A 226,437-nucleotide genomic window follows, 5' to 3' on the forward strand; every position below is an offset into this window, starting at 1 on the left:
GACCGCCGTCTTCCGGCGCGCCCTGGGCGGGGTGCTGTTCATCGACGAGGCGTACTCCCTCGTGCCGCAGGGCCAGATGACGGACTTCGGCTCGGTCATGACGCACCCGGCGACGGGCCGCTGCCGTGAACCCGGCGTCAGGCGGGCTTCACCGCCGTGTGCACCGTGCGGGCGCTGAGGAGGAAGGCGTCCGGGCGCAGCAGCAGGCCCTGCGGGTCCTCGGGGTCGAGGAGGCGGTCGAGCGCGGCGCGGTCCTCGGCGTCGAGCAGCTCGTCCGCGACCTCCCGTTGGCGCGCGAGCGTGGCGTGCACGTACGCGCGGCCGTCCGCGCCGAGCGGCGCGGGCAGGTCGATCAGGAAGGTCCGGCTCCGTATGTCGGTGAGCCCGGCGGCGGCCAGGAACGCGGGCCAGTCCTCGACGGCCTCCTTGGCTCCGGGCAGCGCGGCCCGCATGCCGGTGAACCAGTCGTCGCTGAGGACGTCCAGCCGCCCCTGGAGTCCGGGCCGGCCGAAGCCGATGTCACGGGGCAGCGCACGCATCGGCAGACCGCCCTCGGCGACGGCGAGGAGGCCGCCCGGGCGCAGTGCGCCGGCGAGCCGCTCCACGGCGTACTGCTGGTCGCCGATGTGGTGCAGGGCCATGCCGGACCAGATGAGGTCGGCGTCGCCGACCTCGCCGAGCCCGTCGGGGAGGTCGGCGAGACAGGTGCGTACGCGCTCGGCGAGGCCCCGGTCCGCCGCGCGGGTGCGGGCGCGCTCCAGCAGCGCTTCCGTGCCGTCCACGGCGACGACCTCGGCCTCCGGGAACGCCTGCGCGAACTGGCAGGCGCCGACGCCGGGACCGCTGCCGATGTCGAGCATCCGCCGGACCACCGGCACGCCCGCGGCCTCGACTCGTTCGCGGAGCCAGACCGCGGCCTGGTCGACGACGGGCGACTGCACTTCGGCGCCCAATTCGAGCAGCGGGCCCATCACGTCCCAGTCCATCTGCGCCCCGTCGTGATGGTGATGCTGGTGCTGGTGCCCGTGGTCCGCGAGCTGCTGCTGGTCGGTCATCGCTGCCTCCGGTCGGCCGGCCTGGTGCGTACGGGTATCAGCGTCCGCCGGACCTGCCCGCAGCGCCAAACCCTGTTGCCGTTCCCGCAAAAGCGCCCCGGTCGGCGGGCGCCGGCCGCCGCCGTCTCAGGTTCTCAGGTGATGTCGGTGACGGTGACGCTCACGCCGACGTGCGGCGCCGGCTCCCCCGGCTCCGTGACGGCCTCGACGACGGCCGACGTGACGGCGGCGCGTACCGCGCGGGTGACGGCGAGCGCCTGGTGGCCGCGGCGTACGGCCAGGTGGACGCGGAGCTGCCAGCCGCCCGCGCCGGGCAGGCGCTCCGCCCGTACGCCCGCGATCCGGGTCCGGGCGGCGCCCCAGGCGGCCACCGCGCCGCCCGCGCCCGCGGGGAGCCGGCGGGCGGCGGCGCCGCGCACCATGTCGGCGAGGCCGGGGCGCAGGAAGGCGACGCCGGGCGTGGCGCGGGCGGCGTCGGCCGCCGCCGTCAGGACGCGGGCGGTCTCCGGCGTGGTGCCGCTCATCGGGTTCTCCTCTCGCCGTCCCGAGTGCTGCCCCGGACCGTCGGCGGGTCCTCGTCGAGGATGTCGACGACCGAGACGTCGATCTCGGCGACGTCCATGCCGACGGTGCGGTGCGCCGCGTCGGCGACCAGGATCCGTACCCGGTCGGCCAGTTCGGGCACCGTCCAGTCCGCGGTGGCCGCCACGTCCAGGGTCACGCGCAGCGGCCCCCGGTACGGGCCGCGGCCCTGCTCCGAGGCGGCGCGGGCGGCCTCGGGGTCCACGGGCGCCACGCGGCAGCTGCCGGCGAGGACCCCGGACAGGCTCTCGGCGGCGGCGCGGAAGGTGCGGGTGGCCGCGGTCTCCACGATCCAGGCGTCGTCGTCCGGTTCGCCGAGCGGCAGCGGCCGGCCGGGGCGCAGTTCGGCCCGGACGAGGTCCATGACGCGTGCGGTGATCTCTTCGGCGGGCGGGTCGGCGGCGGCCCGCGCCTGGCGTACGTAGCTGTCCAGGACGCCCAGTCCGGCCAGCGCCGCCTGGCAGTGCGGGCAGCCCGCGACGTGCGGATCGTCGCTCCCGCTCTCCCAGACCGCGCTGAGCGTACGGCCGCACGGCAGGGCGGCGTCGTCGGTCGCGTCGTCTAGCGCCATGCGCCCATCGCCTCCGTCAGATAGCGCCGTGCTCGGAAGATCCTGCCGCGTACGGACTGCTCGCTGATCCGCACCGCCTCCGCGATCTCGCTGTACGAGAGTCCGTGCAGCTCTCTCAGCACCCAGCAGGCGCGCTGCTCGGGGGTGAGCCCGGTCAGGGCGACAGTGAGCGCCTCGACCGCCGCCGTGCCCTCGACCGCGCGGACCGGGGACGCCGCGTGTTCCGGGGCGGGTGGTTCCGGTATGGCGGCGAGGTCCTGGGTGGGGCGGCGGGCGCGCAGAACGTTGAGGCAGCGGTTGGTCACGATGCGGTACATCCAGGTCGAGAAGGCGGCGTCGCCGCGGAAGTCCGGGAGCCTGCGCCAGGCGCTGACGAACGCCTCCTGCACGGCGTCCTCCGCGTCGGCACGGCTGCCGAGGAGGCGCGTCGCCAGGCTGAGCAGCGTCGCGCTGTGCCGCCGGACCAGAACTTCGAACGCGCCCTCGTCGCCTTCCCCGGCCCGCGCCGCCAGCAGGTCGTCGCCGCGTTCGGGCACTCGCCTGCTCCTTTCCGTATCCGTTCGGCCCGGTTCCGTTCAGCCCGGTTCCGTTCGGCCCGGTTCCGTCCGTCCGGTCCTGCGGCCATCCTGTTCGACGCAGGGGAACCGCGTTCCTCACGCGGTGAGCGAAGAATAGGAAATCGGCGGCGGCGCGTGACGCAAGGCGGCGGGCCGTGTCCGAACAGGTGTCAGGACGAACTACCCGATGACGATCCGAGGAGAGAGCCCATGTCGACGTCCCCGAAGACGGCAGCCCCCGCGGTCAACGAGCCGCGGACCGGCGGGATACCGCAGGGCGGCGGCGCGACCGTGCAGGCCGGGCCCGCCGGCGCGGACACCGCGCCGGCCACCCGCGGGAAGACCTCGATCGCGGACGGCGTGGTCGAGAAGATCGCCGGAATGGCCGCACGCGAGGTGCCGGGCGTGGCCGCGCTCGGCGGCGGGCTGGCCCGTACGCTCGGCGCGGTGCGCGACCGGGTGCCCGGCGGCCGTTCGCAGGTCACCCGCGGCGTGAAGGTCGAGGTCGGCGAGCGGCAGACGGCCGTGGACCTCGACATCGTGGTCGAGTACGGGGTGCCCATCACCGAGGTCGCGGGCGACATCCGGGAGAACGTGATCTCCGCCGTGGAGCGGATGACGGGGCTGGAGGTCGTGGAGGTCAACATCGCCGTCATCGATGTGCGGCTGCCCGACGAGACGACGGAGGACGAGGCCGACACCCGCGTGCAGTAAACCCGAAAGCCGACCGCTGTCGGCTGTGACCGCACGGCCCTCTCGTGTTTCGGGGGGCCGTGCGGTTTTCGGTGTGCGGGCGGGACTCGTCAGCGCGCCCCGTGGCCCGGCGCGATCTCCTCCACGCGGCGGGCGAGTTCGACGTCGAGGCCGGTGACCTTGCCGCCCGCGCTGTGCGTGTTCACGGTGATGGAGATCTTGTTGTAGCCGAGGGTCAGCTCGGAGTGGTGGCCCAGCTCCTCCTGGATCTGGGCGACATGGATCACCATCGCCGCCGCCTGGAAGTGGCCGTCGAAGGTGTAGTCACGGCTGATGCTGTCGCCGTCGGTGGACCAGCCGGGGAGCTCCTGGAGGCGCTCCTCGACGTCGTGCTGTGAGAGCGGTTGCACTGCTGCCATGACGCTGCCCCTTCGCCTTCTTCTTGGGTGATTCGGCTTCTTCGCCGGTGACTGGCTGCTTCGTGGGTGACTGGATTCTTCGTGTTGATGGGTGAACGGTTTCTTCGCGAGCGGCGGTGATTCCAGCCTGCCCCGCGCCGCGGTCTCTTTCGCGCCAATGTGCGGGTGTGTCGGCGGTTGCCTTCCGGGGTCGGCGCGCCGCTTCTATGCTCCTGCGCCTGACGTGATGGGTTACCGACGGTAGGGGATCAGGGGCATGGACGGTACCGGCAGCACCCGGAGAGGCTTCATCGGCGGCGCGGCGGCGGTGGCGGGCACGGCCGCGCTGGCCGGCCGGGCGACGGCGGCGCCGCGCCGCCGCACGGCCGCATCGACGGGGCGGAGCGTCGCGGTGCTCGGCGGCGGCGTCGCCGGACTCACCGCCGCGCACGAACTCGCCGAGCGCGGATTCACGGTGACGGTGTACGAGAAGAAGGCGCTGGGCGGCAAGGCGCGCAGCATGGACGTGCCGGGCAGCGCGCGGGGCGGCCGCAAGCCGCTGCCGGGCGAGCACGGGTTCCGCTTCATCCCCGGCTGGTACCGCAATCTCCCGGACACCCTGCGCCGCATCCCCTTCCCGGGCAACGCGAACGGCTGCCACGACAACCTCGTCGCCTCCTCCGAGGTGATGCTGGCCCGCATCGGCAAGGAGGACATCCGGCTGCCGTTCCAGATCGTCGGCAGCCCGCCGCCCGTGCTCACCCCGGACGCGGTGCTGCGGGCGCTGACCGCGCTGTTCGAGACCTTCTCGAAGCTGCCCGCCCACGAGATCGCGTACTTCGCCAACCGCATCCTGGTCTTCTTCACCAGCTGCGACAAGCGGCGCCTGGACACCTGGGAGCGCACGCCGTGGTGGGAGTTCCTGAAGGCCGCGAAGATGTCGGAGAACTACCAGCAGTTGCTCGCGATCGGCATCACCCGCAACATCGTCGCGACGAAGGCGGAGGTCGCGAGCACCAAGACCGTCGCCAACTGTTTCGAGGCGTTCTTCTACAACCTGCTGGGCCGCGGCGCGGACGGGCAGCCGGACCGGGTGCTGAACGCGCCCACCAATGAGGCGTGGATCGACCCGTGGACGTCCCATCTGCGCTCCCTGGGCGTGGAGTTCCACACCGGCTGGGCCGTGCGGGACCTGACCCTGGCCGGGGGCCGGATCTCCGAAGCGGTGGCGGAGGACGCGCGGGGCGCCCGCCAGTCGATCACCGCCGATCACTTCGTCTCCGCGATGCCGGTGGAGCACGCCCGTACGACCTGGAACGCGCGATTACGGGCGGCGGACCCGCAGTTGGCGCGCTGCGACAAGCTGGAGACGGACTGGATGACGGGCATTCAGTTCTATCTGACCGAGCCGACGCCGATCCTGCACGGGCACATCAACCACATCGACTCGCCGTGGTCGATCACGGCGGTCGGGCAGGCGCAGTACTGGGCGGGGCGGGACTTCCCGCGCGACTACGGCGACGGCGTGGCCGCCGACTGCCTGTCGGTGGACGTCTCCGAGTGGGGCAAGCCCGGCATCCTCTACGGCAAGACGGCCAAGGAGTGCACCCGCGAGGAGGTCGCGCGGGAGGTGTGGGCGCAGATGAAGGCCGGGCTCAACGACACGGGCCGCACGGTGCTGCGGGACGGGGCGCTGCACTCCTGGTTCCTGGACCCCGCCGTGGTGATCGGCAACGGGCGCCCGACCAACGACGAGCAGCTGTTCATCCACCCGACCGGCACCTGGTACAACCGGCCCACCGCGCGCACCGCGATCCCCAACCTCTTCCTCTCCGGCGACTACGTGGCCACCGACGTGGATCTCGCGACGATGGAGGGCGCCAACGCCTCCGCGCGGGCCGCCGTCAACGCCCTGCTGGACGCAGCCGGTTCGGGTGCCGAGCGGTGCGCCGTCACGCCGCTGTACCGGGCGCCCGAGCTCGCGCCGCTCAAGAGGGACGACGAGATCCGCTACCGGCTCGGGCTGCGCAACGCCTTCGATCTGGGCTGACGGCCGAACAGCCGCCCTTCGGCGCGGGCCCGGCGGGGCTTGCAGGACGACGGGTCGGAGGGCTTGTCCGACGGCTTGTGGCCGGGCCTGTCCGAGGGCTCGCCGGGGGACCTCTCCGTGGGTTCTTCGGGGGGCGGCCGCTCGGAGGACTTCGCGAAGGACTTCACGCAGGCCGAGGTGTACGCCTCGGCCACCTCCAGCAAGAAGTCGATCTCCGCGGCCAGTTCGCCGCGGTCCACCTCGATGTCGGCGCTCTCCCGCCCGCCCTCCCGGATGTTGGCCCGCTTGGCCGCGCACGCCTCGCGGATGACGCAGGCGAGCACGGCGGGGCGGGCGGCGCGGGCCGGGACGCCCGCGGCGGCGACGTGGTCGCGGGCGCGCCGCAGCGCGGCCGGGTGCGCGTAGTCCTGGAGCACGAGGACGGCGTCGCGCGTCTCGATCACCTTGCGGTACACGAGGTAGCGCCAGTGGGAGGGCGCGCACAGCAGCTCGGAGCCGCGCCACCGGTACCGCTTCAGGGCCACGTGCGGCACGGCCGCCACCAGGGACCGCCACAGCGGCCACAGCCGCCAGATCGCGCGGGCGTCCGACGCCGCGCGGCCGACGGCGGCGAGGTCCCGTACGAGCAGGGCGGCGGCGCGCAGCACGGCGTGCAGCCCCAGCGCGACGCGCAGATACAGGACCACGTCGTCGCCGAGCGGCGTGACCAGCCCTACGAGCCGGCCGGCCCAGAAGACGCCGGCGAACACCGCGCCCCAGCCGAACAGGGCGAGGCTCACCCGCAGGCTCCGGTCCATGCTCCGGCACGCGTAGCGCCGGCACATCACGGCGCAGGCGGAGTCGGCGATCAGGTGCGTCGAGCCGAGGAGCAGCCAGTAGCCGGCGGTGCGCGGGGCGCCGGTGATGCCGGGGACCGCTGCCGCGCAGGGCGGGTCCACGCCGTACGCGATGAGCACCAGGCCGGCCAGGACGAACGGCACGGCGATCAGGACGGCTCGCTCGAACCTCCGGTTGCCGCCGGACGCGGCGACGAAGTACAGCACGCCGCAGGCGGAGAGCACCCCGATCATGTTTCTGGCCAGGGCCACGGTGCACATCGTGGCGGGTCCGTCGCTCAGCAGGCGGGCGATGAGCGGCAGGTCCATGGCCATGGCGACGGCGGTCAGCGCCATCGTGCCCCAGAGCAGCCGCTCCTGGGGGCGCCGCAGGACCGATGGCAGCCGCCACAGGACGGCGGCGAGCAGCACCACGGTCGAGACGGCCTCGAATCCGGCGACGCATGTGGCCAGCCCCGGCCGCATATCAGCCGCGTACGCCCATGGCGGCCTGGAGATTGCCCAGCACCCCGTCGAGCCTCCGGCCGGCGGCCTCCGCCCTGGTCCGTATCAGCCCGGCGAGCGTTTCGGCCTCCTTCTCCTGGGGCGTGGTGTAGTTCGTGCGCCGCAGGAGCCGGCGGATGAGCTTGGGGTCGAGGTCGGGGAGGAGCCCGGCGGCTCCGTCGCCGTCCGGGCCGAGCGCGTAGTGGTCCAGCAGGACGTGGCCGAGCTCGTGCAGCACGATGTGCTCCTGGTGCAGCCGCCCGGTCCGCTGCTCGAAGAAGATGTGGTCCGCCCCCTCGGTCGCCAGCCACATCCCGCAGGCCCCCGACGCGGCCGCCTGCGCGGGCAGCGGGTGCAGATGGATGGGGCGCCGTCGCTGTTCGGCCAGTTGGTCGCAGAGCGCCGTCACGGAGAACGGCCGTGGCGGGTCGAGCCGGGCCAGCGCGGAGTTGCAGCGGCGACGTAGCCGGATGTCGCGAGGGTGCATGCGGTGCTCCTACGACCATGTTCGAGGCGCGTGGATCGCGCCTGTCGGCGGAAGGCCCCCGGGGTTCTGGAAGAGGCTCGGACGGGTTCGGCCGCGTCGGCGAACCTCGTGCGGCCGGCGGCGGCCGGCCCCGGTCAGCGCTCTGTGGTGGTGGGATGGTCGGGGTCCTCATCGGTCGAGAGGTTCTGGAATTTGCGCGCCTCGTTCACCATCGTCAGCAGCGCGTCGAGGCTGGCGGGCGAGAGCCCGTCGGCGCGCAGCGCGAGGTTGCGCACGCGGGTGTCGCGCAAGGCGGCGGCCAGGGCCAGCTGGGCGTTGACGCGCTCGGCGACGTCGTCGTCGAGGAAGTAGCCGGGGGGTACGCCGAAGAACTCGGCGAGCACGTCGAGCTGTTCCAGGGTGACGTTGCGCTTGCGGCCGGTGGCGAGCTCCCACAGGTACGTGCCGGAGATCGCGCCGCCGGTCTGCTCGCTGATCTCCTTGGCGAGCCGGGCGTAGCCGGGCCGCTTGCGCTCCTCGGGGTAGAGCGCGGCGATCAGCTCGTTCAGCCGCTGGTCGAGCTTGCGCAGGATCGGCCTGCCGGAGTGGCCCGATGCCGCCGACTCGCCTCTGCTCATCATCCCGCCCCCGGTCGTCCCCGTTCACGACGCCGCCGGCAGGCGGTGCCATAGGACAGTCAACCCTCATCCGCCACAGCTGACAACAGGGCCTATCCGTCGTCACGTTGATGTCATTTCGGCCAACCGGGAGCGTTCCCTCCGGCGCGTTTCGGTCCTTCGCCGTGCCTCACGGGCACGCTCACCACTGCCGCTCCGTCACATGAGCCACAACTACAGCGGACGGCATATGGCAGCAATGAGCCATCACCGTTCACCATGGTTGACAGAGGCATCAGCAGCGGGCGTACGCTCGCACTGCGGATCACCCGCTCCTACGGATGCCAGTACGTCCCTCAGACGCACTCCCCGGTCCGGCCCGCGCGCCGCGCTCCATCCCCGTCGCCGCGGCGCTCCCCCGTGAACCAGCACGTCCGCACATCAGGCACGTCCAGCGCGTAGCACTGTGTCGCTCGTCCCCGTTCGGCTCCTCTCGTCTCAGCTTGTCTCCGCTCGGCTCCTCTCGTCTCCGCTTGTCCCCTCTCGTCTCCGCTTGCTTCCGCTCGTTCACGGCCCCGCCCCCAGGGCCGTCCTCCCGCACCCGCTGACTGACCGAGACCTCATCGGAGGGTCACGATGTCCGACGCTCTCCCCTGGCCGCAGTGGCCGACGCACTCCCCGCAGACCGAGCAGAACCTGCTCGCCGCGCTCCGGTCGGGCCGCTGGGCGGTGAGCGGCGCGTACACGGGCGAGGAATCGTACGAGCATGCCTTCGCCGCCGCGTTCGCCGACTTCATGAAGGTGCCCTACGCGGTGCCCACCTGCAACGGCTCGGCGGCGCTCACCATCGCGCTGGAATCGCTCGGCGTCGGGGCCGGCGACGAGGTGCTCGTACCCGGTCTGACCTGGGTGGCCTGCGCGTCCTCCGTGCTGCGCGTCGGCGCGGTGCCGATCTTCGTCGACATCGAGCCGGACACCCTGTGCATGTCGGTCCAGGCCGCGGCGGCGGCCGTCACCCCGCGCACCAGGGCGATCATGGCGGTGCATCTGTACGGCTCCGCGGTGGACCTCGACGCGATGACCGCCCTGGCCCGGCGGCACGGCATCGCCCTCCTGGAGGACTGCTCGCACGTGCACGGCGCGATGTGGGGAGAGCGGCGGCTCGGCGCGATCGGCGACGCCGCCGCCTTCAGCCTCCAGCAGACCAAGCTGCTGACCTGCGGCGAGGGCGGAGTCGCCGTCACCTCGGACCCGGAGGTCCACGACCGGCTGTTCCGCAAGCGGGCGGACGGGCGGGGCCACCGAGCCGCGCCCGTGGGCGAGTTGGAGCTGGAGGAGCTGCCCGGCGTGCAGGGCTACAACTACTGCATGAGCGAGTTCAACGCCGCGGTGGCGCTGGAGGGGCTGGCCCGCCTCGACGAGGAGAACGACCGCCGGCGGGTCTCGATGCGACGGCTGGAGGAGCTGCTCGGCGGCTTCGACGGGGCGCGCCCGCTGGAGCGGCCGGCCGCGCTCACCGCGGACGCCGCCTACCAGTTCTGCGTCCGGCTCGACCCGGCGGTCTTCGGCCCCGGCGCGAAGGACGCGGTGGCCGCCTCGCTGTCCCAGTCGCTCGGCCTGCACGTCGAGCCCATCGACTCCGCGCTCCATCGCAACGTCCTCTACCAGCCGCTGCACTCCGGCTGGACCAAGGGGCCGGGCGGCGCGCGCCCGCTGGACCCCGCCCGGTTCGAGCTGCCCGCCGCCGAGTTCGCCGGGGAGAACGCGGTGGTCCTGCCGCACCGTCTCTTCCTCGCGCCGCCGGAGCGCATGGAGCTCGTCGTCACCGCGCTGGAGAAGGCCCGCGCCCAACTGCCCGCGGCCTGAGGCCGGAAACCATGAGGCCACGGCCCGACGCCTCGGGCCGTGGGACCAACTCACCTTAAATACCGGCCAGTTGCCCTGAAGCAGCCCGCCCGATGCCCTGAAGCCGTCGCCCCGATCCCCCCGTCGCCGAGCGAGAGGCCCTCGATGAGCGCTCGTACCGAGACCGGCTCCACCGTACGCACGGTGGCCGCCACCGCCGCCGGAACCCTGACCCAGGGGGACGCGACCGCCTTCCTCCGGTCGCTGCCCGCCGCCAGTGTGCGGCTGGTGGTGACGTCGCCCTGGTTCACCGGCCCCTACGAGCCGTCGTCCGACGACCCGACCAACCCGGCGTTCGGCGACTGGCTGGACGGCTACATGGACGAGTTCGCCCGGGTGCTGCAGCCGGACGGCAGCGTGGTGATCGAGACCGGCTGCAGCTGGGCGCGGGACCGCCCGGTGCGCACGGTGCAGAACTTCGCCGCCGTCAGCCGGCTGCTCGCGCGCGGCGACTGGCACCTCCTCCAGGAGTTCTACTGGTACAACCCCGAGCTCCTCGACGAGCGCGAGGAGTGGGTCACCCAGGGGCGGATCCGGCTGCACGACTGCGTCACCACGTGGTTCTGGCTGTCGCGGACCCCCGACGTGCCGGTGGACACCCGGCGGGTGCGCGGCTTCCAGAGCTATCTGACGCAGCCGTTCGGCAACTTCCTCGCCATGGGGGACTCCGCCGCCGACTACCCGTATCTCGACGGGGTGTCCGAGCGGCTGAGCCGGGCCGACACGGACCGCTTCCCGGTCGCGGCGCCGCTGTACTTCATCCGCCTGCTCACCGAGGAGGGCGAGCGCGTCGTCGACCCGTTCTGCGGGATCGGCTCGACGGCGCTGGCCGCCGAGTCGGCCGGGCGCGAGTGGTCGTGCAACGACTTCTCCGCCGAGGCGATCGGCATCGCGAAGCAGCGCATCGACTCTCTCCGAAAGTGATGACGATGGATCTTCAGGCCCCTTCCCCGGCTGCCGTCTCCCCCGCGCGCACAGAACCCGCGGATACCGAGCGCGCGGATACCGAACCCGCGGCGGACCGGCGGCGATTGCGCGAACGCCACTTCGACGTGGCGGACAACCGGGTGCGTGTCCTGCTCGGCGAGGACGTGCAGGACGAGATGGTCGCCGCGCTCGGCTCCCTGCACGCCGACCGCTTCATCGTGGTCACCGACGACAATGTGGCGGACGTCGCCGCCGGGAAGCTGGCCGGCGCCCTCGACGCCGTCGCCCCCACGCTGCTGCTCTCCCATCCGCCGGGCGAGGAGCACAAGAACCTGGCGACGCTGTCCCGCTTCATCGACCTGGCGCTCGACTTCGGGGCCACCCGCCGGACCGTCGTGGTCGCGGCCGGCGGCGGCATCCCCGGCAATATCGCGGGGCTCCTCGCCGGGCTGCTCTTCCGCGGGGTGCGGCTGGTGCACGTGCCGACGACCGTGATCGCCGCCTGCGACTCGGTCATCTCCGTCAAGCAGGCCGTCAACACCTCGCACGCCAAGAACATGGTCGGCCTCTACCACCCGCCCGAACTGATCCTGGTCGACCTGGCGGTGGTGGCCCAGGGCTCGCCCCGCGATCTGCGCTCCGGCACCTGCGAGACCGTCAAGAACGCCCTGGCGATCGAGCCCTCGCAGATTCCCCGGCTGCGCCGGCTGCTGCGCCCCCGGGCGGACTACACCCCCGCCGACCTCGGCGAGATCTTCGACCTGAGCCTCGCCGTCAAGAGCCGGCTGCTGCTGGAGGACCCGTACGAGAAATACTCCGGTCTGCTCCTGGAGTACGGGCACACCATCGGCCACGCCCTGGAGCTGGCCAGCACGGCGCACGGGCCCAAGGAGGCGGCGCTCAAGCACGGCGAGGCCGTCGCGCTGGGCATGATCGCGGCGGCCGACGTGGCGCGGCGGATGGGGCTGCTCGACGAGGCGGCCGTGGCCGTCCACGAGGAGCTGATCGACCGGGTGGGCGTCTGCCGGTGCCTGACCGCGGGCATCGCGCCCAAGACGGTGCTGCACCACATCGCGTTCGACAACAAGCGCGGCTACCGCTCGTGCGACGGCGACGACGTCGCGATGGTGCTGCTGGGCGGGCTCGGCAAGCCGCTGGGCGCGGACGAGCACTACCTCACGCCCGTACCGCACCGCCATGTCGCCGCCGCCGTCCACGACCTGCTGCGCCGCGGCGGGGAGTGCGCCGGGGGCGGGCGGGGAGCCGAGGGGCACACCGTCTCATGACCGATATCCGCTGGCCGCTGCCCACGGCCCTCACCCCTCCCCCGGCCGCCCCCGACGCCACCCCCGACGCCGACGCCGTCGACGCCGGCCAGGCGACTCAGCCGGCGGGTCCCGCCGTCGTCACGGCCCGCTCCCCGCTGCGCGTCTCGCTGGCCGGCGGCGGCACCGACCTGCCCAGCTACTCGTCCCGCCACGGCGGCCTGGTGCTCAGCTGCGCCATCGACCGGTACGTCGGCGTGACCGTCTTCCCCCGCGAGTTCGACGGCCGGGTGCGGGCCGCGACCGACAGCTACGACCTGTGCGACCGCAGCCACCAGCACCCCAACCCGATGACGCGGGCCTGCCTGCTCCGCGCCGGGCTGCGCAGCGGCTACCAGATCGCGTCCTTCAGCGACGTGCCCAGCGGCAGCGGGCTCGGCGGGTCCGCCGCGTTCGCCGTCTCGCTGCTGCACGCGGCGGCACAGCCCGGCGCGCTGTCGCGGCAGGCGCTCGCCGAGGCCGCGAGCGCGGTGGAGATCGACGACCTCGGGCGCGCGGTCGGCAAGCAGGACCACTACATGGCCGCGTACGGCGGGATCCGGCTGCTGCGGTTCCACCCGTCGGGCCGGGTGGCCCCCGACCGGCTCGACCTGCCGGCCGCCTCCCGGTCCGCCCTGGAAGCACATCTGATGCTCTTCCACTCCGGCATCAGCCGGGACGCGGGCGACATCCTCGCCGAGCAGAACCAGCGCACGCTCAGCGGCCACGACGCGTCCCTGCGGCGGCTGCACGCCATCCGCTCCATCACCCACGGCATGACCGAGGCGCTGGTCAAGGGTGACATGGAGGCCGTCGCCGGGCTGGTCAACGAGCACTGGTCGCTGAAGGCGCGGCTCGGCTCGCGGATCAGCAGCCCGCACCTCCAGGCCCTGCACGACCGGGCGCTGGAGGCGGGGGCGGGGGGCGCGAAGCTGCTCGGTTCGGGCGGCGGCGGCTTCCTGCTGCTGGTCTGCCCGCCGGGCAGGCACACGGAGGTGCGCCGGTCGCTGGGCGAGGCGGGGCTGCGGGAGCTGCCGTTCCGGCTCACCGACGAGGGTTCCCGGACCGTCCGGCTGCCGCTGTGAACGCCGCCGGAGCACCCGGGCGGCCCGCGGCGGCGCCGGTCACCGTCGTGACGATCACCCGCACCCGGCCCGAGCTGCTGGCGCGGGCGGTGCGCAGCGCCCAGGGGCAGCGCCCGCCGGGCGGCTTCGAGCATCTCATCGTCATCGACGACTGCCTGGACACCTACCGGTCGCTGCGCGACCTGCCCGAGCCGCCGGCCAATGTGCGCTGGCTGCTCGCGGGCCGCGGCCCGCATGACGTGTCCGGCCCCGGCCGCTCCTCGCGGCTGCGCAATATGGCCGTACGGATCGTCCGCAGCCCCTGGGTCGCGTTCCTCGACGACGACAACGAATGGGAGCCCGGCCACCTGACGTCGCTGCTGGAGTGCGCCGCCCGTACCGGCCACCGGGCCGTCCACTCCCAGCTGCGGATGGTCAACGCCGACGGCTCCCCCTATCTGGAGACGCGCTCGCCGTGGTCCGAGGACGAGGCGGAGGGGCGCGCGGAATACGAGCGGCTGCGGGCGAAAGGGGTGGTGGAGCCGGGCTCCTGCGTGCGGCGCGACCGGCTCGATCCGCTGGGCGTGCCGGACCCGGTGATCGAGGTGGACACCGGGGAGTGGATGCTCGCGCGGGAGCTGCTGCTGGAGGTCCCCTTCCGCGACGACTTCGACGCGCGGGACGAGGCCGACCGGATCGGCGAGGACGACAAGCTCGCGATGGACCTGCGGGCGCGCCGCGAACCCGTCTCGTGCACGGGGCTGCCGACGCTGCGCTACTACCTCGGCGGCTACTCCAACAATTTCTCCTGCTCCTTCGACTCGACGTTCTCCTGGCGAGAATGAGGAACTGATGACCTATCACATCGCGGACGGAAAGGTCGTAAGTCCGGAAGGCTGCGAGCTGAACGTCGCGCACCACTGCAATCTCGGCTGCGCCTCGTGCAGCCATCTCTCACCGGTCTTCCGCCGGTCCTTCATCGACCCCGACACCGCCGCCCGCGATCTCCACCTGCTGGCCCGGTCGTTCGCCGCCAAGTTCGTCAAGGTGCTCGGCGGCGAACCGCTCCTCCACCCCCAACTGGTGCCCATCCTCCACCAGGTGCGCTCCTCCGGCCTCGCGCCGCACATCACGGTCTGCACCAACGGCATCCTCCTGCCGCGGATGCGCGAGGACTTCTACGCCGCGGTCGACGAGATCGAGATCTCCGTCTACCCGGACCGGGAGCTCGACGAGGAGAAGATGGCCCGCGTACGGGCGTACGCCGACGAACACGACGTGCTGCTGAACATCTCCTACTACTCGCACTTCCGCTACTCGTACGCGGAGCACGGCACCGACGACGAGGCGCTGGTCCGGCGGATCTTCGCCACCTGCCAGATCGCGCACGTCTGGCGCTGCCACACGCTGTACGAGGGGCACTTCTTCAAGTGCCCGCAGTCCGTGTTCCTGCCCCAGGTCCTCGAAGGCGCCAAGCCGCTGTGGGAGGACGGCCTGCGGATCACCGACGAGCCGGACTTCCCCGCGCGGCTGCTGGCCTACCTCCAGGGGACCGAGCCGCTGGCCGCCTGCCGCAACTGCATGGGCAGCGTCGGCCGCCGCATGCCGCACCAGCAGCGCACCCGGCGCGACTTCCGCGACCTCCAGAAGCACAGCACCGAGGAACTGACCGACCACCGTTTCCTGACCCTGCTGGAAGAGCGGCCGGACGCCGACGACGGCTGCGCCGTCGAGAGCGCCGACAGCCGGCAGGAACGGCTCCGCGAACGCGCGGCAGCCGGTGTGTCCGCCCCCGCCCCGCACTCCCCCCGCGCCCGGAAGAGGTCCTGATGCGTTGCCTGGTAACCGGCGGTTCCGGCTTCATCGGCCGGCATGTCGCCCGCCGCTGCGAGTCGGCCGGCGATGAAGTGATGGTCCTCGACAACCGGTGGACCCCCGACGACCCCTTCCCCGGCCGGGCGCTGGACATCACGGCCAAGGACGAGCTCGTCGAGCTGTTCACGTCCTGGCGGCCGGACGCCGTGATGCACCTCGCCGGGGTCGCCGACGCCCGCGCCGTGCTGGCCGACCCGGTCACCGCCATGGACGCCAACGTCACCGGGACCGCGGCCGTCCTCGCCGCCTCGGCGGCCGCCGGCGTCTCCCGCGTCGTCATCGCGGGCAGCTGCTGGGTGTACAACGCGATGCGGACCGAGGCCATCGACGAGGACGAGCCGTTCCTGCCGACCGGCGCCGGCCACTTCTACACCACCTCGATGATCACCAAGGAGCTGCTGGCCCGCGACTTCGCCCGGCTGCACGGCCTCCAGTGCACGGTGCTGCGCTACAGCCCGATCTACGGGCCGGGCATGTGGCCCGGCCTGGTCGTCTCGGCGTTCCTGCGGGCGGCGGCCGAGGGCGGCCCGCTCACCGTCTTCGGCGACGGCTCCGAGCGCCGCGCCTTCCTGCACGCCCACGACCTCGCCGACGCCTTCCACCGGGCGACCGCGCCGGTGGCGGCGGGCCAGGTCTACAACCTGGAGGGGCCGGAGATCATCACCACCCTGGAGCTGGCGCGGAAGGTGTCCGACCTGTTCGGCGGCGTGCCCATCGTCCACCGCGAGGAGCCCACCCGGCGCGGCGAACTCGTCTACGCGCAGCGGTTCGTCTCCACCGAGAAGGCCCGGCGCCAGCTGGGCTGGTCCCCGCGCATCGGCATCGACGAGGGGCTGGCGCTCCAGCTCGCCGCGGCCGGCCGCACCGCCCCGGACGCGGAGGCGGCGAGCCGATGACGGACCACAAGGTGGTGCCCGTACGGCCGGACTTCTCCGAGCGGGACATCGAGACCATCCTCGGCTCCATCCGCACCGCCCTGGAAAGCGGGCAGCTCGCGCAGGGCGAGGAAGTGGCCGCGTTCGAGCGGGAGATGGCCGCGTACACCGGGGCCCGGCACGCCGTGGCCCTCGCGTCCGGCACCGCCGCGCTCGTGTGCGGGCTGCGGGCGCTGGCGGAGCGCGGGACGGGCGAGGTGCTGGTGCCCGCCAACTCCTTCTACTCGACGGCCGCGGCCCCGCTGCTCGCCGGGTTGCGCACCCGCCTCGTCGACGTGGAGGCGGAGACGTTCGCGCCCTCCGTCGAGACGCTGGAGCGGGCCGTCACCAAGGACACCGTCGGCGTTCTGGTCGTGCACATGGGCGGTCTCATCACCTCCGCGCTGCAAGAGATCGCCGACTGGTGCGCGGTGCGCGGGCTGTGGCTGTTCGAGGACTGCGCGCACGCGCACGGCAGCCGCCTCGGCGGGCGGCACGCCGGGAACTTCGGGGTGGCCGGCGCGTTCTCCTTCTTCGCCACCAAGGTGATCACCTGTGCCGAGGGCGGCATGCTGACCACCGACGACGACGAGCTGGCGGCGTCGATCGGGTGCTACCGCAACCTCGGCAAGCCCGAGTTGTGGCGCAGCTACCACACCGTGCTCGGCGAGAACGCCCGGATGAGCGAGCTGCACGCCGCCGTCGGGCGGGCCCAGCTGCGCCGCCTGGACGAGTTCCTCGCCGTGCGGCAGCGGCTCGCCGAGCGGTACACCGCGGGCCTGGCCGCGCTGCCCGGCCTCACGCCCGTACTCCCGTCGCACACGCCGGCCAGCTGGTACAAGTACGCGGCGCTGCTGGAGCCCTCCGTGGACCGGGCCGCGCTGAAGGCCGCGCTCAAGGAGGCGGGGGTGCACCTGGGCGGCGAGATCTACGAGATGCCGCTGGACGCCCAGCCGGTCTTCGAGGGGCGGATACCGCGCGACGGGCGGCACCCGGTGTCGGAGGACGTGTGCGCCCGGCACATCTGCCTCCCCCTGCACACCCGCATGGACGAGGACGACGTCGATTTCGTCCTGACGGCCCTGGAGAAAGCCCTCACCTGACCGCCGCGGCCCCGCCCGCCCCGGCAACGCGAAAGGACAGCCGTGCCCGCACTCTCGGAGGAAGAGCTGTATCTGTTCGACACCACGGGGTTCCTCGTGGTCCGGGGCGCGTTCAGCCCCGTGGAGGTGGAGACGTACAAGGCGGAGCTGGGCCGGCTGGCCACCGTGGACCCCGGATTCGCGAACACGGTCCGCTACAAGGACCTGCCGTCGGCGAGCCCCGTCTTCGAGCGGCTCGCCCTCGACGACCGGCTGGTGGGCCCCGTGCGCGACGTCGTCAACCAGCCGCTGCGCATCCTGGAGGGGTACGGGCTGCGGCGGAGCAAGGACAGCGTGCTGTATCTGCACGGCGGCAGCTCCGAACTCCTCGACCTCGGCGGCGGCGCCGTGGGCCGGGACATGTCCATCACGCACACCTACCACGACGGCAAGCTGTACTGCCCGTACGTGAAGACCCTGGTGTACCTGAGCGACATCCAGTCCCAGGAGGACGGCTCGTTCTGCTACGTACAGGGCTCCCACAAGGCCAACTTCCCGCTGCTGCGCTCCCGCGCCGAGCGGGGGGTGCGCGCCTCGATGATCGATACGGGGTTCCCCACCCTGACCGATGTCTTCGTCCGCTCCGGAGACATGCTGCTGCTCAACGAGGCCCTGATGCACGGCACCCGGCGGAAGCTGACGGACGGCGACCGGCTGCTGCTGGCGTTCGGATACGGTCCGACGTTCCTCACCGACTGGCGCGAACTCGACGGGGAGACCGGCGATCTGCGCGGCGCGGGCTACGTCGACCACGACGTCGAAGAGGACTTCGTGCACTGAGTGCCGGTGCCGCCTTCGGCGCGGCGCACCGGATTCCCCGACTGGATTGCAGGGACGCAGACATGACACAGAACGCATTCGCCGCCCCGGTCCGCCCGGACCTGGGCCCGTGGGACGAATACCTGGCCACGGCGGGCCCGCTGCTCGGTTCGATGGGCGAGCAGGTCGGCCGGCTCATCGGCGAGCTCGACGCGGTGCGCCGCGACGGGTCGACCGTCTTCCTCGCGGGCAACGGCGGCAGCGCCTCGGCCGCCTCGCATCTCGCGCAGGACCTCCTCAAGGGCGCGTACACCGGGGACGGGCCGCCGCTGCGGGCCATCGCCCTCACCGACAATCTCTCGATGCTGACGGCCTACGCCAACGACTGCGGCTACGACCGGGTGTTCGTGGAGCCCCTGCGGCTGCTGGCGGAGCCGGGCGACCGGCTGCTGCTGATCAGCTGCTCGGGCACCAGCCCCAATGTGGTGGCCGCCGCCCGGCACGCCAAGGAGGCCGGGGTGCGCGTCATCGCGGTGACGGCGGGGGCCGGCGGCACCCTGCGGGACCTGGCGGATCTGGAGGTGAACGCCCCGACCAAGGACGTGGGGCTGGCCGAGGCGATGCACAGCATGATCTTCCACTACGTCACGCAATCGCTCCGCGACGTCCCCGGCCCCCGCTGAGCAGCCCCCTCACCCCTTACCAGAAAGGCCACGGCATGCGAGCAGCAGTCCTGAACGGCCCCCGTGACATCAGCGTGCGCGAGGTGCCCGACCCCGAGGTCCCCGAGGGTTGGGCGCTGGTGAAGGTCGCGTACAACTCCATCTGCGGCAGCGACGTGTCGCTGTACAACAACGCGTGGCACGGCACCGCGTTCCCGGCGGTGCCCGGCCATGAGTGGAGCGGCACCGTCGTGGAGAGCCGCGGCGGCGGGTTCACGGCAGGCGACCTGGTGGTCGCGGACCTCGCGCTGGGCTGCGGCCGCTGCCGCTGGTGCCGGCGGTCCCAGCTGGTGATGTGCCCGGAGCTGCGGGAGTTCGGCTTCACCGATCCGGGCGCCTGCGCCGAGTACATCGCGGTGCCCGCGGCGAACCTGGTGCGCCTGACGCCCGGCGCCGATCTGCTGACCGCCACCCAGGCGGAGCCGCTGGCCGTGGCGCTGCACGCGCTGCACCGGGTGCGGCTGGAGCCGGGCGAGAGCGTCGCCGTGCTGGGCTGCGGCGGCATCGGCCTCAATGTGCTCCAGGCCGTGCACGCGGTGGGCGCACGGGTCGTCCTGGCCGTGGACCCCATCGCCAAGCGGGCCCGCGCGGCGGGCGCGCTCGGCGCCGAGACCACGCTGAGCGATCCCGCGGACGTCGCCGCGTGGATCGCCGAGGCGGGCCCGGCCGGGCTGCCCGATGTGGTGCTGGAGGCGAGCGGCGAGCCGCCGGCCGTCCAACTGGCCACCGATCTCGTGGTGCCGGGCGGCCGGGTCGGGCTGATCGGCTATCGGATGGGCCGGAGCGTGGAGCTGGAGTCCGCGCGGTGGCCGCTGAAGCTGATGGAGATGATCGGCACGATGGGGCCGGGCCGCTATATGCCGGCGGCGGCGGGGCTGGTGAGCCGGGGCGTGATCCGCACCGACGAGGTCATCACCCATGTCGTGGACCTCTCCGACGCGGACAAGGCGTTCCACCTGGCGGACGAGCCGGGGGAAGAGGTCATCCGGGTCGCGATCCGCGCGGACGCGTAGCGCCGTGTCCGGCGACGCCCGCCCGAGGAAGGGGCCCGCTACGTGGCCGAGTTGAGGAGGGATCCGCTGACGGGCGCGCGCGTCATGGTGCGGGGCAGCCGCCAGGGCCGGCCCCGCGCCCGCGGCGTGGACTGCCCGTTCTGCCCCGGCGGCCTGGAGGCGCCGGAGCCCTACCGGGTGCGGCGGTTCCCCAACCGCTGGCCCGCGCTGGAGGCGGGGCGGTGCGAGGTCCTGCTGTACTCGCCCGACCACGCCGCCTCGTGGGCGACGATGGGCGAGGAACAGGCCGTCCGCGCCGTCGAGTTGTGGGACGAGTGCACCCGCTCGCTGAGCGCGTTGCCGGACGTCGGCTATGTGCTGCTCTTCGAGAACCGGGGCGCGGAGGCGGGCGCGACCGTCGACCATCCGCACGGCCAGGCGTTCGGCCTGGAGCGGGTGCCGCCGACGGCCGCCGCGCAGCTGGCCGGGGGTTCGGGTGCGGGTGACTGCTCCCTGTGCGCCGGCCCGGCGAAGGAGCTGCTGGTCGCGGAGGAGGACGAGTGGTGGGCGTGGGTGCCGCGCGCCCCGATCTACCCCTACACGGTCCGGCTCGCGCCGCGCGGGCATGTGGCCGGGCTGCCGGATTGCGACGCGCGGGACCGGCGGTCGCTGGCCCGACTGCTGTCCGGCGTCATCGGGCGCTTCGAACGCTTCTTCGCCGGCCCGGCCCCGTACTTCCTCTGGGTCCACCAGCACCCGGCGGACGGCGGCGACTGGCCGCGCGCCCACCTGTACGTGGAGATCGTCTCGGTATGGCGGTCCCCGGGCGTCCCGCGCTACATCGCCGCCGGCGAACTGGGCAGCGGCATCTTCTTCACGCCGCTGGAGCCCGAGGTGGCCGCCGAACGGCTGCGGGAGGCGTGAGCCGGTGGCCCCACACGGCGGAAGCCGACCGGTGACGCCGCTTCCGGGCGGCTTGCGCCCGGAAGCGGCCGGTTCACCCGGCCAGCTCCTTGAGCTGCTCGACGAGGATCGCGATCGGGTCGCGCGGCATCTGGCGGCGGACCGCCGCCGCGGCGCGCGCGCCGATGGCGGGCCATTCGGAGCGGCGCTGCCAGGCGCGCTCCAGCGCCTCGTCGAGGCAGGCGGCCACGGGGCCGGCGGCGACGAAGCCGGTGTCGCCGTCGGTGAGGAGTTCGGCGTTGCCCGCGACGTCGCTGACGATGACCGGGCGGCCGCAGAGCATCGCCTCGATGATCACGGTCGGCAGGCCCTCGGCGCGCGAGCACAGGACGAGCCCGTGGTGGCTGCGCCAGACCTCCTCGATGTCCTTGGTGTATCCGGCGAACTCCACGCTGTCGAGGTCGAGCCGCAAGGCCAGGGCGCGCAGCACGCCCTCGTACTCGCCGGAGCCGAAGACGGAGACGGTCAGCGGCCGTTCGCGCCACTTGGGCTGCGCCAGGACGTCGAAGAGGACGTCGTGGCCCTTGCTGTTGGGGTCGAGGCGGGCCAGGCAGGCGAGGCGCACCGGGGTGTCCCGCGCCGGCCACGGCGGCGCGGCGTCGTAGTCGACCTTGAAGTGGCAGCGGACCACGCGGCCGTTGGGTATCCGGGCCCCGACCTGGCGCTCCGTCAGGTCCCGGTTGCTCTCGGAGACGAAGAACGAGGCGAGGGCGGAGTTGTAGGCGCTCGCCAGGCGCTCCGCGACATCGTCCGTCAGCCACTCGTACGCGGACGCGGAGTTGGAGTAGGCGACGTAGGGATAGCCGCGCCGGCGGCACTCCTCCAGCCAGCCCAGCCCCTCGTAGTTGTCGCCCTGGGAGACGACGACGAAGTCGGGTCGCACGGCCTCCAGGGTGCTCAGCCGCCGTTCGGAGTAGGGCAGTTCGTAGCAGGGGCGCAGATCGTACGGCGGGTGGTCCCACCTGCGGTGCACCACGCAGCCGGCCTTCTCCAGGTCGGCGAGTTCGCCGGGGGTCTCGTCCCAGCCCTTGACGCTCGCGTGGATCTCGGCGCCGTCGCGCAGCCAGTGGGCGGCGGCCAGCGACCAGTTGGTCTCGCTGGGGCCCCAGGGCGCCGACTCGTTGGCCGATACGAAGAGGATCCGGGGCCGTGTCCGCTGGGTCTCGCTCATGTGCGTACCACCTCCGAAATGTGCGGCACGCATGCCGCAGCAATTTCCGCGCGCCCCGTCGAATTACGTCGGGCGGCAGCGGGATACGACAGGACGATATCAGCGGGGACAATCTTGGGGAAGTGCGCTTGGGGAAAATGTAGGAGCCCGTGAGATAACCGGCGGCATTTCCCCTTCGCCGCCTAGGGCTATTCATTGGAGAACACCGGCCGACGACGTACGGCCGGCATTTTGCTTGCGGAATTCCGTATGGCACGGCGACTGCGCATGGAAAGGCGATGGACGATGAGGCTATTGGTGACCGGCGGCGCGGGCTATATCGGCAGCGTGGTGGCGCGGCGGCTGCTGGACGAGGGGCACCGGGTGGTGGTGGTCGACGACCTGTCCAGCGGCTTCGCCGACGCCGTGCCGCGCGGCGCCGAGTTCGTGCGCGGCACGATGGCCGAGGCGGCCCGCGTCCTGGCCGGGCCGCACCGCTTCGACGGGGTGGTGCACCTGGCGGCGCGGTCGCTGATCGACGATTCGGTGCGCCGCCCGGAGCGGTACTGGCGGGGCAACACCGTCGAGACGCTGCGGCTACTGGACGCGATGCTGGCGGCGGGCGTCGGGCGGCTCGTCTTCTCCTCCACCGCCGCGACGTACGGGCAGCCGGCCGAGGTGCCGATCACGGAGAGCGCGCCGACGGCGCCGACGAATCCGTACGGGGCGTCGAAGCTGGCCGTGGACAAGGCGCTGGGCGACTACACGCGCGCCCACCCGCTGGGCGCGGTCAGCCTGCGGTACTTCAACGTCGCGGGCTCGGTGGGCGACTGCGGCGAGCGGCACGAGCCGGAGACGCACGTCATCCCCATCGCGCTGGACGTGGCGCTGGGCAGGCGGCCGGAGTTCTCGGTGTACGGCGACGACTACCCGACGAGGGACGGCACCTGCGTGCGGGACTTCATCCATGTGGGAGACATCGCCGAGGCGCACCTGGCGGCGCTGCGCGCCGTGGCCCCCGGCGAGCACCGGATCTACAACCTCGGGAACGGCCAGGGCTTCTCGGTCCTGGAGGTGCTGGACGCGGTGGCGAGCGTCACCGGCCGCCCCGTGCCGTCCCGGCCGACGGGCCGGCGGCCGGGCGACCCGCCGACCCTGGTGGCGGCCGGCGAGCTGATCCGGCGCGAGCTCGGCTGGAAGCCCGGCCGGCCCGGTCTGGAGGAGATGATCGAGGACGCCTACCGCTTCCACCGGGCCCGGCGCGGGTGAGGGCGACGGGTGCGGTACGCGCGCGGGCCGGGCGTCCGGCGCCCGGCCCGGGGTGCGGCTCGGGGCCTCAGCCCACGCCCCACAGCCGCTGCGCCAGTTCGTCGATGTCGTCGATGCCGGTCAGGTCCAGGGGGGTCTCCTCCAGCACCTCGAAATCGTGCAGGAAGGTGAACTGGAGCATTTCCCTGGGGAAGGTGTCACTCACGTCCCAGTCGGCTCCTTCGAGGAGCGCGGCGAGCAGTTCGCGGTCGGCCCGGAAGGCGTTGAGATGCAATTGGACCAGGCTGTACCGGGGGTCGCCGGCGTATACGTCGGTGAAGTCGATCAGGCCGCTGATCCCGCCCAGGCCCGGATCGACGAAGACGTTGGTGCCGTGCAGGTCGCCGTGGACGAACCGCGGCTCGCGGCCGGCTAGCAGCTCGTCGACGTCGGGCAGGAAGGCGGGCACGTCATCGAGGAGCCTGGGCGAGAGATATCCCCACTCGCGGTGGTCGGCGACGGTGGCCTCACGGCGCTCCTTGAGCAGGTCGGGGAAGGTCGGCGAGCCGGGCCGCAGCACGGCGGTGCCGTTGAGGGGCACGTCGTGCAGCCGGCGCAGCATCTTGCCGAACTCCCTGGCGAGGGTCAGCAGCGCGGCCCGGTCGGCGGCGCTCCCGGCGCCGGCGGCGTCGGCGGCCTCCCGCCAGGTGCGCCCCGACGCCCGCTCTATGACGAGGAACGGCCACGGCCACCCCGTCCCGCCGGGGCGCAGTTCGCCGCGGCCGAGCAGCTTCGGCACGGGCAGGTCGGCGCCGGCCAGCACCTCGTACGCCTCCAGCTCCGACGCGTGAGACTCCGGACCGCACCAGTGCTCCCCGTACAGCTTCACCGCCAGGCCGGTGTCGCTGATCAGCACCGGGTTCGTGCTCTCGCCGGGGACGAGCAGCTCGCCGGGCGCGGGCAGGCCGAGCTCGTCGAGCGCGCGGCGGACCCAGGGCTCCCAGAACGCCGCGTCGTTTCGGAGTTCGGCATAGCTGTCGTCGGAATTGATTCGGCTCAGGTCGGCGAGGTGATTATTCTGCACGAAAGACCCTCGATTCGTTTGCACACGCCCGTCGGAATTCCCGTCAGGCTAGCACGGCACACATCTGGGACAACGATGAAGTTTGGCCACCGCTCGATGATGGTGAGGAGCAGGAATTGACCGTGAACGACGCAGCGCCCAGGAGGTCACGTTCCTCGTTTACGGCTCTTTGGCGGCTCGGTCCGTATTTACGGCCGGTCGGCGTGCCGGTGGCCGGGGCAGCCGCGGCCACGCTGGCCGCGCTGCTGTGCGGCCTCACCATTCCCTTGGTCACGCAGCGCATCATCGACGGCCCGCTGAGCAACGGCCGGACCGGGCAGGCGGTTTGGCTGATTCTTCTCGTCGCGGCGCTCGGCGCGGCGGAGGCCGTCTGCTTCTACGGGCGCCGCAAGCTCATCGCGCGGCCCACCGCGCTGGTCGAGTCGCGCATGCGGGCCGACCTCTTCCGGCATCTGCTGCGGCTGCCGATCGGCTTCCACGAGCACTGGCAGTCCGGCCAGTTGCTGTCCCGCGCCGTGAACGACCTGGTCACGCTGCGGAAGTTCCTGGCGTTCGCCGCCGTCTTCCTGGTGGTCAACACGCTGACCCTGCTGGTCGGGCTCGCCCTGCTGTTCTCCATCGAGCCGTCGCTGGCCCTGGTGGGGCTGTGCAGCTTCGCTCCCCTGCTGCTGGTCTCCTTCTTCTTCGAGACCCGCTACAAGGCCGCGGCCCGCGAAGTCCAGGACCAGACGGGACATTTCACGACGATCGTCGAGGAGACGATGCTCGGCATCCGGGTGCTGCGCTCCTTCGGGCAGGGCCGGACGCGCGCCCGCGTCTTCCGCGACCGGGCCCGGCTGCTGCGCCACAGCGAGATGCGGATCGTACGGATCATGGCCGCGCTCTCCACGGCGCTGCTGATCCTCCCCGAGCTCGGCATCGCCGGCCAACTCGCCCTGGGCGGCACGGGCATCGCCCACGGCACCCTGACGCTGGGCGACCTCGTCGCGGCCGTCACCGTCAGCACGTATCTGCGCTGGCCCACCGAGTGCATCGGCTGGGCGCTCGCCGAGACCAGCACGGCCGCCGCGGCCTGCGACCGGTACTGGGAGATCCGCGACACCGAGCCGGACATCACCGACCCGCCAAAGCCCCGGCCCGCCGCCCGGCCGGTGCGCGGCGCGCTGCGCTTCGAGAACGTGCACTTCCGGCAGGCCGGCGCGGACCGGCCCGTACTGCGCGGCGTCGATCTGGAGATCCGGCCCGGCGAGACGCTGGCGCTGGTCGGCGCGACCGGCTCCGGCAAGACCACGCTGGCGGGGCTGGTCCCGCGGATGGCCGACGTGAGCGCCGGCCGGATCACCGTCGACGGCGTCGACATCCGCGAGCTGGCCCTCACCGAACTGCGCACCATCGTCGGCTGCGCCTTCGAGGACCCGATGCTCTCCTCCCTCAGCATCCGCGACAACGTGGCGCTCGGCTCCCCGGACGCCACGGACGACGAGATCCGCGCCGCGCTGCGCACCGCGAGCGCCGAGGAGTTCGTCGACGACCTCGGCCCGGACGGGCTGGGCACCCGCATCGGCGAGCAGGGGCTCTCGCTCTCCGGCGGGCAGCGGCAGCGCCTCGCGCTCGCCAGGGCCATCGTGGGCCGACCCGCCCTGCTGGTCCTCGACGACCCGCTGTCCGCCCTGGACCTGCACACGGAGGCCGAGGTCGAGCGGGCGCTGCGCCGGGTGCTGCGGAACTCGACGGCGCTGGTCGTCGCGCACCGGCCCAACACCGCGCGGATGGCGGACCGCGTCGCCGTCCTCGCCGACGGCCGCATCGCGGCGCTGGGCACCCACAGCGAACTCCTGGACTCCAGCGCCCACTACCGCTCCCTGATGTCGGTCACCCCGCTGCGGACGCCCGGCACCCCCGACAGCGAGGTGATCAGCCGATGAGCGGCGGCGAGCAGACGGCGGAGGTCCTGGAGCCCGTACCCGCCAAGATCCCCGAGGCGACGGCGGGTTCGGAGAGCACGGAGGCCGCCGAGGACGCGGCCGTACTCGACCGGGCCACCCACCGGCGGGTGCGCAAGCGCTCCCGCGTGCTCCTGTATTCGCTGCTGCGGCCCTGGCTGTGGCAGGTGGTCGTCGCGATGGCCGCGCTGATCCTGGAGAACGCGGCCCAGCTGGTCGGTCCGCTGCTCATCGCGCAGGCGATCGACCACGGCATCCCGGAGGCGGTCGCCGGGGACTTCGCCACGCTGATGTGGTGCGTGGCGGGCTTCACCGGCTGCGGGGTGCTGGCGGCCGGGGCCCGGTTCGGGTTCTTCCGGCTGTCCGGCAGCATCGGCCAGTCGCTCCTGCTCGACCTGCGCACCCGCATCTTCCAGCACGCGCGCAGGCTGCCGGTCGCCTTCCACGAGTCGTATACCTCGGGGAAGGTCATCTCCCGGCTGACGTCCGACATCGACGCGGTGCGCGACCTCGTCGAGGGGAGCCTGGACGGGCTGCTGACCTCGCTGCTGACGGTGGCGGGCATCACGGTGCTGCTGCTCTGGCTGGACCTGCCGCTCGCCCTGATCGTGCTCGTCTCGATCGTGCCGCTGGTGATGATGACGCGCTGGTTCCGGGAGCGGTCCCAGCGCGCGTACCGCCGGGCCCGCAACACCGTCGCGGACATCATCACGCAGTTCGGCGAGACGATGAACGCGGTGCGGGCGGTGCAGGCGTTCCGCGCGGAGCGCCGCAAGCACACCGCGATGAACGATCTCAACGAGGTGTTCCGGGACGCCCACACCGAGGCGCTCAGCGTGGTGGCGCGCTACACGGCCGGGGTGCGGCTGGCGGGCAACATCGCGCTCGCCCTGGTGCTGGCGCTCGGCTGCTGGCGGGTGAACGAGGGGGCGCTGCCGCTGGGCATCCTCACGGCGTTCGTGCTGTATCTGCGCCGGTTCTACGACCCGCTGGACGAGTTGGCGACGTTCACCAACCTGTATGCGGCGGCCAGCGCGGCGCTGGAGAAGATCTCCGGCTTCCTCGCCACGCCGTCCTCGGTGCCCGAGCCGGAGGTCCCGGTGCGGCTCGCGCCCGACCGCCCCGGCCGCGGGCAGCTGGTCTTCCGCGCGGTGGACTTCCGCTACGCGCCGGGCGGGCCGCTGGTGCTGCACCGCCTTGACCTGACCATCCCGGCCGGGCAGACGGTCGCCGTGGTGGGCGCGACGGGCGCGGGCAAGTCCACCATCGGCAAGCTCGCGGCCCGCTTCTACGATCCGTCGAACGGTCAGGTGCTGCTGGACGGCGTCGATCTGCGGGAGGTCGCCGACGCGGAGCTGCGGCGCGAGCTGACGCTGGTGACGCAGGAGAACTTCCTGTTCACCGGCTCGATCGCGGAGAACATCGCGCTGGCGCGGCCCGGCGCGAGCCGTGCGGAGATCCGGGCGGCGGCGGAGGCGATCGGCGCCGACGCGTTCATCTCGGGGCTGCCCGACGGGTACGACACGGAGGTCCGCAAGCGGGGCAACCGGCTCTCGGCGGGCCAGCGGCAGATGGTGGCGCTCACCCGCGCGTTCCTCGCCGACCCGACCGTGCTGCTGCTGGACGAGGCGACGTCGAGCCTGGACATCCCGACCGAGCTGACGGTGCAGCGGGCGCTCGGCGCGCTGCTCGCCGACCGCACCGCGGTGATCATCGCGCACCGGCTGTCCACGGTCCTGGCCGCGGACCGGGTGCTGGTCCTGGAGCGGGGCCGCGTCGTGGAGGACGGCGCCCCCCGCGAACTGGCCGTCGCGGGCGGGCCGTTCGGCCTTCTCTACGCCCGGTGGTCGGCGTCGCTGGGCGAGGACGCGGACCGGCCGGGACCGGCCCCCGGCCCCGCTCCCGGCCTGCGGTAGACGTAGTCCGGCACGGGCCCGGCCGCGCCGCCGGGCCCGTTGTCGACGAGGTCGCGTACGAGGTGGTGGTCGGGGGACAGCGCGCAGGCCGGGTCCGTCCGGGCGGCGTCCCCGGTCAGCGCGTACGCCTGGCAGCGGCAGCCGCCGAAGTCCTCGGTGCGCCGGGCGCAGGTGCGGCACGGGTCCCGCATCCAGTCCGTGCCGCGGTAGGCGTTGAACGCCGTGGAGCGGTCCCAGATCCACTCCAGCGAGTGGTCGCGGAGGCTGGGGGCGTCGAGGCCGGGCAGCGTGGCGGCGACCGGGCAGGGCAGCACGGTGCCGTCGGGCGCGATGGTGAGGGAGCGCGCGCCCCAGCCGCCCATGCACGGTTTCGGCTCGCCGCCGAAGTAGTCGGGCACGACCCACACCAGCTCCGGGCCGCCCGTCCGGCGGCGCCGCTCGACGGTCTCCCGCGCCCGGTCGAGCTGGTCGCGGGTGGGCAGCAGCGCCGCCCGGTTCTCCAGCGCCCAGCCGTAGAACTGGGTGTTGGCCAGTTCGATCCGGTCCGCGCCCCAGGCCGCGGCCAGGTCGATGAGGGCGTCGACGGCGTCGAGGTTGGCGCGGTGCAGCACCACGTTGAGGCCGAGGGGCAGCCCCGCGGCCCGTACGAGGGCGGCGGCCCGCTCCTTGTCGGCGAAGGACGTGCGGCCGCCGATCCGGTCGTTGGCCGCCGCGTCGGCGTGCTGTACGGACAGTTGCACGCTGCGCAGCCCGGCGGTCTTCAGGGCGGCGAGGCGGGCGGCGGTGAGGCCGACGCCGCTGGTGACGAGTTGGGTGTAGACGCCGGCGGCCTCGGCGGCGTCGACGATCGCCTCCAGGTCGGCGCGGAGCAGCGGCTCGCCGCCGGAGAGGTGGGTCTGCGCGACCCCGAGCGCCCCGGCCTGGCGCATCGCGTCGCGCCACTCGTCGGTGGTCAACTCGGCTGATCTGCGGGTGAGTTCCAGTGGGTTGGAGCAGTACGGGCAGTGCAGCGGGCAGCCGTGGGTCAGCTCGGCGAGCAGCGCCCAGGGGCGCGGGACGGGGGTCATCGCAGCCAGCCCTCCCCGCGCACCCGGTCGAGGAAGCGCGGGGCCTCGGCGGCCACGGGCGCGCCGGGGTAGCGGGCCGTCAGCTCCTCGACGATCGCGGGCACTTCGCGGTCGCCGTCGCACAGCCGCAGGATCTCCGCGGCCGTGCCGCTGAGCACCACCACCCGTTCGGGCAGGAGCAGGAGTTCCGCGTCGCGCACCGCGTCGTGCCGCAGCACGGCCGCGGGGACGAGGGCGGGCCGCCAGTCGTTCACGCGGGGCTCTCCTCGTCGCCGTCCGCGTGGTCCACCGCGTCGAGCAGGGACCACAGCACGTCGCATTTGAAGGCGAGCGCGGCCACCGCCCGGTCCTGCTGTTCGTCCGTACGGGCCCACTCCAGGACGAGGTGCAGCGCCTCCTTGCTGTCGCGGCTGCCCTGTCCGACGCGGGTGCGGAAGTACGCGAGTCCGTCGGCCTCGATCCAGGGGTAGTGCCGTTCGAAGGCGTCGATGCGGGTGCGCATGATGTCCGGCGCGGACAGTTCGGTGAGCGAGGCGGCGACGGCCTCCAGCGGGGAGCGCAGCCGGCAGAAGTTGACGTATCCGTCCACGGCGAGCCGCACGCCCGGCAACACCCCGTCCGTGTCCAGCAGTTGGCCGCGTTTCAGGCCGGCGGCCTCGCCGAGCCGCAGCCAGCGTTCGATGCCGCCCTCGCCGTCGGCGCCGCCGTCGTGGTCCTGGATGCGCCGCACCCACATGCGGCGCAGCTCGGGGCTGTCGAACTTGGCGGTGATCAGGGCGTCCTTGACGGGGATGCAGCGCTGGTAGTGGAAGCGGTTGCGGATCCAGCGGCGCAGCTCGGCCGGGGTCAGTTCGCCGTCGTGCATGCGGCGGTTGAACGGGTGGCGGTCGTGGTAGCGCCGCCCCACGACGTCCCGCAGCCGCTCTTCCAGGGTGCTCACAGTTCGATCACCATTCCGTCGGCGGCCACCTCGATGCCCCACTCCGCCAGGAGTTTGTGCTCCTCGGCGGCCGGGTCACCCAGGGGGTTGGTGTTGTTCAGGTGCGTGTAGAGGCAGCGGGCGTCGAGCGTGCGCAGGAGGCGGGCCGTGCCGTTCGGGCCGTCGATCGGGAGGTGCCCCATGGCGGTCGAGGTCCGCTCGGTGAACCCGGCGCGCCGGGGCTCCTCGTCGTCCCAGAACGTGCCGTCCACGATCACGCAGTCCGCCTCGGCGGCGGCCCGCTGGAGGGCGTCGGGCCAGGCGGCGAGCGCCGGGGCGTACACGAGCGTGCCGCCCGTCGCGCGGTCGGTCAGCCGCAGCGCCACGACCCAGTCCTCGGCGGGCGCGTCGGCGGCGGCGTACCGCGGCCGCTTGGCGGACACCGGGACGGCGCTGATCTCCAACGGGCCGCCCGCGACCAGGGGTTGCGGCTCCCGCGTCGGCAGCGGACGCCAGGTGATCCCGGTGTACGGGCCGAGGATGTCGCCCAGCCGCAGCCGGTCCAGCAGCGCGTCCCGCACGGGCCCGGTGGCCAGTACGTCCAGGGCGCGGGCCTCGCGCAGCCGGGCGATGCCGAGGGTGTGGTCCAGCTCGGCGTCGGTGAGCACGATGCCCGCGACGGGGGTGTCGCGGGGACCTGGTCCGGGGTGGAGTTCGGGGTGTGATGCGATCTGGTCGCCGATGTCGGGGGTGGCGCCCACGAGGTACCAGCGGGCGTCGTCGGCCCGTACGGCGAGGGAGGCGTGGCGGCGGGCGCGCTGCGGATGGCGGCGTGCCCCGGAGCATCCGGGGCACGCGCAGTTCCACTGGGGCAGCCCGCCGCCCGCCGCGGTGCCGAGCACGCGCAGCAGCATGGCGGGCGCGCTCAGCGGGCGGACAGGGAGTAGGCGGTCACTTCGAGCCCGGTCTCGATGATCTCGTAGTCCGGGGTGGTCCAGACGGTGTGTCCGGCGCTCACCGCGTCGTCGGCGCGGGTGACGGGGACGGCCTGGTCCTGGGTGTCGTTCTGGGACATGGGCTGTGCCTGCCTTTCGATGGGGGGATGTGCACGGTCGGTCGTGGAGGTCGGGGTTCCGGGGCCGCGGGTAGGTCAGGGGTTGCGTGCCTCCTTCCTCTGTCCCTCTTCCGGGCTTCCGGCCTTCCGGTGTCCGGCGGCGGGCGTGGCGTAGGCGGCGCCCAGCCATGCCTCGTCGACGCGCAGGCGCTGGTAGCGGGTCGTGTCGGAGGCCGCGGCGTGGGTGCTGAGGACCTCCAGCCGGAGGTGGCGCGCGGTGGTCGCGGGGAGGTCGATGAAGGCGACCGCACGGCGGCTGGGCAGGGCGCCGGTCTTGATCGGGCTCCCCCAGTTCCTGCCGTCCTCGCTCGCGTACACGCGGTAGTCCTTGATCCGCGCGGACTGCTCGGTGGCGGATCGCGCGTAACTCACGGAGTCCTCGCGCTGGTTGAGGGCGAGATAGCGGACGGTCCGGTCCGCGCCGAGGTCGAAGTCGAGGGAGACGGGCAGGTTCTTGGCGCTGTCCCAGTAGGTGCGGTAGTCGCCGTCGGCCGCCGCCGCGGGCGCGTGGCCGCTCGCGGCGGCACTGGCGCTCATCCGGTACGAGGCGGGCGGCAGGATGCCCGTGCGGCCGGCGGTCCGCACCTGGAAGACGGTGTCGTACGGGTCCCAGCCGCTGGTGCGGGTGAGGGTGAGGGCGCCGCCGGACTGGGTGAAGGGGACGGGCTCGCCGGTGCGCAGGTCGCTCACGGCTGCCACCCGGTAGCCGTTGTCGCGGACGCGCAGGGCGTCGCCCTTCGGGGGCGTGAGGACGTGCACGTAGTGCCGGTCGGGGTCGGCCTTGCTGACGGTCGTGACGCCGTACGCGCCGTCGTTCCACTGCCCCGGCTGGAGGCCGCCGTGCAGATAGCCGCCGCCCTCGGTGCCGTGCAGGGACGGCCAGATCGCGTCGAGATAGCCGTCGGCGAAGTCGTTGAACGCCTCCTGCTTCGCCGGGAAGCGCCCGTTGACCTGCGCCGTTTCCGCCATGAGCGCCTTGATGGAGGAGCCGGCGTTGGTGACGAGGCGGCCGAGGGTGAGCGCCCGGTCGACGGCGGGGTCGGAGCCGTCGTACCACCAGGCCCCCTTGGAGGGGAGCTTGAAGTCGGCCTCGATGAGCCGGGGGGCCGCGGTGTAGACGGCCTGCGGGTAGTCGTACGCCGGGGACATGCCGGTCTTCTGCTCATTGCTGATCATGTCCATGATCGGCGTGTCCTCGTTGTTGTTGCTGAGCGTGTAGTCCGGGCGCTCCTCGCGGATGCGTTCATAGAGGCCGTGGTCGAGCCAGTAGTCGTTGTCGTTGTCGATCCAGAACCCGCCGAGCCGCGGGTAGCGGTCCATGACGTCGAGGAAGTTGTCGTACGAGTACTCGCCGAAGCCGACCCGTTCCGTGAGGTCGATGTCGCGGCCCTTGTAGCGGGAGTACGCGGCCGAGTCGAGCCACTCGTGGCCGCCCTGGTCGTGCCACTGGGGGTCGTCGGTCATATAGAGGATGACCTTGAGGCCCTTCGCCTCAGCCGCCGTGATCAGCTCGCCGAGGAAGTCCCGCTTCGTGCTGCACGAGCCGGGGATCTTCGACGGCCAGGCACGGGCGTAGCCGAGCCGGCTGTGGAAGGTGGCGAGGACGAGGTACCGCGCGTGCAGCTTCCGGGCCTCGCGCACCCAGTACTCCGGGGTCCAGCCGCCCTTGGTGACGTCGGACTCCCACCGCGCGCAGTCGGTGTGCTGCGGGTATGTGCGCTCGCCCCAGTGCAGGAAGAGTCCGGAGACCGAGCCGCGCAGGAACTCCTGGCGCGGGTGCTCCACTTCGGCGCGCGCCGCGCCGGGCAGGGCGAGCAGCCCCAGCAGCAGGGCGAGGGCCGCGGCGACCCTGGTGAACACTCTTCTGCTCATGCCGCCCCTCCCGGACCGCCGTGCGCCGCCGCTGCCGCCGCCGGGTGCCGTAGCTGCTCGTACATGATCAGGAAGGCTCCGAGGCCGTGGAAGTCGTTGGTCGCGCGGGGGCGTCCGACGTAGAAGGCGTAGTCGCCGACATTGGTGCCCACCGAGATGCCGGACAGTTCCGTCCGCCCGTCGCCGCCGAGCGAGATCCGCTCCAGCACCCCGCGGAGGCCGCGCTCCGCGACGTCCGCGTAGTGCGCGTCGAGGTAGCCCTGGCGGGCGCCGCGCGCGAGGGCGAAGGTGAACATGCTCGAACAGGAGGTCTCGGTCCAGTTGCCGGCCCGGTCGCCCTTGTCGACGACCTGGAACCAGCGGCCGGTGGCGGGGTCCTGGTACTTCTCCAGCCCGGCGGCGAGCCGCCGCAGGATGGTCAGGAGCCGCGAGCGCCGGGGGTGGTCCGCGGGTACGGCGTCGAGGACGTCGACGGCCGCCATGGAGTACCAGCCGACGGCGCGGCACCAGCTCTCGGGCGAGCGCCCGGTGTCGTCGTCCGCCCAGCCCGCCGCCCCCGACTCGTCGTAGGCGTGCTTGAGCAGCCCGTCGGACCCCTGTAAGTGGCCGCCGTAGACCGTCAGTTGACGGGTCGTCTCGTCGTAGGCGTAACTCTTGTCGCCGAACTCGCGCGCGTACTCGACGAGGAAGGGGTTCACCATGTACACCCCGTCGCCCCAGAGTTGATGCGCCCGACTGCTGGATGTCGCGTGCCAGAACCCTCCGTCGCCGGTGCGCGGGTAGGTGTCGAGCCGCTCGCGGATCTTCCGCGCGGCGATCCGGTAGCGGTCCTGGCCCGTCTCGTGGTGCAGGACGACCAGCAGCCGCCCGGCCTGCATGCTGTCCAGGCTGTTGAACGCCTGGCCGATCTTTCCGTCGCCGTCGACGAACCGGTCCACGTACCGCTTGATGTACGAGAGGAGGCGCGGCTCGTGCGTGCGCCGGTAGACGAGGTACTGGCCGTAGAGGTAGAGCCCGACGGGGTACGACCAGCCGCCGATGGTGTCCGGGGTATAGCGCGCGATGGTCGAGTCCACGACGGCCGAGGACCAGTCGGCGGGGGCGCGCGGGGTCGCCGCTTCGGCTGCCGGGGCGGGGCGCGCCGGGTGGGCGAGGGCGTCGGCGCCGGCGGTCGGCGCGGCGAGCGCGGCCAGGGCCAGCGCGGCGGCGATCAGGGCGCCGCGCAGTCTGCTGCTCATCGGGGCCTGCTGCTCATCGGACCTGCCTTCCGGGTCGGGGGCGGTCCGCGGCGCGGGGTCCGTGCGTCCGCGCCGCGGGCACAGTGCGTCGAGCCCGCCGCGCGAGGCGTTCTCCCCCGAACCGCCTCCGGGCCGACGGGTGGTGGGCGACGGCCGCCGTCCGTCGCGTTCCCTTCCGATGCAGAATCGCGAGTCGACAGGACACGGTCAAGAGGGCCGGGCACATTGGTCCGATCTATCGCGGGGCGGCAGCGGAAGGGTGCGGGTCGGCGGGGAGCAGAGAACAGCAGGCTGCCGGTGTTCGCGAACGGGCCGGAAAGATACCTCCTACCTTCCGTCCATCTTCCGTCCCCTTTTCCGTTCTCTTGACCCGAGCACGACAAGGCTGTACGTTCCGGCCGAACCGCCGAACCAGAAGGAAACCTTCCCATCACTCGACCTCCACTGGTGTCCGGCCTCCCCCGGCCCCGGCCCCGCAGCCGCACCAGCGCGCAACCTCCCGTACCGGCAACGGCGGCCGTGCCGATCCCGAGGCTCCGGCCGCGCTTCCCCATCGGAGACCCTCCATGCGCACACGTACCGGAGCCCCCCGCCACGCCCTGACGGCCTCCGCCGCCGCGACGGCGCTGGCCGCCGGTCTGCTCCTGGCGACCGCCGACCCCGGCGGCGCGGCCGAGTCCCGCACAACGGCCGCGCCCCGTACAGCGGTCGCGTCCCTCACCACGGCCGAGCCCTCCGCGGCGACCCGGCCCCGTGCCGCCGACTCCACCCCCGGCGGCGTCAAGACCGTCTCGTCCGACTGGACGGTCCCCTGGGGCCTGAGCTGGCTGCCCGACGGCTCGGCCCTGATCACCGAGCGCGACTCCTTCAAGGTCTTCACGCTCTCGCGGTCGGGCGCGAAGAAGCAGGTCGGCACGGTCCCCGAGGCCGTGACCACGGACGGCGAGGGCGGCCTCCTCGGGGCGGCGGTCTCGCCGAACTGGAAGAGCGACCACCACGTCTTCTTCATGCACACCGCGGCGGAGGGCAACCGCGTCGCCCGCATGACGTTCGACGGCTCCAAGCTCAGCGACTACAAGGTGCTCGTCAAAGGCATCAAGAAGAACAGATTCCACAACGGCGGGCGGCTGAAGTTCGGCCCGGACGGATATCTCTACGCGACGGCGGGCGACGCCCGGGCATCCGACCTCGCGCAGGACAAGTCCTCGCTCAACGGCAAGATCCTGCGCATGACGGCCGACGGCAAGCCCGCCCCCGGCAACCCGTTCGGCACCCTCGTCTACTCCTACGGCCACCGCAATCCGCAGGGCCTCACCTGGGACCCGCAAGGGCGGCTCTGGGAAGCGGAGTTGGGCGACGCCAAATTCGACGAACTCAACCTCATCGAGCCCGGCAAGAACTACGGCTGGCCCACGTGCGAGGGACAGTGCTCCACTTCGGGGATGACCAACCCCAAGCGCCAGTGGAAGGTCGGCGAGGCGTCCCCGAGCGGCGTCACCTACGCCGACGGCGCGCTGTACATGGCGGCCCTCAAGGGCCAGCGCCTGTGGCGCATCCCGGTCGACGGCACGGACGCGGGCACCCCGAAGGCGTACTACACCAAGAGCTACGGCCGACTGCGCACCGTCGAGACGGTGCCCGGCGAGAACACCCTGTGGCTCTCCACCACCAACGCCGACCTCGCCGGCCGCCAGCCGGCCGGTTCCGACAAGGTGTTCCAGATCGAGCTGAAGTGACCGGGCGGAGGCGCTAGGCCCTGTCGTCAAAATCCCGCCTGCTCCGCGACGCCTGGCACGCACTCTCGCCGCGTTGTCGGGTTCATCCCGGTACGCCCAGTACAGGGATGACCCTCCGCCTTGCGAGAGCACGCACCAGCCGCCGCGGAGCCCGCCCTCCGGGCGAACGACGGGATTTTGACGACAGGGCCTAGGCAAACGGCCGGAAGCCGGTCGCTCCCCCGGCGTGGAACGCGAGGGAGCGACCGGCCGCATCACCGCCAGGACCACTCACCGACATTCTTGACCGCCCGTTCTGAAAACCCCTAGAGTTCCCGACGTGGCCAGGACCAAGGAATTCGATCCGGACGCCGCGCTGCAGTCAGCCGTGGAGCTGTTCTGGCTGCGCGGCTATGAGGCGACGTCGATGGCGGACCTCGTGGAGCACCTCGGCATCGCGCGGGCGAGCATCTACGCCACCTTCGGCGGCAAGCGCGAGCTGTACCTGAAGGCGCTCGAACGGTACGGGGAGCAGCAGACGCCGCCGCTGGTCGAGGAGTTGTCCCAGCCGGGGCCGGCCCTGCCCGCCGTGCGGGCGCTGGTGCGGCGCTTCGCGGACGAGTCCGCCCGCGACGAGCTGCGGCGCGGCTGCTTCGTCGCCAATACGGCTGTGGAGCTGGCCCCGCACGACACGGCCGCGGCCCGCCGGGTCGAGGCCAACTGGAACAGCATCGAGACCGCGCTCACCTCGGCGCTCCTGCGCGCCAGGGCCCAAGGGGAGCTGGCCGCCGACCGGGACCCGGCGGCGCTCGCCCGGATGCTGCTCGTACTGCTCCAGGGCATGCGGGTGGTCGGCAAGTCGGGGGGCGAGCCCGCCCGGCTGCGGGACGCGGCGCGGCAGGCCCTGACCCTGCTGGACTGACGGCACGCCCGGCGGCCGCCTTCGTTTTCCTACGCCCTTATTCAAGACCGTTCATTCTCGTATTTCGTCGTACCCATGACCCCGCACACCTCTGTGGAGGACCCACCATGACCGCACGCTTCTCCGGCAAGACCGTCCTCGTCACCGGCGGCGGCACCGGCATCGGGCGCGGCATCGCCCTCGCCTTCGCCCACGAGGGGGCGAACGTCGTCGTCTCCGGCCGCAGGGCCGAGCCGCTCAAGGAGACCGTGGCGCTCATCGAGGCCGCGGGCGGCGGCTCCGCAGCCGCCGTCACCGCCGATGTGACGGTCTCTCAGGAGGTGGCCCGCCTGGTCGAGGAGACCGTGGCCCGCTTCGGCTCGCTGGACGTCGCCGTCAACAACGCCGGGGTGTTCGTGCCGTCGGCCCCGGTCGCCGACATCCCCGAGGCGGACTTCCGGCGCTCCCTGGACGCCAACGTCACCGGGGTCTTCCTCTCCCTCAAGCATGAGATCGCCCATATGCGGGCCCACGGCGGCGGCGCCGTGGTGAACGTCTCGTCCAACCTCGGCGCGCACCGGCGGACCGCGGGCCTCGGCGCGTACGTCGCGAGCAAGGCCGCCCTGACCGCGCTGACCCGCAACGCCGCCCTCGACCACATCGCCGACGGCGTGCGCGTCAACGCGGTGAGCCCGGGCAAGACGGACGCCCCCATGTCCACGCTGCCGGGCGAGAGCCCGGAGCGGAAGACCGAGCGCATGCGGCGCGAGGTGCCCGCCGGGCGGGCCGCCGCCGCGGACGAGATCGCCGCGGCCGTGCTCTACCTCGCGTCGGAGGACGCCGCGTCCATCGTCGGCGCGGACCTGGTCGTCGACGGCGGCGACACGGCCTGACGGCGGGCCGCCATCCACACATAGACCGGCACGCCGGCGAAGAGGAACAGCACGCCCTGGTAGATCGCGGCGTATCCGGCGCCCGCGACCAGCCAGAAGGAGAAGCCGAAGCCCACGGCGGCGAGCACCACGTCCCGCGCGAAGGAGCCCGTACGGACCTGTCCGCGCCGCCCCGTCAGCAGGAAGTAGAGCTGCGCGGCGGCGGCGAGCAGGTACGGCACGGTGGCCGAGAAGGTGGTGATCAGGACGAGGATCTTGAAGACGCCGCCGGAGCCGGAGACGTAGTTGACGACCGTGAGCAGCGAGGCGAGGACCGTGCCGACGAGGACGCCGAACGTCGGCACCCCGCGCCGCTTGCGGGCGAAGGAGAGCGGGAACAGCCCGTCCTTCGCGGCGGCGTAGGGGGCCTGCGCGCTCATCAGCGTCCAGCCGTTGAGCGCGCCGACGATGGAGATGACGGCGGCGACCGCGATGACCGTGCCGCCCCACTCGCCGCCGAACATCACGTCGACCGCCTCGGAGAAGGGGGCGGTGGAGGTGACGAGGTCGTCATGGGCGACGGTGCCGAAGACGGCGACCGTGCCCAGCAGGTAGACGACGGCCGCGCCGATCACGCCGAGCACGCTGGCCCGGCCCACGTTGCGCTCCGGGTCGCGGACCTCGCCGGCGCTCATCGCCGCGGACTCGACGCCCACATAGCTGTAGAGCAGGATCGCGGCGGCGGCCGAGAGCCCGCCGACCGCGCTGCCGCCGCCCTCGTTGAACGCGCCCAGCTTGTTCGGGTCGAAGAAGAAGAGGCCGACGACGGCGACGAAGAGCAGCGGCACGAACTTCAGCACCGCGGAGACGAGCTGGACCGCGCCGACCCAGCGGGTGCCCGCGAAGTTGGCGAGCGCGGGCAGCCAGAGCGCGACGAGGGCGACGGTCAGGTCCACGCCCAGGGAGTGCCGGCCGCCCGCCAGCACATGGAAGTAGCCGACCCCGGCCACGGCGAGCGCGGCGTTGCTCACCCAGGTCATCGTCCAGTACGACCAGGCGGACAGGAACCCGGCGAAGTCGCCGAACGCCGAGCGCGCGTAGACGTACGGGCCTCCGGTGCGCGGGTCGCGCTTGGCGAGCCGGCCGAAGACGAGCGCGAGCGCGATGGCGCCGATCGTCAGGACGCCGAAGGCGACCAGACTGACGGTGCCGAACGGGGCGACCGAGGCGGGCAGCAGGAAGATGCCGCCGCCGATGATGTTCCCCATGACCAGGGCGGTGGCGGTGGGGAGCCCGAAGCGGCGGGTGTGGGTGCCGTCGGTGTCGTGCATGAGGTGGTGCGCCTCTCGTCGTGCAGGCCCCCGTATGGTTCCGGGCGACAGAACATGGTCACCGAACCATGTCGCGCGGACAAATCACCGCGTTTCCTTGCGCGAGGCGCTGTCCGCGACCGTAAAACGTTCAGCGATCACAGCGTGCCGCGATGATTCGTCCACTCGCTCGACGGAGGCGCGGACGTCGATACGGACGGCGATACGGACGGCCATACGGCGAATCGTCCGCACGGGATCGCGAACATGGAGCGCGGACATGGATCGCGGGCATGGATCGTCGGCGCGAGAGGGTGCGCGGCGGATTTCGGCGGGCGGCCGCGCCAATAGCAAAGGCCCCAAGGTCATTGCCTTGGGGCCCGGCATTTCGAAAAATCCACCGGCTCAGCGGGCGGCCTTTTCGTAGGCTTCCTTCACCGACGCGGGCACCCGGCCGCGGTCGTTGACCTCGTATCCGTTCGCCTTCGCCCAGGCGCGGATCTCCGCGGTATTCTCCCCGGCGGCCGGGGCCTTGCGGGGCTTGCCCTTGGCCGCGGCCACGCTGCCGCGGACCCGGCGGGCGCCCTCGGCGTGCAGATAGGGCTGCAGCAACTCCAGCAGCTTGTCGTAGTTTTCGTCGGTGAGGTCGAGTTCGACCCCCGCGCCGTCGACAAGGATGGTGTGCTTAGCGATCTCCGCCGACTCTTCGCCGGTCAGATCGTCAACGTAGGTGGTAACTACCTTCTGTGCCATGGGGGGATTATAGGGCCCGCCGGACGCGCGGCCGGACCAGTGTGCATTACGGAGAAACCGGGGGAACCGGGGGGAAAAGAAGAGCGGGAACTGGTCGGGGAACTAGAGGACGCGGCTCGCGGCCAGTTCCTCGTCCGCGGGCGGATCGGTCGTCGGCCGGGCGGCGGCGGCCTCGTCGAGCCAGCGGCGCAGCACCTCGTGAACCCGCTCCGCGCCCACGAGTTCGGCGCCGTCGGCCACCGGCGGGGTCAGATCGCGGGGCCACAGCAGGAACGGGCGGCTCTGTTCGCCGCCCAGGCCGCCGTGCGAGCCGATCTGCTCCTCGAAGGCGTGCACCGCGCCGGTCGCCGGGTCGCAGGCGGAGTTGACCATGATGTCGGCGGCGTGCGGGAAGCCGGCGGTGCGGCGCACGGCCTCGACCGCGCCGGGCCCGAACGCGTTCAGCGGACTGCGCTCGGCGCCCTCTCCGCTGTCCAGCCGGTGTTCGGCCCCGTCGCGGCCGAGCACCACGGGGCCGTGCTCGGCGGAGCGTACGAGCAGGAAGCCGATGCCCGGGTGTTCGGCGAGGGTGCGCAGCAGGGCCGGGTGGTGGCGCTCGATGTCCTCGCGGCTCGCGCGGCCGGGGAGGTCGGGGAAGGAGACGAGGCCGAGGTTCCCGGAGCCGAGCACGACGGGGTCGCGCGACGGGCCGCGGCGGGTCTCCCGCTCCGGGGCCTCCGCGGCTTCCGGCCGGCGCAGTGCGGCGCGCGCCGCGACCCGTGCCTCGGCGCCGCTGCGGGTGCGCCGGGCGCGGCGCGGCACGGGCAGCCCGCACCCGGCCCGTACCAGGTCCTGGAGGGTGAGGCCGTAGCGGTCGGCGAAGGTCGCGCCGGGGCTCTGGCCGTGGTCGGAGAGGAGCACGAGCCGGTAGTCGCGCGGCGCGTGGTCGATGACCTTGGCGATCAGCGCGAGCGACCGGTCGAGGCGGCGCAGCACCTGGTGGGTGTCGCGGCTGCGCGGCCCGGAGTGGTGGGCCACCTCGTCGTAGGCGACGAGGTCGGCGTAGACGGCGGTGCGGCCGGAGAGGATGTCGCCGATGACGGCGGCGACCACGACGTCGCGCTCGACGACGGTGGCGAAGGCGCGGATGAAGGGGTAGAGGCCGCCGCGCCCCACGCGGGGGCGGTCGCGGCGGGCCTTGGCGGCGAGGGACTGGCCGATCTCCCGGAAGAGCTCGGCGATGAAGGAGGCGGCGGTGCGGGCGGCGTTGGCGGGGTCGCAGAAGTACGCGAAGTAGCCGGAGCGGGAGCGGTTGGCGCGGCCGCGCCGGGCGGCGATGGACAGCACCAGGGCGAGCTGGTCGGCGCCGCCGGTGAAGAGGTTGCCGCGGCTGGCGCCGTCGTCGGTGAGCAGCCCGGCGTGGCCGCTGCGGGCTGCGGCGCGGCGCTGGAGCTCGGCGGCGCTGGTCGGCCGGTTGCTGATCATCACCTCGCCGCTCTCCTTCTCGTACCAGCGGAAGGCGGGCACGTCCTCGTTGGAGCCGTGCAGGATGCCGAGCTGGCTGGCGCCGGTCTGGCTGGACCAGTCGGTGCGCCACGGGGTGAGCCGGTGGGTGGTGGCGGCCCATGCGGCGACGTGCTCCATCAGCGGCGGCCGGGTCCGGCCGCCCGTGCCGGGCCGCTCGCGCAGGGCGTCGCGCAGGACGTCGTGGCCGACGCCGTCGAGCTGGAGGAAGACCGTGCCGGGCGGCAGCGGTCGGGCCGGGTCCCCGGCGGTCGCGTCCTGGCGGCGTCTTCGGCGGTCGGCGAGGCGGGCGAGCCGCCGCCGGTACGCGCCGTCGTCGTGGACGGTGAGCGCGGTACTGGTCGCGGAGGAGGCGGCGGACATCACGGCGGCGACCACGACGGCGGTCTCCGGGCCGACGGTTCCGTTGCCGACGGGGGCCAGGTCGAGGGCGAGCAGCAGCAGCGAGGCGTTGAGGAAGAAGACCAGGAGGCCGAGCACGAAGGCCGGCACGAGCAGCAGGGCCCGTACGAGCACGGGCCAGACCAGGGCGCTGAGCAGGCCGAACGCTCCGGCGCCGGCCGCGGCCGTGATCGCGATCCGGGTGGCGCTGTCGCCGTCGGCGGACTGGAGGCGGAAGTCGGGGAGGACGGCGGCGAGGACGACCATGGTGACGGTGGAGACCGCCCAGACGACCAGCACCCGGAACAGGGCTTTGCCCAGGGTCCGCCAGCGGGGCACCTGCACGCCGTTCTCACCTCACGTCCGCCGCCCGCATCGCGCACGCGGACTTCCTTTACAGCGTGTCATAGCGCCGGACGGAGCGGCGGCGGGCGGTCGGGGCGCGCATCGGCTGGCATCGCGGCGCGCGCGCCGGGCAGGATGAGCGCCGTGACTGAGATCCTTACCCCCCGACTTCTGCTCCGCCGCTGGCACGAGGACGACCTCGGCCCGATGGCCGAGATCAACGCCGATCCGCAGGTCATGCGGTGGATCGGGGACGGTTCGGTCCGGGACCGGGCGGAGACGGCCGAGGCCGTGGAGCGGTGGGAGGAGGAGTGGGACGACGAGGGCTTCGGGCTGTTCGCCGTCGAGCTGCTGGCCTCCGGGGAGCTGGCCGGGTTCGTGGGGCTGTCCGTTCCGTCGTTCCTGCCGGAGGTGGAGCACGAGGTCGAGATCGGGTGGCGGCTGGGCCGGCAGTTCTGGGGACAGGGGTACGCGTCGGAGGGGGCGCAGGCCACTTTGGAGTTCGCCCTCCAGGACCGGGGGCTGGACCGGGTGATCAGCATTCACCGTGAGGGCAACACCGCGTCCGGGAACGTCATGCGCAAGCTCGGCATGGAGCTGGAGCGCGAGACGACGCACCCGGTCTACGGCTTCCCGCTGCTGGTGCACGCCATCGATCTCAGCCAGTACTCGGGGTGACGCGGGGCCTGCGCCCCGGCATCAGGGTGGCGGCCCCGGCGGCCGCGAGCGCCGCGATGACGCCCGCCAGGAGGAAGGCGAGGCCGTAGCCGTGTCCGCCGGTGCGGGTGTTGGCGACGGCGGAGAAGCCGGCGATGCCCAGCGCCGTGCTGACCTGGCGGACCGTGTTGAGCAGCCCGGACGCGAGGCCGGTCATGGCGGGGTCCACGCCGCCGGTGGCGGCGACCGTGATGGGGGTGAAGGCGAGGCCCGCACCGAGGCCGAAGAGCGCGACGGGCAGCACGACGGAGGGGAAGAACGCGGTGTGCGGGCCGAGCCGGGAGAGCAGCAGGAACCCGGCCGACACCAGGACGAGGCCGGTGAAGGCCGTGCGGCGGGGGCCCCAGCGCGGGGTGAGCCGCCCGGCGAACTGGGCGCCGATCATCACCGCGAAGGCCGCGGGCAGGAAGCCGAGCCCGGCGCGGAGCGGCGAGAAGTGCTGGACGTTCTGGAGGTAGAGCGAGATCAGCACGGGGCTGGCGAGATAGCCGAGGCCCAGGCCGAACATGACCGCGTTGGCGCTGCTCACGGAGGGGTGGGTGAAGATCCGCAGCGGTACGAGCGGGCTGCGCGCCCATTTGTGCTGGCTGATGAGGAAGAGGGCGAGCAGCACCGCGGCTGCCCCGAGGAACCAGCCGCCCCGGGCCGCTCCCCCGTCGCCGCCGAAGCAGACCACGCCGTAGACGAGCGCGACGAGGCCGCTGGTGACCAGCAGCGCGCCGGTGATGTCGAGGGGCTGCCGGGCGGCGTCGGTGCGGGCCCGGCGGGCGAGGGCGAGCGCGGCGAGGACGAGGACGACGGCGCCGATGGGCACGTTCACCAGGAAGACCCAGCGCCAGCCGAGGGTGTCGGTCAGCACCCCGCCGCACAGGGTGCCGGCGGCGGCCCCCACCGCGCCGACCATGGACCACAGTCCGAGGGCCCGCGCCCGGCGCTGCGGTTCGGCGTACGCCTGGTGGACGATGGTGAGGGTGGTCGGCATGAGCAGCGCCCCGCCGATCCCCTGGACGGCGCGGGCGGCGACGAGCCAGCCGGCGCCGCCGGCCACTCCGCATCCGACGCTGGCGGCGGTGAAGACGCCGAGGCCGGTGAGGTACATGGCGCGGGTGCCGAAGAGGTCGGCGAGCCGGCCGCCGAGGAGCAGGAAGCCGGCGAAGGCGAGGGTGTAGGCGGTGACGACCCAGCCGATGGAGGAGGCCGAGAATCCGAGGTCGCGGGCGATGGGCGGCAGGGCGACGGAGATGATCGTCGCGTCGAGGACGACGAGGAACTGCGCCCCGCAGGCCAGGATCATCAACAGCCATGGCCTGACGGCCCGTTCGCGTTCGGCCGCCGGGATTCCGGTCGCCGCGGTCACTGACATGCCCACCCCTTCCGATGCAAGGTTAGGCTAACCTAACTTCGCCACGGAGGGAACATCTCCCGGCCCGTACGGGGCCCTCAGCCCCACCCGGCCAGCACCGCGAAGCCGTACCGCTTGTAGAAGCAGTCCGCGCCGTCGAAGCCCGCCTCCGCGAGCCACGCCAGATGGTCGGCGACCGGGGCGGGCGCGCCGCGCACCAGCTCCTCGCGCACCGCGTCGATCTCCGCGCCGCTCGCGCCCCGGTCCGCCGCCTCGCGCAGCCACACCTCGCCGTACAGCGCGTCCAGCATCGGATCGGGCCCGGCGACCTGCTCCGCGTTGACGAACACGCCGCCCGGCGCGAGGACCTCCCGGACCCGCCCGTACAGCCGCCGCTGGTCGGGGCGGGGCAGCTGGTGGATGGCGAGGGCGGAGACCACGATGTCGAACGGGCCGGGCGGCAGCGCCTCCCGCAGGTCCCGCACGTGCGGGGTGTGCCCCACCGCGAACAGGTCGAGCGCGGGCCGGGCCGCCGCCAGCATCTGCTCGGAGGAGTCGACGAGGTCGAAGGTGGCCTCGGGCAGCACCGAGGCCAGGCCGCAGGCGAACAGGCCGGTACCGGCGCCGAGGTCGAGCACGCGCGGCGCGGGCCGCTCGCCCGCCGCCGCCAGCTCGACGGCGACCTCGTAGAAGGCGTTGAGGTGCGGTACGAGCCGGGGGCGGGCGCTGTCATAGCCCTCCGCGCTCCACACCGCCAGGCGCGAGACGTCCACCACTGCGAAATGCCCACCAATCGAACCGCTGTTCCGTCAACTCGGCACACCTTACTTCCTGTTCGGCGCGGTCGCCGAGGGCTTTCTTGCGGTGGACGCGGGAGGCGGCGGGAGGAATTCGCGCGCGAACCGGACTGAACTACGCTCAACCGGAACGCGAACACCGAGAAACACCGAGAAACACCTACGAACACCGACGGACAGGACGGGAGGCAGCGGGTGCCGGTCGAGATCACCTGGTGGGGTCATGCCACCACGACGGTGGAGGACTCCGGGGTGCGGGTGCTGACCGACCCCCTCTTCGCCCGCCGCCTCGCGCATCTGCGCCGCCGCCGGGGGCCGGTGCCGCCGCCCGCCGCGGCGGTCGCGGACCTCGCGCTCGTCTCCCACCTGCACGCCGACCACCTGCACCCGGCCTCGCTGCGGCGGCTCGCGCCCGGCACCCGGCTCGTGGTGCCGCGCGGCGCGGGCCGCGCCGTGCCGGGGCTGCGGAGGGCGGCGGCGGAGCGGGGGCTGCGGGTCACCGAGGTGACGGCGGGCGACGAGGTCCGGGTGCGGGACGTCGTCGTACGGGCGGTGCCGGCCGCGCACGACGGCCGCCGGCTGCCGTACGGGCCGCACCGGGCGCCCGCGCTCGGCTATGTGGTGCGCGGCGAGGCGGCCACGTACTTCGCGGGCGACACCGGGCTCTTCGACGGGATGCCGGAGGCGGTGGGGGCGGTGGACGTGGCGCTGCTCCCGGTCGGCGGCTGGGGGCCGTTCCTGGGCCGCGACCATCTCGACGCGGGCCGGGCGGCGCTCGCGCTGGGCCGCCTCGCGGCGCGCGACGCGGTGCCGGTGCACTACGGCACGTACTGGCCGATCGGCATGGACGCGGTGCGCCCGCACGAATTCCACGCGCCGGGCGACGACTTCGTACGGCACGCGGCCCGGCTCGCGCCGCGCGCCGCCGTGCACCGGCTCGGGCACGGCGAGAGCGTACGGCTGGGGGCCGACGGGTGAACGGCCGCATGGCCCTGGCGGAACTGGCGCGCCAGGTGCCGCCGGAGTCGACGCAGCAGGCGGTGGGGTACCCGTCGCTGTTCCTGCTGGTGTTCCTGGGCTCCCTGGTGCCGGTGGTTCCTACGGGGGCCGTGGTCAGCTCCGCCGCCGTGGTGGCCATCCACCAGACCGACCCCTTCGCCCTGCTGGTGGTCTTCGGCGTCGCGTCCTTCGGCGCGTTCCTCGGCGACATCGCCCTCTACTGGCTCGGCCGGCGCGGCGTCCGCTCCCGCAACGGCTCCCGCTGGCTGGAGCGCCTGCGCGACCGCGCCGCCCCGGAGCGCCTCGCCCAGGCCCGGACGAAACTGGACGAGCACGGCGTCGCCGTGCTCGTCCTCTCCCGCCTGATGCCGGCCGGTCGCATCCCGGTGATGCTGGCCTGCCTCCTCTCCCGCATGCCGATGCGCCGCTTCATCCGCGGCGACATCCCCGCCTGCCTGGCCTGGGCCGCCACGTACCAGCTGATCGGCATCCTCGGGGGCTCCCTCTTCCCCCGCCCATGGGAGGGCGTGGCGACGGCGGTCGGCCTGACGCTGCTGGTCAGCGCGGCGCCGACGGTCTGGCGGCGGGTGCGGCAGCGGTGACGGCGGCGGGGGCGGCGCCGCGTGCGGGCGGCGGCCGGCTCGGGCGGCCGCCGGCAGCCGGGCGCCGACAGCTCCGCGAGGCGACGATGGTCGCGGCCGCGCGCGACACGGCTGCGGTGGCGGCGCGGCATGGAGACGGCGGCCGGGCACGGGCACGGCGTCACTCAGGCGGCGAGCAGGCGGGCCTCAGCCCCCCGCCAGCTCCCCCAGCACCGCGCCGAAGGCGGCCAGGGCCCGTGCGACGTCCGGTGATTGCAGGGGTGCGGCGGCGTCGAGGGCTCGTTGCCGGGCCGCGTCGTCGGGGAGCAGGGCCAGGGGGGAGAAGCGGACGCGCAGCGCGTCGGGGGTGTCGGCGAAGCGGTGGGCGCCGGGGGTGAGGCTGCCGAGGCGGGCGCTGAGGTGGTCCTCCAGCTCGACGGAGTCCGTGATGCCGCGGGCGGCGAGCGCGGAGCGCAGCTCGCCGAGGTCGGCGTAGAGGAACGGCCCGGCCTGCGGCGGCCGGCAGAGGGCGCCCGCGAGGGTGAGGCGGCCGTACGCGGCGGTGGCCAGGGCCCCGAAGAGCCGGGCGGCGGCGGCCGTCCGGGCCCGTACCGGCTCCGGCTCGTCGAGCGCGTGCGCGGCCGCCGCGGCGACCGGGGGCGCGAACTGCGCCCGTACGGCCGCGCAGGTGGAGAGCGTACGGGCGCGCAGGGCCCGGCCGTACGCGGTGTCCGGGAGGCGGGCGAGGGCGGCCGGCCAGGCGGCGGGGGCGAGGCAGCCGGCGAGGTCGGTGAGGACGACGGTGTGGTCGGGGCGCATCTCGGCGGGGCCGACGACCATGGTGCCGTGGGCGTCGTAGCGGGTGTCCCGCCAGGTCTCGTCGCTGATGATCAGCAGTTCCTCGGCCTCGGCCGCCTCGCACACCTCGTGCAGCGTCTCGGGCGGCACGAGCGTCCCGGTGGGGTCGTCGGCGACGGACAGCACCAGGGCGCGCGGCCTGCCGCCCTCGCCGCGGATCCGCCGTACGGTCTCCAGCAGCGCGAACGGGTCGGGCACGCCGCCGCACTCGGCCGGCACCGGGACGTGGTACGAGGCCCCGCCCGCGAGGCGTGCCACCGGCGTGTACCAGGCCGCGCAGGGGCGGGTCAGCAGCACGTCGCCGCCGACGGAGGCGAGCAGCGCGAGCAGCAGGGGCTGGGCGCCGGGCGCCGCGACCAGCTGTCCCTCATCGGTCCACAGGCCGCGCCGCGCGAAGTACCCGCAGCCGGCGGCGCGCAGCGCGGGCCCTCCCCCGGCGGGCTCCGGCCCGGCCCGGCCGGCCGCCGCCGCGAGCTGCTCGGCGAGCTCCGCGAGGACGGGCAGCCCGCACTCGGGCGGGGCGGGGGCCGGGGCGATGGGCTGCATCCGGACCTCCGGCTGCGAGTAGGGGGCGGGCCGTCGGCGCAGTGCGGTCCCTTCCACCTTCCCAGACCCCGCGGATACGGGCGCGGGGTCAACCGCGACCGGAGGAAACGCCCAGGTCAGGGCAGCCGGTGCTGGGGGGCGACGCGCCCCTCAGGACCCCGCCGGGCGCGCCCCGGCCTCGGGGGCGGCGGCATCGGCGGCAGCCGGACCGGCCTCGCGGCGGAGTTTGCGCAGTTCGCCCTCCAGGCCGTGGCCGCGGGTGCGTACGACGACCTCGGCGAGGTCGGCGAGCTTGCGGTTGGCGCGCTGGGAGTGGCGGCGCAGCAGGTCGAAGGCTTCCTCCGCGTCGCAGCCGAGGACGTACATGGCGATGCCGCAGGCCTGGTCGACGACCGGGCGGCGGCGCAGCGCCGTGTCGAGCTGGTCGACCTCGGCGAGGGCGCGGCGGTAGCGGCGGTCGCGGACGAAGTTGGTGAGGGCGAGGTCGCCGAGCATTTCGGTGGCCTCGTGGGCCTCCTGCGGCAGCGGGCCGGGGCGGAAGCCGTAGACGCTGAGGGTGACCGTGAGTGCGTCGCGGCTGAAGACGAGGGTGGCGCTGGAGCGTACGCCGACGTCGAGGGCGCGGGCCCGGAAGGCGGGCCAGCGGCGGTCGTGGAGGAGGTCGTCGGCGGCGGCCTCCCGGCCGGAGTCGAGCGCGGCCGGGATGGGGCCCTCGCCCGTCTCCAACTGGGCTGTCACCAGGGTCGACAGGTCGGGGTGGGTGGCGGCCGTGGACGCGTCCTCGGAGCCGTCGGCGACGGCGGTGACGGTGGCGCCGCAGCTGTCGGGGGCGCACCACGCGGCCTGTTCGGCGAGGTGGGCGAGGCCGCGGTCCAGGGACTCCGCGCCGTATTCGGATGCGCCGGCGACCTGCGCGATTGAGGTGCTCATACGGTCCGGCATGGGGTGGCTCAGTCCCTTCGCGTTCGATTCGTTGCTCCCGTGCCCTAACTGTCCCGCTGCCCGCCCGGCCCGTCCGGGAAACAAACGGAGGGCGACGGCCGGCGGACAACAGGCCGGATCTGCTGGGCTGGCCGTCACCTGACCGGGCTAACGTGTGCCCCATGACCGGGGCTGAGGAATTCGGTGCGGAACTGGCGGACTTCCGCAGCCGCGTCGACGAACTGCGCACCGCGCGGGCGCTGCCCGCGCAGGAGCGGCTGTCCGCGCTGGACGCCGCACTGTTCGAATTGGAGCACGCGGCGGACGTCCTGTGGCCGCGCTACGAGGAGCTGGCCGCGGCGGCGCGCGGCAGCACGGAGGGCGTGCGCGGGCAGAGCGGGCAGGAGCAGCAGCTGCTGCGGGCGCTGTTCCAGCGGATGCCGATGGCGGTGGCGCTGCTCGACCGGGAGACGGTCGTGCGGCGGCTCAACTTCGCGGCGACCCAGCTGTTCGGGATGCGGGCGGGGTTCGCGACGGGCCGGCGGCTGACGGGTTCGCTGCGGCACGACGGCCGGGCGGCGCTGCGCGGTCAGGTCGCGGCCGTCGCGCGCGGCGAGGGGGCGCGCAGCCTGCTGGTGCACCTGCCCGGCGGCCGTGCGGGCGCGGCCCTGCGGGTGACGCTGACGGCGCTGCGGCCGCCGGGCGAGCTGCGGAACGCGGTGCTGGCCGTCTTCCAGCCCGCCGCCGACGGCGAGCGCACGGTCCCCGCGCCGGCCGTCGCGAAAGCCGCGCGCACCGCGGCCCAGGCCTCCGCGACCGGCCCGTACCTGGCGGAAGTGACCCGCCACGCCGAGCTGCTGGACCTCCTCGACGCGATGGCGACGGCGCTGCTGGAGCGGGGGGCGAGCGGCCCGGCCGAGGTGCTGGAGCGGGTGGCGCGGGTGCTGCACGGCCGGTTCGCGGACTGGGTGGTGGGCGACCTCAACGACGGCGGCACGCTGCGCCGGGTCGTGGTGCTGGGGCCTTCCCAGGCGGACGGGCTCCGCGCGGCGGTGGCCGAGGGAAACCCGGCCGACTGCCCGCTGGTGGTCGAGGCGACGGCCGCCGGGACGTCGGCGCTCCAGGTGCGGCCGGACGATCCGGAGCTCTTCGGCCGCGACCGGGAGGGGGCCGCGCTGCTCGTACGGGCGGAGGTCACCTCGCTGGTGTGCGTACCGCTGCGGCCCGACCCGACGGCGCCGGTACGGGGCGCGCTGACGCTGCTGCGCTCGGGCGCGCGGCCCGCGTTCGAGATGGCGGAGGCAGGGGTGGTGGACCGGATATCCCGGCATGTGGCGCTGGCGGTCGCGGCCGTCGAGCCGGCTCGGGGCCGCGACGCCGCGGAGGCCGCCTCCTGACGCCGCCTCGCCTCCCGCCTGTCCCGTGGCCCTCGCGGGCCCCGTGGATTCACGCGGCCTCCTGGAGCACCTGGCGGCGCAGCCGGTTGCAGGTGCGGCTGATCAGCCGGGACACGTGCATCTGGGAGATGCCGAGCTGGTCGGCGATCCGGCTCTGCGTCATGTCGCAGAAGAACCGCATGTAGAGGATGTCCCGCTCGCGCTCGGGCAGGGCGCGCAGCTTGGGCTTGAGGGACTCGCGGTCCACGACGAGGTCGAAGCCGTGCTCGGGCGAGCGGAGGGTGTCGGCGAGGGAGTAGCCGTCCTCGGCGCCCGGCAGTTCGGCGTCCAGGGAGAGGGTGGTGAAGCTCTCCATCGCCTCCAGGCCGACCAGCACCTCCTCCTCGGTGAGGCCGGTGTGGTTCGCGAGGGCGGCGACGCTGGGGCCGCGGCCGTCGAGCGAGCGGGTCAGCTCGTGGCTGGCGGCGCGCACGCGGTTGCGGAGGTTCTGCACCCGGCGCGGGACGTGCAGGCCCCACATGTGGTCGCGGAAGTGCCGCTTGACCTCGCCGACGATGGTGGGCACCGCGAAGCTCTCGAAGGCGGTGCCGCGGTCCGGGTCGTACCGCTTGACGGCCTTCACCAGGCCCAGCAGCGCCACTTGCCGAAGGTCCTCGACGGACTCGCCGCGGTTGCGGAACTGCCGTGCCAGACGCTCGGCCATCGGGATCCAGGCGCGGACGACGCGCTGCTGGAGCTCCTCCTTCTCGGGGCCGTCGGGCATGGCGACGATGCGGCGGAAGTCGTCCATGGTGTCGGGGGCGTCGTCATGGGGGTGACGGCGGTGCGTGCGTACCGTGATCGCGGTGGCCATTGCTGGTCTCCTCAGCGGTGGGTGGTGGTAGCACCGCGGGAGCCGGCTGCGCGAGGCGGACAGAGCACGCCTGGAGCGATGATCCGCTCCCACGGGCGTGCCTCCAGTCCGAAGCACATGTATTCGGGTGCCCCGCCGCTCGGGGTCCAAACGGGGTTTTCCTCTCCGTCTCGGCGGACACCCGTGACCGCGGGGCGGCGCCGGCCGTCGGGTGTCGGGATGGCCCCGCCTCGCCTACGTTCGTAGGAGATCCACCGTGCGCGGGGAACCGCGCGCACCGTGTCAAGGGAGTGAGCATCATGCGCATCGCGTTTCTGGTGGCGCCCGAAGGCGTCGAGCAGATCGAGCTGACCGACCCCTGGCAGGCCGTGCTCGACACGGGCGGCACGCCCGAGCTGGTGTCGACGGAGTCCGGCCGCATCCAGGCGTTCGACCATCTCGACAAGGCGGACACGTTCGCCGTGGACCGGACCCTGGACGAGGCGAAGGTGGCGGACTACGACGGGCTGGTGCTGCCGGGCGGCGTGGCCAACCCCGACGCGCTGCGGATGGACGCGCGGGCCGTCGCGTTCACGAAGGGATTCTTCGACGCGGGGAAGCCGGTCGCGGCGATCTGCCACGCGCCGTGGACGCTGGTCGAGGCCGATGTGGTGCGCGGCCGGACCCTCACCTCGTGGCCGAGCCTGGCGACCGACATCCGCAACGCGGGCGGCACCTGGGTGGACGAGCAGGTCAAGGTGTGCACCGGCGGTCCCAACACGCTGATCACCAGCCGCAAGCCGGATGACCTCAAGGCGTTCCGCGAGGCGTTCACGCGGGAGTTCGACAAGTCGGGCGGCTGACGCCGACCGTCCGCGGGTGTCCGTACGGGCCGTCGGAACGGCCCGTACGGAGCCCTGTGCGGATCAGGGCCGATCAGGGCCGGCGGCCCAGCAGGCACAGGAGCTTGGTCTGCGGGTCGGAGCCGGGCGGCGGCTCCACCGGCTCCGCGAAGTAGCCGGTCTTGGACAGGTCGGCGGCGTGCGGCGCCACTTGGCGGGCCGCGAAGGAGACGAGCTCGCCCGGCAGCCGCTCGTCGCCGCCGATGGCGCGTGCCAGGTCCCAGGAGTGCACCACGGCGTCGGTGGTCATCTCCGCGCAGTAGTCGGCGGCCGAGCTGTCGCCGTAGGACAGATGGACCGTGCGCTCCAGGGCGTTCGGCTCCGAGAACGCCGCACGGGCCGCCGACGCGGCCCGTACCCAGGTCGTCGCCGGGTCGTCGCCCAGTTGGTCGCCGTCGAACGCGTCGCCCCGCGCGTCGGTGGACGAGCCCTCGCGGACCAGCGACGGCACCCAGAGCTGTTCGACGGTGAGGTGGTTGACGAGGTCGCGTACGGTCCACTCGGCGCACGGCGTCGGCGCGTCCCACTGATCGGGCCGCACGGCGCCCAGCCGCTCGGTGAACAGGTCCAGGGCCTCGGCGTGCCGGGTGAGCAGCGGGTTGTGCTGTGCATCAGCCATGCCGCCATTGTCCCCGCGCGGCCCGGCGGCTGCGACCCCGGCGGGCCGTCGCGATCCGCTCGTGTCGATGACGCCGTCTCGGGTACCCGCTCCACGCAATCCGGCTCCGACGTGCTCACCCGCGCGTCGCGGGTACCGCGGCGGGCCGGCACGGAAGGGAACCACCGAGAAACCGATATGAGGTCGAACAGAGATGGCCCAGTTCGTAAAGGACGTCATGACACCGACGATCGCCTCGGTCTCCCCAGACGCCTCACTGGTGGAGGCCGCCCAGCTGATGCGTTCGCAGGGCATCGGCGATGTGCTGATCGCCGAGGGCGGGCGGCTCCTCGGCGTGCTCACCGATCGCGACATCGCCCTGCGCGCCGTCGCCGACGGCGTGGACCCGCTCACGGTCAGCTGCCACTCCGTGTGCACCCGCGAACCGGTGACGGTCGGCCCCGAGGAGGAGGTACGGGCGGCCGTACGCCTGATGCGCGAGCACTCCGTACGGCGGCTGCCGGTCGTCGAGAACGGCCGGCCGCTCGGCGTGATCAGCCTCGGGGACCTCCCACGGGAGCAGGATCCCGGCTCGACGCTGGCCGACATCAGCCGCGCCTCTCCCAACGCCTGGCCGGGCAGCGCGTCGGCCTGAACGCGCGCGAGCGGCCATGAGCACGCGGCGCCGCCCCCGGCCCCTGGTGTCGGTGCCGCATCCCGGCGGTTCGCCGGGGTAGACGTCGCGCATGCGAAATCCGTTGAGTACATGGGACCGCACGGTCTTCCACCAGGTCGCTTCCCGGCACTGGCCGGGCGGTGACCGCGTGCTGCCGGGGCTCTCCCGCAGCGCGAACCACGGCGTGCTGTGGCTGGGCATCGCCGCCGGCGCCGCGGCGCTCGGGGGCCGGCCCGCCCGGCGGGCCGCCGTGCGCGGCGTGGTCTCGCTCGCCGCGGCCTCGGCCACCGTGAACACGCTGGGCAAGCGTTCGGTGGGGCGGCGGCGGCCGCTGCTGGACTCGGTGCCGGTGATACGACAGCTCGCCCGGCAGCCGTTCACCACCTCCTTCCCGTCGGGGCACGCGGCCTCGGCGGTCGCCTTCGCGACCGGCGTCGCGTTCGAGAATCGCTGGTGGGGGCTGGCGCTCGCGCCGCTCGCCGCCTCCGTCTGCTTCTCCCGCGTCTACACCGGCGTCCACTACCCGGGCGATGTGCTGGCGGGCGCCGCGCTCGGCGCCGGCGCGGCCTACGCGGTGCGCGGGTTCGCGCCGACGCGCTCGCAGCTCGCGCCCCCGGCCCGGCCGCAGGCCGACGCCCCCGCGCTGCCGGAGGGCCGCGGGCTGGTCGTGGTCACCAACGCCGGCTCCGGGCAGCGGACGTCGACCCGCCCGGACCGGGCCCAGGAGGTGCGCGACGCGCTCCCCCAGGCGGAGATCGTCGAGTGCTCGGCTGAGGAGGGCGAGTCGCTGGTCAAGACGGTGGACGCGGCGGCGGAACGGGCGCGTGAACTCAGCGGCGCGTTGGGCGTGTTCGGCGGGGACGGCACCGTGAACGCCGCCGCCACCGCCGCCGTCCGGCACGGGCTGCCGCTGGCGGTGCTGCCGGGCGGCACGCGCAACCACTTCGCGTACGACCTCGGCATCGAGACGGTCGCCGACGCGTGCCGGGCGGTGAGCCGCGGCGAGGCGATGGCGGTGGACCTGGCGCGGTTCGGGGACGGGGAGTACTTCCTCAACACCTTCTCCATCGGGGCCTATCCGGAGCTGGTGCGGGTGCGTGAGCGCTGGGCGCCGCGGATCGGGGCCTGGCCTGCGGGGGTGCTGGCGGCGGTGCACGTGCTGCGCACGGCGACCCCGATCGAGGTGGCGGTGAACGGGCGGCGGCGCTCGCTGTGGCTGCTGTTCGTCGGCAACTGCACCTACCGCGGCCTGGGGCTGGCCCCGGTGCGGCGGCACGATCTCGCGGACGGGGTGCTGGACGTACGGGCGGTGTACGGCGGCCGGCTGGCCCGTACGCGGCTGCTGACGGCGGCGCTGACGGGGGCGTTGAAGCACTCGCCGGTGCTCGGCTCGGCGCGGGAGCGGCAGCTGCGGATCGGCGGGGTGCGGCGCGGCACGCATCTGGCCTTCGACGGGGAGGTCATGCCGTGCCCGGAGCGGCTGACGCTGGAGAAGGAGAACGAGGCGCTGGTGGTGTACCGGCTGGTGGAGGAGTGACGGGCGGGCGAGGGGCGCGCCCCTCGCCGTCGACCGCACCGACCGCATGATGAGACGCCCCTCTCGCGATTCGAGATCCGTGGGTACGGTGACGGGCATCGCTTCACGCAGGTCGAGGAGGACGTCATGCCGCAGGAGACCGCCGTCTACACCCACGGGCACCACGAGTCGGTGCTCCGCTCGCACACCTGGCGCACCGCCGCCAACTCCGCGGCCTACCTGCTCGGTTCCCTCACGCCGGACATGCGGATCCTGGACGTCGGCTGCGGCCCCGGCACCATCACCGCGGACCTCGCGGAGCTGGTGCCGCAGGGCCGCGTCACGGGGCTGGAGGCCGCGGCCGGGGTGCTGGAGCAGGCGCGCGACACGGTGCGCGAACGCGGCCTGGACAACGTCGACTTCGCGGTCGGCGACGTGCACGAACTGGACTTCCCCGACGACTCCTTCTCCGTGGTCCACGCCCACCAGGTGCTCCAGCACGTCGGGGACCCGGTGCGGGCGCTGGCCGAAATGCGGCGGGTCTGCGAACCGGGCGGGATCGTGGCCGTACGGGACGCCGACTACGCCGCCATGACCTGGTATCCGCAGCCGCCGGCCCTCGACCGGTGGCTGGACCTCTACCGGCGGGTGGCCCGCGCCAACGGCGGCGAGCCGGACGCGGGCCGGCGGCTGCTGTCCTGGGCGCGGCAGGCGGGGCTCGCCGGCGTCACGGCGTCGGCGTCGGTCTGGTGCTATGCCACGGCCGAGGAGATCGCGTGGTGGAGCGGGCTGTGGGCGGACCGCACCGTCGCCTCCTCGTACGCGCGGGTCGCGGTGGAGGGCGGGCACGCCACGGAGGAGGAGCTGGCCGAGGTCTCCGAGGCGTGGCGCGAGTGGGGCCGGCAGCCGGACGCCTGGTTCGGGGTGCTGAACGGCGAGCTCCTCTGCCGCGTGTGATCTTCCCCAACTAGGCTGTTCCGTATGGACATTATGGGGACCTCGCTGCGGGTGTGCGTGAACGATCTGGATGCCGCGATCGGTGTGTATGAACGGCTCACGGGGGTCGAGGCGCAGCGCTTCCAGCGCGGCGCCGTCTCGGTCGCGGCCGTCGGCTGCTTCTTCCTGATGAGCGGCCCGGAGGCGGAGCTGTCGATCCTCCGGAAGATCACCGCGACGATCGCGGTGGCGGACGTGGACGTCGCGGTCGACGACCTGCGGGCAGTGGGCGCGCAGGTCATCGCGGGGCCGGTGCCGTCGCCCATCGGCCGCAATCTGGTGGCCCGCCACCCGGACGGCTCGATCTTCGAGTACGTCGACCGCAAACCGGCCGCGGCCTGAGCCGGGGGAAGATCAGGGTCGGACGACGGTCACCGGACATCGCACGACCGCGTCGAAGAAATAGCCCTGGGTGTTGGGCACGGACCGGTCGGGCTGGGTGCGGCCCGCCGTGTCCGTGGCCCGCGCGAGGAGTTCGGCGGGGCCCGTCCCGCGGGGCCGCCACTGGGTCTCCCAGCGCACCCAGCCGTTCCCGCACGGCTCGTCGCGCAGCCGCGCGGCGCTCCAGTGCGCGCCGCCGTCCGTGCTGACGTCCACCCGCGCCACTCCCCCGCCGCCCGACCAGGAGCGCCCGGTGAGCCGGTGCGTGACGCCGGCGGACAGGGCCGCCCCGGCGTCGATCTCCCAGGCGCTGCGGACGGGCAGTACGGTCATCGGCGCGCCGCCGGGCGGGTGGTCCGGCCCGAAGAGGCGGTAGAACTCGGTGGTCCACGGGGAGCTGAGCGGCCGGGTGGAGACCTCGATGTCGCCGACCCATTTGGTGGAGGCCACGCCCACCCAGGACGGGGCGATGATCCGGACCGGGTAGCCGTGGTCGTACGGGAGGGGTTCGCCGTTCATCTCGTAGGCGAGGATCACGTCGTCGAGCGCCTTGGCCACGGGCATCGGGCGGCGCACCCGGCCGTAGTCGACGCCGTCGTAGACGTAGGGGTCGTCCAGGCCGCGCGGCATGACGTCGACGGCCTCGGGCCGGATCCCGGCGAGGCGCAGGACGTCCGCGAGCCGGGCGCCGCGCCAGCGGGCCGCGCCGACCGCGCCGAGCGTCCAGGGGGTGCCGGTGACGTCGTCGCCCTGCTGGCTGGTGAAGTAGCTGCGGCCGTTGCCGGCGCATTCGAGGCAGGCGGCGCGGGTCACGGCGGGCAGGGCCAGCAGCTGGGCGTAGCCGAAGCGGACGGGCCCGCCGCGCAGCCCGTCGCCCCAGACCGTGAGCCGCCAGTCCGCGGCGGACAGCCGGGGCGTCGTGGTGTGGTTGCGTACGAAGAACCGGTCGTTGGGGGTGTGGTAGCCGGTGTGGCGCAGGGCGGCGGGCAGGGTCTCGGCGTTGGTGCCGCGGACGTTGAAGAGGCCGGGCGGCAGCGGTTTGTGGATGCCGCTGCCGGCGGCGACCGCGGGCCGGAGCCGACCGCGCCGCCGGGCGCTGTCGTCGGGGCGCTGCGGGCGGGGGTGCGCGGGCATGGCCGGTACTCCTGACGACGGGACACATGCCGGTATCGGCACGCGAGGGACGGATACCTGACGGACATATGGAGCGTCCGTGAGGATATTTCCCGGCCCCGTGCCCGATAAAGCACCTTCTGCGCCATCGTCGGAGCGCTCCCGTCACATGGGCCGCATCCGGAAGTCGTAGTCCTCCGGCAGCGGGTGCTCGGCCCGCGCCCGCTCGCGGACCTCGTCGGTGACCGGCCCGCCGCCCGCGACGAGGTGCTCGGCGATGGCGTACCAGGTGTCGCCGAGCACCTCGTCGCCCTCGCGCAGATCGTCCACCTCGAAGCCCCGGTCGAAGATCTCCCGTGCGGCGGGCGCGTCCCCGCGGGCCAGCAGGACGCGGGCGGCGAGCAGCCGGAAACGGCCGCGGTCGCGGGTGGCGCGGGGCAGCGCGTCGAGCACCTCCGCCGCGTCCCGCGGACGGCCGCCGGCGAGCAGCGCGGTGGCCGCCTCCTGGCCGAGCGCGGCGAGCGCGGCCCGCTGCTCGGCGCCGTCGCAGCAGCGGTCGCCGGCGTCCCGGAACGCTTGGAGCCAGCGTTCGGCGGCCCGTTCCGGATGGCCGCACTCCTGGTCGGCGACGGCCAGGCAGCGCAGCGACGGCCAGTGGTCCCCGGCCGACCGCTCCCAGCTGCGGACGGCCTGGGAGCGGTCGCCGGCGTGCCACTGGGCGACGCCGAGGTGGTAGCGGACCTCCGGGGTGGGCCGCGCCGCCTCCAGGTGCTCGCGCCAGTGCGGGCCGACGAGCGAGGGGCCCGGCGGCAGGTGCCGGGGGTGCGGCGGCAGTCCGCCGGTGCGCAGCAGTTCCAGCCAGGGGGCCTGCTGCGGGCCGAGCGTCGCGGCGTCGAAGGGGGTGCCGGGCAGCCGGTAGCCGCCGCGTTCGGTTTCGAGCGCGCCCCAGCCGGAGCCGGCGGCCAGGCTCTCCTTGGGTTCGGTGTCGGCGTACGGCAGCCAGGCGGCGTACGCGGCGTCCACCTCCGCGCGCGGCAGGGCGGCTTCGAGCCGGTGCTCGGCCTCGGCGCGCGCCGCCGCCCAGTCGTCGCCGTGGGTCGCGGCGGGGTCGGCGGCCAGCGGCCCGTACGCCTCCAGCCAGCTGAACTCGCCGCCGGGCGCCAGCGGTACGTGCTCCAGCTGGGTGCGGGCGAGGCCCGCCTGGATCTCGGCGTAGCCGCCGGCGCCGGGCTCGGTCAGCCATCGCTGCCAGCGGCGTCCGCCGGCGCCCGCGCCCCAGCGGAAGAGTTTGCGGCCGCGCAGCGCGGCGGTCGAGGTCTGGACGAGGCCGCGGCCCTGCCCGTCGAGCGCGGCGATCCAGGGGCGCGCGCCGTCCGCGATGTCGTGGAAGAAGTCGGCGGGGTACTCGCCGCGCAGCGGGTAGGTGCAGTCGGCGTCCGCGGGGCCGGGTACGGGGACGCGGCGCAGGGATCTGTCGTAGCCGAAGTGCCAGGCGGCGTCGGCGGGGGCGAGGACGCGGGTGCGCGCGTCCTCGGGGACGGCGGTGTTGGACCACCAGTAGACGGGGGCGGTGCGTTCGCCGGGGTTGCGGACGCGGACCCCCGCGTACAGGAACTCGGCGCCTTCGGGGAGCCAGAGGTCGATCTGGAAGACGAGGTCGCGCATGCGCTCCCACTCCCACAGCCGCAGCATCTCGCCGCCGTCGGGGGCGGGGACGCGGGCGGCGTGCAGCGGGGCGGTGCACAGCGGGCCGTGGCCGGTGGCGCCGATGTTCCATTCGACGCCGCCGGAGAACCAGGCGCCGTTGAGCGCGAAGTCGGCGGGCTGGAGGACCGGGTTGGTGTAGAGGAGCTCGCGTCCGGTGGGCTTGTGGTGCAGGGAGTGGACGCGGCCGCCGAGTCCGGGCAGGACGGTGGCGCGCAGCCGGTCGTTCTCGATGACGAGGGCGTCGAGGTCGGCGGGGGCGCGGCGGCGGGTGTAGCCGTCGCGCAGCCGGACCGGCAGGACGGAGCGTAGCGGCGCGTAGCCGCTCTGCAGGGCCATGTCGGCGGGGAGGGCGGCGCGCTGCCGGGCGTCGAGCCGGTGCGCGTCGCCGTGCGGGCCGCGCGGCAGCAGGGCGGGCAGCGGGTTCTCGGGCCCGAGCGGTGCGGCGGGCAGGGTCAGGACGGCACGTCGGATGGTCGTGGCCACGGCAACCTCGCTCCTCGTCTGGCTTCACCTCGCGGTGACGCTCCGGCACGCCGTGCCCGGCGGCCCCCGATGACCATGGAACACGCTCGCGGCCCCGGTGAACAGGGCCGCCCCCGGTCAGGGTTGCGCAAAGTGCGCTGGTTAGCCTGGAGGACGACCGCGAGATCGATGAGGCCAGGACCCGAGGGGCGGGAAACGGTGGCGACGGAACACACCTACCGGGTGACGGTGCGGGGGCGGTTCGACCACCTGGACCGCGAGGCGCGGGAGCGGCTGCTGGCCGAGGCGGGCGCGCATACGTCGCCGCAGTGGCGGTTCACCGAGAACGGGACATTGCGGTACGGGCCGGACCTGACGTCCTTCGCCTTCCGCTACCTGGTCACCGCCGACTCCGAGGAGGGCGACGGCCTGGCGTCGCTGCTCGCGGAGGAGCGGGCGGTCCAGACGCTGGACGAGGCCGGTTACGGCTACGCGGAGCTGCGCTGCGAGGCCACGGACATGGACGTGAAGAAGGCGGGCCGCGAAGGGCGGTGAGGCCGCCGGGGCTGCCGGAGCGCATTGGGTAAGGTGAACCTAACTCGTTCGCCCCGCCCTCGGAGGTCGTGTTCATGCCGGTGTCCGCCCCGCCGACCGGTACGGCCAAGCGCCCGCCGCCCATCCCCCGGCCCGCGCCCGTGGAGCGCGTGAGCAGCCCGCTGATCGACTCGCTCGGGCCGCGCCCGGACGTGGCCGGATTCTGGCGCTCGCTGCCGGGCACGCCGGTGATCGAGCCGGACCCGGCGGGCTCGGCGGACCACGCGGTGGTCACCTTCCTGTGGCGCGGCTCCGACGCGACGCGCGCCGTGCTGGTGCTGCCGAACAAGGTCGCCGACCCGCGCGCGCTGGAGCGCAACCTCATGGGCCGGGCGCCGGGCACCGACATCTGGCACTGGTCGGTGCGGATGCGCCGCGACTGGCGGGCCACGTACACGCTCTGCGTGGACGAGGGGCAGGGGGCGGCGGGGCTCGACGGCGCCGAGCACCGCGCCTGGCTGCGCGGCCAGGGCCGCCGCGACCCCCTCAACCCCCGCTCGTTCCCGCCCCGGTGGGGCGGCGAGCCGGTGTCCGTGGTCGAACTCCCCGACGCGCCCGCCCAGTCGGACTGGCTGCCGCGCCCCGGCGTCCCGGCCGGCACGGTGTCCGCCCATACGTTCGCGAGCGGTGTCCTCGGCAACGAGCGGCGGGTACGGGCGTACGCGCCGCCCGGCGAGGGCCACCGCGACCTGCCCGTGCTCGTCCTCTTCGACGGCGAGATGTGGCAGCCGAACCTGGGTGTCGCGACGCTGCTCGACAACCTGATCGCGGACGGCCGGATTCCGCCGCTGGTCGCGCTGTTCCCGGAGTCCCTGGGCAGCGACGCCCGCTGGGCGGAGCTGACCTGCAACGACGACTTCGTGGGCTTCCTCGCCGACGAGCTGCTGCCGTGGGCCGGGGCCCGCTGGCCGCTGACGGCCGACCCGGCCCGTACGGTCCTGGCCGGCCAGAGCCTCGGCGGCCTGATGGCGGCGCACGCCGCAGTCCGCGCCCCGCACCGCTTCGGCAACGCCCTGGCCCAGTCCGGTTCCTTCTGGTGGCCGAACGGCCCCGACGCCGAGTGGCTGACGCGCGTCATAGCGACCGCGGAGAAGGAGAAGCACCCGGTCCGCTTCCACCTCTCGGCCGGCGAGCAGGAGTGGGTGCTCCTCCCCGCCAACCGCCGCCTGCGCGACGCCCTGCGGGCAGGCGGCCACGACGTCCGCTACCGCGAATTCAACGGCGGCCACGACTACCTGTGCTGGCGCACAGAACTGGCGGAAGGCTTGATGCACCTACTCGGAACCTGACCGCCGACGCCCCTCAGCGACACCTGACGCCCCAAAGGGGCGCGAGGAACTGCGCGCCCAGCCGAGACACACCCGCAGGTCACAGCGACACCTGACGCTCCCAGGGGCGCGAGGAACTGCGCGCCCAGCCACGACGCACCCGCAGGGGTCAGCAACACCTGACGCCTCCAGGGGCGCGGGGAACTGCGCGATCGACCGAGACGCACCCGCTGAGGTCAGCGATACCTGGTGCCCCAAAGGGGCGCGGGGAACTGCGCGACGAGCCACGACGCACCCGCGGCCGACGGACCGGCCCGCCGTCCGCGAGGACCATGGCCGAGCGCTCAGCGCACCGGCATGTCGCTGGTGATCGCCCAGCGCTCATGGTCCCGCCACGCCCCGTCGATGAACAGGAAGTCCGGCGAGAACCCCTCCAGCCGGAAGCCGTGCCGCTTCACGAGCGCCAGCGAGAGCTCATTGCCCGGCTGAATATTGGCTTCGAGGCGGTGCAGGCCGAGCGGCCCGAAGGCGTGGCGCAGTACGAGCCCCATGCCCTCGGTCATATAGCCGCGCCCCGCGCTGGGCGCGAACGCGCCGTAACCCACGGCCCCGCACTGGAAGAGGCCGTGGACGATGTTGTTGATGTTGAGGAACCCGGCGGGTTCGCCCGTCTTCCGCTCGCAGATCAGGAAGCCCGCGCGGTCCGGGACGTCGAGCCGGTCGGCGTACGTCTCCCACGCCTCGTCCGTGGTGGGCAGCGCCAGCCACGGATGGTGCAGCCCGACGCTGGCCCGCGCCAGGGCCGTGAACCGCTCCCCGTCACCGCGCTCGATGAAGCGGATGCCCACGCGGGGGCCGGTCGCGAGATACGCGTCGTCTTCAGGCATCGGACCATCCTAGGAAGGCGCCCGATCACCGCCAAGCGGGTTTGTCGGCGCCCCACAGTCCCGGCGGCGAGGGGAAGTCGCGGGGGCCGCCGTCGAAGGAGACGGGCGGCAGCGCGTACCGCATATGCCCCAGCGGGCCGTCGGCCTCGGCGAGCCAGGGCGTGGGACCGTACGCGCCGGCCGGCTCCCCGGTGTCCGCCTTCACGCCGTTCACCAGCCAGGACGCCGTCTGGGCGAGCGCGAGGCGGGCCACGTACGAGCCGCCCGACGCCTGCCGGAGGGTGGCCGCGCGCAGCACGGCGGCGGCGAGCAGATAGCCCGTACCGTGGTCGAGCGCCTGGGCGGGCAGCGCGCCGGGGTGGCCGTCGCGGTCCGCCTCGATGGCGGCGATGCCGCTCGCGGCCTGCACGAGGGAGTCGAAGCCGCGCCGCTCACCCCACGGTCCGTACGGGCCCCAGGCGCTGAGCTGGGCGACGATCAGGCCGGGGCGGCGCTCGGCGAGCGCTTCGGGCGCCAGGCCGTGCCGGTCGAGCGCGCCGGGCCGGTAGCCGGTGACGACGACGTCGGCGGTGGCGAGCAGTTCCTCGAAGACGGCCCGGTCGGCGGTGTCGCCGAGGTCGAGGACGGCGGACCGCTTGCCGAAGCCGGTGTCGGAGTGGGCGGCCTGGCTCTCCGGGAGCTGCGGGGCGTCGACGCGCAGCACGTCCGCGCCGAGCAGCGCGAGGGTGCGGGTGGCCACGGGGCCGGCGATGACGCGGGTGAGGTCGAGGACGCGCAGCCCCTCGGCGGGCCGGGACGGCGCGGGCGCGAGCGTACGGGCGGCGGCCTCGCCGATCCGGTCGAGGGTGAGCAGGGGGTGGCCGGCGACCGCCCTGCCCTGGGGGTGTTCGGCCCAGTTCAGCGGTCCCCGGACGGCGACGGCGAGGCCGCCCGCCGCGTAGACCGCCTCCTGTACCTGCTCGGCCTCGCGGCCGGCGAGTTCGGCGGCGGCCTGTTCGGCCAGCCGCTCGTCGTCCGCGTCGGCGTCGAGGCCGAGGGCGGCGATCAGCCGGGCGCGGTGGTGCGGGTAGTTGGCGTGGGTGCGCAGCCAGCCGTCGGCGGTGCGCCAGAACCGGGACAGGGGCGCGAAGGTCGAGCCGCCGCGGCCGTCGATCCGCAGGTGGCGCTCGCTGACGAAGGCGGTGGCCACCGCGCCGTCGTCGACCCGGACCGCGGGGAGCGGGCCGCCGCCGCGGGCGGCGGCGAGTTCGGCCGCGGCGAGCGAGGCGACGGCGACGGTCGATCGTGCGAGTTCCCTGACGGGCAGCCGCGCGGGGAGTACGTCGTCGGGGCCCTGGTAGCTGATGGCCGCCGGGAGCGCGGGGTCCCCGCCGAGCGCCGCCCAGGCCTGAGCCGTTCCGTCGATAGATCGTTTCAGCACACATCCAGTGTGGCACTCAGTGCCGTCGAACGCGGTGGCGGGCCGGGGCCCGGCCGCCCTCGGCCCGGCCCCGGCCCTGCGCTCAGGCCGTGCACGCGAGGGACTGCGCCTCGCTGACCGCGTGCGTGAACGTGTCCCGGCTGCGGCGTATCTCGGCGGCCAGGGCCCGTCCCACCAGGGCGGTTCCCGGACCGGCGGGGACCTCGATCTCCCGGCTCGACCACCAGGTGCCGCCCGCGGGCTTGTCCTCCCGGAAGGTGACGTGGAAGCGGAGCCGCGTCACGTCGTCCGACACCGCCTCCAGGCGGACGCAGAAGTCCGCTTCGGGCACTTCGATCCGGACGGTGTTCCCGACGCAGGACATCCGTATCGCGTCGGGCACGGCCTCGTCGCACAGCAGGGCGGCGTGGCGCGCGGCGCTGCCCGCGATCGAGACCTTGAGCCTCCGGCCGTCGGACCCTCGACCGCCTGGCCCCCGGTCTCCGGGCCCTCGGTCTCCGGGCCTTCGCTCGCCCGTCATCAGACGCTCCTCTCGGGCTCGGCGCCGGCGGTCCCCTTGCGGTTCTCCCAGGCGACGGCGGCGACTTTGCGGAAGAAGCCGGCGTAGTTCCGCTCGACGTACACGGCCAGCTCCTGGACCTCGGCGTGGCGTTCCCGGAGTCTGTTGATCGGTACGACCATCGCCGCGTGGTGCTCGACATGGAGGTTGTTGCCGTTGGTGAACCAGGTGGTCAGCCAACTGCCGCGGATCGAGCGGGTGTTGCGCAGCACATCCGTGGTGCTGGTCTCGCACAGCAGGTGCTCCGGCAGCTCCACCAGGAAGTGCAGGGGCACGGCGAAGACCAGCGGGAGCACCCACAGCCGCAGGACGGGCCCGCCGAAGCCGAGGGCGGCGGCGACCACGGCGGCGGCCACGACGAGGCCGAACACCCGGTACTCGGCGATGATCTCCTTGCGCCGCCGCTCGGCGATCTGGCCGATGTCGTAGGACCAGTTGCCGGACCAGCTGCGCAGCACGTCGCGCAGGACGGCGCCGATCCGCGGGTAGTCGAGCAGGCCGCGCAGCAGCAGCCCCGAGGTGATCGGTTTGCGGGTGTCGAATCCGAAGAACTCGGAGTCCTGCGGGGTGCCCAGATACCGGTGGTGCTGCAAGTGCCGGACCCGGTAGTGGCTGTAGGAGACCAGCAGCGGAATGCCGAGGGGGATTCCCACCAGCCGGTGGAGTTTGGCGGACCGGAAAGAGGAATGGTGCAGGCACTGGTGCTGGAGTTCCACCATATGGGTGTATACCGCGCCGAGCAGCAGTGCACCGGCCAGCGCGAGGAGCCAATTCGAACTCATTGCGAGATACCCGCAGGCCACGGCGAGGCCGACGGCGAGAACCAGCTTGAAGGTGAAGACCGCCTCGTCCCGGCCCGAGACCCGGCTCTTGCGGAAGAGTAATCCGGGTGAATTCTGCGACGCCGCGGTGGTCATCGACCTGCCCCTCGCTGCGGCAAAGCGCGCATGGCATCCCAGATCCGCCGGTAATAGGCGTTGGCCACGCGGACCCGGGTGGCGACGCCGAGGGAGATCTCCCGCAGGAGTTCCGGGGAACGGCCGACCAGCGGCAGGAAGACGCCCTCGAACCATTCGGCGCCGTGGTCGGCGTCGACATGGACGTGTACGCGCTGGTAGTCGATGACGTCCCCGGGCACGCCGAGCCGGTTGCAGCCGTCGACCATGGCCTGAAAGCGCGGGGAGGCGCTCTGCTCCAGCACCCCCATCGCCCCGAGCGCACGGGGGTTGAGGTGGCGGTGGATGCCGTACATCAGGAGCATGCTGGCGTTCTCGAAGGCTTCGGGGCAGAACAGCGCCTCGCGGCCGATGCCGGCCTCGGCCAGCTGTTTGCGCATATAGACGGCGGAGTGCTCGAACATGCGGGTGTGGACGTGGTCGAGTTCCCCCTCCCCCATTTCGTCCCAGTAGTTCTCGGCGATGGTGAGCTTGGTCTTCCCCTCCGTGCCGATCTGCACCATGGCCATGAGGTCGTCGAATTTGCTGTCGACGAGCTCCTCTCCCATGAAGAAGAGCGCCATCTCCTCCAGGCTCGCCTCATGGGCCAGGTAGTCGCAGAATTCCGGCTGCGTGTGCTGTGCCGCGACTTCCAGGAACCAGTCGTGGAAGGCCGCGCCGGTCTCGGGCAGCGTCGCGGTGTCGACCTGCGCGTCCTCCCACGCCAGCCAGGCGTTCTCGATCTCGACGATCTCGTGGTCCGCGTTGAGCCGCGGGATGGCGGCGAAATCCTCGGGGCCGCCCATGTAGGCCACGTAGTAGGCGTGCAGCCGGCTCAGCAGGGCCTCCCGCGCCACCGGGTCGGGTGCGCCGTGCCGCGGAAATGCCCTGCTGATCTGCTCGGTGTGCGAGGAGGCGGGCGCCGTCCCCACGGCGGTGAATGTCACGATGCGTTCCCTCTCTGCCGGAGCGAATTTGCCGCGGCGGAGGCCGTGGGTTTGCGCCCAGCACGGCTCCGCATGGCATGAATCGCGTGGTCACGGCCCCGGACCGAGCCGTGTGGAAGAACTGGTAGAGATCCTTCCGCTGCTCGCCGAGGAAGATCCGAACACATCAGAAGATGAGAATGATCCACTAGCCGCGATCATGGGCGGCGGTCGCGGCCCAGCCTGCCGATGCGGCGTATTCGTGGGGTGAATCAATCATTCCGCTTGATGCGGCGGCTGCGCGTGTCACGCACCGCTGACATAAGCCATCATCCCGAGAGATTGAACAATCATTGCGGGACGGCCGGAGCGGCGGAACGATTCCCGTGTCAGCGGGCCCAGGCGGAACGATTTCCGCGCCGGCACGCACAACGGACAGGGGAGGCATTGATGACGGAACGGCCCTTCTACCGCGAAGGGGCGTTGCGCATGCAGGAAACCCTGCGTACGCGACGGCTCGCGGACCACATCGCCGGAAAATATGTGACCGATTATCTGGACGAGACCGCGGCCGCGATGCTGCGACGGGCGGACTGCTTCTACTTGGCGACGGCCGACGCCGACGGTTACCCCGACTGCTCCTACAAGGGCGGCCTGCCCGGATTCGTCCAGGTACCCCATCCCGGACTGCTCCGCTTTCCCAGCTACGACGGAAACGGCATGTTCCGGAGCCTGGGCAACATTCTCGACAACCCCCGGATCGGCATGCTCTTCATCGACTACGACAAGCCGATCAAACTGCGCGTGAACGGCACGGCCGACGTATCGACGGACAGCGGGCTGCTCGCCTCGTTCCCGGAGGCGGACGCCGTGGTCGAGGTGCGGGTGCGGCAGGTATTCGAGAATTGCCCCCGTTACCTGCACGACGTGCGCGTGGGGCAGTACTCGGACCATGTCCCCCGCCCCCACCACGCCCCGCCGGACCCGGACTGGAAACTCAAGGACGAGTACCAGGGCCTGGTGCGCCTGCGGAATTCGTGACAGGTCCTCAGCTGCTGTGCGCGAGGGCCGAGGTGCGCGAGTACGCGCGCTTGAGGCGCTGCCGCAGGATGAGAAACCAACTCGTCACCGCGGCCGACGACTTGGCCACCAGCACGATGGTCCGCGCCGGGGCCGGAATGCCGGCGACGTCCACCGACCGGGTCAGCCCGTCCCGCCGCACCAGCGCCGAGGACGGGACGTAGACGATGGCTCGCAGGGCCACGGCCATCTCCTGCGCCAGCGCCCAGTCGTCGGTGCGGCCGACCGTCCGGGTCAGGATGCCGTGGCGCGCGAAGTGCGAGGTGACGAGGCGGTCGCAGTCCGAGCCGACGCGCGGCAGCACCCAGGGGTAGGCGGACAGCGAGTCCGAGCCCGAACGGACCGCGGAGGACAGCAGTTTCGGCGGGCCGACGAGCACGAAGGACTCGTGCCGCAGCGGCACCGTGCGGAAGCGCACGTCCTCCGGTTCGGTCGCCTCCTGTATGGAGATCGCGGCGTCCAGGCTGCCGGCCTGCACGAGGTCGCGCCCCTCGTGCGGGCTCGTCTCATACAGTTCGAGGCTGAACGGGAGGCCGCTCCCGACTCCGAGAGCCGGGAGCACGCAGTTGCCCATCGCCGAGGGGAAGGCGCCGAGTCTCACGCACGGTTTGCCGCGCGGCGGCGTCGCCCCGTGCTCCTGGTGCTCCGAGACGGACGTCTCCCACAGATCGGCGATCTTCGAGGCGACCTGGGCGATCACCGAACCGCTGTCCGTCAGCCGGATGCCGCGCCCCTCAGGCTCCACCAGCGGAAACCCGCACTCCGAGCTCAGCGCCTTGATCTGCTGGGACACCGCGGACGGGGATAAGTGCAATGCCTTGGCCGCGGCATGGATTCCGCCGTGGCAGCGTACGGAATCCAACGTCCTGAGCTGCTGAAGGTTGGCCATTGCCCCGCTCTCGTCAGGGGCCCGACGACGTCAGGCCCATCGGGAGTATCCAAGGAAGGCGCGCACGGGGAAGGTGCCGAGGCCGGCGACCTTGATGGGAACGGCGGTGAATCTTCCACCCTGCTCCGGTACGAGGGAGAGGTTGGTGAGGTGCTCGACCAGCGGGATGCCCGCGCCGAGCAGTTCCGTGTGCGCCGGACGTTCGCGTATGTGTGTGGCGTCGATGTTGAGGGAGTCGATTCCCACCAGCGCCGGGTCGGCCTCGGCGAGCAGCGCCGCGGCCTCGGCGGACAGGTGGGGGTGCTCGCCGTTCTCGTAGGTGTCCGTGGCCCAGTGCCGCGACCAGCCGGTCCTGATCAGCACGGCCCGGCCGCGCAGGTCGGCCTCGGCGAAGCACTCCGGCCCGATGGTCTGCTTGTCCGTCTCGACCAGGGTGACGGGCACGCCGGCGACGCGGGCCAGGTCCAGGGCGGTGAGGTCATAGCCGTCCGCGAAGCGGTGGAAGGGGACGTCCATGTAGGTGCCGGTCTGGCCGACCATACAGATCTTGCCCAGGTGGAACTCGGTCCCCGGGTCGTACATCTCGCGCGACTGCTCGCGGGAGATGTGGTCCGTGAGCACCGGCTGCGGCATCCCCGGATAGGCCGTCGCGCCGGAGACGATCTCGTGGCTGAGGTCCACGAACACGTCCGCGGCGCCGGCGTGGCGGAAGGACCCCTGCGAGCGGGACGGAGGGGAGCTGTTCACCATGAAGGGTCCACCTTCTCTTCTATGGAGTGGGCAATGATCGTTGGAGGGTCTGGCGCCGTACAAGGACGCCCGTCGTGTTTTGGCCACCCCGGCTCACTGCGGCGCGTGGGTCGGGGCCTCGGCCTGGATCTCGTCGGGCGACAGCTGGGCGATGCGGTGCTCGGTGCGCGCGTCGCGCAGTGCGAGCGGGGCGGCGAGGAGGATCAGGACCGCGGCGGCCGTGAAGGAGCCGTCCACCCCCAGGGCGTGCGAGGTGAGTCCGACGGCCACGGCGCCGATCCCCGTCCCGGCGTCGTAGGCCATGTTCCACGCGGTGCTGGCCGCTCCGTGGCCGCGGGGCCCGGCCCGCCGGAACATGATCACGAGGGTGTCATTCTGCAGGGCGCCGAAGCCCAGGCCGTAGACGGAGGCCGCCGCGGCGGAGAGCACCGCCCCGTCGCCGGGCCCCGCGGTGGCCAGCCCGAAGCCGCCCATGCCCACGACGCAGGCCAGCACGCTGGGCACGAGCAGCCGTCCGGTGCCCCTTCGGTCGCTGAAGACGCCCGCCGCCCAGCGCCCGACGACGATGGCGCCGGAGAGCAGGAACAGCGCGACGGGCGCGGCCGAGGAGTCGCTGAGCGCCAGCGGGAGGAACGTCGTCACGCCGCCCAGCGCGCAGGCGGAGGTGATCAGGACCGTGAAGGGCCGGCCGAGGGGCCGCAGCGGCACCGAGGCGGCCGCGGTGCTCCCCTCGCCGCCCGACTCCCCGGGGCCGGGCCGCATCGCCCGGACCGCCGCCGCGGCCAGCACGCTGAGCGCGCCGGCGGCGAGGAAGACCGGGGTGAAGCCGACGTGCTCGGCGAGCCATACGCCCAGCGGCAGGCAGAGCACCTGGGGAAGGCCGACGGCGACGCCGTACCAGCCGACGGCCCGGCCCCTGGCGTGCGCCGGGACCAGTTCGGCCACCAGCGCGCTGCCGGCCACAGCGACCATGCCGAAGCCGACGCCCCGCACGGCCGAGACCGCCAGCGCCCAGGCCAGCCCGGTCGAGACGGGGTACGCGAAGGTGGGCAGCCCCAGCAGCAGCGCGCCGGCCATCAGGACCTGACGCAGGCTCAGCCGCCGCAGCAGCCATCTCATGCACAGCTGCACCCCCACGGTCGTCGCCATCGTCACGCCGGTCACGGCGCCCACTCCGGCGTTCCCGGAACCCCCCTGGGCGGACCAGAGCGGCGCGACCGACAGCAGCGGCGCGTAGTTGGAGAAGGTCCCCACCGTCGCGGCGAGCAGCAGCAGGAAGTCCCGTCCGGCCAGGCCGGTGCTCTCGCCGCCGGCGGAGCCCCGGCGGCGCTGTGTGCTGGATGGGTGCATGCCAGCAGTTTCACGGCTCGCGTCAATCGCGTCCAACGAACGATTGCGATGGCTTCCATTCGAGAATACGATCGCTGGGTGGAGTTGAAGCATCTCTCGACCTTCGTCGTGGTGGCCCAGCGGTTGAACTTCACCGGCGCCGCCCAGGAGCTGGGCTATGTGCAGTCCAGCGTCACCGCGCACATCAAGGCCCTGGAGCGCGACCTGGGCCTCCCGCTCTTCGACCGGCTCGGCCGCCGGGTGGTGCTCACGGACGCGGGCCGCGAGCTGCGCAACCACGCCCAGAACCTCCTGAACTACGCCGAGCAGGCCACGGAGGCGGTGCAGCGGGCGGGCGGCGATCCGGGGCGGGTGCGCGGCACGCTGCGCATCGCCGCCCCCGAGAGCCTGTGCGCGCACCGCCTGCCGCCGGTGCTGCGCGCGCTGAAGAACAGCTTCCCCCTGCTCCAGGTGGCGTTCGGCCCGGCGAACCGGACCTCGCTGATGACCTCGCTCGGCGAGGGCTACCTCGACGCCGGTTTCCTCCTGGAGGAGGAGGTGAGCGGGCCCATGGTGACCGCCGACCGGCTGGCCGAGGAGGCGCTGCGCCTGGTCGCCGGGCCGGACCACCACCTGGCGCGGCGCGAGGTCGTCCGGACCGCGGATCTGGCGGACGAGACGCTGCTGCTCATCGAGAAGGGCTGCGCCCAGCGCGAGGTGATGGACCGGGAGCTGAAGAAGGCCGCGGTGCGCCCCGCGACGATGGAGTTCGTCAGCACGGAGGCGCTCAAGCGGTGCGCCGAGGCGGGCCTGGGCGTGGCGCTGCTGCCGCGCACCACGGTCGCCGACGAGATCCGCCGCGGCCGGCTCACCGCGCTGCCGTGGACCTCCCGCCCGGTCCTCGGCGTCTATCTCGTGCTGCACAAGGACCGTCAGCCCACCTCGGCCCTGCGCACGCTGACCTCACTGGCCCGCGCCGAGTTCCGGCGCACCGCCGACGAGCCCGTGGGCGCGGTGAACTGACGCGTCGGGGGCGCTACTTGCGGCGGCCGAAGGTGACGTAGCGGCCCACCAGCCAGCCGACCACCAGCATCACGGCCAGCGCGATCCACAGCGGGACCGTCACCTCGGGCAGCAGCAGCCGGATCTTGACCTGGCGGGTGTTCTCGAAGACGAAGACGAGCGCGAGGACCGCGATCACCAGCAGCACGACGCGGCCCGGCGTCGCCAGCTCCCGGACCCTGCCGCCCGAGGCGCCGCCGCCCGTCTTCGTCGAGGTCTTGGGGCTCATGGCGTGACCCTTCCGTCGGTGTGCGGGCCGCCGGGCCCGCGCGGGCCCGGCGGCCGACCGCTCCGCTTCCAGGATGGGCCGGAGGCGGCCGTTCCGTACGGCACGCCGGTCCGTACGGGTGACGCCTCGGCGCACCGCGGGGATCAGCCCCGCTCCCCCAGGTACCCGGCCACCGCCTCCGCGACCTCGGCGATCGGGCCCGGCTGCGTCATCTGCGGGTGCAGGCAGTCGATGTCGCGGTTGAGCAGGGCGCCGGTGACGTACGGCCGCCACGCCTCCCTCGTCAGCCAGTCCTCGGCGCGCGGCGCCGTGGCGGTGAAGAAGAGCATGTCACCGTCGAAGACGCGGTGGCGGTGCTCCCGCATCAGGGTGGCGTTGTTGACGACGATGTCGACGACGGCCGTCAGGGTGTGGTCGGAGAGGCTGGCCAGCGCGCTGCCCTCGGTGCGCAGCGTGGTGGTGACCTGCTCGCGGGTGAGCGTCCCGGAGGCGTCGAACTCGAACCCGGCCATGCGCAGCAGCGCGCCGAGCGCGTCCGCCTCCTTGGGCCCGGCCCGCCCGCGCCACTGGTCGGACGGGTAGGCGTCGAGCAGGGCGAGCAGCTCGACCTCCTCGCCCTCCTCCTGGAGCCGCACGGCGACGGTGTGCGCGATGACACCGCCCACCGACCAGCCCAGCAGCCGGTACGGGCCGTGCGGCCGTACCTCGCGGATGCGGGCGAGGTAGTCCTCGGCCATCTCGTCCATGGTGGCGGGGAGTTCGCCGGCGGCCGTGTCGGGGGTGAGGCCGCGCGCCTGGAGCCCGTACACCGGCTGGTCGGGGCCGAGGTGGGCGAGGAGACCGGAGTAGCACCAGCTGATGCCGCCCGCCGGGTGCACGACGAACAGCGGGGGCCGGCCGCCGCGCTCGCGCAGCGGCAGCACGACGTCCAGGGCCTGTTCGGCGTCGCCCGCCTCGTGCAGCCGCTCGGCGAGCGCGGCCGGGGTGGGGGCCTGGAAGAGCGCGCCGATGGCGAGCTTCGCGCCGAGGGTGTCGCGGACCCGGGCGACGAGGCGGGCGGCGAGCAGGGAGTTGCCGCCGAGGTCGAAGAAGCTGTCGTCGACGCCGACGCGGGGCAGCGCGAGCGCTTCGGCGAAGAGCCGGGTCAGGGTCTCCTCGCGGTGGTCGCGGGGCGCGCGCCCGTCGGTGGCGGCGATCTCGGGGGCGGGCAGCGCGCCCCGGTCCAGCTTGCCGTTGGCGCTGAGCGGGAAGCCGTCGAGTACGAGGAGGGCGCTGGGCACCATGTAGTCGGGCAGCCGGGCGGCCAGCCGGTCGCGCAGCGCCGCTGTGTCCACAGCGCCGTGCGGGCCGGCCTCGGCGGCGGCATCCACCGAGGCCGGAGTCACATAGCCCACCAGGCGCTGGTCGCCGGGGGTGTCCTCGCGGACCAGGACGCACGCCGCGGCGATGGACGGGTCGGCGCTCAGCACCGCCTCGATCTCGCCGAGTTCGATGCGCAGGCCGCGCAGCTTGACCTGGTGGTCGGTGCGGCCGAGGTATTCGACGCTGCCGTCGGCGCGCCAGCGGGCGAGGTCGCCGGTCGCGTACATGACCTCGCCGGGCGCGCCGAAGGGGTCGGCGGTGAACCGCTCGGCGGTCAGGTCGGGGCGGCCGAGGTAGCCCGTGGCGAGCTGGGTGCCCGCCAGGTGCAGTTCGCCGGGGACGCCGGGCGGGCAGAGGCCGCGGGCGGCGTCCAGGACGTAGAGCCGGGTGTTCCAGACGGGTCTGCCGATGGGCACGGGCCCTTCCTCGCCCGGCGCGCAGGCGTGGTACGTGACGTCGACCGCGGCCTCCGTCGGCCCGTACAGATTGTGCAGCGGCACGCCGGGCAGCACGGTGTGGAACTGGTCGGCGCTCTCGCGCGGCAGCGCCTCGCCGCTGCAGAAGACGCGGCGCAGACTGGTGCATTCCACCGCGGCGGGCTCGGTCAGGAAGACCTGGAGCATGGAGGGCACGAAGTGCGCGGTGGTGATGCGCTGTTCGCGGATCGTACGGGCGAGATAGGCGGGGTCCTGGTGGCCGCCGGGCTCGGCGAGGACGAGGGTCGCGCCGACGCGCAGCGGCCAGAAGAACTCCCAGACGGAGACGTCGAATCCGGACGGGGTCTTCTGGAGGACCCGGTCGTCGGGGGCGAGCCGGTACTCGGCCTGCATCCAGCGCAGCCGGTTGTCGATCGCGGAGTGCGGGACGACGACGCCCTTGGGGCGGCCGGTGGAGCCGGAGGTGTAGATGACGTACGCGGGGTGCTGCGGGGTGAGGGCGCGGCCGGGGTCGGTGGCGGCGCACTCGGCGAGCTCCGCGCGCAGCGCCGGGTCGTCGAGGACGAGGACGGGCAGCTCGGTGGGCGGCAGCGCGGGGCGCGTGGCGGCGTCGGTGAGGACGCAGACCGGCGCGGCGTCGTCGAGGGTGTAGGCGAGCCGGTCGGCCGGGTAGTCCGGGTCGAGCGGCAGGTAGGCGCCGCCGACCTTGAGGACGGCGAGGAGCGCGACCACCAGGTCGACGGAGCGCGGCACGGCGACGGCGGCGAGGCTGCCGGGGCCGACGCCGAGGGCCGCGAGGCGGCGGGCGAGGCGGTTGGCGCGGGAGTTCAGCTCGCTGTACGTGAGCGATTCGTCGCCGTACACGAGGGCGGTGGCGCCGGGGGTGCGGGCCGCGCGGGACTCGATGGGCCCGATGAGGGTGGTCGGCGGCACGGCCACGGCGGTGTCGTTGAACTCGCCGAGGATCTGCTCGCGCTCCTCCGCGGTGGCGAGCGGGAACGCGGCGAGCGGGGTGTCCGGGTCGCTGTCCGCGATACGGGCCATCAGGTCGAGGAAGCGGCCCTGGTGGACGGCGAGTTCGTCCTCGGTGTAGAGGGCGGGGTTGCCGTCGTAGTCGATGCGCAGGCCGCGGCCGTCGGTGCGGTCGTAGACGTTGACGGTGAGGTCGTCGACGGGGCCGGCGGAGAGGTTGTGGGCGTCCGATCGCGCGCCCGCGAAGGTCAGCGCGTAGTCGAAGGGCATGACGTTGACGAGCGGTCCGACCAGGGCCCGGCCCTCGCCGAGGAGGCCGAGGTCGCGGCGGATGTCCTCGTAGCGGTAGCGCTGGTGGCGGCGGGCGGCCCGGATGGCGAGGACGACCTGGCGGGTGAGCTGGGCCAGGGTGGCGTCGGGGCCGACGGTCAGCCGCAGCGGCAGGACGTTCATGACCATGCCGGGGATGCGCAGCGCGACGGAGCCCATGCGGCCCATCATCGGCAGGCCGAGGACGACCTCGCCGGCGCCGGTGGTGCGCGCGGTGCACAGGGCCTGCGCGGCGAGCAGGACGTCCGGCCAGGTGGCCCGCACGGCGGTGGCGAAGGCGCGGAGCCGTTCGGTCGCGTCGGGGGCGAGGTGGGCGGTGCGGCGCAGGAAGGTGCGCGAGGGCAGCGCGGTGCGGCCGGCCGGCGAGGGGGCCTCGGGGCGGTCCGCGAACGCCTCGGACCAGTGGGCGCGGTCCTTCTCGTACGCGTCGGAGCCACGGTATTCGGCGTCGTCGGCGACGAGTTCGGCGAGGCGCCCGAAGGGGCTGGGGCCGGGGTCCTCGCCGGCGGCGAGGGCGGTGAAGGTCTCGGCGACGCGGCGGGCGAGGAGGGAGTAGCCGTAGCCGTCCATGACGGCGTGGTGGACGCGCTGGTACCAGAGCCAGCGGTCGTCGGCCACGCGGAAGAGGGCGTGGGCGAAGAGGGGCCCGGCGGCGAGATCGAAGGGGACATCGAGGTCGGCGCGCATCCAGGCGCGCGCTGCGGCGTCGGGGTCGGCCTCGTCGCGGGCGTCGAAGACCCGCAGGGGGAAGGGGAGTTCGGCGTCGCGCGGCGTGCTCGGCGCGCCCGCGGGCAGTCCGAGGAACGCGTCCGAGGCGCCGGGCGCGGTGGTGCCCGCGGCGGGTGCGGCGAGGGGGACGGGCGTGATCGTGTGGTCCACGGGTCCGAAGGCCAGCGGCAGTTGGCGGGGCCCCTCTGCCGTCTCCACGAGCCGTACGCACAGCGCCTCGGCCTCGTCGGCGGTGCGGCGCAGGGCCCGCGCGAACAGCGCCGGGTCGATGGGGCCGTGGATCTCGATGCACTCGGCGGTGTTCTGTGCGGGGCTGTCGGGGTCGAGGGCCTGGGCGAACCACATGCCCGCCTGGGCCGCGGTGAGGGCGAGCCCCGCGGGCTCGGGGGCGGCGGCCTCGGCCTCGGTCCGTTCGGGGGTGCGTACGGTCATGCCGGCTCCCCCAGCAGCGCCCACCAGCGGTCGATCCCCGGCGCCTCGGCAAGGTCGGCGAAGGTGACCTCGGCGCCGTGGTCGCGGCGCCAGCGCTCGATGAGGGTCATGATGCGGACGGAGTCGAGGCCGTAGTCGACGAGGTTCTCGTCGTCGGGGATGTCGGCGGGGTCCTCGCCGAGCACGTCGGCCACGTCGTCCCGGATCTGCTGGATGGTGAGCGCCATGGGGGTCAGCGTCCTTCGAAGATGCGGTCGGCGGTGGTGACGACGGCGCACTTGGCGGCGGCCCAGCGCAGCGCCATGTGGTGGTCGGCCTCGGAGAAGTCGGCCACGGCGTCGGCGACGAGGAACGCCTGGATGTCGCGCATCCACGCGTCGCAGGCGCTCATCAGCACCCCGATGTGCGCGTACACGCCGACGACGATGAGCTGGTCGCGGCCCTGTGCGGCCATCCGCTCGGCGAGGTCGGTGCGGACGAACGCGCTGTACTTCCACTTGGTCAGCACCGTGTCGCCGTCCTGCGGCGCGACGCGCTCGGCGACGGCCTTGAGGCGCTCGTCGTCGGGCAGGCCGGGGCCCCAGAAGTCCTGCTGGAGGCCGCGCTCGGCCGGGGTCTGGCCGCCGGGCTGGGCGCTGTAGACGACGGGGACGCCGCGCTCGCGGCTCTCCTTCGTCAGCCGTTCGACGCCCGCGAGGAGTTCGGTGACCGGGGACGCGTCGGCGGTGAAGGCGTCGAGGAAGTAGTTCTGCAGGTCGTGGACGAGCAGGACGGCGCGGTCGGGGTCGACGGTCCACTGGACGCGGTTGGCCGGGAGGTCGGCCGCGGTGGGCATCGGGTAGGGGGCGATGGCCGGCAGTGCCATGGGGTGCCTTTCAGGTGCTGGGTCGTGCGCTGCGGTGGAGCGGGGCGCCCGGCCCGCTGTGCGGAGCGGGCGCCCGGCCGGTGCTCAGCGCGTGGCGGTCTGCGCTCTGAGCTGCTCGGCGATGGCGGCGCGCAGGTCCTTCTTGGAGATCTTGCCGATGCCGGTCTGCGGGAAGGCGTCGACGAACTCGACGCGGTCGGGGACCTTGTAGGCGGCGAGTCCGCGCTCCCGTACGAACTTCTTCACGGCGACGGGCCGCAGCGGTTCGGCGCCGTCGCGCAGGACGACGTACGCACAGGTCCGCTCGCCGAGGTAGTCGTCGGGCATGGACACGATGGCCACGTCGTGGACGGCGGGGTGGGCGAGGATGTGGTTCTCGATCTCCTCGGCGGCGACCTTCTCGCCGCCGCGGTTGATCTGGTCCTTGGCCCGGCCCTCGACGACGAGGTAGCCGTCCTCGGTCAGGCGCACCACGTCGCCGGTGCGGTAGAAGCCGTCGCGGGTGAAGGACTTGGCGTTGTGGGCGGGGGCCCGCCAGTAGCCGCGGATGGTGTACGGGCCGCGGGTCAGCAGGTGGCCGGTCGCGCCGACGGGGAGGTCGTTGTCCTCGTCGTCGACGACCCGGATCTCGTCGTCGGGGGAGATCGGGCGGCCCTGGGTGGTGACGATGATCTCGTCGGGGTCGTCCAGCCGGGTGTAGTTGACCAGCCCCTCCGCCATGCCGAAGACCTGCTGGAGGGTGCAGCCGATGGCGGGCCCGACGCGCCGGGCGGCCTCCTCGCTGAATTTCGCGCCGCCCACCAGCAGCACGTCGAGGCTGCTGAGGTCGCAGGAGGTGGTGGCGGCGGCCTCGGTCCACACGAGCGCGAGGGGCGGCACCACGCCGGTGATCGTGACGCGTTCGCGCTCGATGAGCGGGAACGCGACGTCGGGGCTGGGCTGCGGGGCGAGGACGACGCGGGCGCCGGCGTAGAGGGCGCCGAGCGTGCCGGGCGAGCTGAGGGGGAAGTTGTGGGCGGCGGGCAGCGCGCAGAGGTAGACGCTGTCCCGGTCGACGGCGCAGATCTCGTTGGAGCCCCAGAGCGAGTACATGTAGTCGTCGTGGGTGCGCGGGATGAGCTTGGGCACGCCGGTGGAGCCGCCGGAGAGCTGGAGGAAGGCGAGGTCGTCGGGGCGGGGCCCGTTCTCGACGGCGACGGGTTCGCGCGCCACGTCGGCGAGCGCGGTGTGCCCGCTGTGCTCGCCGGGGTCCCCCACCACGAACACGTCGCGCAGGGTGGGGACCTGGGCGCGTACCTTCGCCGCCAGCTCGCGGTGGTCGAAGCCGCCGTTGACGTCGGGGATGACGTAGGCGACGGCCTCGGTGAACTCGCAGAAGTAGCGGATCTCGCTCTCGCGGTGGGCGGGCAGCGCGAAGACGGGCAGCGCGCCGATGCGGAACAGCGCGAAGACCGTCTCGAAGAACTCGGCGACGTTGGGGAGCTGGACGACCACGCGGTCGCCCTTGGCGATGCCGCGGGCGAGGAACCCGGCGGCGAGCCGGTCGGCGCGCTCGTCGAGCTCCCCGTACGTCCAGCGGCGGCCGTCGCCGGCGGGGTCGACGATCGCCACCCGGTCGGGGTGGTTCAGCGCGCGCTCGCGCAGCATGGAGCCGAAGGTCTCGCCGCGCCAGTAGCCTGCGGCGCGGTAGCGCTCCGCGTAGTCGGCGGGCCAGGTCGGCGCGTCGGGTATGGCGGGTGTCTCGGGAGTGACTTCGGGTGTTTCGAGGGTCACTGGTCTGCCCCCACGGCGTGCAGGAAGGTACGGAACTTGGCGCCGGTCTCGGCGGTCTCCGCTTCCGGCGTGGACGCTGCGACGATACCCGCACCCGCGTAGAGGCGCAGTGCCCCCCGGTCGGCCTCGGCGCAGCGGATGGTGACGACCCATTCGCCGTCGCCCTCGGCGTTGCCCCAGCCGACGACGCCGCTGTACATGCCGCGGTCGAAGGGTTCGAGTTCGCGGATGACGTCGCGGGCGGTGCCGGTGGGGGTGCCGCAGACGGCGGGGGTGGGGTGCAGGGCGCAGGCCAGTTCCAGCGCGGAGGCGCGGGGTTCGGCGAGCCGGCCGCTGACGGTGGTGGACAGGTGCCACATGGCGGCGGTGCGGACGAGGGTGGGCTGCGCGGGTACGTCCAGGCGCTCGCAGTACGGGTCGAGGGCCTCGCGTACGGCGTCGACGACGACGGCGTGCTCGTGCAGGTCCTTCGCGGACTCCAGGAGGGCCGCGGCGCGGCGTACGTCCTCGGCGAGGTCGGCGCTGCGCGGCACGGAACCGGCGAGGGGGTTGGCGACGAGGCGGTGGCCGCGGCGGGAGACGAGGAGTTCGGGGCTGGCGCCGAGGAGGGTGCGGCCGGGGCCGGTGGGCACGGCGAAGGTGTAGCCGGTGGGGTCGCGGCGGGCCAGGCGCTGGAGGAGGCCGGGGAGGTCCGGCGCGTGGGGGTCGCCGGGCGCGGTGAGTTCGAGGGTGCGGGCGAGCACGACCTTGCTGAAGTCGCCGCGGCGCATGCGGCGTACGGCCTCGGCGACGGCGGCGCCGTACGCGGCGGGCTCGGGGATGGGGCGGATCTCCCAGCGGGCGGCCTCGGGGGCGGCGGCGGGGAGCGCGATCAGCGGGTCCTCGGCGAGCGGCGGCGCCCAGCGGGCCCGCTCGGGCACGGCGAGGGCGGCGGGCGCGTCCTGGTCGAAGGGGACGGCGCCGACGACGATGGGCGCGGGGTCGCCCGCGGCGCGCCGGGCTTCGAGCGTCTCGGCGACGCGGCGGGCCAGCGGCCGCTCGTCGTGGGGTACGTCGGCCCGTATGCCGTGGGTGAGCAGGGTCCGGGTCGGGGAGGCGAAGAAGCGGGCGTCGCCGGGGGCGTAGGCGTCGAGGAGGCCGGTGGCCGCGCCGACGGTGTCGGCGCCGGGGGCGGCGGTGCGGGTCGCCGGCCGGGCGGCGGCCGGGGCCGCGGCGTCCGCCGGGCGGTTCGCGCTCTCGGGGGCGGGGCCCGAGGGCTCCGGGTCCGCCGGGCGGGCGGTGCCGCCGGCGGTGCCGGGTATCGGACGCTCGGCGACGTCATGCGCCCTGGTCACCTGGTGCTCCGTCTCTCCGGCGCTCGTGGCGCCGGCTGGGGTGGGGGTGGTGCTCGCCGCGGCGGGGCCGGTGGGCTCCGGCGGCGTCGGTGCGGGGTGTGCGCGGGGCCGGCCGGGCTCGGGCTGCGCCGGGGGCCGGTCGTGCGCGGGGGCCGCGGGGAGCGGCCGGGCGGGTATCACGGCGTGTCAGGCCCGCAGCGTCGCGCCGCCGTCGACGTAGAGGTCGTGCATGGTGATGTGGCGGGCCCGGTCGGAGACGAGGAAGGCCACGGCGTCGGCGATGTCGGAGGGTTCGGCGATGCGGCCGAGGGGGATGCCGACGCGGTAGGTGGAGGGGTCTCCGTCGATGACGCGCAGCGGGGCCTGCGGGTCGGTCCACATGTTGCGCTGCATGGCGGTGTCGGTGGAGCCGGGCGAGACGACGTTGCAGCGGATGCCGCTGCGGGCGAGCTCCAGCCCGAGGCACTTGGTGAACATGGTGGCGGCGGCCTTGGAGGCGGCGTAGGCGGCCATGCTGGTGCGGGGGACGCCGGCGGCGTTGGAGCCGACGGTGACCATGCAGCCGGCGCGGCGCTCGCTCATGCGGCGGGCGGCGGCGCGGGAGGTGTTGAAGACGCCGGTGGTGTTGACGGCGAAGGTGGCGTTCCAGTCCTCGTCGGTGAGGTCGACGACGGGCGCGGTGTGCAGCACTCCGGCGACGTTGACGAGGATGTCCAGGGGGCCGGCGGCGCGTTCCACGTCGTCCATGACGCGTTCGACGGCGGCGCTGTCGGTGACGTCGGCGAGGTGGGCGGTGACGCGGGCGGCGCCGAATTCGGTTTCGAGCGCCTTGATGCCGTCGGGGGTCGCGTCGAGGGCCGCGACCTTGGCGCCGCGTTCGATCAGTGCGCGGACGACCGCCTCGCCTATGCCCTGTCCGGCGCCGGTGACCAGCGCGACGCGTCCGGCGAGTTCTGGCTGCTGCACGACGGAATCCCCTCCTGGAAGTTAGGTAAGGCTAACCTAACACGCCTCCGAGCCTGGTGAGGAGTGGCGAGCGTCGCATCGGCCGGCGTCCACCACTCCCCCCAACCCGCTTCGCTCTCAGCTCACTTGGCCATGGCCTTCTGGATGTCGTCCAGCACCGACATCGCGGCCAGCGGGCCGCCCAGGCTCGTCCACTTCGAGCCGTCGATCTCGGTGAGGTGACCGTCCTTGACCGCGCCCAGCTGCTGGTACGCCGGCTTCTTCTTCAGCGCCGCGAACAGGTCCGCGTCCTTGCCCTTGGCCGCGAGGGTGCCGATGAACAGCCAGTCCGCGTCGATCTGCTTGATGTCCTCGTCGCTGATCGGCGTGGAGTGGCCCGCGCCCTTCTGGTTCTGGATGCCGGGGCGCTTGAAGCCGAGGTCCTTCAGCACATCGCTGACGAAGACGCCCTGCTGCATGACGGCCGTGCCCTTCCCGGAGTAGCGGGCGACGCTGACCGTCTTGCCGGCGTTCGCGCCGATCGCCTTCTTCACCTCGCCGGCCTTCTTGTCGTAGTCCGCGAGGAACTTCTTCGCGTCGGCTTCCTTGTTCAGGATCTTCCCGGTGAGGGAGAGCGCGGACTTCCAGTCCTTGTCCTTGCCGATCGTCACGACCGTCGGCGCGATTTGCCGCATCTGCGTGAGCACCTGGCGGTCGCTGATCTGGCCCGCCAGAATGACGTCCGGCTGGGCCGCCAGGACCTTCTCCACGTCCGGCCCGGTCACCGCGCCGACCACCGGAATCCCCTGCGCCTTGTCCTTGAGGTACTCCGGGGCGCCCTGCTGGCCGCGGCCCGCGGTGAGGCCGGCCGGCTTCACGCCGAGCGCGAGCGAGCTGTCGAGGTCCATCTCGCTGAGCACGACGACCTTCTTGGGGGCCTTCGGCACCTCCACCTGCGCGCCGGTCACGTCGGTGACCCGTCGGACATCGCCCTTGGCGCCGTCCGCCTTCGCGCTGTCCTTCGTGTCCTTGCCGTCCGAACCGCAGGCGGTGAGGGAGAGCGCGGCGGCGAGGGCGATCGCGGTGGCGGCGGTCAGCCGGGTGCGCGAGGAACGGGGCGAGGACATGTGTGGATCTCCGAGCTCTGGGGACAACATTTCTGGGGCGTTGCGGGTTGTTCGACAGGCGTGAAAACCGGACAACACCTCGTGGGACACGAGGGCATGGCAGAGCGTCGGACGCGTCGGCACAACCCGCCCGAGACCCCACCATGCATTAGGTTAGGCTAACCTCATGCTGGTTGCGCAAGAGGGCGGGGCCCAGATCCCCGCGCCACCCGATGCCGAGCCCCCGATATCCGACGGCTCGCGCGGCCGGGTCCGCTGGACGGCCCTCGCGCTCACCGCGGCGCTCCTCGTCCTCGCCCTGCTCTCGCTGCTCATCGGCACCGGCGGCGAACCGATGGGCCGCGCCCTCGACTTCCTCCTCGGCGACCGGGCCGCCCGCGCCGACGCCCAACTCCACCTGGCCGTCGTCGACGTACGCGTGCCGCGCACCATAGCCGCCGTCCTCGTCGGCACCGCCCTCGGCACCGCCGGCGCCCTCCTCCAGGCCGTCACCCGCAACCCGCTCGCCGAGACCGGCCTCCTGGGCGTCAACTCCGGCGCGGCCCTCGGCGTCGTCGTCGGCCTCACCTACTTCGGCGCCGGCTCCTCGTACGCGATGCTCGTCTGGGCCCTGGCCGGCGGGCTCGCCGCCAGCGCCGTCGTCCTGCTGCTCGCCGCCTCCGGCCGCGGCGCCGGCGCCTCGCCGCTCCGGCTCGTCCTGGCCGGCTCGGCGCTCGGCGCCACCTTCCACGGCGCGACCTCGTACGTGCTCCTGGGCACCAAGTCCACCTTCGACGAGTACCGCTACTGGACCATCGGCTCGCTCGCCGGCATCGAGACCTCCACCGCGCTCACCATGGCCCCGCTCGTCGCCGTCGGCCTCCTCGTCGCGCTCGGCGCCGCCCGCCCGCTCGGCGCCCTCGCCCTCGGCGACGACTCCGCCCGCGCGCTCGGCCACCACCCCGGCCGCATCCGCCTGGTGGTGGCCGGCGCGGTCACCCTCCTCGCGGGCGCCGCCGTCGCGCTCGCCGGGCCCATCGCCTTCCTCGGGCTGCTCGCCCCGTACGCGGCGCGCACCGTGACCGGCCCCCGCATGGCGCCCCAACTCCTGCTCTCCGCCCTCATCGGAGCCGACGTGATGATCGCCGCCGACATCCTGGCGCGCGTCGTCATCCGCCCCTGGGAGACCCCCGTCAGCGTGCTGCTCGCACTCCTCGGCGGGCCGCTGCTCATCTGGATCGCCCGGTCGAACCGGATGAGCGGCCTCGGCGCGTCGGGAGCCTCCGCATGACCGAGCGCCTGACCGAGCGCATGACCGAAGACGGGAGCGAACCGCACGCCGACGCGCCCCTCACCCCGCCCGACAGCGTCGTGCTGCGCACCGGCACCCTCTCCTGGCTCTTCCCGCGCCGCACCGCGCTCGTCTCCGTCGGACTCGCCCTCGTCATCGCCGTCGTCGTCGCCCTCGCGACGTTCGCCAGCTCGACCGGGCTGAGCCCCGCCGACACCCTCGGCGGGCTGCTCGGCACAGGCGACCGGATGAGCGTGATGCTGATCCAGGACTTCCGGCTGCCGCGCATCCTGGTCGGGCTGATGGTCGGCGCGGCCCTCGGCGTCTCCGGCTGCCTCACCCAGACGCTGGCCGGCAACCGGCTCGCCACCCCCGACATCATCGGCGTCAACGAGGGCGCGACCGCCGCCGTCGTCGCCTCCGTCGTGGGCAGCTCGACCGCGATGGTCGGCGACTGGTGGCTCGGCCCGCTCGGCGCGGTCGCCGCCGCCGTCGTCGTGGTCGCCTGCGCGGGCGGCGCGGGCACCCGCGGCTACCGCGTCCTGGTCGTCGGCATCGGCGTGTCCACCCTCGTCGGCGCCGTCACCGACCTCGTGATGTCGCGGCAGAACGAGAACACCGCGGGCGGCGTCTTCCTGTGGAGCGTCGGCAGCCTCAACGGCCGCGACTACACCGTCGGGCGGCCGCTGCTGCTCTGCCTCGTCGTGCTCATCCCGCTCGCCCTCGTCGCCGGCCGCCGCCTGGACGTCATGCGGTTCGACGACGACATGGCCGCCGCCCTGGGCGTCAACATCCGGCTCGTACGCGGCCTCACCCTGGCCCTCGCCGTCGCGCTGGCCGGCGTCGCGGTGGGCATCGGCGGCCCCATCGCCTTCGTGGCGCTCGCCTCCCCCATCCTCGCGGGCCGCCTCTGCGGCCCCACCCGGGTGCCCATCGTGGGCTCCGCGCTGGTGGGCGCGGGGCTCATCGCCGCCGCCGACGCGCTCGGCCGCGTCATCGCCCCCGTCGAGATCCCGGTGGGCGTGGTCACCAGCGTCCTCGGCGGGCCGTTCCTGCTGTGGGTCCTGATCAGCGGCGACGGCCGCTCGCGGGCCCCGAAGCCCTCCCGCCGCTCCTCCAGAAAGGCATGACCGTGGCTGAGAGAACCCACGACCTCGTCGTCGAGCGGGTCGAGGCGGGCTACCCCGGACACCTCGCCGTCCGCGGCGTCGACCTCACCGTGCCGGCCGGCCGCGTCGTCGCCATCGTCGGCCCCAACGGCTGCGGCAAGTCCACCCTGCTGCGCACCATCGCCCGGCTGCACCAGCCCCGGGCCGGCACGGTCAGCGTCGGCGGCGCCGACATCTGGCAGCTCGGCCAGCGCCGCGCCGCCCACCTCGTCTCGCTGCTGCCGCAGGCCCCGCAGGCCCCCGAGGCCGTCACCGTCGCCGGGCTCGTACGGTACGGGCGCCACCCCCACCAGGGGCTGTTCCGCCAGTGGTCCCGCGAGGACGAGCGGGCGGTGCGCGCCGCCCTGGAGGCCACCGGCACCACCGAACTGGCCGGCCGCCGCCTCGACCGGCTCTCCGGCGGCCAGCGCCAGCGCTGCTGGCTCGCCATGGTCCTCGCCCAGGAGACCCCCCTCGTCCTCCTCGACGAGCCGACCAGCGCCCTCGACCTCGGCCACGCCGTCGAGGTCCTGGAGCTCGTCCGCTCGGTGGCCGCCGCGGGCCGCACCGTCGTGATGGTGCTGCACGACCTGATGAGCGCCGCCCGCTACGCCGACGTCATCGTCGCCATGCGCGACGGCGAGATCGTCGCCGACGGCCCCTCGCGGGAGGTCGTGGACGCCGCGCTGGTACGAACGCTGTACGGCATCGACGCCGACGTCCTCGCGGCCCCCGGCGACGGCTCCCCCGTCGTGGTGCCCGCCGCCCGCGCCCCGGAGGCCCCCGCCCCGGCGGCCGTGGGGCGGGGGAAGGCGCAAATGTAGTCTTTGCGGGTGCGCATTCTGGTGGTCGAGGACGAAGAGCGGCTGGCCGACACCCTGCGGCGGGGGCTGGCCGCGGCCGGCCACTGGGTGGACGTCGCGCACGACGGGCGGCGCGGCCTGGAACTGGCCCTGGCCCAGGGGTACGACGCGCTCGTCCTCGACGTGATGCTGCCCGGCCTCGACGGCTACGAGGTCTGCGGGCGGCTGCGGCGGCTCAAGGACCGTACGCCGATCCTCATGCTCACCGCGAAGGACGGCGAGTACGACGAGGCCGAGGGGCTCGACGCGGGGGCCGACGACTACCTCGCCAAGCCCTTCTCCTTCGTGGTCCTGCTGGCCCGGCTGCGGGCGCTCGGCCGCCGGGCCGGCCGAGAGCGGCCCACCACCCTCCAGGCCGGCGACCTGGTCCTGGACGTCGCCGCGCGCGCCTGCCGGCGCGGCACCCGGGAGATCGAGCTGACCACCCGCGAACTCGCCGTGCTGTCCTGCCTGATGGCCGGCAACGGCCAGGCGGTCCCCAAGGCGGACATCCTGCACGAGGTGTGGGACGCCCCCGGCGACATCGACCCCAATATCGTCGAGGTCTACATCAGCTCGCTCCGCAAGAAGATCGACACCCCGTTCGCCCGCCGCTCCATCCGCACCGTGCGGGGCGTCGGCTACCGGGTGACGCCCGATGACGGCTGACCGTCCGCGCCGCCGGCTGCACCGGCTTGTCCCCCGCACCGTACGGGCCCGCGCCACCGCCGCCGCGGCCCTCACCATGGCCGTCATCCTGGCCGCCGGGGGCGGCTGGCTCTATCTCGTGCTGCGCCACAACCTCCTCGACAACGCCGCCGAACGCACCGAGCTGGCCGCCCGCAAGACCGCCGCCGGACTCGGCCCCGAGCCCGGCGACGGGCGCTCCTCGGCCGGTCTCGCCCAACCCGACGGCGGCGTCGACTCCGTCTTCGTCCTGGGCCCGCGCGGGCAGGTGCTCGCGGGCACCGGCCCCGACCCCGCGTCCCGCGCCGCGGGCCTCGCCGGCTTCCGCCCACCCGCCGGGCAGGACTCCGCGAGCCGCGTCCTGTGCTGCGCGAAGGCCGCCGGCGGGCAGCGCAGCGTGGCCGTCGTCGTACGGGCCCCCTCCCCGCGCGGCGACCGCTACGTCTACGGCATCACCGTCCTCAACGACGTCTCCAACGCCACCAGCGCCCTCGCCCTGACCCTGCTGATCGGCGCGCCCCTGCTGATGGCCCTGACCGTCGGCATCGCCTGGGGGGTGACCGGGCTCGCGCTGCGCCCGGTCGCCGCCATCCGCGGCGAGCTGGCCGCCGTCACCGCCCGCGAACTGGACCGCCGGGTCCCGGACCCGGACAGCGGCGACGAGATCGCGCGGCTCGCGCGGACCGTCAACGCGACCCTCGACCGGCTGGAGCAGTCGGTCGGGCGGCAGCGGCAGTTCGTCGCCGACGCCTCGCACGAGCTGCGCAACCCGGTCGCGGCGCTCCGCGCGGAGCTGGAGGTGTCGCTCGCCGGCTCCAGCGACGCGCGGCTCGCCGCGTCCGTACGGCAGGCGCTCGGCGACGCCGACCGGCTCCAGCGGATCATCACGGACCTGCTGCTGCTCGCCCGGCTCGACGCGCGGGTGCACCGCCCGGACCAGGCGGTGGACCTGGCGCTGCTGGCCGCCGAGGAGATCGCGCGGCGCCGCTCGCCGCGGGTGCCCATCACGCTCGCCGCCGACGAACCGGTGCCGGTGCGGGGCGACCACGCGCAGCTGGAGCGGCTGCTGGCCAACCTCGTCGACAACGCCCTGCGGTACGCGCGGTCCGCCGTACGGATCTCCGCGGCCCTGGACCCGGCGGCCGACGAGGCGTCGCTGCGGGTGACCGACGACGGGCCCGGCATCCCGCCGGAGTCCGCGGAGCGGGTCTTCGAGCGCTTCACCCGGCTGCATCCGGCCCGCGACCGGGGCAGCGGCGGCACCGGGCTGGGGCTCGCCATCGCCCGTGAGATCGCCCAGGCGCACGGCGGGACGCTGCGCGTCGAGCCCGCGCCGGACGGCGGATCCGGGGCGCGGCTGGCGGCCGTCTTCCCGACCGGCGCGGCGGACCGGCGGGGCCCGCGTTCCTGAACGCGCCTTCAGGAACCTCAGGTTCTCTTCAGTCGCGGTCCGAGATGATCGGATCAGCCCGTACGGACGTGGTCCCCGCGGGCCGTACCACCGCCTGAACCGGGAGGACGCCCGTGCGTGGACGGAGCACCGAGCCCCTGGCCGTGACCGACACCGGCGGGGCGACCACCCTCACCGGCCCCGGCGAGGAGGCCCACGGCGGCAGATGGCGCGCCGCGTCCGTGGCCGGGAGCCCGCGGCGCACCGAGGCGCTGCTGCTGGTCTTCGTCCTGTTCATCGTCACCTTCGGCTACACCGACGCGGGGCTCGGGCTGACCGGCGAGCTCCCCGACGGGCTGGCCGGTTTCGTGGCCTCGCAGGCGTGCTGCTCGCTGGTGGCGCATATCGCGGTGCGCCGGTTCGCGGCGCGCGCCGATCCGCTGATCCTGCCGCTGGCGATGCTGCTGAACGGCCTCGGGCTGGTCCTCATCCACCGGCTGGACCACTCCTACAAGGAGCGGTGGCACTCCGGCGCGATGGCGCCGGGCCAGCTGGTGTGGACGGTCGTCGGCGTCGGTGTGGCCATCGCGGTGATCGCGGTCCTGAAGGACTACCGGCGGCTCCAGCGCTATATCTACGTGACCATGGCGGCGGCGCTGGTGCTGCTCATCGCCCCGGCGATGTTCCCGGGCGACTCCTACGGCGCGAAGCGGTGGGTGCACCTGGGGGCGCTCACGTTCCAGCCGGGCGAGTTCGTGAAGGTCATGATCGCGATCTTCTTCGCCGGGTACCTCGTCACGCACCGGGACGCGCTCACCCTGACGGGCCGGCGCTTCCTGGGCATGCGGCTGCCGCCGGGCCGGCAGCTCGGCCCGATCGTCACGATCTGGATCATCAGCCTGCTCGTCCTCGTCTTCGAGCGCGACCTGGGCACCTCGCTGATCTTCTTCGGCCTGTTCGTGGTGATGCTCTACGCCGCCACCGAGCGCACCAGCTGGGTGGTCTGCGGCGTGCTGATGGCCGCGGTCGGCGCGTTCGCGGTCGGTTCGATGGAACCGCACGTCAAGGGCCGCATCGTCGCCTGGCTGCACCCCTTCGACATCTACCTGCCGGTGGACCAGCGGCCCCCGGGCCTCGTCTCCGACCAGGCCGCGCAGGCGCTGTTCAGCTTCGGCTCCGGCGGCGTCAGCGGTACGGGCCTGGGCCTCGGCCACCCGGAGCTGATCCAGTTCGCGGGCCGCTCCGACTTCATCCTGACCAGCGTCGGCGAGGAGCTGGGGCTGGCCGGCACCATGGCCGTGATCGTGCTCTACGCGCTCCTCATCCAGCGCGGCCTGCGCACCTCCCTCCTCGCCAACGACCCCTTCGGCAAGCTGCTCTCCCTCGGCCTCGCCGTCGTCCTCGCCCTCCAGGTCTTCGTGGTGGCGGGCGGCGTCACCGGCCTGATGCCGCTGACCGGCAAGGCCCTCCCGTTCCTGGCCCAGGGCGGCTCGTCCATGGTCGCGAACTGGCTGCTCATCGCCGTCATGATCAAGGTGAGCGACGGGGCGCGGCGGCAGCAGGACCTCTAGAACCCCCGTCAGGGGCACCGCCCCCCGCTCACTCGGCGAGCCGCAGCTCCGGTACGCCCTCGGCGGCGAAGCCGAAGGTCTGCGCGTACAGCGAGAACTCGGCCTCCAGCGCGCGGATCATGGAGTCGGCGCGGCGGAAGCCGTGGCCCTCGCCCTCGAAGGCGAGGTAGGCGTGCGGGACGCCGCGGCCCTTGAGCGCTTCGAGGAAGCGCTCGCACTGCGCCGGCGGGCAGATCGGGTCGTCCAGGCCCTGGAGGAGCAGGAAGGGCGAGGAGAGGCGCGCGGCGCGGTGCAGGGGTGAGCGGTCGCGGTAGCGGTCCGGCACCTCGGCGAGCGGGCCGATGAGGGTGTGGAGGTACTGGGACTCGAAGTCGTGGGTGCCGTCGGCTGCCCAGCCGACGAGGTCGAGGACCGGGAAGCTGATGGTTCCGCAGGCGTAGAGGTCGGTCGAGGTGAGCGAGGCGGCCGTGGTCCAGCCGCCCGCGCTGCCGCCGCGGATGGCGAGCCGCGCCCGGTCGGCGGTGCCCTCGTCGGCGAGCGCCTCGGCGACGGCGGCGCAGTCCTCGACGTCGACGACGCCCCAGCTCTCGCGCAGCCGGTTGCGGTAGTCGCGCCCGTACCCCGTCGAGCCGCCGTAGTTCACCTCCACGACCCCGATGCCGCGGGAGGTGAAGTAGGCGGTCTCCAGGTCGAGTACGAGCGGGACGCGGCTGGTGGGGCCGCCGTGGGCCCACACCACGTAGGGCGGCAGCTCGTCGAAGGGGCCCGTGTGGTCGGGGCTGTGCGGCGGGTGGACGTGGGCGTGGATGTCCCGGCCGTCCGGGCCGGTGAAGACGCGGATCAGCGGCTCGGGGTAGTAGGCGGGGTCCACGGGGTCGGTATGCGCGGCGGCGGCGACGCGGCTGCGGCCCGTGCAGGTGTCGAGCTCCACCACCTCGTAGGCGGTGCGGGGGCTGCCCGCGACGCCGAAGACGCGGGTGCCGTGGACCGCCAGTGTGGGGGCCCACTCCGTCCAGGGGCCGGCCGCGTCGACGAGTTCGCCGCTCTCGGGGTCGAGTATGCCGAGCGAGGTGGTGCCGCGGCCGTGGACGACGGCGACGGTGCCGTTCTCCAGCGGTGCGAACCAGCGCTGGCCGATCATCCACAGGGGGCCCGCGAACTCCTCGTCGCGCGGGCAGAGGGGCGTGGCCCGGCAGGTGGCCGGGTCCACCGCGTGCAGGTTCCACCAGCCGGTACGGTCGGTGGCCGCCAGCAGCGTGCCGTTCGCCGCCCATTCGGCCTGGGCGACTGCCTCGCCGGGTCCGCCGAGTACGGTGCGCGCGCCCGTGAGCCCGCCGTCGGCGGCGGTCTCCGCGACGCGCAGTTCCGTGCCGTCCCAGGGCATCCGCGGGTGGTCCCAGGCGAGCCAGGCCGCCTGCCGCCCGTCGGGCGAGAGCCGGGGGCCGGTCACGAACCGGTGCCGGTCGTGGGTCAGTTCGCGGACGGCCTCCCGGTCCTCGGCGGCCGTTCCGTCCAGCGGTACGGCCACGATGACGCGGCGCACGTCGGTCGGGCCCTCGCCGGTGAACTCCTCCAGTACGCACCAGACTTCGCCCCGGTCCAGGTGGACGACGGGGTCCGCCCAGCGCAGCCCGCCGCCGACGGCCGAGACGGGCGTCAGGGGGCGGGGCGGGGCGCCGTCCGGGCCGTCCGGCTCGTACGCGTACAGCCGCTGGTCGGCGAAGTCGCTGAAGACGATCAGCGGGCCGCCCGCCTCGCGCGCCGCGCCCGCCCACGGCTGGCCGCCGTACTCGATGACCCGGGTGCGGACGTTCCACGGCGCGGCCAGCGGCGTCTCCTCGACGCCGTCGGCGCGCAGCCGCATCAGGGCGCGCCGGCCGCCCTCCTCGGGGCGGGGCGCGATCCACCACACCTCGTCGCCGACCGTGCCCAGGAAGCCGGGCCGGCCGTCCCGCGAGGCGGCGAGCGCGGCGTCGATCGGGGAGGGCCAGGCTCCGTAGGGCGCCGTGGTCGTCATGATGGCTGAGCCTCCTGTGGACGAGGGAAGGTGCGGGTCGGATATGCCCGCCGAAGAGGCTTCGGCGGGGCTCGGGCGCGCTGTCACCGGGCCGCGACGCGGCTCGGGCGGGACGGGGCCGCGGTGCGGGCCGGGCGGTTCGCCCGCATCAGGAAGTCGTCGAGCACGCGGACGCCGAAGTGCAGCGCTTCGACGGGCACCCGCTCGTCCACGCCGTGGAAGAGCGCCTGGTAGTCGAAGCCGGCGGGCAGTTTGAGCGGCGAGAAGCCGTAGCCGGTGATGCCCAGCCGGGAGAACTGCTTGGCGTCCGTGCCGCCGGACATGCAGTACGGCACCGGGTGCCCGGTCGGGTCGAACTTCTCGATCGCGGCCCGCATGGCGGCGAACGTCGGGGAGTCCACGGGCGCCTGGAGCGGCACCTCCCGGTGCTGGAACTCCCAGTGCACGTCCGGGCCGGTGAGCCGGTCGAGGGTGGCGTGGAACTCCTCCTCGCCGCCCGGCACCATCCGTCCGTCGACGTGTCCGACGGCGGTGCCCGGAATGACGTTGATCTTGTATCCGGCGTCGAGCATGGTCGGGTTGGCGCTGTTGCGGACCGTCGGGGCGACGAGCGCGGCGGCGGGGCCCAGCTTGCCGAGCAGTTCGTCGACGTCGAAGTCGGCGGCGTCCAGGTCGGCCTCGATGCCGTGCAGCGCCGCCAGTTCGGTGAGCGCGGCCCGTACGGTCGGGGTGAGGCGGACGGGCCACTGGTGGTCGGCGATCCGGGCGACGGCCGCCGCGAGGTTGCTGACGGCGTTGTCCGGGTTCACCTTGGAGCCGTGGCCCGCGGTGCCGCGCGCGGTGAGCCTGAGCCAGCCGGTGCCGCGCTCCCCCGCCCCCACCGGGTAGAGCCGCAGCCCGCCGCCCGCGTGGAAGGTGAAGGCGCCGGACTCGCTGACGCCCTCCGTGCAGCCCTCGAAGAGGTCCGCGTGCTCCTCGGCGAGGAAGCCGGAGCCGACGTCGGCGCTGTCCTCCTCGTCGGCGGTGAAGGCCAGCACGATGTCGCGCGGCGGCCGGACCCCGGCCCGCGCCCAGGCCCGTACGGCGGCCAGCACCATCGCGTCCATGTTCTTCATGTCGATCGCGCCGCGCCCCCAGACCACGCCGTCGCGGATCTCGCCGGAGAAGGGGTGCACGCTCCAGTCGGCGGGCTCGGCGGGGACCACGTCGAGATGGCCGTGGACGAGCAGCGCGTCCGCGCCGGGGTCGGCTCCGGGGATGCGGGCGACCACGTTCGTACGGCCGGGCTCCCGCTCCAGCAGCGTCGGTTCGATGCCGGCGTCGGCGAGGCGCTCGGCGACGTATTCGGCGGCGGGCCGCTCCCGGCAGTCGCCGCCGCCCCGGTTGGTGGTGTCGATGCGGATCAGCTCGCTGGTGAAGCGGACGACCTCGTCGAGCGCCGCTCTGTCCACCCGGTCGTCGCCGGCGTCTTCGCCGCCCTTGCCGTCCTTGCCGTCGCTCAGGGACTCCTCAGCCATACTGCTCCTCCACCGCGGCCGACACGACGGTGGTGACCGCCTTGAACGCGCGGATGCCCTCGTACATGGTCGTCGTGGTGTAGGCGACGCGGCGCTCGCCGGTGATCTCCACGCCGGGCACCACGGTCGCGGCGCCCGCCAGGTGTTCGGCGTCGAACTCGATCTCCACGGTGTGCGGCCCGGCCTGCACCGGTTCGTGCCGCCGCGCCAGGGGCACGGCCTCCCGCGCCGCGGCCCTGATGTCGGACGCGGTACGCGCCGGGGTGCGGCAGACCGCCGCGTACCGCGACACGTAGTCCTTCACCGCGACCGAACGGGCGCGCGGCGCATAGCCCTTGGCGTCCTCGCACGTCAGGTCGTCGCCCGTCACCAGCACCACGGGCACACCGTATTCGGCGACGACCAGGGAGTTCAGCAACCCCTCGCTGGCCCGCGCGCCGTCCGCCCAGACGCCGGTGATGGAGTTGGCGAGGTAGGTGTGGGCGAGGACGCCTGCCGTGCCGGCCCCGGTGTGGTAGCCGACGAAGGCGATGCCGTCCACGTCGCCGTGTTGCACGCCCTCGACCATGCTCAGGGTCTTGTGCTTGCCGACGAGCAGTTGGGCCCGCTCGTCGAGCTCCTCGACCAGGAGGTTGCGCATGGACCAGTGCGCCTCGTTGACCAGCACCTCGTCGGCGCCCCCGGCGAAGAACCCGGCCACGGCCGCGCTCACGTCCGAGGTGAACAGATGCCGGCAGCGCTCCCACTGCGAGGCGCCCGGCAGCACATCGGCCGGCCAGGTGACCCCGGTGGCGCCCTCCATGTCCGCGGAGATGAGGATCTTCACCATGCACCAGTCCTATCGCAGGTGGGAGGCTGTGCGCAGCAGTCCGGACGACACCTGACGGCATCGATTCCGCCGGCGCCGGGCCATGCCCCACCCTAACCAGCCCGCCTTGCGACTCCCTGTGAGGGCGCGTACACGTTCCGGACTGTGCCCTTCCGTCCCACTTCCGTCCCGCGCGGCCGCGCGACTTTCGTCGTGGCGGGCCGCTACCAACGGTGACTGCGGCCGTGAAGTGAGCTGTCTACCGTGGTCGCGTGAGACTTGTGAACAACGGGGGAACCGGGGGAAGCGTGGTGGACGAACTGCGCCGGGCGCCGCGGCGGCTGGCCGAGGCGTTCCGGCGGCTCTTCGCGCCCGGCATGTGGCCCGTCGGCCGGATCATCGGCGAGACGCTGCTGAGCGCGGTGCTGGGACTGCTGTCGCTGGCGCTGGAGGACACGGCCGGCGACGCGCCGCGGACCATCGTGGTAGCGGTCGCCGTGGCGCTGCTGTCGCCGCTGCGCCGGGTGCTGCCCGCGACGGTGCTGCTGCTGACCGCCGTCGGCGGGATCGTGCTTCCGGGCCTGCTCCCGCTGGTGCCCGCCGCCGCCTGGTCGGCGGGGAAGCGGATCGCCGCACACGGCCGGGCCACCGCCGTCTTCGCCTCCGCGTACGTGCTGAGCGTCGCCGTGTCGCTGGCGCAGGACCTCCCCCGCGTCCTCCTGTCGTCCGTGGTCTTCGGCGCCCTGCTGATGCTGGCCTTGGTGCTGCTGCCCGGCCTGATCAGCCGCTACTCGTCGCAGCGCCACACGCTGCTGGACACGCTGCGCGACTACAACGCCCAGCTGCTGCGCGAACGCGAGATGATCGCCGGTCAGGCCCGGCTGCGGGAGCGCCAGCGCATCGCGCAGGACATGCACGACAGCCTCGGCCACCAGCTCGCGCTGATCTCCGTGCACACCGGAGCGCTGGAGGTCGACAGCGAGCTGACGGGGCGGCAGCGGGAGGCCGTCGGCGTCCTGCGGGAGGCGTCCGTGACCGCGATGCGCGAACTGCGCGAGGTGGTGGGGCTGCTGCGGGACGGCACCCAGGCCCCCGACCCGCAGCAGGAACCGGGCCCCGCCGCGGGCGTCGTGGACGGCATCGAGGCCCTGGCGCGGTCCTCCCGCGCCGCCGGCACGAGCGTGGTCCTGCGCCGCGCCGGGGAACCGCGCCCCCTCACCCCGGCCGCCGACCACGCCGCGTACCGCGTCGCGCAGGAGGGGCTGACCAACGCGCACAAGCACGCGCCGGGCGCGCCGATCGAACTCGCCCTGCACTACGACGCGGACTCGCTGGTCGTGGAGGTCGTCAACGGCCCGGCGCCGGCCGGGGCCGGGCGGGCCGCGGTCAGCGGCGGCCAGGGGCTGACCGGGCTCGGCGAGCGGACCCGGCTGGTCGGCGGCATGGTGCACGCCGGTCCGACGGCGGACGGCGGGTTCCGGCTGGCGGGGGTGCTGCCGTACGCCCCGGCCGGGCCGGACGCGCCCGCGCCGGGCCCGCGGCCGGCGACGTTCGTCGACTCGGCCGACGACCTTCGGCGGCAGATCCGGACGGGCTCCCACGGTGACAGTGATCCGGTCATCGAAGGGAACGGCCTGCCCAAGGAGCTGGCGAAAGCAGTGAGCAGAAACAAGCGGCGCGGGGGCTGCGCCCTGGGGTGCGCGGTCGTGGCGCTGGTCGTCGTGGCCGCCCTCGTCGCCGGGGGGATCAAGCTCTGGGACGTCGTGCAGCGGAGCATGATAGAGCCGGATCAGTACGACGCGATCAAGGTGGGGCAGTCCGAGAAGTCGGTGCGCGACCGGCTGCCCGACGGCAAGTCCTTCCTGACCGAGGGGCTGGGCAAGGGCGCTCCGCCGAAGCCGGCGGGGGCCGCGTGCCTGAGCCTGCTGTCCAGCGAGGACACGGACGACATCAACGAGGACTTCGTCTTCCGGTTCTGCTTCAAGGACGGGCGGCTGGTCGAGAAGAAGAGGTTCCTGGTCAAGTCGTAGCGGCCGGGCCCGGGCCGTACGCCGTCCCCGGGGCCGGTGGGCCGGGCGGGCGGCCCGGTCGGGGATGATGTCCCGGCAGCCGCGCGCCGCATGTGTACGACCGACCGCTCAGGCCAGCAGGAGAGTAGTGATCAGGGTCCTCATCGCCGATGACGAACCGCTCATCCGAGCCGGTATCCGGATGATCCTCACCTCCGCCGACGACATCGACGTCGTCGCGGAGGCGGGCGACGGCCGGGACGCGGTGGAGCTGGCCCGGGCGCACCGCGCGGACGTCGTGCTCCTCGACATCCAGATGCCGGTCATGGACGGGCTGACGGCCCTGGCCGAACTGCGCCGGTCCCGGCCCGACGCGCGGGTGCTGATCCTGACGACGTTCGGTGAGCAGGAGAACGTGCTGCGGGCCCTGTCGGGAGGGAGCGCGGGCTTCCTGCTGAAGGACTCGGCGCCGGCGGAGCTGATCGGCGCGGTACGGGCCGCCGCGGCCGGCGACGCCTATCTGTCGCCCGCGGCCACCCGGCACGTCGTGGACTCCCTGGCCGCGGGCGACACCGGCCGCCGTGCCGAGGCGGCGCGGAACCGGCTCGCCACCCTGACCGACCGCGAGCGGGAGGTCCTGGCGCTGCTGGCCCAGGGGCTGTCCAACGCGGCGGCGGCCCGCCGCATCCACATGAGCGAGGCCACCGTCAAGACGTACGTGAGCCGCATCCTGACGAAGCTGGAGTGCGAGAACCGCGTGCAGGCGGCGCTGCTGGCGAGGGACGCGGGGCTGGAGGGCTGAGGGAGGGGCGGGCGGCGTGGCGCTTATGGGCCGGCGGGCAGGCGGCGTCGCGCTTACGGGCCGGCGGACGGGCGGCGTCGCGCTTACGGGCCGGTGTGCGGCCCGTACGGAACCGGCCTGTCGGGCCGCGCGGGGCCCGGCCGGAACCGCCCGGTCGGCGGGACCGGAGGGAATACCCCCGTTCCCCACCGGGGTTCCGTCGTCATGGCTGCCACACGCGCTGGTACGAGCGCTGTCACGAGCGATCCGCGGGTTCTGCGCTACGCCGCTTTCTCCGACGACCCCGCCGGCGGGAACCCGGCCGGGGTCGTCCCGGACGCGTCCGGCCTCGACGACGCCGCGATGCTGGACATCGCCGCCGGGCTGGGCTACTCCGAGACCGCGTTCCTCACCCCGCCGCCGAAGAGGTCGGCGGACACCTCCGGCCGTTCGTTCACGATCCGCTACTTCAGCCCGCTCGCCGAGGTCTCCTTCTGCGGGCACGCGACCATCGCCTCGGCCGTGGCGCTCGCGGAGCGGATCGGCCCCGGCGACCTGGTCTTCGCCACCCCGGCCGGGGTGGTGCCGGTCTCCGTGGAGTCGGCGGACGGAGTGCTGCGGGCCACGCTCACGAGCGTGGAACCGCGGGTGCGGGAGGCCGCTCCGGAAGACCTGGACGAGGCGCTCGCCGCTCTCGGCTGGGCCCGCGAGGACCTGGATCCGGGCCTTCCGCCGCGGATCGCGTTCGCCGGGGCGCACCATCTGATCCTGGCCGCCGCCACCCGCGAGCGCCTGGCCGATCTGGACTACGACTTCGACCGGCTGGCGGCGCTGATGCGCCGTCTCGACCTCACGACGCTCCATCTGGTGTGGCGGGAGCCCGGCGACGGGCATGTCTTCCACGTCCGCGACCCGTTCCCGGTGGGCGGCGTGGTGGAGGACCCGGCGACCGGTGCGGCGGCGGCCGCGTTCGGCGCGTACGTCCGCGAACTGGGCCTGGTCGCGCCGCCCGCGACGCTCACGCTCCACCAGGGGCACGACCTGGGCCGTCCGGGGCTGCTCACCGTGGAGCTCCGCGCGGGCGACCCCCGCTCCCACGTCTCCGGCACGGCCACCGTCATCCCCGAGGACATCCCCGACGACGCGATCTGATACGTATATCGGTCTACTTGCCGCACCCGTGTGACCAGCCGCCGGCCGGCGTGACGTCGTGGGCCGGCGCTACGGGGGGGCGGCTTCGGCCATGGACAACGGCGGCATCGTCATCGGGCTCGTGATCGTCGTGCTGGTGCTGCGCCGACAGCTGGGTACGCGGCCGGTGCACGGAAGGGGCCCGGTGATTCTGCTGGGGGTGCTGGGGCTGCTCGGGATCGCCGCGCTCGCCTTCGGCGTGGCCTCCGTGGTGCAGTACCACCCGCTGGGCGCCGCGACCATCGCCCTCACGGCGGCGAGCCTCGCCGTCTCGGCGGGGTTCGGGGCGGCGCGGGCCCGCACGGTGCGGGTGTGGCACGCGGCGGAGGGCCGGGCGCTGCGCCGGGGCACGGTGGCCACCGCGGTGCTGTGGTTCGTCTCGATGGCGGTCCACATCGGCATGGACCGGTGGATCGACCACACCACGGGCGTCGGGATGCTCGGCCTTTCGACGCTCTACCTCTGTCTGGCGGTGACTCTCACGGTGCAGCACCTGTGCGTACGGCGCCGGGCGGCGACCGCCTCCTGAGGGGCCGGCCCGCCCGTACGCCCGTACCCTCCCCCGGTCTTCCGCTCCGCCCTCGCCTCGCGGCGGCCCGCCGGTCGAACGGCGGGCGCCGGGAGGCGGGCGGGGCGCGGAGGCACCAGAGTGGAGGGGGACCAGGCAGCCGACCGGGAGTGTGCGCATGGCCGATGTCACCGTTTCTCCGCCGTCACGCCGGGAGAACGGGCCCGCTGACCGGGCGGCGGACGGCGGCGCGCCGAAGGAGGCGCGGCGGGCGACGGCCGCACGGTTCGCCGCCGTCGCCGACCTCATCGCCGCGGGACGGCTGGAGTTCCCGCTGCCCGGCTCCGGCCGGACCGGGCGCCGCCTCGCGTCGCTGCGGGCGGTCGCGGAGGAGGATCTCTCGCTGGCGCGGCTGGTCGAGGGGCATGTGGACGCCCTCGCGATCCTCGCGGAGCTCGGCGGGCCGGCGCCCGCGCCGGGACAGCGGTGGGGCGTATGGGCCGCGGAGCCGCCCGGAGCGGGGCTGACGGCCGTCCGCACGGCAAACGGCTGGCTGCTGTCCGGGCTCAAGCAGTACTGCTCGGGCGCGCACAGCTGCACGCACGCCCTGGTCACGGCGCGGGCCCCGGACGGGCGGCGGCTCTTCGCCGTCCGTACGGGCACCGGCTGCGAGCCGGTGCCCGGCACCTGGCAGGCCATCGGCATGGCCGGCAGCGACACCCCCGACGTGACGTTCTCCGAAGTGCCCGGCGCCGCCGTCGGCGGCGTCGAGTCCTACGTGCGGCGGCCCGGCTTCCAGCACGGCGGCATCGGCGTGGCCGCCTGCTGGTACGGCGGTGCCCTGGCCGTGGCGGCGGCCCTGCGCCGCGCCGCCGAGCGGCATGCCGACCCGCACACCGACGCTCACCTCGGGGCGGTGGACGTCCAGTTGCACGCGGCGGAAGCGGTCCTGCGGCAGGCCGCCGAGGAGATCGACGGCGACCCGCGGGACGAGCGGCACGGGGCCCGCGAGCGCGGCATGCGGGTGCGGGCCTTCGTGGAGTCCGTCTGCGCCGACGTGCTCGCCCGCGTGGGGCGGGCCACCGGCGCCGGTCCGCTCTGCCACGACCCGCGGCACGCCCGAGCCGCCGCCGACCTGGCCGTCTATCTCCGCCAGCACCACGGCGAACGCGATCTCGCGGCGCTCGGCGCGCTGCTCGCCCGGCCGGGAGCGGACCGGTGAGCGGCCCCCGCTCCCGGTACGCCGATCCGCTCCAAGCCCCCGGCACCGAGGAGAGCGTGTGGCGGTCCTGGCCGGGCTGGGCGGCGCTGCCCGAGGCGCGGCTGCCGCGCCGGGGCCGCGTCGTGGTGGCGGCGGCCCATCCGGACGACGAGGTGCTCGGCTTCGGCGGGGCGATGTCCCTGCTGGCCGGGGCCGGTTCGGCGCTCACGGTCGTCTCCGTCACCGACGGCGAGGGCTCGCATCCGGACAGCCGCGTGGTGACCCCGGCGGCCCTGGCCGAGCGCCGCGCCGCGGAACGGCGGGCGGCCCTGGGCGAACTCGGCGCGCCGGAAGCGGAGATCGTCCGGCTCGGCGTCCCCGACACCCGAGTCGCCCGCCACGAGCGGGCTGTGACGCGGGCGCTCGCGCCGCTGCTGCGGGGCGCCGCGCTGCTGGCCGCGCCGTGGACCGGCGATGTGCACGGCGACCACGAGGCGGCGGGCCGCGCGGCCCGCGCCGCGGCGGCCGAGGCCGGCGTGCGCTGCCTGCTCTACCCGGTGTGGCTGTGGCACTGGGCGCGCCCCGGCGATCCCCGGGTCCCCTGGGGGGAGGCGGCGCGCATCGTCCTTCCCCCGGAGGCGCGGCGGCGCAAGGCGGCGGCCGTCGCCCGGTTCGTCAGCCAGACCGAGCCCCTCGGGCCCGCGCCGGAGGAGGCGGCGATCCTTCCGCCGGAGGAGATCGCACACCATCTGCGTGACGTGGAGGTCGTTTTCCCGTGAGCACACCGTCCACCCCCTCCACACCGGCCTCGTATTTCGAGGCCCAGTACCGGGACGCGGCCGACCCCTGGCACTTGGCGGAGCTCTGGTACGAACACCGCAAGTACGAGCTGACCGTCGCCTCCCTGCCCCGGCGCTGCTACCGTCGCGCCTTCGAACCCGCTTGCTCCGTCGGGGAGTTGACGTCGCGGCTGGCGGAGCGGTGCGATTCCCTGCTGGCCTGCGACCGGGTTCCGGCGGCCGTGGAGAGCGCGGCCCGCCGTACGCGCGACCTCCCCAACGTCGAGGTGCGCCGCCTCACCGTGCCCGAGGAGTGGCCCGAGGGCGACTTCGATCTCATCGTGCTCTCCGAACTGCTCTACTACTTCGACACCGAGACCCTGGACCGGTTGCTGACCCGCACCGTCGACGCGCTGGAGCCGGGCGGCACGGTCGTCGCCGTCCACTGGAACCACCGGGTGGCCGAACACGTCCGTACCGGCGCCGAGCTGGCCAGCGTCCTCGCGTCCGTACCGAGCCTGGCCGTGACGGGCGAGCACTTCGAGGAGGACTTCGTCCTCCAGACGCTCAACCGGCGGCTCCCGGACGGCTCCGCCCCGCCGTCCCCCGCCGCCCGCGAGGGCCTGGTGTGAGACCGCGCGCCATCGCCGTCGTCGTACCGGCGCACGACGAGGAGGCCCTGCTGCCCCGCGCGCTGACCGCCCTCGACGCCGCCCGCGGGCACGCCGCGCCGACCGGGGTGCGCGTGGTCACCGTGGTGGCCGCCGACAGGTGCCGGGACGCCACCGCGGCGATCGCGCGGCTGGCCGGCGCGCACGTCCTGCCCGTGGACTACCGCAATGTGGGCCTGGCCCGCGCGGCGGCCGTCGCGCACGCGCTGGACGTCCTGGGCGGGCCGGCGGGCGTCTGGGTGGCGTCCACGGACGCCGACAGCGCCGTGCCCGCCGACTGGCTCGCCTTCCACGCGGCGCGCGGCCGGGAGGGGTGGGACGCGGTGGTGGGGACTGTGACCGTCGACGCCCGGTCACCGGCGGCGCGCGGGGCGGCTGCGCGCCACCAGCGGCTCTACTACGCCACCAGGCCCCCGGACGGCCCATGGCGCCATCCGCATGTGCACGGCGCGAACCTGGGGGTGAGCGCCGAGGCGTACGTGCGCGCGGACGGCTTCCCCCCGCTGCCGCTCGGCGAGGACCAGGCGCTCGTCGCCGAGTTGGTCCGCCGGGGCGGGCGCGTCCTGCGGACCCCGGACTGTCCCGTCGCGACGTCGGGGCGGCTGCGCCCGCGCGCCCGCGGCGGCTTCGGCGACGACTTGGCCGCCCTGGCGGCGCGCGGCTGAACCGCGCCCTTAGGCCCCGGACCCGTGCGGCTGGGGGCGGCCGGAGCCTCGGATGTACGGGCGCACACCGGCGACCGGTTGTCAGTGCCGGCCGCGGGCGCTGGCCGAGGCGCCGCGCAGGAGGCGGGCGAAGGCGCGGAAGGGCACGATGACGGCGTAGGAGATGGCTCCGCCGATGGCGCGGAAGACGGCTGCGATGGCATTCAGCATGGCTGTTCCTCCAGAAGGGCCGGCTGGTGGTGCCTCGCTTCACGCCGGCGATCGGGCCGTCGGCTCAGCGGCCGACGGCTTTGCGGAGCTGTTCCTTGTTCATGGTGGAGCGGCCGTCGATGTTCTTCTTTTTCGCTTCCTCGTAGAGCTGGTCCTTGGTCGGGCTCACGGGGCCCTTGTGCGAGCGTTCGCCGCCGCGTTGAGAGGCGGATTTGGGGTCGCGGGTCGAGGTTTTGCTCGCCGTTTTGGATTCGCCGGTGCGGGCGCGCTCCTTGTTCACGGTGCGCGAGGCGATTTCCTTCGCGCGCTTTTCGGAGGAGCCGCGTTCCTCGGCCTGATCCTTGATGTGCTCGTACTGACGCTCGCGCTTCTTGTTCGCACCTGCGGGCATGATGTCGCTCCTGGTTCTGACTCGCTCTGGCTTTCCCGGACTGGCTCTGTCCGGCTTCGGGAATGCGTTTCACGTGTTCCTGGCCGCCCTGACGCACCGTCGCATCTCCTCCGCGTACGGCAGCGCGATGCAGGCGCCGATGGCCACCGCGAGCCCGCCGAGGTAGCGGGCCGGGAGGGGACGGTCCTTGGGGAGCAGCTTCCAGTCGTCACCGTCCGGGCCGCCGCGCGACAGGGCGCGCACCTGGTCGGCGTGGAGGCAGCAGGTGAACGCCAGCGCCGCCAGCGGCAGCACCTCCAGGAAGCTGTGGATGTGCTGTTCCACCGGCCGCACCTCCCGCTCGCCCGTCGCCAGGCTCACGTCCCACAGGGCGGTGGCGCCGTGCACCGCCGCCGCGCCGCCCATGACCGACAGGACAAGCGGATTGATCTTGGCGAGCAGGCCCATGGCCACCGGGACGCCTGCCTCCGTCATCATCAGCGCGTGCAGCGCCGATTCCCGTACGCCGCTGGTGTCCTCGATGCGGGTGCGCCGATGCATGATCCAGTCCGCCACCGCGGGCACGAACCACAGCGGCACCACTCCGTACATCAGAAAGCGGCGGTTGACGTCCTCGACGTCCAGCGAGTGCGGCGGTACGGGCAGGTCGGGCGGGCGCCGCCAGCGCCGCCAGGCCCGGACCACCGGGCTGTGACGAAGATCCATGACACCTCCGGGGTCGTTGCCTGTGCTGCCGCGCAGCCGGTTCCCCGCCTGGTCGGGGCCCGGTCGTCGACGGGTGCCCCGGGAGCCGGACCCGACACCTCTCCCAGCCAACCAGGCCGCGGGGCACTCGGCATGTCGGACGGGCCCGCGGGGGCCGCAAGCGGGCTCTCCCGCCTCCGGTCACCCAGCGGTGACCAGCCGCGACGCTCCGCGTGCGGGGCCGGCCGTGCGTACGTACGCTTCACCGTGAGCCACGCGGGCACTCGGGACGGACGGGTGCGGGAGGAGGCCCCCGGCGAGCGGCGGGCCCCCGCGCCACGGGACAGTGCCACGAGCCGGCGCGTCGTGGCGTACGACGAGTGCCTCACGGCATACGAGAGGAGCAGGAGTGTCCGCCTCAGAGTCCGACGGTGACCACCGCAATTCGTCCGACCGGTCCCGGCAGGCGCCCGCCGCGGCGGCTCCCGAGGACGGCGGGCAAGCGTCCTCGCAACGGGGCGCGGCCGGGCCGGCGCATGACGCGTACGCGCATCAGGACGACCGCGCGGATCCGGACTGGAACATCATCCGCAGCGTGAACTGACCGGCCTTCCCTGCCCGTCGGGCGGCTCGGCCCTGCCGGTGGTCAGGCCCGGCAGGTGGTCAGGTCCTGCCGGTGGTCAGGAACGGCCGTGCTCCGTGCCGAGGCCGAGCGAGGCGGCGACGGCCTGGACGTTCTCGTAGCGCTCGCTGTCGGGGAGCCGGTCGGCCAGGTCCAGCAGGCGGTCCGGGGCGTGGTGTTCGCGCAGGGACTCCAGGACGGCGGAGCGGTCGGCCGGGTAGATGCCGCGGCCGAGGTGGCGGGCGAGGTCGGAGCGGATGGACACGTCCCGTTCGGTCATCCCGCGGGGTACGCCCGTACCGGCCGGGGCGCCGGTGCCGGATTCGGCGGCGGGGTCGCGGGCGACGGCCGGCTGGTCCTCTCCGGAGGGCTGGAGTTCGTGCTCCTCGTCCGTGCGCAGTGACCGGTCGGCGTTCAATTCGCCGCGCAATTGCTTCTTCATCATGTCGTCGCGCGCGGGACCGGTCTTGTCCGCGCCGTGCTGCATGGCCATTTCCGCCTCCTGGGGTGCGGGCGCATATACCCGATACGCCTGTCGGCAACGGCCGCGGCCCGGTATCCGTACGTTCCACGGGCCCGGCTTCCTCACATCTCCGGCTTAACAGGCGTGCCGTGGACTTTCAACTTCTGCCGGGATCCGCGTGGCGGCTCCGGGGGCGGGAGGGGATCTGTGGGCATTCCCACAGACATGTGTTGCAGTGGATCGAGAAAGGGAACCCGCAAGGACGCCGGAACACGCGCCAACGGCGCTGGAACACGCATCCCGAAATACCGAGGAGGAAGTGCCATGCAACTCTCATTCCTCAAGCCCGTCGGCGACCGGCCGGGCCCCTGGGCGTCGGTCTACGTCGACACCACGCACAACACCGAGGACGCGGACAAGCGGCAGGAGCTGGCGGCCCGCGCCACCGCCGCGGAACTGCGCGAGCAGGGCGCGGACGACGCCACGGTGCGGGCGGTCCACGACCGGCTGACCGGAGCGGGCGAAGAGGGCACGACGGCGTCGGCGGGGCGTGCCCTCTTCGCTGCCGGCGGTGACGTGGTGCTCGATGTGCCCCTCCCCGGCGCCCCCTCCGCGCCGTTCGCGGAATGGGGCCCGCTGCCCCGGATCGCGCCCCTGGTCGAGACGGTCGGCGAGGCGCCGGTCTGCCTCGTCGTCTCCGTGGACCGCACCGGGGCGGACTTCGCGCTGCGCGCCGCCGGGAGCGGCGGCGGCGACGGCTCCGACGCCGGCCACGTCAGCGGCGCCGACTGGCCGATCCACCGCACGGCCTCGGCCGACTGGTCCGAACGCCACTTCCAGAACAGGGTGGAGAACACCTGGGAGCACAACGCCGGCGAGATCGCCGACGCCGCGGCCGAGGCGTTCGAGGAAAGCGGTGCCAGCGTGCTGCTGCTGACCGGCGACGTCCGCGAACGCCGGGCCGTACACGACAAGCTCCCCGAGCCCGTACGGGCCGTGGCGTACGAGAGCGAGCACGGCGGCCGGGAGCCCGGCGCGGCGCACAACGCGCTCCTGGAGCGGGACCTCGCCCAGGTCCTCGCCGATTACGAACGCGACCGGGCCGCCGCCGCCATGGACCGCTTCCACGCGGGCGCGGAGCCCGTCGGCGGCACCGCCCCGTACGCGGCGGCGGGCGTCCCGGCCCTCGTCGAGGCCGCGCGGGAACACCGCATCGCCACGCTGATCCTGGGCCACAACGGCTCGGACGCGGCCCGCGAGGTCTGGGTCGGTCCGGACCCCGACCAGGTGGGCGTGCGCGCCTCGGACCTCCAGTACCTGGGCGAGGTGAGCCCGTCGTCGGCGCGCGCCGACGACGCCCTGGTGCGCGCCGCGGTGGCGAGCGGCGCGGACGCCGTCGTGGTCAACGACCCCGCCGACGTCCCCTCGGGCGGCCTCGGCGCGGTCCTCCGCTGGACGGAACCCGCGCGCCAGGGCTGAGCGCCTGGTCCCCTGCGCGGCCTGCCGACAGCGGTGCTGTCACAGGCCGCGCAGGGTGCGGATGCGGTCGGCGCGGGAGCGGCGCACGATGTCGGAGGCGGGGGCGAGGCGGTCGAAGCCGTGGGGGCAGCCGGGGTGCAGGTGCAGTTCGGTGGAGATCCCGGCGGCGGTGAGGCGGCGGGCGTAGTCGAGGCACTCGTCGCGGAAGATGTCCAGCTCGCCCACCTCGATGTACGTGGCGGGGAGCCCCGTGAGGTCGTCGGCTCGGGCGGGGGCCGCGGCGTAGGGCACGTCGGGGGCGCCGACGGCGTCGCCCAGCAGGGCGTGCCAACCCGTGTAGTTGTAGTCCCAGTTCCAGCCGGTGAAGGGCGCGAGGACGGGGTCGGGGCGGGTGTTGCGGTCGTCGAGCATCGGGTAGACGAGGATCTGCCGGGCCAGTTCCACGCCGCGGTCGCGGGCGAGCAGGGCCGTCCCGGCGGCCAGTCCGCCGCCGGCGCTGTCCCCCATGACGGCGATGCGCGCCGGGTCGACTCCGAGTTCGGCCGCGTGCTCGGCGAGCCAGGCCAGCCCCGCCCAGCAGTCCTCGACGGGGGCGGGGTGGGGGTGTTCGGGTGCGCGCCGGTAGTCCACGGCCAGCATCGGCACCCGGCTCTCGGCGACGTACCCCGCCACCGTACGGTCGAACAGCCGGACGGAGCCCAGGATCATGCCGCCGCCGTGCAGGTAGAGCACCGCCGGGCCGGGCCGGCCCGGCTCCTCGCCGGAGTGCGGCGGGGTGTACCAGCGCAGCGGCACCCGCTGCCCGTCGTGGGATTCGGCGGTGAACTCCCGTCGGCCGACGTCCGCGGATTCGGGCATCGCGGCTTCCGCGGCCGCGAGGCCCGCCTCCCCCTCGGCGCGCAGCCGCCGCCAGTCGCCGCGGTCCGCGGGCGGCGGCGGTGGTCCCGCCGCCATGCGCTGTGCGATGGCGGGGACGAGTTCGGGGTGGAGCGCGAAAGCCATGCCGGTCTCCTCACGACGCACGATTCACGATCGGTGATCCGTACCAGGATGGCCGTCGCGCTCCGCCGCCCCGGCGGCGGGTCTCACCCCGTCGCCGTCCCGAACGGCAAGTAGTCCGTCTCGTAACCGAAGTAGCGCGGACCGGTGAGGGCGAGACCGGCCGGCGAGGTCCACCGGGGGTCGCAGCGCGCCGCGAGGACGCTGACGCGCAGGCCGTAGCGGAGCCCCTCGGTGGTGACGGGCGAGCCGGTCTCGCTGTCCAGGACGCAGATCAGGTCCGGTGTCGTCGCGACGGTCACGCCGTCCCGCGTGGCGAGCAGGTGCTCGTTCTGGAAGTCGAGTTCGAGCACCCGGCCCGCGTCGTCGCCGATGCCCTCCAGCCGGGCCCGGCCGCGCGCGAAGCCGCCCTCGGTGCGCCGTCCGACGTCGACGACCTTGCCGGTGAGCAGGGGGATGCCGGAGAGCATGGCGCGGGCGGCGGCCACCGGGTCGGTGTGCGCGGCGCGCGCCTCGCGGACCGCCGCTCCGAGGCACCCGGCCAGTGTCAGCGTCGCCGGTACGAGGCCGTCGGCCAGCTGGTCGCCGCGGAGCACCGTGTCCACGCAGGAGATCTGGCAGCCGAGTTCCACGCAGACGGCGCGGGCGATGCGCTCGGCGGCGTGGTTGTCGACGGCCTCGACGATGATGGTGTTGCCCTTGTCGTCGGCGAGCGCCATCGGCGAGTTGGCGACGCCGATGAGGCCGGGCAGCACCATCTGGAGTTCGGGGAAGGCGCGCCCCATCGCGTCGCCGTCGACGATCGGCAGGCCGGCCGCGGCGGCGCAGGCGATGGGCAGCATCGAGTTGACGCCGCCGATCTCGATGGGCGTGATGTGGGTGGCGGGGCGGCCGAGGTGCTTCTCCAGGGCGCGCAGGGCGGTCAGTTCCTCGCCGCCGTTGGGGACGCGTTCGAGGAGGACGGTGGGCGCGCCCATCCCGGCGACGGGGACGACGGTCGCGTCGGCCGGCACCTCGTCGATGGCGACGACCGGCACGGGCCCGTGTGCGCGGATGGCCTCGCGGGCCAGCAGTTTGCCGATGTACGGGTCGCCGCCGCCTCCCGTGCCGAGGATGCCGGCGCCGCGGGCGATGTCGTCGAGGATGTCGAGGGTGATCTCACGCATGGGGGGTCGCTCCGTCGTGCCGCTGGGTGCCGGGCCGGTCGTGGTCGGGCCGGTCCGGTTCTCGCCTGCCGGGGTCGGGCCGGTCGCGGCCGAGCCTGCCGAGGTCGAGGTCGCCGACGGCCTTGACGCGGATGCGCGTGGCGCCGCCCGGCAGATACGCGAGCGGCACCTCCTCGATGTCCACGATCCGTACGCTGCCGTGCCGGGCGCCCGCTTCCTCGGCCCGGCCGGCGGCCTCCTCGCGGGCCTCGGCGAGCACCGCCTCGCGGCGGCCGTCGGGCACCTGGAAGACGCGGTCGACCTCGCCGCCGACCTGCGCGATGGCGGCGCCGACCGCGTTGGCCACGCCGAAGTGGCCGGGGCGGCGCACGTCGTCGAAGCCGGGCAGGGCGCCGGGCACGAGGATGGAGCCGCCGCCGACGGCGACGACGGGCAGCGGCGCGGCCGAGGTGCGCATCCGGTCGACGCTCTCCGCCAGCCGTTCGGCGATCCGCGCGAGGGCGCGCCCGGTGAACTCGGGGCCGAGGTGGGCGACGCGGCTCCGGTCGCCGATGTCGGCGCGGCCCGCGGCGACGGCGAGGTCGGTGGCCGTCAGGGTGGCGCCGCCGAAGACCAGCGCCTCGTCGGTGAGCCGGTAGCCGACGGACCGGGGGCCGGTCTCGGCGTCGTCGGAGACGAGGGAGCCGCCGCCGATGCCGAGGGAGAGGACGTCGGGGATGCGGAAGTTGGTGCGGATGCCGGCGGCCTCGCTCTCGCCGGCGGCCTCGCGCGGGAAGCCGCCCGCGAGGATGCCGACGTCGGCGGTGGTGCCGCCCACGTCGACGACGGCGCAGTCCCCGAGCCCGGAGAGGAAGGCCGCGCCGCGCATGGAGTTGGTGGGTCCGGACGCGAAGGTCGCCACCGGGTACGTACGGGCGAAGTCCACGTCCATCAGCGTCCCGTCGTTCTGGGACAGGAAGAACGGCGCGGTGATCGACACCTTGGCGAGGGCCTCGCCGAAGGACTCCACGATGACGGTGGCGAGGTCGCGCAGGGCGGCGTTGACGATCGTGGCGTTCTCGCGGGCGAGCAGTCCGATGCGGCCCAGTTCGTGGGAGAGCGAGAAGTGCGTGGCGTCGCCGAGTTCGGCGCGGAGGATGTCCGCGGCGCGCCGCTCGTCCTCCTCGGCGACGGGCGAGAACACGGAGGAGATCGCGACGGAGGTGATGCCGCGGGCGGCGATGTCGGCCGCGGTCCGCTTCAGCTCCTCCGGGTCCAGCGGGGAGAGCGGCCGGCCGTCGTACTCCCGGCCGCCGTGGCACAGGTAGCCGTGCCCGCCGACCGCGGCGCGCTGCCGGTCCGGCCAGTCGGTCATGGGCGGCAGCGCGGCCGTGGCGGGCAGGCCGAGCCGTACGGCCGCGACGGGGGCGAGCCGGGCGCCCTCGATGAGCGCGTTGAGGAAGTGGGTGGTGCCGATCATCACGGCGGTGACGGACTCGACGGGCGCGTCGAGGGCGCGGACGGCCGCCGTGACGCCGGACGTGATGTCCGCCGTCGTCGGCGACTTGGCGGCCGCGAGCACCCGGTCGTCGTCCCCGAGCAGGGCGGCGTCGGTGTTGGTTCCTCCGACGTCGATACCGATGCGCATGGTGGTGTCTTTCGCTGGGTTGCGGGTGGGGGGGCTCTTTCGTCGGGTGGCGGGCGGGGACTGTCGTAGGGGCGGCGGTCAGGGCGCGCCCCGCGAGGCTGGCGGGGAGGGGCGGGCCATACGAACCAGCGTACGAAGGGGGTCCGACACGGCCGCACCGGGCCACGCCGCCGAGGGGTTCCGCACGGCCTCCATCAGCTACGAACTTGTTCGTCACGAACATGTTCGTTACCGTGGTCGGCATGACAGCGAAGACGCCCAGGAGCCGTCGGGAGCGGCCGGCCAAGCCCGCCCTCACCCGGAACGGCATAGTCGCCACCGCGGTCGATCTGATGCGCGCCGAAGGGCTCAGCCGCGTCACCATGCGCCGCCTGGCCCAGGAGCTCGACACCGGCCCCGCCTCGCTCTATGTGTACGTGCGCAACACCGCCGAACTGCACGCGGCCGTGCTCGACGAGATGCTCGGCGCGGTCGACCTCGGCCCGGCCCGGACGCCCGGCGCGTGGCGCGACCGGCTGGTGCGAGTCCTCACCTCGTACACGACGGTGCTGTTCGAGAACCCCGGCCTCGCCCAGTCGGCGCTGGTCGCCCGGCCGGCCGGGAAGCACTACCTCGACCTGGTGGAAGCCCTGCTGTCCCTGCTCGGCGAGGGCGGCGTCCCGGCCCGGCGGGCGGCGTGGGCGGTCGATCTGCTGCTGCAGTACGGGACCGCGACCGCCGCCGAGCACGCCGGCAAGGAAGGGACCACCGCCAGGACGGGCGAGTGGGACGCGGTCGCCGCGGCGCTGCGCGACGCCTCCGAGCAGACGCACCCGCACCTCGCCGCCCTGGGCGCCGAACTGCTCTCCGGGACCGGCCCGGAGCGCCTGGCCTGGGGATTCCATCTGCTGATCAACGGAACGCTGCACACCCCGCGGCCCGACGCCGGGCCGGCGGAGAACGACCGGCCGGCTCCGGCCGCCACGGAAGGACACGAGAAATGACGACGCACCACCCCATCACCGTGGTCGGCGGCGGCCTCGGCGGTCTCACCCTCGCCCGCGTACTCCACCTGAACGGGGTCGCGGCGACCGTGCTCGAACTCGACGCCTCGCCCAACGCCCGGCATCAGGGCAACATGCTGGACATGCACGAGGAGTCCGGCCAGGCCGCCCTGCGCGCGGCCGGTCTCTACGACGAGTTCCGGGCGCTCGTCCACCCCGGCGCCGAGGCCATGCGCGTACTCGACAAGGACGCGAACCTCCGCTGGGAGGACGCCGGCGACGACTCCAACCGGCCCGAGGTGCACCGGGGCGCGCTGCGCGACCTGCTGCTCGACGCCCTGCCCGACGACACGGTCCGCTGGGGCTCCAAGGTCGCCGCCGCCCGCCCCCTCGGCGACGGGCGGCACGAGGTGACGCTCGCCGACGGAACCGTGTTCACCACCGACCTGCTGATCGGGGCCGACGGCGCCTGGTCCAAGGTGCGCCCGCTGGTCTCGGACGCCACACCCGTCTACTCCGGTCTCTCCTTCGTCGAAGCGCACATGGACGACGCCGACGCCCGGCACCCGCGCAGCGCGGCCCTCGTCGGCGGCGGCATGATGTTCGCGCTCGACGAGGGGATGGGCTTCCTCGTCCACCGCGCGGCCGACGGCTCGCTGCACACGTACTGCGCGCTGCGGGCGCCCGAGGACTGGGCCGCCTCGCTCCTCGCCGACGCGGGCGCGGACTCCGAGGCGGCGCGGGCGCGCGTGCTGGAGCCGTTCGCCGACTGGGACGAGAGCCTGCGGACGCTCGTCGCGGGCAGCGACGGCGCGCTCGTCCCCCGAGCGATCCACGCCCTGCCGGTCGGGCACAGCTGGGCGCGTACGCCCGGTGTGACGCTGCTCGGCGACGCCGCCCATCTGATGTCCCCGTTCGCGGGCGAGGGCGCGAACCTCGCGATGCTCGACGGTGCCGAGCTCGCCGCGGCCGTCGTGGCGCACCCCGGCGACACGGAGGCGGCGCTGGCCGCGTACGAGCGGGACCTCTTCCCGCGCAGCGAGGCGTCGGCTGCCGAGTCCGCCGCCAACCTCGACATCTGCTTCCGCGCGGACGCGCCGCAGGGTCTCGTGGATCTGATGGAGCAGTACAGCGGGGAGGCCGCAGGGTCGACGGACTGACGGATCGACGGACTGACGGTCCGACGGGCTGACGGGCCACCCGCCTGACAGGCAGTCAAGCAAGCGGCCTCACCAGGGTGTTCAGCCACACTTTCCCGCCGGTCGGGTGCGTGTCACCACGTCGCTGTGGCCGGTGGTGGAGTCCGTCCACACCACCTGCCGGCCGCCCGGCATGCCGGCCCACATCTGCTCGCCCCGGTTGCAGGACACCCGGTCCCGCCGCTTCCCGTCGGCCGAGAACTGCCACAGCTTGGGCAGCGCCTCGTTGCGGTATTCGGGGGCGGGCGTCCAGGTGGCGGCGGTCACCGCGTCCCCCGAGGCGATGAGGTCGATGCCCTCGATGGCGCCCGGACCCTTGGCCGGGCTGAGGTCCACCACGTTCGTGCCGTCCAGGTCCGCGCGGCGCACGGCCGTCAACCGGCCGTCGTCCGCCTCATTGGCCAGCCAGAACACATGGCCGCCGCTGATCGCGGTCGGCCCGGTGTCCTTGAGCGTCCCGAGCTGCCCCATCCGGGTCCGTACGCCGGTCTTGAGGTCGAGCACCTCGGTCCCGTACGTCCAGTCGCCCTCGGAACGTTGACTCGTGGCGTACGCGATGCGGCCGTCGCCGATCGACGGGTAGCTGGAGTTCACGTTCCGATCGCCGGTCACGTCCACCGGGGTCGGGTCGCTGAGCCGCAGATACTCCACGATCGACCGGGCTCCCCGGGGCCGCGACTCCACGACGACCACATCGCCCTCGACCTGGAGCTCGGGCCCGACCCGCCGGCCCGACCACAGCTTCTTGACGGGCCCGCCCGCGATCGGCCGCGCGAGGAGGTCCACGGTCCTGCGGTTGTACGCCAGCCACACCACGGTCTTCCCGTCGGTGGCGGGATGCACGTGGTACCGGCCGTCGTTGGGGCTGATCCGCTGCGGCGCACCGGTGCCGTCGGCGCGGCCGGCCCACACAGAGTACGGCTCGCCGCCGTTCTCGTCGGATTTGGAGGTGGCCCACCAGCCGCCGCCCGCACCCACCCGGACGCCTTCCGTGTTGACGTCGCCCATCAGCCGGTCGGAGTCGACGCCGGTGGCGAGTTCCCAACCGGGCACGATGCCATGGGCGTTGAAGGACCGCTCGACGGCCTTGAGCTCCTTCGCGGACGCCTTGAGGTCACGGGCGGCGGCGAGCACCGCGGCGCGCCCCTCTGTGAAGCCGTCCAGCGGGGTCAGGTACGCGGTGAGCGCCCGGTAGACGACGCGATCGGCCAGGGTGCGGCCGATGTCCTCGCGCATGTCCCACAACGCGCCGGAGAAGATGGTGGAGTTGAGGTGGACGCCGCCGTTGTCGGTGGTGAGGGAGACGCCGAGGAAGGATGTGGCGGCGGTCCGCCCGTCGTTGAGGTCGCGGGCCGCGCACTCGCGCGGCGGCTTGGTCCGGCACAGCGACTCGCCGAGCAGTCCGGCGTCGGGGCTGTCCATGGGGATGCCGTAGACGTCGGTCTTGACGGCGTTGCCGAAGTAGTCGGCGATCGCCTCGTTCATGGCGCCGGACTGGCCCGCGTAGACGAGGTTCGCGCTGTTCTCGACGACGCCGTGCGTCATCTCGTGCCCGACGACGTCCAGGCCCGCGGAGAACGCGCGGTACTCGGCGTCGCCGCCGCCGTACACCATCTTGGTTCCGTCCCAGAAGGCGTTGCTGTACGGGCGTCCGAAATCGGTGACGCCGACCAGGGAGTTGATGGCGCCGCCACGGCCGTCGAGGCTGTCCCGGCCGTGCGCCTGCCGGTAGTAGTCGTAGACCTTGCCGGCCGCCCAGTGCGCGTCGACCGCGCCCGCCTCGGTCGCCTCGCCGCCGAAGGCGGGGGTCGGCGAGGCGAACTCCTCGATGCCGGGGGGCCATTGCCCGGACACTTCACTGACGGATCTGTCGCGCGCGTCCCAGGTGGATATCGGGTTCTTGTCGCCGTCCCGCATACGGGACTGATCGCGCATCACATACCGTTGCCGCGCTTCGTCGTGGGTCAGCTGCAACTCGACTGCCCGACCGTCGTACTTGACGCCGGAACCCGCTACGGCGGGCCCCTGGTCCGCCCGTTGGGAGACCCTTCGAGGTGCCCTCGGGGAGGCGGCGGGAGCGGCGGGCGCCGTGAACGTCTTGATACCGCTGTACTGGAGCACCGGGTACCCGGCCCGCGCGTCGACGTAGACCTCCCGCAGTACCGGTTCGCCCGTGCCGGGGTGGCGGCCGCGTACGGTCACGTGCCAGGTGAGCAGGCCCGTGCCCGTAGGCAGCACGACCAGCCCGCGCGCGGCGCCGGACAGCGGCCGTGCCTCGTCCCACGCCGCGCCGCCCCCGCCGGCCGCCCTGAGCTGGTCCGTCGCCGCGTCGACGGCCCGTTCGACCGCCAGCTCCTCGTCGACCTCCGGGGTGGTGTCGGTCCTCAGGTCGGTGAAGTACGCGCCGGAGGCGCCGGTGACGACGCGCTTGCCGCCCTTGCGCTCCATCCGGACCACGTACTGGCCGCCCAGGACCTCCACGCCCCGGTACCGCTGCTGGAGCCGCACGGTCTCCTCGCCGCCGGACTCCACCGCCTGTACAGGCCGCAAGTCGCGTACCGGGTCGGCGATGCGGTAGCGGCCGCGGTGGTCGGCGAGGTGGCGGCGCGCCGCGTCGGCGGCGCCGACCGTGGCCTCGGCGGGTTCGCGGAGGCCGTCGACGAGCGCGGGCGCGGCAGTGCGCTTGCCGGGGATCAGTTCGCGGGGGCCGGCGGGCGGCGCGGCGCCCGGCGCGGCGTCGGCGGGCGCGGCCGAGACGAGGAGTGCGGTGGCGCCGATCAGCGCCACCGCACCCGTCATGGCGCTCCGCACACCGGAAACGCCCACCCCGCTCGCTCTGCCGCGTCTGTCATGTCTGCCGCGTCCGTTCGGGCTGCCGAGTCCGTTCGGTCTGCCGCGTCGTGCTCCGGGTTCGCGCAAGGTGTCCCCCTCCATCACATGCCTCACATCAGCACCGGCTACAGGGAGAGCAATGGAAGCGGCGATATCCCAACTCGGCAATGAGCAAAGGGATTTGGGTGTCAGTTTCCAGCCGCCTCCCACGGCAGGAACGACGAGGACGCACCCGGCGCGCCGCGCACGGCACGTCCGCCGCGTGTGCCGCGCGCCGCCCGGCGCCCGGCCTGGTCGCGTACGGGCTCGTCCACGCAGGCCTTCTCCAGCAGGCAGTCCCCCAGGACGAGCACCTCGATGTCGCTGCGGACGAACGTGGCGATGGCGTCGTCCGGGCTGAACACCACCGGCTCGTCGGCCAGGTTGAAGGAAGTGTTGAGCACGGCGGGCACGCCCGTCAGCCGGCGGAACGCGTCGATCAGGGACCAGAACCGCTCGTTCACCGAGCGGCGGACGAGGTGCGGGCGCGCCGTGCCGTCCACGTGCACGGCCGCGGCCAGCATGCGCTGGGCGGCGCCGCGGACCGGGACGGCGGCGAGCATGAATTCGCAGAGGGCGAAGGGCGCGGTCTCGAACATCGCGCTCCAGTACTCCTCCATGACGCTCGGGGCGAGGGGCCGCCAGATCTCCCTGCCCTTCACGGAGTTGAGGCGCGCCACCGCGCTCCGGTGGCGCGGGTCGCAGAGGATGCTGCGCGCGCCGAGCGCCCGCTGCCCCACCTCGCCGCGCCCCGCGCACCACGCCACGAGCCGGCCCGCCGCGAGGTGCGCGGCCGTCCGGGCGATCACGTCCTCGGTGGACAGGTGCAGGGCCGACAGGCCCGCGTCGCGGATCGAGGAGGCGATCTCCTCCGCCGTGATGCCGGGCCCCCAGTAGGCGTGGCGCATGCGGTGGGCCGGGCCGGCGTCGCCCCGGCCGCTCAGCTCCCGGTCCGCGAGGAGCGCCGCGCCGAGGCCGACCCCGGCGTCGTGCGGGACGGGCGGCACATAGATGTCGGAGAAGATCCCGGAGCGCAGCAGCCGCCCGTTCGCCGCGCAGTTCAACGCCACTCCCCCGGCCAGTACCAGCCGGTCGGCTCCGGTGCGGCGGCGCGCGAACCGGGCCAGTTCCAGCATGACGTCCTCCAGCGCCGCCTGCACCGAGGCGGCGAAGGACGCGTGCGCCATCGGCTCGTTCCGGTCGCCTTCCGCGTAGGGGTAGTTGTTCTTCCCGAAGTATTCGTACAAGAAGTCGTGCAGCTGAAGGTAGTGCTGGGCGGGGCGGCGGCGCGGGGCGGGCGCGCCGGGAAAGGTGTAGTCGTCTTCCGCGGCCATCAGCGGTATGACCTGGTCCGGACGTCCGTAGGAGGCGAGGCCCATCAATTTCCCAGCGTCCCACATGGTGAATCCCGCCCATTGGGCGGCGATGGAATAGAAGTTGCCGAGTGACAGGCTGGTGTCCCAGTCGCGGACGACCTCGATCTTTCCGGCGGAGCCCCGCGCCAGGGTGGTGGACCGGCACTCGCCGCGGCCGTCGAGCACGAGAATCGCCGCGTCCTCGAATCCGCTCGTCCACAGCGCGCTCGCGGCGTGCGCCATGTGGTGCGGCACGAACCGGGTGGGCGGCCGGTTCCCGCCGTCGTCCGGCAGCAGCCACTCATGGAATCGCGCGGCGTCGAAGGGCGCGCCCTCCACCTCGCTGAGCAGGGGAACGTCCCAGCCCACGGCGGTCTCGGCCACATCCGACAGGGAGATGTCCGCGGCCCGCAGGCAGGCGGCGACGGCCTTTCGCGGGGACTCGCCGAATGCCCGCTTCCGTCTGCTCAGCCGTTCCTGCTCCGCCATCACGAGCAGTTCCCCGTCCTTCAGCAGGCACGCCGAAGAGTCATGGGGTCCGGTATTGACGCCGAGTATGTACATCGCTCCCCGCTCCCTCGTATTGCGCCCCGCGGCGGTCGGCCGATTCGCGCCGCGCCCGGATACCGGCCCTTATGGACCGGTCAACTGTCCGTTGACAGGTGCATCGCCCGCTGTTACGTTGACCTTCGGCCAAGATCACGGCAATTCAAGATCAGCGGAATTCAAGATCACGCCATTGCGGCCATGGCAATCGACCGTCGGATCATAGCCGTTCAGCGAACCGCGTCAAGCACGGAAATACCGCCCGGCCAGCGCAATGCGAATCGCCATGGGGAGCATTCCTTGCCCTATTTCCGCAGAGGATTACGGACGGACCGCCGGCCCTTTGGCGCGGGCGAGGATCGAGCGGACATTCCGGTCGGGACCGGAACGGGCGGGGCCCCTCGACCCGGCGGGGTTCAGTGGCCAGGCGAGGTTCAGTGGCCAGGCGGGGTTCAGTGGCCAGGCGGGGTTCAGTGGCCAGGCGGGGTTCCGCGGCCAGGCGGGGTTCCGCGGCCGGGCCGAGTCCGGTGACGCGGGCCGAGAACGTACCGGAGCTGAAGGCCGTACTGCTGGACCGGGACGGCGTGCTCAACGTCAACCGGCCGGGGTATGTGCGGTCGGTCGAGGACTGGGAGTGGCTGCCCGGCGCCCGTGCCGGGTACGGACTGCTGGCCGCCGCCGGGCTGCCGCTCGCGGTGATCACCAATCAGAGCGCCGTCGGCCGCGGGCTCATGACCGTGGACGCCCTCGACGCCGTGCACGCCCGGATGGCCGCCGACCTCACCGCGGACGGCGCCGCTCCCCCGCGCGTCGTGTACTGCCCCCACACCCCGGAGGCCGACTGCGCGTGCCGCAAGCCGCGGCCCGGCATGGTGCTGCGCGCCCTCGGATTCACCGGCGCCGCCCCGCACGAGACGGTGCTCATCGGCGACCACGAATCGGACCTCCGGGCCGCCGCGGCGGCGAGCTGCCGGTCGCTGCATGTGCGCTCGGGCCGCGGCGCCCTGCCGCGACGACCGCCGCCCGGCTGCCTGGGCAGCGTCGCCGATCTCCGCGCCGCGGCCGCCCTGTTGGTCGGCTCGTCGGGTCCGTACGCCCTGCCGCGCGGCTGAGCCGGGGCGGGGCGGGCACATGGCCCGGGCGCGCCGCGCTCAGTGGCCGCCGCTGGGGGTTTCGCAGCCGGAGTGGTCGGGGTAGCCGCCGAAGGACTCCGCCTCGGCGGCGGCCGGGCTCACCCGGCCCTCCACGCAGAGCAGCGGGGTCTCGGAGACTTCGACGCGGAAGCCGGCGGCCTCGGGCCCGTCTTCGTACGAGCGCACGTTCGCGGCCGGGTAGCCGAGGCCGGTGAGCGCCGCCTGAACGCTCTTCTGGGCGAAGTCGCCCCGCTCGCGCAGCGGTTCGAGCGCGCCCTTGACGCGCTTGACGGCCGTGAGCCCGTCGCAGCGGCTCTGCCCGTAGAGCTGGAAGGGTTCCCTGAAGCCGTGGTTCTCCGCGTAGTGGTCGGCGGGCGGACCGTCGCGCTCCGGGGTGTCGGCGGTCGTCGGCGACGGTGAAGGGGTCCGGCTCTCGCCGGGGCAGGGGAAGTTCGTCGGCGTGCTCGGCTTCGCCACGGTCGGTGCGGGCGTGGCCGCGCCCGCACCCGCCTCGGCTCGCTCCGTTCCGCACCCCGCCGCGAGCACAGCCGCGATCGCCAACGGCAGCACCCTGAGTCCCGCTCTGCTCAGCTTCATGCACCAATTGTCCCCTGTGCCGTGGCCAGGGATGACACCGAGGGCGATCGAGGGGGGCCGAGGGGAGCGACTGAGTGGGCCGTCAGCCGCGCGCGGCGCTACGCCGCGAGCCCGCTCACGGTCTGTTCCAGCCAGGCCAGAAATGCCGGATGACCCGTCACCATGTGTCCCGCCGGGGCGGTTTGGACCTCGCAGCCGGCCGTGGTCTCCTCCGCCCATCTGCGCAGCCCGGCCGGGTCGGCCAGCGGGTCGCGGTCCCCGGCGAAGACGTGGACCGGGCAGTTCAGCACCGGGTGGCGGCCGCGCCGGTAGAGCTCGGCGATCCTGGCGTCGGCGCGCAGCACGGGCAGGAAGGGGTCGATCAGCTCCGGCTTGCCGACCAGGGCGGCCGGCACCCCGTCGAGCGTCCGCAACCGCTCGATCAGCCGCTCCTTCGGCAGCGCGTGCAGCGGGAGCGCCGGGTGCGGGACGCCGGGGCCGTTGCGCCCGGAGACCAGCAGGGCGGCCGGCTCGCCGGGGCCGTTGCGCAGGGCGTGGGCCAGTTCGTAGGCGAGGAGCGCGCCGAAGCTGTGCCCGTAGAGCAGGTACGGGCCGTCGTCGGCCTCGGCCCGTACGCGCGCGGCGAGGTCGGCGACGAGAGCGGGGAGTCGGGCGGGCGGCGGCTCGTCCCAGCGGGCGCCGCGGCCGGGCAGTTCGACGGGGTGCACGCGGACGTGTGCGCCGACGCGGCGCCGCCACGGGCGAAACCCCGCGGCGCTGCCGCCCGCGTGCGGCAGACAGAAGAGTTGCGGCCGGGCGGGCCGGCTCCGTACGCCCGCGGCGGAGCCGGCCGCCGTATCGAGCCCGGCTGCTCCCCCGTCGGTCACGAAGGCCATGGAAGTCACGGCGGACATGGCGGTCGTGGAGGTCGTGGCGGTCGTGGCGGTCATAGGGCCTCTTCCGGTGCGCGGTGGTGTCGGAGACGGAGTGGCGGTCCGGGCCCAGCGGGCGGGCCGGGCGTTCGCCGTACGCGACTGCTCGCCCGCCCTCCTTCTCGCCCCTCCGCCCGTCCATCCGTCCGCCCGCTCGCCTACTCGTCGTACTCGCCGTGCCCGGCGAGGAGGCGCTCGGCCACCGGGGCGAGGAGGGCGATCAGGCCGTCCAGGTCCGCGGAGGCGAGCGGTTCGACGGGCGTGATGTGGCGTACGACCATCAGGCCGATGAGCTGGGCGCCGATCATCACGGTGTGCGGGCAGGGGCCGCCGGCGTCCGGGGACACGCGGCGCACGACGTCGGCCAGGTAGCGCCCCGCCGCCTCGTGCGTCACGGAGCTGCGGATCAGGGCGAGCACGGCGCTGCGCCACTCCGGCGATTCCCACAGCGGCAGTTCGCGGCGGAGCAGTTCGGCCCCGCCGCGGGGGCGGCCGTCGGCGGCCGTGCCGGTGCCGTCCTGCCCGGGGCCGTCCCGCCCGGGGCCATCCCGCCGAGGGCCGCCCCATCCGGGGTCGTCCGATCCGGGGTCCTCCGATCCAGGGCCGTCCCGCCCCGATCCGTCCGGTCCGGGGCTGTCCCAGCCCGCCGTCAGCAGTTGGGCGGCCTCGCGCAGGGCGGCGGTGAGCACGCCCTCGCGCGAGCCGAAGTAGTAGTGGACGAGGCTGGTGTTGACGCCTGCCCGGTCGGCGACGCCGCGTACGGTGCTGCCGCCGTAGCCGTGCTCCGCGAGCTCCTCGCGGGCGGCCCGCAGGATGAGCACGCTGCTGGCGGTGGCGTGGGGGCCCGGCCGCCGGGGGCACTTGGCGGCCTCACCCCGGTACGGCACGGAGCCCTCCTTCGGCGGAGATGGCGGCCAGTACGGCGGCGAGCTGGGACTCCAGGCTGAACTCCTGGAGCCGGCAGTCCCCCGCGCCGCTCGCCATGGCCAGCCGCTCCAGAGCCCCGGACTCGCACAGCACCGCCAGCCCCAGCAGTTGGGCGGCGGCGACGGTGCGGCTGAGCTCGTCGTAGCCGGGCCGGTCGGGGCCGCGGGCCCCGTCGTCCGGCTGGTCGGCGCACTCCCCGCCGCACCCTCTGCCGCCGTCCGCGCCGGCGTCCGGTTCGAGGTCGCGCAGCAGGGTGGTGACGAAGGAGGCCAGCCGGTACCCGGTCGGGCCGTCGGTCATGGCGGAGGCGACGAGGGCGCGCCGGGCGAGGGGGTCGGTCCCCCACAGGGCGGTGAGCCGCTCGGTGAGCCAGGCCGCGTCCGAGCCGATGTCGGGGGTGGGCGCCTGGGCGCCGTCCGCCGGGCCGTCCGGTTCCCCCTGGGGCCGGGCGGGGCGGCGGCCGGGCTGGAGGGCCGTGTGCAGCAGGCGGCTCCGGGAGCCGAAGTAGTGGTGGAGCAGCCGGATGTCGACCTGTGCCCGCTTGGCCACGTTGCGGGTCGAGGTGCCGTTGTAGCCGTGGGCCGCCAGTTCTTCGCGCGCGGCGTCCAGGATCCGGTCTCTGGTCGGCCGACCGGTCATATGGCGCCCACCCCCTGGGAGATGTAATTCATCTGTCAGTGAGTTAATACAGTAGGTGATCCTTCGAGTCCGGGACACCCTCGGGACGAGGATGCGGTGACGGGGCCGACGAGTCTTGGCCAAAGCTCTCGGGCCCCGCCGCCGTGGGTCAGGAGCGGCCCGCGGGGTCGCCCTGGAGGGAGACCACCAGCCGGGATATCGCGTCGAGATTCTTGAAGTGCGCGCCGACTATCCGCTCCGGCGGAATGGAGATCCCGTATCGGTCGAGAATGAAGGAGATCAGTTCCGCGGTGGTGAGCGAAGTGAGAATCCCCCACTCCAGAAGCGGCGAACCGGGCTGGAGTCCGGTTTCCCCCTCGGGGAGGAAGCGCGCCTCCACATACCCCGTCAGCTCGGCGATGACCTCGTCGTACCCGTATGGGATGGTGCTCTCCGGCATGCGTATGACCTCCGGGATTCCGAACTTCGAGAAACGTGAGGGGCTGATTGCCACGCGGACCGCGATGCCCGCGTTCCTCACCCTAGCCAGCGTGCCCGGCCATCTCATCGGCTCCGTTGATGAATTCGGGAACCGTCCTTTCTGATGAGTTCCCGAATAACCCTGTGCGGCCGGCGGCACGGGCCTGCGCGTGATGGTCTGCGCGGCCGTCGGTGAGTTCTTCGGCGACGGCGGCGGCCAGTCCCCGCCCGAGCGGCACGTCGTGGACGAGAAAGCGCCCCGCGCCGGGCCCCTCGGCCCGGACGACCGCGCCGCCCGCCTCGGACGGCCGTACGTCCAGCCGCGCGAGGCCGCCCGCGAGGCCGGTGCCGACCGCTTTCAGCACGGCCTCCTTCCGCACCCAGCAGCGGTAGAAGCGACGCCTGCGGCGCACGGGGTCGGCGGTGGCGTTGACGTAGTCCCGCTCGTCCGGCGCGAGGCAGCTGTCGACGAGCCCCGCGAACGCGCTGAGTGGCCGGATCTGTTCGACGTCCGCGCCCACCCGCTGCCCCTCGGGGGCGACCGCCAGCAGCCAATCCGCCTCGCTGCGCGAATGGTTGAAGCGGAGCACGGTGTCCGGCGAGGCGACACGCGGGCGGCCGTGCCCGGCGTCGCCGCACCCCGGACAGGGCTCGCGCCCGAACCGGATCGCGCCGGGCGGGCAGTCCAGCAGCCCCGCCACGATCCGCCGGACGCGGGCGTGGGCGTGCACGTAATGACCGGTCTCGGCGGGGCGCGTGAAGCGGCGGGCGCGCCGCCGTTCCTCCGGCGAGAGGAGCGCCCAGTCCGCCGCCGAGGGCCGGACGGCAGTGCCGTGCCACAGCCGGAGCCCCCGCGGGTCGCGCGCGTACGTCGGTAACGGCTGCTGTTCCAGTGGCAGTTGGAGCGTCCGTACGGTCATCCGCCCCGCCCGCGTCACGGCCGGGCCTCCGCCGCCGGCGCGGGCAGCCCGCCGTCGCCTCCCGGCGGCGCGCCGTCCGATGCGGCCCGGTCGCCGGCTCCGCCGTCCGATGCCTCTTCGGGGACCGGGACCGAGGCCAGGACCGGGGCCGGGGGCCGGGTGACCCCCAGCCAGTGCAGCAGCGGACCGGCCATGGCCGTGGTGACCAGGGCCATGAGCACCATCATGGTGAACATCTCCTGGTCGATGACGCCCAGTTCGCGGCCGATGGAGAGGATGACGATCTCGGTGAGGCCGCGGGTGTTCATCAGCGTGCCGAACGCCCCGGCGTCCCGCCACGACATCCCCGACATCCGGGCGGGCAGCACGGTCCCCGCGTACTTGCCCGCCACGGCCACGAGCAGGATCAGCCCGAGGGAGGCCAGGCCGCCGAGGCCGAGCAGCCCCACGTCCACGGAGAGCCCGGTGACGATGAAGAAGACCGGCAGCAGCAGCGTCACGATCCCGCCGAGCGGCGCCGCCACCCTCCGGTGCAGCAGTTCCCGCGCCTCACGCGGCATGATCAGGCCGAAGGCGAACGCGCCGAAAATGGCGTGGATGCCGATCCAGGAGGTCGTCCAGGCGGACAGGAAGACTCCGGAGGCGATCAGGACCAGCAGGTTCGCTCCGGAGGCGGCGCGCGGCGACCGCGCGAGCAGCTGTCGCAGCAGCGGCCGTACGACGAGGACCATCGCCAGCGCGTACGCCGCCGTGAGCCCGACGACGGTGAGGAAGTGCCCCGGCCCGTCCGCCTCGGAGACCGCGACGACGAGCACCAGGACGCACCAGGCCAGTACGTCCCCGACCGCGGCGCAGGCCATCGCCATGGAGCCCACGCGGGTCCCGGTGAGCCCGCTGTCCGTGATGATGCGGGCCAGTACGGGGAAGGCGGTGATGGCGAAGGCCGTGCTCAGGAAGAGGACGAAGGCGGTGGTGCTCCGTCCGGCGCCCCCGGCGTAGCGGCCGGCGAGCAGGGCCGCCGCCCCGGCGCCGAGCACGAACGGCACGGCCATGGAGAGCCCGGCCATCGCGCCGACGGACCGGCCGCGGCCGCGCAGCCGGCCGAGGTCCATCTCCCAGCCGGCCAGGAACATGAACAGGAGCAGCCCGACCTGCGCGACCGCCGAGAGCATCGGGCGGGCGTCGGCGGGGAAGATCCGGCCGGGCAGGTCGCCGGGGAGCAGCCCGAGCAGGCTGGGCCCGAGCGCGATGCCGATGGCGATCTCGGCCACCACCGGCGGCTGCCGGACGCGCTTGCTCAGCCGGACGAACAACCGGCCCGCGAGCAGCACGATGGCCACATCGGCCATCGCGATCGCCTCTGTCGGAAGTCCTTCCGCCGCCATCTGTCCTCCAGCCCCCTCGGTGCGCCTTCGCGGCGCGTCCGGCCCACACACGAGGGTGGGAATTCTTCCGAGCCGCAACTGCCGCCGCCATCGGCCATGGGAGGGAAACCCGGCGCCCGGCGTTCAGCACCGTTGAGGGGACCGGGAGGAGGAGTCCCAGCAGAAGGGATGAATTACCGTCCGCCCGGCCGCGGTTCGGTCGGCCGCCGTGGCACGGTGATGGCAGGCGGGGCGTCGCACGGGGCCTTGCGCGGGTGGGGGTGGAGCGCGCGGGAGCACCGCGGGCGGACCGGTCCGGCGCCGGGAGCACATCCCGCCGCACCGTCGGACCGGCGCCCCGGACGCCCCGCCGCCACCCCCAACCGCCGCGCGGCGCACGCCCCGTGATGGCTCATCAAACGACCACGCTACGGGGAGTCCCATGGATTTCGGCTGGAGTGCTGATCAGGAAGAGCGGCATCGGCGGACGCTGGAGGCGGTTCGCGCGGCCTTCCCCGCCGGGCGGGCGCCGCGCGAGCCGTTCGCCCGTACGGACTGGGCGACGCTCGGGCGGCTGGGGCTGCTCGGTGCCTGTCTGCCCGACAAGTACGGCGGGCAGGGGCTGGGGGCGCTGGACACCGCGCGGCTGTACGAGGCGCTGGGCGAAGGGTGCGACGACACGGGACTGGTCTTCGCGGCGAGCGCGCACCTCTTCGCCTGCGCCGTGCCCCTCGACCGGTTCGGCTCGGACGACCTCAAGTCCCGCTGGCTGCCCGGCATGTGCTCCGGAGAGGTCGTCGCGGGCAACGCCATGACCGAGGACGAGGCGGGCTCCGACGTCTCCCGGCTCCGGATGACGGCCGTGCCGGTGGACGGCGGCTATGTGCTCAACGGCCGCAAGAGCTTCGTCAGCAACGGCCCGGCCGCCGAGGTCTTCGTCACCTACGCGACGACCGACCCGGAGGCCGGCCACCTCGGGCAGACGGCCTTCGCGGTCGCCGCAGACACGCCGGGCGTACGGGCGGGCGCGCCGTTCGACAAGATGGGGCTGCGCTCCACCCCGGCGTCCGCGGTGGCCTTCACCGACTGCTTCGTACCCGCCGCCGCCGTGCTGGGCGCGCCGGGCATGGGGGCGACGGTCTTCCAGCACTCGATGGGGTGGGAGCGGGCCTGCCTCTTCGCCGGCTATGTGGGGATGATGGCGCGGCTGGTGGAGCGGGCGTCCGAACACGCCCGCTCGCGCCGCCAGTTCGGCCGTCCGCTGACCGGCTTCCAGGCGGTGTCGCACCGGATCGTCGACATGGCGATGCGGTTGGAGAGCGCGCGGCTGCTGCTCTACCGTGCGTGCTGGGAGATGGACCGGGGGCGGCCCGCCCGGCTGGCCGTGGCGCTGTCCAAGCTCGCCGCGTCCGAGGGCGCGGTCGCCAACGCCCTGGACGCGGTACGGGTCTTCGGCGGGCGCGGCTACCTCACGGAGTGCGGCGTGGAGGCGGAGCTGCGCGACGCGGTGCCGGGCCTCCTCTTCTCCGGCACGTCGGAGATCCAAAAGGAGCTGGCCGCGAAGGAGTTGGGACTGTGATGCTGCATCAGCTGGTCATCGACGCGGCCCGGCGCGATCCGGGGGCGCTCGCGGTGCACGGACCCGACGGGCGGCTGACGTACGGGGAACTGGACGCGCTCGCCGACCGCTGCGCCGCCGCGCTCGCCGCGCGGGGGGTGCGGCCCGGCGACCGGGTGGTGCTGTGGGCGGGCAAGAGCACGCGGGCCGTGGCACTGACGCAGGGGTGCCTGCGGCTCGGCGCGGTGTACGTACCGGTGGCCGACTCCAATCCGCCGTCCCGCGCGGCCCTGATCAGCCGGGGCTGCGGCGCGGCGCTGACCGTGACGGACGCGGAGGGCGCGCAGCGGGCCGCGGGCCCGGTGCCGGAGGAGGGGACGGACGGTGCGGTGCGGGCCGCGGGCTCGGCGTCGGAGGAGGCCGCGGGCGCCCCGTGGGAGGCGGGTGCGCTGGTGACCTTCGAGGCGCTGCTGACGCCCGCGAACGGTGCGGCCCCTGCGGCGACGGCGGGCGGGCCCGCCGCGGAGGGGCGGGGCGAGCCCGCGGCCGACCGCTCCCCCGACGATCTCGCCTACATCCTCTACACCTCCGGGTCCACCGGCGAGCCGAAGGGCGTGTGCCTCAGCCACCGCAACGCTCTCGCGTTCGTGACCTGGGCGTCCGAGCTGCTGGAGCTGGGGCCGTCCGACCGGCTCGCCAACCACGCCCCGTTCAACTTCGACCTGTCGGTCTTCGATCTCTACGCCGCGTTCCACGCGGGCGCCTCGGTCCACCTGATCTCCAGTGAGCTCGCCTACGCGCCGGAGCAGTTGGTGCGCTTCCTGCGCCGCAACGAGCTGACGGTCTGGTACTCGGTGCCGTCGGCGCTGTCGCTGATGATGACCAAGGGCGGGCTCTTCGAGGAGGCCCCGCCGCCCGCGCTGCGGGTCTGCGTCTTCGCGGGCGAGCCGTTCCCGCTTCCCCAGGTGCGGGAGCTGCGGGACCGCTGGCCGACGGTGCGGATGTTCAACTGGTACGGGCCCACGGAGACCAATGTCTGCACGTCGTACGAGGTGGGGGCGGACGTGGCGGAGCGTTCGGCGGCCCTGCCGATCGGGACGGCGTGCTCGGGCGACTCGCTGACGCTGGTGCCGCGGGAGGGGGACGGCGAGTACGAACTCCTGGTCTCCGGGCCGTCGGTGATGCTCGGTTACTGGGGCCGGGAGCCGCACTCCGGCCCGTACGCGACCGGCGACATCGTGCGGGTCGGCGACGGCGGGAATCTTGAGTTCGCCGGCCGCCGCGACCACCTGGTGAAGGTGCGCGGCCAGCGGGTGGAGCTGGGCGAGGTGGAGAGCGTGCTCGGCGCGCATCCGGGGGTGGCGGACGCGGCGGTGGTCGTCGTCGGGTCGGGACTGGAGGCGGCGCTCCACGCGGTGGTCACCAAGCGGGAACCGGACGCGCGGGTGTCGCTGCTCGGGCTCAAGGAGTTCTCGGCGCGGCGGCTGCCCTCCTACATGATCGTGGACGCGCTGCACGTGGTCGACGAGCTGCCCCGTACCGGAAACGGAAAGAAAGACCGCATGCGAATGGCCCGGGACATCGCCCCGGGCCAGTGATTTTCCGGAGGGTTTCCCGGGAAATCCAGGAAATTCCGGGGTGTCAGCGGGAGCACGTCGCGGAAATTCGCGCTCCCGCTTTCATCCCACCGGCGCCACCGGCAGTCCGGCGGCCAATCCGGCCGTGCGCACCATGCCGATCTCGTATGCGTAGATCACGGCATGGACGCGGTTGCGCAGGTCCAGCTTGTCGAGCATGCGCTGGACGTGGGACTTGACCGTGCTCTCGCTGACGAAGAGCACGTCGGCGATCTCCGCGTTGCTACAGCCGCGAGCGATGAGCCGGAGCACATCCACCTCACGGCGCGTCAGCCGCCCCAGCCGCTCACGGCCGGGCCCCTTCTCCTTCTCCTCCCCGTCGACCGGGGCCGACCAGTCGACGAGCCGTCGGCCACGGCAGGGGAAGAGCAGCGAATACCCTGCCGCGACCAGCCGGACCGCGGCCACGATCTCGGCCGGGGAGGAGCGGTTGAGCAGCAGCCCGCGCGCCCCGGCCCGCAGCAGCCGCTGCACCTGGTCGTCGAACTCGCCCACCAGCACCAGGGCCGGCGCGCTCGGGACGGCCGCCCCGAGGAACCGGATCACCTCGGCCGTGTCCAGCGAATTCGTCTCGGAGTCTATGACGACCACATCGGGCCGCAGACCGTCCACACTGTTCTTGATCTGCGACATGTCCCCGGCATCTCCGGAAACCTCCAGATCCGGCTTGCCTTCGAAGAGCATGCGGTAGCCGGCCCGAATAACCGTTCTATCACTGATGACTAATATGCGCATGCAGTAAAGCACCCCCGTACTGCGCCTCATCGCTTAGTCAAGATAACATGGCGAGGGGGCGAAGGGAACCTTTCGTCACAGGATGAGTTACCGTGCCACGGGGGCCGGGAATTATACTGACTCGTAATATTGAGCCGGATATTCCGCCGGGAATGATCAATACCGGAGGGCGCTCCCGGATACGGTCCCAGGGGTCCGGGGGCTGGGGTCCAGAGGTCCGGGAGTTCAGGGGGCCAGGGGCGGATTTCAGACGGCTTCGCGGCCCTCCGCGCCCAGCGCGCCCACCATGTGCCGGCGGATATTGGGCGCGACGGCCGCCACCACGACCTCCCGCGAGGCGTCCGCCAGCGGCTGGATGCGCAGCACGTACCGGGCCATCGCGAGGCCGAACAGCTGGCTCGACACCAGCGAGGCGCGCAGCGGCAGTTCCGCCGGGTCGACGGCCGACCCGAGGCGGCGCACCACCCGGCGGGCGATCTGGGTGGTGAAGAACTCGCGCAGCAGCAGCGCCTGCCACTGGTGCGCGACCGCGCCCCGCAGCAGCCCGAGGAAGGCGGGGCCGCTCACCGGCCCCTCGCATACGCCGAGGAAGGCGCGCACCACGTTCTCGGGGGCGGCCTCGATGCCGTCGGCGAAGATCTCCTCCATCACGGCGGCGGGTTCGATGGGCGCCTTGACGACCTCCATGAAGAGGTCCTCCTTGTTGCCGAAGTAGTGGTGGACGAGGGCCGGGTCGACGCCGGCGCTCGCCGCGATGTGGCGGATCGACGAGCCGTCGTAGCCGCGCTCGGCGAAGATCTCACGCGCGGCGGCCAGTATCGCCCCGCGCGTGTCCGGCTTGCCGGGCCGTCGGCCGCTGCGTCCCCGCACGAGCACCCCCGCTTTCCCCGAATCTTCTGAGCAGTTCTCAACTCTCTTACGGTCAACAAGATGTGACGGTGAGGCAGCAAGGCAGACGCCGCTGCCGCGAGCGGTGCCGCCCCGCCCGAACGCCGGGCCGGGGCGGCACCGCTCGCCGTCCTGGGCGGCGGACGCCTATGCCGTGCGGCGCCTCAGGGTGCTCGCGGCCAGTACCAGGGCCAGGATCACGCACCCCATCACCACGCCGTAGCCGCGCCACAGCGCCCCCGTGGCGCTGATGTGCTTGCCCACCTCTTGCAGTGCCTCGACGCCGTGGGCGAGCGGCATGGCCGCGCTGACGCCCTCCAGCCAGCCCGCCATCTCGGGGCGCGGGACGAAGAGGCCGGACAGCAGGATCTGCGGCAGCACCACGATCGGCAGGAACTGCACCGCCTGGAACTCGGTGCGGGCGAACGCGCTGCACAGCAGGCCCAGGCCGACGCCGAGCAGGGCGTTGCCGACCGCGATCAGCACCACGAGCGCGCCGTTGCCCGCCGTGTCGAGGTCGAGCAGCCAGTACGCGACCGTGGTCGCCACGGTGGCCTGGACGGTGGCGGCCAGGCCGAAGGCGAGCCCGTAGGCGAAGAGCAGGTCGAGCTTGCCGAGCGGGGTGGTGAAGAGCCGCTCCAGCGTGCCCGAGGTGCGTTCCCGCAGCATGGCGATGCTGGTGACCAGGAACATCAGCAGGAAGGGGAAGACGCCGAGCATGATCAGCAGGACCCGGTCGAGGGCCGCGCCGTTCTTCTCGAACATGAAGTAGATGAGTGTGAGCAGCAGCAGCGGCGCGCCGATCAGCAGGCCGACGGAGCGCCGGTCGTGCCGGAGCTGCCCCAGGACGCGCGCCGTGGTGCTCAGGGTCAGTCGCAGCGACATCACGCCACCTCCGCCTTCTCCTGGACGAGGGTGAGGAACGCCCGGTCCAGATCGTCCGTGCCGGCCTTCTTCTTGACGGCGTCGGGGGTGTCGTCGGCGACGACGGCCCCCTCCCGGATGAGGATCAGCCGGTCGCAGCGGTTGGCCTCGTCCATGACGTGGCTGGAGACGACCAATGTGGTGCCGTTGGCGGCGAGTTGGTGGAAGTGGGTCCACAGCTCCTCGCGGAGCACGGGGTCGAGGCCGACCGTGGGCTCGTCCAGGATGAGCAGTTCGGGGCGGGCGACCAGGGCGCAGGCGAGCGAGGCCCGGTTGTGCTGGCCGCCGGAGAGGGTGCGGACGATCTGGCCGGCCTGCTCCTGGAGCCCCACCTCTTCGATCGTCTCGTCGGCCTCGGCCGGGCCGAGGCCGTAGAAGCGGGCGAAGTAGCGGACGTTCTCACGGACCGTCATATCGGTGTAGACGCTCGGCGACTGGGTGAAGTAGCCGACCTTGCGGCGCAGCGACGGCGTGCCCGCCGCCTCGCCGAGCACGGTGACCCGCCCCGACTTCACCCGCTGCACGCCCACGATCGAGCGCATCAGGGTGGTCTTTCCGCTGCCGCTCGGCCCGAGCAGCCCGGTGATCCCGCCGTGCGGGACGCGCGCGCAGAGGCCGTGCAGCACTTCTTTCCCACCGCGGGTCACCACGAGGTCCTGGACATCGATCGCGGTCTTCATGTGATCTCTCCTCGCAGGAAAACTCACCCAACGTTGAATTCAACAGTAGGTGAAAAAGTTCCGGGTGGGAAGTCCACGCGCACACACCGTCACCGCCTGCGGCGCAGCAGCAGCGAGACGTTCTGGCCGCCGAAGGCGAACGAATTGCTGAGCGCCGCGAGCGCTCCCCCGGCGAGCGCTCCCGGCCCGCCCGTGACCACCGCGCGCACCACGTCCTCCGCGACGGCGGGGTCGGGCTCGTCCAGGTTGACGGTCGGCGGAGCCATGCCGTGATGGAGCGTCAGCGCGGTGATCACCGCCTCCAACGCGCCCCCGGCGCCCAGCAGATGGCCCGTCAGGGACTTCGTCGCGGTCACCGAAGCGCCGCCGAGGGACGGCCCCAGCACCTCGCACAGCGCTGCCGCCTCCACCGCGTCCCCCATCGGCGTGCCGGTCGCGTGCGCGTTGACATGGGCGACCTCGCCGGGCTCCGCGCCCGCGTCGGCGAGCGCGCGGCGCATCGCGCGCACCGCGCCCGCGCCCGAGGGGTCGGGGTTGGCGATGTGGTACGCGTCCGCGGAGCGGCCCGCGCCGGCCAGCTCCGCGTAACCGCGCGCGCCGCGCCGGGCCGCGTGCCCGGCGGACTCCAGCACCATGACGGCCGCGCCCTCGCCCAGCACGAAGCCGTCGCGCCCCGCGTCGAAGGGGCGACAGGCGCCCTCGGGGTCGTCGTTGCGCCGGGAGAGCGCGCGCATCGCCGCGAACCCCGCCACGATCACCGGGTGGATCATCGCGTCCGCGCCGCCCGCCAGCACCACGTCCGCCTGCCCGGACCGGATCAGCTCGCGCCCCCGCGCCAGCGCGTCCGCGCCCGACGCGCAGGCGGCGGCGGGCGCGTGCAGTTCGGCGGCGGCGCCGAACTCCAGGGCGATCCAGGCGGCGGGCCCGTTCGCCATGTACATCGGCAGGGTGAGCGGGGAGACCCGCTGCCAGCCGCGCTCCCGCAGCACGTCGTACTGGCCCAGCAGGTCGCCCACCCCTCCCCCGCCCGAGGCGACCGCCACCGCGAACCGCTCGGGCGGCGGGTCCGGCGTCCCCGCGTCCGCCCACGCCTCGCGGGCGGCCAGCAGGGCGAGTTGCTGTACGCGCGAGAGCCGGCGCGTCTCATGGACCGCCAGCCGCTCGGCCGGCTCCACGGCGGCCGGCGCGGCGATCCGCACCGGCAGCCCCTCCGCCCACGCGGCCTCGACGCGGCGCACCCCGCCGACGCCCGCGAGGAGGCCCTTCCACATCGCCGGGGCGTCCCCGCCGACCGGGCCGGCCGCCCCGAGCCCGGTGACGATCACCTCGCGGTCGTCGGCGGGGCGGCCGCCGGTCATGCCGTGATCCCCGCGCCCCGGATGTAGGCGACCAGGTCGCCCACGGTGCGCAGCCCCCGCATGTCCTCGTCCGGCACCTCGACGCCGAAGCGGTCCTGGGTCGTCATGCCGATCTCGTAGATGGACAGCGAGTCGACGTCCAGGTCGTCGACGAAGGACTTGTCCGGGGTGCTGCGCGCGGGCGCGATCCCGCAGATGTCGTGCAGCATCTCCGCGACGCCGGCCAGGATCTCCTGCTCGGTGTGTGCCATGGTGTGCGACCTCCTCGGTCGGCTGATGTGATGTTCCGTCAGTTATGCGGTGATGCGGACGCGTTACACGTTCTGGCGCTCCGTCAGCCCGGCGGCACGCATCCGCGCGGCCACCGCGTCCGGGATGCCGTGCCGGGCGATGTCCGCCTCGGTGAGCGAGAGCGGGATGCTGTGCGGGTGGTGGAAGACGTCGCCGGGGTCGTAGCGGCGCTTGACCTCCATCAGCCGCGGCAGGTTCTCCTCGTAGTAGGCCCAGAGCCAGTTCTCCAGGGCCAGGTCGATGGTGTTGACGTACGCGGCGCCGGTGGTGTGCGGGGCCATCGCGTGGCGCAGCGCCTTGACCCAGGCGAGGTTCCTCCCGTCGTCCTCGGGCAGGTCCCAGTCGGTGCGGTACTCGAAGGCCATCAGCCCCGTGCGGTGCACGAACGCCGTGTCGGTGCGCGCGGGGCGCGCGATGGCCCCGCCCATGCCGTAGACGGCGACCTCCGCGCGGTGGCTCGGCGGGGCGGTGAGGAATTCCTGGAGGGTGGCGATCGCCGCGTCGTCCAGCGGCCGGGCGATGATGGCCGAACTGCCCTGCGCCCGCACCTGGTCGGCCGCCGCCGCCTCGCCCTGGAGCGCCTCGACGGTGTCGACGGCCTGGATGAACGGCATCGGCTCCACGACCTGGTCCTGCGGGCGCACGGCGGCCACGAGCGGCCGCATCAGCTCCGCGAACTCCGCGGCCGGCCCGTCGTACACGCCGAAGGCCGCCACCATGTCCTGCTCGCGCGGGAAGAGCGAGAGGAAGGTGTTGACCCGGTCGTCCGTGGACGCGAGCCAGCCCTGCCACGCCCGTACCGCCGGGGCGAACTGCTCCCAGCTCCAGCTGAACGTGAAGAGGGTGACCTCGTCGACCGGGGTGGTCCGCAGCGTGTACGAGGTGGCGATGCCGTAGCTGCCGCCTCCCCCGCCCCGGCAGGCCCAGAACAGGTCGGGGTGCTCGTTCTCGTCCACGGTGAGCACCCGGCCCTCGGCGTCGATGAGTTCGAGGGCGGCGAGGTGGTCGACCAGGGCGCCGCGGGAGCGGGACAGGACGCCCATGCCGCCGCCCAGCACATGGCCGCCGATGCCGATCCGCGGGCAGGTGCCGGCCGGTATCGTCACACCGTACCGCCACAACTCCCGGTATATGTCGCCGAGTCGGGCGCCGCCGCCGACGGTCACCAGCGAGCGGTCCTCGCTGAGGGCGATGGAGTCGAGGCCGCCCAGGTCGATGACGGTCCCGTCCTCGACGCTGCTCAGCCCGGCCATGGAGTGGCCGCCCGAGCGGACCCGGAACGGCACGCCGCGCTCCCGCACGCCGCGCAGCGCGTCCGCCGCCTCCTCGGTGCTGTGACACACCATCACCTCGCGGGGCCGGGAGGCGAAGCACGCGTTCCAGGTGCGGCTCGCGTCCTCGAATCCGGGGTCCCCCGGGGCGAGGACCGTACCGGCGAAACGTGCGGGGGTTGCCATGCGTGCTCCTTGAGGCGGTCGGGACGGGGCGGTACGGGCTGGTGGGGCGTACGGGCGTACGGCTGCTGGGCGGGCGCTCTCATCGGCCCCGCAGGACGCTCTTGATTCCGGCGCGGACCAGCGGGGCGATGTCCTTCGGGGCCCCGCGGACCGTCCAGAGGGCGAGCCGGAGCAGGGTCACCGGGGTGATCCGGAGCGAGCGGGCCGCGGGGTCGCCGAGCTTGAACGCCGCGGGCACGAACTCCGCTTCGCGGACGGACCGGAAGATCCGCTCGCTCGCGGTACGGGCGTCCAGCTCGCCGGCGGCGACCGCGGCGCAGGTGGCGCCGGCCGCGGTGAAGAGCCGGTGGTAGCCCTCGTGCCCGGCGAAGACATGACCGCGGTACGGCGCCGTCTCCAGGGCCCGGAGCGCCGCGTCGCTGCCCGAGGAGCGGAGTTCGGCGAAGGCGGTGAGCATCGGGAACCCGCCGAAGCGGAAGCCGACTTCGAGGACGAAGAGCACGGCCCGCACCAGCTCCGGGTCGCGCAGCGACGCGTGCACCATGGCGGCCAGCTCGTCATTGGCGGCCAGGTGATCACGCGTCAGCTCGCCCACCACGGCGAACCGTTCGGCGGAGAAGTCGCCATCATTCACGGCGTCCAGCAGCCGTCGCGCGAGGACGTTCACGGTTTCCAGAGAAAGCCCGAGCCCCCGCGATATGAAGGGGTCGACGTAGCCCGCCGCGTCCCCAATCAGGCACCAGCGGTCACCGCCCGTGCGGCTCGCCGCGTACTGGTTCCGCCCGGTCGCGAGCCACGGACTTTCGGCGACCGCGTACGCGAACTGGTCGGCCAGCGTGGGGAATCGGGCGACGAAGGCCCGGAACTCCTCCTCCGGAGACGGCCCGGCCGCCCCCTCGTGCGCGGGGAACCGGCGGGCGTCCAGGGTCAGGCTGACGCTGAACAGCCCGCCGGTGGAGTCCGGGTGGTTGCCGAGCGGCAGCACCGCGAGGTACGCGCCGTCCGTGAGGTGGTGCATGCTGCCCCGGTGCCAGGGCATCGGCGGCCGGTAGGAGGCCGCCCGGTCGGCGACCACGTCGGCGAACGGCCGTATCCGCGTCATATGGGCGGCGAGCGTACGGCTGGCCGTGGCGAGGCGGACGGGCTCCTCGCGCAGCCCCAGCCCGGTCACCAGCGGCGAGTCGGGCCCGGAGGCGTCCACCAGGTACCGGGCCCGGACCTCGGAGCCGTCCGCGAGCCGGACGACCGCGCCGTCCGGTCCCGCCGCCGCCCCGCTGACCTTGGCGCCCCGCCGCACGTCGGCCCCCCGGTCCCGCGCGCAGCGCAGCAGGTAGGCGTCGATGTCGGGGCGGTGGAAGTGGGGTTCGGGCGGCGCGCCCTTGGGCGGGCAGACCTGGAGCAGTTCGGCCGGGTCCTGGGGCCGCCCCTCCCGGTGGTAGACGAAGCTGTGGCAGTGCTCCGCGCCGACGGTCCGGGTGACGTGCGCGTGGATGTCCTTGACGGTCGCCGTCCGGGCCAGCTCCGGCGCCCGGTACCGCTCGGCCAGCACCCGGAAGAGCCCGGCGGCGTGCACGCCCATCTCGCCGGGCGGGAACGCCGGCGGCCGGCCCTCGTCGATGAGCGTGACGCGCGCGCCGCCCGCGGCGAGCACGGTCGCCAGGGTCGCCGCCGGCAGGGAGCCGCCGAGGATGGCGACGTCGCGGAGGTCCCCGTCCTGGGGGCGGTGGGATGCGCGGTCGGGCATCTCGGGCGTCTCGGGTGACTCGGGTGTCTCGGGCGTGTTCATGACTGCTCCGTCCTGGGCCGCTCGGCCGCGGCCGCGGCGGTTACGGGCCCGGCCGTTACGGCCTCGGCCGTTACGGACTCGGCGGGCGGTGCGGGCAGGAAGCCCGTACGCACCATCCAGCCGAAGTAGGTGTCGAGGAGCGCGTCGTCGAGCGGCGGGCAGCTGATGCCGCTGCCGTCCAGCGCGCGCCGCAGGTTGTCCACCCGGTAGGTCATGGAGTCCTGGCCGGCCCGGACGATCTCGCTGATGGTGTCGATGAGCGGGTGCAGCGCGTTGTCCTCCAGGCCCACCCCGGCGCGGAACTCCGCCACCCACTCGGGCCCCGGCCGCCGGCCCACCGCCCAGCCGCGCCGCTGGAGGTAGCCGACCAGGGCGTCGAAGGTGATGCGCTCGGGGTTCAGGAGGTGGAAGTTCTGCCCGAACCCGGCGGTCTTCGAGGCGTGCACGAGGGCCCGCCCGACGTAGTCGGCGGGGGTCATCTCCACGAGCATGTCGAGCTCGGGCGCCGTGCCGAACTGAATGCAGCCCTTGATGACCGCGCAGGTGAAGCTGGTGGTGACGCACGCGCCGCGGCGCGAGTCGCCCATGATCTGGCCCAGCCGGTAGATGTTGACCGGCACCCCGCGCTCGCGCGCGGCGAACACCAGCCGCTCCGCCGCCCACTTGGTCTGGAGATAGCCGTTGGGCAGCCGCCCGGCCCGGCCCAGGTCGTCGTCCTCGGCGAAGGTGGAGGTCAGGTCCTCCGGCACGCCCCACACCCCGAACGTCGAGACGTGGCTCACGGGCGTCAGCGGCCCCCGGCAGGCCAGGCGCAGGACCTCCTGGGTGCCGCCGACGTTGGCGGCCCGCAGCTGCCGGTAGCTGTGGATGAAGTTGACGTTGGCCCCGTTGTGGTAGATCGCGTCGACGCGGTGCGCGAGCGCGTCGAAGGCGTCCTCACCGAGGCCGAGGAGCGGCCGGGACAGGTCGCCGGGCACCGCCACGATCCGCTTCTCGTCCCCGTCGCGCAGGCTCACATAGCGCTCGGCCCCGGCGCGCAGCCGGGCCAGCCCGGTCTCCGGGTCGTCGGCGCGTACGAGGCAGTGGACGGTCGCCTTGGTGGAGCGCAGCAGTTCGTCCAGGAGGAACGCGCCGACGAAGCCGGTCGCACCGGTGAGCAGGACGTCGGACGGGTCGCGCCAGGAATCGCCCGGCTCGCGGCGCACGTCGGCGGGCCGGATGTCCGGGTCCAGTACGGCGTCGGCCCGGAGCACGGCCGTGTCCGTCCAGTCGGGGGCGGCGGCCGGGGCGGCGCGCCCGGCCGTGCCGGACAGCCCGTGGTCGCGCTCCGCGCGCTCGGTGATCAGCGCGGACCAGTCGGCGACGGTGGGCCGCTCGAAGAGTTCGCGCGGGGAGAGGGCGAGCCCCAGTTCGGTCTTGCAGGCGGTGACCACCTGCATCACCAGCAGCGAGTCCGCGCCGAGTTCGAGCAGGTCGGCGTCGGCGGCGATCTCCTCGGCGGGTGTCCACAGCATGGCGGCGAGGAGTTCCAGCAGGCGGTCGGCGACGATGCCGGTCCGGGCGTCCGGGTCGGTTTCGGTGAGCCGGGCCAGGAGAGCGGGGGCGGCGTCGGCCGTCTCGTTGTCGGGCCGGTCGGTACGTTCCGCGGGCGCCACCGCCGCCGCCCGCTCCTGGAACCAGTAGCGCTGCCGCTGGAACGCGTACGTGGGGAGGTCCACGGAGCCGGCGGGGCCGCCGTCACCGGCGTAGACCGCCTGCCAGTCCACCGGGGCCCCGAGCACGTACAGGCCGCCGAGCGCCGTGCGGACCTGCTCGGCGTCGTCGGCGGTGCGGCGCAGCGAGGCGAGCCAGGTGCGGTCCGGGCCGGGGAGGGCCGTGGCGCCGAGGCCGAGCAGGGTGCGGCCGGGTCCGGCCTCCAGGAAGGCGGTGAACCCGAGCCGGTCCAGGGTGCGCAGCCCGTCGGCGAACCGGACGGTGCTACGGGCGTGCCGGCACCAGTAGTCGGGGTCGGCGAGGGTGTCGGGGCCGACGGCCTCGCCGGTGAGGTTGGAGATGACGGGGACGCTCGGCGCGGTGCAGCTGATCCGCGCGGCGGTCGCGCGCAGCTCGGCCAGCGACGGTTCGACCAGGGGCGAGTGGAAGGCGTGCGAGACGCGCAGCCGCCGGGCCCGGACCCCGCGCCCGGCGAGCCGGGCCGCGACGCGGTCGACGGCGTCGGCGGCGCCCGACAGCACGCACTCGCGCTCGCCGTTGACGGCGGCGAGCGCGATGGGGCCGCCGTCGGCCTCGGCCTCGTGCGCCGCCTCGGCCGCGGTCAGCGGCACGGCGATCATCGCGCCCGGTTCGCAGAGCCGCTGCATCAGCGCGGCGCGGGCGGTGACCAGCGCGAGGCCGTCCTCCAGACCGAACACCCCCGCCACGCAGGCGGCGACGTACTCCCCGACGCTGTGCCCCAGTACGGCGCCGGGCCGAATGCCCCAGGAGCGCCAGAGGCGGGACAGCGCGTATTCGACGGCGAACAGCACCGGCTGGGTGTACGCGGTGCGGTCCAGCAGCGCGGTGTCCTGCGCGCCGCCGTACAGCACGTCCAGCAGGGGCCGGTCGAGCCGGCCGCGCAGCAGCGCGTCGCACTCGTCGAGCGCGGCCCGGAAGGCGGGTTCCGTGTCGTAGAGGCCGCGCCCCATGCCGGGGTACTGGCTGCCCTGACCGGTGAAGAGGAACGCCACCTTCGCCCGCCGGCGGGGCGCGGCCCGGCCGCTGACGACTCCCTGCGCGCTACTGCCACCGGCGAACTCGACGAGCCTGTCGCGTAGTTCACCTTCGGAAGAGGCGACTAGCGAGGCGCGGTACGGAAGTTGAGCCCTCCCCAAGGCGGCGGCCCGGCACACGTCGGCGAGCGAGCCGCCGTCTGCCGCGGAGCCGACGACCGCAGGACCGCTGCCTCGGCCCAACGCCACGCCCTCCGAGGGCGGTTCGGCACGGCCGCCCCGGTCTGCCGCGCCGCTGACCGCCGCCGAGCCGACGCCCGTAAAATCGTCTCCGCTCACGGCTACGCCCCCGTCGGCGGGCAGACCCAGGCAGGCGGCATAGCGATCGGCGAGGTCGCCGAGGGCCGCGCGGGACGCCGCGGACAGGACCAGCAGTTCGTGCGAGCGGCGGGCCGCCGACTGGACCGGCGGGGCGGGCTCGGCCGCGGGCGGCGGCGGGGCCTCGCCCAGGACCAGGTGCACGTTGGTGCCGCTGACGCCGAAGGAGCTGACGCCCGCGCGGCGGCCGTCCGGGGCGGCGGGCCAGGGGGTGGGGGCGGTGGGCACGGTGAGGTGGAGCCGGTCCCAGTCCACGTTGGGGTTGGGCGTGTCGAAGTGGAGGCTGGGCGGTATCCGTCCGTGCTGGAGGGCGAGCGCGAGCTTCATCAGCCCGGCCGCCCCGGCGGCGGCCTCCAGGTGACCCACGTTGGTCTTCACCGAGCCGACGTACACGCGCTGATCCACCGGCCGCCCCGCCCCCAACACCGCTTCCAGCGCCCGGAGTTCGATGGGGTCGCCGAGCAGCGTGCCGGTGCCGTGCGCCTCGACGTACCCGATCCGCGCGGGGGCGACCCCGGCGTCGGCGAGGGCCGCCCGTATCACCTCCTGCTGCGCCTGGCCGCTGGGCACCGAGATGCCGCTGGAGCGCCCGTCGTGGTTGACGGCGCTGCCGTGGATGACGGCCACCACCGGGTCGCCGTCCGCGAGCGCGTCCGCCAGCCGCTTCAGCACGACGACGCCGCACCCCTCGCCGCGCGCGTAGCCGTCGGCCGAGGCGTCGAACGCCTTGGAGCGCCCGTCGGGCGCGAGCGCTCCCGCCTTGCTGACCAGCACGAACCCGTAGGGCGTCAGCATCAGGTTCACCCCGCCCGCGAGCGCGAGGTCGCACTCGCCGCGCCGCAGGCTCTGGCACGCGAGGTGGGCGGCGAGCAGCGAGGAGGAGCAGGCCGTGTCGACGACGTGCGCGGGGCCGCGCAGCCCGAAGTGGTAGGCGACGCGCCCGGCGAGGAACGCGGGCTCCGCCATCAGCTGGTACGCGTCCACGTCCGCCGCGTCGCTCAACTGCTGGCGCATCCGCGCGTAGTCGCTGGTGCTGGCGCCGAGGAAGACGCCGGTGGCGCTGCCCGCCAGGCGGTCGGGGGCGATGCGGGCGCGCTCCAGCGCCTCCCAGACCACCTCCAGCGTGATCCGCTGCTGCGGGTCCATCGCCGTGGCCTCGGCCGGGGAGATGCCGAACAGTTCGGCGTCGAAGGCGTCGGGCCGGTCGATGAACCCGCCCTCCACGCAGTACGCCTTGCCGGGCGCGTCCGGGTCCGGGTCGTACACGGCGTCCGCGTCGCCGCGTTCGGCCGGGAAACGGCCGACGGTGTCGGCGCCGTCGGCGAGCACCCGCCAGAACGCCTCCGGGGAGTCGGCGCCGCCGGGGAAGCGGCAGCCCATGCCGACGATCGCGACGGGCCCGTCCGTCTGCTGGTACTGCTCCAGCCTGGTCCGCAGCTGCGCGATCCGGTCGAGGGCGTGGGCCAGCCTGGCCCGGTCGTCCATGGCCCCGGCCCCGTTCCCGGCCCTGTTCCCGGCCCCGGCCCCGGCCCCGGCCCTGTCCCTGTCCCTTTCGGTCATTGCTCCGCCTCTCCGCGGTACGTGATGTCGGTACGGGTCCGGGCCGGTCGCCCGATGCCGAGGGCGTCGACCCCGGCCATCTCGCGCTCGAAGCGGGCCGCGAGGTCGTCGTCCCCGTCGGGGCTCCCTTCAGCCTCTGGGGCTGCGTCCGTGACGAGTGCGTCCGAGGCGAGTACGTCCGTGGCGAGATATCCGGCGAGGGCCTCGGCGTTGGGGTATTCGAAGATCAGGGTGTTGGGCAGCGAACAGTCGAAGCGCCGCTGGAGGCGGAGCTTCATCTCCATCGAGGTGACCGAGTTCATGCCCAGGTCGAAGAAGCCCTGCCGGGGGTCCAGTTCGTCGTCGGAGTCGGCGCCGAGCGCCACGGCCGTCTCCGCCAGCACATGGTCCACGAGGGCGTCGCGGCGCTGCTCGGGGTCCAGCGCGGCCAGTTCCCGGCGCAGGGCGGCGGCCTCGGCGGCTACCACCGTGACCGTGCCCGCGCCCGTATCCGCGTCCACGTTGTCCGCGTCCGGTTCGACCGCCGTCGGTACGGCCGCGTCCGGTTCGGCCGTCGCCGTGGCCCCGCCCGTACCGCTGTGCGGCGCGGCCGCCAGCCAGTAGCGCTTGCGCTGCCACGGATAGGCGGGGGTGTCGGTCAGCCGGCCGCCCGCCGGGTACATGCCGTCCCAGTCGACGGGGCAGCCGTGCGCGTGCAGGGCGCCGAGCGAGTCGAGCATGACGGCGAAGTCGTCACCGTCCCGGCGCAGGGACGGCACGAGGACGCCGCCCGGTACGCCGAGGTCCCGCAGGTCCTGCTCGATGAAGGCGAGCAGCAGCGGGTGGGGCGAGATCTCCACGAAGGTGTCGAAGCCGTCGGCCGCCATGGCGCGGACGGCGGTGGAGAACCGTACCCGGCCGCGCAGGTTGCGGCCCCAGTAGGCGGCGTCGAACGCTTCGCCGTCGAGCGGGCCGCCGGTCACGGAGGAGTAGCAGGGCAGTGTGCCGCGGGCGGGGCGGAGCCAGGAGAGGCGGTCGGTCAGCTCGCGGTCGAGGGGTTCGACGAGCGGGCAGTGCCCGGCGCCCGCGGCGTCGACGCGGCGGGCGAAGACCCGGCGCTCCTTGAGCGCGGCCAGCACCTCGTCGAGCGCGTCCTCGTCGCCGGAGAGCACCGTGCTGCGGGCGCTGTTGGCGAGCGCCACCCACAGCCGGTCCTCGTACCCGGCGAGGGCCTTCTCGGCCTCGTCGGACGGCAGCCCGACGACCCCCATGGCGCCGTTTCCGACCAGCCTCTCCTGGACGGCGGCGCGCTCGTGGATGAGCCGCGCCGCGTCCTCGATCCCCAGCACCCCGGCCGCCTGGGCCGCCGCCGCCTCGCCCATGCTGTGCCCGAGGACGGCCGCCGGCCGTATCCCGAGCGCCTGCCAGCGCCGGGCGAGCGCGGTCTGCACGGCGAAGATCAGTTCCTGCTGACGCGGCCCGGAGGGGGTGTCGGCGCCGCGCTCCAGGTGGTCGAGGACCGACCATCCCGTATATGGGCTCAGGTGCGCGTCACACCAGGCCAGGGCCTCCCGGAAGGCGGGGTCCTGCCGCAGCAGAAGCCGCCCCATGCCCGGCCACTGCGACCCGTGCCCGGAGAACACGAACGCCACCTTCCGCTCCGCCCCGCCGTCCGCCCGGCCGGTGGCGACACCGGGCCCCGCGTCGCCGCGCCCGAACGCGGCGAGCCGGTCCGCGAGCTCGGTACGGGTCCGGCCGACGACGGTGAGGCGGTGGGTCCGGTGGGCCCGGCGCGTACTCGCGGTGAAGCACAGGTCGTGCAGCGGCACACCGGCCGCCGTGGCGCTCTCGTCGGCGGCGGGCCGCTGCTCCGTGGTGGAGGCGGCGGGCCGCTGCTGCGCGGCGGAGGCTGCGGGCTGCTGCGCCGCGGCAGAGGCGGCGGGCTGCTGCTCCGTGGCGGAGGCGGCGGACCGTTGCTGCGCGGCGGAGGCTGCGGGCTGCTGCTCCGTGGCGGAGGCGGCGGACCGTTGCTGCGCGGCGGAGGCGGGCCCGGTGAGCAGTTCCCGGTAGTCGGCCGCCTGCGCGGCGAGGGCGTTCGCGTCGGACGCGGAGAGCGGCAGCAGGTACGGCCGGTCGCTTCCGGCGGCGGCGCGTTCCGGGCCGTGCGGTTCCGGCTGCCGAGGCGGGCGGCCCAGCACCACATGCGCGTTGGTGCCGCTGAACCCGAAGGCGCTCACGCCCGCCGCGCGCCGCTCCGGCGGCCACGGAACCGCGCTGGTCGGCACGTCGAAGGGGAGTTCCCGCCAGGGGATGTCGGGGCTGGGCTCCTTGAAGTGGAGGTGAGGCGGTACCTCGCCGTGGTTCAGGATCAGTACGGTCTTGATGAGGCCGGCGATGCCGGAGGCGGCTTCCAGGTGACCGAAGTTGGTCTTCACGGAGCCGACGGCGATCCGTCGCCGCTCACGCGGCCCGCCCAGCGCGGCGCCGAGGGCCTGGAGTTCGATGGGGTCGCCGAGCGGCGTGCCGGTGCCGTGGGCCTCCACGTACCCGATCTCGGCGGGCGCGACCCCGGCGTCGGCGAGCGCGTCGCGGACCAGGGCCTCCTGGGCGGGGCCGTTGGGGACGGTGAGGCCGCTGCTCGGGCCGTCCTGGTTGACGGCCGAGCCGAGGATGGTCGCCAGTACCCGGTCGCCGTCCGCGAGGGCCTTGGAGAGCGGTTTGAGCACGGCGACCCCGCAGCCCTCCCCCCGGTTGTAGCCGTCGGCGGCAGCGTCGAAGGTCTTGCACCGCCCGTCGGCGGCCAGCGCGCCCGCCGCCCGGCTCGCGCGGTGGATGGTGGGCCGCAGGATGGCGTTGACCCCGCCGACGACCGCGATCCCGCTCTCCCCGCTGCGCAGGCTGCGCACCGCGAGATGCACCGCGACCAGCGACGACGAGCACGCGGTGTCCACGGCCAGGCTGGGGCCGCGCACCCCGAGGAAGAACGAGAGCCGGCCGGCGGTGGAGCAGAAGGAGTTGCCCGTGCCGAAGAACGCGTCGACGTTCTCCGGGGCGTTGGCGATGAGTTCGGCGTAGTCGTGGGAGTTCATGCCGACGAACACCCCGGTGCGCGCGTCGGCCAGCCGCTCGGGCGTCTGCCCGGCGTGTTCCAGCGCCTCCCAGGCCACTTCCAGGAACAGCCGCTGCTGCGGGTCCATGACCTTCGCCTCGCGCGGCGCGATCCGGAAGAACCGGGGGTCGAACCGGTCCACGCCGTCCAGCCACGAGCCCAGCCACCGGCTCCCGTCGTCGAAGCGGCCCGGCGGCGACAGTTCGACGGCGTCGGTCCCCTCGCACAGCATCCGCCAGTAGCCGCCGGGCCCGTCGGCCCCGCCGGGGAACCGGCAGCCGACGCCGACGACCGCGATGGGTTCGGGGCCTTCCGGGGCGGCGGGCCGAAGGGCTTGCAGGGGCGCGGCGGCGGCGCTCTCCGGCGCGGCCCGGCGGTCCCACAGGTAGTCCGTCAACCGCTCCACGGTCGGGTGGTCGAACGCCACCGTGGCGGGCAGCGGCCCGAACCTGGCCTGGAGCGCCGTACGGAGTTCCAGCGAGGTGAGGGAGTCCATGCCCATGTCGGCGAAGCCCTGGCGCCGCCGGATCGTGCCGGGCTCGTGCCCCAGCACCTCGGCCGCCGCCGCGGCCACGAGGTCGGCCACCTCGCTCCGCTCGCTCGGGAGGCCGGGGGCTGCGGCTCGTACGACGGCGGAGGGCTCGACGTATGGCTCGGCGGCGGGCTCGACAGCCGGCTCCGGCGTCGGCGTCAGCGTCGGCGTGGGCACCGGCTCCGGCTCCGGCTCCGGCTCCGGCGTCAGCTGAGGCGTCAACTGCGGCGTCAACTGCGGCGCGGGCTCCGGAGACCCCTCGCTCTCCTTGATCCAGTAACTCCCTCGCTGCCACGGATAGGCAGGGAGCTTCACCGGACGGCCGCCCCCCGGCGGCACCGCCTCCCAGCGGACCGCGGCCCCCGCCGCGTACAGCGCGCCCAGCGAGGTCAGCAGCGTCTGCGGCGCGGGGAAGGCCCGGCGCAGGGACGGTACGACGAGGGCGTCGCCGGCGCCACGGTCCTCGCAGGCGTGGGTGATGGGCAGGGCCAGCACCGGGTGCGGGCCGAGTTCCAGGAACGTCCGGCGGCCCTGGTCCAGCAGCGTGTCGACGGCTTCGGCGAAGCGGACGGGTTCGCGGATGTTGCGTGCCCAGTGCGCGGCGTCGAAGAGCTGCCCTCCCCCGTCCCCGGCGGGTGTCGTGGTGGCCACGGGCACCGTGGGCGGCGCGGCCCGGAGCCCGTCCAGCAGCTCGGCCAGCCGGTCCTGGTAGGGCTCCATGTACGGGCTGTGGAAGGGGTAGTCGCCGGGCAGCGCCCGGCAGCCGACGCCCCGGTCCGCGAGGTCGGCCAGCAGCCGCCCGACCGCCGCCGCGTCGCCGGAGACCACGGTCGTGCGGGAGCTGTTGGCGGCAGCCGGCCAGATGAGCCCGGCGTACGGGGCGAGGGCGCGCCGCGTCTCGTCCTCGGGGAGGTCGAGTACGGCCATCCGGCCGCGCCCGGCCGACGCGGCGAGCAGCCGGCCGCGGTGCACGGCGACCCGTACGGCGTCGTCGAGGGTGAGCGCGCCCGCCACGTGCGCGGCGGCGATCTCGCCCATGCTGTGGCCGACGACGGCGGCGGGTTCGATGCCCCAGGAGCGCCAGAGCGCGGCGAGCGCCGCCTGCACGGCGAAGATCACGGGCTGTGCGTACTCGGTGCGGTGCAGCCGGGACTCGTCCTCGGGCCGCGCGGTCTCCTCCTTCGGCGACCAGCCCGCGTGCTCCAGGACGAGGGCGTCGCAGGCGTCGAAGGCGTCGCGGAAGGCGTCATGGCAGTTTTCATGACTTTCACGGCTTTCACGGCTTTCACGATCAGCGTCGTCCGCGAGCAGTTCGCGGGCCATGCCGGGCCATTGGGCGCCCTGCCCGGAGAAGGCGAAGACGACGCCCGGCCCCTGCGCTCCGTCGCTCTCCAGGTCGCGACCGCCGGTACTGAGTCCCTGCGGCGCCCCGCCGTCGAGAAACGCGCCGAGCTTGGCCGCGAGTTCGTCCGTGCCGCCGCCGGTGACCGCGAGGCGGTGCTCGGCGTGGTGGGCGCGGCGCACGCCCGCGGTGTGGACGAGGTCCCGTGGCGCGGGCGGCTCGGCGCCGGTGAGCCGGTCGCGGTAGGCGCGCGCGAGGTCGGTGAGCGCGGTGCCGTCGCGGGCGGAGAGCGGCAGGAGGAAGGAGCCGGACGGCTCCGGAGGACGGGCGTGGGCGGGCTCTCCGGCCGCCTCCGGCATACGGGCTCCGGCGCCCGGCGCCGTACGGGCGTGGACCGCCTCCGGCGTCGTGGCGTCGGCGCGCGTCGGCGCCGCTTCGATGATCACGTGCGCGTTGGTGCCGCTGAGGCCGAACGCGCTGACCCCGGCCAGTCGCGGCCGGCCGTCTGCGGTGTCCGGCAGCGGGGTCAGCTCGGTGGCGACGTCCACGGGCCAGTCCCAGCGGATGCGCGGGTTGCGCTCGCGCACGTGGATGGTGGCGGGGATCTGCCGGTGCCGGAGGACCAGGGCGGCCTTGATCAGCCCGGCGACGCCCGCGGCGGCGTCCATGTGGCCGAAGTTGCTCTTCAGGGAGCCCACGGAGAGCGGGCGGTCCTCGGGGCGGCCGGCGCCCAGTACGGTGCGCAGCGCGCCCATCTCGATGGGGTCGCCCAGCGGTGTGCCGGTGCCGTGGGCCTCCACGTAGTCGATGTCGGCGGGCGCGACGCCCGCGGCGGCGAGGGCGTCGGAGAGCAGCCGCTGCTGGGCCGCGCCGCTGGGCACGGTGAGCCCGGCGCTGGCGCCGTCGTGGTTGACGGCGGTGCCGCGGATGACGGCGAGGATGTCGTCGCCGTCGGCCAGGGCGTCGGAGAGCCGCTTGAGCACGACGATGCCGCATCCCTCGCCCCGTACGATGCCGTCCGCCGAGGCGTCGAACGGCTTGCAGCGCCCGTCGCGGGACATGGCGCGGACCTTGCACAGGAAGATGCTGAGTTCCGGGGAGAGGATCAGGTTGACGCCGCCCGCGAGGGCGATGTCGGCCTCGCCCGTGCGCAGGCTCTGGCAGGCGAGGTGGACGGCGACGAGCGAGGACGAGCAGGCGGTGTTGATCGACATGCTGGGGCCCTGGAGCCCGAGCACGTGGGAGAGGCGGCCGGGGCCGAAGCTGAATTCGCGTCCGCTGGCGTACCAGGCGCCGATGCCGGACAGGCCGGCCTGGCGGGCGTGCAGCAGGGTGTAGTCCATGCCGATGACGCCGGTGAAGACGGCGGCCCTGGTGCCGGCCAGGGCGGTGGGCGACTGACCGGCGTCCTCCAGGGCCTCCCAGGCGACCTCCAGCAGCAGCCGCTGCTGGGGGTCCATCTCGTGGGCCTCGCGGGGCGCGATGCCGAAGAACGCCGGGTCGAACCGGTCGACGCCGTCGAGGAAGGAGCCCCAGCGGCTGTACATGGCGCCGCGCCGGTGCGGGTCCGTGGAGTAGTGGCGGTCCACGTCCCAGCGCTCCGGGGGGATTTCCCCGATGGCGTCGGTCTCCGCGCGCAGCAGGTCCCAGAAGCGCGGGAGCCCGTCGGCCCCGCGGGGGAAGCGGCAGCCCGCCCCCACCATGGCGATCGCTTCGTGCATCGGCGCGTTCCCCTCCAACTGCGGCGGTCCGTACGGTCGGGCGGTCGGGCGGTCGGGTGTCCCGGCGGTCGGGTGTCCCGGCGGTCAGAACAGGGGCGCGGCGCTGGGCGCGCGCAGCGAGCCCAGGTGCTTGTGCCACAGGTGGTCGGGGTTCTCCTCGACCTGCCGGGTGATCTCCCGCATGGCGGCGAGCGCCTTGGGTTCGGCGTCGTCGTAGACGTCGCCCTGGAGCATCTTCAGGACGTCCATGCGGTACTTCGGGTCCTGTACGAAGGCCGTGAACAGGATGTTCAGCCGGTAGTAGATGGAGATGAACTCGTACCAGTTGCCGACGGCGCGGCGCAGTTTGGACTCGTAGGTGTGGAACGAGCCCTTGCCGAAGTCGCCGGTCTCCGCGGCGGCGATGACGTCGTGGCTGAGCAGCCGGGCGCCGTTGAGGGCGACGCTGACGCCGCTGGAGAAGATCGGGTCGACGAAGCGGGCGGCGTCGCCGACGAGGGCCCAGCCGTCGCCGCAGATCTGCTTCATGGCGTAGCTGTAGTCGCCCTCGGCCTTGAACGGGCGTACCTGCTGGGAGTTCTTCAGGGCGTCGCGCAGGTCGGGGCGGCTGCCGACGCACTCCCAGAAGAAGCCCTCAAGGTCCGAACTGGACGCTTTGAAGTGTTTTTTCTGGGTGACGACGCCGACGCTGGTGATGGTGTCGGTGATCGGGATCTGCCATACCCAGGTGTCGGTGACCGGGAGGAAGTGGATGAAGATGTAGTCGGCCTGCTCCTTGTTGACCGCGAGGGCGGAGCGGTCGAGGCGGTCGAACCAGGAGTGCACGGCGTACTGGTTGAAGACCGGGTCGCTGACCTTGAGTCCGAGCTGCCGGCCGAGGAAGGTGCCGCGGCCGCTGGCGTCGATGACCATGCGCACCTTGACCGAGGATTCGCCCGCGCCGAGCGGGAACACGATCCGCGGGCAGGGCTCGGAGAAGTCGACCCGGCGGATGCGAATGCCCTCGTAGACCTTCGCGCCCAGGCTGTTCGCGTGCTGGAGGAGCAGCAGATCGAATTTCCCGCGGTCCACGTGGTAGGTGTAATCCTGGTGGACGCCGAGCTGTTCGCGCTCGTGGAATTCGATCTCGGCGGCCCGGAATCCGTGGGACATTCCCTTGAACCCCATGGTGGGGATCGACTGTTCGGTGGCCGAGGTCCAGGCGGCGCCGTATTTCCTGGGGAACGCGGCCTCCTCCATCTGCGGCAGGAACCCGATGTCGGCGAGTACGGGCGTGGTGGCGGGTATCAGCGATTCGCCGACGTGTTCGCGGGGGAAGAGATCGCCCTCGAACACGACGCAGCTCAGGCCCGCCTTGGTCAGGTAGGAGGCGGCCGTGGCGCCGGCCGGCCCCCCGCCGATGATGCCGATATCGAAGTCAACCTCAGACACAGCTCTCCCCTTCGCTTCTCTTGACTGCTCGCCGGCATGGGCTCGGCATGCCGCCCCGCCGACCGGGAATCTTCATTCCTCGTTGACACGGAACAGCGGGAAATGGGAGTCCAGTTGCCCCGCCGCGTAGTCGCGCGCCAGTTCCGGTATCTCGTCGAACCGGTAGACGCGCTGGTCGCCCACGTCGAGCATCCAGCCCGAGCGCTCCTGGAATTCGAGGATCTCCTCGATGTCGTGGAAGCAGCAGGCGTGGGTGTGCACGTGGATATGGCGCTTGATGCATTCGTTGGCGCGTACGGTCTCCAGCCGCATGCCGTGCTTCCAGCCGACGGTGGTGAGCACCCCCTGCCGGCCCAGGGCGCGCAGGGTCGCCCGGTGCACGGGTGCGCCGATGTTGTCGATGACGACGGCGGCCCCGCGCCGCGCGCTGAGTTCGGCCACGATCCGCAGGAACGTCCGCTCGGACTGGCGGTAGCGCTGCCGGAATCCGGGGTCGGCGGCCATCCGCTCCTCGTCGTGGCAGAGGTCGGGGAAGAGCCGGCGGTCGACCGGGATCATGCCCTTGGCCTCGATCTCGGCGAGCCGCCGCGGGTTGCCGGAGGCCATGGCGGCCCGGAAGCCGGCGCGCTGGGCGAGTTCGAGTTCGGCGACGGCCACCCCGCCGCCCCAGCCGAAGGCGAGCGGCGGCGGGTCCATGTGCGCGGGGTCCGTACGGACCTGGGAGCGCCAGCAGGCGTGGGCGACCTTCCAGTTGTCCCATGCCGTCCAGTACCGCCCGTAGGAGGCGGCCCACTGCCGGAGCGAGTAGCGGGTGTCCTTGGGCAGCGGCAGCAGCAGGTGTTCGCCGATCTTCGTGCGGCGGGCCAGGACGCCGGTGGTGCCGGGGGCGTCGTAGGCGTGCACGAGTTTGACGTAGCCGTCCCGGTCGGTACGGGCGAACGCCTGGATCAGGCAGAGGTCGCCCTCCTTGACGCGGGTGACGGCCTTGCCGGGCCGCTCCACCCGTACGACCCCGAAGTTCCCGATGACCATGCGGTCCTCGCCGCGCTGGCGGCACACGTCCACCGGGGTCCGCTCCAGGGCGTGGCTCATGTTCGCTTCCCAGGAGCCGTAGAGCGGCGCCACCAGAACTTCGTTCTCGGTGATATCCGGAAAACTGAATTCCTGCCGGACGAGTTCTCCGGGCTGGGGATCTCCGGATTCCGTGCCGGCGGGTCCCGCGTGCAATACCCATGCGTCGGTGGTGATCACCTGAGTAGGCCCCTCGGTGAGTTCGGAATCTTCCTCGGCCGGGCCCTCGTCGGCCCTCGGCACAACGCTTGGAAATCTACGTTCGGAGGGTTCCGCCCGTCTTCCGTCGGCCTGATGAATTCACCGGGCACCACCAAAGGATGAGCGTTCATCCTTTGGTGGGAGCGAGCCGTGACCCGCCGCGCGCCGAGCGCCGCCCGGCGACCGCGGGACGTCGCCCGACGCACCCGACGGGGACGGGCCCGAAGCCGGCGGGGGCGGGGCGGAGTGCGGGCGGAGGGGCGCGGCGCCCATGGCGTGCGCGCCGCCGTCGGCGTGCACGATCTCCCCCGTGACGGCGGGCAGCCAGTCGGAGAGCAGGGCGCAGACGACGCGGGCGACGGGCTCGGCGTCGGCGGAGTCCCAGCCCAGCGGCGCGCGGCCGGGCCACGGCCCGCTCACCGCCTCCGCGCCGGGGATGGCCCGCGCGGCGGCGGTGTGCAGGGGGCCGGCCGCGACCAGGTTGACGCGCGTCCCCTGGCCGCCGAGGTCGCGGGCCAGATAGCGGCAGCAGCTCTCCAGCGCCGACTTGGCGACGCCCATCCAGTCGTACGCGGGCCAGGCGACGCGGCCGTCGAAGTCCAGGCCGACCACCGCGCCGCCGCCCGCCGCGGCCAGCAGCGGGGCGAGGCCGCGGCCGAGGGCGACGAACGAGTACGCCGAGACGTGCAGCGACGTCGCGACGGCCGGCCAGGGCGCGGTCAGGAAGCCGCCGCCGAGGATGTGCGGCGGGGCGAAGGCCGCCGCGTGCAGCACGCCGTCCAGCCGCCCCCACCGCGCGTCGAGGCCGTCGGCCACGGCGGCGATGTGGTCCTCGCGGGTCACGTCGAGCTCCAGCACGTCCGGCGGGTGCGGCAGCCGCCGGGCCACCCGTTCGGTCAGCCGCAGCCCGCGCCCGTAGCCGGTGAGCACGAGGGCCGCGCCCTGCTCCTGGGCGAGCCGCGCCACCCGCCACGCGATCGAGGACTCGGTCAGCACCCCGGTGACGAGAAGGCGCTTGTTCTCCAGCAGCATGGCTCGGCTCCCTCGGCCGTCACGGCCCTCGTCCACCCTCGTCCGCTTCCGGCTCTCCAGAATTCACGTGCCGGAACCAGGTGAATACGGCCGCACGTCCTCATTCTTTCGGAGGGGGCGTACGGTGCTGCCCGCTCCCGATTCACCAGCAGTGATGAGGATTTCGCGCGGCCGGGGCCGATACGGTGCGGGAACCGAGGTTTGTGGAGCGCGCCATGCCGGAGGGTGCCATGCCGAAGATCAAATACCTTTCCCCGGAGTATCTGGCGGAGTTGGAGAAACGCGGCGGCCGAATGCCCGAGAAACCGGGGCTGGACCTGGAGATCCAGCACGTCATCCGGGAGGCCCCGGAGGGCGGCGAGATCGCGTACTACTTCCGTATCCGCGACGGCCGGCTCGTGGAGGCCCGGCGCGGCACGCTGGAGCGGCCCATGTGCTCGCTGCGGATGGCGTACCGGACGAGCGTGAAGCTGACCACGCGGGAGATGAAGGCGCTCGTGGGCCTGGTCACCGGCAAGATCCGGCCGGGCGGCGACGTGGCGCGGCTGCGCTCGATGATCCCGTCGCTCCAGTCGCCGGAGTTCATCGCGCTGACGGACGAGGTGCACGCGATGACGGAGTACTGAGCCCTTGAGCCCTTGAGTCCTGAGCGCTCCGTCAGGGGGCGGAGCGGCCACCGGCCCGCGGCGCGACGCCGCGGGCCGGTGGCCGCTCGGATCAGCGGGTTCCCCGTACGGTGTGGACCTCGCGCACGGTCCTCCGTACGAAGCCTCGCGCGCGGGCCCTCGTGTACAGGACCTTGCGTGCGGGCACTCACGCATCGGCACGGGCCCCGCGTACGGCCGTTACGCGCGGATCTTGCGGGCGACGGCCCCGTACATGGCGATGTCGCGGTCGTCCACGACCTCCTGCCCCTCCTCGGGCTGCCAGTGGTGGACCTGCGTCAGTCCCGGCTCGACGACGTCCATGCCGGCGAAGAACTCCTCCGCCTCGGCGCGGGTGCGCAGTTGCATCTGCATGCCGCGACGCCCGTACTCGGCGGCGACCCGGCCGACCTCTTCGGGCGCGAAGTCGGCGGTGCCGATGGTCATGGCGAGGAAGCTGCCGACGGGCAGCGGCTCCAGGAGGCGCTGGACCAGGCGGTGGTCGTCGGGCGGGAGGATGAAGTGCAGGATGCCGATGATCATGAGGCCGACGGGCTCCCGCAGGTCCAGGAGGCGCTGGAACTCCGGGGAGTTGATGATCGCGTCGGGGTCGCGCATATCGGCGTCGACGTAGGCGGTGCGCCCCTGGGCGGAGCTGGTCAGCAGGGTGTCCGCGTGGTTCAGGACGATCGGGTCGTTGTCGACGTAGACGATCCGCGCGTCGGGGGCGACCTCCTGGGCGACCTCGTGCAGGTTGGGTGCGGTGGGCAGGCCGGTGCCGATGTCCAGGAACTGCCGGATGCCCTGCTCGCGGGCGAGGTACCGCGCGGCGCGGTGCATGAACTGGCGGTTGGCGCGCATATGGACCGGGAGCGCGGGCCACTCCTGGCACATCAGGTCACCCGCGTCGCGGTCCACGTCGTAGTGGTCCTTGCCGCCGAGGATGTAGTCGTACACGCGCGCCGAGTGCGCTTCGCCCGTGTTGATTCTGTCCACTGAAAAGCCCTGATGCGCCATCTCGCTCCTCAAACATTGCTCTGCGTCACCCCGGAGTGTAAGGCTGCCCCTCCCCGGAGTTGACCGGAGGCCCCCGCGCAGGGGCCGGCGGGCTCGGGCCCCGCGTCGGAGAACTCCCGCGCCCTGCCCGCCAGTAGCCGCCGCCGGAACGTCCGTGAGCTGCGTGGACACGACGGAATGAGCGTCAGGGAGGGCGCCCGGCCGCGCCTCGCGGCGACGGCGGCCGAGGCGCGTCGGCGCCTTATACCCCGCGCGCACCTCGCGTACTCCCCGGCTCCGCGCGCTCACGGTGTGTGCCGGGTCGGCCCGTAGCCGCGATCAGCGCTCCAGGTCGGCCGGCGGCGTCGCGCGGATGGCGGTCACGCGCCGCCGTACGGCCTGCTCCGGGGCGCGCGGTACACGGCGCTCAGGTCGCGTCACTCAGTGGCGGTGGCGCCGCTCGGCTCGCGGCGGACCACGTCCACCAGGGACAAGTCCGTGATCTTGAGGCTCGGGGACACCGCCAGCGTCAGCGTCGAAACGCTCATGAAGGGGTTGAGGTGCTCCCAGCCCCACCCGGTGAGCGCGTCGCGCACCACCCGCGACCGCCGCGCGACCTCGGCGGCCGAGTCCGGCGACATCACGCCGCCGACCGGCAGCGGCAGCCGGGCCGCGACGTCCTCCCCGTGCACGACGGCGACGCCGCCGCCGTCCTCGACGACCGCCGCCGCGGCCGCCGCCATCGCGGAACGGGAGGTGCCGATGGTGAGGAGGTTGTGGCTGTCGTGGGCGTAGGTGGTCGCCACCGCGCCCGGCGCGAGGGTGCGGCCCAGCAGCGGCGCGAAGACCGTGCCCGAGCGGCCGTAGCGGTTGCGCACCCGGACCAGCGCGGTCCGGCCCTCCCACGCCACCTCTCCGGCCCGGACGGGGAGTTCGATCTCCGCCGCCTCGGTGTAGGTGTCGCGGGAGTTGACGCGCATGGCCCGGAAGCGGTGCGTGCCGTCGGGGAGGTCGACCCGCCAGCGGAAGCCGTCGGGGGTCTGCGGCTCCACGGTGAGGGTGTCGGCGAGGGGGCCGGCGTCGGGGGCGTCCGGCGAGGAACCGGAGCCGGCGGCCGGGCCCGTACGCACCTCCGCACCGCTGCCCGTGCGCGGCTCGGCTTCGTATGTCGCGGCCCCGTCCCGCGCCACCTCCCGGCCGCCCGCGAAGACCGCGGCCGGGTCGAAGTCGGCCAGTTCGCCGCGGAGCAGCACGAGGTCGGCCCGCTTGCCCGGGGCGACGACGCCCCGGTCGTACAGCCGCAGCCGCTGCGCCGGGGCCCAGGTCAGGGCGCGCAGCACCGCGGTGGCGGGGAGTCCGGCGCGCACCGCGACCCGTGCGATGTGGTCGAGGTGGCCGGCGCCGAGGATGTGGTCGGCGGCCAGGTCGTCGGTCACGAGGCAGAGCGGGGGAAGTTGGGGCAGGGCGAGCAGCGCCTCGACGGTCTCGGGCAGCAGGCACTTCTCCTGAAGCATCATCAGCATGCCCATCCGGGCCTTCTCCAGGACCACCTCGGTGCGGTTCTTGGTGTGGTCGGAGTCGACGCCGGTGGCCATGTACGCGCTGAGTTCCGCGCCGCTGAGGTTGGGGCAGTGCCCGTCGAGGATCACGCCCTGCGCGCGGGCGGCCGCGACGATGCCGCGCATGCGCGGGTCGTCGGCGACCACGGCGCGGTAGTCCATGACCTCGCCGAGGGCGATGACGCCGGGCAGGCGCAGCAGTTCCGCGATGTCGTCGGCCGACAGGCTCGCGCCCGCGTGCTCCAGCCCCTCCAGGGCGGGTACGCACGAGGGGACGCCCCACAGCTGGGTCTGCGGGGTGCCGCGGCCCGCCTCGATCATCCAGCGCATGGCCCGCGCGCCCGCCACGTTCACGATCTCGTGCGGGTCGGCGAGCACGGTCGTCGTGCCGCGGGCCAGGGTCAGGGCCGCGAAGGTCTGCGGCGTCAGGAACGAGCTCTCGATGTGCATGTGCGCGTCCACGAAACCGGGCACGACCAGCAGCCCGGTGGCGTCGACGTGGTCGCGGGCCGCGCCGGGCGCGCCGGGCGGCAGCACGCCGCTGATGGTCTCGCCGCGCAGCAGGACGTCGGCGGCGAACTCCTCGCCGGTGAAGGCCGACACCACCCGCCCGCCGCTGATCCGGACGTCGTGCGGCTGCTCGGTCGTGGAATGCATGGGATGCACACTCCTCAGGGTGGTCGGGAGGGGATCGTGGCGGCGGTCGCGGCGGGTTTCGCGGCGGGGGCGGGCGGGCGTCATGGGAGCAGCGTGTAGAAGTAGTAGCCGAGCGGGACCATCACGACCCACAGGCCCCAGGGGATCTCCCGGAATCGGCCGGCGGCGGCCTTGACCAGGACGTGGGCGACGAGCCCGGCGGCGATGCCGGTGCCGAAGTTGCCCCAGAACACGGTGGTGGCGACGGTGAGCGCGGCCGGGACGGCGTTCGTCGGGTCCTTGAAGTCGACGTTGCGCAGCGCGCCGAGCATCGTGAGCCCGATGTACATCAGCACGGGCGCGGTCGCGGCGGACGGGATGAGCGTCGCGAAGGGGATGACGAGCAGCAGCGCGGCGAAGCCGCCCGCGGCGACCACCGAGGACAGGCCCGTACGGCCGCCGCTGTCGGCGCCGGCCGAGGACTCCAGGTACGCGGTCATGCTGGGCGCGCCGAGCCCGGCGCCGCCGATCACCGCGGCGGAGTCGACGTAGAACGGCCGCCGGATGCCGGGGAGGTTGCCGTCCTTGTCGGTGAGGCCCGCGCGGTCCGCGACGGCGAGCAGCGTGCCGGTCATGGAGAAGAACTCCGAGACGAAGAACGCGAAGATGTACGGGAAGTACTCGGGTTTCAGCGCGCCGAGCACGTCGATGTGGAAGGCCACGGGGGCGGGGCTGTCGGGTGCGCCGAAGAAGTGGCCGGGCAGCTCGGTCACGCCGAAGGGGATGCCCGCGACGGTCACCGCGGCGATGGTGATCAGGAACGCGCCGGGCACCTTGCGCGAGGCCAGGGCGGTCAGCAGGACCAGCCCGGCGAGGGCCAGCAGCGCGGCGGGCTCGGAGAGGTCGCCGAGCGCGAGCGCGTTGCTCGCGGGTTTCGCGACGACCAGGCCGCTGTCCTTGAAGCCGAGGAGGGCGATGAAGAGGCCGAGGCCGCCGCTGATGGCGTATTTGAGGTTCTGCGGCATCAGCCGCGTGATCAGGTCGCGGATGCCGAGCAGGGTCAGCAGCAGGAAGGCGACGCCGGACCACAGGACCATGCCGAGCGCCGCGTCCCAGGGGACGTGGTCCTGGCCGACGATGGTCACGGCGAGCAGGGCGACGCCGCCGAGGCCGGGCGCGAGGACGAAGGGGAGGTTCGCGAAGAGGCCCATGGCCAGGGTGGACAGGACGATCGCGATGATCACGGCGGTGGTGACGGGGCCGTGCGGCACGCCAGCCTTGGCGAGCTGGCCGGGGACGACGACGACCGCGTAGGCCGCGGCGATGAACATCGACAGACCGGCGACGGCCTCGGTGCGGGGGCTGCTGCCGCGGGCGCGGACGCGGAAGCGGCGTTCGAGGAGGCCGGCGGGGGCGGCGGGCGGCTCGGCCGACGCCCCGGCGGACGTGACGGCGGGCGGTCCGGCCGACGCCGCGGGCCCGGCGGCTGGATCGGTGGGCGGCTCGGCGTACGGCCCGGTGGACGGCTCGGCGTGCGGCCGTACGGGCGTCCCGTCGGAGTGGGGCATGGCTACCTCGGTGGACCTCGATGGGCCGCGGTGGGCCTCGATGGGAGGAATGGATCTTCGGTCGCTGGCCGGTCGCTGCGCACCTCCGATGAAACCGGTTGCAGAGAGCGGTTGCAGATAGGATGACATGGGTCGGACGCGGGATGCGTCCGGGCCCGGCGGGGAGGGGAGAGCGAACGGTGTCCACACTGGCGGACGTGGCCCGCGAGGCGGGCGTGTCCAAGGCCACGGCGTCGCGCGCGCTGATGCGCCCCGAGCTCGTGGCGCGGCCCACGCGGGAGAACGTACGGGCCGCCGCCGAGCGCCTCGGCTTCCAGCCCAACCGGGCGGCGCGCGCCCTGACCACCGGCCGTACGGGCATGGTGGGCCTGGTGGTGCCGACGCTCGCCAACCCGTTCTTCGCCCCGCTGGTCCTGGGCGCGCAGCGGGCCGCCGAGGAGACCGACAACCATCTGCTGCTCACCGTCTCCGAGTACAGCGCCGAGCGCGAGGCCGCGCTGGTGGGGCGGCTGTCGGAGCAGGTCGACGGGGTGGTGCTGGTCGCGCCCGTGGGCTCCGACGCGGCCCTGCGGGACCTGGCCGCCCGCCGGCCGCTGGTCCTGGTCGACCGCAAGGTGGGCCGGCTGCCGGCCGTGGTGCTCGACACCGCGTCGGGCACCGCCGCCCTGGTCCGCCACCTCCTGGAGCTCGGGCACCGGGACATCGTGTATGTGTCCGGGCCGCCCGGTTCGTGGGCCGACGGGCGGCGGCGCGCGGCCATCGCGGAGCAGACGGAGGAGGCGGGCGCCCGGATGCGCGTACTCGGTCCGCTGCCGCCGACGTTCGACGCGGGGATCGGCGCCGCCGCCGAGTTGCCGGCCGGGGCGACCGCCGTCGTCGCGTACAACAGCTACCTGGCGCTCGGCCTGCTGCATGGGCTGAAGGCGGCGGGCCTGCGCGTGCCGCGGGACGTGAGCCTGGCGGCAGCCGACGACCTCACCGCGCTCGGCGCGACCGTGCCGTCCGTGACGGCGCTCGACGTCCCGGTGGAGGAGGCCGGCGCCCTCGCCGTGACCCGCCTCCTGGAAGTCCGCGCCGGCACCCGCCGCACGGTCCGCACCCTGCTGCCGACGCGCGTGCGCCCGCGCGAGTCGACGGCGCCGCACCGTGCGGACCGTACGAGCTAACCCGCGCCGTCACCGGAGTCGCCGGGGTCGCCGGAGTCACCGGAGTCGCCGGACAGCGGCTCTGCGCGCCCTTCTCGCCCCTCGCGGCCTTCGCGGCCCTCGCGGCCTTCAGAACGGGCCGCAGCACGCGCCAGCGCCATGATCCGCGCCACGACCGGAGCCTTCAGCTCCGAATACTCCAGGAGGTTCGGTGCCCGGCCGGCGGCTTCCCGTTTGGCCGCCGCGTACTGGGAGACGGCGTCCGGGTGCGACTTCAGGTAGTCGCGGAAGAGGATGTTGTCCGTCCACAGCCGGCCGCGCCGCTCGACGACATGGGCGTTGACCGACTGCCCGGAGCGCCGCCGCAGATACTCCCGTCCGGGGACGCCGGCCTGCCCGAGATGCTCGTAGGCGAGGCCCGCAAGGCGGCGGACGGCGGCTTCGGCGTCGGCGTCCGGGCAGCCGATCTGGATGTCGATGACCGGCTTGGCCACGAGCCCGGGAACGGCGGTGGAACCGATATGGGCCACCTCCGCCGGCAGCCCGTGGAGCGCCGCCGCGATCTCGCCGACGAGCTCCCGGCCCCGCGCCGCCCACTCCGGGTCGTACTCCGCCAGGTGGATGGGTTCATCGAGATCGGTCACGCCGCCACGGTAGCGGCGCCGTCGGCTGTGGCGGGCCGAGCGGCAGGGTCCACAGCCGCTGTGCCGAGCTGATGTTGCTGCCCTGTTCCTCGGTGCCGGTCAGCAGGACGTTCAGGCCCCCGCGGCGCTCCCCCGCCCCCGGCTCCGCGACCCGTCACCGCCCCGGAGCCGGGGCCGTCGCCGCGCGTTCCGGCTCCGGGGCGCAGTGCGCGCGGCGGTAGGCCAGGGGGGACAGGCCGAGGTGGGTGTGGAAGTGCTTGCGCAGGGCGACCGGGTCGCCGAAGCCGCAGGCGGCTGCGATGCGGGCGACGGTGAGGTCCGTGGACTCCAGCAGGTCGCGGGCCTGGACCAGCCGGCGCTGGAGGAGCCATCTGAGCGGGCTCGTGCCGACCTCGCCCCGGAACCGCCGGGTGAACGTGCGCTCGCTCATGTGCGCGTGCCGGGCCATGTCCTCCAACGTGATCGGTTCGGCCAGCCTGCCCAGGGCCCACTGCCGGGTGGCCGAGGTGGAGCGGTCCGCGTCCACCGGCACCGGGTGCTCGATGAACTGCGCCTGCCCGCCCTCGCGCCACGGCGCCACCACGCACCGCCGCGCGGCGGCGCCGGCCACCGCCGCCCCGTGGTCCAGGCGGACCAGGTGCAGACAGAGGTCGATGCCGGCCGCCCCGCCCGCGGACGTGAGGACGCGCCCGTTGTCGACGAACAGCACGTCCGGGTCGACCTCCACGCCGGGGAACAGCCCCGCGAACAGGTCGCACAGCGCCCAGTGCGTGGTGGCCCGCCGCCCCTCCAGCAGACCGGCCGCGGCGAGCAGGAACGCCGACGTGCACAGGCTGACGACACGGGCCCGCGGGGGAATCCGGTCGAGCGCGGCGGCGACGCCCTCGGGCAGCTTTCCGGTGGCGACGAGGTCTTCCCTGGGCTCCTGGGTGGCGATCACCACCGTGTCCGCGGTCTCCAGGAGCGACTCGTCGTGGTCGACGACGATCCGGAAGTCCTCACTCGTACGGACCGGCCGGCCGCCGAGCGAACAGGTCTCCACGGAGTAGAGGCGCGTCCGGTCCGGGGCGCGGGCCTCGTTGAACACGCGGGCCGGAATGCCCAGGTCCAGCGGTACGACCCCGTCGAGGGCGAGAACGGCGACGCGATGCGGCATGGCCGTAATGGTACGACAGATGGCCGTACGGCCACTCGCCGCGCCGGAGTGCACCGGAGAAGCTGGACCGTATCGGGGGCCACCCCGGCACCGGGCCCCTCGCCCGGCCAGAGAACACAGCACAGAGCACACGCGTACCGGAAGCGAGCGACGAAGCATGAGCGAGCACATGATGCGGGCCGTCACGATCGAGGAGTTCGGGGGGCCGGAGGTGCTGACGCCCGGCCGTATCGCGCGGCCCGAGCCGCTGCCGACGGAGGTGCTGGTGCGCGTGCACGCCGCCGGGATCAACCCGGTGGACTGGAAGACCCGCGCGGGGCACGGGATGGCGGGGTTGCAGACGATGCCGCTGATCCTCGGCTGGGACGTCTCCGGCGTCGTCGAGGAGGTCGGCTTCGGGGTCACCACGCTCGCGCCCGGCGACGAGGTCTACGCCATGCCGTGGTTCCCGCGCCCCGCGGGCGGCTACGCCGAGTTCGTCACCGCGCCGTCCCGCCACTTCGCCCGCAAGCCCGCCGCCCTCGGCCACATCGAGTCCGCGGCCCTGCCGCTCGCCGCGCTCACCGCGTGGCAGGCCCTGGTCGACACGGCGGGCGTCACGAGCGGTCAGCGGGTCCTGGTCCACGCGGCGGCCGGCGGCGTCGGCCACCTGGCGGTGCAGATCGCCAAGAACCTCGGCGCCGAGGTGATCGCGACCGCCAGCGAGCCCCGCCACGCCTGGCTCAAGGAGCTGGGCGCGGACGAGACCATCGACTACACCCGGCAGCGCTTCGAGGACGCCGCCGGCCAGGTCGACGTCGTCATCGACCTGGTCGGCTCCCAGGACGACACCGACGTACGGTCCGTAGCGGCGACCCGCCCCGGCGGCCTGGTCGTCTCCATCCCGAGCGGCGTCTCCGAGGGCCTGGCCGCCGCGGCCGCCCAGGCGGACGTGCGCACCAGCCCCCTCCTGGTCGAACCGGACGCCACTGCCCTCACCGCCATCGCCGGTCTGGTCGACTCCGGCGCCGTCCGGGTCGAGGTCGAACGCGTCTTCCCCCTGGAGCAGGTCGCCGAAGCCCACCGCCTCGGCGAGACCAACCGCACCCGCGGCAAGCTCGTCCTCGACGTGGCCTCCTGACAGGTCGTTCAGCACAGTTCAGCACAGCGCCTTCAGCGGTCAGGGGCCGGCCGACCGGGGAGCCCGCGCAGGGCTCCTCGGCCAGCCGGCCCCTCGTTCCGCCGGCTTCTCGGTCCGCCGGCCCCTCGGCCAGTCGGCTCCGCGGTCAGTCGGCGGCGTCCGGCTCCGTGCGGACGGCCGCGCTGCGGTACGCGCCCGGGGTCTGGCCCATGGTCCGGGCGAACGTGTCGATGAACGCGCTGGTGGTGGCCCAGCCGCAGCGGCGGGCCGTGCCGGTGACGGAGGCGCCCTCGGACAGCTGGAGCATGGCGTGGAAGACGCGGGTACTGGTGCGCCACTGCGGGTACGTCGTGCCGAACTCCGCGCGGAACAGCCGGGTGAGGGTGCGTTCGCCGACGCCCGCTCGGCGGGCGAGCCAGGCCAGGGAGCGGGGGCTGCTCAGGTCCTCCTCGACCGCCCGGCAGGCGTGGGCCAGGCGCGGGTCCTGGGGGGTGGGCAGCGTCAGCGGCTGGACGTCCGCCCGCCGCAGCCGGTCGTTGACCACGGCCCGCAGCCGCCGCCGCTCGGGTTCCGGCAGGTCCGGTTCGGTGTAGGCCATGAGGAGTTCGCGCAGCAGGCCGTCCACGGCCAGCACCGTCGGCGAGCCGTCGGGCAGCGGGGCTTCGTTCGGCGGGAAGCCGATGGTGTGGATCATGCTCGCCCCGTAGACCCGGTGCTGGTGCCACATCCGCGCCGGGGTCCAGACGGCGCGGTTGCTGGAGACCACCCAGGTCCCGCGCGCGGTCCGGACGGACGTGACGCCGGTGCTGACGTAGAGGAGCTGGTGGTACTCGTGCCGATGGCGGTCGATGACCTCGCCGGCGGCGTGGACGTGGGAGCTCGCGGGCGGGATCGCGGGCGGGGAGACCGGCCGATGGCTATTCTGCGACACAAGTAGGCAGAATAATGGAAGTGCGCCGCCGTACCCCGCTGGCACAGTGACGTCATGGACACCACACCAGGAGCGTCACACCGACGCCGCCGTCGACCATGGCCCGGCCCCTGCCCCCGCGTCCCCCGTACGACCGAGCCGGAGGCCGCGCCGCGGTGACCGTGACCAACAAGCGCAAGCCCAGCGGCATAGCGGCCCGCCTGCGCAGCGCCGCCGTCGATACGCGCCCGCTCGCCGTCCCGGACTACCGGCGCGTCCTGATCGGCCAAGGCGCCTCGATCATCGGGACGATGCTCACCGAGGTCGCCGTCCCGGTGCAGATCTACTCGATGTCGCACTCGTCGATGTACGTGGGGCTGGCCGGGCTCGCCGGGTTCGTGCCCATCGTCGTGTTCGGGCTGTACGGCGGGGCCATCGCCGACGCGGTCGACCGCCGGCTGCTCTCCCTGTGCTCGTCGTTCGTGACCTGGGCGGTGACGATCCTCCTGCTCGCCCAGACCCTCCTGGGCATCGGATCGGAGGTGCTGCTCCTCGCCCTCGTCGCCGTTCAGGGGGCCGCCTTCGCCACGTCCTCCTCGGCGCGCGGCGCCATCATCCCGCGCATCGTGCCGCGCGAACTGGTCCCCGCCGCCAATACGCTCCAATTCACGGTCAGCAACATCGGGCAGATTCTCGGGCCGCTCATCGCCGGCGTTCTCGTCGCGCTGCCCCACGGCTTCGCCTACGCGTACGGCGCCGACGTGCTCCTCTTCACCGCCTCCCTCTACGCGACATTCCGATTGCCCTCGATCAAACCGGCGGGCAAGGCGGTCAAGGCGGGAGCGCGCGCCGTATTCGAGGGCCTCCGCTTCATCGGCGGCAACCCGGTGCTGCTGATGTCGTTCGCGGTGGATATCGCCGCCATGGTGCTGGCGATGCCGAAAGCGCTCTTCCCGCAGGCAGCCGCCACCCATTTCCACGGCGGAATCGGACTGCTGTATTCAGCGGTCGCCATCGGGTCCCTGCTGGCGGGGGTGTGCAGCGGCTGGATCTCCCGCGTGCGGCGTCAGGGAGTGGCGCTGGCCCTCGCCGTGGTCGGCTGGGCGATCTTCATCGCGCTGGCCGGTTTCACCCGCGCCCTCTGGCTCACCGTCGCCCTCCTCATGCTCGCCGGCGCCGCCGACCTGGTCAGCTCCGTCTACCGGCAGACGATTCTCCAGACCTACGCCCCGGACGAGATGCGCGGCCGCATGCAGGGCGTCTTCACCGTCGTCGTGGCCGGCGGACCCCGCCTCGGCGACCTGCGCGCGGGCGCCATGGCCGCGGCCACGACGTTCAGCGTCGCCTGGTCGGGCAGCGCCGTACTCTGCATCGTCCTGGTGCTCGTGGGCAGCGTCGCCGTGCGCCCGTTCTGGCGCTACGACGCCCACGCCGCCCACGAGGTCCACACCGCGCGGGACGCCCACGAGGCCGGCGCCGCGCACGACGCCCGCGACGCGAGCACGCCGCACGCGGAGTCGCTGACCCCGCGCGGCGAACCCTGACGGGCTACCGGGTTTCCCGGCCGTAGTCCTGGCCGCGCCGGAGCGTTCCCGCCGACCGCCGCGCCGCTGCGGGTGTGCGGTGCGCGAACCGTTGCTCTACTGGGAGCCGGGAGGGAGGAAGGACGGTTCCCGTGCCCGAGGCGGCGAGCGGTGGCGGCAGGCCCGAGCGCGTGGACGCGGTCGTCGTCGGGTCCGGGTTCGGCGGGTCGGTGGCCGCGCACCGGCTGGCGGCGGCCGGGCTGTCCGTCGTCGTCCTGGAGCGCGGCCGGGCCTACCCGCCGGGGAGCTTCGCCCGCACGCCCGCGGAGCTGGGGCGGGCGCTGTGGGACCCGAGCGAGGGGCTGTACGGGCTGTACGACGTGTGGCGGTTCCGGGGCTGCGACTCCCTCGTCTCCAGCGGTCTCGGCGGCGGCTCGCTGATCTACGCCAATGTGCTGCTCCGCAAGGACGAGCACTGCTTCGTACGGAACGAGGCGCTGCCCGGCGGCGGCTACGAGTCCTGGCCGCTGACCCGCGCCGACCTCGATCCGCACTACGACGCGGTGGAGGCGATGCTGCGCCCGGTGCCGTACCCGGTGGACGCGCCCCCGTACGCCCGTACGCCCAAGACGGTCGCGCTGCGGGACGCGGCGGAACGGGCCGGGCTGCCGTGGTCCCCGGCGCCGCTGGCGGTGGCCTTCTCCCCCGCCCCCGGCGCGCCGCCCGGCCCGGAGCTGCCCGTCGCCGACCCGCCGTACGGGAATCTGCACGGGGTGCCGCGCCGGACCTGCGGGCTGACCGGCGAGTGCGACCTCGGCTGCAACAACGGCGCCAAGAACACCCTCGACCACACCTATCTCTCCGCCGCCCGCCACCACGGCGCCGACCTGCGGACCGGCCACCAGGTCACGACGGTCGAGCCGCTCGGGGACGGCGGTTACCGCGTCGGCTACGTCGTGCACCCGATGGACGACCCCGAGGACCCGCGCGCCGAGCGGCGCGGGGCCCGGACCGCCGACCTCCCCCGCCGCCGCCTCGACTGCGGCCGCCTGGTCCTGGCCGCCGGCGCCTACGGCACGGTCCGCCTGCTGCTCGCCAACCGCGCCCGGCTGCCCGGCCTCGGCCCCGCGCTGGGCACCCGGTTCTGCGGCAACGGCGACCTGCTGACCTTCCTGTACGGGCGGCCGGGCGCCCCCGCGCCCCGGCCGGACCGGGGGCCGGTGATCACCGGCGTGGTCGACGTGCCGGGCGCGGCGGCCGGCGGGGCGGGCCGGGGCCACATCGTCCAGGACGGCGGCTATCCGGGCTTCCTCAACTGGTTCGTGGAAGGCGCCCGGCTGGCGGGCGGCGTGCGCCGGATGGCCGCCTTCGCCGCCGACCTGGCGCTGTCGTCGGTCGCCGACGCGCCGGACAGCAACATCTCCGGCGAGTTCGCGGCGCTGCTCGGCGCGGGCGGCGGCTTCCCCGGCGTGCTGCCGCTGCTGGGCGTGGGCCGGGACGTGCCGGACGGGGTGATGACGCTGCGCGGCGGCCGGCTGGACGTCGAGTGGACCACGCGGACCAGCCGCGCCTACTACGAGGGGGTGCGCGCCACCATGCGGGCGCTCTCCGACGGCATGGGGACGCGGTATCTGGACAACCCGCTCTGGCTGTGGCGGCGCGTGGTGACCGTCCACCCGGTGGGCGGCGCGCCCATGGGCGACCGGCCGCAGGACGCGGTGTGCGACGCGTACGGGGAGGTGTTCGGGCATCCGCGGCTGTACGTGGCGGACGCGGCGGCGCTGCCGGGGCCCGTCGGCGTCAACCCGTCGCTGACGATCGCCGCGCTCGCCGACCGCATGTCCACGCGGCTGCTGGAGATGCGCCCGCCCCGGCCCGCGTACCGTCCGGCCCCGGCAGCCGATACAGCCACAGCCACAGCCACAGCCACAGCCACCACTCTCACCTTCACCGAGAAGATGCGCGGCGCGCTCGCCGACGGTCCGGCGCTGACCCTGCGCCTGACCATCGCCGTCGACGACGTCGACGCCTTCTGCGACTCGCCGGACCACCAGGCCGAGGCGCGCGGCGAGGTGGCCTGCGACCCCTTGGGCGGGCGGCTGACCGTACGGGAGGGGTGGTTCAACCTCTTCGTGCCCGCCGGGTCGCCGGGGCGGCGGCGGATGCTCTACCGGCTGCACCTGTACGGTCCCGACGGGCGCGATCTGACGCTGACCGGCCGCAAGGAGGTGGGCGACGATCCGGGGATCGACCTGTGGCCGGACACGACGACGCTGGCCGTCGGGGTGTGGCCGGGGCGGCTCGGCCCGGACGAGGAGCCCGAGGAGGCGCGGCTGTGCCACGGCACTGTGCGCGTGGGCCGGCTGGACTTCATCCGCCAGCTCGCGTCGATGCGGACGGCGGGCGCGGCGCCGCTCGCCGGGCTGGCCCGGTTCGGCCGGTTCTTCGCCGGTGAGCTGTGGGACGTATACGGGCCGGGGCGGGCGTAGCGCGGGCGACACGCAGGCGATCCGGGTCGGCCCGCGTGCTCGCGGCGGGAACGCGTCAGCCCGCGTGCTCGCGGAGGAAATCGACCATGTGCGGGAAGACGTCCCGCGCGCTGTCCTTGCCCATGAAGACGTCCTGGTGCCCGTAGCCGGGGAAGAGCCGCAGCCGGGAGACGCCGGGGGCGCGGCGGGCCAGTTCGCGCTGGCAGGCGGTGTTGGAGTCGGACATGACGTGGTTGCGGTCCCCGCTGGTCAGCAGCAGCGGCGTGGTGAGGCCGGCCGCGGCCTCCAGGTAGTCGTCCGGCAGGTCGCGGTAGGCGGGGTCGCCGGGCCGGTACTTGACCGCGCGGCCCGCCCGTACGATCGCCCGGATGTGCCGGTAGTAGTGCACGCCGGTCGCCCCGAACAGGTCGGCGATGCGCTCGTGCGTCACCGGCGACATCCGCTCGTGGTCGAAGAGCGCGGGCCGCCCGGCGCCCCACATGGCGCTCACCATGTGGCAGGAGCGGACGTCGCATTCGCGGTGGAAGAGCGACACGGCGCGGGCGATGACGCGGCCGCGGGTGAAGTGCGCGTCCTGCGGCCAGGCCGGGTTGAGGTAGGGCAGCCCGAGCACGTACTCGGTCAGGCCGGGCACGACGCGCAGCTTGCACCGGGACCAGGCGGGCAGCCGCAGCACCAGGGCCGAGCTGTTGGCGATCGCGCTGCTGACGCCGGTGGCGGCCCCGGCGGCCAGGCTCATCGCGAAGGCCACCGCGCCCAGGCAGTGGGCGATGACGTGGACGCGGCACCCGGGTCCGACGTGGGCGCGGATCTCGGCGAGGGCGGCGGGGAAGTCGTGGAGGGCGACGTCGTCGAGGGTGAAGCGGTGGCAGGCGAGGTCGTACGGGAACCGGTTGCTCATCCGGTGGTCCAGCGCCCATACGTCCGGGAAGCCGTGGTCGAGCAGGTATCCGGCGAGGTTGGCGTGCTCGGGCATGATGAACATGTCGCTGGACGTCGTCAGCCCGTGGACGAGCAGCACGGCGTCGCGCGGGCGCGCGGGACTCCCCCGGTCCTGGGGCGGTCCGCGCCGGAAGCGCGTCAGGGTCAGGCCCAGCCCGTCCCCGGCGGCGAACGGGTGCACGGTGACCTCGGCGTCGCGCACGCCGTCGCTGGTGAACATGGGGATGAGCCGTTCCATACGGCACCTGGCCTCCGCTGCCCCGCCTCTCGAGTGGTCCGGGTATTTTGTCGCTAGACTTCAAAAATATTCCACTTTGTCGCCTATGTCGCTGCGGGCCGATGCGCACGGCCGATGATGCGCACGGCCGCCGCCGACGGGAACCGAGCGGCCCGATGTCCGAGAGCCCCGCACCGCACAGCGGCAGCCCGCTCGCCGGCCGTCCGCTCGTCGGCCGCACGGACGTGGTGCGGCTTCTCGACGCGGAGGCCGCGCGGGCGGCCGGGGGCGCGTTCCGGCTCGTGGAGCTGACGGGCGAGCCCGGCGCGGGCAAGACCAGGCTGCTCGGCGAGGCGGGCGCCGCCGCACGGCGGCACGGCATGACCGTGCTGCGCGGCCGGGGCACCGAGTTCGAGCACGACGTGCCGCTCGCCCTCGCCGTCGACGCCCTGGACGACCAGGTGGAGAACCGGGCGCGGCGGGTCCGCGACGCGCTGGACGCGCAGAGCACGCAGCTGCTGGCCGAGGTCTTCCCGGCGCTGTCGGCGGCCCGCGAGGAGCCGGGGCCCGGGGCCGCCGCCCCCGGCCTGCACCGCTACCGACTGCACCGGGCCGTACGCCTCCTGCTGGAGGTCCTCGCCGACCCCGGCGGCCTCGCGGTCCTGCTGGACGACGTGCACTGGGCGGACGAGGGGTCCGTCGAGCTGCTCGCCCACCTCGCCCGGCACGCGCCGCGCGGCCCCATCCTGCTCGCCGTCACCTACCGCACCCGGCAGGCCGGGCCCCGGCTCACCGCCGCCCTCGCGGACGCCGCGCCGGGGCTCGGCACCCGCGTCCAGGTGGCGCCGTTCTCGCTCCGGGAGGCCAGGGAGTTCCTCGGCCCCGCCGTCGGGGCCCGGCGGTGCCGCGCGCTGTACGAGGCCAGCGGCGGCAACCCGCTCTATCTGGAGGCGCTGTCCCGGTCCGGGGCCCGGCAGACGGCGCTCGCCACGCTGGCCCCCGCCGCGCGCGCGGCGCAGGGCGCGGCCCCGGCGCTCGACGGCGACGACGACCAGGTGCCCGGCGCGGTGCGCGAGGCCCTGGCCGCCGAGCTGGCGGCGCTGCCCGCGCCCGCCCGGCTCGCCGCGCAGGCGGCGGCGACGCTCGGCGACGAGTTCGACCCGGCCATGGTCGCCGTCGCGGCCCGTACCACCGAGACCGAGGCGCTGGCGGCCCTCGACGAGCTGGCCGCGCGCGACGTGGTGCGCTGCGCGCCGGCGCCCGGCCGGTTCCGCTTCCGGCACCCCGTCGTACGGCACCTCGCGTACGCCTCCTCCGGCGTCGGCTGGCGGGTCGCGGCGCACGCGCGGGTGGCGGCGGCCCTGGACGAGCGGGACGCGCCGACCGTCACCCGCGCCCGCCATATCGCCCGCTCCGCGCGGTTCGGCGACCTGCTCGCCGTCGGCGTGCTCGTCGAGGCCGCCCGCGCGACCGCCTACCAGTCCCCCGCCACCGCGGCCGGGTGGCTCCAGACCGCGCTGCACCTGCTGCCCGAACGGCCCGACGGCCCCGAGGGGACCGGCGGCGACCGGCTGTCCCTCCTCGTCGAGCTGGCCCGCCTCCAGGGGGTCGGCGGCCGGCTCGTACAGGGCCGGGACACCGCCCTGGAGGTGCTGCGGCTGCTGCCCGCCGACGCGTGGGCGCAGCGCGCCCGCGCCGCCCGGTTCTGCGCGATCCTGCAACGGCTGCTCAACCGGCAGGACGAGGGGCGGGCCCTGCTCCGCGCGGAGCTGGGCCGGGTCCCGCCGGAGCACGCGGCCGAGGCGGTGCCGCTGCGGCTCCAGCTGATCGGCGACAGCATCATCCGCGCGGACTACCCGGCCGCGGGCGAGCAGTTGGACGAGCTGACCGCCGTTCTGGCGCGGGCCGGGACGGCGCCGTCGGCGGACGGCGGCCGGGCGCGCGAGGAGTGGATGCCGGAGGACTGGGTCGCCGAGGACTGGGTGCCGCTGATCGCGCTGCGGTTCGCGTACGCGCACGGCGTCGGCGAGCGCGAGGCCGCGGCCCGCTACGCGGAGCGGGCCGACCGGCTGACCGACGAGGCCACCGACGCCGAGCTGGCGCTGTGGCTGGAGTCGCTGTCCTTCCTGTGCTGGGTCGACGCGATGATGGGGCGGCTGCCGCAGGCCGTGCGCAAGACCGAACGCGCCTTGTCCATCGCGGACGCCACCGGGCAGAGCTACCTCGCCCCCTGGGTGCTGTCCGCGCAGGCGTTCGCCTTCGGGCGGCTGGGGCGGCTGGCCGAGGGCGTGGACCGGGCCGAGGACGCGGTCGACGCGGCCCGGCTGCTCGGCTCGGACGAGTGCGTCGCGCTGGCCCTCGCCGTCAAGGGCCTGCTCGTCGGCTGGACGGGCGAGCACACGGCGGCGCTCACCGCCGCCGACGAGGCGATCCGGCACGCCGGGGCCCGCCGCGAGTGGTGGGCCCGGCTCGGCGGCGTGGGCCGGGGCATGGCGCTGGCGGGGCTGCACGAGGTGGACGAGGGCGAGGCGCAGGTGCTGGCCGCGTGCGACGACTTCGTCACACCGCTGCTGGAGCAGTCCTGCCTGCTGATCTGCTGCGAGGCCATGGCCGACGCGGAGGCCGAGCGCGGCCGGCCCGCGGCGGCGGCCCGGTGGGCGGCGCGGGCCGAGGGGGTTCCGGGCGGCGGCGCGGGGTCGCCCTTCGCGGCGCTGGCGCGGGCGCACGCGGCGCTGGAGGACGACCCGGCCGGGGCCGCGGCGGACGCGGAGCGGGCGGCGGAGCTGTTCGGGGAGAGCGGCGAGCGGGTGTTCGCGGGGCGGGCGCGGCTGCGGGCCGGTACCGCGCACGCGCGGTGCGGGCGGAGGAAGGCGGCGCGCGCGGAGCTGGCGCGGGCCGCGGAGCTGTTCGGCGCGTGCCGGGCGCAGGGGCTGTACGAGAGGACCGTACGGGAGCAGCGGCGCGTCGGCGTCCGGACGGCGCGACCGGCGGCGGGGGCGGGAACGGGGGCGGGGGCAGGGACGGGGGCGGCCGGGTCGCTGTCGCGGCGGGAGGCGGAGGTCGCGGAGCTGGTCCGGCAGGGGTTCACCAACCAGCGGATCGCGGAGCGGCTCTTCCTGAGCCCGCGCACGGTGGAGACCCACGTGGCGCACGTCTTCGCCAAGCTCGGGGTGTCGTCGCGGGCGGCGGTGGCGGGGCGGCTGGCGGAGGGCGGCGGGTCCGGCGGAGCGGGCACGGACCGGGGCACGGGCACGGGCACGGACCGGCGTACGGGCACGTAGGCGCGTACGGGCGGGGGGCCTGCCCCTCCCGGCGTACGGGCGCGGGGCGGGGCCGTACCTCCTCGCCTACCGGCGCGTCCGTGGAGACCGGCCGCGGGTCCGTAGCGCATCAGTAGGTCAGTAGGTCAGTAGTCGGGCCGGTGTTTCCCCCGATGTGGGCGGGGCGGGCCGGGGCGCACGGTGAAGACCGTAAGCGCCCGACCCCACGAAAAGAGCCCCGAAATGCCCGAGCTCATCGAGACCCTCACCGAACCGGCCCCCGCCCCCGTCACCGCCCCGGAGTCCGCTCCCGCCATCACGGAGCCCGAGCGGACAGCCGCCACGGCGCCGGCGCGGGCACCGGAGACGACGGCGGAACCGGCGCCGCTGGAGCCGTTCGCCGACCCCCTGCGAATCCCCCCGGTCCTGCGCCCGGAGACCGACCCCGGCACCGGACTGGCCGAGCTGACCGTCACGACCCGCCCCGTCCTCCTCCCCCTGCACTCGCAGCTCCCGCCGTCGCTCATGTGGGCGTACGACGGGCAGATCCCCGGACCGACCGTCGAGGTACGGCGCGGCGCCCGGCTGCGGGTCGCGTGGACCAACGGGCTGAGCGGCCCGTACCCCCTGATCAAGGTGGAGACCAAGGTCCAGGCGAACACCATGCTCCCCGGCTACGACCCGGACGCGGACACGTTCGACCGGGGGGCGCCGAAGCTGCCGCCCTGGACGGTGGTGCACCTGCACGGTGCGCGCACCGGCGGCGGCAACGACGGCTGGACGGACAACGCGGTCGCCCCCGGCGAGACGCAGCTCTCCGAGTACGCCAACGACCAGGCGGCGACCACCCTCTGGTACCACGACCACGCCATGAACATCACCTCGCTGAACGTGATGACGGGCCTGACCGGCATGTACTGGATCCGCGACGAGGAGGAGGAAGCCCTCGGCCTGCCGGACGGCCCCCAGGAGATACCGCTCGTGCTGTGCGACCGGAACCTGGACACCGACTGGGAGGGCCGCCTCACCGGCCGCCTGATGCACAAGGTCTTCCGCAACGAGCAGGATGTGCCGCTCCCCTTCTACGGGCCGTACACCCTGGTCAACGGCGTGATCCAGCCTCATCTGGAGGTGGCCGCGCGCTGGTACCGATTCCGGATGGTCAACGGTTCGAACGCCCGCTTCTTCACCCTGCGGCTCTGCTACGAGGACGGGACGCCGGTGGAGCGGGAGCTCGTGGACCGGGCCTTCCACCAGATCGGCACGGACAGCGGGCTGCTGCCCGAGCCCGAGCCGCTGCCCGCCGAGGGGCTGACCCTCGCGCCGGGCGAACGCGCCGACGTACTGGCCGACTTCTCCGTGCTGCGGGGGATGCGCGTGCACTGGGTCAATGTCTCGACCAACCCGCCGGGCCCGGCGCCGTCGCCCCAGGTGATGCAGTTCCGGGTCGAGGACCGGGAGGAAGACGACCCGTTCGCGCTGCCGCCCCGCCTCAGCCCGTCCTACGAGCGGCTGAGCCACGCCACCGCCCCCGACCACGAGCACCGGTGGGTCGTGCTGACCCCGCCGGACGCGACCGGGATGCCGATGATGTGGGAGATGGAGACCGTCGAGGACGCCTCGTCGGTGCCGATCCCCAGCGACGGCGTGGTCCAGGTCCGCAGGCCGGGCCGGCCGCTGCTGACGCTGCGCCGGGTGGCGACGCTGTTCGACGACGCCACGACGTTCATGGTGCGGCAGGACGGCTGGGAGCAGTGGAACGTCCTCAACCTGGGCGGGCCGGTGCACCCCTTCCACATCCACCTGATCCGCTTCCAGGAGACGCGCCGGCAGAACTTCGACGCCCGCGGCTTCCAGCCGCTGCTGCGCGCCGACGGCACCGTGCGCGGCCACGGCACCGTCACGCCCGTCACCTTCACCGAGGAGGTGCCCACCGAGGGCGCCGGCCGCGGCTGGAAGGACACCGTGCGGGTCGGCGACACCACTCCGCCGCCGGCGGGGTCCGGCCAACTGGTCTCCGTACTGGGCCGGTTCGACGGCGCGAGCGGCCGCTACATGTACCACTGCCACATCCTCGAGCACGAGGACGAGGCCATGATGCGCCCGTTCTCCGTGATGCCCGGCCAGGTCATGGACATGCGCCCCGGCATGGGCCACGGCACCGAACACGGCGGCGGTGGCGGGCACGGCATGGAGCACGGCGCCGCCGAAAGCCCGGAGGGAGGCCGTACCTCATGACCGCCCCGGACCGCCCACCCGCTGCCCGACCCGAGACACCGAAGGAGCGAACCGCCATGACTGCCCCGGCCGACCCCCTCGGACCGCACCGCGGCGAAGGACACCGCGTACGGCCCACCGGCGGCCAGACCCGCGCCCTCCCCCTGGAGAGCCCGGCCGACATGTCCGAACGGCTGCCGCTGACCTACCACGCCGCCCACACCGTCTCGACGTCCCGGCACGAGATCGTCCGGGTCCTCGACGGCCAGGACGACCGGCTGCTCGTCATCGCCGGGCCGTGCTCCGTGCACGACCGGGCCGCCGCCCTCGACTACGCCGCCCGCCTGCGGGCCGCCGCGGCCGGACTCACCGAGGACCTGCTCGTCGTGATGCGGGTCTACGGCGAGAAGCCGCGGACCTGCCTCGGCTGGCCCGGCCTCGTCGGCGACCCCGGCCTGGACGGCGGCGCCGACGTCGGCCGGGGCCTGGCCGAGGCCCGGTCCCTGATGCTCGACATCGCCGAGTCCGGGCTGCCCGTCGGCTGCGAATGGGTCAACCCGCTCGCGCCCGCCTACCTCGGCGACGTCGTCAGCTGGGGCTCCGTCGGGGCCCGCACGGCGGCGAGCCAGGTGCACCGGGACATGGCCAGCGGCCTGCCGATGCCGATCGGCGTCAAGAACACCGTCGACGGCTCGGCGCAGATCGCGGTCGACGCGATACGGGCCGCCGCCGCCCCGCACGCCTACCTCGGCGCGTCCGCCGACGGACCCGTGTCGGTGCTGCGCACCAGCGGCAACCCGCACTGCCACCTCGTACTGCGCGGCGGCGCGGACGGCCCCAACTACGGGGCGGCGCACGTCCGCCGCGCCGGCCGGGCGCTGGCCGACGCCGGGCTGCCGGTCCGGATCGTCGTGGACGCGAGCCACGGCAACAGCGGCAAGCGGCACGAGCGGCAGCCCGCCGTGGCCGAGGACCTGGCCGTACGGATCGCCGACGGCGACACCGCGCTCCGCGGGGTGCTGCTGGAGAGCTTCCTGGTCCCCGGCCGCCAGGACCGCTCCCCCACGAAGCCGCTCGTCCACGGCCAGAGCATCACCGACTCCTGCATCGGCTGGGACACGACCGCCGACCTCCTGCGCGAGCTCGCCGGCGCCGCCCGCGCCCGCCGCGCCGGCTCCCTCCCCCGCGCCCGGAACGGCGCGGCGGACGCCGACGCCGACGCGGAATGGGCCTCCGCGGCCCTGGGGTCCGCGCAGCTCATGGAAAGGCGATGAGCCCCCGTGACCGCCTCGCTCCGCTACCCCAGCACCGACCGCCGGGCGGCTGACGTCGGGCCCCCGGAACCGTCGGCCCCGCGCCCCTTCGACCTCGGCGACGTCGCCCGGTTCAGCAGCCCGCTGACGCGGATGCTGCTGGCCAGTGACGGTCTGACCACCACGCTGCTGGAGTCCGCGCTCCGCACCCCGCTGCGGTTGCGCGTCCTGCATCAGGGGGTGGCGCCGGCCGCCGCGCAGGACGCCCTAATCCGCCGGTGCCTCGGCGTCGGCGGGGACGAGCCGGTCCTGGTGCGCCGGTCGGCGACGGCCGACGCCGAGCTGACGCCCGTATCGCTGAACAGCGTCGTCGGGCTGGTGCCCGGCGACCCCGCGCTGGCCGCGTGCGTGCGCAGCGCCCGCACCCCCATCGGCTACGGGCTGCGCGCCGCGGGGGCCATGCGCGGCCGGCGGCTGGTGGAGGTCGGCGTCGCCGGGTGGGAGCGCGACGGCCGCGTGCTGCCCGCCGTCTTCAAGTCCTACGTGGTGCTCGACGGCGACCTGCCCTGGCTGTTCATCCGCGAACTCTTCAACCCGCTGCTCGTTCCCGCGGGCCGGGACGGCGACGGGCGCGGGCCGGTAGTCGCCGGGCGGGCGCACCCGCTGGAATCGCCCCCGGAATCGGGGGCGGCGACGTCCGGGCCTTCCGAACCTTCCGAACCTTCCGGCCCCTCTGAGCTCGCCGGGCCTTCCGGTCCTTCCGAACTCGCCCGGCCTTCCGAACCTTCCGAGCCCGCCAGGCCTCCCGGTCCTTCCGAACTCGCCCGGCCTTCCGAACCTTCCGGCTCTTCCGAGCTCGCCGGGCCTCCCGGTCCTTCCGGCCGGGCGCCGCGGCAGCGGGTCGTGGGGCGGGAGCAGGCGCGCTCGTACGCCACGCGGGCCCCGGCCCCGGCCCCGGCACCGGCCCCCGCTCCAGGAGCGGCGGCGACACCGCCCCCGAGGCCGAGCGCGAGCGACGAGGCGTTCTGGCTGCAGTTCGGGGGGCAGGCCACGGGGGCGCTGCTGGCGGCGGCCGCGGGGCTGGTCCGGTACGCGACCGGGGTGCCGGTGACCGTCGTCACCGGGGACCATCCGGCGCCGGGCCGGATGCCCCGCGAGGCCCGGTGGATCGCGAAGGAGTACGGGACGGCGGCCGGCCGTTCGGCGCCGTGGCTGGGCGACTTCCCGCAGATGATGGCGTTCCTGGACGACTGCCCGCAGGCCGTCGGCGGCAGCGTCCGATGGGCCGCCGACGGCAGCGCGCCACGGCCCGACGGCGGAGCCGTCGGACTGCGGCTGCGGCCCGGCTGTCGGCCCCGCGAGGTCGCCGCGCGGTGCGTGGCCCTCAACCCCGCGCGCGAACCGGGGCGGCTCGTCCTGTCCGTACGGCTCGCGCCGGAGCGGATAGCCGCCGAACTGCCCGCGCTGGTCGAGGCGGTCGCCGCCACCGACACCCCCGTGACCTGGGTCTGCGCGCCGCGGCCCGGCGGGGCGACGGCCGCCGCCGAGGTCGCCACGTTCTTCGACACCCACTATTCGATGGGCAGCCGGCCGGGCGGGCTGCTGCTCGACGACCCCGGCCGCAGCCACGCCGAGGTCCTGCGGACGGTGCACGCCGCCGCGACGGCCTGGCAGCCCGCGCCATGAGGCTCGGCGCCTCCCCTTCACCCCACGAGGAGTACTCATGTTCCCGGACCGGCATCCCGGTATCGCCCTGATAGACAGTCAGGGATCCATCAGCTACCGCGAGTTGTCCGCCGCCGTCACGGCCAGGGCCGCCGAACTCACCGCCGCCGGCCTGCGGCCCGGCGACCGCGCCCTGCTCTGCCGCCCCAATGGCCGGCAGTGGGTCGTCGACTACCTGGCGCTGGCGGAGCTGGGCGCCGTGAGCGTCCCGCTCAACGCGGCCTCCGCGCCGGACGAGATCCGCCACGTCCTCGACGACAGCGGGGCCGCCTGCGCCCTGGCCGCCGACCCACTCCCCGTGGCCCGCGACGGCCCGTCCCGTACGACGGCTGCGGACCCCTCCGAAACCGAGGCCAAGACCGAGACCGAGGCCGAAAACGAGATCGCTACCATCGCCTACACCTCCGGCACCACCGGACGCCCCAAAGGCGCGCTCCAATCGCGCCGCGCCGTCCGCCTCGGCGGTGAGAACATCGCGGAGCGGCTGGAGTTGGGGCCCGAGGACACCGTCCTCAGCCCGCTCCCGCTCGCCCACACCTTCGGCGCCAACGTGCTGAACGCCGCGCTCTCCGCCGGCGCCGCGGTCGTCATCCTCACCCGGTTCTCCGAGGAGGCCGTCGCCGAGGCGCTGCGCCGCCACCGGCCCACCGTGCTGGCCGGGGTGCCGACCATGTACCGCAGGCTGCTGGCCCGCCCCGAGGCCGAACTGCCGCTGGGGCCGGTGCGCTGTTCCCTCTCGGCCGGTCAGCCCGCCGGGCGGCGGCTCGCCGTCCAGTGGCAGGAGCGCTCGGGCGCGGTCTTCGCCGAGGGCTGGGGCATGACCGAGCTGGCGGGGCTCGCCTCGCTCACCCCCGCCGCCGACGCCGGTCACCCCGGCACCTCCGGCCCGGCCGTGCCGGGCACTGCCGTACGGACCGGCGAGGACGGCGAACTGCTGGTGAGCGGCCCGATGGTCACGCCCGGCTATCTCAACGCCCCCGAGGCGACGGCCCGCGCGCGGACGCCCGGCGGCGCGCTGCGCACCGGGGACGTGGGGCGGGTGGACGGGGACGGCGAGGTCACGGTCGTGGACCGGCTCAAGGACGTGATCCTGTGCGGCGGTTACTCCGTCTATCCGGCGGAGGTGGAGCGCGTGATCGCCGCGCATCCGGCGGTGGCCGCCGTCGCCGTCACGGCGATGCCGGACGCGGTGCGCGGCGAGGCGCCCCGCGCCTGGATCGCCGCGGTCCCCGGCACGTGCCCGGACGGCGACGCCATCATCGCGCACTGCCGGGGCCTGCTGGCCCCGTACAAGATCCCGCGCCGTACGACGTTCCTGCCCGAACTCCCCACCACCACGAGCGGCAAGGTCGCCCGTGCCCGACTCCAGGACTAGGAGCCCGTCATGACGAACCGTTCGACTTCCCCCCATCCCTCCGTGCTGGTCGTCGGCGCGGGTCCGGTCGGGCTGGCCGCGGCGCTGCTGCTGCGCGCCCGCGGGCTGGGCGTCACCGTGCTGGAGGCTTCGGCCCGCGGCGCGCCCCGGCCCGGCAGCCGGGCGATCTTCCTGCACCGGCAGTCCCTGGCGACGCTGGCCGGCGCCGATCCGGCCCTCGGCGCGGCCCTCGTCGGCCGCGGGCTGGTCTGGAGCGCGCGCAGCACGCACTACGCGGGCCGCGAGGTGCACCGCCGTACGTACCACCCGCCCCCGGTGCACCGGGCGCCGTTCTCCGCCCTCCCGCAGCCCGTCATCGAGGAGGAGCTGCGGGCCGCCTGCGTCCGCGCCGGGGTGGACGTCCGCTGGGAGGCCCCGGTCCGCTCGCTGTCCTCGGCGCCGGACGGGGTGCTGGTGCGGACCCCGCAGGACGTGCACCGCGCCGCGTACGCGATCGGCTGCGACGGGGCCCGGTCCGCGGTCCGCGAGGCCATCGGCGTGCGGCTGCGCGGGCCCCGTTCGCCCCATACGTTCATCGTTCTCGACGTCGCGGACGACCCCGCTCATCCGGTGCCCGCGGAGCGGGTCTTCCACTACCGCGATCCGCGGCTGGGCGGCCGGAACGTGCTGATCGCCCCGTTCCGCGGCGGCGTGCGCGTGGACGTGCAGTGCGCGGGGCGCGGCGGCGAGGCGGCTGCCGACCCTGATGACGCAGCCGCCGTCGCCGCGTCGGCGGCCGACTGGCTGCCCGCCCTGCTGCCCGAGGGGCATCCCGCCGCCGTCACCTGGTCCTCGCGGTACCGCTTCCAGCAGGCCGTCGCCGACTCCTTCGTCGACGCGCACGGCCGGGTGCTGCTCGCCGGGGAGGCGGGGCACCTCTTCGCGCCGTTCGGCGCGCGGGGCCTGAACTCCGGGATCGCCGACGCCGCGGCGGCCGCGGGCGCGCTGGCCGAGGGCGACGTCGCCGGTTACGCGGACGCGCGCCGCCGGGCCGCGACCCTCAACCGCCGTGCCTCGGGCCGCGCCCTGACGCACCTCACCTCCCCGTGGAGCCGCGCCGCGCAGCGCCTGGCCGCCGCCTCGGCCCCGCGCTCCCGCCGCGCGGGCCGCTGGCTGGACGACGCTCCGTACGGCCCGCGCGACGCGGGAATTCCCGGCAGCAAGTACTGAGAGCCTGTGTCGGCCTCGGGGACCGGCGGCTCATAAGCGGCTGTCGGCCCCACGGACACCCTGTCTTTCCCCGGCGCTTCCCCTAGGCCCTGTCGTCAAACTCCCGCCTGCTCCGCGACGCCTGGCACGCACTCTCGCCGCGTTGTCGGGATCATCCCGGTACGCCCAGTACAGGGATGACCCTCCGCCTTGCGAGAGCACGCACCAGCCGCCGCGGAGCCCGCCCTCCGGGCGAACGACGGGACTTTGACGACAGGGCCTAGCATGTGCCCGCAGCGTCGAGACGTCGGGAGCTGGTGGCCGTGGCGGAGCCGGGGCGGGTCGAGCACGACTATGTGATCGTGGGCGCGGGTTCGGCGGGCAGTGTGATCGCGCGGCGCCTGCTCGACCGGGGGTGTTCGGTGCACGTCCTGGAGGCCGGCCCGTCCGACGACGATCCGGCCGTGCACAGCCCGCAGGGGTGGCCCCGGCTGATGGGTTCGACGATGGACTGGTCGGTCATGACGGTCCCTCAACGACACGCGAACAACCGCTCGTTGACCTGGCCGCGCGGCAAAGTGCTCGGCGGCAGCGGCTCGTTGAACGGCATGATCTACATACGCGGGCACCGCAGTGACTACGACGCCTGGGCGTACGGCGGTTGTCCCGGCTGGGACTGGGACAGCGTGCTGCCGTACTTCCTGCGCTCCGAGGACCACGCCGACGGCCCGAGCGCCTGGCACGGCGGGGGCGGCCCGCTCCCCGTCGCCCGTATCGCCCGGCCCCACCCCGCCGCCGAGGCGTTCGTGGCGGCGGCGGTCGATCTCGGTCACGCGCCGACGGACGACTTCAACGGCGAGCGGATGACGGGGGCGGGCTTCAACCACGTCACGATCCGCGACGGCCGGCGGATGAGCGCCTGGCGGAGCTTCGTGGCGCCGGTCGCCGCGCATCCGGCGCTGAGGGTGACCACCGGCGCGCGGGCCCACCGGGTGCTGCTGGAGAACGGCCGGGCCGTCGGCGTCGAGTACGCGGCCGGCGGCGCGCTCCACCGGGCGTACGGGGCGGTGGAGACGGTCCTGTGCGGCGGCGTGGTCGGCTCGGCGCAGTTGCTGCTGCTGTCCGGCGTCGGGCCCGCGGACCAGCTCCGGCGCGTAGGGGTCGAGCCCGTCGCGGACCTTCCCGGGGTCGGCGCGAACCTCCATGACCATCTGCTGGTCAGCAACGTCTACGAGGCGTCGCGGCCGCTGCCGGACGGGCGCGCGAACCTTCTGGAGAGCCAGCTGTTCGCCGCCACGGACCGGCGTCGGCCGGGCCCCGACCTCCAGCCGCTGTTCATGCAGCTGGTCTACCCGGCCGAGTCCTATCCGGTGCCCGAGCACGGCTACACCATCGCCCCCGGCATCGTGCGCCCCCTCTCCCGCGGCGCCCTGCGGCTGGCCTCGGCGGATCCGGAGGCCGCGCCGCTGGTGGACCCGAATGTGCTGGCGGAGCCGCACGACCTGGAGTCGCTGGTGGACGCGGTGGAGCTGGCGCGGGAGATCGGCCGCAGCGCGCGGTTCGACGACTGGCGCAAGGCGGAGGCGGCTCCGGGGCCGGACGCCCGTACCCGCGCCGACCTGCGCGCCTATGTACGGCGCGCGGTCGGCACGTACCACCATCAGGTCGGCACCTGCCGGATGGGCCAGGATTCGCTGGCGGTCGTCGATCCGGAGCTGCGGGTGCGCGGCGTCGCGGGGCTGCGCGTGGCGGACGCGTCGGTCATGCCGTCGGTCCCCTCCGGGAACACCAACGCCCCCACCATCATGATCGGCGAGAAGGCGGCCGACTTCCTGCTCGACAGCGGGGCCGGTGGGGCCGGCGGCGCCGTCGGCGGGCCGTTGTAGGGTCGCCCCCGTGAATCATGGCGACGGGGTGCGGATACGGGACGCGGACACTGCGGACGCGGCGGTGATCGCACGCATCCATATGGACTCGCGGTCGGCGACGATGCCGTACCTCCCGGCGCGGCAGCGCGGTGATGACGAGGTCACGTGGTGGATCGAGCACATCGTGTTCAAGGAGTGCCGGGTGTGGGTCGCGGTCCTGGGCGAGGAGGTGCTCGGCTATGCCGCCCTGGAGGGCGACATGCTCGAACACCTCTATCTGCGGCCGGACGTCCGCCGCCGGGGCATCGGCACGCTGCTCCTGGAGGAGGCGAGGCGGCACAGCCCCGAGGGGATGTCGCTGCGCGTGTTCCAGCTCAACACGGGCGCCCGCCGGTTCTACGAGCGCCACGGCTTCACGGTGCTCGACACCAATGACGGCAGCCGCAATATGGAGAATCTGCCCGATATGACCATGCGCTGGACGCCGGACGCGCCTCGGCCGCCGGGAAGCACCCCGGCAGCGGGTTAGCACCCCGGCAGCGGGTTAGCGCCCGCCGACGGTACGAGCCGGGGCCGGCGGTACGAGCCGGGGCCGGCGCCACGGGCCCCGGCCGGCCTTCCCGCCTGCCGTCCGCCTCACGGCCCCGTTCGCGCGGCGAGCCAGCCCGCGCCGCGGGCCGCGAGCGCGCGGCGGCGCTGCCACCGGGACCGGGGCGGCACGACCGTCCCGCCGTCCGCGGCGCCCCCGCTCGCGGAGGCGGTCGCCTCGGTGACGGCGGCGAGCCGCCGCCCGGCCCGCGCGAGGTCGGCCATGAGCCGGTCTCTTCGCGCTCCGGGGGCAGTGGTGCGCAGGGCGCTGTACAGGCCCTCGACCTGGGCCACGGCCGCCCCGATGCGCAGATTGGCGCTCCCGGTCGGCGGTTGGTGCTCCTGCGACAACTCCACTGCCCCTTCCCCTCGGTTCACCGGCCCCGCGAGTTGTTACGAGTTGCTCAATTGCGCAATCTTGCAACTATATTAGCGACCCCGCCCGCCGCCCACCCGTGTGGCCCTCGTCATAGATGCTTGCCAGCTTGCGCGACCAGGCAACTGACTCGGCGAACGGACCGTCTCACTGGCCGGAGAGCGCTGGCATGGCCGGAACGGGCCGGTGGGGGGAAGCCGGTGGACCGCCGAACGGACTGGTGAGAGCGGACGTATGCAAGAACAACAGGCACGAGCAGCAGGCGGCGGACAGACCCGCCGGGGCGCTCGCGGCGGCCCGTATCCGCCGCAGGAGTGGCCCGCCCCCGCGGCCGAGCCCGCCCCTTCCGGAGCCGCCGGCTCCCCCCGGGCGGCCGGCGGGCGCCGCTCCGCGCGGGCGGGCGGCGCGCCCGCCGCCCGGAGCGGCAATCGGGGCGCGGTGGCCGTCGCCCTGGTGGTGCCCCCGCTGCTGGGCGTCGCCGTGGACAGTGTGATCGGCTCCGGTCCGGGGTGGACGCTGATGGCCGGGGCCGTGCTGGGCGCGGGCTGGGCGACCGTCCTGGCGGCCCGGCGGCGCGCCCTCGGGTGGGTGGTGCCGCTGCCCCCGCTGGTGGTGGCGGCGGTGACCGTGGGCGCGGGGCTGCTCGGCGAGTCGTCCGGCAAGACGCTCAGCACCGACCTGGTGCGCTGGGCCGTCGCCGGCTTCCCGGCGATGGCGGCCGCGGAGTGCGCGGTGCTCGCGGTACTGGCCGTACGGGGCCTGGCGGGCCTGGGGCGCGGGAGGCGCGGAAATGGCTGAGGAGCGCAGGTCCCGGCAGTCGGGGCCGAACAGGCACGGGTCCCGCGGGCGCCGCGCCCGCCCCCGCGGCGGAGCGGCTTCCGCTCGCGCGGGCCGGCCGCCGCGGATGGTGCTGGCGCTGCGCGCCATGGTCTGGGCCGCCTCCGCGGTCGTACTGATCGGCTGCGGGGTCACCTGGTACGCGTACCACTCGCTGACCGACGGCATGACCACGTCGAACGCGCTGGACTCCATCAAGAAGAACGCGCCCAAGCACCTCGACAGCTCGGTGAACCTGCTGCTGATCGGCCTCGACTCGCGCAAGGACATGGACGGCAAGGACCTGCCCAAGGAGTTCGTGCAGGACCAGCTGCACGCCGGGTCCAGCCAGATCGGCTACTACAACACCAACACGCTGATCCTGATGCACATACCGAAGGACGGCGGCAAGGTCCAGGCGTTCTCGGTGCCCCGCGACGACTATGTGCAGACCTACAACGGCGACGGCTCCGTACAGGGCCACTTCAAGATCAAGGAGGCGTACTCCAACGCCTACGCCGGGGCCCACGACAAGCTCGCCGCGCAGGGGATGAAGGGCGCGAAGCTGGAGGGCAAGAGCCGGGAGGCCGGGCGGCAGGCGACGCTGGCCACGGTGCAGAAGTTCCTGGACGTGCCGATCGACCACTTCGCCGAGGTCAACCTGCTCGGCTTCTACGACATAGCCAAGGTGCTCCAGCCGATCACGGTCTGCCTGAAGCACCCGGTGAAGGACCACTACTCGGGCGCGGACTTCCCCGCCGGCGTCTCGAAGCTCGACGCCAAGCAGTCGCTCGCCTTCGTGCGCCAGCGCCACGGGCTGCTCAACGGCGACCTGGACCGCACCCGCCGCCAGCAGGCGTTCATCTCGTCGGTCACCCATGAGCTGAAGAGCCAGGGCGCGTGGAGCGACCTGGGCAAGCTGCAAGGGCTCTTCGACGTCGTCAAGAAGGACCTCGTCCTCGACCAGTCGTGGGACGTGCTGGACTTCGCCCAGCAGGCGCCCAATCTCACCGGCGGCAACGTGGTCTTCCACACCCTGCCGATCACCGGGTTCGGCACCCGCAACAAGGAGTCCGTCAACCTGGTCGACCCGGTCCAGGTCAGGAAGATCGTCCAGCAGGCGTTCGCCACCGCCGACGCCTCGAAGGGCTCGAAGGACTCGAAGGACTCGGGCGGCAAGAAGTCCGAGAAGGCGGCCCCGGGCACCGTGGACGTGAACAACGGCAACGGGGGCAACGGCATCGCCGACGCCGAGCTCAAGGCCCTGGTCGCGCTCGGCTACACCGCCGGGACCGCGGGCGACGCGGCGGCGCAGCCGCACACCACGATCGCGTACGGCAGCGGTGCGCAGAAGGCCGCGCAGCAGATCGCGGACCGGCTGAAGACGGCGGCGCCCGTCGCGAGCGCGTCGGTGCCCGCGGGGCACGTCAGCGTCACGCTCGGTCAGGACTTCAAGCTCCCGGCCGACGCGGACGGCAAGTCCGATGACGCCACGTCGGGCGGCGACTCGGGCGGGTCCTCGTCGAAGTCCTCGAAGGACGATGACGACGACACGTCGGGGCCCGCGGTGAAGGCGGGCGGCGTGCCGTGTGTGAACTGACGCCCGTGGCAACGGCGTTGAGGGGTATCAACTAAGCGTTACCTTACCTGCGCCGAGCGTCATCTTTCGGACACCGCCGCGGCCGGGGGCCTCGCCTCCCCGGCCGCGGCGGCGTTCCCGCGCCGGTCCGCGCGGCGCTCGCCCTGTTCACAGCGTCAGGGGCGTGCCCGGTACTCGCCCCTGACACGCTCCGGGGCGCACCCGCCCGCGCACCGCTTCGGTGTCGATTACACGCGCCCCGAGGCCCCCGGAGACCTCGGGGCGCGGCTGGAATAACTCTCACATCCCCTGGAACACCCGCCTTACGTTCGATGGCGTGCGGCGGTGACCACCGGCCGAATTGCCGTGTCGAGCGCCCGATCCGATCGGGAATCCCTTTCCCGCTCCAGGGCCTGCTGACGTCCGCCGCGCGGAGCACCACGCATGTGCCAGGGTTCACGCGCCGCCGGCCGGGTCCCGTCCGATTCCGTCGCCGCCTCGCCGAACCTTCCCGGAAACCCTTCCGAACGGGGAGTGCGCAATGGCTACCTTTGTTCCCGTGGAGAGCGTGACCAGCTCCCGTGACCGCTCGCGCGTCCACTACAAGCGGTTCCACAACATCTATCTGTACGTCACCGAGAAGTGCCAACTGCGGTGCGGGCACTGCTACATGGGCGACCGGCTGGAGCGCGGACTGTCGCTGACGTTCGACCGCGCGAGCAACATCATGGACTACTGCCGCACCCTGGGCGGCGAGTACATCACCTTCCTCGGCGGCGAGCCCACGCTCCACCCGGACCTGCCCCGCATGGTCGACTACGCCGAGGAGCTGGGCTACAAGCAGATCATGATCAACTCGAATGGCCTGCTGGAGCGCACCATCGACAAGATCGACCCGGCGAAGCTGCACTACATCTCGTTCAGCCTGGACGGCGCGAGCCCCGCCACGCACGACGCGATCCGCGGCGAGGGCATGTTCGACAAGACGGTCCCGTGCATCCGCGAGACCATCGCGGCGGGCTACGACGTGCGGCTGATCTGCACGATCTCCCAGCTCAACATCGACGACGCGGCGCCGCTCCTCGCGCTCGCCGACGAACTCGGCGTCAAGATGGTCAACTTCCACGTCTTCTCCGAGGAGGGGCGCGGCATCGCCAACGCCGACGAGTGGTCGCTCTCCCCGCAGCGCTGGATCGACTTCTACGAGTACCTGGAGTCGATCAAGGACGACTACCGGACGTCGATCTGGTACCCGCCGACCTACGCGGGCCCGCAGAAGCTGGAGCGGTACATCGACGAGGGGTACCGCGGCTGCGTCGGCTGCTCCCTCGACCGGCTGTCGATCTTCCCGGACGGCCGCTGCTACGTCTGCTCGGTGCTGTTCGACGAGCCCATGCACTTCGCCACGATGACCGACCGCGGGCTGCGGCTGAACCGCCAGCACAACGAGTTCGAGCTGTTCACCCAGGCCGCCTTCCAGGCCAAGGACGAGCCCTGGCTGAGCGGCTGCCCCGCCGAGGAGGTCCTCGCCAAGAACGGCAAGCCGCAGAACCCCGACGGGCTCGTGTCGATGTGCCGGCTGTGGAAGTCCCAGGCGTGACGCCGAGACCGCCGGACCGGCCTTCGGGCGCCGGGGTATACCCCGGCGCCCGGGAAGAGGAGAGAGTACGGACATGGCCGTAGCCCCACCCGAGGAGGCGGTGGCCGGCCGCCCGGCCGCCGCGGTACGGACCCAGGCCGCCGAGCGCGCGCGGATCAAGCTGGCCTGGCGGCAGATGCCGGTACTGGCCGGGCTCCGCCGCAGGTTCCGCCCCGAGAAGCCGCTGCGCGACGTCCGGATCGCCGCGGCCCTGCACATCAGCCCCGAGAGCGCCCATCTGCTGGTCGCCCTCAAGGACGCCGGGGCGCACATACTGCTGCACCCGTCGAACCCCAGGACCGTGGACGCGGGCGCGGTGACCGAACTGGAGCGGCACCGTACGATCCGGGTCCTCACCCCGTCACCCGGCGCCGACCCCGGCCACCTCCCCGCCCAACTCGACGACTTCCGGCCGCAGTTACTCATCGACAATTCCTCCCTTCTCGTAGCCTGCGCCGAACACCCGCAGGCAGCATGGGAATTGGCGGGAGCGACCGTGCACTCGCGCAGCGGAACGCAGACCGTGCAGGCGCTGGCCGCGGCGGGCTCGCCGCTCACGGTTCCCGTCCTGTCGCTGGTGGACAACCCGCTCAAGAACGCCATCGAGACGCCCATGGGCACCGGGCAGTCCACTGCCGCCGCCGTCATCGGGGCCACCGGCATGCAGCTCAGCGGCAAGCACGTGGCGGTCATCGGGTACGGGACCGCGGGCCGCGGCATCGCCTCCTATGTGTCGGCGCTCCGGGCCCGGGTGACGGTGGTGGACGTCTCCGCCGTGGCCTGCCTGCGGGCAGCCGCCGCCGGGCACGGGATCGACTCGCTGACCAACGCGCTGAGCAACGCCGACGTCGTCATCGTGGCCACCGGCACCCACGGCGTCATCGGCGGCCACGACCTGGACCTGCTGCGGGACGGCGTGGTGCTCGGCAACATCGGGCACTACCCGGACGCCATCGACGTGCCCGCGCTGGCCGCCGCATCGAAGAAGGTGCTGTCGGTCTCCACCGGCCTCGATGAATACCAACTCCCGGACAAGTCCGTGTACTTGCTCGGCGGCGGGGTGCAGTTCAACCACGTCTGCGGGGGCGGCAACTCCAGCGAGATGATGGACCTGTCGCTCTCGCTGCACGCCCTGTGCGCCGTACGGCTGTGGGAGCGGCGCGGGAGCCTGCCGCCGGGCCTGTCCACGGCCCCCGAGGAGCTCACGGAGGACGTGGCCCGCGCCAAGCTCAGAGCGTTGGGACACGTCGGATGACGGGCGGCGCGCCGATGCCCGTACTGCGTTCCCTGGAACAGGACTTCGGGAAGCGGCAGCCCCTCGCGGGCAGCAAGGTGGCCGCCGCCCTGAACGTCACCGGCGAGGCGGCGCAGCTCGTGCGGGTGCTCCTCGCCGGCGGCGCCCGCGTCCTCGTGGTGTCGTCCAAGTCCACCACCTTCGACCCGGAGGCGGGCCGGGAGATGGCCGCGCTCGGCGCGCGGGTGCTGGACGCCCCGTTGCAGGAGTCCGGCTCCGGGGTGCGGGAAGTGCTCGGCTTCGCACCCGACCTGGTCGTCGACAACGGCGAACTGGCCCTGCTGTGGAGCCGTACGGACGGGGCGACGCCGGTGCTCGGCGGGACGGCGCACTCGCGGAACGCGGTGCAGAAGGTCGCCGAGGCGGGCGGCGCGCTGCCGTTCCCGCTGTTCTCCGTGGCCGCCTCGTCCCTCAAGTCCGCGGTCGAGACAGCGCACGGCACGGGGCAGGCCGCGCTCCTCGGCGTGCTCGACGCCGGGGTCCAGCTCGCGGGCAAGAGCGTGCTGGTGGTCGGCTACGGCACCACCGGACGCGCCGTCGCCGACTACGCCCGCGGCTGCCACTGCCGCGTCGAGATCGCCGAGGTCTCGCCGGTGGCGGCGGTGCGGGCGGTCTACGAGGGGCACCGGCTGGTGGAGCTGGACCGGGCGCTGCCCGCGGCCGATGTCGTCATCACCGTCACCGACGCGCGGCGGGTGCTCTCCCTGGAGCGGCTGCGCGCCCTGAAGGACGGCGCGGTGCTCGGCGGGATCGGGCACTCCGCCGAGGAAATCGACCGGGCCGCCCTCGCCACGGCCGCCACCGGCCGCACGGCCGCGCCCGGCCGGGTCGACTACGTCCTGGACGGCAAGCGACTCACCCTGCTGGAGGGGCCCGGCGGCAACCACGTCTACGCGGGGATCAACCCGCCGGAGATGATGGACATCTCCCTGGCGCTGCACGCGCTGTGCCTGACTCATCTCGCGGCGCGGCCGGCGTCGCACGACGGCCCGCCGCCGCGGCTGCTGCCGGTGCCCGCCGAGGTCGAGGCGGAAGTGGCCCGGCGCAAACTCGCCGCGCTCGGCCACGACTGGCGGCCGGACCCGGACCGGGAGGCTTCGTGAACGTCCTCGTCCGCGGCGCGATCAGCGCACTCGGGCAGCGCGTCCTGGCAGCCGAACTGACCGCGCCCCGCTTCTGCTTGGAGTACTCCGGCGGGGACGGTGACAACAGCGGGAACGGCTCGGTTGAGACGGCGGCGGACCGGGCGGCCAAGTTCGCCCGCTGCGACGTCATCATGGTCGATCAGGAGCCGCTGACCGAGGCGGACTTCGCGCTGCTGCACCGGGTCCGCCTCGTACAGCGCCTGGGCCGCGGACAGTACGACATCTCCGGCGAACTGGCCGCCGCGAGGGCGCACGGCGTGCCCGTGGCGCACAACAAGTCCGGCTTCGCGGCGGCGGCCACCGCCGAACACACCGTCATGGCCGCGCTGGCGCTGCTGCGCCGGCTGCCCGACGCCGACGCGTTCGTACGGTCCGGCGAGTGGCTCGCCTCCAACCGGTTCGACGCGGCGACCCGTCAGCTCGCCGGGGCGTCGGTGGCGCTGGTGGGCCTGGGCCGGGTCGGCGCCGCCGCGGCCCGGCTGCTGTCGGCCTTCGGCGCCGACGTCGGCTACTTCTCCCGCACCCGTCTCGACCCGGCGCGGGAGCGCGAACTCGGCGTAAAATACCGGCCGTTGGCGGAACTGCTCCCCGCCGCCGACGTGGTGAGCCTGCATGTACGGGCCGACGCCGCCGACTACCGTTTCGGCGCCGCGGAGTTCGCGCTCACGCGGCCCGGATGCTACTTCGTCAACACCTCGCGCGGCGGCCTCGTCGACGAGGCCGCCCTCGCCTCCGCCCTGCGCTCCGGCCGCCTGGCCGGGGCCGCGCTCGACGTGTTCGCCGCCGAGCCCCTGAGCCCCGGCTCGCCGCTCGACGGGGCCCCGAACCTGCTTCTGACACCCCATATCGCCGGTCGCACCCGGGAGGTAGCCGAGATGTACTTCCGCTCCGCCTGCGCCAACATCGTCCGCCTGGAGGAAGGGCGACCGTTGCGGGACCTCATCGAGCCCATGACGCGAGGTGCCCACTGATGCTCGTCCTCGGAATCAACTTCGGCTTCCACGACCCCTCCGCCGCCCTGCTGGAAGACGGCCGGCTGCTGGCCATGGCCGAACAGGAGCGGTTCAGCCGCCACAAGCGGGCCCGGCTGGAGATGCCGATCGAGGCCGTACGGTCCTGCCTGAAGCAGGCCGGGGCGCGCGCCGGCGACGTCGCGGCCATCGCCACCGGCTGGGACCTCGACCGCTTCGACCCGCCGCTGCAGGCCGCGCCCTACCTGGAACTGGACAACGCCCTGCCCTCCGAGTTCGCACGCCCGCTGCGGCTGAAGGCGCAGCCGGTGGCCCACCACATGTCGCACGCGGCCAGCGCCCTATGGTCCAGCGGCTTCGACGAGGCGGCCGTCGTGGTGGTGGACGGGCAGGGCGAGCGGGAGTCCAGCTCGATCGCGTACGGCGACGGGGACGGCATCCGGACGCTGGCGAGCTACCCCGTCAAGGCGTCCCTCGGCTACTTCTACCGGGCGGCGACCCAGTTCGCAGGCCTGGAGGCCGCCGGTTCGCGCGGCGAGGGCAAGCTGATGGGACTGGCCGCGTACGGCCGGCCGCAGGAGCCGATGCCGCTGGTCACCGAGGGCGGCGGCCCCGCGATGGCGCCGGAGCTGCGGATCGAGCACACGGGGAGAACCCGTTTCCAGCTGCGCGAGGCGCTGCTCGACTACTGGCGGCGGAACACGTTCCCGTATCTGGACGGGCAGAGCGCGGAGCAGATGGTGTACGCGAACTTCGCGGCCTCCGCCCAGGCCGCCCTGGAGAACGCGCTGCTCGGCCTCGTCCGGCACGCCCGCGAGGCGACGGGCAGCAAGCGGCTCGTGATGGCGGGAGGCGTCGCGCAGAACTGCTCGGCCAACGCCCGGATCGCCGCCAGCGGGCTCTTCGACGAGTACTACTTCCTGCCGGTCGCCCACGACCCCGGCGTCAGCCTCGGCGCCGCGCTGCACGTCGCCCACGCGCACGCCCGCGAGACGGGCGAGGCGTTCTCGCCCGCCCGCATCGACCACGCCTACTGGGGTCCGGCCCCCGACGACGTACAGACCGCGGAGGCGCTGGGCGCGCACGGACTGCACGCCGTCCAGGTGCCGGAGGCCGAGCTGATCGGCCATGTCGCGACCGCCATGGCCGCGGGCCGGATCATCGGCTGGTGCTCGGGCCGCGCGGAGATCGGACCGCGGGCGCTCGGCGCGCGCAGCGTGCTCGCCGACCCCAGGAGCCGCGAGATCGTCTCCCGGCTCAACCGCATCAAGGGCCGCGAGATCTGGCGCCCGCTCGCGCCGAGCGTCCTGGCCGAGCGGTTCGACGCGTACTTCGACGCCGCGCACCGCTCCCCGTTCATGAACGTGTCGGCGATCGTACGGCCCGAGGTGCGCTCCCGGATCCCGGCCGTCGTGCACGTCGACGGCACGGCGCGCCCGCAGGCGGTGGAGCGCGAGCACAGCCCCCGCTACTGGTCGCTGATCCGTCGCTTCGAGGAGCTGACGGGGGTGCCGGTGGTGCTCAACACCTCGTTCAACCTCGCGGGCGAGCCCATCGTGAACACCCCCGCGGACGCGGTCCGCACCTTCCTGCGCAGCGAACTCGACCTGCTGGTACTCGGCCCGTGGCTGGCCGCGAAGGACCCGTCACTGCTGCCGAGCCCGCCGCCGGCCAGGGCGACCGGGACCGCTGAGGCGGCGGGCGCGGCGGGCGCGGCCGGGGCGTCCGGTGCGGCGGGGCCGACCAGTGCTGCGGGGGCCGAGGTGAACCATGCCCCTGTGGGCGGGTAGCGGCGGGACGGCCCGTACGAGCACGGGCGCGAGTGCGGAGGCTCGTACGGGCGCGGGCCCGGCTGACGTCCGTACGGGCACGGGAGCACGTACGGGCACGGGCCCGGCCACCGTCCGTACAGGCATGGGAGCGCGTACGGGCACGGGCCCGGCCACCGTCCGTACGGGCGCTGATGCCCGTTGATCGCCGCCGTCTGGATCCTGCTGCTGCGGGACGGCCGCGTCCTGCTGTCCCGGCGGCGCGCCACCGGCTACCGGGACGGCTGGCTCAGCCTGGTCGGCGGGCACCTGGAGGACGACGAGAGCGTGCGCCGGGGCGCCGTGCGGGAGGCCCGCGAGGAGGTGGGGGTGGACGTGACGCCCGGGTCCGTCGATGTGGTGTCGGTCGTGCACCGGCAGGCCGACGGCAGCCGGGTCGACTTCTTCACCGCGTGCCGCGACTGGACCGGCGAACCGTTCAACGCCGAGCCCGGCAAGTGCTCCGAGCTGGTGTGGAGCCCGGTGCGCGAACTGCCCGCCGACGTCGTGCCGTATATGCGCACCGCTGTCGCCAACTACCGCGCGGGGGTCTGGTTCGAGAGCCTGGACTGGCCGGAGTCACCGCCGCAACCGCACTGACTAATTATCAAATACGTTACACAGCACACAAGTTGCCCATCTCCTCAGCTGATCCATCGTGAAGGGAAAGGAACCGATGACCGCCGAGCGGCTGCACCACCTCAACGGCCTGGACTTCGCTGTGGCCGATCTGTCGCTGGCCGAGTTCGGCCGGCATGAGATCCGGCTGGCCGAGCACGAGATGCCGGGCCTGATGGAGCTGCGCCGGGAGTACGCCGCGTCCCGCCCGCTCCAGGGGGCGCGGATATCCGGCTCCCTGCACATGACGGTCCAGACCGCCGTGCTCATCGAGACGCTGGTGGAGCTCGGCGCCGACGTGCGGTGGGCGTCGTGCAACATCTTCTCCACCCAGGACCACGCGGCGGCGGCCGCGGTGGTCGGCCCGGACGGCACCGTGGACGCCCCGAGCGGCGTGCCGGTGTTCGCGTGGAAGGGCGAGACCCTGCCGGAGTACTGGTGGTGCACCGAGCAGATGCTGCTGTGGCCCGGCGGGCAGGGGCCGACGGCGATCGTGGACGACGGCGGCGACGCGACGCTGATGGTGCACAAGGCCGTGGAGTACGAGAAGGCCGGTTCGGTGCCCGACCCCGTCGCGGGCGACTCCGAGGAGTGGGCGGCCTTCCTCGGGCGGCTGCGCGCGTCGCTGTCCGCCGAGGGCGCCAACTGGAGCGGGGTGGCGAGCGAGATCCTCGGGGTGAGCGAGGAGACGACGACCGGCGTGCACCGGCTCTACCACCTGGCGAACACAGGCGAGCTGCTGTTCCCGGCGATCAACGTCAACGACTCGGTGACGAAGTCGAAGTTCGACAACCGCTACGGCATCCGCCACTCGCTCGTGGACGGCATCAACCGCGGTACGGACGTCCTGATCGGCGGGAAGGTCGCGGTCGTCTGCGGCTACGGCGACGTCGGCAAGGGCGCGGCCGAGTCGCTGCGCGGCCAGGGGGCGCGGGTGATCGTCACCGAGATCGACCCGATCTGCGCGCTCCAGGCGCAGATGGACGGCTACGAGGTGGCGACCCTCGACAGCGTCGTGGGGCGCGCGGACATCGTCATCACGACGACCGGCAACAAGGACGTGGTGCGCGTCGAGCACATGTCCCGGATGAAGCACCAGACGATCCTCGCCAACATCGGCCACTTCGACAACGAACTCGACATGGCGGGTCTGGCCCGGCTCCCCGGCATCCGGCGCGCCAACGTCAAGCCGCAGGTCGACGAGTGGGTGTTCGCCGACGGGCACTCGATCATCGTGCTGGCGGAGGGGCGGCTGGTGAACCTGGGCAACGCGACCGGGCACCCGTCGTTCGTGATGTCCTGCTCGTTCGCGAACCAGGTCATCGCGCAGGTGGAGCTGTTCTCCGCGCGCAAGCGGTACGAGCGCCAGGTCTACCGGCTGCCGAAGGAGCTGGACGAGAAGGTGGCGCGCATTCATGTGCGGGCGCTGGGCGGTGAGTTGACGGAGCTGACCGACGATCAGGCCGAGTACATCGGGGTGCCGGTCCGGGGCCCGTACAAGCCGGAGCACTATCGCTACTGATCCGTACGGGCCCGCCCCGACCCCGCCCCGCCCCCGATCCCGCCCCGCCCGCCGGTCCCGACCGGTCCGGGCGGGCACGCCCTCCAGGCCGAACCGAGGTGATCACGATGCACGGAAACGGACAGTCGGGGTACGGGACCGACTTCGACTTCGGTTCGGCCGAGTACGGGCGGCGGTGGCCGGAGATCTACCGCGAGCTGCGGGAACGCTGCCCGGTGGCCCGCTCCGAGCGGCACGGCGGGTTCTGGGTGGTCGCCAGCGAGGAGACCGTCGCCGCCGTGGCCGGCGACGACGCCACGTTCTCCTCCGACCACGACCCGACAGGCGAGCGCGGCGGGTTCCGGGGCGTCGGCGTGCCCTTCTCCTTCGGGACCCGCAGCATCCCGCAGGAGGTGGACCCGCCCGAGTTCTTCCGCTACCGGCGGCTGCTGAGCCCGCGGTTCTCGCACACCGCGTGCGAGGTGTGGCGCCCGTGGCTGACCGGCCTCACCACGGCGCTGCTGGACGAGCGGATCGAGACCGGCCGGATCGACCTCGTCGGCGACCTCGGGTTCCCGCTGCCCGCCTGCTTCGTGGTGGCCTGGCTCGGACTGCCCGCCGAGGACTGGCGGGAGCTGACCCACCCCTTCCACACCCTGGTCTCCAGCACGCCCGGCAGCCCGGAGCACACCGAGGCCGGGCGGCTGCTGGGCGAGGTGCTCGCACTGCTCCGGGATGCGGTGGCGGACCGTCGGCGCTCGCCGCGCGCCGATCTGATCAGCTATCTGACGACCGCGGAGGCGAACCTCACCGACGAAGAGGCCGTCAGCGTCTGCCAGTTGCTGTTCTTCGGCGGCGCGGACAGCACGACCGCGCTGCTCGGCCGGAGCCTGGACTGGCTCGCCCGGCACCCGGCCGAGCGCCGCCGGATCGCCGCCGATCCGGCGCTGCTGGAGAGCGCGACGGACGAATTCCTGCGCTACTTCTCCCCCATCCACTTCAACGCCCGCACGGTGACCCGCGACACCGAGCTGAACGGCTGCCCGCTGCGGGCCGGCGACCGCGTACTGATCTCCTGGGCGGCGGCCAACCACGACCCGGCGGCCGTGGACTCCCCCGAACTGCTGCGCGTCGACCGGTCGGCCTCCCGCCACCTCGCGTTCGGCGCGGGAATCCACCGCTGCCTGGGCGCGCACTTCGCCCGGCTGATGTTCCAGACGATGCTCGGCGCCGTCCTGGAGCGGCTGCCGGACTACGAGGTGATCGGGTCGGAGGCCGTCGACTATCCGTCGGTCGGTCAGGTCAACGGCTTCGCGGCGCTGCCCGCGACGTTCACGAAGGGCGGGCGCCGGGGCCCGGGCCTAGCGGCGGCGCTACGGGCGGTGCCCCAGGTGCCGGTCAAACACGTTGCGGGGAGCGGCAGTTGACGCATGGAGCCACCGAACTCCTGCTGGTGCGCCACGGCGAATCGGTGAGCAGCCGTACGGGCACGGTCGGCGGCCCGGCGGGCTGCGAGGGCCTCACGGCCACCGGCCGGGAACAGGTACGGCGCCTGGCGCACCGGCTCCGCGAGGACCACGCCCGCCACCCCGTCGACGCCCTGTACACCTCCCCGCTGCGCCGGGCGCGCGAGAGCGCCCGTATCGTCTCGGCGGCCCTGGGCCTGCCTCCGGTCACCGAGCCGGGTCTGCGCGAGGCGGACTGCGGCACGGGCGACGGACGCCCCTGGCCGGAGGTGGTCGCCGCCTTCGGCGGTACGCCCGTACTCAGCCCGGACCGGCCACTCGCGCCGGGCGGCGAGAGCTGGGGCGCGTACCTGGCACGGGTGGAGGCCGCGGTGGACCGGCTCCTGGACCGGCACGCGGGGCAGCGGGTCCTGGTCGTGGGCCACGGCGAGACGATCACGGCGGTCAGCCAGCTCCTGCTGGACCTGCCGCCCGCCGTACGGGCCCACACGTCGTTCACGTCGGGCCCGGCCTGCCTGACGCACTGGGCGAGACGCCCCCTGCCGTGGCCGCCGCCGGGGGACCGGCTGGGGTGGACGCTGCTGTGCCACAACGATGTGAGCCATTTGAACTGACCTGGGCGGGTGACCGCCTGTTCACCGAATCCGATCGCTGACGGGCAGTCAGGCGGCCGTCACAGAAGGCCCGGTGGGTTCCCGAGTGGCAGGCTGGTGATCATTTCCAGCAGGCGGATCACGGCCCGGTCGGCGTCGGGGCGGTAGACGGCGTACACGGTGGTGTCCAGGCGGCCGGTCGGCCCGTGGAGCGGGACGAAGCTCACGCCCGGCACCGCGAGGTGCCGCAGGTCCTCGGGGAGCAGGCTCACGTACAGCCCCGCGGCGACATAGCTGAACAGGCCGCTGAGGTCGTCGGCGACCACGGCCCCGCGAGGAGTGAACCCCGCCTGGCGGCAGACGGTCTGGAGCTGTTCGGCGAGGACGGGCAGGGCGGTCGGGTCGGGCAGGACGAAGTCCTCCTCCCGCAGCTGGGACAGGGCGATGCCGTCGGCGCCGGCCAGCCGGTGCTCGCGCGGCACCGCGGCGCCGATCCGCTCGGTGGAGACCACCTTGCTGACGAGGTCGTCGGAGAGCCGCGCGGGGTCCCGCAGGAACCCGAGGTCGAGGGCCCCGGTACGCACCCGGTCGGCCACTTCCTGCGAGGAGCCGTGGTGCAGATGCACCCGGAGACCGGGCAGGCGCTCGGCCGCGGTCCGCAGCATCGTGGGCAGATAGAGGTGGCTGAGCAGACTGACATAGCCGACCCGGACCTCCCCTTCCAGGCCGCTCGCGACGCGCCGGGCCCGCTCGACCATCGCGGTCTGGAGAGCGAGCAGCCGCCGCGCGTCGGCCGCGAACACCTCGCCGGCCGCGGTCAGCCGCACCCCGCCGGAGCCGCGCTCCAGCAGCCGCGCGCCCACCGACCGTTCCAGACGCTGGATCGACTGGCTGAGCGGCGGCTGGCTCATGCCGAGGAGCTCGGCGGCCCGGCCGAAGTGCTTCTCCCGCGCCACCACCAGGAACTGTTCCAGCAGTCGCCGCGACAGGTTGATATCAGTTGCCATATCAGTCACTACTAGATCATATATTGGACAGACTGGTTTCCCGGGTGTCCACTGGAATCGATCAGACCCGCCGGAGCACGGCGGCCGGAGCTCAGCGTTCGGACCTGTCGTACGGATCTGTCGTACGGGCCCGTCGTACGGGCCCGTCGTACGAGCCTCAAGTGGCCGTCCCTTCCCCCGTCCCGTTCGCTGGAAGCGGGGCCGCCCCCGTGCCTCCCGAGCTGGTTCCGCTCTCCTTCCTGTGGGGTGATTTTCGTGGCCGTCGTGACGATCGTCGGCGCCGGCGTCATCGGGGTCTCCTGGGCCCGGCTGTTCGGCGCGGCGGGCTGGGAGGTCCGGGTCAGCGACCCGCGGCCCGACCTGCCCGAGCTGATGGCGCGCGAGCTTGCGGACCTGCCGGTGACGGCGACCGCCGACCTGGCCGAGGCGGCGGCCGGCGCCGACTTCGTACAGGAAGCGGGACCGGAGCGCGTCGAGATCAAGGAGCAGCTGTTCGCCACGCTGGCCGCGTCCACGCGCGACGACGTGGTGCTGGCCTCGTCCTCGTCCTCCCTGCTGCCCTCGGTGATCGCCCGGGGCAACCCGGCGGCGGACCGGATCGTGATCGGCCACCCCTTCAACCCGCCGGAGCTGATGCCGCTCGTCGAGGTGGTGCCGGGTGCGCGGACCTCCGCGCGTACCGCCGACCGGGCGGTCGAGGTCTACCGCGGGCTCGGCAAGCTGCCGATCCGGCTGAAGAAGGAGATCCCCGGGTTCGTGGGGAACCGCCTGCAGAAGGTGTTCAACGACCAGGCCGCCTACCTGGTGCAGCAGGGCGTGATCGACGTCCGGGACCTCGACGACCTGGTCCGGGCCTCGCTCGGCCTGCGCTGGGCTGCCATCGGCCCGTTCGAGAGCGGCGTCCTGGGCGGCGGGCCCGGCGGCATGCGCCATTTGGCGGAACACGTCGGCTCCCAGATGTCCTTCGAGGTCGGCGCCCCGGATCCGGCGCGGATGGGCGAGGTACTCGACGCCGTGGAACAGGCGTACGGCACCGGAGAGCCGGCGTACAAGCGCCTCGCCGACGTGCGGGACGGCCGCACCCGCGCCGTCCTCGAACCGCTGGGCTGGACGGAGCCCGCCGCCGGGGACAGGCGGCCGGGGTGACGCCGCCCCGCGGCCGACGGCCCGACAGGCCGGAACAGCACGGATGAGCCAGGACGAGCAGAAGCAAGGACGAGCGGGAGCAAGGACGATCAACGTGTCACGAGAACTACTGGCATTGCAGGTGGTGCCCGGGAAGGTGCTGAGAATCAGCCTTCCGGACGGCCGGGTGAGCACGCTCCTCCACGACGCGGGCCCCGCTCCGGACGGCATCGTCGTGGACTCCGGCGTCGTCTACTGGACCACCATGGGCACTCCCCTGGTGGACCCCGAAACGCCCGGCGAGGCCGGTCAGGACTTCTCCCGCCGCGACGGCGGCGTCCACGCCATGAGCCTGGACGACGGCTCCCGCCGTGACGTGGTGCCGACCGGGGCGCTGACGACCGGCAAACAGCTGACCGGCGACGGCGCCGGCACGCTGTACTGGGGCGACCGCGAGGGCCGTCGGGTCAGCCGGGTCCGGGTGGACGGCGGCGGTCCGACCGATCTCGTGGTGAACCGAGCCGAGGACGGCATCCTGGCCGAGTGCGTCGGCGTGGCGGTCGATCCCGTGCGCGGGCACCTGTACTGGACGCAGAAGGGCCCGGCCAAGGGCGGCAAGGGCCGCATCCTCCGCGCCGGTCTGGACCTCCCCGCCGGCGAGAGCGCCGAGGACCGCTCCGACATCGAGGTGCTCTGGCAGGACCTGCCCGAACCGATCGACCTCCACCTCGACGGCGGCCGGCTGTACTGGACGGACCGCGGCGCGCCGCCCCACGGCAACACGCTCAACCGCGCGCCCGTTCCCGAGCCCGGCGCGACGGGGCAGACGCCCGAGATCGTCGCGGACGGTTTCACCGAGGCGATCGGTCTCGCCGTCGACAGCCGGGAGGGCATCGCCTACGTCTCCGACCTCGGTGGCCACCTCCGCGCCATACCCCTGCCCGACGGCCCCGCGGCCGGGCGGGAACCACGCGAGATCGCCGCGCTGGACCACCCCTTGACCGGACTGTGCCTCCTGCCCGAGCCCGGCCTGCCCGAGCCCGGCCTGCCCGACCCTGAGCAGACCTGACGACAGAACCCCCGCGAGCCCGGACCCGCCCCCCCCGGACCAGACCCCAGCACCGGACCCAGCACAGGGGCCAACCCAGCACCGGACCAGGGCCGGCCGATCTCCCGCAGCCACCAGCCTCAGCACCCCAGAGAGCGAAGGAACCGACATGGCCTTCACCATCCCCACAGACATTGAGAACCGGCCGGTCGCCGTCATCGGCGCCGGCACCCTCGGCCGGCGCATCGCCCTGATGTTCGCCACGCGGGGAGGGCTCGTACGGATCTACGACACGTCGCATCAGGCCGACGAGGCGGCGCTGTCCTACGTCGAGCAGCACGTGGCCGAGGTCGCGGCGAGGATCGAGGACGGAAGGCCGGGCCAGGTCACGGTCACCCATGACCTGGCCGAGGCGCTGCGCGACGCCTGGCTGGTGGTGGAGGCGATCCCGGAACGGCTGGACCTCAAGAAGGAGATCTTCGGGGAACTGGACCGGGCGGCCCTGCCGGACACCATCCTGGCCAGCAACTCCTCCTCGTACGCCACCGGTGAGTTCATCGACCGGGTCGAACACCCCGAGCGCGTACTGAACATGCACTTCTACATGCCGCCGCAGCAGAACGCGATCGACCTCATGTCCGACGGACACACCGACCCGGCCATTCTCGACCTGCTCACGCGCGAGCTGCCGCGCTACGGCATCTTCCCCTTCGTGGCGCGCAAGGAGTCAACGGGCTTCATCTTCAACCGGGTCTGGGCCGCGATCAAGCGCGAGGCGCTGGAGGTCGTGGCCGAGGGAGTCTCCACGCCCGAGGACGTGGACGAGATGTGGAAGATCAACATGGGGCTCGACGCCGGGCCCTTCCGGATGATGGACCAGGTCGGCCTGGACGTCGTCCTGGACATCGAGAACCACTACGCGCAGGAGCGCCCCCACCTGCCCGCGGGCCCCAGGGAACTGCTGAAGAAGTACGTGGACGCGGGCCACCTGGGCGTGAAGTCCGGCAGGGGCTTCTACGCGTACGACACATCGGCCTGATCGCCGAAGCTACCGGCTGGACTACCGCCCGATCCATTCCCTCCAGGCATCGAACGAGAGCGGATAGATCTTGGACGTGTGCGGAAAATGCCTGTTCGCTGGAGGCATGATGCACCACACGATGATCATAGCCTTCGACAATCCGATTCCCGCGAGCGAGCTCGACCAGTACCTCAAGGAGTTCGAGGAGCTCGTGATGGGCTCCGGGCTGGTCGAGTCGTTCGCGGCCCGGCACCACATCCGCGTACCGGGTGACGACCACGCCCCGGTGGCCGTCGCCAGCGCCGTTCTGCAACTGCGCCTGGCCGACCTCGACGCCCTCAACGCGACGTTCACCATGCCCGGGGCGGTGGACCTCATCAAGCGCTGGCAGGGCCGCCACCCCTACAAGGCGATCTGGGTCAACCACGAGCCGCTGGCATGAGCGGCTACGCGGGCAAGGCCGGTCTGGTCACCGGCGCGGGCAGCGGAATCGGGCGTGCCGCTGCGCTTGAGTTCGCCCGGCGCGGGGCCGCGGTCGCCGTGCTCGACCTGGACGAGGACAGCGCCCGCCGAACCGTGGAGCTGATCGCGGCGGAGGGCGGCCGGGCGGAGGCCGTGGCCGTCGACATCGGCGACGAGCAGTCCGTGCGGCGGGCCGTGGACCAGGTCGTGGCGGCGTTCGGCGGGCTCGACTTCGCCGTCAACAACGCCGGAATCGCCTCGCACCACCAGGTCCTGACGGAGATGTCCGTACAGGAGTGGGAGCGCGTGCTGCGGGTCAACGTGATCGGCACCTGGCTGTGCATGAAGTACGAACTGCCCGCGATGCGGCGGCGCGGCGGAGGTTCGATCGTCAACGTCGCCTCCAACGGCGGCCTGTACGCGATCCCCGGCGCCCCCGCGTATGTGGCCGGCAAGCACGGCATCGTCGGCCTGTCCAAGGTGGCGGCCGTGGACTACGGGCCGGACGACATCCGAGTCAACGCGCTGTGCCCGGCGCTGACGAAGACCGCCATGTTCGACGGTGTCGTCGCTTCCGCCGGCGCCGGGATGGTCGAGCGGCAGGCGGCCGTGACCCCGCTGCGCAGGCTGGCGGAGGCCGAAGAGGTCGCCGCCGCGGCCGTGTGGCTGTGCTCGCCGGACGCCTCCTACGTCACCGGCACCGCCATGTCGGTCGACGGCGGCCGCCGGGCTTGAACCGGGGGCCGGGGGCCGGGGCCGGGGCCTCAGTGGGCGGGGGGCGCGGAGGCGTCCGCCGCCGACGCCTCCCCCGACGCCTCCGCCGCGGCGTCCTGCCCGGCCCCGGCCCCGGCCCGCGGGGCGGACTCCTCCCCTCCCCTGTACCGACCGGGCAGGAACAGCCCGACGACGACAGCGGCGGCGCAGACGGCCACACCCGCCCAGAACGCCTCGCCGAAGGCGTGGGCGAGGGGCGCGGCCAGGCTCGGATCGTCGGCGGCGCTGGGCGTGCCGGTGGCGCCGGGGATCGCGGCGGCGATGCGGTTCTGGAAGAGGAGCGCGAGACCGCCGGTGCCGATCGCGCCGCCGAGTTGCAGCAGCACGTACAGCGCGCTGGTGGCCCGCGCCGCGACCGCCTCGCCGATGGCCTGGTAGGCGGCGCCGAGGGCCGGGCCGAAGGTGGCTCCGGTGCCGACGCCGCGTACGAACAGCCAGAAGGCGAGCCAGCCTTGGCCCGTACCGGCGTCGATCTGGGTGTAGGCGAACGTGCCGACGCAGGCCAGTGCCATACCGAAGGGGACGACGCCGCGCGCGCCGAAGCGGTCGGTGAGGCGGCTGACGAACGGCAGGACGAGGGCCGCGCCCAGCCCCTGTGGAGCCACCATGAGCCCGGCGTGTACGGGGCCCTCTCCGCGCACGATCTGGTCGTACAACGGGATCATGAACAGCCCGCTGTTGACGGTGAAGCCGAGCATGAACAGCATGACCGTGCACCGGGCGAACTTGCCGTTGGCGAAAAGCCGCAGGTCGATCAGGGGTACGCCCTTGGTGCGCAGGGCATGGACGGCGTACCCGAGCAGCAGCAGGACCCCGAGGACGACCGGCACCACCACGGTCGCCGAACCGGGCCGCGCGCCCGTACCGGCCTGGGACAGCCCGTAGACGAGGAGCCCGAGGCCCGGTGAGAGCAGGGCGAAGCCGAGGGAGTCGAAGCCTCTGTCGGCGGTCCGGGCGGCGGGCTGGTCCTTGGGCAGGGCGCGCCGGGCCAGCAGGAGAGCGGCGGCTCCGATCGGCAGGTTGAGGAAGAACAGCCAGCGCCACCCCGCCAGCTCCATGACGGAACCGCCGATCACCGGCCCGAACACCGGGGCCAGCATCATCGGGATCTGCACCAGGCTCATCACCCGGCCCACGCGGCGCGGCCCGGCGGTCCGGGCGATCATCGTCTGCGCGACGGGCTCGATCAGCCCGCCCGCGAAGCCCTGCACGATACGGAAGACGATCAGGCTCGGCGCGGACCACGCGAGCCCGGACAGCGCGGACGCCACGAGGAACAGCGCGAGCGTCCCCATCCACATCCGCCGCCCGCCGAACCGGTCCACGGCCCACCCGGACAGCGGAATGGCCACGGCCATCGCCAGCATGTACCCGGCGCCGATCCACTGAATGGTCGACAGCGGCGAGTGGAGGTGCTCCCCGATCCTGTCCATGCCGACGCTGACGATCGTCGTGTCCAGCAGCGCGAGGAACGCACCGAGGATCAGCAGCCCGCACGCCAGCCCGGTCCGCCGGTCCAACCGGTCGGGATCCGCCCCCGCCACGCCGCCGGGATCGCCGCTCGCTGCCATCATGGAGACGCCCTCCGCTCATCGGCCGGTCACGAGAAGTGCCCGCTCAACAGTAGTGGCCACTACACGAATTGATCGCCGATCAGCCGACTCCGACGGCCGCTTTCGGCACGCGTCCGACCGCGCCCGCGAGGCTGCGGCGGTACGGTGCAGGGCGGGATGGCGGCGCTAGCCTGACGGTATGGGATCTGCTGGAGAACGCCTCAAGACCACCCGCAAATTGCGGGATCTGACGCAGAGCGATCTGGCCCGCGCGTCGGGAGTCTCGAAATCCGTGATCACAAAACTCGAACAAGGAGAACGGGACGGCGCCCGCCTGGAAACGTGGCGAAAACTGGCCCACGCGCTGCGCGTCCCGACGATGTACCTCGCGGGTGACCAGGACGGCGACGGGGCCGACGCGCGGACAGAGGACCGCTGGGCAGCCGTACGCGCCGCCGTCGCGGCCCCGCCGGTCGCCGCCGAGGGGGAGGATCTGCCCACCGTCGGCGGGGTGACGGACGCGTTGAAGGCGGCCCAGCCGCTGTTCAAGAGCGACGCGTTCGCCGCGTTGGCGGTGGTCGCCCCGGCCCTGGTGCGCGACGCCGACGCGCTCGGCCCGGAGGGGCGGGCCGTGCGCGTACGGACACTGCAACTCGTCGGGTGGCTGCTGACGCAGACGCGTCAGTTCGCGGCGGCGGAGGTGGCCCTGACCCGCGCCCTGGACGATGCCGGGGACCGCCTCCAGGCGGCGGCCACCGTCAACACGCTGTGCTGGCTGCGGCTGCGGCAGGGAAGGCTGGGCGAGGCCCGCGAGCTGGCGACGCACTGGGCCGACGAGACCGAACCCCGGATCTCCCGCGCGACGCCCACCGAACTCAGCACGTGGGGCTGGATGCTGCTGCGCGTGTCGGCGGCAGCGGTACGCGACAACGCGCCGGGCGAGGCCGAGGACGCCCTGCGGTTCGCACGGTCGGCAGCGGTAGCCGTCGGCCGGGAGTACGCCCCGGAGAACGACCGCCTCCGCACCTTCGGCCCCGTGACCGTCGCGTTGAAACGGGCCGAGAACGCCGCCGTGGTCGACCGCCCGGACGTCGTGCTACGCCTCGCCGAGCGCGTGCCGACCGGGGGCCTCCGGCCGACCAGCAACAACCGCAACCGCCACTACCTCGACGTAGCCGACGCCTACGCCAAAACTCGCAACTACAGCGCGGCAGTTGAGCGCCTGATGATCATCCGCGACGGCTCACCCGAGTGGCTGCCACAACAACGGTTCGCCCGCGACATCATGAAGCGACTGGTCCAGGGCCGCCGCACGCTCACCCCCGAGATGCGGGAGCTGGCCGGGGTGGTCGGCCTGGCCATGTGATTACGCGGGGTACTTGCCGCTCACGCATGGTGAAAATGCCACAGACATCAGGGCCTCTCCCTGCCAGCGTGACAGACCACGCTCGTTGGAGAGGCCCTCGCGATGCCCAGAGACGCCGTTGCGTCGACATCCCCGTCCCCCGACAACGCCAACCCGCATTGGCCGCTGTCGTCGGAATGCGACGGGGCACGCGCGATACGGGCACGCGTACTGAGCCGCTCGCCGCGAATGCGATGGCGGCGCTCATGAGGGGCGAGGCGCGAGAGACGCGCGGGGCGCTGTCTCGTCGGATGGTCGAGCGTGAGGTCAACGGCACGCTTTCGGGGGTCTTCGGCGACTCGTACGGGCTGCGCGGAACGCCGGCCATTCCTTTCGGTTCGCCCGCGTTTCCGCCGTGCCGGTGCGCGGAGTGCCGCGCGGGGCGGGGGAAGCCGGACACCGCCGTTCGCCTGAGCCCCGGCGGGGCCGAAAGGCAGGGGGTCCTGATGAGCCGTCGCGTTTTCCGGTACGTGCCCCACACCGTCCAGTTGGACCCGTTCGCGCACCCGGAGTTCTCGGTCACCTGCGTGTCCGGGGACGACATCGAATGCGGCGAGGAATCCGCCATGGATATCGCCCCGGAAGCGGCGGCCGAGTGGATGCGCAAGCACGCCCAGGCGACCGGGCACAAGCGGTATCGCCGGAATTTCGGCGACTACGTGACGCTGGAGCCGCCGGAGGAATTCGACGGGCGGCTGGTCGAAGGCGACGTGGTGACTCGGTCGGCGTCGCACGGCCCGGCGGACCCAGCCGACCCGACGGACCCGTAGGCCCCGGCACGTACATGCCCCGCACAACTCCCCCCGTACAGGCCGAGGCAGAGCCTTGGCAGCCAGAAAGGCCCAGGCATGACGGCGAAGAACTCCCCCACCTGCGCGTACTGCCAGTCCTTGACCGAGAAGCTCGCCGAGGCGGAGCGGAATCGCGACCCGAGCGCGGCCCTGGACTGCCGCGTACTCCTGGCGCGCCACCGGGCCCAGGGGCACCCCGTACCGCTACAGGCGCAACCGTGATGACCATGCGCCGCACCGAGACGGCATGGGGATACGCGGCATCATCGTGTGCCCACGCGAAGGGCTGGCACGAACACAACGGCATGAACCGCTGCTCGGCCTGCGGCACGGAGCGGGCCGAATCATACGAACCGCTGCGGCTCCCGCCGTACGCCCCGGACGGAACACGCCCCGACGGAACGGACCAAGCCCGCGGGCATCGCATGACCTTCGGCGACGTTCCACGGCAGCCCTCCCCGAACGCGCCGTGACCAGCGGCACCGGCGGGGCCCGCCCCTTCAGGCCGGTCCGGCAGCAACCCCGGCCGCCAGCCGCTCCCCCGCCGTGGCCCACGGCCTGGCCTCGATCACCGGCAGGCCGAGCGCCTTCGCCTGCTCCGCCAGTACGTCGCCGTACCGGGCGCTGACCCGCGCCCGGTGCGACTGCGGGCCCTCCTCGGGCTCGCGGTCGCGGTAGTTGCGTACGAGCTGGTCGACGTCGCCCTCGCGAACGAACGCCGCGCGCACCTCCCCCGCATCCGCCTCGACGCCCGCGAACGAGCGCTGCGCGGCGAGCGCGGGCAGCAGGTAGTCGCCCTCGATGACGACGGGGACGCGGGTGCGCAGGTGGTTGGCGATGACCGCCTCGACGGCGGGCCGTACGGCTTCGCAGATCGCGAGCTGGAGCTCGACGACCCGCTCGACGGGCAGGTCGGCGTCCTCGGGGCGGGTGGTCCAGTGGTGGAGGGCGGGCTGCTGTTCGGGGGTGGTCATGGCCTGTACGGCCTCGACGATGTCGTCCACCTCCACCACCGGCACCCCGTGCCGCTGGGCGAACGGATACCCGAGCCGCGTCTTCCCGCTCCCCGACGCCCCGCCCAGCAGCATCACCTGCCAGCCCAGCCCGTTCCCGCTCATCCCGTCCACCCCTGACCTCGCCTGTCCTCGCTTCTCATCTGCGGACCCACGGTACAGAGCCCCCGAAGTGCCCCGCTGAGCCCGCATCGGCCGGCTGCGGCCTGTCCGAAGTTGTCCGAAAGCGTGTCCGAAGTCGTGTCCGAGGGGAGTCCCGGACACGTCCGGTTGTCCCGGACGCGTCCCGGACAGCCGGACAGTGGAGCCGCCGCGTCGGGCGTCGCTAGGCTCCTGCATTGTCGCGAATCGACACGGTCGGAATACGAGGGCCTTTGCTCCTCGTATGCCCGAACGTGCTTCCTCGACGGCGCTTCCGTCATTTCGCGACGCCCTCGGCTCAACTGACCGAAGGAGGACCATGTCCAAGGTATTGGAATCCATGAGCAACAGGCTGCTGGGCCTGTTCGTCCCCAAGGTGGAAGCATCCGCCTCGGCATTCGCGTGTCAGTGCTTCAAAGAGTGCTGGCAGTGCGCACGGAGCGCCTGCTGCGTCAACACCTACTGCGGTTCCATCAACTGCTGGCGCAGCTGCCCGAAGTGTTGATTCCGGTGAGGTGACCTGAAGTACGGCCGGGTACACCGGTGGGCCGCGACCGGCGGCGCAATTCCGGTCTACGCCCATCGGTGTCCCCGGCCCTCTTCACCGTCCCGGCGTGCCAACTGCCCCGGACCGCCATAACGCGCGTCCAATCAAGAGGTCCGCTCACAGAACCTGCTCACATGCTCCGCTCACAGGAGGTGAATTACGGTGCAGTACGCGGAATTCGGCATTCGCATTCTCATCGGTACGGTCTTTCTGGCCGCCGCCGTCGGCAAAACAGCCGGCCGGGGATCATTCGCCGCGTTCGCCGCGTCCCTCGGCCGATTGAACGTCGTGCCCCGGACGGCGACCCGCACCGTCGCCGTCGCCGTGGCGGCGGCCGAGTGGTCCGTCTGCCTGCTGATCCTGACGCCCGCGGCCCCGGCCTTCGTCGTGGGGCTGGGCCTGGCACTCGCCGCGGCACTGCTCACCGTCTTCGCGGCCGCCATCGCCCGCGTCGTCGCCCGTGGTACGAGCGAGGTCTGCCGATGCTTCGGCAGCGGCTCCACGACCCCGCTCGGCGTCCCGCACCTCGTGCGCAATCTCCTGCTCGCCGGGTTCGCCGTGGTCACGATGAGCACGACGCTGCTGGACGGGACGGCTCCGGCCCGGCCCGCGGGGCTGGCCGTGGCGGCGGCAGCCGGACTGCTCGCCGGCGGCTGCGTGGCCGCGCTCGACTCGATCGTCGCGCTGTTCCGACCCATGAGGCCAGTGAGCCCAGCGAGGCCGATGAGCTCGGTACGGCCGGTGAGCCCGGTGAGTCCCAATAGCCCGAACCGTCGCCCGGCGGCCAGGAGTTCCGCCCGTATCAAGCCCGGCGCGTAACGCACCCAGCACCGCACCCGTACCCGAAGGGAGACACCCGTGCCCGTCCTCATCGCCACCGTCGTCCTCGTCGGTCTGTTGTGCACCCTCGACCTGATCCTCACCGTCGGCGTCGTCAAACGCCTCCGCGAGCACACCGAGTTGCTCTCGGAGCGCAGCCGCGGCGGGATCGCCCTCGGTCCCGGCGACGAGGTCGGGGAGTTCTCCGTCTCCTCGGTGGACGGCGAACCGGTGCGGGACTCGATGATCGAAAGTGAGACGGTCGTCGCGTTCTTCTCCCCGTCCTGCGGCCCGTGCAAGGAGAAGCTGCCGAAGTTCATCGAGTACGCGCGCGGCGTGCCGCGCGGGCGTGAGCAGGTGATCGCCGTGGTGACGGTCGACGGCCCGGCGGACGCGGAGGCCGCCGCGCCCAGCCTGTCGGCGCTGGCTCCGGTGGCGCGCGTGGTGACCGGGCGGGATGCCGACGCCGTCGCGGACGCCTGCAAGGTACGGGGCTTCCCCGTGGTGCTGAAGGTCAATCGGAGCACGGACGGCCGCCTTCTCGTCATGACCGATGAGGTCGACGTGGAGCGCCCGGCCCTCACCTCGTACTGACCGAGTCGGCGTCCCTGCCTCGGACCCCGGGAAGGACGAGCATGCCCCCTCCGACGCATCAAGGGCCGGGCGAAGACCCGCAGCAACCCGCCCCCGCCGACCCCCCGCAGGCCGACCCACCGCAGCCCGATCCGCCGCGGGCCGACCCACCGCAGCCCGGCCCACCACAGGAGGCCCCACCACACGAGGCCCCGCCTCACCCGCCCCCGGGAAGCCACGGCCACACCCGTGCCCAGACCCATGCCCGTACCCCGGTCCTCGGCTCCCTGCGGCTGGTGGTGCGGGCGGCGGGCGGCACCTTCCTTCTCTACGCGGCGCCCGTGCTGGCCACCGGGTTCTTCCCGGTCGTCGCCGCCTGGTCCGTCAAGCTCATCGTCGACCGGCTCGCCGCCGGCGCCACCGCGCGTGAACTCCTGCTTCCCGCCCTGGTGATCGTGGCCACCGGCATGGCGACCGGGGCCATACCGCACCTCGCGCACTACCTGCGGACCGAAATGGACCGCAGGGTCGGCCTGTTCGCGCAGAACCGGCTGTTCATCGCCGTGGGTCGGTTCGCCGGACTGGAGCGGTTCGAGAACCCCGAGTTCCTGGACCGGCTGCGGCTCGCCCAGCAGACCGTCGTCGCCTCGCCGGCCGCCACCCAGGCCGTCGACGGGGTGCTCGGGGCCGCGCGCTCGCTGTTCACCGTCGTCGGGTTCCTCGGTTCGCTGCTGGTCATCAGCCCGCCGACGATGGCCCTGGTGCTGCTCGCCGCCGTACCCACCCTGGTGGCCGAGGTGATGCTGTCCCGTCGGCGCGCCGCCACCGCCTGGCGCATAGGGCCGGACGAGCGGCGCCAGTTCTTCTACATGGGGCTGTTGGCCAACGTCGAGGCGGCGAAGGAGATACGACTCTTCGGCACCAGCGGGTATCTGCGCGGCCGCATGATCAGCAGCAGGCGCGGCGCGGACGCGGCCCGGCGGGCCGTCGACCGCCAGGAGGCCCGCCTGCGCACCGGCCTCGGCCTGCTCGCCGCCGTGGTGGCGGGCGCCGGCCTGCTCTGGACGGTGCGCGCCGCGGGCGGCGGCGGCCTCAGCCCCGGCGACGTCGCCGTCTTCCTGGCCGCCGTGGCCGGGGTCCAAGGGGCGCTGACCACGTTCGCGAGCGACCTCGCCGGGGCGCACCACGCCCACCTGCTCTTCGGCCACTACCAGTCCGTCGTGCGCGCCGGGCCCGAGCTCCCCATGGCCGCCGAGCCTCGCGAACTGCCCCCGCTGCGGGACTGCGTCGAACTGCGCGACGTCTGGTTCCGCTACTCGCCCCGCCATCCCTGGGCGCTGCGCGGCGTCACCCTCCGGCTGCCCGCCGGGGCCGCCATCGCCCTGGTGGGGCTCAACGGCTCCGGCAAGTCCACGCTGGTCAAACTGTTGTGCCGGTTCTACGACCCGACGCACGGCAGCATCCTGTGGGACGGCGTCGACCTGCGCGACGCCGACATCACCGAGTTGCGCCGCCGCATCAGCGCCGTGTTCCAGGACTACATGGAGTACGACATGACGGCTGCCGAGAGCATCGCGCAGGGGGACCTGAGCGCGCTCGACGAGCCGGGGCGGATACGGGCCGCGGCCACGAGCTCCGGCGTCCACGATGTGCTGGACGCGCTGCCCCAGGGGTACGACACCCTCCTGTCCCGCATCTTCTTCGCCGAGGAGGACACGGCGGACCCGGCGGCCGGCGTGATGCTGTCCGGCGGACAGAGCCAACGCCTGGCCCTGGCGCGGGGGTTCGTACGCGACCGGCGGGACCTCATGATCCTCGACGAGCCGTCGGCGGGGCTCGACGCGGCGGCCGAGCACGACATCCACGCCTCGCTGCGCGCTCACCGGCAGGGTCGGACGAGCCTCCTGATCTCGCACCGGCTGGGCGCCTTGCGCGACGCGGACGTGATCGTCGTCCTGGAGAAGGGGCGGATCGCCGAGCAGGGCACCCATGACGCGCTCATCGCCCGCCGAGGACGGTACGCGCATCTGTACACGCTCCAGGCCGCCGCCTACCGGGCCGCCGCGAAGCCGTCCACCGCTCGCACCCACCCCCTCGCCGACGTCAGTACAGGAGAAGGCATATGAGCCCGGTCGGCGGTCCCCGCCCCTCGCCCGTTTCCGAGCAGCGCGCGCGGGCGGAGACCGCCGTCGCCCGCGCGCGGGGCCGCGCCCGGCGGGCGCGGGCCCACCGGATCGCCCTGTACGCGGCGGTGGTCTGCTGCTGGGCCGGGGCGGCGGCCCTGGCGGTCGCCACCGGCCGCCCGGCGTGGGGGGCGGTCGGCAGCGTGCCCGCGGTGGCTGTCACGGCCGTACTCGCAGCCGTACGCGCCGCGGAGACGCGGCTGGTCACCGTGGACGTGACCGGGGACAGCATGGAACCGGCGTTCCACGAAGGGGACCGCGTGCTGGCGCGTCGCCGGGCGGTTCCCGCGCGCGGAGCGGTGGTGGTCGTGGAACGGCCGCCGTATCAGGCGCCCTGGCCGGACGCCCCCGTGGCTCGTACCGCCCCCGCCCACGTCATCTGCACCCGGCACTGGTTCATCAAACGGGTGGCCGCGGTCCCGGGCGACCCCGTTCCCCGCGCGGAGGTGCCCGCCCTGGCCGGCGTTCCGGAGGCGGAGGTGCCCGAGGGGATGCTCGTACTGCTCGGCGACAACCGGGACAGGAGCTACGACTCCCGCTCCGTCGGCTACTTCCCCGCGGCCCGCGTGCTGGGCACGGTCGAAGAGCCGGTCCCGTCCGTGCGCCCGCCCCGCTCCGCGGAACGGATGAGGAAGACCTGACGGCCCTTGCCGGTGCAGGGCTGCATGACGGCTTCGGCCCCCGCTGCCGTGCTGGAGTCCACGATGCCCACACATCCCTGGCCGGCGACGCGCAACACGAACCTGCCGCTTCCCAGTCCCCCCGACGGTTCGACGCTGAACAGGCTGCCGCTCGCGCAGTCGTCCATGGGTTCCAGCAGGCCCGCCCCGCTGCCGCTGGTCAACGCCTTCAGGCAGCCTTTGCCGTAGTCGGGATGGTTCCACTGGAGGCGGTACAGGCCGTCGCCGACCGGTACCAGCGAGGTGGTCTGCGGGGCGACCGCCCCGCAGGGCCGCTGCACCGCGACCAAGGGCGTGTACCGCCAGTCCCGGACTCGGCCGTCGGTGAGGCACAGACCGGGGTCGTCCGCGATCTGGAGCGCCACCCGCCCGTCCGGCGGGGCCGCGCCCGTGGCGGGCCGGCCGCCCCCGCGCGGGGAGTCGTCCGCCTGTCGCTCGGGGGTGGTCACCAGCGCGGCGACGACGGCGAGCACGCCGACCGCCGCGGCGACGACCACCGTGGTCAGCCACCCCCGCCGACGCCGCGGCCACGTCCGCGGCCTGCCCGCCCCCGTCTCCGCGGAGGGCGCCGCCGATACGTCCGGCAGGGCCGGGACGGCCGCCGGAGCCGGTGCCGGAGCCGGAGCCGGAGCCGGAGCCGGAGCCGGTGGCTGAGCCTGGTGGACCCCGGCCGCCCGGTCCCTGGCCTCGGCCCATTCCGCGACCCGGTCCCCGTCCCCGCACGCCCGCACGAAAGCGGCCAGCAGCTCGGGCCGCGGCGGCAGGTCCCGGTTCAGCATCTGGGAGACGGAGCTGCGCGGCAGGGTGTCCCCGACTGCCGCCGCCCGCGCTTCGAGCTGCCGGTACGACAACCCGGACCTCTCCTTGAGCTGGCGCAACAGCTCCAAGAAGGCCGCCAGGTCTTGGGACTCTCCGGGCTGACGACTTCCCTGATTCCCCATGCGCACGATCGTGGCGTGCGTTCCCGCGCACCGACAACCTCCTTGCTTCCCCCATCGCCGTCGGGTGCGGGGCGGGCGTCGGCGCGTGTCACAGGCGTCGCCCTGGCCGCCCCTTGACGGCGGGGGCGCACCGGAGCGAGTATCGCCCTAATCATCATGATGATTGACGATCCGGTCGGCGGTCAGCCCGTCGCGCCCAGCCCCAAGGAGCCGTCCCGTGCGTATCGCCAACCTCTCCGGCCGTCTCGTCCTGCTGCACGAGGGGAAGGCCGTCGACGTGGAGCGGGCCGGCGGCGGCCTGTTCGCCGCCGACCCCCAGGCCGTGTACGGGCGCTGGGCGGAGTTCCGCGACTGGGCCGCGACCGCCGACCTCACCGGCGGCGTCCCCTTCTCGCCGCAGGACCTCGGCTCCCCCGTGCCGGCCCCCCGTCAGGTACTGGCCGTCGGCCTCAACTACCGTGACCACGCGGCCGAGTCGGGGTTCGAGGCGCCCGACGGGCTGCCGCCGGTCTTCACCAAGTTCGCCACCAGCATCTCGGGGCCCGTCACCGAGGTGGCACTGCCGCCGGGCGGCCACACGGACTGGGAGGTCGAACTGGTCGCCGTCATCGGCCGCGAGGCCCGTCACGTCGCCGAGGCCGACGCCTGGGACTACGTCGCGGGACTGACGGCCGGTCAGGACATTTCCGAGCGCGTCAGCCAACTCGCCGGTCCCGCACCGCAGTTCAGCCTCGGGAAATCCTTCCCCGGCTTCGCCCCGCTCGGCCCCTCACTGGTGACCGTCGACGAGTTCGACAACCCCGACGACCTCGAACTGCGCTGCGCCATCAACGGCGAAGAGGTCCAGAAGGGCCACACCCGCGACCTCATCTACTCCGTCCCCGCCCTCGTCTCCCGGCTCTCCGCCGTGCTCCCGCTGCTGCCCGGCGACGCCATCTTCACCGGCACCCCCGCCGGGGTCGGCCTCGGCCGCACCCCGCAGCGGTGGCTGGCGCCCGGCGACGAGCTCGTCACCACCATCGAGGGCATCGGCGAACTGCGCCAGCGCTTCACGGGCTGAGACCCGGACGCGCGAGGGCGCGGGCCGCCACGCACACCCGGCGACCCGCGCCCGTACGCCCGTACAAACCCTCCGCCTCACGCCCTCCCGCGCACCACGAACCACTCCGCCGGCAGGTCGATCCGGGTGCCGTCCGAACGGAACTCCGTCTGCGGCAGCGTCGTCGCGCCCTGGGCGAGGATCTCCAGCCCCGCCCCCTCCAGCAGGTCCGACACCTCGCGGTCCTCGGCCTCGGCCGGGCGCAGGCCGTGCGAGAGGACCGCTTCCAGCTTCGGCGGCGGGCCGCCGGGGGCCTGGGCCACCTCGCTGATCACCGTCCGGGACGCCTTGGTCAGCTCGGCGACGAAGGCGCGCCCGCCCCGGCCGATCAGGGCGGCGACGGCCGCGGCGACCGGCGCGCGGTCCTGGGGGTCGCTCTGGTGGATCACCGCGCGCATATAGACGTCCGCGTCGCCCAGCCGCTCGTGCAGCGCCCGCACCGCCGCCGCGTCCACCAGGTTGAGCTGCTCGAACTCGGCCGTCCCGGCCGGGTCCGCGCGGCGGGCGTGCTCGACGGCCGCGTGCGAGAGGTCCACGCCGACGGCGCGGGGGTAGCGGGTCGCCAGATAGCGGGTCTGGGTGCCGCTGCCGCAGCCGAGGTCGACGACCGGCAGCGTACGGTCCGTGTAGGGCTCCAGCAGCGCCAGGTGCGGCTCCGCGCTGAGCGCCGGCTCCGCGTCCCACATCGCCGCGCCGGGGGCGTCGGAGACGTCGCTCCAGTAGCTCTCCCAGGCGTCTTTGTACCGGTCCGACACGCTCATGGCCGCACTCCCCAGGTCCGATCGGTCTGCTGGGCCGCCGGGCCCGGCGGGCGCGACGAACCGTCAAGATCCTGAGTACCGCCGCGGCACGGAGCCGGGCAAGGACTTGCGGACTTCTTTCACCGGGCGTTCCGAGATTCTCCAGCCGATCCGCCGGACATTCGGGGGTCCGATGGCGCTCAAACTCTCCGCCGCCCGGGCCTCGACCGCCCGCTCAGCCCCGGCCCAGCGCCTGCTCGAACCACACCGTCTTGCCCCGCGCCAGCCGGCTCGCGCCCCACTCCCGCGCCAGCCCGCTCACCACGTGCAGCCCGCGCCCGAACTCGTCGTCGCGGCCCGCCGTCAGCAGCGCCGGGAGACTCTGGTCGTCGTCGGTGACCTCGCAGAGCAGCGCGTCGCTGCGGACCAGCCGGAGGCCGATCCGCGGGGCGTGCGCGTACCGCAGGGCGTTGGTGACGAGCTCGCTGACGAGCAGTTCGGCGGTCTCGACGGCCTCGTCGAGCCCCCACGCGCGCAGTTGCCCGCCGACCAGCCGCCGGGCGCGGCCCACCTCTTGCGGCTCCGTCGCCAGCTCCCACTCGGCGACGTCGTCGGCCGGGATGCCGTTGAGCCGGGCCATCAGCAGCGCCACGTCGTCCTTGCGCCCGCCGCGCGTGTTCAGGGCGCGGATGATGGTGTCGCAGGCGTCGTCCATGGAGGCCGCCGGGTGGGCGGCCGACTCGCACAGGGCGGCGAGGCCGTCCCCGATGTCCGCGCCGCGCACCTCGACCAGCCCGTCCGTGCACAGGACGAGCCGGTCGCCGGGCTCGACGCGGACCTTCGCCGTCTCGAAGGGCACCCCGCCGACGCCGATGGGCGCGCCGGTCGGCAGTTCCAGGAGCTCGCTGCGGCCGTCGGCGGCCCGTACGAGCACGGGCGGGATGTGGCCCGCGTTGGAGATGAGGAGTTCGGAGCGGATGGGGTCGTAGACCGCGTACAGGCAGGTGGCGAGGTAGTGCTCGCCGAGCCGCTGCGCGAGGTCGTCGAGGTTGCGCATCAGCTGGGCGGGCGGCAGGTCGAGCGCCGCCATGGTCTGCACGGCGGTGCGCAACTGCCCCATCATCGCCGCCGAGTTGAGGCCGTGCCCCATGACGTCGCCGACGACGAAGGCGGTGCGCGAGCCGGACAGTTTGATGCTGTCGAACCAGTCGCCGCCCACCCGGCCGAGCAGCGTGCCCGGCAGATAGCGGGTGGCGGCGTCGCAGCCCGCCATGCGCGGGGCGATCTGCGGCAGCATGGAGTCCTGGAGCGTCTCCGCGACGTTCTCCTGGTAGGTGTACATGCGGGCGTTGTCGAGCACGAGCCCGGCGCGGGCGGCGAGTTCGGCGCCGGTCGTGCGGTCCATGTCGTTGAAGATCTCGCGCCCGTCGCGGCGCATCAGCACCATGAAGCCGAGCACCACATTGCGCGCCTTGAGCGGTACGACCAGCATCGACCGGCCGGTGATCAGCGGCCGCAGGTCCCGCTTCTCGAACCGTTCGGAGATCCGGCTGCCCATCTCCTCGCTGATGCGCGGGATCAGCACCGGCTCGCCGGTGACCATGCACCGGAAGAACGGGGTGTCGGCGGGGAAGGCGATGGCCTCGCCGACCGGCACGGTGTCGTCCCAGCGGCCCGGCTCGTCGTTGTGCTCGACCCAGACCCGGTGCCAGACGGTCGTGACGTCGGGCGGCCCGTCGGGGAACCCCTCGCCCGCGAGGACCGCCGCCCGCAGGTGGGTGCCGGCGAAGTCGGTGAAGCGGGGCACGGCGGCGCTGGTGACCTCGCGGATCGTACGGGCGAGGTCCAGCGAGCTGCCGATGCGCCCGCTGACGTCGTTGAGGAACTCCAAGTGCTCGCGCACGGCGGCGTATTCGAGATCCGGCTCATCAATGGCGATCGGGGAGACGGATGCTGACGGCCCGTGGGACGCACCATTCCGCTCGTCCCCTCTTGCGAGACGCCGGCGGCGACGCTCTACGTACTTGGGCATGCCCCAGTCCGGGGTGACGGGCACCCGCTCCTGCTGGCTGATCTCCAGTACCGGGTAGCCGAGTTCGAGGACCTGGGAGACGATGCGGCTGCTCGCGGCGGGCCCCATATTGGGCAGGATGTCCGGCAGCCGCTCGGCGAGCTGCCGCGCCTTCGCGAAGTCCGTGTGCAGGCCGAAGCCCGGCGCGACGCGCTCGTCCTCGGTGCTGTGCAGCTGCGCGGCGTTCGCGGCCAGTACGAGCAGCCGCTCGGTCCCCGGCCCGACCAGCGGGTAGGCCCACCACACGACGTCCGCGGGCCCGCGCCCGTCGTCGGTCATCCGGGCGCGGCCCGCGGTGGGGTAGGACGTCTCGCCGCCGAGCGAGGCGTCGAGGTCCTGGCCGAGGCTGTCGTACGTGTCGGGGTCCGGCCAGTCGGCGTCGGCGAACGCGCCCGCCACGGGCAGCAGATCGGCGGCCGCCCGGCCCACCGCCTCCTCGCGGGTGTAGCCGAAGAGCTTGCGCGCCCCTGAGCTCCAGTGCGTCACGAGGCGTGCGGAGTCCACGACGATCACCGCGAGCGGGATCCGTCCGGGCACGTCTGCCGCCGTCTCCAGGGCGGAGCCTGACGCGGTACGGTCCATGGGCGGTTGCTCCTTCGTACACGTACGCACGATCTGCGCCAGCACTACCACGGTAGGCCCCGCGAGGCCGCCGCGCGGGGCAATGGGCGAATAGGTGGTGCGCCCGGCGCTCCCGGGACGCTGCGTGCTCCGCCCCGGGGACGCCGGGCGTTCAGTCCCCGTACCCGAGCTGAAGATCGCGCTCGGTGCGGCCGCCGCTCGTGACCTGCAGAACCGTTGCGACGGGCGGGTATCCGGCCGCGATGACGGTGTACTCGCCGGCCGGCAGGCCGATGAACCGGAAGATTCCGTCGCCGCCCGTCATGGCGGCGCCGACGACGTTGCCCGCGGAGTCCAGCAGCGTGACCCTGGCCTCCTCCACGAGCCGCCCGCCGCCCGCCCGTACGGTCCCGCGCAGCACGGCGCCGCCCGCCAACTCGATGTCCTGGCGCGTCTCACGGGACGGCTGGACGGTCACCGGGAGGGCGGCGGGGCGGAATCCGGGCGCTCCGGCGGCCAATGTGTACTCCCCGGCGGGCAGTTCGGCCAGGGTGTAGCCGCCGTCGCGGCCGCTGCGGGTCGTGGCGACGGCCTCGCCGTACGCATCGGTCAGGGTCACCAGCGCCTCCGGGGCGGGCGAGCCGTCGGCGGTCAGCACCGTGCCCGCCAGCCGTCCGGCTCCGCCGAGCATGAGGTCCAGCGCGACGGGGCGTTCGGCGACGGCGACGGTCACCGCCCGCGGCTGGTGCCGCCCGGCGACGGCGACCAGGACGTACGAGCCGGGGCCGGGGGCCGCGAGCGCGTACCGCCCGTCCGCGTCGCTCGTGCCGCGCCCGATCTGCCGGCCCGTCGCGTCGATGAGGGTGAGCGCGGCGCGCGGCACGGCGCCGCCGTCGGAGCGGCGGATGGTGCCGGTGACGGCCACTCCGGTGAGCAGGGGGGCGGGCGCGGGCGGGGCGACGGCGGGCCGGGGCGGCGGGACGGCGCCGGGCGTGGTGGAGAGCGTCGGGGCCTCGGACGCCGGGGGCCGCTCCTTCAGCAGGAAGGCGAGCAGGCAGCCGAGGGCGAGGACCGGCACGAGGTGGAGGAAGGTCCGCGGCACGGCCTCGGTGTACGCCCGCAGGCAGCCGTCGCGCAGTTCGGCGGGGAGTGCGTGCAGCAGTCGCGGGGTGATGGAGTCGAGGGGCGGCAGGCCGGTGCGGTGCGGCGGGCCGGGGAGCCGGCTGGTGAACACCGAGGCGGCGAGGGCCGCGCCGAGGCAGCCGCCGAGCAGCCTCAGGTGGTGCACGGCGCCGGTGGCGGCGCCGAGGTCGGCGGGGCGCGCGGCGCTCTGCGCGGCGAGCGTCAGGACCGGCAGCAGCAGCCCGAGACCGAGGCCGAGCACGGCCGTCCAGAGGCCGAGGGCGGTGCGGGAGGTGGTCGCGTCGAGGCCGGAGAGCAGATAGGCGCCGGTCGCGAGGAGGGCGGCGCCGAGTGCGGCGAGGGGCCGGTGGCGGCCGGTGCGGTCGGCGACCCACCCCGCGGCGAGGGCGGCGAGGGCGGTGCCGCCCAGGAGCGGCAGCAGCAGTTCGGCGGCCCCGGCGGCGCCGAGACTGTGGCCGTCCTGGAGTCGGGTGTCCTGGAGATACGCGGGGAGCGCGGCAGCCGCCGCGAGCGCGGCGCCGAGGAGCGCGCTGAGGAGCCCGGCGGCGGCGAAGGCCGGGTCGCGCAGGAGGCGCGGGGGGAGCAGCGGTTCGGCGGCGTAGTGCTCGGTGACGGCGAACAGCAGCAGCGTGCCGAGGGCTCCCGCGCCGAGCCCGAGGGTGACGCGGGAGGTCCAGGCGTGCTCCGTGCCGCCCCGGAGGGCCAGGAGGATCAGGCAGCCGGAGGCGGCGGCGAGCAGCAGGGCGCCGAGGAGGTCGGGCCGGGGCCGCCGGTCGGGCCGGGGCAGCTTGAGGGCGAGGGCGACGACGGCGAGGGCGCAGAGGCCGGCGGGGGCGCCGAGGAGGAAGCACCAGCGCCAGGAGGCGTGTTCGACGAGGCGCTCGCCGAGCGCGGGGCCCGCGACGAGGGCCGCTCCCGTGACCGCGCCGAGCAGTGCGTACCAGCGGCCGCGGCGGCGCGGCGGCACGAGGTCGGCCAGGACCGCGGGGACGGCGGCGAGCAGTCCGCCGGCGCCGATGCCCTGGAGGGCGCGGAAGCCGGTCAGCTCCTGCGCGGTCCGGGACCAGCCGGCCAGCGCGCTCGCGGCAGTGAAGACGGCGAGCGCGAGGACGAGGACGCGTTTGCGGCCGAGGAGGTCGCCGAGCTTGCCGGCTACGGGCAGGGCGGCGGCGCAGGCCAGGAGGTGGGCCGTGACGGCCCAGGGGACGGCGGGGCCGCCGCGCAGGTCGCGGGCGACGTCGGGCAGCGCGGCGGCCGTGAGGCTCTGGTCGAGCGCGGCGAGGGCCGCGGTGAGCAGCAGCGCGGCGAGGAGGGCGGCGCGGGCGAGCCGCGCGCGGACCGGGCCGCCGCGGTCGTTCGCCGCGGGCGGGCGGTGCTCGGAGGGTGGGCTCGCGGGCCCGGTCTCGGGTGCGAGGAGGTGTTCGTCCTTCGCCGCCCAGATGGTCCCGCCCACGTGCTGCTCCCCTCATCGCGCCTGCGCCGCCGCCTCGTTGCCGAAGTTCTCGCATTTCACAACGGACTTGGGCAAGCGCGGGCAAGCACGACGAGTCGCCGGGGAGGGGCGCGCGGAGGGCCTTCGGGCCGGTAGGAGCGGCTGCGGCGCGTTGCCGCGCCGCTATGAAAACCACTCGAATCGGTGAGCCCGCGAGCGGGCCGTCACGGCCGCCTTCCGGCGGCCGCCGGCCAAGCGCCTCCGGGGGCCGCGGCTACTTCTCCACCTCGTCGGCGAGCCGCACGAGGATCGCGTCGTAGATCCGGCCGAGCCCCTTGGGCGCGAAGGTGCGCTCGAAGAAACCGCCGATGCCGCCCGCGCCGTTCCAGGTGGTGGTGGCGACCACACGGGCCTTGCCCTCCCCGGAGGGGGTCACGGTCCAGGTGGTGACCATGGAGGAGTTGCGGTCCTTCTCGACGAGCTGCCCGTCGGTCGGCTCGTCCACCTCCAGCAGGCAGTCGCGGACCCGCTTGCTGGTGGCCTGGAGCTTCCAGTGGACGAGCGTGCCCTTGCCGTCGCCGCCCTCGCGCACCTCGTACTCGCTGAAGTGCTCGGGCAGCAGCTTGGCACGGGTGCCGGTGTAGTCGGCGAGCGCGTCGAACACCTCCTCCGGGTCCGCCGCGATGATCCGCTCCGTGGTGGCCTCGACCTGGCCCATGACTCTTCCTCCGACGTCGTGTCCGTGCCGTACCCGGCCTGTGCGCCACAGCCAACCACCATCGCCACACCCGCCCAAATCCGGGGCCACCGCCATCGAAGGGAACGTATGTTCTAATTCGAAGGAGGACGATACGAGGAGGTGCCATGCGCTGGACCAACCTGACCGGCGACGCCGGGGGCGCCGCTCCGGCGCTCTTCGGTACGGACTCGGTGACCCGCACGTTCGACACCCCGGAATTCCGCGGCATCACCTTCCACGAGATACGGGCCCGTTCGATCGTGAACCGGGTGCCGGGGGCCTCCCGGATGCCGTTCGAATGGACCGTGAACCCCTACCGGGGCTGTTCGCACGCGTGCGTCTACTGCTTCGCGCGCAAGACCCACAGCTATCTCGACCTCGACACGGGCGCCGGCTTCGACTCCCAGATCGTCGTCAAGGTCAACGCGCCGGAGCTGCTCCGGCGCGAGCTCGCCGCCGCCCGGTGGCGCGGCGAGCACATCGCCATGGGCACCAACGTCGACTGCTACCAGCGCGCGGAGGGCCGCTACCGGCTGATGCCGGGGATCATCGACGCGCTCACCGAGCGCGCCAACCCGTTCTCGATCCTCACCAAGGGGACCCTGATCCTCCGCGATCTGGAGCAGCTGCGGCGGGCGGCCCGCGTCACCGAGGTCGGCGTCTCCGTCTCGGTCGGCTTCCTCGACAGCGCGCTGTGGCGCACCGTCGAGCCCGGCACGCCCGCCCCCGAGCGCCGGCTCGCCGCCGTCCGTACGCTGACCGACCACGGCATCGCGTGCGGGGTGCTGATGGCGCCGGTCATCCCCTTCCTCGGCGACTCGCCGCAGCAGCTGCGCGCCACCGTGCGGGCCGTCGCGGCGGCCGGCGCGACCTCCGTCACCCCGCTCGCGCTGCATCTGCGCCCCGGGGCCCGCGAGTGGTTCATGGCCTGGCTGGCCGAGCACCATCCGCATCTGGTCCGCCGGTACGAGTCGATGTACGCGGGCGGCGCGTACGCCCCGAAGTGGTATCAGCGCCGGATCACCCGCCAGGTGCACGAGTACGCGGCCGAGGCCGGCATCGGCCCGTACGCCCCCGGCGCCCACCGCCGCGTCCCGGAGCCGCCCGAATCGCCTACGCTCGCCCCCGAACACACGCAGTTGACCTTGCTCTGAAGCTCCGCAGCTCTTCAGCTCCGAAGCCCTGAAGCTCGGCAGCTCCGCAGCTCCGCAGCTCTGAAAGGAGCCTCCGCATGACCCAGCTCCACCACTCGCCGGTGCCCGAGGGCCTGGCGCCCGGCAACGGCTACAGCCACGTCGTCTGGGGCACCGGCCGCTTCGTCGCCGTGGCCGGGCAGATAGCGCTCGACGCCGACGGCGCGCTGGTCGGCGAGGGCGATGCCGAGGCGCAGGCCCGGCAGGTCTTCGCCAATCTCGGGCGGTGCCTCGCCGAGGCGGGCGCGACCTTCGCCGACGTGATGAAGATGACCTTCTTCGTCACGGACATCGCGTTCCTCCCCGCCATCCGGGCCGCCCGCGACGATGTCCTGGACATGACCCGCCCGCCGGCCTGCTCCGCCGTGCAGGTCTCCGCGCTGGCCCGGCCGGACCTGCTGCTGGAGATCGAGGCGTTCGCGCTGGTGGGCGAGTAGCGGCGAGCGCGGCGAGTAACTCCGTGGCGGCGGGCGCGGTGCGCGGTTAGCGTGCCGCGCATGGTGCGGGTGCGGGAGATGACGGCCGGGGACATCGACGCGGTGGCGCGGATACGGGTGCGGGGGTGGCGGTTCGCGTACGCCGGGATCATGCCGCGGGGGTATCTCGACGGGCTGAGCGTGCGCGAGGACGCCGAGCGGCGGCAGGAGTTCTTCGCGCGCGCCGGCGGGGCCGTGACGAATCTCGTGGCGGAGGACGCCGGCGCCGTCGTGGGCTGGGCGTGCTTCGGGGCGTCGCGGGACGAGGACGCGGCGCCGGGCGACGGGGAGTTGTACGCGCTCTATGTGCGGCCCGAGCTGATCGGCACCGGGATCGGGCGCGCGCTGACCGCCGCCTCGCTCGCGGGCGCCGCCGAGCGGGATTTCTCGCGGCTGCTGCTGTGGGTGGTGCGGGACAACGCCCGTGCCCGCCGCTTCTACGAGCGCGCCGGTTTCGCGGCGGACGGCGGTGAAGAGGAGTACGAGGTGGCCGGGGCGCCGGTGCCGGAGGTGCGTTACGCGCTGGAGGTGGGGCGCACGTTCTGAGTGGCCTGGCCCGAGAGCTGGGCCAGGGCCTCGTCGGCAGCCGGCCGCAGCCGCTCGTGGCGGCGGGCCGCCGTCAGGGACTCCATGGCGCTCCGGTCGCCGAGCGCGCCCAGCCCCTCGACACAGGCGCGCGCGATCGGCCAGTAGTGGTCGGGCGCGGCCAGCAGCCGGTTCAAGGTGGCCAGCAGGGCGGGTACGGACTCGGGCGCGCGGAGCTCGGTGAGCAGCCGGATGGGGTACAGGGCGTAGGCGGTGCGCAGCTCATTGGTGGCGAGGGCGGCGGCGGCGCGCGCGGTGCGGGGGTCGCGGAGCCGGGCGAGGGCGCGGGCGGCGCAGGCGCAGCTGACCGGGTCGCGGTAGTTGAGGAGCATGACCAGCGGCTCGAACGCGCGCCGGTCGCCGCGTACGCCCAGCGCGTAGGCGGCGATCTCGCGCGCCCACAGGGGGCGTCCGGGCTCGACGAGTATGCGCGCGAGGTCTTCCCGGTGCTCGGCGGGGCGGTGGTCGCGCAGCAGGTCGAGCACGCCCTGGTAGGCCCTCACCTCCGCCGGGGAGCCCAGCTGTCCCCATACTCGTTCCAGCAGCGCACGGAATTCCTCTTCCATTTCCCGCTCCTCCCCGAGTGGCCCGTGCCACAGCGTAATTCGCGTGCCGACCACTGGCGGCCTCGGTTACCCGTGAGTTAACCTCCAAAGGAGAGCAGCACTCCTGCTCGGGCGGCCTGGTGACGCAGCCGCCACGGCGTGCAGTCGGTTCGGCACCCCAGTACGGCACGGCTCCGGGACAGAGCCCCGCCGATCGCTCAACTCCCTTTCTCCGGGCGCACTTTGCGCGTACCCGGAAACTCCTCAGTCGTCACTTCCCCCCTGCTGTCGGGGAACTCTCCCTGGAGTCTCGCGATGGACCGTCTGTCCACCCCTGATCCCTCCTCCCCCATCTCCCCCGCGCCCGCCGTGCGCCCACTGCGCAAGATCGCCGTCGTCGGCCTCGGCACCATGGGCTGCGGCATCGCCGAAGTCCTCGCCCGCGCCGGCCGTGAGGTCGTCGGGATCGACGTCAGCGACGCGGCGGCCGCGCGGGCCGTGGCGTCCCTCGAAGCCTCCACCGCCCGTGCCGTCGAGCGCGAGCGTTTCACCGAACCCGCACGCAGGGCCCTCCTCTCCCGCTTCCGCACCTGCGCCGATCTGCGTAGCGCGGCCGACGCCGACCTGGTCATCGAGGTCGTACCGGAGGAGTACGCGCTCAAGCACGAGGTCTTCACCGCCCTCGACGCCCTGGTCCGGCCGGACACCATCCTCGCCACCGGTACCAACGCGCTCTCGGTGACCCGGCTCGCCGCGGACTCGGCCCGCCCCGAACGCGTCCTGGGGCTGCACTTCTTCAACCCGGCCCCGGCCATGAAACTGGTCGAGGTGGTCTCCAGTGTGCTGACCGCGCCCGCCGCCGTCGCCGCCGTCACGGCTCTCGCCCGCGAGCTGGGCAAGGAGCCCGTCGCGGTCGGCGACCGGCCCGGCTTCGTCGCGGACGGGTTGCTGTTCGGCTACCTCAACCAGGCCGCCGCCATGTACGAGTCCCGATACGCGTCCCGCGAGGACATCGACGCGGCCATGAAGCTGGGCTGCGGCCTGCCGATGGGCCCGCTCGCGCTGCTCGACCTGATCGGCGTGGACACGGCCCGTACGGTCCTGGAGGCGATGTACAGCGCCTCGCACGACCGGCTGCACGCGCCGGCCCCGATCCTGGGCCAGCTCGCCGAGGCCGGGCTGACCGGCCGCAAGTCCGGCCGCGGCTTCTACACGTACGAGGCGCCGGGCAGCGCCCGTACCGTCCCGGACTCCGCCTCCCCGGCCGGCGCCGCGTCCGGCCCCGCGACCGGCCGCGAGGTGCGCTCGGTGGGCGTCGTCGGCTCGGGCACCATGGCCTCCGGCATCGCCGAGGTCTTCGCCAAGGCCGGCTGTCCCGTCGTGCTCGTCGCCCGCTCCCCGGAGAAGGCCGCGGCGGCGACGGCCCGGATCGCGAAGTCGCTCGGCCGCTCGGTCGACAAGGGGCGGCTGACCGCCGCGGCCCGGGACGCGGCGCTGGCCGCGATCGCCCCCGCCGCGACCCTGGACGCCCTCGCGGACGCGGACCTCGCCATCGAGGCGGTCGCCGAGGACCTGACGGTCAAGCAGGAGGTGTTCGCCGCGCTCGACAAGGTCTGCAAGGCCGGCGCGGTGCTCGCGACGACCACCTCCTCGCTGCCCGTCATCGCCTGCGCCCGCGCCACGTCGCGCCCGCGGGACGTGGTCGGCATGCACTTCTTCAACCCGGCCCCGGCCATGAAGCTCGTCGAGGTGGTCCGTACGGTCCTGACCGCCGACGACGCCCACGCCACCGTCCGCGAGGCATGCGCGCGGGTCCGCAAGCACCCGGTGGACTGCGGCGACCGGGCGGGGTTCATCGTCAACGCGCTGCTGTTCCCGTACCTCAACAACGCGATCAAGATGGTGCAGGAGCACTACGCGACGCTGGACGACATCGACGCCGCGATGAAGCTCGGCGGCGGCTATCCGATGGGGCCCTTCGAACTCCTCGACGTGGTCGGCCTCGATGTCTCGCTGGCCATCGAGAAGGTTCTGCACCGCGAGTTCCGCGACCCGGGACTGGCCCCCGCGCCGCTGCTGGAACATCTGGTCGCCGCGGGGTGTCTGGGGCGCAAGACGGGGCGCGGCTTCCGCGAGTATGCCCGCCGCTGACGGCGGGGCGCACGGCGGGTCCCCCGACGGGAAAGGTGGGTGGGGCGGGCTGCTCGAACCGGTCGGCAGTCCGCCCCGGCACTCGCATACGGCCGCGTGTTACGTTCCCCACATGTCCCAGCCCGTTAAGTCCGCTCGTACGCTGCGTTCGACGAATCATGAGACCGCTGACGGCTCGGAGAGCGCGAGCAGCCGCCGCGCCGCGGCCCAGCGCCTCGCCATGCGCCGCAAACTGGCCGCGGCCGCCATGGAGTTGTTCGCCACGAAGGGCTACGAGGCGACGACCGTCGATGAGATCGCGGCCGCCGCGGGGGTCGCCCGCCGGACGTTCTTCCGCCACTTCCGCTCCAAGGAAGAGGCGATCTTCCCCGACCACGACGACACCCTGGTACGGGCGGAGGCGGTGCTGGACGCCGCCCCCGCGCACGAGAACCCGCTGGACACCGTGTGCCGGGGCATCAAGGAGGTCATGCGGATGTACGCGGCCTCCCCGGCCGTGTCCGTGGAGCGCTACCGGCTGACCCGCGAGGTGCCGGCCCTGCGGGAGCGCGAGATCGCCTCGGTGGCCCGCTACGAACGGCTCTTCACGCGCTATCTGCTGGGCCACTTCGACGAGGGCGCGCACCACGTCGGCGACGACGATCCGCTGCTGGCCGAGGTCGCGGCCTCCGCCGTGGTCACCGCCCACAACCATGTGCTGCGCCGCTGGCTGCGCGCGGGCGGGATCGGCGACGTGGAGGCGCAGCTCGACCACGCCTTCGGGATCGTCCGGGAGACCTTCGGCACGGGCATCGGGGCCCGGCCGGGCGGCGAGCGGCCGGCGGCAGCGGCCCGTACGAACGGCGAGGTGCTGGTGACGGTGGCGCGCACGGACGCGCCGCTGGACGAGGTCATGCGCACCATCGAGAAGGCCCTCAAGCGGAAGTGACACCCCTGTAAGGGCTCTCACGCCCCTTCTATAAGCGCTCTCACGCCCGCCGCTCACCGCGGCGGGCGCCGCTGCGTCCGGGCCCTCCCCGCCCCACGCTTTGCTCATTAGTGCCCCGTCGATGACATCTGAGAGAAATTCTTGGCACTGAGTGTCTTGTCGACTGGCACCCGGTGTCATACCTTGAAGGTGTCCGGGCGGCCGGCGCGCAGACACAACCGTCGTGTGCCGGCTGTCCCCACAAGCACTCTGTGCGCCCGGACGCCTGCGTCACAGGCACCCCGCGCCCGACCGGGCGCACCGCCGAGCACCAGCACACCGCCGAACCGACGGCATCGCCTCTGCACCCGTGCATCCCATTCCGCATCTCCCCCGACGTCCCCTCAAGCCGTTCCCTCGAAAGACAACGCGCTTCGCCGGAGGCACACCGTGAACCAGCTACTGGACGCCATCGTCGCGTCGGACAGCACGAGCGAGGACTTCGCCGCCCTGTCCATCCCCGAGTCGTACCGCGCGGTGACCGTGCACAAGGACGAGACCGAGATGTTCGCCGGCCTCGCCACGCGGGACAAGGACCCCCGCAAGTCCCTGCACGTCGAGGACGTGCCCACGCCCGAGCTCGGCCCCGGCGAGGCCCTGGTCGCCGTCATGGCCAGCTCGGTGAACTACAACTCCGTCTGGACCTCGATCTTCGAACCGCTCTCCACCTTCGGGTTTCTGGAGCGGTACGGACGGCTCTCGCCCCTCGCCGGGCGGCACGACCTGCCGTACCACGTGATCGGCTCCGACCTCGCCGGCGTCGTGCTGCGCACCGGCCCCGGCGTCAACACCTGGCGGCCCGGCGACGAGGTCGTCGCGCACTGCCTCTCCGTGGAGCTGGAGTCCTCCGACGGCCACAACGACACGATGCTCGACCCCGAGCAGCGCATCTGGGGCTTCGAGACCAACTTCGGCGGCCTCGCGGAGATCGCGCTCGTCAAGTCCAACCAGCTGATGCCCAAGCCCCGGCATCTGAGCTGGGAGGAGGCGGCCTCCCCCGGGCTGGTCAACTCCACCGCCTACCGGCAGCTCGTCTCGCGCAACGGCGCGGGCATGAAGCAGGGCGACAACGTCCTGATCTGGGGCGCGAGCGGCGGACTCGGCAGCTATGCCACGCAGTTCGCGCTGGCCGGCGGCGCCAATCCGATCTGCGTCGTCTCCAGCCCGCGCAAGGCGGAGATCTGCCGTCGGATGGGCGCGGAGGCGATCATCGACCGCACCGCCGAGGAGTACCGGTTCTGGAAGGACGAGCACCACCAGGACCCGCGCGAGTGGAAGCGGTTCGGCAAGCGCATCCGGGAGCTGACGGGCGGTGAGGACGTGGACATCGTCTTCGAGCACCCAGGCCGCGAGACCTTCGGCGCGTCCGTGTACGTCACGCGCAAGGGCGGCACCATCGTCACGTGCGCCTCCACCTCGGGCTACACCCACGAGTACGACAACCGCTATCTGTGGATGTCGCTCAAGCGGATCATCGGCTCCCACTTCGCCAACTACCGCGAGGCGTGGGAGGCCAACCGGCTGATCGCCAAGGGGAAGATCCACCCGACGCTGTCGCGGACGTACACGCTGGAGGAGACCGGGCAGGCGGCGTACGACGTGCACCGCAACCTCCACCAGGGCAAGGTCGGCGTGCTCGCGCTCGCGCCCGAGGAGGGCATGGGCGTCTCGGACCCGGAGCTGCGCGAGCGCCACCTCGACGCCATCAACCGCTTCCGCGACGTCTGAACGAGCCGCGTGAACACAGCTTCTGGACGCGACACTTGAACGCGACTTCTGAACGAGACGGCTGAGAGACGTACATGACTGAGCGTCAGAAGGATCGTCCGTGGCTGATGCGGACGTACGCCGGGCACTCCACCGCCGAGGCGTCCAACGAGCTCTACCGGCGCAACCTCGCCAAGGGGCAGACCGGCCTGTCGGTCGCCTTCGACCTCCCGACGCAGACCGGTTACGACCCCGACCACGTCCTCGCGCGCGGCGAGGTCGGCCGGGTCGGGGTCCCCGTCTCCCATCTCGGCGACATGCGGCGGCTGTTCCAGGACATCCCGCTGGAGCGGATGAACACCTCCATGACCATCAACGCGACCGCGATGTGGCTGCTGGCGATGTATCAGGTGGTGGCCGAGGAGCAGGGCGCCGACATCACCCAGCTCTCCGGCACCACGCAGAACGACATCGTCAAGGAGTACCTGTCGCGCGGGACGCACGTCTTCCCGCCCGGCCCCTCGCTCCGGCTGACCACCGACATGATCGCGTACACGGTGGCCCGCATCCCCAAGTGGAACCCGATCAACATCTGTAGTTACCACCTCCAGGAGGCCGGGGCCACGCCCGTACAGGAGATCGCGTACGCGATGTCCACCGCCATCGCGGTGCTGGACGCCGTGCGCGACTCCGGGCAGGTGGCCCCGGAGCGGTTCGGCGACGTCGTCGCCCGGATCTCCTTCTTCGTGAACGCGGGCGTCCGCTTCATCGAGGAGATGTGCAAGATGCGCGCCTTCGGCCGCGTCTGGGACGGGATCACCCGCGAGCGGTACGGCATCGAGAACGCCAAACAGCGCCGCTTCCGCTACGGCGTCCAGGTCAACTCCCTCGGCCTGACCGAGGCGCAGCCGGAGAACAACATCCAGCGCATCGTGCTGGAGATGCTGGCCGTCACCCTCTCCAAGGACGCCCGCGCCCGCGCCGTGCAGCTCCCCGCCTGGAACGAGGCGCTGGGCCTGCCCCGCCCCTGGGACCAGCAGTGGTCGCTCCGCATCCAGCAGGTCCTGGCCCACGAGAGCGACCTGCTGGAGTACGAGGACATCTTCGCCGGCTCCCATGTCATCGAGGCCAAGGTCGCGGCGCTCGTCACCGAGTGCCGGGCGGAGATCGCCCGCATCCAGGAGATGGGCGGCGCGATGGCCGCCGTGGAGTCCGGCTACCTCAAATCCCAGCTCGTCTCCTCGCACGCCGAGCGGCGGGCGCGGATCGAGGCCGGCGAGGAGCTGATCGTCGGCGTCAACAGCTACGAGTCCACCGAGCCCAACCCGCTCACCGCCGACCTCGACACCGCCATCATGACCGTCGACCCGGCCAACGAGGCGCGCGTGGTGGCCGCGCTGGGCGCCTGGCGCGACGAGCGCGACGAGGGCCGCGCCCAGGACGCGCTGGCCGCGCTCAAGAAGACCGCCGCGGGCAGCGACAACCTCTTCGCCGCCACCCTCGAATGCGCCCGCGCGGGCGTCACGACCGGCGAGTGGTCCTGGGCGCTGCGGGACGTCTTCGGCGAGTTCCGCGCGCCCACGGGCGTCGGCGGCGCGCCCCTGGCGGTCGCGGCGGAACCCGGCACCCCGCTCGCGGCCGTACGGGCGAAGGCGGCCCGTACCGCCGAGGAGCTGGGCTGCGGCAAGCTGCGGCTGCTGGTCGGCAAGCCCGGCCTGGACGGGCACTCCAACGGCGCCGAGCAGATCGCCGTACGGGCCCGCGACGCCGGGTTCGAGGTGGTCTACCAGGGCATCCGGCTCACCCCGGAGCAGATCGTCTCGGCGGCCGTCGCCGAGGACGTGCACTGCGTCGGACTGTCCATCCTCTCCGGCTCGCACGCCGAGCAGGTCCCCGACGTGCTGGCGCGGCTGCGCCGCACCGGCGCCGACGACATGCCCGTGGTCGTCGGCGGCATCATCCCCGCCGCGGACGCCGACGCCCTGCGCGCGGCCGGCGTCGCGGCGGTCTTCACCCCGAAGGACTTCGGAATCACGGAGATCATCGGCCGTATCGTCGACGAGATCCGGAAAGCGAACAGGCTCGACCCCCTGGAGGTCCCCGCATGACTGTCAACCGCCTGCGTCCGCGCCGCTCCTGCCTGGCCGTGCCGGGCAGCAACCCGCGCTTCCTGGAGAAGGCCCAGGGCCTCGCCGCCGACCAGGTCTTCCTGGACCTGGAGGACGCGTGCGCGCCGCTGGCCAAGGAAGGCGCCCGGCACACCATCGTGGACGCGCTCAACAAGGGCGACTGGACGGGCAAGACCAGGGTCGTACGGGTCAACGACTGGACCACCGAGTGGACTTACCGCGACGTGGTGACGGTCGTCGAGGGCGCGGGCCACAACCTCGACTGCGTGATGCTGCCGAAGGTGCAGGACGCCGCGCAGGTCCAGGCGCTCGATCTGCTGCTCACCCAGATCGAGAAGACGATGGGGTTCGAGGTCGGCCGGATCGGCATCGAGGCGCAGATCGAGAACGCCAAGGGGCTGGTGAACGTCGACGACATCGCCGGATCCTCGCCGCGGCTGGAGACCATCGTCTTCGGCCCGGCCGACTTCATGGCGTCCATCAACATGAAGACGCTGGTCGTCGGGCAGCAGCCGCCCGGCTACGGGGCCGACGCGTACCACTACATCCTGATGCGCATCCTCATGGCGGCCCGTACGCACGACCTCCAGGCCATCGACGGCCCGTACCTCCAGATCCGCGACGTGGACGCCTTCCGCGAGGTCGCGGGGCGCGCGGCGGCGCTGGGCTACGACGGCAAGTGGGTGCTGCACCCCGGCCAGGTCGAGGCGGCCAACGAGGTCTTCTCGCCCTCGCAGGAGGACTACGACCGGGCGGAGCTGATCCTCGACGCCTACGAGTGGCACACCTCGGAGCGGGGCGGGAAGAAGGGCTCCGCGATGCTCGGCGACGAGATGATCGACGAGGCCAGCCGCAAGATGGCGCTGGTCGTCGCGGGCAAGGGCCGGGCCGCGGGGATGCGGCGCACCACCGAGTTCGAAGCACCGGAGGCGTGAGCGCCATGCAGTTCGGCCGCACCTACGAGGAGTTCACCGTCGGCGACGTCTACCGGCACTGGCCGGGAAAGACCGTCACGGAGTACGACGACCACCTCTTCTGTCTGCTCACGATGAACCACCACCCGCTCCATATGGACGCCCATTACGCGGAGCACACGACGGATTTCGGCAAGAACGTCGTCGTCGGCAACTACATCTATTCGCTGCTGCTGGGCATGTCCGTGCCGGACGTCTCGGGCAAGGCCATCGCCAATCTGGAGGTCGAGTCGCTCCGGCATGTGGCGCCGACG

General features: G+C 73.6%; 195 protein-coding genes and 1 pseudogene (1 of these 196 only partly in view). 102 read left to right on the forward strand and 94 right to left on the reverse strand.

Translation table 11 applies throughout. The annotated features are described in order from the left end of the window. Positions 1-137: 137 nt before the first annotated feature. The 4 genes from AB0I49_RS19465 to AB0I49_RS19480 form a co-directional block, all read right to left on the reverse strand. Positions 138-1,055 (reverse strand): methyltransferase domain-containing protein, encoded by a 918-nt coding sequence (locus AB0I49_RS19465; protein ID WP_363228229.1) that lies wholly within the window; start codon positions 1,053-1,055, stop codon positions 138-140. A gap of 134 nt (positions 1,056-1,189) precedes the next feature. After that, the gene (locus AB0I49_RS19470; RefSeq protein ID WP_363228230.1) at positions 1,190-1,579 is read right to left on the reverse strand and encodes a hypothetical protein; all 390 of its coding nucleotides are present in this window, start codon (positions 1,577-1,579) and stop codon (positions 1,190-1,192) included. Further along, positions 1,576-2,208, reverse strand: a complete 633-nt coding sequence (locus AB0I49_RS19475; protein ID WP_363228231.1) for a hypothetical protein — start codon at positions 2,206-2,208, stop codon at positions 1,576-1,578. Before AB0I49_RS19475 ends, AB0I49_RS19470 begins: the two co-directional genes overlap by 4 nt. After that, entirely contained in the window at positions 2,199-2,744 is a 546-nt protein-coding gene (locus AB0I49_RS19480) for an RNA polymerase sigma factor (protein WP_363228232.1), read from the reverse strand. Before AB0I49_RS19480 ends, AB0I49_RS19475 begins: the two co-directional genes overlap by 10 nt. A gap of 231 nt (positions 2,745-2,975) precedes the next feature. Between AB0I49_RS19480 and AB0I49_RS19485 the strand changes: the two genes are divergently transcribed. Continuing rightward, a complete protein-coding gene (locus tag AB0I49_RS19485) occupies positions 2,976-3,479 on the forward strand; it encodes an Asp23/Gls24 family envelope stress response protein (RefSeq protein ID WP_363228233.1) in 504 nt (167 codons plus the stop codon). Between the two features lie 89 nt (positions 3,480-3,568). Here AB0I49_RS19485 and AB0I49_RS19490 read toward each other — a convergent pair whose 3' ends face one another. Continuing rightward, entirely contained in the window at positions 3,569-3,877 is a 309-nt protein-coding gene (locus AB0I49_RS19490; protein ID WP_363228234.1) for a 4a-hydroxytetrahydrobiopterin dehydratase, read from the reverse strand. Between the two features lie 256 nt (positions 3,878-4,133). Here AB0I49_RS19490 and AB0I49_RS19495 point away from each other — a divergent pair, with 256 nt between their 5' ends. Further along, positions 4,134-5,906 carry an FAD-dependent oxidoreductase gene (locus tag AB0I49_RS19495; RefSeq protein ID WP_363228235.1) on the forward strand — a complete coding sequence of 591 codons (1,773 nt, stop codon included), beginning with the start codon at positions 4,134-4,136 and terminating at the stop codon, positions 5,904-5,906. Here AB0I49_RS19495 and AB0I49_RS19500 read toward each other — a convergent pair. From AB0I49_RS19500 to AB0I49_RS19510, 3 genes are all read right to left on the reverse strand, one after another. Then, positions 5,867-7,207, reverse strand: coding sequence for an MAB_1171c family putative transporter (locus AB0I49_RS19500; protein ID WP_363228236.1), 1,341 nt, complete (start codon positions 7,205-7,207; stop codon positions 5,867-5,869). The genes AB0I49_RS19495 and AB0I49_RS19500 overlap by 40 nt on opposite strands. 1 nt (position 7,208) lies before the next feature. Continuing rightward, positions 7,209-7,712, reverse strand: a complete 504-nt coding sequence (locus AB0I49_RS19505; protein WP_363228237.1) for a hypothetical protein — start codon at positions 7,710-7,712, stop codon at positions 7,209-7,211. Positions 7,713-7,846: 134 nt separating this feature from the next. Continuing rightward, positions 7,847-8,332 carry a hypothetical protein gene (locus AB0I49_RS19510; RefSeq protein WP_363228238.1) on the reverse strand — a complete coding sequence of 162 codons (486 nt, stop codon included), beginning with the start codon at positions 8,330-8,332 and terminating at the stop codon, positions 7,847-7,849. A gap of 612 nt (positions 8,333-8,944) precedes the next feature. Between AB0I49_RS19510 and AB0I49_RS19515 the strand changes: the two genes are divergently transcribed. The 12 genes from AB0I49_RS19515 (at position 8,945) to AB0I49_RS19570 (ending at position 20,836) form a co-directional block, all read left to right on the forward strand. Then, the gene (locus tag AB0I49_RS19515; protein ID WP_363228239.1) at positions 8,945-10,174 is read left to right on the forward strand and encodes a DegT/DnrJ/EryC1/StrS family aminotransferase; all 1,230 of its coding nucleotides are present in this window, start codon (positions 8,945-8,947) and stop codon (positions 10,172-10,174) included. A 144-nt stretch (positions 10,175-10,318) separates the two neighbouring features. Next, positions 10,319-11,137: a DNA methyltransferase gene (locus AB0I49_RS19520; RefSeq protein WP_363228240.1), complete on the forward strand. Its 819-nt coding sequence runs from the start codon at positions 10,319-10,321 to the stop codon at positions 11,135-11,137. A 5-nt stretch (positions 11,138-11,142) separates the two neighbouring features. Then, positions 11,143-12,426, forward strand: coding sequence for an iron-containing alcohol dehydrogenase (locus AB0I49_RS19525; RefSeq protein ID WP_363228241.1), 1,284 nt, complete (start codon positions 11,143-11,145; stop codon positions 12,424-12,426). Next, the gene (locus tag AB0I49_RS19530) at positions 12,423-13,529 is read left to right on the forward strand and encodes a hypothetical protein (RefSeq protein WP_363228242.1); all 1,107 of its coding nucleotides are present in this window, start codon (positions 12,423-12,425) and stop codon (positions 13,527-13,529) included. The genes AB0I49_RS19525 and AB0I49_RS19530 overlap by 4 nt, the downstream gene beginning before the upstream one ends. Before the next feature lie 47 nt (positions 13,530-13,576). After that, on the forward strand, positions 13,577-14,353 hold the full coding sequence (locus AB0I49_RS19535) for a glycosyltransferase (RefSeq protein WP_363228243.1): 777 nt from the start codon (positions 13,577-13,579) through the stop codon (positions 14,351-14,353). Positions 14,354-14,360: 7 nt separating this feature from the next. Then, complete coding sequence (locus AB0I49_RS19540) at positions 14,361-15,338, forward strand: radical SAM protein (protein WP_363228244.1); 978 nt, start codon at positions 14,361-14,363, stop codon at positions 15,336-15,338. Further along, positions 15,338-16,279 carry an NAD-dependent epimerase/dehydratase family protein gene (locus AB0I49_RS19545; protein ID WP_363228245.1) on the forward strand — a complete coding sequence of 314 codons (942 nt, stop codon included), beginning with the start codon at positions 15,338-15,340 and terminating at the stop codon, positions 16,277-16,279. Before AB0I49_RS19540 ends, AB0I49_RS19545 begins: the two co-directional genes overlap by 1 nt. After that, entirely contained in the window at positions 16,276-17,400 is a 1,125-nt protein-coding gene (locus tag AB0I49_RS19550) for a DegT/DnrJ/EryC1/StrS family aminotransferase (protein WP_363228246.1), read from the forward strand. The genes AB0I49_RS19545 and AB0I49_RS19550 overlap by 4 nt, the downstream gene beginning before the upstream one ends. A gap of 42 nt (positions 17,401-17,442) precedes the next feature. Next, the gene (locus AB0I49_RS19555) at positions 17,443-18,219 is read left to right on the forward strand and encodes a phytanoyl-CoA dioxygenase family protein (RefSeq protein ID WP_363228247.1); all 777 of its coding nucleotides are present in this window, start codon (positions 17,443-17,445) and stop codon (positions 18,217-18,219) included. A 62-nt stretch (positions 18,220-18,281) separates the two neighbouring features. After that, complete coding sequence (locus AB0I49_RS19560; RefSeq protein WP_363228248.1) at positions 18,282-18,881, forward strand: SIS domain-containing protein; 600 nt, start codon at positions 18,282-18,284, stop codon at positions 18,879-18,881. Positions 18,882-18,916: 35 nt separating this feature from the next. Then, positions 18,917-19,933, forward strand: coding sequence for an alcohol dehydrogenase catalytic domain-containing protein (locus tag AB0I49_RS19565; RefSeq protein ID WP_363228249.1), 1,017 nt, complete (start codon positions 18,917-18,919; stop codon positions 19,931-19,933). Positions 19,934-19,975: 42 nt separating this feature from the next. Then, the gene (locus tag AB0I49_RS19570) at positions 19,976-20,836 is read left to right on the forward strand and encodes a hypothetical protein (protein WP_363228250.1); all 861 of its coding nucleotides are present in this window, start codon (positions 19,976-19,978) and stop codon (positions 20,834-20,836) included. Positions 20,837-20,909: 73 nt separating this feature from the next. Here AB0I49_RS19570 and AB0I49_RS19575 read toward each other — a convergent pair whose 3' ends face one another. Next, positions 20,910-22,046 (reverse strand): glycosyltransferase, encoded by a 1,137-nt coding sequence (locus AB0I49_RS19575; RefSeq protein ID WP_363228251.1) that lies wholly within the window; start codon positions 22,044-22,046, stop codon positions 20,910-20,912. Positions 22,047-22,331: 285 nt separating this feature from the next. Between AB0I49_RS19575 and galE the strand changes: the two genes are divergently transcribed. Next, a complete protein-coding gene (gene galE, locus AB0I49_RS19580; protein ID WP_363228252.1) occupies positions 22,332-23,294 on the forward strand; it encodes a UDP-glucose 4-epimerase GalE in 963 nt (320 codons plus the stop codon). 67 nt (positions 23,295-23,361) lie between these two features. Here galE and AB0I49_RS19585 read toward each other — a convergent pair whose 3' ends face one another. Next, the gene (locus AB0I49_RS19585; protein ID WP_363228253.1) at positions 23,362-24,357 is read right to left on the reverse strand and encodes an aminoglycoside phosphotransferase family protein; all 996 of its coding nucleotides are present in this window, start codon (positions 24,355-24,357) and stop codon (positions 23,362-23,364) included. Between the two features lie 209 nt (positions 24,358-24,566). Here AB0I49_RS19585 and AB0I49_RS19590 point away from each other — a divergent pair, with 209 nt between their 5' ends. Both AB0I49_RS19590 and AB0I49_RS19595 read left to right on the forward strand, forming a co-directional pair. Then, complete coding sequence (locus AB0I49_RS19590) at positions 24,567-26,282, forward strand: ABC transporter ATP-binding protein (RefSeq protein WP_363228254.1); 1,716 nt, start codon at positions 24,567-24,569, stop codon at positions 26,280-26,282. Next, positions 26,279-28,216 carry an ABC transporter ATP-binding protein gene (locus tag AB0I49_RS19595; RefSeq protein WP_363228255.1) on the forward strand — a complete coding sequence of 646 codons (1,938 nt, stop codon included), beginning with the start codon at positions 26,279-26,281 and terminating at the stop codon, positions 28,214-28,216. Before AB0I49_RS19590 ends, AB0I49_RS19595 begins: the two co-directional genes overlap by 4 nt. On the opposite strand, the gene pqqE is transcribed toward AB0I49_RS19595, so the two are convergent. The 7 genes from pqqE to AB0I49_RS19630 all read right to left on the reverse strand — a co-directional run bounded on the left by pqqE (position 28,135) and on the right by AB0I49_RS19630 (position 34,426). After that, the gene (pqqE, locus tag AB0I49_RS19600; RefSeq protein ID WP_363228256.1) at positions 28,135-29,283 is read right to left on the reverse strand and encodes a pyrroloquinoline quinone biosynthesis protein PqqE; all 1,149 of its coding nucleotides are present in this window, start codon (positions 29,281-29,283) and stop codon (positions 28,135-28,137) included. The genes AB0I49_RS19595 and pqqE overlap by 82 nt on opposite strands. Further along, positions 29,280-29,537, reverse strand: a complete 258-nt coding sequence (gene pqqD / locus AB0I49_RS19605) for a pyrroloquinoline quinone biosynthesis peptide chaperone PqqD (RefSeq protein ID WP_363228257.1) — start codon at positions 29,535-29,537, stop codon at positions 29,280-29,282. Before pqqD ends, pqqE begins: the two co-directional genes overlap by 4 nt. Further along, entirely contained in the window at positions 29,534-30,223 is a 690-nt protein-coding gene (pqqC, locus tag AB0I49_RS19610) for a pyrroloquinoline-quinone synthase PqqC (protein ID WP_363228258.1), read from the reverse strand. Before pqqC ends, pqqD begins: the two co-directional genes overlap by 4 nt. Then, on the reverse strand, positions 30,220-31,116 hold the full coding sequence (gene pqqB / locus AB0I49_RS19615; protein WP_363228259.1) for a pyrroloquinoline quinone biosynthesis protein PqqB: 897 nt from the start codon (positions 31,114-31,116) through the stop codon (positions 30,220-30,222). The genes pqqC and pqqB overlap by 4 nt, the downstream gene beginning before the upstream one ends. A gap of 11 nt (positions 31,117-31,127) precedes the next feature. Continuing rightward, positions 31,128-31,277: a pyrroloquinoline quinone precursor peptide PqqA gene (gene pqqA, locus AB0I49_RS19620; RefSeq protein WP_363228260.1), complete on the reverse strand. Its 150-nt coding sequence runs from the start codon at positions 31,275-31,277 to the stop codon at positions 31,128-31,130. Between the two features lie 75 nt (positions 31,278-31,352). After that, the gene (locus tag AB0I49_RS19625; protein WP_363228261.1) at positions 31,353-33,188 is read right to left on the reverse strand and encodes a discoidin domain-containing protein; all 1,836 of its coding nucleotides are present in this window, start codon (positions 33,186-33,188) and stop codon (positions 31,353-31,355) included. Next, a complete protein-coding gene (locus AB0I49_RS19630; RefSeq protein ID WP_363228262.1) occupies positions 33,185-34,426 on the reverse strand; it encodes a glycoside hydrolase family 88 protein in 1,242 nt (413 codons plus the stop codon). The genes AB0I49_RS19625 and AB0I49_RS19630 overlap by 4 nt, the downstream gene beginning before the upstream one ends. 566 nt (positions 34,427-34,992) lie before the next feature. Here AB0I49_RS19630 and AB0I49_RS19635 point away from each other — a divergent pair. The 3 genes from AB0I49_RS19635 to AB0I49_RS19645 all read left to right on the forward strand — a co-directional run bounded on the left by AB0I49_RS19635 (position 34,993) and on the right by AB0I49_RS19645 (position 37,935). Then, positions 34,993-36,162 carry a PQQ-dependent sugar dehydrogenase gene (locus AB0I49_RS19635; RefSeq protein ID WP_363228263.1) on the forward strand — a complete coding sequence of 390 codons (1,170 nt, stop codon included), beginning with the start codon at positions 34,993-34,995 and terminating at the stop codon, positions 36,160-36,162. Between the two features lie 319 nt (positions 36,163-36,481). Continuing rightward, positions 36,482-37,063, forward strand: a complete 582-nt coding sequence (locus AB0I49_RS19640) for a TetR family transcriptional regulator (protein WP_363228264.1) — start codon at positions 36,482-36,484, stop codon at positions 37,061-37,063. A gap of 107 nt (positions 37,064-37,170) precedes the next feature. Next, positions 37,171-37,935, forward strand: coding sequence for a glucose 1-dehydrogenase (locus tag AB0I49_RS19645; protein ID WP_363228265.1), 765 nt, complete (start codon positions 37,171-37,173; stop codon positions 37,933-37,935). Here AB0I49_RS19645 and AB0I49_RS19650 read toward each other — a convergent pair. The 4 genes from AB0I49_RS19650 to AB0I49_RS19665 form a co-directional block, all read right to left on the reverse strand. Beyond that, positions 37,863-39,245 (reverse strand): amino acid permease, encoded by a 1,383-nt coding sequence (locus AB0I49_RS19650; RefSeq protein WP_363228266.1) that lies wholly within the window; start codon positions 39,243-39,245, stop codon positions 37,863-37,865. The genes AB0I49_RS19645 and AB0I49_RS19650 overlap by 73 nt on opposite strands. An 84-nt stretch (positions 39,246-39,329) precedes the next feature. Next, a complete protein-coding gene (locus AB0I49_RS19655) occupies positions 39,330-39,461 on the reverse strand; it encodes a hypothetical protein (protein WP_363228267.1) in 132 nt (43 codons plus the stop codon). 168 nt (positions 39,462-39,629) lie between these two features. Next, positions 39,630-39,977 carry an Lsr2 family protein gene (locus AB0I49_RS19660; protein ID WP_030877277.1) on the reverse strand — a complete coding sequence of 116 codons (348 nt, stop codon included), beginning with the start codon at positions 39,975-39,977 and terminating at the stop codon, positions 39,630-39,632. Between the two features lie 102 nt (positions 39,978-40,079). After that, a complete protein-coding gene (locus AB0I49_RS19665) occupies positions 40,080-42,206 on the reverse strand; it encodes a phage holin family protein (protein WP_363228268.1) in 2,127 nt (708 codons plus the stop codon). A 144-nt stretch (positions 42,207-42,350) separates the two neighbouring features. Here AB0I49_RS19665 and AB0I49_RS19670 point away from each other — a divergent pair, with 144 nt between their 5' ends. After that, a complete protein-coding gene (locus AB0I49_RS19670) occupies positions 42,351-42,884 on the forward strand; it encodes a GNAT family N-acetyltransferase (protein ID WP_363228269.1) in 534 nt (177 codons plus the stop codon). On the opposite strand, the gene AB0I49_RS19675 is transcribed toward AB0I49_RS19670, so the two are convergent. Continuing rightward, positions 42,865-44,286: an MFS transporter gene (locus AB0I49_RS19675; protein ID WP_363228270.1), complete on the reverse strand. Its 1,422-nt coding sequence runs from the start codon at positions 44,284-44,286 to the stop codon at positions 42,865-42,867. The two genes, AB0I49_RS19670 and AB0I49_RS19675, sit on opposite strands and share 20 nt — an antisense overlap. A gap of 77 nt (positions 44,287-44,363) precedes the next feature. Further along, on the reverse strand, positions 44,364-45,041 hold the full coding sequence (locus AB0I49_RS19680; RefSeq protein ID WP_363228271.1) for a class I SAM-dependent methyltransferase: 678 nt from the start codon (positions 45,039-45,041) through the stop codon (positions 44,364-44,366). A 216-nt stretch (positions 45,042-45,257) separates the two neighbouring features. On the opposite strand from AB0I49_RS19680, the gene AB0I49_RS19685 reads away from it, so the two are divergent. Continuing rightward, on the forward strand, positions 45,258-46,040 hold the full coding sequence (locus tag AB0I49_RS19685) for an MBL fold metallo-hydrolase (RefSeq protein WP_363228272.1): 783 nt from the start codon (positions 45,258-45,260) through the stop codon (positions 46,038-46,040). Between the two features lie 8 nt (positions 46,041-46,048). After that, entirely contained in the window at positions 46,049-46,663 is a 615-nt protein-coding gene (locus AB0I49_RS19690) for a DedA family protein (protein WP_363228414.1), read from the forward strand. Positions 46,664-46,849: 186 nt separating this feature from the next. Here the strand turns inward: AB0I49_RS19690 and AB0I49_RS19695 are convergent, their stop codons facing one another. Further along, positions 46,850-48,046 carry an aminotransferase class I/II-fold pyridoxal phosphate-dependent enzyme gene (locus tag AB0I49_RS19695; protein WP_363228415.1) on the reverse strand — a complete coding sequence of 399 codons (1,197 nt, stop codon included), beginning with the start codon at positions 48,044-48,046 and terminating at the stop codon, positions 46,850-46,852. Positions 48,047-48,196: 150 nt separating this feature from the next. Next, positions 48,197-48,976, reverse strand: a complete 780-nt coding sequence (locus AB0I49_RS19700) for an ANTAR domain-containing protein (RefSeq protein ID WP_363228273.1) — start codon at positions 48,974-48,976, stop codon at positions 48,197-48,199. A gap of 173 nt (positions 48,977-49,149) precedes the next feature. Between AB0I49_RS19700 and AB0I49_RS19705 the strand changes: the two genes are divergently transcribed. After that, positions 49,150-50,364 carry a PAS domain-containing protein gene (locus AB0I49_RS19705; protein ID WP_363228274.1) on the forward strand — a complete coding sequence of 405 codons (1,215 nt, stop codon included), beginning with the start codon at positions 49,150-49,152 and terminating at the stop codon, positions 50,362-50,364. A 49-nt stretch (positions 50,365-50,413) separates the two neighbouring features. On the opposite strand, the gene AB0I49_RS19710 is transcribed toward AB0I49_RS19705, so the two are convergent. Then, on the reverse strand, positions 50,414-51,217 hold the full coding sequence (locus AB0I49_RS19710; protein ID WP_363228275.1) for a SigB/SigF/SigG family RNA polymerase sigma factor: 804 nt from the start codon (positions 51,215-51,217) through the stop codon (positions 50,414-50,416). A gap of 299 nt (positions 51,218-51,516) precedes the next feature. Between AB0I49_RS19710 and AB0I49_RS19715 the strand changes: the two genes are divergently transcribed. Further along, positions 51,517-52,059, forward strand: coding sequence for a type 1 glutamine amidotransferase domain-containing protein (locus tag AB0I49_RS19715; RefSeq protein ID WP_363228276.1), 543 nt, complete (start codon positions 51,517-51,519; stop codon positions 52,057-52,059). A gap of 73 nt (positions 52,060-52,132) precedes the next feature. Here AB0I49_RS19715 and AB0I49_RS19720 read toward each other — a convergent pair whose 3' ends face one another. Further along, positions 52,133-52,717, reverse strand: a complete 585-nt coding sequence (locus AB0I49_RS19720) for a TIGR03086 family metal-binding protein (RefSeq protein WP_363228277.1) — start codon at positions 52,715-52,717, stop codon at positions 52,133-52,135. Between the two features lie 193 nt (positions 52,718-52,910). Here AB0I49_RS19720 and AB0I49_RS19725 point away from each other — a divergent pair, with 193 nt between their 5' ends. The 4 genes from AB0I49_RS19725 (at position 52,911) to AB0I49_RS19740 (ending at position 56,226) form a co-directional block, all read left to right on the forward strand. Beyond that, positions 52,911-53,351, forward strand: a complete 441-nt coding sequence (locus AB0I49_RS19725) for a CBS domain-containing protein (protein ID WP_363228278.1) — start codon at positions 52,911-52,913, stop codon at positions 53,349-53,351. A gap of 91 nt (positions 53,352-53,442) precedes the next feature. After that, on the forward strand, positions 53,443-54,909 hold the full coding sequence (locus AB0I49_RS19730; protein WP_363228279.1) for a phosphatase PAP2 family protein: 1,467 nt from the start codon (positions 53,443-53,445) through the stop codon (positions 54,907-54,909). Between the two features lie 126 nt (positions 54,910-55,035). Beyond that, positions 55,036-55,845 (forward strand): class I SAM-dependent methyltransferase, encoded by an 810-nt coding sequence (locus AB0I49_RS19735; RefSeq protein WP_363228280.1) that lies wholly within the window; start codon positions 55,036-55,038, stop codon positions 55,843-55,845. Between the two features lie 24 nt (positions 55,846-55,869). Beyond that, complete coding sequence (locus AB0I49_RS19740) at positions 55,870-56,226, forward strand: VOC family protein (RefSeq protein ID WP_363228281.1); 357 nt, start codon at positions 55,870-55,872, stop codon at positions 56,224-56,226. Positions 56,227-56,238: 12 nt separating this feature from the next. Here AB0I49_RS19740 and AB0I49_RS19745 read toward each other — a convergent pair whose 3' ends face one another. Next, positions 56,239-57,399 (reverse strand): sulfite oxidase, encoded by a 1,161-nt coding sequence (locus AB0I49_RS19745; protein WP_363228282.1) that lies wholly within the window; start codon positions 57,397-57,399, stop codon positions 56,239-56,241. A 144-nt stretch (positions 57,400-57,543) separates the two neighbouring features. Beyond that, on the reverse strand, positions 57,544-59,568 hold the full coding sequence (locus tag AB0I49_RS19750; protein WP_363228283.1) for a DUF5107 domain-containing protein: 2,025 nt from the start codon (positions 59,566-59,568) through the stop codon (positions 57,544-57,546). A 198-nt stretch (positions 59,569-59,766) separates the two neighbouring features. On the opposite strand from AB0I49_RS19750, the gene AB0I49_RS19755 reads away from it, so the two are divergent. Continuing rightward, positions 59,767-60,102, forward strand: a complete 336-nt coding sequence (locus tag AB0I49_RS19755; RefSeq protein WP_363228284.1) for a DUF6204 family protein — start codon at positions 59,767-59,769, stop codon at positions 60,100-60,102. Positions 60,103-60,176: 74 nt separating this feature from the next. Further along, a complete protein-coding gene (fes, locus tag AB0I49_RS19760; RefSeq protein WP_363228285.1) occupies positions 60,177-61,430 on the forward strand; it encodes an enterochelin esterase in 1,254 nt (417 codons plus the stop codon). Positions 61,431-61,753: 323 nt separating this feature from the next. On the opposite strand, the gene AB0I49_RS19765 is transcribed toward fes, so the two are convergent. From AB0I49_RS19765 to AB0I49_RS19785, 5 genes are all read right to left on the reverse strand, one after another. Beyond that, on the reverse strand, positions 61,754-62,296 hold the full coding sequence (locus AB0I49_RS19765; protein ID WP_363228286.1) for a GNAT family protein: 543 nt from the start codon (positions 62,294-62,296) through the stop codon (positions 61,754-61,756). A 25-nt stretch (positions 62,297-62,321) separates the two neighbouring features. After that, positions 62,322-63,716 carry a CoA transferase gene (locus tag AB0I49_RS19770; RefSeq protein ID WP_363228287.1) on the reverse strand — a complete coding sequence of 465 codons (1,395 nt, stop codon included), beginning with the start codon at positions 63,714-63,716 and terminating at the stop codon, positions 62,322-62,324. A gap of 82 nt (positions 63,717-63,798) precedes the next feature. After that, complete coding sequence (locus AB0I49_RS19775; protein ID WP_363228288.1) at positions 63,799-64,236, reverse strand: hypothetical protein; 438 nt, start codon at positions 64,234-64,236, stop codon at positions 63,799-63,801. Next, positions 64,236-65,192 carry a fatty acid desaturase gene (locus AB0I49_RS19780; RefSeq protein ID WP_363228289.1) on the reverse strand — a complete coding sequence of 319 codons (957 nt, stop codon included), beginning with the start codon at positions 65,190-65,192 and terminating at the stop codon, positions 64,236-64,238. Before AB0I49_RS19780 ends, AB0I49_RS19775 begins: the two co-directional genes overlap by 1 nt. Further along, a complete protein-coding gene (locus AB0I49_RS19785; protein WP_363228290.1) occupies positions 65,189-66,157 on the reverse strand; it encodes an iron-containing redox enzyme family protein in 969 nt (322 codons plus the stop codon). Before AB0I49_RS19785 ends, AB0I49_RS19780 begins: the two co-directional genes overlap by 4 nt. A gap of 429 nt (positions 66,158-66,586) precedes the next feature. Between AB0I49_RS19785 and AB0I49_RS19790 the strand changes: the two genes are divergently transcribed. After that, positions 66,587-67,177, forward strand: a complete 591-nt coding sequence (locus AB0I49_RS19790; RefSeq protein ID WP_363228291.1) for a pyridoxamine 5'-phosphate oxidase family protein — start codon at positions 66,587-66,589, stop codon at positions 67,175-67,177. 7 nt (positions 67,178-67,184) lie between these two features. Here the strand turns inward: AB0I49_RS19790 and AB0I49_RS19795 are convergent, their stop codons facing one another. From AB0I49_RS19795 to AB0I49_RS19805, 3 genes are all read right to left on the reverse strand, one after another. Next, entirely contained in the window at positions 67,185-68,105 is a 921-nt protein-coding gene (locus tag AB0I49_RS19795; protein ID WP_363228292.1) for a LysR family transcriptional regulator, read from the reverse strand. A gap of 30 nt (positions 68,106-68,135) precedes the next feature. Further along, positions 68,136-68,855, reverse strand: a complete 720-nt coding sequence (locus tag AB0I49_RS19800) for a cyclase family protein (protein ID WP_363228293.1) — start codon at positions 68,853-68,855, stop codon at positions 68,136-68,138. Positions 68,856-68,948: 93 nt separating this feature from the next. Next, the gene (locus AB0I49_RS19805; RefSeq protein ID WP_363228294.1) at positions 68,949-70,205 is read right to left on the reverse strand and encodes an MFS transporter; all 1,257 of its coding nucleotides are present in this window, start codon (positions 70,203-70,205) and stop codon (positions 68,949-68,951) included. Positions 70,206-70,283: 78 nt separating this feature from the next. Between AB0I49_RS19805 and AB0I49_RS19810 the strand changes: the two genes are divergently transcribed. Continuing rightward, the gene (locus AB0I49_RS19810; protein WP_363228295.1) at positions 70,284-71,207 is read left to right on the forward strand and encodes a LysR family transcriptional regulator; all 924 of its coding nucleotides are present in this window, start codon (positions 70,284-70,286) and stop codon (positions 71,205-71,207) included. Between the two features lie 13 nt (positions 71,208-71,220). On the opposite strand, the gene AB0I49_RS19815 is transcribed toward AB0I49_RS19810, so the two are convergent. The 8 genes from AB0I49_RS19815 to AB0I49_RS19850 form a co-directional block, all read right to left on the reverse strand. Then, positions 71,221-71,475 carry a DUF1049 domain-containing protein gene (locus AB0I49_RS19815; protein WP_363228296.1) on the reverse strand — a complete coding sequence of 85 codons (255 nt, stop codon included), beginning with the start codon at positions 71,473-71,475 and terminating at the stop codon, positions 71,221-71,223. Positions 71,476-71,618: 143 nt separating this feature from the next. Continuing rightward, a complete protein-coding gene (locus AB0I49_RS19820; RefSeq protein ID WP_363228297.1) occupies positions 71,619-75,737 on the reverse strand; it encodes an amino acid adenylation domain-containing protein in 4,119 nt (1,372 codons plus the stop codon). Next, a complete protein-coding gene (locus tag AB0I49_RS19825) occupies positions 75,734-75,964 on the reverse strand; it encodes a phosphopantetheine-binding protein (RefSeq protein WP_363129291.1) in 231 nt (76 codons plus the stop codon). Before AB0I49_RS19825 ends, AB0I49_RS19820 begins: the two co-directional genes overlap by 4 nt. Positions 75,965-75,969: 5 nt before the next feature. Beyond that, entirely contained in the window at positions 75,970-76,602 is a 633-nt protein-coding gene (locus AB0I49_RS19830; RefSeq protein WP_363129292.1) for an isochorismatase family protein, read from the reverse strand. Positions 76,603-76,686: 84 nt separating this feature from the next. Further along, a complete protein-coding gene (locus tag AB0I49_RS19835) occupies positions 76,687-78,375 on the reverse strand; it encodes a (2,3-dihydroxybenzoyl)adenylate synthase (RefSeq protein ID WP_363228298.1) in 1,689 nt (562 codons plus the stop codon). Beyond that, the gene (gene dhbC / locus AB0I49_RS19840) at positions 78,372-79,709 is read right to left on the reverse strand and encodes an isochorismate synthase DhbC (protein WP_363228299.1); all 1,338 of its coding nucleotides are present in this window, start codon (positions 79,707-79,709) and stop codon (positions 78,372-78,374) included. Before dhbC ends, AB0I49_RS19835 begins: the two co-directional genes overlap by 4 nt. A gap of 186 nt (positions 79,710-79,895) precedes the next feature. Further along, on the reverse strand, positions 79,896-80,675 hold the full coding sequence (locus tag AB0I49_RS19845; protein WP_363228300.1) for a 2,3-dihydro-2,3-dihydroxybenzoate dehydrogenase: 780 nt from the start codon (positions 80,673-80,675) through the stop codon (positions 79,896-79,898). A gap of 122 nt (positions 80,676-80,797) precedes the next feature. Further along, complete coding sequence (locus AB0I49_RS19850) at positions 80,798-81,781, reverse strand: iron-siderophore ABC transporter substrate-binding protein (RefSeq protein ID WP_363228301.1); 984 nt, start codon at positions 81,779-81,781, stop codon at positions 80,798-80,800. Positions 81,782-81,947: 166 nt separating this feature from the next. Here AB0I49_RS19850 and AB0I49_RS19855 point away from each other — a divergent pair, with 166 nt between their 5' ends. The 6 genes from AB0I49_RS19855 to AB0I49_RS19880 all read left to right on the forward strand — a co-directional run bounded on the left by AB0I49_RS19855 (position 81,948) and on the right by AB0I49_RS19880 (position 88,689). After that, entirely contained in the window at positions 81,948-83,051 is a 1,104-nt protein-coding gene (locus AB0I49_RS19855; RefSeq protein ID WP_363228302.1) for an iron ABC transporter permease, read from the forward strand. Positions 83,052-83,071: 20 nt separating this feature from the next. Beyond that, the gene (locus tag AB0I49_RS19860; RefSeq protein ID WP_363228416.1) at positions 83,072-84,181 is read left to right on the forward strand and encodes an iron ABC transporter permease; all 1,110 of its coding nucleotides are present in this window, start codon (positions 83,072-83,074) and stop codon (positions 84,179-84,181) included. 2 nt (positions 84,182-84,183) lie between these two features. Further along, positions 84,184-85,023, forward strand: coding sequence for an ABC transporter ATP-binding protein (locus AB0I49_RS19865; protein WP_363228303.1), 840 nt, complete (start codon positions 84,184-84,186; stop codon positions 85,021-85,023). 9 nt (positions 85,024-85,032) lie between these two features. After that, positions 85,033-85,710 (forward strand): response regulator transcription factor, encoded by a 678-nt coding sequence (locus AB0I49_RS19870; protein ID WP_363228304.1) that lies wholly within the window; start codon positions 85,033-85,035, stop codon positions 85,708-85,710. Beyond that, positions 85,700-87,139 (forward strand): HAMP domain-containing sensor histidine kinase, encoded by a 1,440-nt coding sequence (locus tag AB0I49_RS19875; protein WP_363228305.1) that lies wholly within the window; start codon positions 85,700-85,702, stop codon positions 87,137-87,139. The genes AB0I49_RS19870 and AB0I49_RS19875 overlap by 11 nt, the downstream gene beginning before the upstream one ends. Before the next feature lie 221 nt (positions 87,140-87,360). Then, complete coding sequence (locus AB0I49_RS19880; protein ID WP_363228417.1) at positions 87,361-88,689, forward strand: FtsW/RodA/SpoVE family cell cycle protein; 1,329 nt, start codon at positions 87,361-87,363, stop codon at positions 88,687-88,689. A 28-nt stretch (positions 88,690-88,717) separates the two neighbouring features. On the opposite strand, the gene AB0I49_RS19885 is transcribed toward AB0I49_RS19880, so the two are convergent. The 3 genes from AB0I49_RS19885 to AB0I49_RS19895 all read right to left on the reverse strand — a co-directional run bounded on the left by AB0I49_RS19885 (position 88,718) and on the right by AB0I49_RS19895 (position 93,049). Continuing rightward, positions 88,718-90,706 carry a prolyl oligopeptidase family serine peptidase gene (locus AB0I49_RS19885; protein ID WP_363228306.1) on the reverse strand — a complete coding sequence of 663 codons (1,989 nt, stop codon included), beginning with the start codon at positions 90,704-90,706 and terminating at the stop codon, positions 88,718-88,720. Between the two features lie 83 nt (positions 90,707-90,789). Further along, positions 90,790-92,223, reverse strand: a complete 1,434-nt coding sequence (locus AB0I49_RS19890; protein WP_363228307.1) for a M20/M25/M40 family metallo-hydrolase — start codon at positions 92,221-92,223, stop codon at positions 90,790-90,792. Continuing rightward, positions 92,216-93,049 (reverse strand): M55 family metallopeptidase, encoded by an 834-nt coding sequence (locus AB0I49_RS19895; RefSeq protein ID WP_363228418.1) that lies wholly within the window; start codon positions 93,047-93,049, stop codon positions 92,216-92,218. Before AB0I49_RS19895 ends, AB0I49_RS19890 begins: the two co-directional genes overlap by 8 nt. A gap of 254 nt (positions 93,050-93,303) precedes the next feature. Between AB0I49_RS19895 and AB0I49_RS19900 the strand changes: the two genes are divergently transcribed. From AB0I49_RS19900 to AB0I49_RS19935, 8 genes are all read left to right on the forward strand, one after another. After that, entirely contained in the window at positions 93,304-95,061 is a 1,758-nt protein-coding gene (locus AB0I49_RS19900; protein WP_363228308.1) for a histidine kinase, read from the forward strand. Between the two features lie 127 nt (positions 95,062-95,188). Then, on the forward strand, positions 95,189-95,842 hold the full coding sequence (locus AB0I49_RS19905) for a response regulator transcription factor (RefSeq protein WP_363228309.1): 654 nt from the start codon (positions 95,189-95,191) through the stop codon (positions 95,840-95,842). A gap of 204 nt (positions 95,843-96,046) precedes the next feature. Beyond that, positions 96,047-96,973: a PhzF family phenazine biosynthesis isomerase gene (locus tag AB0I49_RS19910; RefSeq protein WP_363228310.1), complete on the forward strand. Its 927-nt coding sequence runs from the start codon at positions 96,047-96,049 to the stop codon at positions 96,971-96,973. A gap of 91 nt (positions 96,974-97,064) precedes the next feature. After that, positions 97,065-97,541: a hypothetical protein gene (locus AB0I49_RS19915; protein WP_363228311.1), complete on the forward strand. Its 477-nt coding sequence runs from the start codon at positions 97,065-97,067 to the stop codon at positions 97,539-97,541. A 157-nt stretch (positions 97,542-97,698) separates the two neighbouring features. Then, entirely contained in the window at positions 97,699-98,742 is a 1,044-nt protein-coding gene (locus AB0I49_RS19920; RefSeq protein ID WP_363228312.1) for an acyl-CoA dehydrogenase, read from the forward strand. Then, positions 98,739-99,500 (forward strand): PIG-L family deacetylase, encoded by a 762-nt coding sequence (locus tag AB0I49_RS19925; protein ID WP_363228313.1) that lies wholly within the window; start codon positions 98,739-98,741, stop codon positions 99,498-99,500. The genes AB0I49_RS19920 and AB0I49_RS19925 overlap by 4 nt, the downstream gene beginning before the upstream one ends. Further along, complete coding sequence (locus AB0I49_RS19930) at positions 99,497-100,132, forward strand: SAM-dependent methyltransferase (RefSeq protein ID WP_363228314.1); 636 nt, start codon at positions 99,497-99,499, stop codon at positions 100,130-100,132. The genes AB0I49_RS19925 and AB0I49_RS19930 overlap by 4 nt, the downstream gene beginning before the upstream one ends. After that, positions 100,129-100,836: a glycosyltransferase gene (locus tag AB0I49_RS19935; RefSeq protein WP_363228315.1), complete on the forward strand. Its 708-nt coding sequence runs from the start codon at positions 100,129-100,131 to the stop codon at positions 100,834-100,836. Before AB0I49_RS19930 ends, AB0I49_RS19935 begins: the two co-directional genes overlap by 4 nt. A gap of 81 nt (positions 100,837-100,917) precedes the next feature. Here AB0I49_RS19935 and AB0I49_RS19940 read toward each other — a convergent pair whose 3' ends face one another. The 3 genes from AB0I49_RS19940 to AB0I49_RS19950 all read right to left on the reverse strand — a co-directional run bounded on the left by AB0I49_RS19940 (position 100,918) and on the right by AB0I49_RS19950 (position 102,142). Beyond that, positions 100,918-101,046, reverse strand: a complete 129-nt coding sequence (locus AB0I49_RS19940; RefSeq protein WP_363228316.1) for an LPFR motif small protein — start codon at positions 101,044-101,046, stop codon at positions 100,918-100,920. A 64-nt stretch (positions 101,047-101,110) separates the two neighbouring features. After that, positions 101,111-101,437: a plasmid stabilization protein gene (locus AB0I49_RS19945; protein ID WP_363228317.1), complete on the reverse strand. Its 327-nt coding sequence runs from the start codon at positions 101,435-101,437 to the stop codon at positions 101,111-101,113. A gap of 69 nt (positions 101,438-101,506) precedes the next feature. After that, positions 101,507-102,142: a diguanylate cyclase gene (locus AB0I49_RS19950; protein ID WP_363228318.1), complete on the reverse strand. Its 636-nt coding sequence runs from the start codon at positions 102,140-102,142 to the stop codon at positions 101,507-101,509. A 388-nt stretch (positions 102,143-102,530) separates the two neighbouring features. On the opposite strand from AB0I49_RS19950, the gene AB0I49_RS19955 reads away from it, so the two are divergent. Next, the gene (locus tag AB0I49_RS19955) at positions 102,531-102,725 is read left to right on the forward strand and encodes a hypothetical protein (RefSeq protein WP_363228319.1); all 195 of its coding nucleotides are present in this window, start codon (positions 102,531-102,533) and stop codon (positions 102,723-102,725) included. A gap of 76 nt (positions 102,726-102,801) precedes the next feature. Here AB0I49_RS19955 and AB0I49_RS19960 read toward each other — a convergent pair whose 3' ends face one another. Next, a complete protein-coding gene (locus tag AB0I49_RS19960) occupies positions 102,802-103,236 on the reverse strand; it encodes a DUF2795 domain-containing protein (protein WP_363228320.1) in 435 nt (144 codons plus the stop codon). Between the two features lie 294 nt (positions 103,237-103,530). Between AB0I49_RS19960 and AB0I49_RS19965 the strand changes: the two genes are divergently transcribed. Continuing rightward, entirely contained in the window at positions 103,531-104,685 is a 1,155-nt protein-coding gene (locus AB0I49_RS19965; RefSeq protein ID WP_363228321.1) for a Vms1/Ankzf1 family peptidyl-tRNA hydrolase, read from the forward strand. Positions 104,686-104,724: 39 nt separating this feature from the next. Here the strand turns inward: AB0I49_RS19965 and AB0I49_RS19970 are convergent, their stop codons facing one another. From AB0I49_RS19970 to AB0I49_RS19980, 3 genes are all read right to left on the reverse strand, one after another. Next, positions 104,725-105,687 (reverse strand): alpha/beta hydrolase, encoded by a 963-nt coding sequence (locus AB0I49_RS19970; RefSeq protein ID WP_363228322.1) that lies wholly within the window; start codon positions 105,685-105,687, stop codon positions 104,725-104,727. 83 nt (positions 105,688-105,770) lie between these two features. Then, positions 105,771-106,850 (reverse strand): DUF917 domain-containing protein, encoded by a 1,080-nt coding sequence (locus AB0I49_RS19975; RefSeq protein ID WP_363228323.1) that lies wholly within the window; start codon positions 106,848-106,850, stop codon positions 105,771-105,773. Next, positions 106,843-108,477, reverse strand: a complete 1,635-nt coding sequence (locus AB0I49_RS19980; protein WP_363228324.1) for a hydantoinase/oxoprolinase family protein — start codon at positions 108,475-108,477, stop codon at positions 106,843-106,845. The genes AB0I49_RS19975 and AB0I49_RS19980 overlap by 8 nt, the downstream gene beginning before the upstream one ends. 242 nt (positions 108,478-108,719) lie before the next feature. On the opposite strand from AB0I49_RS19980, the gene AB0I49_RS19985 reads away from it, so the two are divergent. After that, complete coding sequence (locus AB0I49_RS19985; RefSeq protein WP_363228325.1) at positions 108,720-109,460, forward strand: TetR/AcrR family transcriptional regulator; 741 nt, start codon at positions 108,720-108,722, stop codon at positions 109,458-109,460. Further along, the gene (locus AB0I49_RS19990) at positions 109,457-110,620 is read left to right on the forward strand and encodes an NAD(P)/FAD-dependent oxidoreductase (RefSeq protein ID WP_363228326.1); all 1,164 of its coding nucleotides are present in this window, start codon (positions 109,457-109,459) and stop codon (positions 110,618-110,620) included. The genes AB0I49_RS19985 and AB0I49_RS19990 overlap by 4 nt, the downstream gene beginning before the upstream one ends. 81 nt (positions 110,621-110,701) lie before the next feature. Here the strand turns inward: AB0I49_RS19990 and AB0I49_RS19995 are convergent, their stop codons facing one another. Then, positions 110,702-113,458 carry a M4 family metallopeptidase gene (locus tag AB0I49_RS19995; protein WP_363228327.1) on the reverse strand — a complete coding sequence of 919 codons (2,757 nt, stop codon included), beginning with the start codon at positions 113,456-113,458 and terminating at the stop codon, positions 110,702-110,704. A gap of 221 nt (positions 113,459-113,679) precedes the next feature. Continuing rightward, positions 113,680-115,449, reverse strand: coding sequence for a carbamoyltransferase C-terminal domain-containing protein (locus tag AB0I49_RS20000; RefSeq protein WP_363228328.1), 1,770 nt, complete (start codon positions 115,447-115,449; stop codon positions 113,680-113,682). A 509-nt stretch (positions 115,450-115,958) separates the two neighbouring features. On the opposite strand from AB0I49_RS20000, the gene AB0I49_RS20005 reads away from it, so the two are divergent. Continuing rightward, positions 115,959-116,543, forward strand: a complete 585-nt coding sequence (locus tag AB0I49_RS20005; RefSeq protein WP_363228329.1) for an HAD-IIIA family hydrolase — start codon at positions 115,959-115,961, stop codon at positions 116,541-116,543. A gap of 39 nt (positions 116,544-116,582) precedes the next feature. Here the strand turns inward: AB0I49_RS20005 and AB0I49_RS20010 are convergent, their stop codons facing one another. The 7 genes from AB0I49_RS20010 to AB0I49_RS20040 form a co-directional block, all read right to left on the reverse strand. Beyond that, entirely contained in the window at positions 116,583-117,161 is a 579-nt protein-coding gene (locus AB0I49_RS20010; RefSeq protein WP_363228330.1) for a hypothetical protein, read from the reverse strand. Positions 117,162-117,259: 98 nt separating this feature from the next. After that, the gene (locus AB0I49_RS20015; protein ID WP_363228331.1) at positions 117,260-118,090 is read right to left on the reverse strand and encodes an alpha/beta fold hydrolase; all 831 of its coding nucleotides are present in this window, start codon (positions 118,088-118,090) and stop codon (positions 117,260-117,262) included. 140 nt (positions 118,091-118,230) lie between these two features. Continuing rightward, positions 118,231-118,959 carry a TetR family transcriptional regulator gene (locus tag AB0I49_RS20020; protein WP_363228332.1) on the reverse strand — a complete coding sequence of 243 codons (729 nt, stop codon included), beginning with the start codon at positions 118,957-118,959 and terminating at the stop codon, positions 118,231-118,233. Then, complete coding sequence (locus tag AB0I49_RS20025; RefSeq protein WP_363228333.1) at positions 118,943-119,638, reverse strand: helix-turn-helix domain-containing protein; 696 nt, start codon at positions 119,636-119,638, stop codon at positions 118,943-118,945. Before AB0I49_RS20025 ends, AB0I49_RS20020 begins: the two co-directional genes overlap by 17 nt. A gap of 148 nt (positions 119,639-119,786) precedes the next feature. Further along, positions 119,787-120,077 carry an acyl carrier protein gene (locus AB0I49_RS20030; RefSeq protein WP_363129328.1) on the reverse strand — a complete coding sequence of 97 codons (291 nt, stop codon included), beginning with the start codon at positions 120,075-120,077 and terminating at the stop codon, positions 119,787-119,789. An 82-nt stretch (positions 120,078-120,159) separates the two neighbouring features. Next, a complete protein-coding gene (locus AB0I49_RS20035) occupies positions 120,160-121,035 on the reverse strand; it encodes a 4'-phosphopantetheinyl transferase superfamily protein (RefSeq protein ID WP_363228334.1) in 876 nt (291 codons plus the stop codon). Next, positions 121,032-122,366, reverse strand: a complete 1,335-nt coding sequence (locus AB0I49_RS20040) for a cation:proton antiporter (protein WP_363228335.1) — start codon at positions 122,364-122,366, stop codon at positions 121,032-121,034. Before AB0I49_RS20040 ends, AB0I49_RS20035 begins: the two co-directional genes overlap by 4 nt. A 457-nt stretch (positions 122,367-122,823) precedes the next feature. Between AB0I49_RS20040 and AB0I49_RS20045 the strand changes: the two genes are divergently transcribed. After that, positions 122,824-123,960, forward strand: coding sequence for an acyl-CoA dehydrogenase family protein (locus AB0I49_RS20045; protein ID WP_363228336.1), 1,137 nt, complete (start codon positions 122,824-122,826; stop codon positions 123,958-123,960). Next, the gene (locus AB0I49_RS20050; RefSeq protein WP_363228337.1) at positions 123,960-125,537 is read left to right on the forward strand and encodes an AMP-binding protein; all 1,578 of its coding nucleotides are present in this window, start codon (positions 123,960-123,962) and stop codon (positions 125,535-125,537) included. The genes AB0I49_RS20045 and AB0I49_RS20050 overlap by 1 nt, the downstream gene beginning before the upstream one ends. 81 nt (positions 125,538-125,618) lie before the next feature. Here AB0I49_RS20050 and AB0I49_RS20055 read toward each other — a convergent pair whose 3' ends face one another. The 13 genes and pseudogenes from AB0I49_RS20055 to fabI all read right to left on the reverse strand — a co-directional run. Then, positions 125,619-126,341, reverse strand: a complete 723-nt coding sequence (locus AB0I49_RS20055) for a response regulator transcription factor (protein WP_363228338.1) — start codon at positions 126,339-126,341, stop codon at positions 125,619-125,621. 216 nt (positions 126,342-126,557) lie between these two features. Beyond that, positions 126,558-127,187, reverse strand: coding sequence for a TetR family transcriptional regulator (locus AB0I49_RS20060; RefSeq protein ID WP_363228339.1), 630 nt, complete (start codon positions 127,185-127,187; stop codon positions 126,558-126,560). A gap of 159 nt (positions 127,188-127,346) precedes the next feature. After that, positions 127,347-128,084, reverse strand: coding sequence for an ABC transporter permease (locus tag AB0I49_RS20065; protein ID WP_363228340.1), 738 nt, complete (start codon positions 128,082-128,084; stop codon positions 127,347-127,349). After that, entirely contained in the window at positions 128,084-128,803 is a 720-nt protein-coding gene (locus AB0I49_RS20070; RefSeq protein WP_363228341.1) for an ABC transporter ATP-binding protein, read from the reverse strand. The genes AB0I49_RS20065 and AB0I49_RS20070 overlap by 1 nt, the downstream gene beginning before the upstream one ends. Positions 128,804-128,892: 89 nt before the next feature. Next, positions 128,893-130,161: a beta-ketoacyl-[acyl-carrier-protein] synthase family protein gene (locus AB0I49_RS20075; protein WP_363228342.1), complete on the reverse strand. Its 1,269-nt coding sequence runs from the start codon at positions 130,159-130,161 to the stop codon at positions 128,893-128,895. After that, positions 130,158-130,412 carry an acyl carrier protein gene (locus AB0I49_RS20080; protein WP_048832774.1) on the reverse strand — a complete coding sequence of 85 codons (255 nt, stop codon included), beginning with the start codon at positions 130,410-130,412 and terminating at the stop codon, positions 130,158-130,160. The genes AB0I49_RS20075 and AB0I49_RS20080 overlap by 4 nt, the downstream gene beginning before the upstream one ends. A 63-nt stretch (positions 130,413-130,475) precedes the next feature. Further along, positions 130,476-131,909 carry an FAD-binding oxidoreductase gene (locus AB0I49_RS20085; protein WP_363228343.1) on the reverse strand — a complete coding sequence of 478 codons (1,434 nt, stop codon included), beginning with the start codon at positions 131,907-131,909 and terminating at the stop codon, positions 130,476-130,478. Positions 131,910-131,988: 79 nt separating this feature from the next. Continuing rightward, a complete protein-coding gene (locus tag AB0I49_RS20090) occupies positions 131,989-133,695 on the reverse strand; it encodes an FAD-dependent monooxygenase (RefSeq protein WP_363228344.1) in 1,707 nt (568 codons plus the stop codon). Continuing rightward, entirely contained in the window at positions 133,692-138,341 is a 4,650-nt protein-coding gene (locus AB0I49_RS20095; RefSeq protein ID WP_363228345.1) for a thioester reductase domain-containing protein, read from the reverse strand. Before AB0I49_RS20095 ends, AB0I49_RS20090 begins: the two co-directional genes overlap by 4 nt. Beyond that, positions 138,338-145,024 (reverse strand): beta-ketoacyl synthase N-terminal-like domain-containing protein, encoded by a 6,687-nt coding sequence (locus AB0I49_RS20100; RefSeq protein ID WP_363228346.1) that lies wholly within the window; start codon positions 145,022-145,024, stop codon positions 138,338-138,340. The genes AB0I49_RS20095 and AB0I49_RS20100 overlap by 4 nt, the downstream gene beginning before the upstream one ends. 84 nt (positions 145,025-145,108) lie before the next feature. Further along, positions 145,109-146,455 carry an NAD(P)/FAD-dependent oxidoreductase gene (locus tag AB0I49_RS20105; protein WP_363228347.1) on the reverse strand — a complete coding sequence of 449 codons (1,347 nt, stop codon included), beginning with the start codon at positions 146,453-146,455 and terminating at the stop codon, positions 145,109-145,111. A gap of 72 nt (positions 146,456-146,527) precedes the next feature. After that, positions 146,528-147,547, reverse strand: coding sequence for a zinc-binding alcohol dehydrogenase family protein (locus AB0I49_RS20110; RefSeq protein ID WP_363228348.1), 1,020 nt, complete (start codon positions 147,545-147,547; stop codon positions 146,528-146,530). A 444-nt stretch (positions 147,548-147,991) separates the two neighbouring features. Continuing rightward, a pseudogene (gene fabI / locus AB0I49_RS20115) lies at positions 147,992-148,759 on the reverse strand (enoyl-ACP reductase FabI); the annotation flags it as partial. A gap of 230 nt (positions 148,760-148,989) precedes the next feature. Here fabI and AB0I49_RS20120 point away from each other — a divergent pair. Then, positions 148,990-149,385 (forward strand): hypothetical protein, encoded by a 396-nt coding sequence (locus AB0I49_RS20120; RefSeq protein WP_363228349.1) that lies wholly within the window; start codon positions 148,990-148,992, stop codon positions 149,383-149,385. A 219-nt stretch (positions 149,386-149,604) separates the two neighbouring features. On the opposite strand, the gene AB0I49_RS20125 is transcribed toward AB0I49_RS20120, so the two are convergent. The 3 genes from AB0I49_RS20125 to AB0I49_RS20135 all read right to left on the reverse strand — a co-directional run bounded on the left by AB0I49_RS20125 (position 149,605) and on the right by AB0I49_RS20135 (position 154,162). After that, positions 149,605-150,420, reverse strand: coding sequence for an SAM-dependent methyltransferase (locus AB0I49_RS20125; RefSeq protein ID WP_363228350.1), 816 nt, complete (start codon positions 150,418-150,420; stop codon positions 149,605-149,607). A gap of 416 nt (positions 150,421-150,836) precedes the next feature. After that, complete coding sequence (locus AB0I49_RS20130) at positions 150,837-152,615, reverse strand: adenine deaminase C-terminal domain-containing protein (protein WP_363228351.1); 1,779 nt, start codon at positions 152,613-152,615, stop codon at positions 150,837-150,839. Positions 152,616-152,695: 80 nt separating this feature from the next. Continuing rightward, positions 152,696-154,162 carry an NCS2 family permease gene (locus AB0I49_RS20135; RefSeq protein WP_363228352.1) on the reverse strand — a complete coding sequence of 489 codons (1,467 nt, stop codon included), beginning with the start codon at positions 154,160-154,162 and terminating at the stop codon, positions 152,696-152,698. A gap of 179 nt (positions 154,163-154,341) precedes the next feature. Between AB0I49_RS20135 and AB0I49_RS20140 the strand changes: the two genes are divergently transcribed. After that, the gene (locus AB0I49_RS20140; RefSeq protein ID WP_363228353.1) at positions 154,342-155,328 is read left to right on the forward strand and encodes a LacI family DNA-binding transcriptional regulator; all 987 of its coding nucleotides are present in this window, start codon (positions 154,342-154,344) and stop codon (positions 155,326-155,328) included. On the opposite strand, the gene AB0I49_RS20145 is transcribed toward AB0I49_RS20140, so the two are convergent. Together AB0I49_RS20145 and AB0I49_RS20150 are read right to left on the reverse strand one after the other, a co-directional pair. Further along, entirely contained in the window at positions 155,325-155,951 is a 627-nt protein-coding gene (locus AB0I49_RS20145; protein WP_363228354.1) for a GrpB family protein, read from the reverse strand. The two genes, AB0I49_RS20140 and AB0I49_RS20145, sit on opposite strands and share 4 nt — an antisense overlap. A gap of 154 nt (positions 155,952-156,105) precedes the next feature. Continuing rightward, positions 156,106-157,107, reverse strand: coding sequence for a helix-turn-helix domain-containing protein (locus AB0I49_RS20150; RefSeq protein ID WP_363228355.1), 1,002 nt, complete (start codon positions 157,105-157,107; stop codon positions 156,106-156,108). 157 nt (positions 157,108-157,264) lie between these two features. Between AB0I49_RS20150 and AB0I49_RS20155 the strand changes: the two genes are divergently transcribed. Further along, on the forward strand, positions 157,265-158,227 hold the full coding sequence (locus AB0I49_RS20155) for an NADP-dependent oxidoreductase (protein WP_363228356.1): 963 nt from the start codon (positions 157,265-157,267) through the stop codon (positions 158,225-158,227). A 145-nt stretch (positions 158,228-158,372) separates the two neighbouring features. Here AB0I49_RS20155 and AB0I49_RS20160 read toward each other — a convergent pair whose 3' ends face one another. Next, positions 158,373-159,158: a helix-turn-helix transcriptional regulator gene (locus tag AB0I49_RS20160; RefSeq protein WP_363228357.1), complete on the reverse strand. Its 786-nt coding sequence runs from the start codon at positions 159,156-159,158 to the stop codon at positions 158,373-158,375. Between the two features lie 155 nt (positions 159,159-159,313). On the opposite strand from AB0I49_RS20160, the gene AB0I49_RS20165 reads away from it, so the two are divergent. Both AB0I49_RS20165 and AB0I49_RS20170 read left to right on the forward strand, forming a co-directional pair. Next, positions 159,314-160,681, forward strand: a complete 1,368-nt coding sequence (locus AB0I49_RS20165; RefSeq protein ID WP_363228358.1) for an MFS transporter — start codon at positions 159,314-159,316, stop codon at positions 160,679-160,681. A 131-nt stretch (positions 160,682-160,812) separates the two neighbouring features. Continuing rightward, on the forward strand, positions 160,813-163,149 hold the full coding sequence (locus AB0I49_RS20170; protein ID WP_363228359.1) for a GMC family oxidoreductase: 2,337 nt from the start codon (positions 160,813-160,815) through the stop codon (positions 163,147-163,149). 55 nt (positions 163,150-163,204) lie between these two features. Here the strand turns inward: AB0I49_RS20170 and AB0I49_RS20175 are convergent, their stop codons facing one another. Continuing rightward, positions 163,205-164,329, reverse strand: coding sequence for an alpha/beta fold hydrolase (locus tag AB0I49_RS20175; protein WP_363228360.1), 1,125 nt, complete (start codon positions 164,327-164,329; stop codon positions 163,205-163,207). 155 nt (positions 164,330-164,484) lie between these two features. On the opposite strand from AB0I49_RS20175, the gene AB0I49_RS20180 reads away from it, so the two are divergent. The 8 genes from AB0I49_RS20180 to AB0I49_RS20215 all read left to right on the forward strand — a co-directional run bounded on the left by AB0I49_RS20180 (position 164,485) and on the right by AB0I49_RS20215 (position 177,723). Then, positions 164,485-167,589, forward strand: coding sequence for an AAA family ATPase (locus AB0I49_RS20180; protein ID WP_363228361.1), 3,105 nt, complete (start codon positions 164,485-164,487; stop codon positions 167,587-167,589). Positions 167,590-167,811: 222 nt separating this feature from the next. After that, a complete protein-coding gene (locus AB0I49_RS20185; RefSeq protein WP_363228362.1) occupies positions 167,812-169,806 on the forward strand; it encodes a multicopper oxidase domain-containing protein in 1,995 nt (664 codons plus the stop codon). Between the two features lie 56 nt (positions 169,807-169,862). Continuing rightward, positions 169,863-171,059: a 3-deoxy-7-phosphoheptulonate synthase gene (locus tag AB0I49_RS20190; RefSeq protein WP_363228363.1), complete on the forward strand. Its 1,197-nt coding sequence runs from the start codon at positions 169,863-169,865 to the stop codon at positions 171,057-171,059. Positions 171,060-171,065: 6 nt separating this feature from the next. Continuing rightward, a complete protein-coding gene (locus AB0I49_RS20195) occupies positions 171,066-172,724 on the forward strand; it encodes a 3-deoxy-7-phosphoheptulonate synthase (RefSeq protein ID WP_363228364.1) in 1,659 nt (552 codons plus the stop codon). A gap of 37 nt (positions 172,725-172,761) precedes the next feature. Further along, positions 172,762-174,138 carry an AMP-binding protein gene (locus tag AB0I49_RS20200; protein ID WP_363228365.1) on the forward strand — a complete coding sequence of 459 codons (1,377 nt, stop codon included), beginning with the start codon at positions 172,762-172,764 and terminating at the stop codon, positions 174,136-174,138. Between the two features lie 9 nt (positions 174,139-174,147). Further along, positions 174,148-175,347, forward strand: coding sequence for an FAD-dependent monooxygenase (locus tag AB0I49_RS20205; RefSeq protein WP_363228366.1), 1,200 nt, complete (start codon positions 174,148-174,150; stop codon positions 175,345-175,347). 266 nt (positions 175,348-175,613) lie between these two features. Then, positions 175,614-177,212, forward strand: coding sequence for a GMC family oxidoreductase N-terminal domain-containing protein (locus AB0I49_RS20210; protein WP_363228367.1), 1,599 nt, complete (start codon positions 175,614-175,616; stop codon positions 177,210-177,212). An 82-nt stretch (positions 177,213-177,294) separates the two neighbouring features. Continuing rightward, positions 177,295-177,723: a GNAT family N-acetyltransferase gene (locus AB0I49_RS20215; RefSeq protein WP_363228419.1), complete on the forward strand. Its 429-nt coding sequence runs from the start codon at positions 177,295-177,297 to the stop codon at positions 177,721-177,723. A 107-nt stretch (positions 177,724-177,830) separates the two neighbouring features. On the opposite strand, the gene AB0I49_RS20220 is transcribed toward AB0I49_RS20215, so the two are convergent. Continuing rightward, positions 177,831-178,139: a hypothetical protein gene (locus tag AB0I49_RS20220; RefSeq protein WP_363228368.1), complete on the reverse strand. Its 309-nt coding sequence runs from the start codon at positions 178,137-178,139 to the stop codon at positions 177,831-177,833. Between the two features lie 253 nt (positions 178,140-178,392). Here AB0I49_RS20220 and AB0I49_RS20225 point away from each other — a divergent pair, with 253 nt between their 5' ends. The 12 genes from AB0I49_RS20225 to AB0I49_RS20280 all read left to right on the forward strand — a co-directional run bounded on the left by AB0I49_RS20225 (position 178,393) and on the right by AB0I49_RS20280 (position 191,609). Then, entirely contained in the window at positions 178,393-178,956 is a 564-nt protein-coding gene (locus tag AB0I49_RS20225) for a DUF6542 domain-containing protein (protein ID WP_363228369.1), read from the forward strand. Positions 178,957-179,062: 106 nt separating this feature from the next. Continuing rightward, complete coding sequence (locus tag AB0I49_RS20230; protein ID WP_363228370.1) at positions 179,063-180,574, forward strand: LCP family protein; 1,512 nt, start codon at positions 179,063-179,065, stop codon at positions 180,572-180,574. A 520-nt stretch (positions 180,575-181,094) separates the two neighbouring features. Continuing rightward, the gene (locus AB0I49_RS20235; protein WP_363228371.1) at positions 181,095-182,153 is read left to right on the forward strand and encodes a radical SAM protein; all 1,059 of its coding nucleotides are present in this window, start codon (positions 181,095-181,097) and stop codon (positions 182,151-182,153) included. A 73-nt stretch (positions 182,154-182,226) separates the two neighbouring features. Next, positions 182,227-183,447 (forward strand): adenosylhomocysteinase, encoded by a 1,221-nt coding sequence (locus tag AB0I49_RS20240; RefSeq protein ID WP_363228372.1) that lies wholly within the window; start codon positions 182,227-182,229, stop codon positions 183,445-183,447. A 14-nt stretch (positions 183,448-183,461) separates the two neighbouring features. Beyond that, complete coding sequence (locus AB0I49_RS20245) at positions 183,462-184,589, forward strand: NAD(P)-dependent oxidoreductase (protein ID WP_363228373.1); 1,128 nt, start codon at positions 183,462-183,464, stop codon at positions 184,587-184,589. Next, positions 184,586-185,602, forward strand: a complete 1,017-nt coding sequence (locus tag AB0I49_RS20250; RefSeq protein ID WP_363228374.1) for an NAD(P)-dependent oxidoreductase — start codon at positions 184,586-184,588, stop codon at positions 185,600-185,602. The genes AB0I49_RS20245 and AB0I49_RS20250 overlap by 4 nt, the downstream gene beginning before the upstream one ends. Continuing rightward, positions 185,602-187,392 carry a carbamoyltransferase C-terminal domain-containing protein gene (locus AB0I49_RS20255; RefSeq protein ID WP_363228375.1) on the forward strand — a complete coding sequence of 597 codons (1,791 nt, stop codon included), beginning with the start codon at positions 185,602-185,604 and terminating at the stop codon, positions 187,390-187,392. The genes AB0I49_RS20250 and AB0I49_RS20255 overlap by 1 nt, the downstream gene beginning before the upstream one ends. Beyond that, a complete protein-coding gene (locus tag AB0I49_RS20260; protein ID WP_363228376.1) occupies positions 187,373-187,576 on the forward strand; it encodes a hypothetical protein in 204 nt (67 codons plus the stop codon). The genes AB0I49_RS20255 and AB0I49_RS20260 overlap by 20 nt, the downstream gene beginning before the upstream one ends. Then, a complete protein-coding gene (locus AB0I49_RS20265; RefSeq protein WP_363228377.1) occupies positions 187,573-188,010 on the forward strand; it encodes an NUDIX domain-containing protein in 438 nt (145 codons plus the stop codon). Before AB0I49_RS20260 ends, AB0I49_RS20265 begins: the two co-directional genes overlap by 4 nt. Before the next feature lie 76 nt (positions 188,011-188,086). Next, a complete protein-coding gene (ahcY, locus tag AB0I49_RS20270; protein WP_363228378.1) occupies positions 188,087-189,550 on the forward strand; it encodes an adenosylhomocysteinase in 1,464 nt (487 codons plus the stop codon). Positions 189,551-189,657: 107 nt separating this feature from the next. After that, positions 189,658-190,956 carry a cytochrome P450 gene (locus AB0I49_RS20275; protein WP_363228379.1) on the forward strand — a complete coding sequence of 433 codons (1,299 nt, stop codon included), beginning with the start codon at positions 189,658-189,660 and terminating at the stop codon, positions 190,954-190,956. After that, positions 190,953-191,609 (forward strand): histidine phosphatase family protein, encoded by a 657-nt coding sequence (locus AB0I49_RS20280; protein ID WP_363228380.1) that lies wholly within the window; start codon positions 190,953-190,955, stop codon positions 191,607-191,609. Before AB0I49_RS20275 ends, AB0I49_RS20280 begins: the two co-directional genes overlap by 4 nt. A gap of 59 nt (positions 191,610-191,668) precedes the next feature. Here AB0I49_RS20280 and AB0I49_RS20285 read toward each other — a convergent pair whose 3' ends face one another. Beyond that, positions 191,669-192,595, reverse strand: a complete 927-nt coding sequence (locus AB0I49_RS20285; RefSeq protein ID WP_363228420.1) for a LysR family transcriptional regulator — start codon at positions 192,593-192,595, stop codon at positions 191,669-191,671. 255 nt (positions 192,596-192,850) lie between these two features. Here AB0I49_RS20285 and AB0I49_RS20290 point away from each other — a divergent pair, with 255 nt between their 5' ends. The 5 genes from AB0I49_RS20290 to AB0I49_RS20310 all read left to right on the forward strand — a co-directional run bounded on the left by AB0I49_RS20290 (position 192,851) and on the right by AB0I49_RS20310 (position 196,986). Further along, a complete protein-coding gene (locus tag AB0I49_RS20290; RefSeq protein WP_363228381.1) occupies positions 192,851-193,741 on the forward strand; it encodes a 3-hydroxyacyl-CoA dehydrogenase NAD-binding domain-containing protein in 891 nt (296 codons plus the stop codon). Between the two features lie 94 nt (positions 193,742-193,835). Further along, the gene (locus AB0I49_RS20295; RefSeq protein ID WP_363228382.1) at positions 193,836-194,789 is read left to right on the forward strand and encodes a hypothetical protein; all 954 of its coding nucleotides are present in this window, start codon (positions 193,836-193,838) and stop codon (positions 194,787-194,789) included. A gap of 148 nt (positions 194,790-194,937) precedes the next feature. Next, entirely contained in the window at positions 194,938-195,807 is an 870-nt protein-coding gene (locus AB0I49_RS20300; RefSeq protein ID WP_363228383.1) for a 3-hydroxyacyl-CoA dehydrogenase family protein, read from the forward strand. Positions 195,808-195,913: 106 nt separating this feature from the next. Further along, on the forward strand, positions 195,914-196,231 hold the full coding sequence (locus AB0I49_RS20305; RefSeq protein WP_363228384.1) for a hypothetical protein: 318 nt from the start codon (positions 195,914-195,916) through the stop codon (positions 196,229-196,231). Further along, positions 196,228-196,986 carry a glucose 1-dehydrogenase gene (locus AB0I49_RS20310; protein WP_363228385.1) on the forward strand — a complete coding sequence of 253 codons (759 nt, stop codon included), beginning with the start codon at positions 196,228-196,230 and terminating at the stop codon, positions 196,984-196,986. Before AB0I49_RS20305 ends, AB0I49_RS20310 begins: the two co-directional genes overlap by 4 nt. 29 nt (positions 196,987-197,015) lie before the next feature. Here AB0I49_RS20310 and AB0I49_RS20315 read toward each other — a convergent pair whose 3' ends face one another. Further along, on the reverse strand, positions 197,016-198,599 hold the full coding sequence (locus AB0I49_RS20315) for an MDR family MFS transporter (RefSeq protein ID WP_363228386.1): 1,584 nt from the start codon (positions 198,597-198,599) through the stop codon (positions 197,016-197,018). Positions 198,600-198,777: 178 nt separating this feature from the next. Here AB0I49_RS20315 and AB0I49_RS20320 point away from each other — a divergent pair, with 178 nt between their 5' ends. The 4 genes from AB0I49_RS20320 (at position 198,778) to AB0I49_RS20335 (ending at position 201,247) form a co-directional block, all read left to right on the forward strand. Beyond that, complete coding sequence (locus tag AB0I49_RS20320; protein WP_363228387.1) at positions 198,778-199,944, forward strand: helix-turn-helix transcriptional regulator; 1,167 nt, start codon at positions 198,778-198,780, stop codon at positions 199,942-199,944. A gap of 485 nt (positions 199,945-200,429) precedes the next feature. Next, positions 200,430-200,753, forward strand: a complete 324-nt coding sequence (locus AB0I49_RS20325; RefSeq protein ID WP_363228388.1) for a hypothetical protein — start codon at positions 200,430-200,432, stop codon at positions 200,751-200,753. Between the two features lie 78 nt (positions 200,754-200,831). After that, a complete protein-coding gene (locus tag AB0I49_RS20330; RefSeq protein ID WP_363228389.1) occupies positions 200,832-200,996 on the forward strand; it encodes a hypothetical protein in 165 nt (54 codons plus the stop codon). Positions 200,997-201,001: 5 nt separating this feature from the next. Next, positions 201,002-201,247, forward strand: coding sequence for a DUF6255 family natural product biosynthesis protein (locus tag AB0I49_RS20335; RefSeq protein ID WP_363228390.1), 246 nt, complete (start codon positions 201,002-201,004; stop codon positions 201,245-201,247). A gap of 27 nt (positions 201,248-201,274) precedes the next feature. Here AB0I49_RS20335 and AB0I49_RS20340 read toward each other — a convergent pair whose 3' ends face one another. Then, complete coding sequence (locus tag AB0I49_RS20340; protein ID WP_363228391.1) at positions 201,275-201,892, reverse strand: hypothetical protein; 618 nt, start codon at positions 201,890-201,892, stop codon at positions 201,275-201,277. A gap of 745 nt (positions 201,893-202,637) precedes the next feature. Here AB0I49_RS20340 and AB0I49_RS20345 point away from each other — a divergent pair. The 4 genes from AB0I49_RS20345 to AB0I49_RS20360 are packed head-to-tail and all read left to right on the forward strand — an operon-like array spanning position 202,638 to position 206,691. Next, the gene (locus AB0I49_RS20345) at positions 202,638-203,294 is read left to right on the forward strand and encodes a MauE/DoxX family redox-associated membrane protein (RefSeq protein ID WP_363228392.1); all 657 of its coding nucleotides are present in this window, start codon (positions 202,638-202,640) and stop codon (positions 203,292-203,294) included. A 39-nt stretch (positions 203,295-203,333) separates the two neighbouring features. After that, positions 203,334-203,888 carry a hypothetical protein gene (locus tag AB0I49_RS20350; protein ID WP_363228393.1) on the forward strand — a complete coding sequence of 185 codons (555 nt, stop codon included), beginning with the start codon at positions 203,334-203,336 and terminating at the stop codon, positions 203,886-203,888. A gap of 41 nt (positions 203,889-203,929) precedes the next feature. After that, positions 203,930-205,993, forward strand: a complete 2,064-nt coding sequence (locus AB0I49_RS20355; RefSeq protein WP_363228394.1) for an ABC transporter ATP-binding protein — start codon at positions 203,930-203,932, stop codon at positions 205,991-205,993. Further along, the gene (locus tag AB0I49_RS20360; RefSeq protein ID WP_363228395.1) at positions 205,990-206,691 is read left to right on the forward strand and encodes a S26 family signal peptidase; all 702 of its coding nucleotides are present in this window, start codon (positions 205,990-205,992) and stop codon (positions 206,689-206,691) included. The genes AB0I49_RS20355 and AB0I49_RS20360 overlap by 4 nt, the downstream gene beginning before the upstream one ends. Here AB0I49_RS20360 and AB0I49_RS20365 read toward each other — a convergent pair. Further along, a complete protein-coding gene (locus tag AB0I49_RS20365) occupies positions 206,598-207,671 on the reverse strand; it encodes a helix-turn-helix transcriptional regulator (RefSeq protein WP_363228396.1) in 1,074 nt (357 codons plus the stop codon). The two genes, AB0I49_RS20360 and AB0I49_RS20365, sit on opposite strands and share 94 nt — an antisense overlap. A gap of 217 nt (positions 207,672-207,888) precedes the next feature. Here AB0I49_RS20365 and AB0I49_RS20370 point away from each other — a divergent pair, with 217 nt between their 5' ends. Next, complete coding sequence (locus AB0I49_RS20370; protein WP_363228397.1) at positions 207,889-208,731, forward strand: fumarylacetoacetate hydrolase family protein; 843 nt, start codon at positions 207,889-207,891, stop codon at positions 208,729-208,731. Between the two features lie 77 nt (positions 208,732-208,808). Here the strand turns inward: AB0I49_RS20370 and AB0I49_RS20375 are convergent, their stop codons facing one another. The 4 genes from AB0I49_RS20375 to AB0I49_RS20390 all read right to left on the reverse strand — a co-directional run bounded on the left by AB0I49_RS20375 (position 208,809) and on the right by AB0I49_RS20390 (position 215,435). Next, positions 208,809-209,531, reverse strand: a complete 723-nt coding sequence (locus tag AB0I49_RS20375; RefSeq protein WP_363228398.1) for a class I SAM-dependent methyltransferase — start codon at positions 209,529-209,531, stop codon at positions 208,809-208,811. Between the two features lie 214 nt (positions 209,532-209,745). Next, positions 209,746-212,163 carry a SpoIIE family protein phosphatase gene (locus tag AB0I49_RS20380; protein ID WP_363228399.1) on the reverse strand — a complete coding sequence of 806 codons (2,418 nt, stop codon included), beginning with the start codon at positions 212,161-212,163 and terminating at the stop codon, positions 209,746-209,748. A gap of 151 nt (positions 212,164-212,314) precedes the next feature. Continuing rightward, entirely contained in the window at positions 212,315-214,738 is a 2,424-nt protein-coding gene (locus AB0I49_RS20385; RefSeq protein WP_363228400.1) for an MFS transporter, read from the reverse strand. Positions 214,739-214,991: 253 nt separating this feature from the next. Further along, a complete protein-coding gene (locus AB0I49_RS20390) occupies positions 214,992-215,435 on the reverse strand; it encodes an SRPBCC family protein (protein WP_363228401.1) in 444 nt (147 codons plus the stop codon). Positions 215,436-215,581: 146 nt separating this feature from the next. Here AB0I49_RS20390 and AB0I49_RS20395 point away from each other — a divergent pair, with 146 nt between their 5' ends. The 3 genes from AB0I49_RS20395 to AB0I49_RS20405 all read left to right on the forward strand — a co-directional run bounded on the left by AB0I49_RS20395 (position 215,582) and on the right by AB0I49_RS20405 (position 217,671). Further along, complete coding sequence (locus AB0I49_RS20395) at positions 215,582-216,610, forward strand: Rv2578c family radical SAM protein (protein WP_363228402.1); 1,029 nt, start codon at positions 215,582-215,584, stop codon at positions 216,608-216,610. 77 nt (positions 216,611-216,687) lie between these two features. Then, a complete protein-coding gene (locus AB0I49_RS20400) occupies positions 216,688-217,086 on the forward strand; it encodes a RidA family protein (protein ID WP_363228403.1) in 399 nt (132 codons plus the stop codon). A 60-nt stretch (positions 217,087-217,146) separates the two neighbouring features. Then, the gene (locus AB0I49_RS20405; protein WP_363228404.1) at positions 217,147-217,671 is read left to right on the forward strand and encodes an N-acetyltransferase; all 525 of its coding nucleotides are present in this window, start codon (positions 217,147-217,149) and stop codon (positions 217,669-217,671) included. On the opposite strand, the gene AB0I49_RS20410 is transcribed toward AB0I49_RS20405, so the two are convergent. Continuing rightward, on the reverse strand, positions 217,641-218,276 hold the full coding sequence (locus AB0I49_RS20410; protein ID WP_363228405.1) for a HEAT repeat domain-containing protein: 636 nt from the start codon (positions 218,274-218,276) through the stop codon (positions 217,641-217,643). The genes AB0I49_RS20405 and AB0I49_RS20410 overlap by 31 nt on opposite strands. Before the next feature lie 294 nt (positions 218,277-218,570). On the opposite strand from AB0I49_RS20410, the gene AB0I49_RS20415 reads away from it, so the two are divergent. The 6 genes from AB0I49_RS20415 to AB0I49_RS20440 form a co-directional block, all read left to right on the forward strand. After that, complete coding sequence (locus AB0I49_RS20415; protein WP_363228406.1) at positions 218,571-220,406, forward strand: 3-hydroxybutyryl-CoA dehydrogenase; 1,836 nt, start codon at positions 218,571-218,573, stop codon at positions 220,404-220,406. A 112-nt stretch (positions 220,407-220,518) separates the two neighbouring features. Next, positions 220,519-221,334: a TetR family transcriptional regulator gene (locus AB0I49_RS20420; protein WP_363228407.1), complete on the forward strand. Its 816-nt coding sequence runs from the start codon at positions 220,519-220,521 to the stop codon at positions 221,332-221,334. Between the two features lie 429 nt (positions 221,335-221,763). Beyond that, positions 221,764-223,101, forward strand: coding sequence for a crotonyl-CoA carboxylase/reductase (gene ccrA / locus AB0I49_RS20425; protein ID WP_363228408.1), 1,338 nt, complete (start codon positions 221,764-221,766; stop codon positions 223,099-223,101). 74 nt (positions 223,102-223,175) lie between these two features. Then, positions 223,176-225,188 carry a protein meaA gene (locus tag AB0I49_RS20430; protein WP_363228409.1) on the forward strand — a complete coding sequence of 671 codons (2,013 nt, stop codon included), beginning with the start codon at positions 223,176-223,178 and terminating at the stop codon, positions 225,186-225,188. Further along, entirely contained in the window at positions 225,185-226,144 is a 960-nt protein-coding gene (locus AB0I49_RS20435; protein ID WP_363228410.1) for a CoA ester lyase, read from the forward strand. The genes AB0I49_RS20430 and AB0I49_RS20435 overlap by 4 nt, the downstream gene beginning before the upstream one ends. Before the next feature lie 5 nt (positions 226,145-226,149). Next, positions 226,150-226,437: the 5' portion of a MaoC family dehydratase gene (locus AB0I49_RS20440; protein ID WP_363228421.1), read on the forward strand. Its footprint extends 267 nt past the window's final position; only the first 288 of its 555 coding nucleotides appear in the window; the start codon lies at positions 226,150-226,152; the stop codon falls past the right edge of the window.

Source organism: Streptomyces sp. NPDC050617 (assembly GCF_040654795.1).
Classification (GTDB): domain Bacteria; phylum Actinomycetota; class Actinomycetes; order Streptomycetales; family Streptomycetaceae; genus Streptomyces.

Bases quoted from the DNA above. Each gene is read 5' to 3' on its own strand.
- AB0I49_RS20110 (WP_363228348.1), bottom strand. From the start codon at position 147,547: ATGAGCCACGCCCTGGAGCGGACCCCGGTGGACGTGTGCCGCCAGCGC.
- AB0I49_RS20320 (WP_363228387.1), top strand. From the start codon at position 198,778: ATGGGATCTGCTGGAGAACGCCTCAAGACCACCCGCAAATTGCGGGAT.
- AB0I49_RS20190 (WP_363228363.1), top strand. From the start codon at position 169,863: ATGACTGCCCCGGCCGACCCCCTCGGACCGCACCGCGGCGAAGGACAC.
- AB0I49_RS20365 (WP_363228396.1), bottom strand. From the start codon at position 207,671: ATGGGGAATCAGGGAAGTCGTCAGCCCGGAGAGTCCCAAGACCTGGCG.
- AB0I49_RS20330 (WP_363228389.1), top strand. From the start codon at position 200,832: ATGACGGCGAAGAACTCCCCCACCTGCGCGTACTGCCAGTCCTTGACC.
- AB0I49_RS19525 (WP_363228241.1), top strand. From the start codon at position 11,143: ATGGATCTTCAGGCCCCTTCCCCGGCTGCCGTCTCCCCCGCGCGCACA.
- AB0I49_RS19505 (WP_363228237.1), bottom strand. From the start codon at position 7,712: ATGCACCCTCGCGACATCCGGCTACGTCGCCGCTGCAACTCCGCGCTG.
- AB0I49_RS20395 (WP_363228402.1), top strand. From the start codon at position 215,582: ATGCGCTGGACCAACCTGACCGGCGACGCCGGGGGCGCCGCTCCGGCG.
- AB0I49_RS19730 (WP_363228279.1), top strand. From the start codon at position 53,443: ATGCGAAATCCGTTGAGTACATGGGACCGCACGGTCTTCCACCAGGTC.
- AB0I49_RS19490 (WP_363228234.1), bottom strand. From the start codon at position 3,877: ATGGCAGCAGTGCAACCGCTCTCACAGCACGACGTCGAGGAGCGCCTC.
- AB0I49_RS19885 (WP_363228306.1), bottom strand. From the start codon at position 90,706: ATGACGACCACGGCGCCCTACGGAGCCTGGCCCTCCCCGATCGACGCC.
- AB0I49_RS19515 (WP_363228239.1), top strand. From the start codon at position 8,945: ATGTCCGACGCTCTCCCCTGGCCGCAGTGGCCGACGCACTCCCCGCAG.
- AB0I49_RS20240 (WP_363228372.1), top strand. From the start codon at position 182,227: ATGGCCGTAGCCCCACCCGAGGAGGCGGTGGCCGGCCGCCCGGCCGCC.
- AB0I49_RS20235 (WP_363228371.1), top strand. From the start codon at position 181,095: ATGGCTACCTTTGTTCCCGTGGAGAGCGTGACCAGCTCCCGTGACCGC.
- AB0I49_RS20000 (WP_363228328.1), bottom strand. From the start codon at position 115,449: ATGTACATACTCGGCGTCAATACCGGACCCCATGACTCTTCGGCGTGC.
- AB0I49_RS19970 (WP_363228322.1), bottom strand. From the start codon at position 105,687: ATGGCTTTCGCGCTCCACCCCGAACTCGTCCCCGCCATCGCACAGCGC.
- AB0I49_RS19710 (WP_363228275.1), bottom strand. From the start codon at position 51,217: ATGGCCACCGCGATCACGGTACGCACGCACCGCCGTCACCCCCATGAC.
- AB0I49_RS19485 (WP_363228233.1), top strand. From the start codon at position 2,976: ATGTCGACGTCCCCGAAGACGGCAGCCCCCGCGGTCAACGAGCCGCGG.
- AB0I49_RS19545 (WP_363228245.1), top strand. From the start codon at position 15,338: ATGCGTTGCCTGGTAACCGGCGGTTCCGGCTTCATCGGCCGGCATGTC.
- AB0I49_RS20100 (WP_363228346.1), bottom strand. From the start codon at position 145,024: ATGCACGAAGCGATCGCCATGGTGGGGGCGGGCTGCCGCTTCCCCCGC.
- AB0I49_RS19635 (WP_363228263.1), top strand. From the start codon at position 34,993: ATGCGCACACGTACCGGAGCCCCCCGCCACGCCCTGACGGCCTCCGCC.
- AB0I49_RS19805 (WP_363228294.1), bottom strand. From the start codon at position 70,205: ATGCACCCATCCAGCACACAGCGCCGCCGGGGCTCCGCCGGCGGCGAG.
- AB0I49_RS19470 (WP_363228230.1), bottom strand. From the start codon at position 1,579: ATGAGCGGCACCACGCCGGAGACCGCCCGCGTCCTGACGGCGGCGGCC.
- AB0I49_RS19660 (WP_030877277.1), bottom strand. From the start codon at position 39,977: ATGGCACAGAAGGTAGTTACCACCTACGTTGACGATCTGACCGGCGAA.
- AB0I49_RS20045 (WP_363228336.1), top strand. From the start codon at position 122,824: ATGGATTTCGGCTGGAGTGCTGATCAGGAAGAGCGGCATCGGCGGACG.
- AB0I49_RS20305 (WP_363228384.1), top strand. From the start codon at position 195,914: ATGATGCACCACACGATGATCATAGCCTTCGACAATCCGATTCCCGCG.
- AB0I49_RS20180 (WP_363228361.1), top strand. From the start codon at position 164,485: ATGTCCGAGAGCCCCGCACCGCACAGCGGCAGCCCGCTCGCCGGCCGT.
- AB0I49_RS19940 (WP_363228316.1), bottom strand. From the start codon at position 101,046: ATGCTGAATGCCATCGCAGCCGTCTTCCGCGCCATCGGCGGAGCCATC.
- AB0I49_RS19890 (WP_363228307.1), bottom strand. From the start codon at position 92,223: ATGGCTGAGGAGTCCCTGAGCGACGGCAAGGACGGCAAGGGCGGCGAA.
- AB0I49_RS19740 (WP_363228281.1), top strand. From the start codon at position 55,870: ATGGACATTATGGGGACCTCGCTGCGGGTGTGCGTGAACGATCTGGAT.
- AB0I49_RS20285 (WP_363228420.1), bottom strand. From the start codon at position 192,595: ATGGCAACTGATATCAACCTGTCGCGGCGACTGCTGGAACAGTTCCTG.
- AB0I49_RS20130 (WP_363228351.1), bottom strand. From the start codon at position 152,615: ATGCATTCCACGACCGAGCAGCCGCACGACGTCCGGATCAGCGGCGGG.
- AB0I49_RS19465 (WP_363228229.1), bottom strand. From the start codon at position 1,055: ATGACCGACCAGCAGCAGCTCGCGGACCACGGGCACCAGCACCAGCAT.
- AB0I49_RS19975 (WP_363228323.1), bottom strand. From the start codon at position 106,850: ATGCGTGAGATCACCCTCGACATCCTCGACGACATCGCCCGCGGCGCC.
- AB0I49_RS19825 (WP_363129291.1), bottom strand. From the start codon at position 75,964: ATGGCGCTCACCATCCAGCAGATCCGGGACGACGTGGCCGACGTGCTC.
- AB0I49_RS19625 (WP_363228261.1), bottom strand. From the start codon at position 33,188: ATGAGCAGAAGAGTGTTCACCAGGGTCGCCGCGGCCCTCGCCCTGCTG.
- AB0I49_RS20090 (WP_363228344.1), bottom strand. From the start codon at position 133,695: ATGAACACGCCCGAGACACCCGAGTCACCCGAGACGCCCGAGATGCCC.
- AB0I49_RS20415 (WP_363228406.1), top strand. From the start codon at position 218,571: ATGGACCGTCTGTCCACCCCTGATCCCTCCTCCCCCATCTCCCCCGCG.
- AB0I49_RS20025 (WP_363228333.1), bottom strand. From the start codon at position 119,638: ATGACCGGTCGGCCGACCAGAGACCGGATCCTGGACGCCGCGCGCGAA.
- AB0I49_RS20375 (WP_363228398.1), bottom strand. From the start codon at position 209,531: ATGAGCGTGTCGGACCGGTACAAAGACGCCTGGGAGAGCTACTGGAGC.
- AB0I49_RS20420 (WP_363228407.1), top strand. From the start codon at position 220,519: ATGTCCCAGCCCGTTAAGTCCGCTCGTACGCTGCGTTCGACGAATCAT.
- AB0I49_RS20325 (WP_363228388.1), top strand. From the start codon at position 200,430: ATGAGCCGTCGCGTTTTCCGGTACGTGCCCCACACCGTCCAGTTGGAC.
- AB0I49_RS19815 (WP_363228296.1), bottom strand. From the start codon at position 71,475: ATGAGCCCCAAGACCTCGACGAAGACGGGCGGCGGCGCCTCGGGCGGC.
- AB0I49_RS20095 (WP_363228345.1), bottom strand. From the start codon at position 138,341: ATGACCGAAAGGGACAGGGACAGGGCCGGGGCCGGGGCCGGGGCCGGG.
- pqqB (WP_363228259.1), bottom strand. From the start codon at position 31,116: ATGCTGCTGCGCGTGCTCGGCACCGCGGCGGGCGGCGGGCTGCCCCAG.
- AB0I49_RS19540 (WP_363228244.1), top strand. From the start codon at position 14,361: ATGACCTATCACATCGCGGACGGAAAGGTCGTAAGTCCGGAAGGCTGC.
- AB0I49_RS20185 (WP_363228362.1), top strand. From the start codon at position 167,812: ATGCCCGAGCTCATCGAGACCCTCACCGAACCGGCCCCCGCCCCCGTC.
- AB0I49_RS19790 (WP_363228291.1), top strand. From the start codon at position 66,587: ATGACGGAACGGCCCTTCTACCGCGAAGGGGCGTTGCGCATGCAGGAA.
- AB0I49_RS20230 (WP_363228370.1), top strand. From the start codon at position 179,063: ATGGTGCTGGCGCTGCGCGCCATGGTCTGGGCCGCCTCCGCGGTCGTA.
- AB0I49_RS20015 (WP_363228331.1), bottom strand. From the start codon at position 118,090: ATGACCGCCACGACCGCCACGACCTCCACGACCGCCATGTCCGCCGTG.
- AB0I49_RS19910 (WP_363228310.1), top strand. From the start codon at position 96,047: ATGGCTGCCACACGCGCTGGTACGAGCGCTGTCACGAGCGATCCGCGG.
- AB0I49_RS20410 (WP_363228405.1), bottom strand. From the start codon at position 218,276: ATGGAAGAGGAATTCCGTGCGCTGCTGGAACGAGTATGGGGACAGCTG.
- AB0I49_RS20050 (WP_363228337.1), top strand. From the start codon at position 123,960: ATGCTGCATCAGCTGGTCATCGACGCGGCCCGGCGCGATCCGGGGGCG.
- AB0I49_RS20400 (WP_363228403.1), top strand. From the start codon at position 216,688: ATGACCCAGCTCCACCACTCGCCGGTGCCCGAGGGCCTGGCGCCCGGC.
- AB0I49_RS19715 (WP_363228276.1), top strand. From the start codon at position 51,517: ATGCGCATCGCGTTTCTGGTGGCGCCCGAAGGCGTCGAGCAGATCGAG.
- AB0I49_RS20340 (WP_363228391.1), bottom strand. From the start codon at position 201,892: ATGAGCGGGAACGGGCTGGGCTGGCAGGTGATGCTGCTGGGCGGGGCG.
- AB0I49_RS20315 (WP_363228386.1), bottom strand. From the start codon at position 198,599: ATGATGGCAGCGAGCGGCGATCCCGGCGGCGTGGCGGGGGCGGATCCC.
- AB0I49_RS20310 (WP_363228385.1), top strand. From the start codon at position 196,228: ATGAGCGGCTACGCGGGCAAGGCCGGTCTGGTCACCGGCGCGGGCAGC.
- pqqE (WP_363228256.1), bottom strand. From the start codon at position 29,283: ATGACCCCCGTCCCGCGCCCCTGGGCGCTGCTCGCCGAGCTGACCCAC.
- AB0I49_RS20175 (WP_363228360.1), bottom strand. From the start codon at position 164,329: ATGGAACGGCTCATCCCCATGTTCACCAGCGACGGCGTGCGCGACGCC.
- AB0I49_RS19500 (WP_363228236.1), bottom strand. From the start codon at position 7,207: ATGCGGCCGGGGCTGGCCACATGCGTCGCCGGATTCGAGGCCGTCTCG.
- AB0I49_RS19475 (WP_363228231.1), bottom strand. From the start codon at position 2,208: ATGGCGCTAGACGACGCGACCGACGACGCCGCCCTGCCGTGCGGCCGT.
- AB0I49_RS20085 (WP_363228343.1), bottom strand. From the start codon at position 131,909: ATGGCAACCCCCGCACGTTTCGCCGGTACGGTCCTCGCCCCGGGGGAC.
- AB0I49_RS19780 (WP_363228289.1), bottom strand. From the start codon at position 65,192: ATGACCACCGCGGCGTCGCAGAATTCACCCGGATTACTCTTCCGCAAG.
- AB0I49_RS20260 (WP_363228376.1), top strand. From the start codon at position 187,373: ATGCCCCTGTGGGCGGGTAGCGGCGGGACGGCCCGTACGAGCACGGGC.
- AB0I49_RS19995 (WP_363228327.1), bottom strand. From the start codon at position 113,458: ATGACGGGTGCGGTGGCGCTGATCGGCGCCACCGCACTCCTCGTCTCG.
- AB0I49_RS20360 (WP_363228395.1), top strand. From the start codon at position 205,990: ATGAGCCCGGTCGGCGGTCCCCGCCCCTCGCCCGTTTCCGAGCAGCGC.
- AB0I49_RS19630 (WP_363228262.1), bottom strand. From the start codon at position 34,426: ATGAGCAGCAGACTGCGCGGCGCCCTGATCGCCGCCGCGCTGGCCCTG.
- fes (WP_363228285.1), top strand. From the start codon at position 60,177: ATGCCGGTGTCCGCCCCGCCGACCGGTACGGCCAAGCGCCCGCCGCCC.
- AB0I49_RS19645 (WP_363228265.1), top strand. From the start codon at position 37,171: ATGACCGCACGCTTCTCCGGCAAGACCGTCCTCGTCACCGGCGGCGGC.
- AB0I49_RS19650 (WP_363228266.1), bottom strand. From the start codon at position 39,245: ATGCACGACACCGACGGCACCCACACCCGCCGCTTCGGGCTCCCCACC.
- AB0I49_RS20390 (WP_363228401.1), bottom strand. From the start codon at position 215,435: ATGGGCCAGGTCGAGGCCACCACGGAGCGGATCATCGCGGCGGACCCG.
- AB0I49_RS19510 (WP_363228238.1), bottom strand. From the start codon at position 8,332: ATGATGAGCAGAGGCGAGTCGGCGGCATCGGGCCACTCCGGCAGGCCG.
- AB0I49_RS20070 (WP_363228341.1), bottom strand. From the start codon at position 128,803: ATGAAGACCGCGATCGATGTCCAGGACCTCGTGGTGACCCGCGGTGGG.
- ahcY (WP_363228378.1), top strand. From the start codon at position 188,087: ATGACCGCCGAGCGGCTGCACCACCTCAACGGCCTGGACTTCGCTGTG.
- AB0I49_RS19530 (WP_363228242.1), top strand. From the start codon at position 12,423: ATGACCGATATCCGCTGGCCGCTGCCCACGGCCCTCACCCCTCCCCCG.
- AB0I49_RS20150 (WP_363228355.1), bottom strand. From the start codon at position 157,107: ATGCCGCATCGCGTCGCCGTTCTCGCCCTCGACGGGGTCGTACCGCTG.
- AB0I49_RS20205 (WP_363228366.1), top strand. From the start codon at position 174,148: ATGACGAACCGTTCGACTTCCCCCCATCCCTCCGTGCTGGTCGTCGGC.
- AB0I49_RS19855 (WP_363228302.1), top strand. From the start codon at position 81,948: ATGCTGGTTGCGCAAGAGGGCGGGGCCCAGATCCCCGCGCCACCCGAT.
- AB0I49_RS20215 (WP_363228419.1), top strand. From the start codon at position 177,295: ATGGACTCGCGGTCGGCGACGATGCCGTACCTCCCGGCGCGGCAGCGC.
- AB0I49_RS20405 (WP_363228404.1), top strand. From the start codon at position 217,147: ATGGTGCGGGTGCGGGAGATGACGGCCGGGGACATCGACGCGGTGGCG.
- AB0I49_RS19495 (WP_363228235.1), top strand. From the start codon at position 4,134: ATGGACGGTACCGGCAGCACCCGGAGAGGCTTCATCGGCGGCGCGGCG.
- AB0I49_RS20080 (WP_048832774.1), bottom strand. From the start codon at position 130,412: ATGGCACACACCGAGCAGGAGATCCTGGCCGGCGTCGCGGAGATGCTG.
- galE (WP_363228252.1), top strand. From the start codon at position 22,332: ATGAGGCTATTGGTGACCGGCGGCGCGGGCTATATCGGCAGCGTGGTG.
- AB0I49_RS20355 (WP_363228394.1), top strand. From the start codon at position 203,930: ATGCCCCCTCCGACGCATCAAGGGCCGGGCGAAGACCCGCAGCAACCC.
- AB0I49_RS19830 (WP_363129292.1), bottom strand. From the start codon at position 76,602: ATGGCACTGCCGGCCATCGCCCCCTACCCGATGCCCACCGCGGCCGAC.
- AB0I49_RS19850 (WP_363228301.1), bottom strand. From the start codon at position 81,781: ATGTCCTCGCCCCGTTCCTCGCGCACCCGGCTGACCGCCGCCACCGCG.
- AB0I49_RS20030 (WP_363129328.1), bottom strand. From the start codon at position 120,077: ATGCCGGAGAGCACCATCCCATACGGGTACGACGAGGTCATCGCCGAG.
- AB0I49_RS19950 (WP_363228318.1), bottom strand. From the start codon at position 102,142: ATGGATCTTCGTCACAGCCCGGTGGTCCGGGCCTGGCGGCGCTGGCGG.
- AB0I49_RS20335 (WP_363228390.1), top strand. From the start codon at position 201,002: ATGCGCCGCACCGAGACGGCATGGGGATACGCGGCATCATCGTGTGCC.
- AB0I49_RS19675 (WP_363228270.1), bottom strand. From the start codon at position 44,286: ATGTCAGTGACCGCGGCGACCGGAATCCCGGCGGCCGAACGCGAACGG.
- AB0I49_RS20120 (WP_363228349.1), top strand. From the start codon at position 148,990: ATGCCGAAGATCAAATACCTTTCCCCGGAGTATCTGGCGGAGTTGGAG.
- AB0I49_RS20010 (WP_363228330.1), bottom strand. From the start codon at position 117,161: ATGAAGCTGAGCAGAGCGGGACTCAGGGTGCTGCCGTTGGCGATCGCG.
- AB0I49_RS20200 (WP_363228365.1), top strand. From the start codon at position 172,762: ATGTTCCCGGACCGGCATCCCGGTATCGCCCTGATAGACAGTCAGGGA.
- AB0I49_RS20245 (WP_363228373.1), top strand. From the start codon at position 183,462: ATGCCCGTACTGCGTTCCCTGGAACAGGACTTCGGGAAGCGGCAGCCC.
- AB0I49_RS19860 (WP_363228416.1), top strand. From the start codon at position 83,072: ATGACCGAAGACGGGAGCGAACCGCACGCCGACGCGCCCCTCACCCCG.
- AB0I49_RS19520 (WP_363228240.1), top strand. From the start codon at position 10,319: ATGAGCGCTCGTACCGAGACCGGCTCCACCGTACGCACGGTGGCCGCC.
- AB0I49_RS19820 (WP_363228297.1), bottom strand. From the start codon at position 75,737: ATGACCGTACGCACCCCCGAACGGACCGAGGCCGAGGCCGCCGCCCCC.
- AB0I49_RS19875 (WP_363228305.1), top strand. From the start codon at position 85,700: ATGACGGCTGACCGTCCGCGCCGCCGGCTGCACCGGCTTGTCCCCCGC.
- AB0I49_RS20380 (WP_363228399.1), bottom strand. From the start codon at position 212,163: ATGGACCGTACCGCGTCAGGCTCCGCCCTGGAGACGGCGGCAGACGTG.
- AB0I49_RS19705 (WP_363228274.1), top strand. From the start codon at position 49,150: ATGACCGGGGCTGAGGAATTCGGTGCGGAACTGGCGGACTTCCGCAGC.
- AB0I49_RS19575 (WP_363228251.1), bottom strand. From the start codon at position 22,046: ATGAGCGAGACCCAGCGGACACGGCCCCGGATCCTCTTCGTATCGGCC.
- AB0I49_RS20065 (WP_363228340.1), bottom strand. From the start codon at position 128,084: ATGTCGCTGCGACTGACCCTGAGCACCACGGCGCGCGTCCTGGGGCAG.
- AB0I49_RS19565 (WP_363228249.1), top strand. From the start codon at position 18,917: ATGCGAGCAGCAGTCCTGAACGGCCCCCGTGACATCAGCGTGCGCGAG.
- AB0I49_RS19735 (WP_363228280.1), top strand. From the start codon at position 55,036: ATGCCGCAGGAGACCGCCGTCTACACCCACGGGCACCACGAGTCGGTG.
- AB0I49_RS19595 (WP_363228255.1), top strand. From the start codon at position 26,279: ATGAGCGGCGGCGAGCAGACGGCGGAGGTCCTGGAGCCCGTACCCGCC.
- AB0I49_RS20275 (WP_363228379.1), top strand. From the start codon at position 189,658: ATGCACGGAAACGGACAGTCGGGGTACGGGACCGACTTCGACTTCGGT.
- AB0I49_RS19960 (WP_363228320.1), bottom strand. From the start codon at position 103,236: ATGGCCATGCAGCACGGCGCGGACAAGACCGGTCCCGCGCGCGACGAC.
- AB0I49_RS20300 (WP_363228383.1), top strand. From the start codon at position 194,938: ATGGCCTTCACCATCCCCACAGACATTGAGAACCGGCCGGTCGCCGTC.
- AB0I49_RS20435 (WP_363228410.1), top strand. From the start codon at position 225,185: ATGACTGTCAACCGCCTGCGTCCGCGCCGCTCCTGCCTGGCCGTGCCG.
- AB0I49_RS19920 (WP_363228312.1), top strand. From the start codon at position 97,699: ATGGCCGATGTCACCGTTTCTCCGCCGTCACGCCGGGAGAACGGGCCC.
- AB0I49_RS20135 (WP_363228352.1), bottom strand. From the start codon at position 154,162: ATGCCCCACTCCGACGGGACGCCCGTACGGCCGCACGCCGAGCCGTCC.
- AB0I49_RS20155 (WP_363228356.1), top strand. From the start codon at position 157,265: ATGAGCGAGCACATGATGCGGGCCGTCACGATCGAGGAGTTCGGGGGG.
- AB0I49_RS19745 (WP_363228282.1), bottom strand. From the start codon at position 57,399: ATGCCCGCGCACCCCCGCCCGCAGCGCCCCGACGACAGCGCCCGGCGG.
- AB0I49_RS20125 (WP_363228350.1), bottom strand. From the start codon at position 150,420: ATGGCGCATCAGGGCTTTTCAGTGGACAGAATCAACACGGGCGAAGCG.
- AB0I49_RS19945 (WP_363228317.1), bottom strand. From the start codon at position 101,437: ATGCCCGCAGGTGCGAACAAGAAGCGCGAGCGTCAGTACGAGCACATC.
- pqqA (WP_363228260.1), bottom strand. From the start codon at position 31,277: ATGTCCCAGAACGACACCCAGGACCAGGCCGTCCCCGTCACCCGCGCC.
- AB0I49_RS20225 (WP_363228369.1), top strand. From the start codon at position 178,393: ATGCAAGAACAACAGGCACGAGCAGCAGGCGGCGGACAGACCCGCCGG.
- AB0I49_RS20040 (WP_363228335.1), bottom strand. From the start codon at position 122,366: ATGGCCGATGTGGCCATCGTGCTGCTCGCGGGCCGGTTGTTCGTCCGG.
- AB0I49_RS20255 (WP_363228375.1), top strand. From the start codon at position 185,602: ATGCTCGTCCTCGGAATCAACTTCGGCTTCCACGACCCCTCCGCCGCC.
- AB0I49_RS19725 (WP_363228278.1), top strand. From the start codon at position 52,911: ATGGCCCAGTTCGTAAAGGACGTCATGACACCGACGATCGCCTCGGTC.
- AB0I49_RS19795 (WP_363228292.1), bottom strand. From the start codon at position 68,105: ATGGCCAACCTTCAGCAGCTCAGGACGTTGGATTCCGTACGCTGCCAC.
- AB0I49_RS19990 (WP_363228326.1), top strand. From the start codon at position 109,457: ATGACGACGCACCACCCCATCACCGTGGTCGGCGGCGGCCTCGGCGGT.
- AB0I49_RS19695 (WP_363228415.1), bottom strand. From the start codon at position 48,046: ATGCAGCCCATCGCCCCGGCCCCCGCCCCGCCCGAGTGCGGGCTGCCC.
- AB0I49_RS19720 (WP_363228277.1), bottom strand. From the start codon at position 52,717: ATGGCTGATGCACAGCACAACCCGCTGCTCACCCGGCACGCCGAGGCC.
- AB0I49_RS19980 (WP_363228324.1), bottom strand. From the start codon at position 108,477: ATGCGCATCGGTATCGACGTCGGAGGAACCAACACCGACGCCGCCCTG.
- AB0I49_RS19765 (WP_363228286.1), bottom strand. From the start codon at position 62,296: ATGCCTGAAGACGACGCGTATCTCGCGACCGGCCCCCGCGTGGGCATC.
- AB0I49_RS19690 (WP_363228414.1), top strand. From the start codon at position 46,049: ATGGCCCTGGCGGAACTGGCGCGCCAGGTGCCGCCGGAGTCGACGCAG.
- AB0I49_RS19775 (WP_363228288.1), bottom strand. From the start codon at position 64,236: ATGACGGGCGAGCGAAGGCCCGGAGACCGAGGGCCCGGAGACCGGGGG.
- AB0I49_RS19700 (WP_363228273.1), bottom strand. From the start codon at position 48,976: ATGAGCACCTCAATCGCGCAGGTCGCCGGCGCATCCGAATACGGCGCG.
- AB0I49_RS20055 (WP_363228338.1), bottom strand. From the start codon at position 126,341: ATGAGGCGCAGTACGGGGGTGCTTTACTGCATGCGCATATTAGTCATC.
- AB0I49_RS19655 (WP_363228267.1), bottom strand. From the start codon at position 39,461: ATGGCCGTCCGTATCGCCGTCCGTATCGACGTCCGCGCCTCCGTCGAG.
- AB0I49_RS19965 (WP_363228321.1), top strand. From the start codon at position 103,531: ATGCAACTCTCATTCCTCAAGCCCGTCGGCGACCGGCCGGGCCCCTGG.
- AB0I49_RS19915 (WP_363228311.1), top strand. From the start codon at position 97,065: ATGGACAACGGCGGCATCGTCATCGGGCTCGTGATCGTCGTGCTGGTG.
- AB0I49_RS19985 (WP_363228325.1), top strand. From the start codon at position 108,720: ATGACAGCGAAGACGCCCAGGAGCCGTCGGGAGCGGCCGGCCAAGCCC.
- AB0I49_RS20075 (WP_363228342.1), bottom strand. From the start codon at position 130,161: ATGACCGGCGGCCGCCCCGCCGACGACCGCGAGGTGATCGTCACCGGG.
- AB0I49_RS20430 (WP_363228409.1), top strand. From the start codon at position 223,176: ATGACTGAGCGTCAGAAGGATCGTCCGTGGCTGATGCGGACGTACGCC.
- AB0I49_RS19550 (WP_363228246.1), top strand. From the start codon at position 16,276: ATGACGGACCACAAGGTGGTGCCCGTACGGCCGGACTTCTCCGAGCGG.
- AB0I49_RS19800 (WP_363228293.1), bottom strand. From the start codon at position 68,855: ATGGTGAACAGCTCCCCTCCGTCCCGCTCGCAGGGGTCCTTCCGCCAC.
- AB0I49_RS19560 (WP_363228248.1), top strand. From the start codon at position 18,282: ATGACACAGAACGCATTCGCCGCCCCGGTCCGCCCGGACCTGGGCCCG.